We start from the raw sequence: 230,686 nt of genomic DNA, 5'->3' as shown, positions 1-230,686 counted from the left end.
CTGCGCCCCGACGACCTGCCGGCGCTCGACGAGGTCGCCGCACGCCTCGCCGCGGGCCACCCCAGCACCCGGTCCGACACCCGCGCCGAGGTACCGGCGGCGTCGCCCGGCGCCGCGAACCCTGCGCCCGGCGCCCCGCCCGCATGGGTGGGCGCCCTCGTCGACCGGGCGCACGCCGTCGTGCCCCGGTACCGCCGGGCGCGCGACCGCGGGGAGAGCCGTGCCGGGTCACCGCTCACCGCGGTCCGTCCCGTCACGCGCGACGACCTGCGGCACGACGTGGCGTCGTTCGTGCCGGTGGACGTGCCGCTGGGCCGCGTGCTCGAGGGCACGAGCTCCGGCAGCACGGGCGCGGCGGTCCGCGTGCCGCTGCACCCCGTGGCCGTCGCGGCGGACCTCGTGCTCCTGCAGCACCTCGTCACCGCGGCGGCAGCAGGCGCCGGCGCGACCTGGGATCCCGTTCCCGGCCGCCTGGGCCTGATGAACCTCGTGGACCAGCGCGAGGCGTTCACGTACGCGTCGGCGATGACGGGGTTCCGGCGCGACCCCGGCGTCGCCGCGCCGAGCATGGCGCGCGTCAACCTCGACCCCGGCGCGTGGACGCACCCGGGCGACCGCGCGGCGTTCCTCGCGGCGCAGGACCCGCAGGTGGTGTCGAGCTCGCCGCTGCCGCTCCTCGCCCTCGCTCGGCTGGCAGAGGAGGGCCTCGCCCTGCACCCGCTCGCGCTCGTCAGCGGGGCCGCGCACCTGTCCGACGTCGCCCGCGCGCGCCTGCGCGCCACGTGGGACGTCCCCGTCGTCGACCTCTACGGGCTGCGCGAGACGGGCGCGGTCGCGGCCCGCACCGACACGGGCCCGTTCGTCGTGGTCGCCGGCCGGCGCGTCTGGGTCGAGGTCCTCGACGACGGCGGCACCCCCGTCCCCGACGGCGACCTCGGCGAGGTCGTCGTCACCGTCGACGAGAACCCCTACCTGCCGCTGCTGCGCTACCGCACGGGCGACCGCGCGCGGATCGTGCGGCGCGGCGCGCGGGTCGAGCTGCACGACCTCGAGGGCCGGTCCCCCGTGCGCTACCTACGACCGGACGGCGCGTGGGTGCCGTCCGTCGACGCCGCCCAGCATCTCCAGGCCCACGGCATGGCCGCGTGGCAGCTCCACCAGTCCGCGGACGGCAGCGTCGTGCTCGACGTCGTCCCGGACGCCCCGGGCGGGGCCGGGTCGCAGGCCGCGCGCGCCGCGGGGGACACCGTCGGGCACCTCCTCGGACGGCGCGTCACCGTGCGCGAGGTGAGCCCCGCCCGGCTCGGAGCCGGCCGGGCACGGCGCTGGTCGAGCGACGTGCCCGGCGGGGCCGCGTGACGCCTCAGCCGAGCTGCCCGGCGGGACGGTAGACGACCGAGGACGCCTTGTTGTCGAACGTGCCCAGCGTCGCGCAGTGCGGCGTGCAGTTCTTCTTCGCGCCCGCGTAGCTGTACGAGTCGTACAGGGTGACCCAGCAGCCCGCGTAGGTCGTGGCGGACGTGACGACGTTGTTCATGAGCAGGTTCGCGAGGTTCGGGAACCCGTACGTGGACCCCCCGTAGCAGCCGTTGGTGCCCGACCCGTAGAGCACCTTGGACGCGCCCTTGTAGTTGGCGTCCCGCCACAGCACGCCGAGGACGAGCGAGGAGGCGGCCGCGGCGGTCACGCGCTCCGTCCCGGCGAGGCGCTGCCCGGCCGAGGCCGACGACGCCGACGCGTTGAGCTCGGAGACCAGACCCTCCACCTCCGCCGCCGTCGCGTCGGCGAGCCGGGACGGGGCGACGTCGCCGCCCGAGACGAACTCGAGCGCCTCCTCGAGCGAGCCGAAGCACACCTCGGGCGCGGGCGCGAGCGTGTCGGGGTCCTGGCCGGGCAGGAGCGGCTGCGCCTCGACCGCACAGCTCTCGCCGGTCGAGACCTGCGCGTCGGCGGTGGGGTCGGCGCCGCGGTCCCAGGTCACGACCCGCAGGTCCGGCTCCGCCGCGAGGGCAGGCGCCGCGGCGGCGGCGCTGAGGGCAAGTCCGGCGACGAGCGCGGCGGACAGGACGCGGAGCGAGGATCTGGTCATGGTTTCTCCTTCTGCGTGGGCCACGCCCCCGGGTTCGCACCCCGTGGACCTGCCGCGGGAAGGGGACTCCCACAGGACGGCCACGTCCTGTGACCCCGCCCGCATCGTAGAGCGTGCCGCCCTCGTTGTCTCCGGCTCGGGGCCGGTTCCGGCGCCTGCCGCTGGGCAGGTCGGGCGGTCGTTGGTTACCGTGCTCGGGTGGTCTGTGTCCCACCCGGGCGAGACCGCAGGGAAGGACCCATCCACGAACCCTTCGCCGAACCGGCCCTGCCGGGGAGATGAGTGTCGATGAAGCACCGTTCTCTACCCGTGTCGCTGACCGCTGCCGCCGCGAGCCTCGCCGTCGTCGCCGCGGCCGCAGCCCCTGCTGTCGCGGACCCGCCGCCCGACCCCGGGGACTCCCTCGGCGTGCAGTCAGGCGCGTCCCTCGCCCCGACCGACAAGGTCGCCCCCTCGCTCGCGAAGGCGACCGGCACCGTCACGGCGTTCGTCGAGCTCGACGCGCCGTCGGCCGTCGACCTCGCCGCGCAGGGTGCGAGCCCTCAGGAGGTCGAGGCCAACGCGCAGGAGGTCGCACAGCTCGCGGACGACGTCGTCCCCCAGCAGGCGACCGCCCGCAGCGCCGGCGCGCGCGACCCGCAGCAGGTGTCGGTGACGAGCACGCTCGTCGCGGGCGTCGTCGTCACGGGCGACGCGGCCCGGGTGCGCGACCTCGCGCGCGACGCCTCGGTCGTCACGGTCTACCGGATCATCCCCAAGAAGCCCGCGAACAAGGGCACGGACGTGTTCACGCGGGCGCTCGAGACGTGGCAGAGCACCGGCCTCACCGGCGAGGGCGTGCGCATCGGCATCATCGACACGGGCATCGACTACACGCACAAGGCGTTCGGCGGCCCCGGCACGCAGGAGGCGTTCGACGAGGCGTACGGCGACCGCGGCACCGGCCCGGTCCCCGACGGCACGTTCGACGAGCTGAAGTTCCTCGGCGGGCACGACTTCGCGGGCTACGACTACGACGCGAGCGGCACCGTGCCCGGCACGACGCTCGTGCCGACGCCCGACGAGAACCCCATCGACTCGCTCGACTCGGTCGGCTCCGGGCACGGCTCCCACGTGGCCGGCACGACGGCCGCGTACGGCGTCACCGCGGACGGCGAGACGTTCGACGGCGACTACTCCACCCTCACCGACATCTCCGACTGGCAGGTCGGCCCGGGCTCCGCGCCCGAGGCGGGGCTGTACGCGCTCAAGGTGTTCGGCGACCTCGGCGGCTCGACCGGCGTCGTCGTCGACGCGCTCGAGTGGGCGGCCGACCCGAACGGTGACGGCGACCTCTCCGACCGGCTTGACATCGTCAACCTCTCCCTGGGCTCCGACGGCTCCCCCGCGGACGACCCCGAGAACCTCTTCATCGACCAGCTCTCGCGCCTGGGCACGCTGTCCGTCATCGCCTCGGGCAACGCGGGCGACGTGACCGACGTCGGCGGCTCGCCCGGCAACGCGCGCACCGCCCTCACGGTGGCGAACTCGGTCGGCGACACCCAGACGTTCGACGCGGTGCGGGTCGACGCCCCCGCGGCGCTCGCCGGCGAGTACCCCGCCCAGAACTCCCAGGACTACGCGGGCGGCGCGGACGTGACCGCCCCGGTCGCGTTCGTCGCGGGCGACTTCTCCGGCTGCGCGGCGTTCACGCCCGAGCAGGCGGCGGCCGTCGCGGGCAAGATCGCGTTCCTCTACTGGGACGACAACGACGCGACGCGCGCGTGCGGCAGCGCCGCGCGGTTCAACAACGCGCAGGCCGCGGGTGCGGTCGGTGTGCTGCTGTCCTCCGAGCTCTCGTCGTTCGTCGCCGGCATCGCGGGCAACGCGGGCATCCCCGGCGCCCAGCTCACCGGCCCGAGCCACGACGCGCTGCGCCCGGCGATCGAAGCCGGCGAGGTCACGATGACCGTCGGCCCGTCGTTCGCGCTGTCGTCGTTCGTCTCCATCCCGGAGATCGGCGACACGCTCAACAGCGGGTCGTCGCGCGGCGTGCACGGCTCGCTCGGCATCGCCAAGCCCGACGTAGCGGCCCCCGGCACGGGGATCGCCTCCGTCGCGTCCGGTCACCTGGACGGCGCGAGCATCAAGTCCGGCACCTCGATGGCCACCCCGCACGTCGCCGGAATCGCGGCGCTCGTCAAGGAGGCCCACCCGGGCTGGGCGCCGGCCGAGGTCAAGGCGTCCGTCATGAACACCGCGACGCACGACGTCTTCACCGGGCCGTCGGGCACGGGCACCGCCTACGGCCCCGAGCGCGTGGGCTCCGGGCGTGTCGACGCCGTGGACGCCGTCGAGAACACGACCCTGGCCTACGCCTCGCAGGACTCCGACCAGGTGTCCGTGGCGTTCGGCGTCGTGCCGGTCGGCAAGGACACCGTGACGGTGCGCAAGACCGTGACCGTGCAGAACACGGGCGACGCCCCGAAGACGTACGCGACGAGCTTTGCGCAGTCCAGCACCGCGGGCGGCGCGACCGTGTCCGTCGCCCCGGCGTCGGTCACCGTCCCCGCGGGGCAGCGCACGGTCGTCACCGTGACGCTCACCGCGGACCCGGCGACGCTCGCCAAGGAGCTCGACCCGACGTCGTCGGCCGACTCCGGCCTCGGCGTGCCGCGCGACTTCGTGTCGTCGGTCAGCGGTCGCGTCGTGCTCACCCCGACGGACGGCACCGCCGCGCTGCGGGTCCCCGTCCAGGCGTCGCCGAAGCTCGTGAGCGACCTCTCCGGCTCGGCCGTCGCCTTCCCGGGCTCGGCGACCACCGCCGACCTCGACCTCGACGGTCGCGGCGTGGCCTCGGGTGGCTGGTTCTCGCTCGTCGCGCCGTTCGAGCTCAAGACGACGAGCCCGCGCCTCGAGGCGGACGCGGCGGTCGGCGCCTCGGCGTCGGCCATCGCGGCGGCCGACGTGCGCGCGGTCGGCTTCACGTCGACGGCGCCGCAGGTCGCCGCGGACGGCGGCGACCCCGCCGACGGCGTCATCGGCATCGGCGTCGCGGTCGACGGGCAGTGGGCGAGCCTCGGCTCCGTCTCGATCCCGGCGGTCGAGGTCGACGTCGACTCCGACGGCACGGCCGACTTCGAGGTCGCGGCGATCAAGTACAACAGCGAGACGGACCTGACCCTCGCGGCCACGTTCACGCTCAAGGACTGGACCGCACCGGACGGGAAGAAGTACAAGGCGGGCGCCAACGTCGACCTCCAGCCGATCAACTCCGTGTGGGGGAACGTCGACACCTCGGTGTTCGACAACAACGTCGTCGTGATCCCGGTGGGCATCGGGTCGCTCGGCATCGAGGAGGGCGACGTGCCGACCTTCCAGGTCCTCACGTACTCGCCCTACTCGCAGGCCGCCGACCAGCTCGTCGACGCGACCGAGACGTTCACGGGCGACCCGTACGACCCCGCCTACTGGTTCGACGGCGGAGACCAGCTCCTGTACGTCGGGGCGGACGACACGTCGATCCCGGTGCACCGCTCGGAGGCCGCGGTCGAGGCGGGCAGCGGCAAGCTCCTGCTGCTGCACCTGCACAACGCGACGCCGACCAAGCGCTGGCAGACCGTGGACGTCACGACGTCCGCCGTCGTCGACGCGACGGTCACGGCCGAGGCGCGCTGCCTCGGCGGCAAGGCGCACGTCGCGGTCCGCGTGCTCAACGAGTCGGGCGCCACGGCCGACGTCGTGGTGACGACCCCGTACGGCGAGAAGACGTTCCCGAACGTCAAGGACGGCAAGAACGCCTACCAGTCGTTCTCGTCGCGCTCCGCGTCGTTCGACGCCGGCTCCGTGACCGCGACCCTCACCGCCGAGGTCGACGGCGAGGAGGTCACCACGACCTACGACGCCGACTACGAGGCGCTGAGCTGCTCCTGAGCCGCTCACCGCACCGCGCGAGGGCCGTCACCCGTCCGGGTGGCGGCCCTCGCCGCGTCCGGGGCCGAGCGGGCCCGGACCGACGGCGGCGGCTACGCTCGCGGCGTGAGCGACTTCCCCACCCCTGACACGTTCTTCGCCCTGCGACCCGGCCCCGCCGCGGGGACGGGGCCCGCCGGAGGCCCCGGCCTGCGCCTCGCCGTGCACGACCTGGGCGAGATCGTCCTGCCCAGCGGCCGGCTCGAGGCGTCCGACCCGTTCACGCTGCTCGGCGAGGGTCTCGTCGTGCAGGTCGAGCCGGGCCGGTACCCCGTCCGTGTCACCGTCGCCGACGTCTCCGACGAGCAGGACGGCTCCCACCTGCGCGAGGCGTACCTGAGCGTCGTCCTCGCCGACGGCGAGGTGGTCGCCGTCGAGCCGGTCGTCCCGGAGGGCGCCGACGGGCCGCCCGAGGCCGGCGCCGCGTACGGCGTGCCGGTCGACGCCGGGACGGTCGCGTTCGCGGACGCGGACGCCGTCGCCCGGCTCATGCCCGACGGCGACTGGTACGACGAGGTGTTCGACGACGGCACGGACACGAGCTGGTTCGCGCTCACGGACTCCCCCGACCACCTGCGCGAGGGGTCGGCGAACATCCTGCTCCCCGGCGCGCAGGACGGCGAGAACGTCGTGCTCTCGCACTCGGGCTGGGGCGACGGCTTCTACCCGCTCGTGCGCACCGTCGCGGCCGACGGCACGGTGCTCGGCCTCCACCTCGACCTCCTCGTCGCCCTCCCGGACGAGGACGACGACTGACCGGAGCCTCGTCCCTGCGCCCGCCCGCGCGCGCCTCGGGCGGGACGCTCCTAACCTGGTGACGTTCCCGGACCGTCCCACGAAGGCAGGGCCACCATGCCCAGACACGGCACGCACACGAGCGAGCTCGCCGGACGCTTCTCCCAGGACCCCGACTGGGACTACGAGATCCGCACGACCCTCGGCGGTGCGTTCTCCGGTGCCGCCGACGTGGGCGAGGTCCTCGCGGCCGTCGCCGACGTGGGGAAGGACCACCGCGCGTGGTTCCGTGCCTGGGACGCGCTCGGCGAGCGGGTGGCCGCCGTGGGCGAGTCGTCCGCCGTGGCCGGGCACCGCGTGAGCGCCGCCTCGGCGTTCCTGCGCGCATCGTCCTACTACGCCGTCGCGGTGAACGCGGTCGCGGGGCTCGAGGACGAGTCCCCGCTCGTGCCGACGTTCCGCAAGCACCGGGCCGCCTGGGACCGCTGGGTCGACCTCGTCGACCTGGACGTCGAACGGGTGCAGATCGACTACGAGGGCACCACGCTCCCGGGGTACTTCTTCCGCGCCGGGGACGACGGGGCCCCCGGCTCCGTGCCCCGGCCTGTCGTCATCGCCGTGAACGGCTCCGACGGCTCGCTGACGTCGCTGTGGTCCGCGTGCGTGTCGGGGGCGCTGCGCCGCGGGTACCACGCGCTCGTGTTCGACGGTCCCGGCCAGCAGTCGATGCTCTTCGAGCACGGAGTCCCGTTCCGCCCCGACTTCGAGGCCGTCCTCACGCCCGTCCTGGACACCGTGGTGGCACGGCCCGACGTCGATCCCGAGCGGGTCACCGTCTACGGGATCAGCCAGGCCGGCTACTGGGTCACGCGCGCGCTCGCGTTCGAGCACCGGCCGGCCGCCGCGGTCGTCGACCCAGGGGTGGTGGACGTCGCGACGTCGTGGGAGCGCGAGGTGCCCAAGAGCCTGCTCAAGCTGCTCGACAAGGGTGACGACCACGCGTTCGACCGCGACATGGACCTGGGCATGCGCTTCTCGAAGGGCACCGCGCGGACATGGCGCTTCCGCGCGCGGCCGTACGGCGTCGACGGGTACGCCGCGACGCTGCGCGAGGTGCGCCGGTACGACGCGACCGAGGTCGCGGGTCGGGTCACCACGCCGATGCTCGTCACGAGCCCCGAGGACGAGCAGTTCTGGCCGGGCCAGTCGGAGCGCCTGGCCGGGATGGTGCCGGGCGCCACGGTCGTCACGTTCAGCGACGGCGAGGGCGCGAGCGGGCACTGCCAGCCCCTCGCCCGCGCCCTCACCGAGCAGCGCATGTTCGACTGGCTCGACGAGCGGCTCGCCCGGTAGGACCCGAGCTCCTCCGCCGTCAGACCCGGACGCCGAGGCCCTGCAGCTCCAGCACGAGGCCCTTGATCGCCGCGGCCGGGACCTGGCCCGACCCGCTCTCGACGATCCCCGCGACCGACGCCGGCACCTCGGCGTCGGAGCACAGCACGAGCGGGGTGTCGGCCGAGGAGTCGGGCAGGCGGCCGTGCGAGCCCTTCACGTACGACGCGTCGAGCGGGACGGTGCTCATGGCGTAGCGCAGCCCCACCTTCTTCTTCACGAGGTTGAGGCCGGCCTTCGCCTTCGCCAGCTTGTCCGCGGGGTCGAAGAACAGCTCGGCGGGGTCGTAGCCCGGCTTGCGGTGGATGTCGACGCCCCGCGCGTACTCGGGCGCGCGCGCGTCGTCGAGCCAGAAGTAGTACGTGAACCAGGCCCCCGGCTCGGCGACGACGACGAGGTCGCCGGAGCGCTCGTGGTCGAGCCCGTACCGGGCCTGCGCCTCGCGGTCGAGCACCTCGTCGACCCCCGGGACGCCGCGCAGCAGGTCGGTGACGCGCCGCTGCAGCGCGAGGTCGTGCTGGTCGCCCAGGTAGACGTGCGCGACCTGGTGGTCCGCGACCGCGAACGCGCGCGACGCCCACGGGTCGAGCTGCTCCTTGCCGTCCTGCACGTAGACCTCGAGCAGGCCCTCGCGGCGCAGGATGCGGTTGAGGTGCACGGGGGTGTCGGCGTCCGCGATGCCGTACTCCGAGACCACGAGGACCGTCACGCCCTGGTTCGCGGCGTCGTCGAGCAGCGGCGCGAGGGTCGCGTCGAGCTCCGCCGCGGCGGCGTCGGCCTGCGGGGACGTCGGGCCGAACCGCTGCAGGTCGTAGTCGAGGTGCGGGACGTACGCCATCGTGAGGTCCGGGGCGTGCGTGCGCAGCACGTGCCGCGTCGCGTCGACGATCCACCGGGACGAGGAGATGTCCGCCGTCGGGCCCCAGTACGTGAACAGCGGGAACTCGCCGAACCGGCCGACGAGGTCGTCGTGCAGCGCCGCCGGGCGCACGTACGCGTCCGGGGACTTGCGCCCGTCGGCGTGGTAGATCGGCCGCGGCGTGACGGTGACGTCCGTCGTCATGCCCATCGCGTACCACCAGCACACGTTCGCCGACGAGTACTCGCGGCGGGCGCGGCGCGCGGCCTCCCACAGCTTCTCGCCCTCGACGAGGCGCGCGTGCTGACGCCACAGGTACACGTCGCCGAGCTCGCGGAAGTACCAGCCGTTCCCGACGATCCCGTGCTGCGACGGGCTGAGCCCCGTCGTCATCGTGGCCTGCACGCTGCAGGTCACCGCGGGCAGGACCGTCGCGAGCTCGGACTGCCAGCCGCTCTCGGCGAGCTGGCGCAGGCGCGGCATGTGCGCGAGCGCGGTCGAGGTGAGCCCGACGACGTCGAGCAGCAGCACGGGCTTCATGCGGTCCTCCTGATGATGTGGTTGGTCGCGGTCGAGCCCGGGGTTGCTGTCGTCATCGGCGACTTTCCGGGAGCAACCTCGTGCTCGGCGGTGAGGTGGGTCGTGGCCCAGCGGAGCTCGGCCGCGATGCCGGCGACGAGCGAGGCCGTGGCCGCTCCCTCCGGGAGCACCGACCACGTGTACGTCTCGACGTCGAGGTGGGCCTCGTCGCCGTGCGGGGCCGCCCGCACCGCGTCGACGGCGTCGCGCAGGACGTCGGTCGTCGCGGCGAGCGGGGCGGCGGGCTCGTGGTGCAGCGGCACGTGGAAGTGCACGCGCCACGGCCCCTCCCCCGGCAGCGCGTGCCCGACGGCGTCCCCCGTGTCGGGCGCGGGTGTCTCGCCCAGGGCGTCGGGCAGGTCGTCGGCGGCGAGGACGTCGCCCGCCGCCGTGAGCTCGCGCACCTGGTGGATGTAGCGCTTCTCGGCGAACGCGCCGACGGCGGCGCGCGCGGCCGGGTCGGACGGGTCGTCGACGTGGAGCGCGGCCGACGCCTGCACCTTGACGACGCGCAGCCCGGCGTCCGTGATGCGGCGCACCGTGGCCGCCGTCCCCGCGCGGCGGTCCGCGAAGGACACCGCGAGGTGGCACGTGTCGAGGCACACCCCCACGTGCTCGGGGTCGACGCGGCCCTCCTCGGGGACCCCGGTCCCGGTGCGCGCGGCGAGCCACCCCACGACGTCGTCCACGGTGTCGAGCACGCAGCCCGGCTCCGGCTCGACCGCGACGCGCACGACCTTCCCCGTCCGCTCGCGCAGGTCGCGCAGCCCCGCGCCCAGGGCGACGAACGCGCGGGTGGCGGCCTCGTCGTCGGCGTCCGACCACGGCTCGCGCCACGCGAGCGGGAGGGTCGAGATCGAGCCCGCAGCACCGTCGGGCAGGAGGTCGGCCAGCACCTCGGCGCACTCGAGCGTGTACGCGAGCCGCTCGGGCTGCGCCCACGTGGGCGTGTAGACGTCGAGCTTGACGACGTCCGCGTGGAAGCCGCCGTACGGGAACGCGTTGAGCGTGTGGACCTGCAGGCCCTGCTCGTCGAGGACGGCGCGCAGCCACGCGCGGTCCGCCGGCGACGCGGCGAGCCGGTGCGCGAGCGTCGCGGGCATCCAGAGCCCGACCCCGAGGACGTCGAGCCCCGCGGCCGCGCGGACGGGGCCCGCATAGGTCACGAGCTGCTCGACGACCCCGTCGAGGTCCTCGGCGGGGTGGACGTTGGTGCAGTACGACAACAGCATGGTGGTGCCCTTCCGAGACGGCCCGCTACGCCCGCACGCCGCGCAGCACGGACGAGCCCTCGAACTCGACGCCGGGCGTCGGGAGGTCGCCCTCGACGAAGCCCGGCACCGGGTCGAGCACGAGGTTGCCGGACTGCCCGTAGAACTCGACCGGGTTGCGCCACAGCACCTTGTCCACGTCGTCCTCGGTGAATCCCGCGGCGAGCATCGCGCGGCCGGTCTTGAGCGTCTTGAGCGGGTCGGACCGGCCCCAGTCCGCCGCGGAGTTCACGATCATCCGCTCGGTGCCGTGCTCCTGGAGGATCGCGACCATGCGGTCCTCGTCCATCTTGGTGTCCGGGTAGATCGAGAACCCGGCCCACGCCCCGGCGTCGAGCACGAGCGCCACGTTGGTCTCGTTGAGGTGGTCGACGAGCACGTGCTCGGACGGCACCCCGGACTCGCGCACGACGTCGAGCGTGCGGCGCGTGCCCGCGAGCTTGTCGCGGTGCGGCGTGTGCACGAGGACCGGAAGCTCGACGTCGCGCGCCATCTGGAGCTGGCGGGAGAACACCTCGTCCTCCTCGGGCGTCATCGAGTCGTACCCGACCTCACCGACCGCCACGACGCCGTCCTTGAGCAGGTAGCGCGGGATCTCGTCGAGCACCTCGCGGCAGCGCGCGTCGTTCGCCTCCTTCGGGTTGAGGGCGATCGTCGCGTGGTGGCGGATGCCGAACTGCGCGGCCCGGAACCGCTCCCAGCCCAGGAGCGCGTCGAAGTAGTCGAGGAACGACCCCACGTTCGTGCGCGGCTGCCCGAGCCAGAACGCCGGCTCCACGAGCGCGCGCACGCCCGCGGCGTACAGCGCCTCGTAGTCGTCCGTCGTGCGGCTGGTCATGTGGATGTGGGGGTCGAAGATGCGCATCAGGCGGTCCTCCCGGTGGTGACGTCAGGGGCGAGGCGGGCGACGTCGTCGGGCACGACGCGGCCCGCGGCGCGGCGCTCGGCGGCGAAGTCGCGCGCCATCCGGGCGAGCTCGTCGTCCGCGCGGTCGTCGAGACCGGCGACGGCGTCGAGGCTCACGCCCATGAACACGAGCTTGAGGACGGCGTGGCGCCACGCGTGCTGGTCGAGGTGCGCGGCCGCGAACGGCCCGACCGCCGCGGCGACGAGGCTCTGGTCGTTGGTGCGCAGCGCGTCGGCGGCGAGGTCGCGACCGACGGCGACGACCGACGGCGCCGCGTCGTCCGCGAGCGCCCCACGCGTGGTGAGCGCGTCGAGCCCGCGCAGCACCCCGCGCCGCTCGGCGGTGTCGCCGTGCTGGTAGAGGTCGGCGAGGCGGGCCGCGAGGGAGGCGTCGCCGTCGGCCCCGCGCCCGAGCGCCTCGGCGAGCGCGACGACGATCGCGGCGCGCGCCTCGTCGTCGACGGTCCCGTGGACGATGCCGGCGGGGTCGGCGTCCGGGCGCACCGGCGCGCGGCCGACCTTGCGGCCCGCGAGCGCGAACGCGCGCGACACGGCCGCGGGGTCCTGCGCGACGCCGGCGCGCGCCTCGGCGAGCCAGCGCTCGCCCTCGGTGGTCGCGCCGTCCGGGGCCGCGGGGGCGGCGGGGGCTGGCTCGGTCATGGCACCTCCTGGGGGTGGTCGGAGACGGGTCGTTCCTGGTCGGGCGCGGGCGCCGGGGAGCGTCGGCCCCAGGCTTCCTTCAGCGCTGTCATGCTGCGGTGCGCGAGGCCGGGGGCGTCGTACGAGTGGCGGGGCAGCTCGACCGCGGCGACCCCGGTGTAGCCGACGTCGGCGAGGGTCGCGAGCACGAGCGGCAGGTCGATCTCGCCCTCGCCGAACGGGCGGTGCTCGTGGTGCGTGCGCGGCATGTCGTCGAGCTGCACGTTCGCGAGGTACGGCGCGGCGGCGCGCAGCGCGCCCACGACGCCGTCGGGCTCCACGACGAGGCAGTGGCCCACGTCGACGGTCACGCCGAGGTCGGCCAGGTCACCCGCGTCGCCGCCGAGCTCGTCGCGCAGCCGCAGCGCGTCGCCGACGGTCTCGACGAGCATCCCCGGCTCGGGCTCGAGCGAGAGCCGCACGCCGTGGCCGCGGGCGTGCTCGACGAGCGCGGGCAGGCGGTCGCGCAGGAGCGCCCACCCGTCGGCCGGGGTCGCGCCGTCGGGCAGGACGCCGGAGAAGAAGGACACGCACTCGGCGTCGAGGACGGCCGCGATCTCGACCGCCCGGCGCAGGAAGCGCAGCCGGGCCTCGGCCTCGGCGTCCACGAGCGTGGGCCGGTGCTTGCGGTACGGGTCGAGCAGGAACCGCGTGCCCGTCTCGACGACGACCCGCATCCCCGCCCCGCCGCGCAGCGCGGCGAGGCGCTCGCGCAGCGCGTCGACCTCCGCGCGCCACCCGGCCGCGAACGGGTCCAGGTGCGGGAACCCGAGCGTGAGCGCGACGGCGCCGTACCCCTCGTGGTCGAGGACGTCGAGCGCGACGTCGAGCGGGTGGTCCGTGAAGCCGTTGGTGCCGTACCCGAGCGTGAACGGCATGCCCTGCCCCGGGTCGTCGTACCCGCTCACGTCTCGCTCATCTCCGCGCGCCCGGGACCGCGCCCGGCCCGGCGCAGGAGCCGGCCGGCGAGCTCGACGCCCGCGAGCACGCCCACCGACGCGAGGCTGCCGCCCCGCGCCGCCCATGCCGCCTGGAGCGGGAGCATCGCCCGGATCCCCGCCTTCGTCGCCGCGAACGCGTTGCCCGCGGACGGCGTGATCGCGGCGTCGACCTGGCGCGGGAGCGCGGTCGCGAGGTACGCGCCCGCCGCCACGGCCCCAGCGACCGCCGTCGCCACGCGTGTCGTACGGCCCGGGCCGGACCCGCGACCGCGGCGCAGCGCCCCCACGCCGACGACCGCACCGCCCACCGCGGTGGCCGCCGCCACGCCGGCGGCGAGGGACGACGTCGTGCCGTGCACCTCGCCGCGGGACACGAACGTCACGCCCGCGGTGTGCACCGCCATCCCCGCCGCGGCGGGCAGCGCGGCGCGCAGGTGCCCGACGCCCGCACCCAGCAGGACGTCGAGACCGCGGCACGCGGCCATGACGACGGGCCCGACGGCGTGCTCCTTGGCGACGGTGTCGTACGTCCAGACGCTCGCGGCGAGCGGGACGGCGACCGCGAGCGCCCGCGGTCCCCCGCCCGCGGCGGCGAGGCCCACGCCCGCGGCCGTGAGACCCACCGCCACCCGGAGCGCGCGCCCCTCGGAGATGCGTCCGGACGGGATCGGGCGCTCGGGGCGCTCGACCGCGTCGAGGTGGCGGTCCGCGTAGTCGTTGAGCGCCATGCCGCCGGCGTACAGGCACGCGGACGCGAGCGGGAGCAGCGCGCGGCGCGGCGTGAGCGCGTGCCCGGCGGCGGCCGCGCCCGCGAGGGTGTCACCGACCACCGAGAGGACCGCGGGGGCGCGGACGAGGTCCAGGTGGTCGTGGAGGGAGCCGGTCACGGCCGGTCGGCCGGTGCGGCACCGACGCGGGCCGCCGCCTCGCGGACCCAGTCTGCGAGGGCGACGGTCTGCGCCGCGAAGTCGTGCACGTCGCTCCCCCACGGGTCCTTGAAGAAGAACCCGAGCTCGGCGACCGGCCCCCCGTACCCCGCGGCGTCGGCGAGCGCGAGCAGGCGCGCGAGGTCGAGCACGAGCGGCGCGGCGAGCATCGAGTCGTAGGCCGACCACGTCGTCTGCAGCGTGAGGCGCGAGCCGAGGAAGCCCTCGACGTGCACGTGGTCCCACGCGACCTTGATGTCGCCGAGGTCCGGCACGTTGTCGATGTGCAGCGGGGTGACCTGGCTGCCCGTGAGGTCCTGCAGGCCGCGAGACTTGGACGCGAGCTTGCTCTGCACGGCCTCCGGGTCGGCCAGGGTCGCGCCGTCGCCGCCACCGAGCAGGTTGGCCCCGGCCCAGGACAGGACGCGCAGGCCGCGCGCCGCGAAGGCGGGCGCGAGGATCGTGCGCAGCCACGTCTGGCCGGTCTTGCCGTCCTGGCCCGCGACCGGGACGCCGCGCTCGGCGGCGAGCTCGAGGAGCACCGGCAGGTGCATGCTCGCCGACGGCGTGAACTCCGCGAAGGGCGCGCCCGCGAGCAGGGCGGCGTACGCGGTCACGGAGCTCGGCGGGAGCACGGCGCGCTCCGGGTCCGCGAGCGCGGCGAGCAGGAGCTCCCGGTCGGAGAGCTCCGGGCCGGGCTCGGGCAGCGGCTCCGTCGACACGAGGTCGACGACGACGACGCGCGCGAGGCCGTGGCGCTCGCGGAAGTCGACGATGTCCGCGGCCAGGCGCTCCGCGGCGGCCTGCTGGGACTCGCGCGGCGCGCCCTCGGTGGGGTGGGCGGAGTACCCGGGTCGAACCTCGGCGTCGGCCCGCTCCAGCGCGGCGTGCGCGGCGGTGAGCAGGCGCGGCGCGATCATGCCCGCCTCGACGAGCAGCTCGGCGCGCTTGACCATCGAGACGTCGGAGATGTCGTGGCCGCCGACGACGAGGTCGCCGAACGACGGGAGCGGTGCCGAGGCGAAGGGCTCGGAGACCGTGACGCACCCCGTGGGCGCGGCACGCCCGTCCGCGATGGCCGCGAGGCCGAGGGTCGCGGTGGTCGCGACGGAGCCGCGGGCGCCGACGAGCCAGAGCCCCGTGCGCGCGTCCGGAGCCGGGCGGTCTGACGAGCCGTCAGAAGCGAAGTGGTGCATCGTTGCTCCCGTTCCCGTCGGCGGGCGCCGGAGCGCCGCCGAGCACGACGACGATGGCCTCCCTGCCATCGTCGGACCGCACGCCCGGACGAGGGCGTGTGATCGCTCTCCGACCCGGTGGGCGCCCGGTCTGCTGCGACCCTAGTCACACTTTTGTCGATGGTCAATCAAAAGCGTGGCCACTTTCGCGAGGCAGGACGCTTGCACGATGCAAAAGCGCACGCCGAGCACGACCTGGCGGTCGTCGTGCGGAGGACGAGGACCGCCAGGTCGTGCTCGGTGAGAAGGGTCAGCCGGCCGGTGCGAAGTCGAGCTGGTCGTCCACGACGGCCACGACCGACCACACGTTGCCGTCGGCGTCGGAGAGCTCGTACGCGGGCAGGAGCACCGCCGCGCCGTCGGGCTGGTACTGCACCGCGAGGCCGAGGCGTGCGTCCGTGATCGTCACGTCCGTGACCGGCCACGCGAACCGGGCGCCCGCACCGACCGTGGGCGGCACGGTGGGCACCTCGGGCTCGACGGGCGCGACCTCCGGCACGGCCTGCACGCCGTCGCGCGCCCAGGCGATCATGCCTCCCCCGCCGAACCGCGGGTCGCCCAGGCGGTCCACCGCCTCCGCGGGACTCACCACGTCGTAGGCGCCGATCGTGACGCGCGGCGCGAGGCTCCCGTACAGCGACGCGAGCCCGCCCCCGGAGTACGTCGCGCTCCACTGCGTCCCGGTGCGCTGCCCCTCGACGACCTCGTACGCGGTCACGGTGGTCGCCCGCGGCGCGCCCTGGTCGGCGGGCTGCTCCTCCGCGACGACCTCGTACCCCGCGGGGTCGAGGCCGAGCGTCCCGAGCAGGTCGCGCAGCCGCTCGACCGCGTCCGCGCCGCTCGGCGGCGCGCCGTGGTCCGGCTCCTCGCACGTGCCCGGCTCGGCGGACGGGCTCGCCGCGTCGTCCCCGCCGTCGGCCGGCATCGGCGTCACGACCACGCAGCCCCACGGGTCGTTCGTCGGGTCGTTGTAGCTCACGCTCGCGAGGCCGTCGGGCTGCAGCGAGACGGTCGGTCCCGTCCAGTCCGTCGACCCCACGACGTAGGAGCCGTAGTCCTCGCGCACCTCGCCGTCGACGCCGAGCGCGTCCGCGACGCGCTGCGCGGTCTCCTGCGAGAAGACGCCCGCGGCGTCGTACGCCCACGCGTCCGCGCTGGTCCCCTGCGTCGAGAGACCGTCCTGGTGGAACACCGTGCGCCCGCCCCAGGCGCCGGGGTAGGCCATGTCCGCCGAGGCCCGCGCGTCGGACGAGAACGCCTGCCCGGACGCAGCGCCGTCGGCAGCGGCCCCCGACTCCTCCTGGGCGGTCGCGCCCCCGAGCTGGATCGGCGCGAGCGCGGTGGACTCCGCCGCCGAGTCCCCCGCGGACGACGCCCCCACCGCTCCGGCACCCAGCGCGTAGCCGCCCGCCCCGACGACGAGCACGCCCGCCACCGCCGCGGCGACCTGGAGGGGGACCCGCCTGCGCAGGCGTCGCGCACGACGTTCGGCGAGCTCGTCGACGAGGATCGCCGTCGGACCGTCGGGCCCGGAGAGCGGGCCTCCGTCGGGCGCGTCGTCAGGCGTGCCGGCGGGCGTCCCTGCGACGAACGCCTCGGGGACGCGGTCGCGGACCGCGGCCTCCAGGGCGTCGGTGTCCGGTGCGGCGCCCGCCGCCGGGTCGGCGGCGCGGAGGCGCTCGAGGCCGGTGTCGTCGGGCTGGTCGGGGGTGTGGGTGGTCATGTCGCCCTCCAGGTACTGCGGGGCCGCGCCGCGGGGGCGCGGCCGGTCGGGTCTACCCGTGATGTGTGCTCAGGCGCCCGACTCTTGCGCGAGGGCCGCCTGCTCCGCCCACGCGGTGCGCAGCCGCGCCCGCGCCCGCGAGAGCGCGGCGTCGGCGCCCCCGCGCGACGTGCCGAGGACTGCAGCCAGGTCGTCACCGCCCAGGCCCTCCCAGGCGTGCAGGAGGAGGATGCGCCGGTCGCGGTCCGACAGCGCGCCCAGCGCGCGCCGGACCTCGTCGTCCTGCACGACGACGTGCTCGACGTCCGCGCCCTCGTCACCGCGGTCCGGAACCTCCGCGACCGGCACCGGCCGCGCCTTGCGCCGGTGGTTGGCGAGGACGAAGCCCGCGGTGCGGTAGAGCCACGGGAGCTCGGCGCCGTCGGGCACGTCCGCGCGGCGCCGCCACGCCGTCGCGAGGACCTCGGCCGTGAGGTCGTCCGCGTCGGGACCCACGGAGCCGGCGGCGCTCGGCAGCCGGCGGCGGAAGTAGCGGTAGAGCGGCGTCGCGTGCGCGGCGAAGAGCGCGGCGAACCAGGCCTCGTCGTGGACGGCGGCGTCGGTCTCGACGTCGTGGCCCTCGTCGGTCGTCACAGCGGCTCCTCGTCGGCGGGTCGGGGCTGTCAACCGCTCTGTGTCCCGGGGAGCCCGTTCCTTGCACGGCGCGTCCTTCACCCGAACCTCACCCGCGACGGCACCGATCCTGCCACCGCCCAGCACCTACGCTGTGGGACATGACGACGACGGAGCCGGCCGACCTGCCGCCGCGCCACACGGGCGGTCGGCGACGTCGGCACTGGGCGTCCTGGCTGGGCTGGGGCCTGATCCTGCTGGCCGTGCTCCTCGTGGCGTGCGTGGCGCTGCTGGCCCGCGACGCCCTCGCCGCGCGCGACGCGCTGACGCGCGCGCTCGACGAGGTCCCCGCGGCCGAGGAGGCCCTGCGCGCCGGCGACGTCGAGACCGCGGAGGCCGCCCTGGACCGGGTCCAGCCCTACACCGCGACGGCGCGCGCGAGCACGGACGGCCCGCTGTGGTCCCTGGCCGCGCACCTCCCCGTGTACGGGCAGGACGTCCGGGCGTTCTCCGCCGCCGCCGCGACCGTCGACGACCTCGCGGCCGTGGTGCTGCCGTCGCTCACGCAGGCGCTCGGCGCCGTCGAGGGCGACAGCCTGACGCTCACGGGGGACGGCGTCGACCTCGCCCCGCTCACCGAGGCGGCACCGGCCATGGCGCGGGCCGCCGACGCTTTCGACGACATCGACGCCCGGCTCGCCCGCGTCGACCCCGACGCGCTGCACCAGGAGATCGCGGAGCCGTACGCGACGCTCGTCGCGCGGACCGACGACCTGCGCCCGGTCGTGCGCACCGCCGACCGCCTCACCACGCTCGGCCCCGCCATGCTCGGCGCCGACGGGCCGCGCCGGTACCTCGTGGTCGCGCTGAACAGCGCCGAGCTGCGCGCGGGCGGCGGCATCCCGGGAGCGCTCGCGGTCCTGACGGTCGACGGCGGCGCCGTCTCGCTCGAGCGCCAGGCCTCGACGGCCGACGTCCCGCCGTTCGCCGAGCCCGTCCTCCCGCTGGACCCCGGGGTCGAGCAGCTCTTCACCGACCGCGTGGGCCGGTACGTGCAGGACACCCCGCTCACGCCCGACTTCCCCACGACCGCGGAGCTCACGGCGGCCATGTGGGAGCAGGCGCAGGGCGAGACCCTCGACGGGGTGGTCGCGACGGACCCCGTCGCGCTGTCGTACCTGCTCGAGGCCACCGGGCCGCTCGACGTCCCCGCGGGCGACGACACCGTGACGCTCGACGCGGGCAACGTCGTCCAGGCCCTCCTGTCGGACTCCTACGCCCGGCTCGAGCCGGGGCCCGAGACGGACGCCTTCTTCGCCTCCGTCGCGACCTCCGTCCTTGGGACGTTCCTGGCCGGTGGCGCCGACCCGGGGCTCGCGCGGGACGCCCTCGCGCGCGCCGCGGACGAGCACCGCGTGCTCCTGTGGTCCGCGCACCCCGACGAGCAGGACCGCCTGGCGGGCACGGTCGTCGCGGGCGACATCGACACCGCCGACCGCGCGGCGAGCTCTGTCGGCGTGTTCCTCAACGACGCCACCGGCGGCAAGATGGGCTACTACCTCGACACGGACGTCCGGCTCACCGGGAGCGCGTGCACCGACGGCGGGCGGGTCGACACCTTCAGCGCCGCGCTGACGTCCACCGCGCCGGCCGACGCCGGGTCGAGCCTGCCGTGGTACGTCACGGGCGGCGGCATCTCGGGTGTCACCCCGGGGAACGTGCGCACGGTGGTCGTCCTCTACCCGCCCCGCGGCGGCGAGGTCGGTACCGTCCGCGTGGGCGGGGCGCCGACGGGAGCCCTCGTCGCGGAGGTGGGTGGCCGGCGCGCGGCGTCGCTCCCCGTCGAGCTCGCCCCCGGCCAGAGCACCGCGGTCTCCTTCACCGTGACCTCGCCGGCCGACCCGCAGGACGGTCCCGGCACCGACGGCACGATCGACGTGTGGACGACCCCGACGGTGTCGACGCCCGGCCTCGCGGTGGTCCCGGTCGCCGCGTGCGGGTGAGCCCTCGCGGCGGCCTGCCGGACCCCGGCGGCACCACCTCGGGGCGGGCGGGAACCACGGAGAGCATCACGGCGCGATAACGATGGTCCTGGCGACCACAATTCACCCGGACGACCGTCCAGTTGGGCGCCGGATCCTCGCTATTCTGGGCGCCTGTCGCTCGACCCGTGCCACCGGTCCGTGACGCACGATGCATCACGGACCGCACTCCGGGGCTCTCTGTGTACCGGAACACCACAATCCCTGAACCGAGACGGGTGAAGAAGCCATGCGTACCTCGAAGGGTCTGCGCAGCACGGGGCGGGCGGTGCTCGTCGGAGCGCTCTCCGCGGTCGCCGCGCTCCTGACCGTCCCCGTCGTCGCGACGTCCGCGAGCGCGGCCACCACCGACCCCGAGACCTACGTCCCGGAGATCACCGTGGCCTCGCCGGTCTGCGACGGCGACGTCCCCTATCTCGACTACGTCTTCGAGCTCCCCGAGAACTACGAGAACGACGAGGCGAACCCGCTCACGATCACGTGGGTCAACCCCGACGGCGAGGACGTCGTCCAGTCCGGCCTGCCGCTCTCGGGCCGTGTCCTGTGGCCCGGTGCCGAGGTCGACGGTGCGGGCAACCCCGTCGACTGGCCCGGCTGGAGCCTCGTGGACGGCGAGTGGGTCGTCGGCGACGAGTTCGACTGGGTCCGCGCGGGCGTGACGGTGGTCTTCGAGGTCAACCCGACGGCCGAGACCGTCGTCGCCTACCCGCCGTCGACCCCGGAGTGCGCGACGAACCCGCCCGGCACACCGGAGCCGACGATCAAGGTCGACGTGCTCACGCCGGTCTGCGTCGAGGGTGTCTCCTACCTCGACTACGGGGTCTCGGTCACCGGCACGCCGAACACGACGGCGACGCTGACGTGGCACAACCCGGACGGCGAGGACGAGGTCATGGCCGACCTCCCCCTCAGCGGACGGGTCCTGTGGCCCGGTGCGTATCCCGAGCGCTTCGTCGACCTGCCGGCCGACGAGGGCTGGGAGCTCGTGAACAACATGTGGATCAACACCGCGACCCACGGCTGGGCCACGGGCACCGTGGACCTGACGTTCGCCGTGAACCCCGAGGTGACCGTCCCGGTGACGTACCCCCAGGACACGAGCAACTGCTTCCCCGGCGTGACGACGGTCGACAACCCCGTCGCCGGGAGCCAGAACCCGACGCTCGCGGAGACCGGCGCGACGGTCGGCCTGTACGCCGCGATCGCGGCCGGGCTCGCCGTGGTCGGCGCGGCGATCGTCCTCCTGACGCGCCGGACCCGCAAGGGCTGACCGGCGCACCACGCACGACGAAGGCCTCGCACCCGGCAGGGTGCGAGGCCTTCGTGGCGTCCGCCGGTCGTGGGGCGCGCCCGGTCCGGGCGGACCGTCAGGCCGTCAGGCAGCCGCCCAGCCGCCGGCCGCCAGGCGCGACTCCAGGCCCTCGAAGGCCCAGCGGTCGACGACGAGCACCGCGCCACCGGGAGCCTCCGGGACGTACCACTGGAGCTGCTCGACGGTGCGCACCTCGGCGCCGGACCCGTCGACGCACGAGAGCGTCCAGCGCGCGAGCGTCGCGGGCGAGCCGGCGACCTCGACCTCCGACTCGGAGGCCTCCCCGACCGCGCGGGCGGCGAGCCCGTCGCTGCCCGGGCAGGTGGCGCCGTCGGGCACGTGGGCGGCGGCGGGGTCGACGCCGTCGAGACCCGCACCGGTGAGGATCTCGAAGCTGGGGCAGACCGCGTCCTCGGGGCACCCGCCCGAGCGGACCTGCGTGACGCCGTCGGCGGGCTGGAGCACGGACCAGTACTCGGCGGCCGGGAGCTGCAGGGGGCCGACCGGGACCTTGCCCTCGTCGGCGTGCGCGCCGTGCGCGCCGTGGTCCTCGGCCGTGGCCGGGCCCGAGCCTCCTTCGGCGGTCGCGCCGGGCTCGGAGGCCCCCGTGCACCCGGCCAGGAGCACGCCGCCGAGCGCGACGACCGCCAGGGAGAGGGAGAAACGAGTCGTTCGATGGTGCACGTGCACGATGGTCGCCTTTCACGGTCGGAGGTCCCCGCAGCCCACTGGGGGGAGCTGCGGAGACCTCGTCGGTCTTGTCACGCTAGCGAGCGCGAACGCCGGTCGAGATGCGGGAGACCCACACGGTGGCGGCTCGCGGGTACGGGATTCCCCGTACCCGCGAGCCACCGAGGCGGGGCCTCGTCAGGGACGTCGGTGGTGCGTCAGCACGCGCCGCCGTCGGCCCACGGACCCCACGCCGAGGCGCCGGGGGTGTCGTTCTGGGTCCAGTACCGCGCCGTCCACACGTGACCGCCGTGGCTCACGACCGCACCACCCGTGTAGACCGTGCCCGTGACCCAGGCCGGTGCGGTGCACGCACCGGTGCCGGTGCCCGGCCCGCCCGGACCCTCGCCGCCCCCGGAGCCCGGGAGGTCGACGACGGTCACGCCGCGCGGGTGGTCGTACGTCGTGGCGTAGTCCACGCCGTCGACCGTGACGATCACGTTGGAGAACTGGGCGGCCGGCATCGACCACTTGAGCTGGTTGGTGATCGAGCCGCCCGCCGGGATGCCCCCGGTCGGGACCGTGAACTGCACGGTGTGGAAGTCGCCGTCGAGGCCGCCGACGTTGTCGCCCGTGTGGCCCTTCGCGGTGACCGTGGTCTTGAAGCCGCTCCAGTCGCTCATCTCGCCCGGGTCGGTCGTGCCGTGCTGGAACGAGATCGTCGCGCCGGCCGGGATGTCCTTCGCACCCTTGTTGGTGAAGACGACCTTGGGCGAGATCGGGTAGTTGTTGTCGCCGAGCGCGAACTCCGTGTACCGGATGTCGACGTCGAGCGCCTGCGTCGGCATCTTCCGGTCGGCGTTCGCCTTCGACGCGCCGTACGGCGTCGTGGCCGAGAGCCTGCTGTGCATGAGGTCGACGAGCGTGCTGCCGATCTCGTACTGGCCCTTCGCCTGGTCGTAGCCGAAGTCGCCCGCGAGCTCCCAGATCATCAGTCCACCGAGGCCGGTGTCCGCGACGTAGTCCGCCTTGGCGGCGATCGCCTCGGTCGAGTCGCCGGAGAGGAACGTCTTCGTCTGCGCGTTCCACCACCACTCGTTCTTCGTGACCGGGTCGAAGTGGCGCTCGTACGTGCCCTGGATCGTGTCCGTGACGCCGTACGCGGAGACGTAGTCGCCCGTCACGCCCTTCTCGAGGTTGAGCACGTGCCACATCGGGTTGACGCCGGCCGGGACCGCGTTGCCCTGCGGGTCGCTGTCGTACCAGAGGTTGTCGATGCCCTCCGCGCCGTAGCCGCACTTGTTGTTGGTGCCCGCCGGGCAGAGGAACCCGGCCGGCGCCTTCGCGGTGCCGCCCATGCCGTAGGTGCCGCCCTGGACGCCCTGGAAGCCGCGCGTGTAGAACGGCACGCCCAGGTTGATGCGACCGGCCTGCATCGCACCCCGGAAGTAGTGCGAGGCCCAGTCGCCGTTGAGGTAGCCGATCCCCTTGTAGGCGCTGTACACGCCGCCGGCCGCGAGCTCGGGGTCCTTGCCGTCGTCGAACAGGGCGCCGTTGCCGCCCACGTACTCGTTCCAGGCGCCGTGCAGGTCGTACGTCATCATGTTGACGTAGTCCGTGTACTGCGTGACCTGGTAGACCTCCATGCCGCGCAGCAGCCACCCGGACGACGGCGTCGCGGTCGTGAGCATGTAGTACTCGCCGTCCTGCGCGCCCGCCGCGTCGAGCTTCTCGCGCAGCGTCTTCATGAGGTTCACGTAGCCCTGGAAGAGCTGCCCGCGGCGCTTGTCGGAGATCTGGAAGTCGTCCGGGTTGCCGGCCTGGTTGTTGGACGTCGGGTACTCGTAGTCGATGTCGATGCCGTCGAACCCGTACTGGCGGACGAAGTCGACGACCGAGTCCGCGAAGGTGTCGATGCGCGCCTGCGACTCCGTCATCGTGTAGAAGCCGCCGGACGCGACGCGGTTGCCGCTCGCGTCGAAGTAGCCGCCCGTCTCGGCCCAGCCGCCCACGGCGGGGATGACCTTGACGCCCGGGTGGGCCTTCTTGTACTTCGCCAGGAGGTTGAAGTGGCCCGTGTAGTCGAGCGTCGGGTCCATCTCCGCGCCCGCGACGCCCGGCCACGTCATGTCCGTCGCCGCGTTGCCCGCCGCGCCGGCGTTCACCGAGACCTTGTCGTTCCCGTCGATGTGCGCGAACGCGTAGTTGATGTGGGAGAGCTTGTCCCACGGGATGTCGCTCGCGAGGTAGCGCGGCTGGCCGTTCGTGCCGGTCCGCCAGCTCGAGAAGTAGCCGATGACGCGACGGTCCAGGCCGTTCGGCAGCTTCTCGCGGCCGCTCTCGTCGTACACGTCGCAGTAGGGCGTCCGGACGCCCGGCGTCTGCGCCATGCCGTCAGGACGGCACTTCTCGTCCGGGTTCGCGGCAGGGTCCGTCGTCGGGTCCGTCGTCGGGTCCGTCGTCGGGTCGGTCGTCGGGTCCGTCGTCGGGTCCGTCGTCGGGTCCGTCGTCGGGTCGGTCGTGGGCTCCTCGGTCGGGGTGTCGCCGCACGCTCCGAGCGACTCCCACGGCCCGTACTGCTCCGCGCCCGGGACGTTGTTCTGCGTCCACCACTTCGCCCGGTAGTTCTGGCCGCCGTACGAGACGGTCGCGCCGCCCCCGTAGGCGGGGGTCGCGGACCACGGGTCCGCGCACGCCGTGGGCGCGGCAGCGGCGACGGGAGTCGCGGCCTGCGCGGCCGCGGCACCGACGAGGCCGGTGGCCAGCACGGCGAGCGTCGTGACGGCCGCGACGACCTGTGGCCGGCGTCCGGGAGCGCGGGGGGCGCGCGCCCGGGGGGTCAGGGACAACCGCATGGGGGTACCTCGATCTGCTGGGTTGCTGCGCACGACGCCGGACGGCGTCGCGTCGGGCACGGTCGCCGGGGGAGGGCGACCGACGGGTGCTGAGGGGTACTGAGGGGGTACTGAGGGGTGCCGAGGATGCCGAACGGGACCCGTCACGACGACGGTCGACGACGGAAAGTCGGTGCCGCTGCGAGGGGCGGGTGCACGGGGCGGGTGCACGGGACTCGTCACCGCGGGCCGCCGTCAACCACGTCGTGGACGGGTCCCGCTCGGCGGCGCCGGTCGCTCGTGGCGACCGGCGCCGTCAGGGGGCCGACGAGGGCCGAGCGTCAGCAGGCGCCCAGCGACTCCCAGGGCCCGTACTGCTCCGCGCCCGGGACGTTGTTCTGCGTCCACCACTTCGCGCGGAAGCTCTGGCCCTGGTAGGAGACCGTCGCGCCACCGGTGTAGACCGCGCTCGACGACCAGGCGGGCGCCGTGCACGTGCCCGGGTCCGTGGGGTCGGTCGGGTCCGTCGGGTCCGTCGGGTCGGTCGGGTCCGTCGGGTCCGTCGCACCGCACGTGCCGGTCGCCTCCCACGGGCCGCCCGCGCTCGGGCGGTCACCCTGGGTCCACCACTTCGCGCGGTAGTTCTTCCCCTCGAACGACACCGTCGCGCCGCCCGTGTACACCGCGCTCGCCGACCACGCGGCCAGGCAGTCCGTCGGGTCCGTCGGGTCCGTCGGGTCCGTCGGGTCCGTCGGGTCGGTCGGGTCGGTCGGGTCGGTCGGGTCGGTCGGGTCGGTCGGGTCCGCCACGCCGTCGACCGGACCGGCCGGGAGCGTACGGATCTTGTCCGAGAACCCCCCGAGCAGCGTGCCGTCGTGGTTGCCGGAGAGGTCCCACCACATGCCGCCACCGAGGTTCAGGCGGTCGATGTACTCCGCCTTGGCGGCGACGGACCGCGCGTTGTCGTAGCCCCACCACTGGTCACCGTCGTAGCGCCAGGCCGAGACCGTCGCCGGGTCGTAGTAGTCCTGGCCCCGTGTGCGGAGCTTGTCGTAGTCCTCGTTGCCCGCCTCCCAGGTGCCGGGGGCCGCTCCTGTCGCCGCCGACCACGGGGCCGAGGACGTGACGCCCTTCCAGCCGCGGCCGTACATGGCCATGCCGAGGCCGAGCTGGCTCGGGTCGACGCCGCCGCGCAGGTACTCCTGCACCGCCTTGTCGGCGCTGAACTGGCGGTTGGCCGCCCGCGGGTCGGCAGGGTCGTCGTACAGGTTGGCCTGGGGGCCGGCGAGCGCGGGGTCCCACGCGCCGTGCAGGTCGTAGCCCTGGACGTTGCCGTAGTCGAGGGACTCGAAGATCTCCGGGTCGTTCCAGCCACCGGCCGCGATGTCGTCGGGGTTGGCCGGGAGGAACGCCGAGAGCAGGTAGTGCTTGCCCGTCTGCGCGCCGTACGCGTCGAGCTGCTTGCGGAACTCGGCGAGCAGCAGCTTGAAGTTCGCGCGGTCGTTCACGGTGTCGACGTAGTTGCCCACCTCGCCGTTGTTCGAGCCGGGCCACTCCCAGTCGATGTCGATGCCGTCGAACACGCCCGCGGCCGCGCCGGCACCGCCGCGGCCGTCGATCACGGGGAGGTTGCCCTTGATGTAGATGTCGATGCACGACGACACGAGCTTCTCGCGCGACGCCTGCGTCGCGGCAGCCCGCGAGAAGTTCTTGGACCAGGTCCAGCCACCGATGGAGATGAGGGCGCGGAGCTGCGGGTTCTTCACCTTGAGCTGCTTGAGCTGGTTGAACGAACCGGCGAGAGGCTGGTCCCACGTGTCCGCCACGCCGGCCACGGAGTTCGCCGCGGTGTAGCCCATGCCGAAGTCCGCCCATGCGTCTCCGGCGCCGTCCGAGCCGTTCGGCCCCGTGCCCTGCGCCTTGTTCGCGATGAAGCACGTGAGGTTCTGGTAGTGGATGTTGCCGAACGAGTAGTTGATGTGCGTGAGGTCCTGGGCGGCGCCGGAGTCCTGGACCTTCTTGAGCTGGAAGTTGCGGCCGTACACGCCCCACTGCGTGAAGTAGCCGACGTTGCGGTAGCCGTTCACGTCGCTGTCGCCCGGGTGGGAGACGGCGGCGGGTGCGACCTCGGCAGCCTGGGCCGGCGCGACTCCCGCGAGGAGCCCGCCGACGAGCGCCGCCGCGGTCGCGAGCGCCGCGAGGCGCGCGCCGCGACGACGCCCCGGTCGGGGTGGTCTGGTGAAGAGGGACACGTCCATGGGTCCTGCCTCGTTGCTGGTGCGGTGGGCCACGTCGCCGTCCTCCGGAGTCGCCGTCGCCCTCGGGTCCCCTCGAACGTAATGACGCGGGCACCGTGTCGTTATCCGCGCTTCCCACATTGTTCATGGTGCGAACTTACCCGTGGCATAAGGGTTACCCCGTAGGACAGATGCCCCCAGAAACGGACGAAACCGATCGCATCGCCCTCGGTCGAGGACCCGCGATACGTACCGCTGCTGCGGGAGTCGTGGATTCCCCTCAGCGCCCCACGCGGTGCGCGAGCACGGTGAGCTCGACGCGCGAGCGCACCCCGAGCTTGCGGAACACGCGGCCGAGGTGCACCTCCACCGTGCGGACCGACAGGTAGAGCTGGTCCGCCGCCTCCCGGTTGGACGCGCCCTGGACGACGAGCAGCGCGACGTCGAGCTCGCGCTCCGTGAGCTCGTCGGACCACCGCCCCCGGAGCTCGGCGAGCGCCTCGTCCGACACGTCGCTCTCGCGCACCGCGAGCCGGCACGCGTCCGGCGGCACGGGGCGGGGCACCGACGTCGGGTCGACGCCCGGCCGCTGCCCGCCGAGCACCCCGGGCAGCGGCGCGTGCAGTCCCGCGGCGCGCGCGGCGGCGGCCCACGACCCGGCGGGCGCCCCGCCCACCACCGTCCCCCCCACCGCAGCGACCGCCCCCGCCGGTACCGGGGACCCGAGCCCGTCGTCGGTCACCGGCCCGCCGAGGAGCCGGACGACGTCGGCATGCTCGTCCCGCGCGATCGTCGTCCAGGCGTCCGCCCCCGCGTCGTCGAACAGCTCGATCGCGGACAGGAAGAGGCCGTGCGCGCGCTGCAGCTCGCCCGCGCGCACGAGGGCGCGGGCGGCGCAGAGGTCGGTCCGCGCGTGCTCGTACGGCGAGGCCGTGGTCCGGTTCACCCGTGTCGCCCGCTCGAGCGGCACGGTGAGGTCCTCGGGCGCGGCCAGGGACACGTCGGCCCGGACGAGCGTCGCCGACCGCAGCGACGGCGGCAGCTCCTTCGCGTCCACCTTCCGTCGCGCCAGCGCGCGCTGCGCCGCGTCGTGACGTCCCGCGACGACCCACGCCTCGACGTCGTCCAGCCCCGGCAGCGGGAGCATGCGTGCGCTGTCGGGACGCTCACGCTCCGCCGCGAGCTCCAGCAGCGTGGCCGCCTGGGTGACGTGGTGGGCGAACGCGGCACCCATCGCCCGGTCCACGAGGAGCCCGAGCCGCACCGGGCGGGACGTCGGGCTCGCGCACGTCTCCTCGAGCGCCGTCGCCACCGGGCCCACGACGCCCCGGGTCATCATGTCGAGACGACGGGCCGCCGCCACGCCGAGCCCGGCGAACGGCAGCCCGAGCGGGAGCCGGAACGCTGCCTCCGCGAGCTCGTCCGCGGCCCGGGTCAGGGTGCCGCGCCACAGGTGCACGAGCGACTGCGCCAGCCGGACGTGCGCCTCCGCGAGCGGTGTGAGGGCGGCGTCCGGGCCGTCGAACCACCGGCCGCCGTCGCGGACCGGGGCGAGGGAGGCGACGACGCTCGCGAGCGTCTGCGCCGCGTCGTCGAGCCGGTCGTCGGCGGCGAGGGCGAGCGCACGGCTCACCTGCAGCGACGCCTCGTGGTCGGGCCCGAGGTCGACGTCGGGGACCACGCCGCGCTCGCCCACGCCGAACACCGCCGCCCAGGACCGTGCGAGCGCGAGCCCCGCCGCCGTCTCGTCGTCGTCGCACCAGGACGCGAGGAACGTCGCCGTGTCGAGGAGCTGTGACGTGCTCACGCCGTCGCCCCGCTCCGCGTGCAGCCGCGCCGCGTTGAGCACGCCCGACACGACCCCCGCGACGGCGTCCGGCGCGAGGTCGTCGGGCTGCCCGCCGCGCAGGTAGGGCGAGAGCACGTCGTCCGGGACCTGACCCTCCGCGAGCGTCAGCGCGGCGACGAGCGGCCCGAGCGTCCGCGCGCGCAGCGCGTCGTCGCCGCTGCGCGACGCCTTGCGCAACCAGTCCGCCGCGTCCTGCACGTGACCCGACCGCAGCGCGGCGACGCCCGCGATCGCGAACGCCTCCGCACGATGCTCGGTCGCGGCCTGGCTCGCGGCCTCGCGCGCCACCTCGTGCGCCCAGACGACGTCCCCGCGGTCCAGGTGCCGGCGCGCGATCCGCAGCAGCCCCGGGACGAGCGCCGGGTCGCCGACGAGCGTCGCGAGCGCCGAGTGCCACACCGTGACGTCGTCCTCACCGGCACGGCGGTGCGCCTCGGCGAGCGCGACGTGCGCCGCCGTGCGCTCGGCGAGCCGCGCGTCCGCGTGGACCAGGGACCGCAGGCGCGGGTCGACGAACGCGAAGCGGCCGCCCACGAGCGCGAGGTGCTCGGCGAGCGGACCGTCGAGCACCTCGTCCATCGCGAGGCCGGTCGCCGACAGCAGCAGCTCGGTCCGGTCGACGACGGCCACGGCCGCGACGAGGAGCGCGTGCCGCTCGCCCTCGCTGAGGGCGGCGAGACGGTCGGCGAAGAGGGAGCGCACGGCGGGGACGGCCGGCAGCGGGTCCGGGAGGATCGACCCCCCGGAGAGCTGCTCGGGCGTGAGCAGCGCCGCCGTCTGCGTGAGCGCCGCGGCGTTGCCGCCGAGGAGCCCCGCGAGGCGCGCCGCGACGTGCGGCGCGACGGCGAGCCGACGCTCGACGAGCAGCAGGTGCAGGGCGTCGGCCGGCGCGAGGGGCGGGACGGCGCGGAGCTCGAACGGCCCGGAGGACGGGTCGAGCTCGCCCGCGGTCGCCGTCCCGAGGAGCACGACCGGCGCGTGACGCTGCGCGACGAGGCTCGCGAGGACCGCCCTGCTGAGCCCGTCCTGGAGGTGCAGGTCGTCGGCCACGAGCACGACCGTCGCGCCGTCGAACGACTCCAGGAGGAGCTCGGCGAGCGCGACCGCCGCGACCTCGGGGAGGTACCCGAAGCCGGGGTCGACGGGCTCGAGGACGCGCGTGAGGCGCTCGGGGACGACGCCGCCCGCGAGCTGCGACACCTGCGACACCAGCGACACGACCGCGGAGCCCGGCGCGGGAGCACCCGCGGGCGGGCGACACCGCAGGGTGAGCGTCGGGCGCGCGAAGGTGGACGTCGCGACGGCCTCGCACACGAGCTCGAGCGTCGCGCTCGCCCCCATGCCGCGCTCCGCCGTCCAGACGAGGCCGCCCTTGCCCTCGCTCACCGCGGCGAGCGCGCGGTCGATCTCCTGCGCGCGGGAGGAGAGCCGCTCGAGCCGCCGCGCGGACCGCGTGTCCGCGCGACGGTGCGGCTCGGGAACCAGGTAGTCGTGCTGTTCTGACATGTCGGGACCCTCCGTCCGGGGGCTTCTTCGCCCGTCGACCGGATGAAATGTTAACAACCCTCCGTAAACAAGGGATCACCACATCGTTTCCCGGTCGTCACACGACCGCCACCTGGGCCGACGGCGCTTGCCCCTCCTGGGTGGGAGGGCTAGCCTGGCCTCGATCCCCGTCGCGGCCACGGTTCTCGTGCGCCCCGACCCGGGTGCGGCGCCCACGGTGCCGCCGCCACGAGAGCGAGGTGAGCCCCATGCCGGACGGCAGCAGTCATAGAACCGCGCACTGCGCGCTCACCCTCCGTGGCCCGCAGCCCGTCGCCTGATTCCGCGAGCACCCTCGAGGACTCCCGCGACCGGCCGTCGCCCCCGCGCGGGGAGGTCGCCAGTGCGCACCGCGCGCGCCGTCGTGCGCGCCGCAGGACCACCCGCTGACGCACCCGCCGACCCACCCGCACGCGCCACCCACCCGGTGGCGCTCGCCCGTGGTCGTCGGCCCGCCGAGAAGGACGACCACCATGACCCAGCGCTCGCCTGCCACCGAGACCCGGACCCGCCCCGCGCGCCTCCCCCTGCGCGACGCGCGCGACGACCGACGCCGCGCCCGCCGACCGAACCTGGAACGCCAGTCGATCTCCTTCACCGTCGGCCTGTACGTGTTCATCTGCGTCGCGCTGCTGCTCGCCCACGTCACCGCCGGGGGTGTCTGATGACGACGACGCTGCCCGAGCCCACGAGCCTCGCCCCCGCGGCACGCGTCGACCGCGCCCTCCCCGCGCCCGCGCGCGGCGGGCTGGACCTGCACGCCCGCGCGCACGGCACCGGCGCCCCCCGGTTCGACCCCCGCGTCCTGCGCTCCCGCTGGGTCCAGGTCGGCGTCGGCGACCCCGACGCGACGGCCCGCGCTGCCGAGCACGGCGTCGACTTCGCCGCCGCCGGGGGTCGGGTCTGGGAGACGGACGCCCACGTCTACCTCCCCGTGACCGCCACGCGGCGCGACGGCGACCGGGTCGTCTACGAGCGGATCGTGCTCGCTCTCTCCCCCGACGTCGTCGTGACCGCCCAGCCGCAGCGCCACTACGGCGTCTTCGACAAGGCGATCGCGCGCATGCGGCGCACCCCGTGGCTCATCGGCTCCTCCTACGGCGTCGCGTACTCGCTGCTCTATGCGCTCAACGAGGCGGCCGACCGGGTCGTGTCGTACGCGAGCGACCTCCTCGAGGACATGTCCGACGAGATCGACGAGGCGACGCGCGGCGTCGACTCCCGCGGCCGGGAGATCGGGGTGAGCGACATGCAGGACACCATCACCCGCATGAACCGCGCGGAGGAGATCGTCTCGCGCGCCCAGGAGTCCCAGCTCTCGCTCGCCCGCGCCGCGCGGCACCTGCGGAGCGAGATCGCCGACTCGGACCCCGTGCTCGCGGGACTGGTCGAGACCCTGGTCGCGGACGTCGACGGGGTGAAGCAGCACGCGAGCTTCGAGCACGACAAGGTGCGGTACCTGCAGCAGGCGATCATGACCTCGCTCGACGTCAAGCAGGCCCAGATCGTCAAGGTCTTCACGATCATCACGGCCGTCTTCCTGCCGCCGACGCTCATCGCGTCGTTCTACGGCATGAACTTCACGCACATGCCCGAGCTCGACCGCCCGTACGGCTTCACGCTCACGGTCCTGCTCACCCTCGTGGCAGCCGTCATCCCGCTCGCCTACATCAAGCGCCGCGGCTGGCTCCGCTGACCTCGACAGCGCGCGCTCGCGTCTGGCCGGCGAGCCCGGCCCGCGGCGCGCTCGGGCCTCAGGCCTGGTGACGCGACCCACGGCCACGGCACAGCGGAACCGGGAACCGGCAGCCGGGAGCCGCGAGCCGGGAGCCGGGAGCCGGGAGCCGGGAGCCGGGAGCCGGGAGCGACCGTGCCACGCGGCGACCGAACGCGACAGCGGAAACATGCTCGGTGAACCGGCACCGCGAGCAGTCGCCCAAGGTGTCCAGAGACCAGGGCGAGACACCGTAGGGCGGGGTGGGTGGTGGTGCCGCGTCGTGGCGGGCCTGGCGGGAGCCGCGAGGAACGAGCGGCGGATGGTAGACGCGGCACCACCACCCACCCCGCCACCCAAGGTGACCAGACCGCCGTCGGACAAGCCGACCACACCTCTACCTGGACGAACCACGCCTCTACCTCGGCCAAGTACGGTTCCACCTCGGCCGACCAAGGGTTACGTCCGTGCGGTCGCAGACCGGTGGCCCCGTCGAGGGGCCGGTCGCCGGGGCTCGCCCGGGGGCCGTCAGGCCTCGAGGATCAGGGTGACCGGGCCGTCGTTGACGAGCTCTACGGCCATGTGCGCGCCGAACCGCCCGGTCGCGACGTCGATCCCGCGCTCGCGCAGCCGCGACACGACCGCGTCGACCAGGGGCTCGGCGACCGGCCCGGGCGCAGCGCCGTTCCACGACGGTCGGCGGCCCTTCTTCGTGTCGGCGTAGAGCGTGAACTGGCTGACCACCAGCACGGGTGCGCCCTCGTCCTGCACCGACCGCTCGCCCGCGAGGATCCGGAGCTCCGCGATCTTGCGCGCGATGGTCTCGACCTGCGCGTCGCCGTCGTCGTGCGTCACGCCGACGAGCACGAGCAGCCCGGGACGGTCGATCGCCCCGACGACCTCCGTCGTGCCGTCGTCGGCCACGACGCTCACGCTCGCGCGCGAGACGCGCTGCACGACGGCCCTCACGAGCGACGCTCCGAGTCATCCGTCGGTGCGGCGGACGCGCCGTCGAGGACCGGCCGCACGACGCCCACCGGCCGGCCCGCGCCGAGCACGGGCACGTCGCCGAGCGCGGTCAGCGCCGCGTCGTCGGCTCCTGCTACCCCGGACGCGCCGAGGCGGCGGAGCGCGGCGGCGAGCACCGCGGGCCGCGGGCGGGAGCCGCCGTCGAGCACCTTGAAGGCGAGGGCGCTGCCGTCGGGCAGGCCAGCGCCGTAGACGCCGTCCGCACCGTCCTTGGCGACCAGGCCGGGCACCGCGCGCATCGCGAGCGTCGCGTCCCGGCCCGTCCCGCCGACCATCTCCGGGAACGCCGCCATCGCGCGGGCGACGTGCGCCTCCGGCGAGCGCGGCTCGCGCTCCGGGGCGGCCGCGAGCCGCCCGAACGCGCGCGCGAGGCCGCGCACGGTCGTCGAGAAGAGCGGCGCGCCGCACCCGTCGACGGTCACGTGCTCGACCGGCACGCCGGTCGCCTGGGCGACGGTCTCGCGGACGGCGAGCTGCAGCGGGTGGTCGACGTCCAGGTAGGTGGCGGTGTCCCAGCCGGCGGCGACGCACGTCGCGAGCATCGCCGCGTGCTTGCCGGAGCAGTTCTGCGTGATCGACGACGGCCCGTGGCCCTCGATCTGCCACGCGAACGCGGCGGGCGGGTGGAGCGGCATGTCGGGCGTGTTCTGCAGCGTCGACTCGTCGAGCCCGACGCCGTCGAGGATCTCCCGGACCCCGGCGAGGTGCTCCGGCTCCCCGTTGTGGCTCGCGGCGGCGAGCGCCAGGAGGCGCGGCGGGAGGACGAGCCCGTGCCACAGCATCGCCACGGCCTGGAAGGGCTTGACGCTCGACCGCGGCCAGATCACGGCGTCGGCGTCGCCACGTTCCAGGACCGGCTCGCCGTCGGCGCCCAGCAGGACGAGGTGCCCGGCGTGGACCGACTCCACGAGGTCCCCCCGGACGACCTCGGCGAGCGGGACGGCGGCGCGCTCGATCCCGCCCCGGGCCTGCGTGGTCACCGGCGCGTCACCAGCCGCCGGGGCGGCCGGACGACCCGTTGCCGCGGCCGTTGCCGTACGGCAGGAGCCGGGGACGCACGTCCACGAGGTAGACGATCGCCGCGACCACGCCGATGACCCCGAAGAAGCCCCCGACGCTCATCGGCGGCAGCGAGATGAATCCGAGGGCCGCCGCGACCCCGAGGATCGCGAGCCAGATCGGCTTGGTCAGCTTGCCCTCGGCCGTGAACGCGCTCGCGGGACGTCGGATCGCGTCGACGAGCGCGACGAGCTCGGTCACGAACACGACGAGCATGAGCACGAAGAAGACGATCCACTGCAGCGACCCGATGATTCCCACGGGCACGAGCCTAAGCCAGTCGGACAACGGAGGGGACCGGGCCCCTGACGAGGAGGTTGGCGAACGCGGCCGGTCATGGATGTTGGCCACCGTGGGTGGACGGTCAGGAGTCGTGCACGATGACGACGAGCTCCAGGTTGGCCGTGTCGGCGCGTCGTGTCTCGCAGGACCGTGACCCGCCCCCACACGTTTTTCATCGTCGACCTCGTGGAGGTGTTTGTACGTCGTTGGTCGCCAGATGAGGGTGAAGTCGCGCAGGAGCGGCCGCCACGGGATGCCGTTCGCCAGGACGTAGGGCCAGTGGGTTGACGCGCTCGCGCTACCTGTGCGCGCATCAGAGCCGCTCGCCGCGGGCGTGGAGACGGACGACGAGCGCGCGGAAAGGCGACCAGACGGTGCTGGTCAGGTCGCGCGCGTACGCGTGTGGAACGTTCACACGGAACTGCTCTCCCCGATCACCTGGCGTGTCGGTGGTAACCGGTAGCGTCCGGGTCGTGGCCCGGCATACGACGTTCCAGTGGGTGATGGATCCCAGTGTGGAGCAGGCACGCGTGCTGGCCCCGCACGAGGGCGCCGCCCGGTTCGCGTACAACCAGGGCCTGCGCCTACACCTGAACGCCCGTAGCGCCTCCAGGAACGCCGACGATGCCGTTGTTGCGGCGAGGGTGCCGTGGAGCGGATTCGACCTACCTGATCAACGCGTTCAACGCGTGGAAGAAGTCCGAGGACGCCGGGCGGCGGTTCATCGCCGGCGGCTCAGGTGTCACAGAGATTGAGGTCACAGGCCTGGCCTGGCGGACCGAGGTGAGTGCGCAGGTCTTCGAGGAAGCTGTCGTCGACCTCGGCAAGGCGCTCAAGGCATGGACCGACTCCCGGCGTGGCAAGCGGACCGGTCGGGCGGTCGGGCATCCGCGTTTCAAGAAGAAGAACCACGTGCGTAGCTCGTTCCGCATGCGCAACAAGACCTCGAGGACGAAGACCGGTGAACGGTCCACGATCCGCGTCGGTGAGGCTGGGCCGCGCTCGGTCACCCTGCCCGGGATCGGCGCGATCAAGGTCCATGACGACACCCGGAAGCTGCGCCGCATGCTCGCCGCGGGGAGGGCTCGGGTCTTGTTCGTGACCGTGTCGCGGCGTGGCGGGCGGTGGTGCGTCAGCGTGAACGTCGAGGCCAGCGACCTGCACCCTGCTGCCCGGCACCTGCCGAATGAGGACACCGATCACGGTGGATGGGTCGGCGTGGACCGCGGCCTGCACGCGCCCGTCGTCGCTGCCACCAGCGGCGGAGCCGAAGTGCTGCGCGCAAGCACGGCACCCAAGGCGTTACGAGCCGCGCAGTCGGTCACTCGCCGGTTGCAGAAGTCCGTATCCCGGAAGGTCAAGGGCTCGGCGAAACGGCGTTCCGCAGTGCATCGGCTGGCTCGGCACCACGAGCGGGTTCGCGCCCGCCGCCATCACTTCCTGCACCAGGTCTCCAACGCGCTGGTCAAGACCCACGACCGGCTCGTCATCGAGGATCTGAACATCACCGGCATGCTCGCCAACCACCGGCTCGCCGCAGCGATCTCGGACGCGGCCTGGGGAGAGCTCGCCCGCCAGATCATCTACAAGCAGTCCTGGCGCGGGGGGCAGGTCCTGGTCGCGGATCGATGGTTTCCCTCCTCGAAGACCTGCTCGGTCTGCGGCGACGTCACCACGACGCTCACCCTCGCCGACCGCGTCTTCGTCTGCGACACGTGCGGGCACACCATCGACCGCGACCTGAACGCCGCAGTCAACCTCGCCACCTGGGGCGAGAAGCGCCACTCCCAGGTCCTGGACCCCGAAGCACGAGGCCAGGTCACCAACGCCCACCGACCGGACGGCTCTGGCCGACGCCCTGGCGTCGACGAAACCAGCCGGGATGACGTGGGAACCCTCACCGCTCCGGCGGCATAGGGACGTCCGAGAAGGACGCTGCCGAACGAGCCCACCGGGGTCGTTCGACTGGCTTTACGGTCTGGCGAGCGGCCACGGCACCACCCGCAGCCCGACCGACCGCGCGGCGGTCACCACGTGCGGGTCCCAGGCCGCCACGATCGTGTCGTCGTGCGCGACGGCGAGGGCGCTCGCCACGTGCACCGCGTCGTTGCTGCGCAGCGCACCGGCCGCGACGAGCGCCGACGCGCGGTCGGCGACGTCGCCGGAGACCTCGACCACGTGCAGCGCGGGGTACAGCTCGTCCCACGCGCCGAGGGCGCGCGCGTGGCCCGGGCCGTCGAGCACGCCGCCGCGGGCGCCCGCGGCGAGGGCCGCCCGCACCTCGACGTCGGCGAGGCGGCTCGTCACGACGACGTCCGCCCGGTTCCACAGGCGGCTCGCCAGCGCGGAGCCCGCCTCGGGGACGCAGAGCTTCACCAGGGCGCTCGCGTCGAAGTAGACCAGGGCCATCGGGGCCTCAGCGCCGGATCCGGCGCACGAGCGCCGCCACGCCGCCCCCGCGACCGCCGCGGCCGCCGTCGGACGACCGCGTCCCGTCCGTGCCCGCCGTCCGCGCGTCGGCGTCCCCGCCCGCGGGGACCGCGTGGACCGGGCGCTCGGCCGCCGGCGGGACCAGCACACCGTCGCGCACGAGCTCGGTCACCAGGTCCGCCGTCGCGACGCCCGTCAGCCGGGCGACGGGGACGCCGCGCTCGGTGATGACGACCTCCTCGCCCTCCCTGGCCCGCTCGATCCACGACTTGAGCTCGGCGCGCAGGGCGCTGACGGGGACCTCCATGCCCCGACGGTACCGGCCCGGGGCGCCGCTGTGCAGGGTGAAGAACGTCCCGTTCGCCCCGAGGGGCCAGGTTCGCCCGCTCAGAGCTCGGGGAGAGCGTCGCGCGCCTGCTGCGGCGTCGCCCCGGCCGCCTCCAGGAGGTCGACGATGGGCGACCGCACGAGCATGACGAGGGACTGCACCTGCCAGTCGCCGTCGCCGAGCGCGTGCGGGTCGGCGCTGTGCGCGACCTCGAGGAGGACCTCGCGCGCCACGGCCGGGTCGCGACCGGCGCCGACCGCCTCGGCGAGCACGTGCACGCCGGCGCCGAACCGGGCGACGAGGTCCGCGACGTCGTCGAGAGCACGCTCGTCCGGCCCGCCCGCGACCGGCATCGCGCGCCGCGCCAGGACGCGCACGCTGCGCATCGCCCGGTCCACGAGGACCGCCTGCCGCTCGAGACCGCCGAGCTCGTCCCGGTGCCGCAGGCCGGCCGCGCTCACGCGCGCGAGCTCGCGCGCCGACGACGCCGACGACTGCCAGTCCTCGAGCGCGCCCTCGGAGGCGCGGCCCTGGACGAGCGCCGCCTCGAGGTCGGCGCGGTCGCGCCCGCGCAGCCCGCGCGCGAGGACGTCGAGGACGGCGGCGAGCTCCGTCGTCGCCTCGGCACCCAGCAGCCGGGGACGCCGTCGCGGGTCGCCCGGGGTGAGCGCCGCGACCGCGAGCGCGACGGCGCCGCCCACGAGCGCGTCCGTCCACCGTCCGAGCGGGCCGCCGGCCTGCGCGGCCGGGAGCCCGACGATGACGATCGCCTGCACCCCGGCCTGCGTCGTGAGCATCGCGCCGCGGTCGATGAAGCGTGCCGCGAGTGCGGAGACGGCGAGCACGACGGCGACCTGCCACCACCCGGACCCGATGGCGTGGACCACGAGGTCGCCGAGCCCGACCCCGATCGCGACCCCGACCGCGAGCTCGAGGACGCGGCGGAGCTGGCGGTCCTGGCTGAACCCGAGGCAGATCCACGCGGAGACCGGCGCGAAGAAGGGAGCCGTGTGGCCCAGCCCGTACCGCGCGATGCCGAACGCGAGACCGGCGGCGGCCGACGCCTGGAGGATGGGCCACAGCGCCACGCGGACGCGCGAGGCGCCCTGGCGGATCCGGGCCCGGAGGAGGAGCCGGCGCCACGCGGTGCGGGCGACGTCGACCGCACCGGGGCCCGACGCCGGCCCCGCGGTCACAGCATGCTCGTCGGCGCGCCCTCGCCGCGGGGCGTGATCCCCCGGCCGACGGGGCCGCGCGGGGCGGGGCGGTCGACCGAGACGCCCTCGCCCGGCACCACGACCTCCTGCGCCGCGGAGATCGCGCCGCCGTCGCAGTCGACGAGGAGCTCGGCGTCCTCGGGGACGCTGCGCTTGAGGACGGCGAGCGCGATCGGGCCGAGCTCGTGGTGGCGCGCGACCGACGTCACGGCGCCGACGGACCGCCCGTCGAGCGTGACGTCGGCGCCCGGCACGGGCAGCAGGTGCCCCGAGCCGTCGAGGTGCAGCATCACGACCCGGCGCGGGGGGCGCCCCAGGTTGTGCACGCGCGCGATGGTCTCCTGGCCGCGGTAGCAGCCCTTGTGCATGTGGACGGAGGTGCGCAGCCAGTCGGTCTCGTGCGGGATGGAGCGGTGGTCGACCTCGGTCGCGAGCCGCGGCCGCCAGGCCTCGACGCGTGCCGCCTCGCTCGCCCACGTGCCGACGAGCCGCCACCCGGCCGCCTCACGCGCCGCGACGGCGTCGGCCAGCTCCGCCCGCGGCACCAGCACGAGCCGCCACGGCCGCTCCCGACCCGGGTGCTCGTCCGCGGGCGGGCCGTAGCGCGTGCCGCCGCCGACGACGCGCGGCCACGGGTCGCGCCACGTGACCGGCTCGCCCTCCGCGCCCTCGGCGTCGACGGGCTCGCCGAGCGCCGCCCAGTCGTCGGTCGCGTCGGCGATCTCGACGCGGAGCATGAACTTCATGCGGTCGAGCCACGCGGCGAGGTCCGCGGCGTGCGAGCGCTCGGTGACGAGCCACGTCGTCTCGCCGTCGTCGACGACGGACGCGGCGTGCTCGACGTGGCCCTGCGGCGAGAGCACGAGCAGCTCGGTGGAGGTCCGCGGGGCGAGCGCCGTGAGGTCCTGCGACGTGATGGAGTGCAGCCAGCTCAGGCGGTCCGGGCCCGTGACGGTGACGACGCCCAGGTGCGACTGGTCGACGACGGCGCCGCCCGTGCGCAGGGCGCGCTGCTCCCCCGTCGGGTCGCCGTAGTGCCACGCGACGCCCTCGTCGGGGCCGGTCGCGGGCACCGCGCCGTGGCGGGACAGGAGCGGGCTGGTGTAGCCGGTGGTCACGGGTGGTCCTCCTTGGTCGGCGCGTCCGGGCCTGCTGGCGTGCTCGCCCGAGGGCCGGGCGGTCAGGCCGACGGGCGCCGGGTCAGCTTCGCGGACGCGTACGACTGCAACGGCTCACCGAAGGCCGCCAATTCCCACACCCATAGGAGCTGGCCCTCGACGAACCCGTACAGCCGCTTCGAGGCCGTGACCTCCGACGCCGTGGACGTGCGCGCGATTAGGTCGCTCGCCAGGTCCACCCGGCCGTTGCCGACCGCGCCGAGGTACACGGACACGCGACCCGCGGGGTCGGCGACGAGCACCTCGAGCGGGTGCCGGTCGTCCTCGAGCCCGTCGGGACGGTCGGTGGACACGCGCCAGTAGCCCGTCTCGGTGGACCACACGGGTGCGTCGGCCGCCGCGACGTCCAGCGTCGCGGCGTCCCGCTCGGGCCACGCCCCCTCGTCGGGGACGGTCTCCGGGACCTCGGCCTCGAGGACGCGCAGCGTCGACTCGTAGCGCAGGTACGGGCCGCCGTCGTGGTCGAACACGACGTCGTGGACGAACGGGGTCTCCTCGATGCCCGGGTACTTGACCACCCCCTCACCGCGCCAGCTCCCGACGAGCCAGGCGAGCGGGTAGACCTCGGGCGCGAGCCCCTCGGGGAACTCGAACGGCATCAGCGACCACCTCTCGGAGTCGGGCGGGGCGACGTGCCCGCGCCGGGGCTCGCCCCGCGCGGCAGCGTCAGCGCTGGCCCCGGTAGAGCTTGTAGACGACGTACCCCGCGAACCACGTGATGGTGACCGTCGCCGCGATGAGCAGGCCGAGGAAGATCAGCTCGAGAGTGTGCGGACTCATGCGCCCGATCCTACCGGCCGGGCGAGGGCGCCGTGGTGCGACCCGGGAGAGGCCGACGGGAGGGGGCTACGCTCGGCCGCGTGACCGACACCGTGCCGCCCCGCGCGGCCCACCGCCAGCGCTCGCTCGTCGTCAAGGCCACGTCCGGGCTCGACCGGCCCGAGGCCGCCAACCAGGCGTTCACCGTCGCCGCCGCCGCGGTCGCCGCGGGCGTCGAGGTGAGCGTGTGGCTCACGGGCGAGGCCGCGTGGTTCGGTCTGCCCGGGCGGGCGGCCGAGCTCGAGCTGGAGCACGCGGCCCCGCTGCCCGACCTGCTCGACGCCGTGCTCGCGGCCGGCACCCTCACCGTGTGCACGCAGTGCGCCGCGCGCCGCGGCATCACGGCCGGCGACGTGCTCCCCGGCGTGCGGATCGCGGGCGCGGCGGTGTTCGTCGAGGAGGCGCTGCGCGAGGGCGCGCAGGCCCTCGTCTACTGACGCGGGTCGCCCGCCGTCCGGGTCAGGAGCGCGCCGGTGCGACCCGCCGCAGCAGCAGGTACAGCTCGCAGCCCAGGCACAGGCCGAACGCCGCGTTGAGGACGGCGGCCACGAGCGCGAGCGCTGCCGCGGCCGGGACGGCCGCCTCGACGCCCAGCAGGCCCAGCACGACCCCGGCGCCGGTGATGACGAGGCCGACCGCCTGCGCGAACCGTGGCGGTCTCGGGTCCTCGCGCTCCGCCGTCGGACCGATGCGCGGAAGGATGGCCACCCGGTAGACCCAGGCCTGCCACGTGCCCTGCGCACCCCGCAGGGCCCCGAGCAGGAAGCTCGCCGCGACGACCGCGAGCAGCACGAGCGCCGCGGGCGACGTCCACAGGAGGATCACGACGGCGAGCAGCAGCGCCGTGATGCCGGCCCCCGCACGTGGGCCGCGCGGGTCGATCCCGGCGGGCGCGGGCCCGCGCTCCGTCGTGGCGTCGCCTCGGCCAGCCTGGTCGCTCATGCGGTCTCCTCCGGTCCGGCCGTCGGGGACGGCGTGGGTCAGGCGTCGTGCGCGGTCGCGGAGGCCGCTCCCACGTCCGCGACGGCGAGCGCCGCGAGCGCCTGGGCGCGGTTCATCCCCCCGCTCGCGCGGGCGACCTCCCGACCCTCCGCGTCGAGCACGAGGACGGTCGGCGTGCGCAGTATGCCGAATGCTCGCACCAGGTCGAGGTGGTCGTCGACGTCCATCTCACGATGCGTCACGTCGTCGTGCGCCGCGCTCACCTCGCCCAGGACGCGCGCGGTCGCCCGGCACGGCGCGCACAGCTCCGCCGAGAACTGGACGAACGTGCCGCGGGCGCCCAGCACGACACCGTGGGCGGGCCAGTCGAACGGCGCGGCGCCGTGGTCCGCAGAGGCTCGGGCCGACGTCGTGCGCGCCGCCCGCACGACCCCCTGACGCCGCTGCCACCACACGCCGAGCGCGAGCGTCGCGAGCAGCGTCGCCCCGAGGAGGACGCCGGGGAGCACCGACGGCGTCATCCCACGATCACCCGGCCGACGACGAAGATCAGCGTCCCGCCGACCGCGACCGGCAGCGCCGTCGCGGAGAACGCGCCGAGGCGGCCCCGCAGCTCCGGGAGCTGGTCGAAGAGCGCGTGGAGCGACGCGACGAGCAGGCCCGCGACGACGCCGGACCAGACGCCGCTGAGCAGGTCGAGGTCGGGCATGACGTACCCGACGGCACCGCCCGCGGCGATCGCGAGACCGAGCGTGAGCGCCGCGTTGGTCCACCCGCCCAGCGGCAGCGCGGAGACCGCCGACGCGACGGCCAGCGCCACCGCGCACGTCACGACCAGGGACTCGCCCGCGTCCGTGCGGCCCGTCGCGATCCAGCCCGCGCACGACGTCGCGACGACGATCCCGCTCACGGTCCCGATGAGCGACTCGACCAGGCGCGGTCGCCCGTCGCGCCGCAGGAGCTCGGCGACGAACGCGAGCACCACGGCGAGCGCGAGCACCACGGGCAGGTGCCGCAGCGCCGGCTCGCCGTGCGTCGCGGAGGTCGCGCCCACGGCGCCGAGCCCGGCGATCGCGATGACGACGCGCGTCCCGCCGTGGACGGGGATGTCGAGCAGGCGCGGCCACCCGATCGCGACGATCAGGGCCAGCGCCCCCGACGCCGCGGCGAGCGGGAGCGGGCCGAAGAACGCGCCTACGGCGATGCCTGCGGCGAGGCACGCCGTGACGACGGCCCGGGTCGAGAGGTCCACGCGGTCAGCGCCCCGTTCGGGGGTCGCGGGAGGGCGTCGGGTCGTGCAGCACGCCTCAGAGTGTCGCAGAGTCTTCCGCCGGACCGCCTACCGGCCCCGGCACGCGCGCCCGTGAGACGTTCGCCGTCTCCGCGCCCGGCACGCGATACGGTAACCATCCACGGACCGAGAACGTGGCCGATGACGTGGCGAGCCCCGCAGAGGTACGTCCCGGCCCGGTCGCCACGCGTCGACGCCCGGGGGCGCCGCCCGCGCCCCGCGACCCGGAAGGAGGTGTCGGATGGCGGACCTGCTCATCCTCACCCCCGCGACAGGCGGTTCCGTCGAGGTCCTGCCCGCGCTCGGCCTGCTCTCGCACCGCATCCGGGTCCTGCCCATGGAGCCGTCTGCGCTGGTCGACGCCCCGGACTCCGACGTCGTGCTGCTCGACGCGCGCCGCGACCTCGTCGCGGCCCGCACCACGTGCCGCCTCCTGCACGCCACCGGGCTCACCGTCCCGCTCGTGCTCGTCCTCACCGAGGGCGGGCTGACCGTCGTCACGGCGGAGTGGGGCGCGGACGACCTCCTCCTCGAGGCGGCAGGGCCGGCGGAGGTGGAGGCACGCCTGCGCCTCGTCATCGAACGGTCCGCACGCGGCCCGGCCGAGGACGGCCCGCAGGAGATCGCGGCCGGCGAGCTCGCGATCGACGCGAGCGGCTACACCGCACGGCTGCGCGGCCGCCCCATCGACCTCACGTACAAGGAGTTCGAGCTCCTCAAGTACCTCGTGCAGCACCCGGGCCGCGTGTTCACGCGCGCCCAGCTGCTCCAAGAGGTCTGGGGCTACGACTACTACGGCGGCACGCGGACCGTCGACGTCCACGTCCGACGCCTGCGCGCCAAGCTCGGCCCCGAGCACGAGCAGCTCATCGGGACGGTGCGCAACGTCGGGTACCGGTTCGACCCGCCGAAGGACCGCCGTCCCGCTGAGGGCGCCGACGACGCCGGGGCGGCCGCGGCCGGGTCGTCGGCCGACAGTGGACCCGGGACCCCGGTAGGTTCGTCCGGGTGACGCCCGACCCCTCCGACTTCACGTCCGCCCTGCCCGACGGACCGTGGCGGCACGAGTTCGTCCCGGCCAACGGCGCGCGGTTCCACGTCGCGCTCGCGGGCCCCGAGGACCGCGGCGTGCGCGACCCCGGCCCGCCGCTGGTCGTCCTGCTGCACTCCTTCCCGCAGTTCTGGTGGGCCTGGCGCCACCAGATCGAGCCGCTCGCCGCCGCGGGCTACCGCGTCGCCGCGATGGACATCCGGGGCGTCGGCGCCTCCGACAAGCCGCCGATCGGCTACGACGCGCCGACCCGCACGCGCGACATCGCCGGTGTCGTGCGCTCGCTCGGCTCCGGGCGCGCCGTCGTCGTGGGCCACGGCACGGGCGGCAGCCTCGCCTGGGCGATGGCCGCGCTCCAGCCTGCCGTCACGGCAGGGGTCGCCGCGTTCTCCGCGCCGCACCCCGCGCGGCTGCACACGTCCGCCCGCCGCCTGCTCACGCCCGCCGCGCTGCGGCAGCTCGCGTTCTACCAGGTGCCCACGCTGCCCGAGCGGGCGCTCGTCCGCGGCGACCTCGTGGCCGAGGTGCTCGCGGCCGGGGCCGCGACGCCGTTCGAGCAGGACGTCGTCGACACGTACCGCACCGTCATGCGCATCCCCTTCGCGGCGCACACCGCCATGGAGTCCCTCCGCTGGGCCGTGCGCTCCACCCCTCGCCCCGACGGCCGTCGGTTCCTCGCCGCGCTCCGCCGTCCGGTCGACGTCCCGGCGCTGCAGGTCCACGCCGAGAAGGACGGCCTCGTGCGCCGCGAGCTCGCGGACGCCGACGGCGCCGCGCTCGCCCGCGACTTCCGCTTCGAGGTCGTGGACGGGGCCGGCCACTTCCTCCCCGAGGAGGCACCCGACGCCGTGACGGACCTCCTGCTGGACTGGCTCCCGCGCGCGGCGTAGCCCCGGAGCTCAGCTCGTCTTGACGAGCTTCGCCGCCTTGACCGGGTCGACCTCGCCGACGCCGAAGGACGGGCACCACCGCGCGATCGTGCACGCGCCGCACGCGGGCTTCCGTGCGAAGCACACCCGGCGGCCGTGGAAGATCAGCCGGTGCGAGAGCATCGTCCACTCCGACTTCTCGACGAGCCCGCCGACGACCTGCTCGACCTTGACCGGGTCCTCCTCGGTCGTCCAGCCGAGGCGGCGCACGAGCCGTCCGAAGTGGGTGTCGACCGTCAGCCCCGGCACGCCGAACGCGTTGCCCAGGACGACGTTCGCCGTCTTGCGGCCCACGCCCGGCAGGGTCACGAGGTCCGCGAGGCGACCGGGCACCTCGCCGTCGTACCGCTCGACGAGCGCCTGGCCGATGCCGATGACGGACTGCGCCTTCGCGCGGAAGAACCCGGTGGGGCGCAGCAGCTCCTCGAGCTCCTCCCGGTCCGCGCCCGCGTACGCGGCGGCGTCCGGGTACCGCGCGAACAGCGCCGGGGTCGTGAGGTTCACGCGCTTGTCCGTCGTCTGCGCCGACAGGACCGTGGCGACGAGCAGCTCGAGCGGCGTCGTGAAGTCCAGCTCGCAGTGCGCGTCCGGATAGGTGACCGCGAGCTCGCGGTTGGTCCGGCGCGCCCGCCGGACGAGGGCGAGGTGCGACTCGGGCTTCGGCGCCCGCGCGCGGGCCGGCTCGGTGGTGGTCACGGACCCACGGTAGCGGCCGCCCCCGACACCCGAGTTGCGGCCGTAGGGCAGACTTGTCCTGGAACATTTCCGAGGACGAGACGATAGGACACCCCGCGTGGACGACGACGTTGTGCTCTCCGCCCCCCTGTTCGCGACGATGGACGCGGACGAGACGCGCACCCTCTTCGAGTCGATGCAGCAGATCGAGCTCTCCCGCGGCGACGTGCTGTTCCGCGAGGGCGAGCCGGGCGACCGCCTCTACGTGATCGCGAGCGGCAAGATCAAGCTGGGGCGCCGCTCCAACGACGGCCGCGAGAACCTCCTGTCGATCCTCGGCCCCGGCGAGATGTTCGGGGAGCTCTCCCTGTTCGACCCGGGCCCTCGCACCGCCACCGCGAGCTCCGTCGCCGACTCCGTCATCTACGAGCTCGGGCACGACCAGCTCGTCGAGTGGATCGAGAAGCACCCGAGCGTCGCCAAGCACCTGCTCAACGCCCTGGCTCGTCGCCTGCGCCGCACCAACGAGACGCTGGCCGACCTCGTCTTCTCGGACGTCCCCGGCCGCGTCGCCAAGGCGCTGCTCGACCTGTCGACCCGCTTCGGCGAGGAGACGGACGAGGGCGTCCGCGTCGCGCACGACCTCACGCAGGAGGAGCTCGCGCAGCTCGTCGGCGCGTCGCGCGAGACCGTGAACAAGGCGCTCGCCGACTTCGCCACGCGTGGCTGGGTGCGCCGCGAGGGCCGGGCCGTCGTCCTGCTCGACCTGGACCGCCTGGAGCGCCGCGCGCGCTGACCGACCGCCACCGACAGGAACGGGGTCGGCGACCGGGTCCGCGAGGACCCGGCCGCCGACCCCGTTCCCGTGCGGGCGGAGCGCTACTCCGCGAGCTCCACGACGATCTCGACCTCGACCGGGGCGTCGAGCGGGAGGACCGCGACGCCGACGGCGCTGCGGGCGTGGACGCCTGCCTCGCCGAAGACCTCCCCGAGGAGGGTGCTCGCACCGTTGACCACGCCGGGCTGGCCCGTGAACGACGGGTCGCTCGCGACGAACCCGACGACCTTGACGACGCGGGCGACCTGGTCGAGGTTCCCGACGACGTCGTGCACGGCGGCGAGCGCGTTGAGCGCGCACTGCCGGGCGAGCGCCGCGGCGTCGGCGGGCGGGACGAGCCCCTCGCCGTCGCCGACCTTGCCCGTCGCGGGCAGCGCACCGTCCACGAACGGGAGCTGGCCCGACGTGTGGACGTACCGGCCCGAGCGCACGGCGGGCACGTAGGCGGCGACGGGCGCCGCCACCGGGGGCAGGGAGAGGCCGAGCTCCGCCAGGCGCGCGGCGATCGTCCCGGCGGGGAAGCCCGCCACTACTTCTCCCCGGTCGGGCGCTTCAGGTAGGCGACGAGGCCGTTGCCGTCGGGGCCGGTGACGACCTGGACGAGCTCCCAGCCGTCGGAGCCCCACTGGTCGAGGACGGCCTTGGTGTTGTGGATGATGAGGGGGATGGTCGCGTACTCCCACGTGGTTGCCATGGGGCGAGCGTAGTCGGCCCCCGCGGGCACCGCCGAGGACGTCGCCGCGGGATGCTTACACAACCCGCACACCCGCGAGCCCCGGGATCCCGGGGCCCTCCCAGGGACGCTCCCGTAGGGTTGTCACCATGGCTTCCCCTGTGCGTCCTCGCGGCCGGCAGATCAACGCGTACCAGCTCGTCGCCCTCTTCCTGGCGTTCGTGCTGGTCTCCGGCGTCGGCGGCGTCCTCGCCGCCGGGCTGCTCGTCCCGCTCGCCGCCGGGGCGAACACGGCGACCGACACCGCGGTCGAGGTCTTCGACGAGCTGCCGGCGGACCTCGAGCCCGGCCCGCTGTCGGAGCAGTCGCGCATCTACGCGAACGACGGCACGACGCGCCTCGCGACGTTCTACACCGAGAACCGCATCGTCGTCCCGCTGGACCAGGTCTCGGACGCGATGAAGAACGCGGTCATCGCGATCGAGGACAAGCGCTTCTGGGACCACGGCGGCGTCGACGTCGAGGGCCTCCCCCGCGCGGTCGTCAACAACGTCACGGGCGGTGACACCCAGGGCGCCTCGACGCTCACCCAGCAGTACGTGAAGAACGTGCTCATCGAGCAGGCGGTCCGCGAGAACGACACCATGGCGCTCTACGAGGCCAACGAGAAGTCGCTCGGGCGCAAGGCGCGCGAGGCCAAGCTGGCCATCGCGCTCGAGAAGAAGATGACCAAGGAGGAGATCCTCCAGGGCTACCTCAACATCGCGCAGTTCGGTCGCTCGGTCTACGGCGTGGAGACGGCGGCGCGGCACTACTTCAACAAGAGCGCGATCGATCTCGACTACGTCGAGGCCGCGACGATCGCGGGCATCACGAAGGCCCCGTCGACCTACGACCCGACCACCGAGCCGGAGAACGCCCAGAGCCGCCGCGACATCGTGCTCAACCAGATGTACCAGCAGGGGTACATCACCCGGGAGGAGTACGACACGGGCCGGGCCCGGCCGATCGCCGAGACGCTCTCCGTCCAGCCGCTCGAGGCGGGCTGCCAGGCGGCGCAGGACGGCGCCACGTTCTTCTGCGACTACGTCACGAAGATCATCATGTCCGACCCGGTGTTCGGCGAGACCAAGGAGGAGCGCCAGGCGCGTCTGTACCGCGGCGGTCTGGACATCTACACGACGCTCGACCCCGGCATGCAGGCAGCGGCTCAGCAGCACGCGTCGGCCGCGGTGCCCGCCGACGACCCCAGCCAGATCGAGGACGCGATCGTCACCGTCGAGCCGGGGACCGGCAACATCCTCGCGATGGCTCAGAACCGCGCGTTCGACAACACCCAGGAGCCCGCGCCGAACACGACGGCGGTCAACTACAGCGTCGACCAGGCCCACGGGTCGTCCAACGGGTTCTCCCCCGGCTCGACGTGGAAGCCGTTCGTGCTCGCCGAGTGGCTCAACCAGGGGCACTCGCTCTACGAGACGGTGAGCGCCAACAAGCGCACGTGGACGATCAACCGCGACTTCCGCGCGAGCTGCACGCGGCTCGGGAACGAGAAGTGGACCCCCGCGAACTCCGACGGGCCCGGCAGCGGGTCGATGTCGGTCCTCAAGGCGACGTTCAACTCGGTCAACACCGCGTACACGACGATGGCCAGCCAGCTCGACCTGTGCGGCATCGCGACCACCGCGAAGGCCGCCGGGTTCCAGCCGTCGATGCTCCAGGACGAGGGCAACATCAACATCAACGCGTCGATGATCCTGGGCACCCAGAACTCCTCCCCGCTGCAGATGGCCGCGGCGTACGCGACCTTTGCGAGCGGCGGCACGTACTGCTCGCCCGTCGCGATCACCAAGGTCCTCGACTCCGACGGCCAGGAGCTCCCGGTGCCGTCCGCGAACTGCCAGCCCAACGCCATCGACCCCACGGTCGCGAACACGGTGACCTACGCCCTCCAGCAGGTGCTCACCCAGGGCTCCGGGCGCGGCAACGGTCTCGCCGACGGGCGTCCGGCCGCCGGCAAGACCGGTACGGCGAACAACAACACGCACACCTGGTTCATCGGGTACACCCCGCAGGTCGTCACCGCCGTGTGGATCGGCAACGCCGAGAGCGACGTCCCGATGAACGGGCGCTTCACGATCAACGGGAAGACCCGCCCGTACTGGTACGGCTCGAGCCTGGCCGCCCCGACCTGGCGCGACTACATGAACCAGATCCTCGCCGGCCAGCCCGCCCCGGGCTTCGCCGACCCGGACTGGCAGCGGATCAACGCCCCCGCCCCGCCCCCCACGGCGCCGACGACCCCCGAGGGTGGCGACGGAGGCGGCGACCAGGGTGGTGGCGGCCCCGGCGGTGGCGACCAGGGCGGCGACCAGCCGGACGCCGACGCCGGTGGCGGACGTGGCGACCGCGGTGACCGCGGGAACGGGGCCGGCCGGGACGACGTCGACCTCGGTGAGTGGTTCGGCAACCTCGGCGGCGGGGGGAACGGCTGAGCGCCGTCGGCCGACGCCGGGCCCTGCGCGGGCTCGGCGCGCTCGCCGCGGTCGGTCTCGCCGGCGTCGCGTACGCGCACGTCGAGACCAAGCTCTTCACGCTCCGCCGGGTGACCGTGCCCGTGCTGCCCGCCGGCACGCCCGACCTGCGGGTGCTCCACGTCTCGGACCTCCACCTGGTCCCCAGCCAGCGGCGCAAGATCGAGTGGGTGCGCTCGCTCGCCGAGCTCGAGCCCGACCTCGTCGTCGACACGGGTGACAACCTCGCGCACGTCGACTCGCTCGACCCGCTGCTGCACGCGCTCGAGCCGCTGCTCTCGACGCCCGGCGCCTTCGTCATGGGGTCGAACGACTACTACGCGCCCGTCCCGAAGAACCCCGCGCGCTACCTCCTGCCGGACGCGCGCCTGCCGTTCGCGTCCGAGGCACGCCTGCTGCCCGCGGGCGAGCTCGCCGCGGCGATGCGCGACGCAGGATGGGCGGACCTCACGAACCGTCGTGACGTCCTGGAGGTCGGCGGCGTCCGCCTCGACCTCGTCGGCGTGGACGACCCTCACCTCGACCGGGACGTCTTCCCGGCTCCGTCCGCGTCGGCCGCCCCTCGCGCGGGCTCCGCGGAGTCGTCGAGCGACGGCCCGGTGCTCCGCGTCGGGGTCACGCACGCGCCGTACCGGCGTGTGCTGGACGCCATGCACGACGACGCCGCGGAGCTGGTCCTCGCGGGCCACACCCACGGCGGGCAGCTCTGCGTGCCCGGGTTCGGCGCGCTCGTGACGAACTGCGACATCGACCGCCGGCGGGCCAAGGGCCTGCACGGCTGGCCCGGCGCGCGGCCCGACGCACCCGGCGGCGAGGCCTCGACGTGGCTCCACGTCTCCGCCGGAGCAGGCACCTCGCCGTACGCGCAGGTGCGCTTCGCGTGCCGCCCCGAGGCGACGCTGCTCACGCTGACGGCACGCTGATCCCGTCGCGCACCCGTGCCCGGAGCGAGCCGCCGCCGGGTGTCGCGGGCGTCACGGGAATCGAGTTTCGTGGCACGGCACTTCGTCGGCTATTCTGGGCAGGCTTCCCGCGCGGAAGACGAGGTCTCCTCGTCGACCACCGTGCGGACGAGCAACCGGGGTGTGGCGCAGCTTGGTAGCGCGCTTCGTTCGGGACGAAGAGGTCGCAGGTTCAAATCCTGTCACCCCGACCAGGCTGAAGGCCCGGGATCTTCATGATTCCGGGCCTTCGTCATGTCCCCCGGCGGTGTCGCACGGCGGGTCGACCGCCACCCCCGCGGCCTCCGCCTCCTCCACCAGGAGGACGAGGGTGCGCTCCATCGCCGTCGGCTGGAGCTTGCCGACCTGGTGCCCGTGCGGGTGGTCGAAGAACGCGAGCAGGCACAGCAGGAGCGTGACGACGAGCGTGACGCTGCCCATGAGCAGGCCCTGCGTCGCGGCCCGCTCCGCGGAGTCGGCGAAGAAGAGCAGGAAGACGAAGACGGTCGCGGAGACGACGAAGAGGACGAGCCACAGCGGCAGCGGGATCAGGCCCTCCGCGCCGTGCACGCGGGACTGGCGAGCGTCCTCGCGCGCCGCGGTCTGGTCCATCCACCGGTCGTAGGCGGACTGCTGGGTGTCCGACGCGGGGACGACGTCGCGCACCGTCTGGTAGAGGGCGACCCCCCACGGGTTCACCGCCTCGCCGAGCTCGCCGTCCGCCATCTGCTCCCACTCGTCCGCGACGACGTACCGGGCGTAGCAGACGAGCTCTCCGGACAGCCGCGCCGCGTCGTCGGTAGCGAAGAACTGTGCGGTCTCCAGCTGCTGCACGACGATCCGCGCCTCGGCCTCGGCACCGCTCCTCGCCTCGTCGTACGACTCGAACGCGAGGAAGACGATGAATCCCAGGAGCACGGAGAAGCCCGTGGCGACCACCCCGAAGACGCCGGACGCCCGGTCGCCGTCGCTGAACCGGCTCCCGGCAGGCGCACGCCGTCGGACGAGCAGCATCGTCGCCACGGCCACGGCGACGACGGCGACGGTCACGATCGCGCCGACGACGATGCTCACGGCACCTCCTCCGCGCGGGTACCGCCGCACGGTGCGCGACGGGCTGTCCCGGACAGCCTGCCCGCGGACACCACCAGGGGTCGTCACGCGAAACGCATGAACGCCGCCGCGGCGTGGCGTCGCGACCCGGCGCGCCGTTCCTGGGACGTGCCGGCACCTGCCGCCGCGCCTCGCACCGCGCACCAGTTCGCGCGAGACTGGGGCCGTCCGCCCACGTCCCGGGCGCCCGAACCGCGGAGGTCCTCATGAGCGCTGGTCGTCACGTCGTCGTCGGAGGAGGGCTCGCCGCGGCGAAGGCCGTCGAGACGCTGCGCGACGAGGGCTACGACGGCGGGCTGACCGTCGTCGCGCGCGAGCGGCACCGCCCGTACGAGCGGCCGCCGCTCTCCAAGGACTACCTGCGCGGCGAGGCCGAACGCGAGTCGGTGTTCCCCCTCTCCGCGGACTGGTACGCCGAGCACGACGTCGAGCTGCTCACCGAGACCGACGCGACCGCCGTCGACCTCGCGGGCCGGAGCGTGTCCCTCGACGACGGCCGGACACTGCCGTACGAGAAGCTGCTGCTCGCGACGGGCTCGGCGCCGCGGCGGATCCCGCTGCCCGGCCTCGACCTGGACGGCGTCCACGAGCTGCGCACGCTCGACGACAGCGACGCGCTCGCCGCCGCGCTGCGCACCGCCCACGACGGCGGCGCGGGGCGGCTCGCGATCGTCGGCGACGGGTGGATCGGGCTCGAGGTCGCGGCGTCCGCCCGCACGCTCGGCCTGGACGTCACGGTGATCGGGCTCGGCACCCACCCGCTCGAGCGCGTCCTCGGCCCGGAGATGGGCGAGCTGTATGGGCAGGTCCACACCGACCACGGCGTCCACCTGCACCGCCGTGCCCAGGTCACGGGCATCTCGGGCGCGGGCGGCCGCGCGACGGGCGTCGACATCGCCGACGGGACGCACGTCGACGCCGACCTCGTGCTCGTCGCCGTCGGCGCGGTCCCGTACGTCGCGCTCGCCCGCGACGCGGGCCTGGCGCTCGACTCCGCGACCGGCGGCGTCGTCGCCTCCGCGACGCTCCAGACCACCGACCCCGACGTCTTCGTCGCGGGCGACATCGCGAGCGTCCCGTCCGCGCGCTACGGGCGGACGGTGCGCGTCGAGCACTGGGCGACGGCCCTCAACCAGGGCCCGCACGCCGCGCGCGCGATGCTCGGGGCGACCGACCCCTACCCCGAGCTGCCCTACTTCTTCTCCGACCAGTACGACGTCGGCATGGAGTACCTCGGCTTCGTCGCCGGCCCGGACGCGTACGACGAGGTCGTGGTCTCCGGCTCCGTCCCGGACCGCGAGCTCGTGGCGTTCTGGGTCAAGGACGGCCGCGTCGAGGCCGGCATGGCCGTCAACGTCTGGGACCGCATGGACGACGTCAAGGCCCTCATCCACCGCGACGCCGTCGACCGCCCCGAGCTGGAGTCCTTCGTCGGCTGACCCCCTCGTGCGGGGAACACGCGATTGCCGCCCGTCAGGTGCCCGGACCGGGCGGCAACCGCATGTTCGGCGGAGGGGTTTCCGGCGTGTCAGGGGAGGTCGCGCTGCGGCGGGCCGACGTACTCGCTGAGCGGGCGGATGAGGGCGTTGGCGGCGCGCTGCTCCATGACGTGGGCGGTCCAGCCCACCACGCGCGACGCGACGAACAGCGGGGTGAACATCGGGGTGTCGAAGCCCATGAGGTGGTAGGCGGGGCCCGCCGGGTAGTCGAGGTTGGGGAGGATGTTCTTGCGCTCGGTCATCGCGGCCTCGAGCGCGACGTAGAGGTCGAGGAGGTCCTGGCGACCGTAGTGCGCGACGAGGTCGTCGAGGGTCGCGCGCATGGTCGGGACTCGGGAGTCGCCGTGCTTGTACACACGGTGCCCGAAGCCCATGATCTTGCGCTTGTGCGCGAGGGCGTCGTCGAGCCACGCCGCGGCGCGGTCGGCGGTCCCGATCTCGGCGAAGGTCGCCATGACGGCCTCGTTCGCGCCGCCGTGGAGCGGACCCTTGAGCGCGCCGACGGCGCCGGTCACCGCCGAGTGCAGGTCCGACAACGTCGACGTGATGACGCGAGCGGTGAACGTGGAGGCGTTGAACGAGTGCTCGGCGTAGAGGACCATCGACACCTCGAAGGCCCGCACGACGGCGGGCTCGGGCTCCTCGCCGAACGTCATCCACAGGAAGTTCTCGGCGTAGGACAGGTCGTCGCGCGGCTCGACGATCTGCTGGCCCCGACGACGGCGCTGGTCGAGCGCGACGGCGGCGGGCAGCACGGCCCACAGGCGGACCGCCTTGGCCTGCTCGGCCTCGGGCGAGGAGTCCTCGGCGTCGGGGTCGTGCGCGCCGAGCTGCGAGATCGCGGTGCGGACGACGTCCATGGGGTGGCACGTCGTCGGGAGCTCGAGGATCGCGTTGCGCACGTTGCCGGGCAGCGCGCGGTGCGCGCGCTCGACGGCGGTCTGCTCGGCGAGCTGCTCCGAGGTCGGGAGCTCGCCGTGCCACAGGAGGTACGCGACCTCCTCGAAGCTGCGCCGGGCGGCGAGGTCCTGCACCGGGAAGCCGCGGTAGAGGAGCGAGTTCGTGTCGGGGTTGACCTTGGAGATCGCCGTGACGTCGACGACGACGCCCGCGAGCCCCTTGCGGATCTCGGGCCCCTCGGTGGTGGTCGGGGAGGTGGTCATGCGGTCACTCCTTCGTGCAGCACGGGTCGCGGGGAGATGCCGGTGCCGCGGCCGACGGGCTCGCGGCACCGGCGGGCCGTCAGGGCCGGTAGGTGAAGATGCCCTCGTCGAACGTGTTGTAGGCGGCGTAGTCGAGCAGCTCGTACAGGCGGGCGCGCGTCTGCATGCCCTCCACCTGTCCGGCCTGGGTGCCGTTCGCGGCGATCTCGTCGAGCGCGCGCTCGGTGGCACCCATCGCGACCCGCAGGAGCGTGACGGGGTAGATGATGAGGCGCACGCCGGCGTCGCCGAGCTGGCGGCGCGTGAAGAGCTCGGACTTGCCGAACTCGGTCATGTTGGCGAGCACCGGCACGTCGACGGCCGACGCCACGGCCTCGAACTCCGACAGGTCCTTCATCGCCTCGGGGAAGATCGCGTCGGCCCCCGCGTCGACGAGCGCCTTGGCGCGGTCGATCGCGGCGCGCAGCCCGGCGTCGCCGGGGATCGTGCCGCGGACGTCGGTGCGCGCCATGATCAGGAAGCCGGGGTCACGGCGCGCGTCGGCCGCCGCGCGGACGCGCTTGGCGGCTTCGTCGAGCCCGACGACCTCCTTGCCGTCGAGATGGCCGCACCGCTTGGGGTTGACCTGGTCCTCGACGTGCGCTCCCGCGACGCCCGCGTCCTCGAGCGCCTGGACCGTGCGCGCGACGTTCATCGGCTCGCCGAAGCCGGTGTCGGCGTCGACGAGCGCGGGCAGGTCGGTGACGCGCGCGATCTGCTGCGAGCGCCCCGCGACCTCGGTCAGCGTGGTGAGGCCGATGTCGGGCAGGCCGAGGTCGGCCGACAGCACGGCCCCCGACACGTACACGCCCTCGAAGCCCTTGTCCTGGATCAGCCGTGCGGACAGCGGGTTGAACGCGCCCGGGAGCCGCAGCGGCTCCCCCGTGGTCGCCGCGGCGTCGAGCGCCGCGCGGAACGCGCGCCGCTTGTCCGACGGCGTCACCTGGCTGTACAGCATCAGCGGGCCTCTCCCTCGGTCGCAGGCTCGTCCGCCTCGTGCATGGTGAACCCCTCGCCCTCGAACTCGGCCGGCGTCTCGCCGGCGTCGTCGCGCCCCAGCTCGAACAGCCCGGTCGGCACGGGGACGGAGTCGAGCAACCCAGGGCGCCCGACGATCGTCAGCTCGCGCACCTCGGCCGGCGTGAGCGACGGAAGCCGCTGCGCGAGGTCGAGGAAGCGCTCGATCTCCGCGTCCTCGAGGACTCCCGCGGCGAGGGTCCGGAACTTCTTCACGTACTGCTCGCGGCCGAACGGTCGCGCCCCGAGCGGGTGCGCGTCGGCGACGGCGATCTCGCGGACGAGGCGGCCGCCGTCGGCCAGCTCGATCTCGACGCGCCCGCCGAACGCCTTCTCGGCCGGGTCCGTCGAGTGGTAGCGGCGCGTCCACTCCGGGTCCTCGGCCGTGGTGACCTTGGCCCACAGCGCGACGGTGTCCTGCCGACTGGCCCGCTCGGGAGCGTACGAGTCGACGTGGTGCCAGCCGCCGTCCTGCAGCGCGACCGCGAAGATGTACGGGATCGAGTGGTCGAGCGTCTCGCGCGACGCGGTCGGGTCGTACTTCTGCGGGTCGTTCGCGCCGGACCCGATGACGTAGTGCGTGTGGTGGCTCGTGTGGATGACGATGCTCGCGACGTTGTCGGGGTCCGCGAGCCACGGGTGCTCGTCGTGCAGGGCGCGGGCGAGGTCGATGAGCGCCTGCGACTGGTACTCCGCGGAGTGCTCCTTGGTGTAGGTGTCGAGGATCGCGGTCTTGGGCTCGCCCGGGGCCGGGAGCACGACGTCGTACGCCGCGTCCGGGCCGTCGAGCAGCCACGCGACGACGCCGTCCTCGCCCTCGTAGATCGGCTCGGGCGACGTCTGGCCGCGCATCGCCCGGTCGACGGCCTCGACCGCGACCTTGCCCGCGAACGCCGGGGCGTGCGCCTTCCACGTGGAGATCTGGCCCTTGCGGGACTGGCGCGTGGCCGTCGTCGTGTGCAGGGCCTGGCCGATCGCCTGGAACACCGTCTCGGTGTCGAGGCCGAGCAGCGTGCCGATGCCCGCGGCGGCCGACGGCCCGAGGTGCGCGACGTGGTCGATCTTGTGCCGGTGCAGGCTGATCGCGCGCACGAGGTCGACCTGGATCTCGTACCCGGTCGCGATCGCCCGGACGACCGCGGCGCCGTCGGACCCGGCGTGCTGCGCGACGGCGAGGATCGGCGGGATGTTGTCGCCCGGGTGGGAGTACTCGGCGGCGAGGAACGTGTCGTGGAAGTCGAGCTCGCGCACCGCGACGCCGTTCGCCCACGCCGCCCACTCGGGGCTCGTGCGGGTCTCGAGGTGGCAGCCGAACACCGTCGACCCCGGGGTGTACGGGTGCGCGAGCGCCTGGCCGCGCGCCGCGACCGCGGGGCCGCGCACGAGGCTGGCCGCGGCGACGGCCGCGTTGTCGATGACCCGGTTGACGACCATGTCGACGACATCGGGCGTGACCTCGACGGGGTCGGTCGCGAGCTCGGCGAGCTTCCACGCGAGCTGGTCGGTGCGGTCGAGCGGCTCCGCGCTGGGGTAGACGCGCAGGTGGTGGGTGTACGGCATCGGTGTCTCCGTCGTGCGGTGGGCGGTGGTCAGGGGGCGTCGGCCGTGGTCCCGACGGCACGCAGCGACTGCTCGGCGAGGGCCGCGCTGCGCTCGATGTGGGCGCGCATCGCGGCCTCGGCCGCGGCGGGGTCGCGGCTCGCGATGGCGTCGGCGACGGCGCGGTGCTCGTCGACGTGGTCGGTGGTGCCGACGCGGCGGCGCGCGGCGAGCGCGCGGTACCGGTCGACGTGGCCGCGGATCTGGCGCAGGAGCGCCGACCCCCAGCGGTTGTCGGCGAGCGCCTCGATCTCGCCGTGGAACTGGGCACCGACGCGCAGCACCTCGTCCTCGTGGTCGCGCACGGCGTCCATGAGGGTCACGAGCCGGACGAGGCGCGCGACGTCGTCGGGCGTGGCGCGCTCGCACGCGTCCCGGGCGAGCAGGCCCTCGAGGCGGGCGCGCACGTCGTAGACGCGCCGGGCGTCCGCGACGTCCAGCGGCGCGACGCGCACTCCCCCGGTCGGCAGCTCGACGACGAGCGCCTCCGCCTGGAGCAGGCGCAGCGCCTCGCGCACCGGGGTCCGGGAGACGCCGAGCTCGGCGGAGAGCACCGGCTCGGTGAGGCGTGCGTCGGGCGCGAGGGTGCCGTCGATGATGCGGCCGCGCAAGAGGTCGTAGACCGCGCGGGCCCCGGACTGGCGGCGTGCGAGGCCCGCGTCGCCGGGGGCCGTCGCGGCCTGCCCGACGGCGGCGCGCAGGTCGGGCGTCGTCGTCACCCGGCCATCGTGCCACACGCGTTGCGCACTTGTATACAACTAGCGGTCCCCCGGCCTCCTACGCCGAGATGTCACAACCCGGGGCGCTGCGGCGTCGTACGGGCATGAGGATCGCAGTGACAGGTGGGACAGGGACGATCGGCCGGCACGTCGTCGCGGCGCTGACCGCGCGCGGGCACGAGGTGCGGGCGCTGAGCAGGCACGCGGAGCGGTACGCCGTCGACCTCCGGACGGGAGCCGGGCTCTCGGCCGCGCTCGCCGGGGTGGACGTCGTCGTGGACGCGAGCAACGCGTCGTCGTCCACGGCGGACGCGCGCGCCACGCTCGTCGACGGGACGCGGCGGCTCCTCGCGGCCGAGCACGACGCCGGGGTGCGCCACCACGTGCTCGTCTCGATCGTGGGATGCCACGATGTGCCGATGGCCTACTACGGCGTGAAGGTCGAGCAGGAGCGGGCGGTCGCCGCCGGCGACGTCCCGTGGACCGTCGTCGCCGTGACGCAGTTCCACGAGTTCGTCGCCGGGACGCTCGCCGGTGCCGCGCGGCGCGGCGTCGTGCCGCTCCTGCGCGCGCCGGTCCAGCCCGTCGCGGCGCGGGACGCGGCCTCGGCCGTCGCCGACGCCGCGGAGCGCGAGCCGCTGCGCGGCACCACGGCCGTCGCCGGGCCCGAGGTGCTCGACCTGCGGGACGCGGCGCGCGCCTGGCGTGCGGCGACCGGTTCGCGGGCGCTCCTCGTCCGCGTCCCGCTGCCCGGGAGGCTCGGGCAGGCACTGCGCGCGGGCGGCCTCACCGACCCGCGACCCGACGTGCGTGGCACGACGACGTTCGCCGACTGGCTCGCCGCGCAGCCCGCCGCGTCGACGGCCGCGCGATGAGCACCGACGACCTCGCACACGCCTTCGAGGCCGAGCGCCCGCGCCTCCTGCGCCTCGCCTACGCGACCACGGGCTCGTGGTCGGACGCCGAGGACTGCGTCCAGGACGCGTGGCTGCGCCTGCGCACCCAGGACCCGGCGTCGATCCGCAACCTCGCGGCGTGGCTCACGACGACGGTCGGCCGCCTCGCGCTCGACGTGCTCGGCAGCGCGCGCGTGCGGCGCGAGCGCTACGTCGGCACGTGGCTGCCCGAGCCCGTCGTCACCGCGCCCGGTGCCCGGTCCCCGGTCGCGTCGTCCGCCGCGACCGCGCGGGACGCCGCCGATCCCGCCGACCGCGCCACGCTCGACGAGGAGGTGAGCATGGCGCTGCTCGTCGTGCTCGAGCGGCTGTCCCCCGCGCAGCGCGTCGCGTTCGTCCTGCACGACGTCTTCGGGCTGCCGTTCGAGGAGGTGGGCGACGTCGTCGGGCGGTCGCCCGCGGCGGTGCGGCAGCTCGCGTCGCGCGCCCGCAAGGACGTCGAGGCCGGGCGGCCGCGCGGTCGGACGTCGCGCGCCGAGCAGGAGCGGGTCGTCGAGGCGTTCGTCGCGGCGTGCGCGGGCGACGACCTGCCGACGCTGCTCGGCCTGCTCGACCCCGACGTGACGCTCCGGGGCGACGGCGGCGGCAAGGTCCGCGCGCTGCGGCACCCGGTCCAGGGGGCGCAGAGCGTCGGGGAGGTCCTGCTCTCCTACCTGCGCAACCGGCCGCGCGGCGCGGGAGCCGTCGACGTCAACGGCAGCCCCGGGCTCGCGCTCGTCGACGGCTCGGGCGTGCTCACCGTCCTGGCGTTCACGGTGTCCGACGGGCGCATCGTGGCGCTCGACATCGTGCGGAACCCGGACAAGCTGAGCACGGTGCCGGCAGGCCTGCTCGACGACCCCGGCCCGTGGTGGCCGACGGGCTACGGCCGGTAGTCCTCGGCGGGCCATGCGCCGTAGCCGTCGAGGTGCTCGTCGGCGTCGCGGACGTAGTCGTCGACGGGCGTCATGCGCTCGGCCATCTCGAAGTGCCAGTCGACGAGCTCGCCGAGCGGGACGGGGGTGCGCGACGACCGCGCGACGTCGCGCCCCTCCTCCGACCACAGCGGCGGGTAGACGCTCAGCCCCTCGTCGAGGCGGACGGCCCCGATCTCGTCGTACCAGCCGGGCCAGCGGACCGGCGCGTAGAACTCGGTCGTCCCGCCGCTCACCGCCCACTCGAGGAACGCCGCCTGGCCGAACCCGAGGTCCACCCAGGTCAGCGAGTCGGGCGCGAAGTAGTTGACGTTGCCGAGCTGACCCGGGAGGCCGCCGCCGTTGATCGCGAACGTGCCACCGAGCACGTCGTAGGCGACGACCAGGACCGACGGCGCCACGCTGTCGTCGCCGGGCTCGCCGAGCCCGTTGACGGTCGCGAGGTCGGGCAGCCCCGCGCCGCCCCCGCCGATGATGCGCAGCCACCCACCGTCGACGAGCACCCCGCCCGTGTGGAGCGCGAGCGCGCCCAGCGTCGAGCGGACCGTGACCTGGAGACGGAAGAGGACCTCGAGCGACCACGCGGGAGGCGGCACGACCTCCACGCCACCTCGCCCGAGCATGCGGGAGAGCGTCGGCCAGGCGGGGTCGTCGACCGCCGCCAGCTCCGCTGCCGTCCTCACTGTCATGGCCGGATCATGCCAGATGTTGCCGGTATCCAGGAGTCCTGCTATGGAGCGGCGCCCGGCAGGTCCCCCGATGGGCTGAAAGACCGATTCGGAAGGGACCCTGCGCCCGTCCCGCCGCCGCTCGCACCTCGGCGCCGGGGCGGGTGTGAAGACTCGGCGGCGAGCCCGCGCAGACCGCGTCGCTGCGGCCACGTCCGGGCGCCCCCGTGGGTAGCGTCTCGGCCGTGGACGACCAGCGCACCGCACCGACGACGGACGGCACCGACGAGGCTTCGCCCGAGAACGCGACCCGGGTCCCACGGAGCACGGTCGCCGTCGTCGCGTCGGTCGCCGGCGTGGGCCTCGCGGTCGTCGCCGCGCTCCTCGCCCCCGCGATCCTCGACGCCGCCGTGGCGGACGGCCCGCCCGCGCTCCCGTCGTCACCCCCGGACGGGTCGACGGCGACGTCGTCCGGACCGGGCGATCCTGAGCAGGGGACGGAGGACATGGCCGCGCTCCTGCTCGCCCTGCCGGGCGTCGAGGACGTGCGGACGAACGGGCGGGTGGGCACGTCGGCCGAGATCACGCTCGTGACGCCGCTCCCGTCCCCCGAGGTCGCGCAGCGCACCGCGCGGGACGCGAGCGCGATCGTCGCCGCAGTGCCCGGCGGTGGCGCGTGGTCGCTCCGGGTCGAGGGCACGGGCGCGGGCGGCGGGACGCTCACCGTCGAGCAGGGCCCGGGAGCGGCCACCGTCCCCGGCCTCGACCCGGCCACCGGGGAGCCGCGCCCCGACCTCCTCGGGGCCGACGCCGTCGCCGACGCGGTGCGCCTCGTCGCCCACGACCCCGTCCGGCGCGTCTTCCTGTCCCCGGGGTCCGCCTCGGTCGACGTCCGCTCGGCCGCCGACCTCGTCCCCGTCGCCGCGCTCGTGCGGGCCGAGGGCCGCGGGCTGACGAGCCTCGGGGTCGACGGCTCGGGCGTCGGCACCTACGACGGCGGCGGGCTGACCGTCCCCGACGACGCCCTGCTCACGCTCCTCGCCGACGTCGCGGCGGAGCCCGGCGTGACGCAGGTCGTGCACGACGCGGTCCGCGACACGTTCCCGCAGGACCCCCTGCTCACCGTCATCACCTCGGGCGACGCGGCCGTGGTCGCGCGCGTCCTCGACGGCGCGGCCTATCCCGGCCCCGTGCTCGCGTACCAGGTCCACGGCTCGACGGACGGCGGCGCGTCCGCGACGCGCTCCGGGTTCGTCGCAGGCGTCGCGCCGGCGGCCGGGGCTCGCCCCGGGGGCGCGTGCGCGCCCACCGACCTCACCCTCGGCGCCCTGGGGTTCGACGCCGCGGCGGGGCGCCGGTTCCTCACCGTCACGGCCCGCAACGACGGCGCCGCGGAGTGCGTCCTCGCCGGCGCGCCCGCGGTCCGCTTCGTCGCCGACGAAGGCTCGGAGACGGACGTCCTCCTCGAGCCGGACGACGACGGCCTCGCCCCGCTCACGCTCGCACCCGGCGCCACCGCCTGGGCCGCGCTCTCGTGGCGCGGCGGGTCGACGGCCGACGACCCGCCGCTCGTCACGACGCTGCTCGTGGCCCCGCACCCGGGCGACCCCGAGTCCGTCGTCGGGCTCGCGGGGATCCCCGGCGTCGGGGACGGCCTCGACCTGCTCGGCGGCGGGACCGCGACGATCGGGTCGTGGGCACCCGCGCGGGAGCTCGCGAGCTGACGCGGGTCACCCGAACGTCGCGGTGAACACCTGCACACCCGCGGGAACGTCGAGCTCGACGAGCCCTTCCGTCGGCCCGTCGCCCTCCAGGACGGGGTAGAGCGTCGGGCTTCCCGACACGTCGATGTCGCGGGTCGTGGTCCGGCCGTCCGTCGTGACGCGGGCCGTGACGGTGCCCTCGCCGCCGAGCACCGCGAACACGTCGGTCGCGCGGTAGGCGAGGCGCACGCGCGCGTCGTCGGACACCGCCGTGGCGCCCTGGAAGTCGACGTCCCACGTGCCGCCGAGCGAGAACGTGTCCCGCGCCTGGTCCTCGGCGAGCGTGAACTCCTGCTCCCCCGCCGCGTAGCGCGGCTCGCCGCCGTAGTTGACCACCCGCTTGATGGAGAAGTACGTCTCCGGCGTCGTCTCGTCCCGCGGCGTGGCGTCGCCGACCGCCGTCGGCTCCGGCAGCGCGACGCCCGGGTTCGCGTCCTCCAAGAGCTCGCGCAGGAGGCGCTCGGTGTCCTCGTACCCGCCCTCCCCGAAGCGGATGTGGCGCACGGTCCCGTCGGCGTCGACGAGGTACTGCGCGGGCCAGTAGCGGTTCCGGTAGGCGGTCCAGGTCGCGTAGGAGTTGTCCTGGGCGACGGGGTAGGTGACGCCGAGGTCCCGCGCTCCCGCGACGACGTTGCGCGTCTCGCGCTCGAACGCGAACTCGGGCGTGTGCACCCCGATGACCTCGAAGCCGTCGCCGACGTCGCGGTAGCGGTCGTACCAGGCGTTGACGTGCGGGATCGCGCGCTGGCAGTTGATGCAGGAGTAGGTCCAGAAGTCGACGAGCACGACCTTGCCCCGCAGCCCCTCGAGCGTCAGCGCCTCGCCGTCGGGGGTGTTGAGCCACGTGTCGATGCCGCGCAGCTCCGGGGCGGCCCCGCAGTCCTCCAGCACGGGCGCGCCGTTCGAGCAGTTCGACAGCTCGCGGTTCTCGTCGGTGACGAGCCCGCCGAGGTCGAGCGCCTCGCGCACGACGTCGTTCTCGTCGACCCGCTGCTGGAGCGCACCCGTGTAGTCGGGCAGGGCGCGCTGGAGCGCGGCGGGGAGGTTGAGCGCGAGCGCGCCCGCGAGCGCGATCATCACGACGCCGCCCGTGACTCTGATGCCCCGCGTGTGCCGCTGGAACCCGCGCACCCGCTCCGCGACGCGCCGGCCCGCGAGCGCGAAGACGAGCAGCGGGATCGCCGCCCCGACGGCGAACGAGACGGTGAGGGCGACCGTGCCCGGCCCGACGTTCCCCGTCGCGCCCGCCACGGTGATGGCCGCGAGGACGGGCCCGGCGCACGGCACGTAGAGGACGCCGAGCCCGAGGCCCAGCGCGAACGCGCCGCGGTCCTGCCGGGCGGCGCCCCGGCGCGCGCCGAGTGCCGCGACACGGCGGAACGGCCGCTCCAGGACCTCCTCGACCTGCGGGACGATCATCCCCACGCCGATCGCGACGAGCAGCACGATCCCGGCCCAGCGCAGCAGGTCCTGCGGGAGCCCGAGCGCCGTGAGCACGACCGAGCCGAGCAGCGTGAAGACGCTGAAGCTCAGCACCAGGCCCGCGATGACGAGGTAGGGGCGCCACGAGCGGCCCGCCGGGCGCACGGCGCTCCGGGACGCGCGGCGACCGGTCCCGCTGTCGGCCGCGGCGGCGGGTTCGCCCGCGTCCCCCGTCGACAGGTCGAGGGCGAGCGTCCCGCCGCGCGTCGGCCGCGCCATGACCTCCCGCGGCCCGGCGGCCTCCTGCGCGCCGCCCGGGCCACCCCGGTCGCGCGGCCCCGCGGCCCGGCGGCCGCCGACGCGGACCGCGTCCGGGGCGCCCGCGAACAGCCCCGGGGAGACGCCGCCCGCCCCGGGCTCCGCGGTGGCCGACGGCGTCTCCCCCGTCCGCGCGCCCTGCACGCCGCCCGCGAAGAAGATGACGGGCAGCATGGGCAGGATGCACGGCGAGATGCCGGTGATGAGTCCACCGAGCAGGCCGATGACGATCAGCGTCTCCATGCCCGGGGTTCGGACCGGCCGCCGTCGCGGATGGGTCTCCCCCCGCGAGGCGCACGGTCGCCGGCGCACGACGACGGCCCCGACCGTGGGGCGGGGCCGTCGCGCTCCGCACGGGGCTGCGGAGTCCGGTGCGCCTCCTCTCGGCGCGAAGCGGGTCACATGGTCGGCATGAGCACCGAGTCGACGAGGTACACGGTCGCGTTCTGCGTCATCACGCCGCCGCACACGACGGCCGCGTCGTTGACCATGAGCTCGTCGCCCGAGCCGGTGACCTCGACCGTGCCGCCCTCGACGGTCTCGTGCTCGCCGACGACCTGGTCGGGCGTGAGCTGGCCGGGCACCACGTGGTAGGTGAGGATCTTCGTCAAGGTGTCGGAGTCCGTCTTCAGCGAGTCGAGCGTCGCGGCGTCGATCTTCGCGAACGCGTCGTCGACGGGGGCGAACACGGTGAACTCGCCGCCGTTGAGCGTGTCGACGAGGTTGACGTCCGGGTTGAGCTCACCCGAGACGGCCGCGGTGAGCGTCGTGAGCAGCGGGTTGTTCGACGCGGCAACGGCGACGGGGTCCGTCGACATGCCGGTGATCGACCCGGCGCCGTCGGGGACCTGCTCGGCGTACGCCGCGCAGCCCGGGCCCACGAGGTTCGCGGCGGGGTCGGCCGCCATGTCGTCCGAGCCCTCGGTCGAGTCCTCGGTCATGGCGTCGTCGGACGTCGGGTCGTCCGTCATGGTGTCCTCGGCCTGGGAGTCGGCCGTCGTCGAGTCGGACCCCGCGTCCGAGTCGGAGCTGCACGCGGACAGGCCGAGCACGGCGAGCGTGGCGATGCCGGCGACGGCGTACGACGTGCGGGTGCGAACGTTCATCGGTCTCTCCCTCGGGTCGTCGCCCCGCCGGTGCGGGGCGTCATGCCGAGGGTTCGGAGCGCTGCCCCGGGTGGATGGGTCGGGATCCGCACGAGTTCTCTCGCGTGCGTCCCGACCCTCCGGGCCGCACCGCTCAGCCGACGAGCGCGACCACCGGGTCCGCCGTGGGCTGCTCCGAGCCGCCCGCCGGCTCGACCGTCACGGCCATCCCGACGCCCGGCTCGTCCTGGACGAGGCGGGACGTGCTGCCGTCGTGGACGTCGAGCACGCCCGCCGACACGACCGCGCCGTCGGCCTCGACCACCCAGAGCTGGTAGTCGCGGTCGTCGCCGGCGTCGGGAAGGTCCGACGCGCGGAAGTACATGTCGTCGCCCGCGGCGAGCACCGACGCCTGGCCGCCGCCCGCGACGTCGCCGTGCAGGATCGTCGCGTCGGGGTCGGCGAGCATCCGCGCGATCGCGTCGGCCTGCTCCTGCAGGCGCGACTGCTCCTGCGTGGCACGGACCGCGACCGTCGTCGGGACGGCCACCGCGACCACTGCGGCCACCGCCGCCGCGAGCCCGGTCCAGCGCCGTCGGCGCGCGCGGCGCGCGGCCGCGAGATCGACGACCACGCCGTCCCCCGTGCCCTCTCCGGCCGACGTGTCCGTCCCGGTACGCGGCGCCTCGTCCGAACCAGAATCGGACGGCGCACCCGTCACCGTCCCCGGTGCGGCGCCCGTTCCGGCGGACGCGGCGACGCGGGCCAGCACGGCGTCGCGCAGCCCGGGCGGCGGGGCGCTCTCGACCGCGAACGCCGCGACGACGTCGCGGTACTCGTCGAGCTCCCGGCGCGCGTCGGGGTCGGTCGCGAGCAGGCGCTCGACGGCGCGCCGCTCGACGTCGTCCACGGCGTCGAGCGCGTAGGCGGGCAGCAGGTCGCGGGCGTCCCGCGGGTCGTCCGCACCAGCCTCGTGCGGCGAGCTCTCGTCAGCCACGGCGCACCCCCAGGCAGTCGCGCAGCCGCAGGAGCCCGTCCCGGATCCGGGACTTCACGGTCGGGAGGGCGGCGTCGAGCCGCTCCGCGACCTCGCGGTAGGTGAGGCCGCCGTAGTACGCCTGCACGACCGCCTCCCGCTGCGTCGCCGTGAGCGAGTCCAGGCACCGCCGCACGGCGGCACCCTCGAGACGTCGTTCGACGTCCTCGACCACGACGTCCCGCGGCGCCGCGGCCGTCGAGGCGTCCACGTCGCGCTGGTCGCGGTCGCGGCGCGCCTGCTCGGCGCGCACGCGGTCCACGGCCCGCCGTCGCGCCAGGGTCGCGACCCAGGTGCGCGCCGAGCCGCGCGCCGCGTCGTACCGCTCCGCCGTCTGCCACACCTCGACCATCACCTCCTGCACGACCTCCGCCGCGTGGTCCGGGTCCCGGAGGACACCGAGGCACGTGCCGTACGCGACCGGCGCGAGCGCGTCGTAGACGGGCGCGAACGTCTCGGGGTCGCCGCCCGCGCACGCCGACAGCGCGGCGTCGACCGCCGGGTTCGTCGACACGGGAGGTGGCACCCGGTCAGTCTGCAGCACCTGCGCCATGCTCACGCGCTGCGGCCCACCGACCGTCGCTCTCCGCACCCGACCTCCCGCCGCCACCGTCCCGGACCGTCCGGGACGACCCTGGTTCGGTGCCGACGCCCTCGCGGATGGGTGCGCGGCTCCGTCGTGTCAGAGCGCGCGGCGCGTGCGCACCGCGCCGGCCAGCTCGCGCAGCAGGTCGGCCGTCATGTCCCAGTCGATGCACGCGTCGGTGACCGACTGCCCGTACACGAGGCCGCTCGGCGCGGGCTTCTGCGCGCCCGCCACGAGGAAGCTCTCCATCATGAGGCCCGTGATGCCCTGCTCGCCCTCGGCCAGGCGCGCGGAGACCTCGCGCACGACCTCCGCCTGGCGCACGTGGCTCTTGCCCGAGTTGCCGTGCGAGGCGTCCACGACCAGCCCGTGCTCCGTGACCCCGCCCTGGCCGGAGGTGCGCGCGACCGCGAGCGCCGCCGCGACGTCGTCGGCCCCGTAGTTGGGGCCGGAGCGGCCGCCGCGCAGGATGACGTGGCAGTCCGGGTTGCCCGCCGTCTCGACCGCGGCGGCGCGTCCCAGCGAGTCCATGCCGAAGAACGTGTGCTCGCTCGCCGCGGTGATACAGCCGTCGACCGCGATCTGCACGTCGCCGTCGGTCGCGTTCTTGAACCCGACGGGCATCGACAGGCCGGACGCGAGCTGGCGGTGCACCTGCGACTCCGCGTTGCGCGCGCCGATCGCGCCCCACGACACGGCGTCCGCGATGTACTGCGGGCTCGTCGGCTCGAGGAACTCGCACGCGGCCGGGACGCCCGCGTCGAGCACGCCCAGCAGCACCTCGCGCGCGAGGCGCAGGCCGTGGTGCACGTCGTGCGACCCGTCGAGGTGCGGGTCGTTGATGAGGCCCTTCCAGCCCACCGTGGTGCGCGGCTTCTCGAAGTACACGCGCATGACGACCATGAGGTCGTCGGCGAGCTCGTGCGCGACGGCGGCCAGACGGCCCGCGTACTCGAGCGCGGCCTCGGGGTCGTGCACCGAGCACGGGCCGACGATGACGAGGAGCCGGTCGTCGTCGCCCGCGAGGACGTCGCGGACCTCGCGGCGCGACGTCGTCACGAGGTCGCTGCGCGTGGCGCCGAGCGGCAGGTCGGCGAGCATCGTGCGCGGGGCGGGGAGCGCGTCGAGCGCGCGGACCCGCAGGTCGCTCGTGCGGGCCTGGAGCTCGGGGCTGTCCACGGGGTCGACGGTACTCGTCGCGCGGTCGGACGACGCGGTGGACGACGCGGTCTCGGGCTGGGTGGTCGTGCTGGTCACGGGAGGCTCCTGGTCTGTGCGGCGGGGGTCTGGGACCGCCGTGAGTCGGAGTGCCCAGCGGTGCCCAGCGGCGCTTCACCGGCCTGCTGCCGCCCGTGGTCCCGGAGCGGCCCGTCTCACGACGAAGGGCCCGGACGCGGTCCGCGTCCAAGGCCCTGTGCTGGCTCCGGGTGGTGATCTGTGGTCAGGCGAACGCCCGCACGGCCCCACCGGGAGCCTGCGTAAAGCGCCAATACCACTGAGAAGTCACGGGGTGACCGTAGCACAGCGCCTCCGCGGGTCGGACGGCGCGTCTCACGTGCCGGTCGGTCGGGACCGGCGGGCGAGCCTAGGCTCGGGGCATGCCGATCCCCGAGTTCGTCGCCGCCCTGCGGTCCCGCGTCGGGACCGACCTCCTGTGGATGCCGGGGGTGTCGGCCGTCGTGGTGGACGACGACGGCCGCCTGCTGCTCGGGCAGCGCGCCGACACCGGCCAGTGGGCCGTGATCAGCGGGATCCTCGAGCCCGGCGAGGACCCCGCGGTCGGCCTCGCGCGCGAGGTGCGCGAGGAGACGGGCGTCGAGGTCGTCGTGGACGCGCTCGTCGCGGTGACCGTCACCGCGCCGGTCGAGTACCCGAACGGCGACCGCTCGCAGTACCTCGACCTCGCGTTCCTGTGCCGACCCGTGTCAGCCGCTGCCGCGGCAGCGGCGCACGTCGCGGACGACGAGTCGCTGGCGGTCGCGTGGTTCGCCCCGGACGACCTGCCCGAGGATCTCGCGCGCTCCACGGTCGAGCGCCTCGGCCACGCGCTGGGCCGGCTCGCGGACCCGTCAGCCGGACCCTTCTTCGTCCGCTGACCCGACGCGCGACGTCTCCGTCGCGGATTCACCCGACCCCTCCGGGCCGAGCCAGCGCACCGCGAGGAGGCACGCGTCGTCGTCCTCCGGGGCGCGCGCGACGACCGCCTCCAGCAGCTCCGCACCGGCCAGCCCGGCCCCGAGCGCGTTCGTGACGATCTCCGCGAGCTCGTCGAGCGCGAGCGCGAGCGGCCGGTCGCGGCGCTCGACGACGCCGTCGGTGAAGAGGAGCAGCAGGTCTCCCGGGGCGAGCGTGACCGTGTCGGCGACGCGCGGCGTCGTGCCCCGGACGCCGAGCGGCGTGGACCGGGCCTCCCACAGGTAGCCCGCCGACCCGTCCGCGCGCACCAGGAGCGGCGGCAGGTGGCCGGCGCACGTGTAGCGCAGGACCCCCTCGAGCAGCTCGAGCTCCCCGTACACGAGGCTCGCCATGAATCCCGTCCCGGTCCGGTCGACGAAGCGGTCGAGCCGCTCCACGACCTCCTCCGGCGGCAGGCCGGTGTCCGACGCCGCACGGACCGCCGTCCGGAGCTGCCCCATCGCGGTCGCGGCCTTGAGCCCGCGCCCCACCACGTCCCCGACCGAGAGCGCGACGACGTCCGGCGCGACGCGGAACGTGTCGTACCAGTCGCCCCCGACCTGCAGCTCGTGGACGCCGGGGCGGTAGCACGCCGCGATCTCCACGTGCGGGTCGGCGACGATCCCGTCCGAGAGCATCGCGCCCTGGAGCTCGCTCGCGACGGACACGCTCTGCTCGTGGGTCGTCGCCCGGGCCAGCGCGAGCGCCGCGAGCTGCCCGGCCGCGGCGGCCGTGCCGAGGTCGACCGGGTCCGAGCCCGCCGCCCGGCGCGGCTCCAGGGCGAGGACGCCCAGCAGCGCCCCGGCGGTACGCAGCGGGACGACGACGGTCCCGTCCGCACGCACGACCGCCTCGGCCAGCTCGTCGATCGTCGGGGCGGTCACCCCGGCGGCACCGCCCCAGCGCCGGAGCGGCCCTCCCTCCTGGGCCGTCCAGAGGGCGGCGTCGCCCGCACCGAGCATCGTCACCGCGGCCCGGAGCAGGACCCACGCGACACCGTCGAGACCGGCGACGCTCGCCAGGTCGGCGGCGATCCCGTGCAGCAGACGCACGCGCCGCTCCGCCTCCTCCGCCGCGCGCCGGGCCTCGACCAGCTCGTGCTCGAACCGGGACCGCTCGCGCGCACCCAGCATCGCGACCTCGACGAGCCGCTCGCCCCGGGCCTCCCGCCCGATCGCCGTCAGCAGCACGGGCTCGCGCCCCCGCGGCGTCCGCAGCTCCACCGCGACCTCGTCGACCCGGCCCTCGATGTGCAGGCGCGGGCCCAGGTGCGTCTCCCAGTAGATGCGGCCGCCCACCGTGAGCAGGTCGGCGAGCCGACGCCCGGCGACCGCCTCCACATCGGGCACGTCCAGCAGCCGCAGGAACTCGTCGTTCGCGTCCAGCACCCGCCCCTCCGTGTCGAGGAGCAGGAGCGCCACGGGAGCGAGCACCCACCGCTCCCCGCGCGACATCACCATCAGGGACCACCGAGCCAGTCGCGCATCGCCTCGACGAGGAGCGCCGGGTGCGACAGGTTCGGGCAGTGGCCCACCGAGTCGATGACGACCAGCTCGCTCCCCGGCAGGTGCTCGTGCACGTACCGCCCCACCTCGGGCGGAGCGATCACGTCCTCCCGGCTCTGCACGACGAGCGCCGGGGTGCGCACGCGCGCCAGGTCCGCCCGGTTGTCGCCGAGGAACGTCACGCGCGCGAACTGCCGCGCGATCGCCGGGTCGTTGCGCCGGAAGACCTCCGCCAGCTCGTCCCCCAGCGCGGGGCGGTCCGGGTTCCCGACGATCACCGGCGCCATCGCCTGCGTCCAGCCCAGATAGTTCGCGTCCATCGTCTCGAGCAGCTCGTCGATCTCCTCGGCCGAGAAGCCGCCGCGGTACCCCTCCTCGTCGATGTACCGGGGGCTCGGCCCGACCAGCACCAGGCGGTCGACGAGGTCCGGACGGTCCGCCGCCGCGAGGAGCGCGATCACCGCGCTCACCGAGTGGCCCACGAGGATCACCGGCTCGTCCGCGACGTCCTCCACGACGTCGACCATGTCCGCGACGTAGCCCCGCAGCTCGGAGTGCCGCGCGGCGTCGAACGCCGACGGGTGGGACGCCCCGCAGCCCGAGTGGTCGAACAGCACGACACGGTGGTCCGTCGCGAACGCGGGCGCGACGAAGCGCCACATCGACTGGTCGCAACCGAAGCCGTGCGCGAAGACCATGGTTGGGCCGCCCTGCGGTCCCATGACCCGCACGTTGTTGCGTTCGCGCACGTCCACGGGTCACAGCGTAGGGGGAACCCGAACCGGTGAGCAGGGCCCACGCGGGTGAGATCGCACGCTGACCGGGCCCGGCACGGCGGTCCGCGACCCCGTGCACGGCACAATGTCCTCATGCGTGTCTCGGCGAAGGCTGACTATGCGGTGCGGGCGTGCGCCGAGCTCGCGGCGTCCCCGCACGGCGACCCCGTGCGGGCGGAGGACCTCGCGGCGGGCCAGGGCCTGCCCGTGAGCTTCCTCGAACGGATCCTCGGCGACCTGCGCCGCGCCGGCATCGTCGCGAGCGTCCGCGGCCGCTCCGGCGGCCACCGCCTCGCGCGCCCCGCGTCCGAGGTGACCCTCGCCGACGTCTTCCGCGCCGTCGACGGGCCGCTCGTCACAGTGCGCGACGAGCGCCCGCCGAGCCTCGAGTACGAGGGCTCCGCGGCCGCGCTCCTCGAGGTGTGGGTCGCTCTGCGCGCGAGCGTCCGCGACGTCCTCGACCGCGTGACGATCGACGACGTCGTCCGCCGCGACCTCCCCGACGACGTCCACGCCCTCGCCGCCCGCGCCGACGCCTGGGAGAACCCCTGACCTGCTGAGCCCGCGGCGCGGCCGTTAACACTGGCCCACGATGTGGTCGACGCTTCACATACTGGACTCGTCGGGTCAACCTTGTCAGGACACGTCGGGGCCGCCCCGGCCACCCGAGCAAGGAGACGCGGTGCGGACCCTCATCCTGCTGGCCCTCGTGGGCCTCGGCGCGCAGCTCGTCGACGGCAGCCTCGGGATGGCGTACGGCGTGACGTCGACGACGCTCCTGCTCGCGATCGGGACGAACCCCGCGGCGGCGTCGGCGACGATCCACCTCGCCGAGATCGGGACGACGCTCGCGTCGGGCGCGGCGCACTGGCGGTTCGGGAACGTGGACTGGAAGGTCGTCGTGCGGATCGGCGTCCCGGGCGCGATCGGCGCGTTCGCGGGTGCCACGTTCCTGTCGAACCTGTCGACCGAGCTCGCCGCGCCGGTCATGTCGCTGCTCCTCCTGGCGCTCGGCGTGTACGTGCTGTCCCGGTTCACGTTCGTCGGGCTGCCGAAGGGCCGGCAGGGCCTCCCGCTGCGCAAGCGGTTCCTCGCCCCGCTCGGTCTGGTCGCGGGATTCGTCGACGCGACGGGCGGCGGGGGCTGGGGGCCCGTGGGGACGCCGGCACTGCTCGCGTCGGGGCGGATCGAGCCGCGCAAGGTCATCGGGTCGATCGACACGAGCGAGTTCCTCGTCGCGGTCGCCGCGTCGCTCGGCTTCCTGTTCTCGCTCGGCTCGCAGGGGATCGACCTGCTGTGGGTCGGCGCGCTGCTGCTCGGCGGCCTGGTCGCGGCACCGATCGCGGCCTGGCTCGTCCGTCTGCTGCCTCCCCGCATCCTCGGCTCGGCGGTCGGTGGCGTCATCGTCCTCACCAACGTCCGGACGCTGCTGCGCTCCGACTGGGTCGACGCGAACGGTGCGGTCCAGGGCGTCGTGCTCGCGCTCGTCGCCGTCGTGTGGGCCGCCGCCGTCGCCTGGTCGGTCCGGGCGCACCGCCGCACCGTGGCGCTCGAGGCCGCGGAGGCCGACGCGACGCCCGCTCCCGAGGCCCAGCCGGCGCCCGCCGCCCGCTGACCCGTCCCACGCCGGGCACGACCGCCTGCTCGTCAGTCGCGCGCGTAGCGGCGCACGAACGCCGCGAGGATCCGGTGCGGAGCCCAGACGTCGCCGCGGCGCACGGCCGCCTCGACCTCACCCGCGGTCTCGGGCGCGAAGTACCCGTAGTCGCCGTACACCCCGATGCGCGTGAGGATCCCGTCCAGGTCCAGCTCGGGGTGGAACTGCGTGGCGTAGAGGTTCTCCTTGACCCGGAACATCTGGACCGGGCACGCCTCCGACGTCGCGAGCAGCACCGCGTGCGACGGCAGCCGGGTCACGGCCTCCTTGTGCCCGACGTACGCCTCGAACGCGTCGGGCAGGTCGGCGAGCAGCGGGTCGGCGCGGCCCTCGGCGGTGAGCCGGATCGTCACGGGCGAGATGGGCTCGGCGTAGGTGTCGTCGAGGACGGCGCCCTCGTGCAGCCCGAGCGTCCCGACGCCGTAGCACGCGCCGAGGAACGGGAGGTCGCGCTCGACGATCTCGTCCAGGAGCGGTGCAGCGCGCCCGCGTCCAGCCCGGAGTACCGGAGCACGGCCGCGTGCTCGCCGTCCGCGGCGGGGTCCTCCGCGCGCGACGCGAGCAGCAGGAACGGCCTCATGCCGGCCAGGCTAGGTGCGCCCTCGCGGCCTCGCCCGGGGTGGGCGCGCGGGGCCGCGGTCGGGACCGGGACTGGGACCGAGACCGGGATCGTCGAGCGCACCGTCGAGGACCGCGCCGGCGTCCCCGGCCCCGGCCCGACGGCGCGCACGACGGCGGCAGTGCGGCCGCAGGAGCCGGACGGTCACGACCGCTCGCGCCGTGAGGATCGACGCGCGGCGCCGGAGCACGCGCGCAGGGACGCGCTCAGGCACGGTCGTAGGTGAGGACGGCGTTGCCGCCCTCGAACGTGGCGACGTCGGTGAGGTCGTAGGTCGTGGGCCGGAACGCGACCGCGCCGAACGCGTTCCGCCCGGCGCCCGCGACGACCGGGTAGAGCTTGACGACGAGCCGGTCGATCTCGTCGAGGAGCGCGCCCGCGAGGACACCGCCGCCCGCGAGATAGATGTCGAGCGGCGAGTCCTCGGCCTTGAGCGCGCGCACGAGCGCGACCGGGTCGTCGCGCACGATCGTCACCGCGGGGTCAAGCTCGGGCTGCGACGTCGAGACGACGTACTGGCGCAGGTGCGCGTACGGGCTCGTGATCCCGAGGTGGAGCGCGGGCTCGTAGGTCCGCCGACCCATGACGATGGTGTCGAACGTCCGGTTGGGCTGGTCGTCGACGCCGAGCTGGCGGCGTCCGTGCGTGGGCAGCACGTCCGGGAACGTGTCGATCATGCGCACGCTGTACGCGTCGGAGGACGGGTAGAAGTCGACCTCGTCGTCGGGGCCGGACAGGAAGCCGTCGATGGACAGGGCCACGAAGTAGGTGAGTCGTCTCATGGCTCCAGCCTCGGATTCCACCGATTCGTCATCAATGACGCATGCTGGGTGGATCGTTCACCCGGCGTGAACGGTGCACGGAGACGGAGGCAGAGGTAGAGGTGGCCGCGTGGAGCTGAGGGACATCGAGATCTTCCTGACGCTCGCCGACGAGCTGCACTTCGGGAGGACCGCGGAACGGCTCCACGTCTCGCCCGCGCGCGTGAGCCAGGCGATCAGCCGGCAGGAGCGGCGGATGGGGACCACCCTGTTCGAGCGCACGAGCCGGCGCGTCGAGCTGACGCCCGTCGGAGCGAGGCTGCGCGACGACCTGCGCCAGGGGTACGAGCTCATCCAGTCGGGCATCGCCGCGGCCAGCCGCACGGGAGAGCGGCCGGTCGGGGTGCTGCGCGTGGCCGCGATGGGCATCGTCGGCCACGAGCTGCAGCCGGTCGTGGACGCGTTCGGGGCCCGGCACCCGGGGTGCTCGGTGGAGCGGCGCGAGTTCCACTTCTCGGACCCCTTCGGGGCGCTGCGCGAGGGCGAGGCCGACCTGCAGGTGACGTGGGCCCCCGTCCGGGAGCCCGACGTCGTCGTAGGCCCTCGAGTGCTCACGGAGGGCCGCGTCCTCGCCGTCGCGGCGGGGCACCCGCTCGCGGGCGAGGACGCGGTGTCGGTCGAGGTCCTCGGAGACCACGTCGTGCTCGAGCTCGGCGCGGGCGTCCCCACGTACTGGGAGGAGGCGATGGTGCCCCGCCGCACGCCGTCAGGCAGGCCGGTGCTGCGCGGCCCGGTCGCGCGCACGTTCCACGAGGTGCTGACCGTGGTCGCCGCGGGCGAGGCCGTCACCCCGCTCAACGCGCACGTGCGGCGGTACTACACGCACCCCGGCGTCGTGTACGTGCCGATCGTCGACGTCCCCGACACCGAGTGGGTGCTCGTCTGGCTGCGGGACCGCGAGACCCCCGAGGTCCGCGGGTTCGCCGAGATCGCCCGCGAGCTGGGCTCGCGGGCGATCTGAGCCTCAGCTCCAGCGGAAGAGCCGGATGCCGAGCGGCAGCAGGACGGCGGTCCACACGGCCATGACGACCACCTGCACGGTCGGGAACCCGGACTCGAACCAGCCTGCGGTCATCGCCTGCGACGCGGCCCCGAGCGGCGTGAACTTCCCGATCTGGGCCACGGCCTCCGGCATGATCGGGCCGGGCGTCCACAGCCCCGAGAGGAACAGCAGCGGGAAGTAGACGAGCGTCCCGATCGCCGACGCCGTGCTCGCCTTGGGCACGCGCGCCGCGATGAGCGTGCCGAGCGAGTACATCGACGCGACGCCGAGGACGAACGCGAGCACGACAGTCCCCGCGTTCTGCGGCGCGACGAGCCCGAACACGAGCTGTCCGACGACGAGCGCGACCGCCGACGCCACGACGACCGCGACGAGGTTGATGACGAGGTGCGCGACGACGATCCCCTGCGGCCGCATGGGCGTCGTGGACAGCCGGCGCAGCAGACCCTTCTCGCGGAACGTCGCGAAGTAGACCGGCATCGTGGTCAGGGCGGGCGTCGCGATCGCGGCGGCGAGGACCACCGGGACGTACAGCGCGACGGGCGTGAGCCCGAGCCACGGCGGGGGCGCGTCCTCGATGGGGGTGCGCATCCCCGGGATCGCGAAGCCGACGCCGATCAGCAGGACGGTCGGGAACACGAGCGCGAAGAACACGGTGCCCGTGTCGCGCAGCCAGAGCCGCGACTCCGTCGCGAGCAGCACACCGAACCCGCGCCAGCCGCTGCTGCGGCGGGCGGGGGCGACGTCGGCGGTCAGGGTCGTGGCGGTCATCGGGACTCCCCTCGGGTCGGCCGGGCGACGGGCGCGTCCGGGTCGTAGGTGCGGCCGGTCACGGCGACGAACACGTCCTCGAGGGACCGGGAGACGGTCCGGACGTCGTCGGGCACGACCTCCTGCTCGGCGAGCGCGAGCACGACGGCGAGCAGCACCCGCCGCGTGCCGGCCACCTCGATCTCGCGTCCTGACGTCGGCACGACCTCGACGCGCTCGACGTCCGCGAGGCCCGCGAGCGTGTGGAGGGTGAGGTCGTGGTCGGCCGGGGGGACGCGCAGGCGCACCGTGCGCGAGGTGTCGACCGCGTCGATCAGCTCCGCGGGCGTGCCCTGCGCGACGATCCGGCCGTGGTCGATGATGACGAGCCGGTCGCACAGGCGCTCGGCCTCGTCCATGAAGTGCGTGACGAGCAGGATCGTCACGCCGCGGTCGCGCACGCGCTCCACGAGCTCCCAGGTGGCGCGGCGCGCGGCGGGGTCGAGGCCCGTCGTCAGCTCGTCGAGGATCGCGACGCGCGGGTTGCCCACCAAGGCGAGCGCGATCGACAGGCGCTGCTTCTGCCCGCCGGAGAGCTTGGCGAACGCGACGCGCCGGTGCTCGGCGAGGTCGAGGAGGTCGAGCAGCTCCTCCACGTCCGACGGCGACGCGTAGAACGACGCGAAGAGACGCATCGCCTCCTCGACGGTGATCTTCTCGTTGAGCGCCGCCTCCTGGAGCTGGACCCCGACGGCGTCGCGCACGGCCGCCGGGTCCGTCTGCGGGTCGACGCCCAGCACGCGGACCGTGCCGCCGTCGGCCTCGCGCAGCCCGGCGAGGCACTCGACGGTGGTCGTCTTCCCGGCCCCGTTGGGTCCGAGGATGCCGAAGATCTCACCCGCCTCGACGCTGAAGCTCACGTCCTCGACGGCGACCTTGCGGGCGGCTGCGTCCCCCCGGCCCGTCGGGCCCGGGTAGGTCTTGCGCAGGTTGCGGACCTCGACGACGGGCGACGCGCCCGCCGACGGGCGGGTGGTCGGGGCGGGCGACGCGACGGTCGCGCCGCCGGTGGGCGGTGGTGCGGGTCTCATGCTGACCTCCACGAGGGTGTGCGAGACCCACGCGCGGCGCGGGGCGCCGCCCGGAGGGCTCTCGGTGAACGGTGGGTGCGGTGCGCCGGTCAGCCGCTCGCGCTCGCGGCGAACTCGACCGGTTGGATCGCGACGCCCCGCAGGACGACGCGCAGGAGCAGAGCGGCGAGCACGACCCCGGCCGCCCCGCCGAGGACGGCGAGCCAGACGGGCGTGCCGTCGAGACCGACCGCGCGCGCGAGCGCGTGGCCGAAGAAGCCGGAGCGGAGGAAGACCTCGGTCAGCACCACCGGGACGAGCGACGCGAGGACGAGGAGCACCCCGCGCAGGAACCCGAACCCGTAGAAGCCGGCGGCGACGACCATCCCGGCCAGGTAGTACACGACGCAGAAGATGCCCTCGACGAGGAGCACGAGGCCCACCTGCGAGCCGTCGCCGTAGAGCTGCCCGAGCTCGGGCTCGGTCACCCACCCCGCGCGCCGGAACAGCGTCCACTCCCCCCACTTCACGAGCGCGCTCGCGACGCCGAACGTCATGCCCGACACGACGGCGCCGATCCACAGCCCGTGCGTGTACGAGCGGCGCGTGCCGCCCGACGCGACGTGCACGGCGATCGTCATGAGCGGCAGGATGATGCCCATCACGAAGAGGAAGAACTTCGCCGAGCCGGCGACTCCTCCGACGGCCTCGATGCTGACGTCGTCGTTGCGCTGCATGATCCAGAGGATGAGCGCCCCGACCGCGAGGGCGATGGCCCAGAACCACACCCCGACGTACCAGGTGCCGACGACGAAGTACCAGGCGACGGCGTTGACGCCACGCCGATGGGCGGCGGACTCGAGGGCCCGGCGCTCGGCGGTGCGGTGGGTCGTGGCGGTCATCGCGCCTCCGTCTCGGCGTCGGCACCGGTGCCGTTCCCGGCGCGCACGGTGCGGGTGAGGTGGACGAACAGGTCCTGGACGGGGACGGCGCCGACCTCGAGCCCGGCCTCCGCGGCCGCGGCCCGCTCGCCGTCGGCGAACGTGCCGAAGAGCGTCACCTGGGCCGTGCCGCCCAGCCGCTGCCGCGCGAGCACCTCGCGACCGGCCGCGTGCCGCTCGACCACCTCGGCGGGGCCGGTGAGGCTGACGCCCCGGGCGCGCACGTCGTCGGCGTTCTCGGCGAGCAGGACGTGACCGCGGTCGATGATCACCACGTCCTCGAAGAGCCGCTCCACCTCGGTGATGAGGTGGCTCGACAGCAGGACCGTACGCGGGTGCTCGGCGTAGTCGGCGACGAGCGCGTCGTAGAACGCGTACCGGCTCGGCGCGTCCATGCCGAGGTAGACCTCGTCGAAGATCGTGAGCGGCGCGCGCGACGCCAGGCCGATCACCGCGCCCAGCGCCGAGCGCTTGCCACGCGACATCTCGGTGGGCTTCTTGCGGACGTCGACCTCGAGCTCGTCGAGCAGGCGCGCGGCGAGGTCCGCGTCCCAGTGCGGGCGCAGGTCGGCGTAGTACTCGAGCGTGTCGCTCGCCTTGTCCGTCTCCCAGACGTCGCCGCTCTCGCGGACGAGCTGGGTGTGCATGGTCGCCCACACGTTCTCGAACGGGTCCTCGAGCTCGCCCGCCGGTCCGACGCGCACCGTTCCGGCCGTGGGGCGGCGGAACGCCGCGAGCAGGGCGGCGAGCGTCGTCTTGCCCGCGCCGTTGCGGCCCAGCAGGCCGGTGATGACGCCGGGCCGGATCGTGAGCGTCGCGCCGTCGAGCGCGGGGTCGTCGTCGCTGCGCGAGTAGCGCACGACGACGTCGCGCACCTCGGCGGCGAAGGGTTCTGGGGCCGTCGTGGTCGGGGTCTGGTCGGGGGTGCGGCGGGCGGGCCGGGCGGTCACGGGTCTCACCTCGGGGTGGGGTCGGTGGTCGGGCCGGTGCTCTGGTCGCCGGACGTGCCGGCGGGTCGCGGCCGGCCGAGGACGTAGTCCACGATCTCGGCCGTCGGGATGTCGAGGAGGTCGGCCTGCGCGAGCGCGGGGGCGAGGACCTCGTCGAAGAACCGGGCGCGGTGGTCGGCGAGCAGCTTCTCCCGCGCCCCCGGGGCGACGAACATGCCGAGGCCGCGGCGCTTGTAGAGGACGCCCTCGTCGACGAGACCGGCGAACGCCTTGGCCGCGGTCGCCGGGTTGATGCGGAACGTCGTCGCGAACTGCGTGGTCGACATGACCTGCTCCTCCTCCGCGAGCTCCCCTGCGAGCACCTGCGCCCGGATCATCTGCGCGATCTGGAGGTAGATGGGTTCCGGTCCGTCGAACATGGGCCCCATCCTCTCCCGCCTCGCGTGCTCTGTGGTTCATTACTCCACTAATGAACCACAGATCCAGGCGGTCTCGCAACCCCGCTCGCGCCAGGTAGAGCCCTGGTCCCGCGAGGTAGAGGCCTGGCCATGAGCACCTGCACGGTGGTCGAGGCCGCGACGCCGGCTGGCACGTGCTCGATCACCCGCTCTGGGCGGTACCCACGACGGGCGCACGGTGGGACCCTGGGAGGATCCGGCGTCCGCGGCGGGTCACGCCCTCCGGCCGCCGGCGGTCACGAAGGAGTGAGACGACGATGGTCACCATTCGGCGCGGGTTCTCCAGCTTCTCGGCGGACGACCTCGACGCGGCGCGCGATTTCTACGGAGGAACCCTCGGGCTCCCCGTCACGGCACTCGACGACGGGGGTGGTCTGGTGCTGCACCTCGGGGGCGGTTCGGACGTGTTCGTGTACCCGAAGGAGGACCATCGGCCGGCCGCCTTCACGGTCATGCACCTCACCGTCGACGACGTGGACCAGGTCGTCGACGAGCTCACCGCGAAAGGCGTGACGTTCGAGCGCTACGAAGGGTTCGACCAGGACGACAAGGGCATCGTGCGCGGCTTCATGGAGGGCGGCGACGGGGCCTGGTTCACCGACCCGGCCGGCAACATCGTCGGCCTCGCCGACGGAGAGAACATGGCACGCCTGGTCGAGGGCTGATTTCCGGCCGATCGGTACGGCGCCGCCGCGGGAAGACCCCGGCGGCGTCCGCACGTCGTGGCGCAGTTCCGTGCGGACACCCGGGTCCAGGCAGCGCCAGGCGATCAGCCTCGACGTCCGGTGCGGTCGCGGGTGAGACCGGCGACCAGGTCGGTGGCGTCGCAGTCGAGCGCCTTGGCGATGTCGAGCAACGTCGGCAGACGCGGGTTGGCCGGGGACCTCTTGGCCCGGTCCGCGCTCCCCTGTTGTCCACAAGGAACATACAGGTGCTCGCAATGTCACTCATCGGGCCCTAGAGTGACATTGTGGATCTCAGCGTGTTCGTGAACAGCTCGCCGGGGGAACTTGTCACGATCCGGGGCAGCGATCCGGTGCTGGGTTCGTGGGAGCACAAGGCGTTCATCCCTGAACCGCTGTCGACGACGATGCCGGATCTCACACCCTCGACGTACCTGGCCGTCGCGGAGGCTCGTGCAGCTCTGGCTGCGCTCGACAGCACGGGGCGCCAGCTCCCCCACCCGACGTTGCTCCGGCTGCCGACCCTCCGCCGTGAGGCGCAGAGCACGTCCGCTCTGGAAGGGACGTACGCCCCCCTCGCCGAGGTGTTCACCGCGGATGACGACGATCCCGCTTCCGCCGAGCTCGTCGAGATCCTCAACTACGTCCGCATGGCGAACGCCGGGTTCGCTCGCATCGCTGACGGTTGGCCCGTCTCCGTCACCATGCTCAGCGAGCTCCAGGGAATCCTGATGGCCGATACGCCGCTCGAGTCGCAGTCCGGCCGACTCCGCGACGGGCAGGTCGTCATCGGTCGACGAGAGGACGCCGTCGCGGTCCGATTCCCCGTGGAAGCCGCGCGATTCGTCCCCGCGCCCGGTGGACACCAGCTCGAGGCCGGCGTGCGCGATCTCGTGGACTGGATGCGCTCGGACCACCGCGGCGCGATCGACCCTGTGGTGGCAGCCGGTATGTCCCACTACCAGTTCGAGACGCTCCACCCCTTCCGTGACGGCAACGGTCGTGTCGGACGGTTTCTGATCGTCCTGCATCTCCAGAGCACGAACGTCCTCGCAGAACCGACGCTCACCGTCTCCCCGTGGTTCGAGGCGCGTCGTGGCCGGTACTACGACCACCTGCTCGGGGTGAGCACCCGCAACGACTGGGACTCCTACCTCCGGTTCTTCGCCGAAGGGCTACGGCAGGCTGCAGACACCACCCGACACGAAATGGTCGCGCTCGTAGCCGTCCAGGCGGAGCTGAAGGACACGATCCGTGCGTCGCCGCTGCGCGCCGACTCAGCGCACGCGCTCGTCGACCTCGCCGTGGCCAACCCGACCTTCACCGTGCGTAAGGTCGAGGCCGAGCTCGGCGTCTCGTACGGGAGAGCGAACAAGCTCGTCGGGCAGCTGGTCGAGCTGGGCATCCTCGACGTCGTCGACCCGGACGCGTACAAGCGCCGCTTCTTCGCACCCCGCGTGCTCCAGGTGCTGAGCCGCACCACGTAGGTCCCTGAACGAGGTAGAGCCCAGGTCGGGCGACCTGGGCCTACCTCGGTTGACCAGTGCCCTGGCTCGGGTGATCAAGGTTCCGGCTCAGCGTCAGGCGGAGGCCGTCTCCGGGGCGGGGACCGGGTTCTGTGCCAACTCTCCGGCGAACGCCGCGCGGACGGCGTCGAGGTCCTGCGCGACGAGCTCGGCGAGCTGCACCGCGTTGAGCGCGGCGCCCTTGCGGAGGTTGTCGTTCGAGACGAAGAGGACGAGGCCACGGCCGTCGGGGACGGACTGGTCGGTGCGGACGCGGCCGACGAACGAGGGGTCCTTGCCGGCCGCCTCGAGCGGGTTCGGGACGTCCGCGAGCACCACGCCCGGCGCGGACGCCAGGATCTCGCGCGCGCGGTCGGGCGTGATCGCGGCGCCGAACTCCGCGTGGATCGCGAGCGAGTGGCCGGTGAACACCGGGACGCGCACGCAGGTCCCGGCGACCGCCAGCGACGGCAGGCCGAGGATCTTGCGCGACTCGTTGCGGAGCTTCTTCTCCTCGTCCGTCTCCTCCTGCCCGTCGTCGACGATCGACCCGGCGAGCGGGACGACGTTGAACGCGACGTTGCGCGGGAAGACGGCGGGCTCGGGGAAGGCGACCGCGCCGCCGTCGTGCACGAGCCCGACGAGCCCGGCGCCCGTGCCCTCGGCCGCCGCCCCCGCGACGGCCTGTGCGCGCAGCTCCTCCGCGCCGGCGAGACCGGCGCCGGACACGGCCTGGTACGTCGCGACGATCAGGCGCTCCAGCCCGGCCTCGTCCGCGAGCGGCTTGAGCACGGGCATCGCGGCCATGGTCGTGCAGTTCGGGTTGGCGATGATGCCCTTGCGCGCCTCGCGCAGCGCGGCGGGGTTGACCTCGGAGACGACGAGCGGGACGTCCGGGTCCATGCGCCACGCGGACGAGTTGTCGATGACGACGGCGCCCGCCTCGGCGAAGCGCTCGGCCTGCGCCTTCGACGTCGCGCCGCCCGCGGAGAAGAGCGCGACGTCGATCCCCCGCAGGTCGTCGGTCGAGGTCGCGGCGACGTCCTCCACGACGACGTCGGTCCCGCGCCACGGGAGCGTCGACCCGGCGGAGCGCGCCGACGCGAAGTAGCGGATGCTCGCGACGGGGAGGTCGCGCTCCTCGAGGAGGCGGCGCATGACGGCGCCCACCTGGCCGGTCGCGCCGACGACGGCGACGTGCAGGCCCTGACGGTTCTCGGTGGTCATGTCCAGTCCTCTCAGCGGCCGGTGCCGGCGTAGACGACGGCCTCGCCGTCGGCGGCGTCGAGCTCGAACGCGGTGTGCACGGCGCGCACCGCGTCGTCGAGCGAGTCCTCACGGGTCACGACGGAGATGCGGATCTCCGAGGTGGAGATCATCTCGATGTTGATGCCCGCGTCGCGCAGCGCGCCGAAGAGCTTCGCGGAGACGCCCGGGTGGGACTTCATGCCCGCGCCGACGAGCGACAGCTTGCCGATCTGGTCGTCGAACTGGAGCGAGTCGAACCCGATCTCGCCCTGGAGCGCGGACAGCGCCGACATCGCGGCCGGGCCGTCGCCCTCGGGAAGCGAGAACGAGATGTCGGTCAGCCCCGTCCGGGCGGCCGACACGTTCTGCACGATCATGTCGATGTTCACGCCCGAGCCCGCGACGACCTCGAAGATGCGCGCGGCTGTCCCGGGGACGTCAGGCACCCCGACGACGGTGATCTTGGCCTCGCTGCGGTCGTGCGCGACGCCGGAGATGATCGGGTCTTCCATGACGGTCTCCTCGGGAAGGTCTGCGGAGCTGGGGGCGTCGTCGGCGGGGCGGGTCACGGAGTAGGCGTCCGCGCTGACGAACGTGCCCTCCTTGCCGCTGAACGACGAGCGGACGTGGATCGGCACGCCGTACCGGCGGCCGTACTCGACGCAGCGCAGCGCGAGGACCTTGGCCCCGCTCGCCGCCATCTCGAGCATCTCCTCGTACGTGATGCGGTCGATCTTGCGCGCGCTCGGCACGATGCGCGGGTCGGCCGTGAAGATGCCGTCCACGTCGGTGTAGATCTCGCACACGTCGGCGTCGAGGCCCGCCGCGAGCGCGACGGCCGTCGTGTCCGACCCGCCGCGACCGAGCGTCGTCACGTCGTTCGTCGACTGCGTGACGCCCTGGAAGCCCGCGACGATCGCGACCTGGCCGCGCTCGATCGTCTCCCGGATGCGGTGCGGGACGACGTCGACGATGCGCGCCTTGCCGTGCACGGCGTCGGTGATGACGCCGGCCTGCTGGCCCGTGAACGACTTGGCCTTGACGCCCAGGCTGTTGATCGCCATCGCGAGCAGCGACATCGAGATGCGCTCGCCCGCGGTGAGGAGGATGTCCATCTCGCGCTGCGGCGGGAGGGGGGTGACCTGCTGCGCGAGGTCGATGAGCTCGTCCGTCGTGTCGCCCATCGCCGAGACCACGACGACGACGTCGTGCCCCGCCCGCTTGGTCTGCGCGATGCGCTTGGCCACGCGCTTGATGCTCTCGGCGTCCGATACCGACGAACCGCCGTACTTCTGCACGACAAGTGCCACGTGCTGCTCCATCTGTCGCCGGCCTCCGTCTCTCTCAACGGCCCGCCGGGTGCTTGTGGGTCGATCGATGATACGCACGCGTCCCGCGGTCCGGCCAAGCCCGTCCCGCCATGCGGGCCCGGGCGGCGCGGCGTCAGCCCGCGCGGTGGCTCCGGTCGAGGGGCGCGGTCACCCGCCGGAGCGCGGGCATGGGGAGCGCGACCGGGTCCGGGTGCGGGTCCGTGGAGCGCGCATCACGCCCGGGACTCGCCGAGGGGCCGGCGACGACGACGTAGGCGAGGCCGACGACGAGGGCGCCGCCGACGAGGTTGCCGAGGCCGACCCAGGTGAGGTTGCGGGCGAAGTCGGCCCACGTCGTCGGGCCCAGGTCGCCGAGGAGGCCGAGCGAGAAGGTCGTCATGTTGGCGACGACGTGCTCGAACCCGGAGGCGATGAACGCGAGGATCGCCCAGAACAGGACGATCGCCTTGCCCGCCTCGGAGCGCAGGCGGCCGCAGGCCCAGATCGCGGCGCACACGAGGAGGTTGCACAGGACGCCACGGAAGAAGAGCTCGCCGCCGGTCTCGTGGGCCTTCGCGCGCAGCATCGACGCGACCATCTCCCCCGCGGCCGCGTTGGAGTGCAGGACGCCGGCCTTCGTGACCGCGAACGCGAAGAGCATCGAGCCGGCGAGGTTGCCGACGAGGCACAGAGCGAGCGTGACGACGGCGTCGCGCAGCCGGACGGCGCGCGTCGCGACGCCCTGGGCGAGGATCATCATCGCGGAGGTCGCGAGCTCGGCACCGGCGAACACGACGAGGGTCAGGGCCGCGGCGAACACGCCGCCCGCGACGAGCCGCTCCCCCGGCGAGCCGGCCGCGAGGAACGGCCCGGCCGTCGCGACCATGAGCACGACGCCGACGCCGATGTACGCGCCGGCGAGCATCGCGGCGACGAGGTAGCGCGCCGGGCGTCTCGCCGAGCCGACCTTCTTCCGGGCCGCCTCCGACTGGGTGGTCAACGCCTGGGCGAGGGTCTGCACGACCTCGATCCTCGCCGTCGTCCGCCGCGCCCGCCCAGGGCCCGTGGTCGCGACCCGCCGGGACCGAAGGTCCGAGGCCGCGGGACCAGCCCCGAGGACTCCTGCCTGCGGCCGTCAGGCCGTCGCGGCCTCCACGGGCCGGGCGGCCGCGGCCCTGGCGCCCTCGTCGGCATCGGAATCGGCGTGGGTGTCGGCGTCACCGACGGCGCCGCCCTCCTCCGCGGCCACCGGGAGCGCCCCGAGCGGGGACGGGCGGGGGTCGAGCACCGCGGTCACGATCGCCTCGATCGCGAACTGGCTCGCCTCGCCGAGGTCGACCTGCGTGGGATCGAGGAGCCACTGGACCTGGAGGCCGTCCATGACGGCGAGGATCGACGCCGACGCGTGCCGGACGGTCGCGGGGACGCTCACCCCGCGCTCGACGCACAACGCCTCGAACGCCTCGACGGCCTCGCTGCGCAGCGTGCGGTACCGGCCCTGGAAGAAGGCGCGCGCGGGGTGGTCGTCGGTCACGGACTCGGCGGAGAGGACGGCGTACGTCTGCACGATCCCGGCGCGCTGCGCGTTGAGGAACGCGGTGCGGACCAGGTGGCGGAACATGTCGATGCCGCCCGGGATGTGCTGCCCGTCGAGGCCGGCGACGTCGCTCTCGTCGCGGTAGCGCAGCACCTCGAGGAGGAGATGGTCCTTGGACCCGAAGTGGTGCAGGATCCCGGCGTGGGTCATGTCGACCTGCTCCGCGATCTCCGCCAGGGGACCGTTGTGGTAGCCCTTGCTCCCGAAGGTCGCCATGGCGGCCTTGAGGATCTCCTCGCGGCGCCGGAGGGTCTCCTCCCGCACGCGGGGGCGCCGCCTGCTCGTGGTCATCGCCTCGTCACTTCCTCGTCGTGGTGCCCGGTGCGCCACCGTCGGCGCCGACGTCGGCGTCCCGGCACCGAGCGCGTCCTCGGTCCGTCGCCGTCCGGGGGTGATCCTACGCACGCGGCGGCGCCTCCGAGCCACACTCCCGGCAAAGGTCACGGTCAGATATCGATCTGACCTGCGGAAACGCAGATTCTTGCCAACTTACTGACTGCACGGTAAGTTCTCCGCTCGACAGACGACTCGACGACGAGGAGCACGTACGTGACATCGCAGTCCCTCGCGGGAGAGCGCGACCCCGCGGAGCTCGACACCCTGCGCACCCGTGCGCAGGAGCTGACCCTCCGCGCGAAGGTCCGCCTCCTCACCGGCCAGTCCATGTGGCGCCTGCACGCCCTGGACGAGCTCGGGCTGCGCCCCGTCGTCATGTCCGACGGGCCCGTCGGGGTCCGCGGCACGAGCGAGGTCGAGGGCGAGACCTCGATCCTCTTCCCGTCCCCCAGCGCGATCGGCGCGACCTGGGACCGGGCCGCCGCGCACGAGACCGGTCAGGCGTTCGCCCGCGAGGCGCGCACGCACGGCGTCGACGTCGTCCTCGCGCCCCAGGTCAACATCCAGCGCACGCCCGTCGGCGGCCGGCACTTCGAGTGCTACTCCGAGGACCCGTACCTCACGGCCCAGATCGGCACCGGCGTCGTGCGCGGCCTCCAGGACCAGGGCGTCGCGGCGTGCGTCAAGCACTACGTCGCCAACGACTCCGAGACGCAGCGCACGTCGTACGTGTCGCACGTCGACCCCCGCGTCCTGCGCGAGATCTACCTCGCCCCGTTCGAGGACGCGGTCGCGGCGGGCGCGTGGTCCGTCATGGCGGCCTACAACCAGGTGGACGACGGCGTGGAGTCCGGCCCCATGACCGGGCACCGGCACCTGCTCACCGACGTCCTCAAGGACGAGCTCGGGTTCGACGGCGCCGTGGTCTCCGACTGGGTCGCGACGCACACGACCGAGCTCTCCGCGAACGGCGGGCTCGACGTCGTCATGCCCGGCCCGGGCGGCCCGTGGGAGGACGCCCTCGTCCGCGCGGTCGAGGACGGCCGCGTGCCCGAGAGCGAGATCGACGACAAGGTCGCGCGCATCCTCCTGCTCGCACGCCGCGTCGGCGCGCTCGACGAGCCCGCCCGCCCGGTCACGCACGACGGCGACCTGCGCGCCCTGGTGCGCCGCACCGCCGCCGCCGGCACCGTCGTCCTGCGCTCGGACGCCCAGAACCCCGTCTGGGACCGCCCCGCCCCGCGCTCGATCGCGCTCGTCGGCCCCAACGCCGTGCGCCCGCACGTGCTCGGCGGCGGCAGCTCGACCGTCAACCCCGCGCACGTCGTCACCCCCGCCGAGGGCCTGGCCGCCCGCTGGCCCGACGCCACGCTCACCGTGGCCCGCGGCGGCGACGCGCGCCGGTTCGCCCCCCGCCTCGACGTGGAGGGACGCAGCGCGGACGGCGCCGCCGTCGCGGTGACCTGGCTCGACGCCGAGGGCGCGACGCTCCGCAAGTCCGTCCTGCCCCGCTGGGACGGGTTCCTGCGCGACCTGCCCGCCGAGGTGGACACCGTCGTGCTCGACGTCGACGTCCTCCTCGACGAGCCCGGCGACCACGTGCTCGAGGTCGGCACGGTCCCGGGCCACACGATCGAGATCGACGGCGTCGTCGTCGCGAAGGACGACCGCCGCTCCGGCGTCGAGGTCATCCTCGACTCGTCGATCAACAACCCGGCGGGAACCCCCGCGACCGTGCACGTCGACGCGCCGCGTCGCGTGCGGATCACCGCGTCGCTCCTCGTCACCCGCGCCCAGGGCTACGGGAACCTCGTCCGCGCGGAGCTGCGCCACCGCGTCCCCGCGCCGAGCGTCGAGCAGGAGATCGCCGACGCCGTCGAGGCCGCCCGCGCGGCCGACCTGACCGTCGTCGTCGTCGGGACGAACGAGGAGGTCGAGTCCGAGGGCTGGGACCGCACCTCGCTCGCGCTGCCCGGCCGCCAGGACGAGCTCGTCGAGCGGGTCCTCGACGTCGACCCGGACGCGGTCGTCGTCGTGAACGCGGGTGCGCCCGTGCTGCTCCCCTGGCTCGACCGCGCACGCACGGTGCTGTGGGTCTGGTTCCCCGGCCAGGAGGCCGGGCACTCGATCGCGGACGTGCTCGCGGGCGCCGTCGAGGCGGCCGGCCGCCTGCCCTGGACCCTCCCGGCCGCCGAGGCCGACGTCCCCGTCCCCCACGCGGTCCCCGACCAGGGGGTCGTCGAGTACACCGACGGCGTCCACGTCGGCTACCGCGCGTGGGAGCGCTCGGGCGCGATCCCTGCCGCGCCCTTCGGGCACGGGCTGGGCTGGACGACGTGGTCGTACGACGCGTCCTCCGGGCCGGACCACCTGCCCGCCCGCACGCCCGACGGCGACGTGACCCTCACGGTCCGCGTCACCAACACCGGGTCCCGCGACGGCCGCGAGGTCGTCCAGGTCTACGTCGAACCCCCGGTCGCGCCCGCGTCGGCCCCGGTCGCCGAGCGCGACCGCCCGGTCCGCTGGCTCGGCGGGTTCGCCGTCGTCGACGTCGCCGTGGGGGCCACCGCCGACGTCACCGTGACCGTCCCCCGCCGTCAGCTCGAGGTGTGGGACACCGACAGCGGACGCTGGCACCTCCCGGCCGGTACCTACCGGCTCCGGGCGGGGCGTTCCGTCCACGACCTCCGCCTGGACACCGCGGTCCGGGTGCAGGACAGCACCACCGAACAGGAGTAGCCCGGACCGCGGTCCAGCGGGGCGACCCAGCGCCCCACGCACCATTCGTTTCACGCACCACGTTCCACCGCCCCGGCACCGCGCCGGGGACGATGTTCCCTCGAAGGAGAGAGATTCATGAGGTTGAAGGCCTCCGCGATCGCCCTCGGCATCGCGACAGCACTCGTGCTGACCGGCTGCTCGTCGACGGGCGGCAACAACGACGACGAGACGACCGGCTCCGGCGCGGGCGCCGCCCTCACCATCGCGAAGCCGGACGGCGCGATCGCGACCGAGTCGAACAACCCGTGGATCGGCGACTCGTCCGCGCTCAAGCTCGGCTACGTCAACGCGATCTACGAGCCCGTCGGCATCGTCAACGTCGTCAACCCGTCGGACGAGGTCCGCCCCTGGCTCGCGTCCGAGATCACGTGGTCGGAGGACTACACCTCGGTCCAGCTCACGGCCCGCGAGGGCGTGAAGTGGAACGACGGCGAGGACCTCACCGCCGACGACATCGCGTACTCGTACCAGATCCTCGTCGACAACCCCGCGCTCGACACCGCCGCGCTCGGCATCAAGAGCGTCGCGACCGAGGGCGACGTCGTCACCGTCACCTTCAACACCCCCATGTACGTGAAGCAGGACAAGGTCCTGCACCGCTTCGTCGTCCCGAAGCACGTCTGGGAGAAGGTCGCCGACCCGACCACGGAGACGAACCCCGAGCCCGTCGGCACCGGCCCGTACACGCTGACCAGCTTCAGCACGGAGAGCGTGCAGCTCGACGCGCGCGACGACTACTGGGGCGGCGAGCTCGCGGTCCCGACGCTGTACTACGTGTCGTACAACGACAACAGCGCCCTGACGACGGCGCTCGCCAACGGCGACGCGGACTGGGCGCAGGCGGCCCTCCCGAACGTGCAGTCGGCGTTCGTGGACAAGGACCCGGAGCACAACGTGTACTGGGCCCCCGCCGGCCTGGGCATCGACGCGATGTTCGTCAACACGACCAAGAAGCCGTTCGACGACGTCGCGTTCCGCCAGGCCGTCAACATGGTCATCGACCGCGAGCAGCACCAGCAGATCGCCCGCGAGGGCGGCGTCCCGCTGCTCACCTCGGTCACGGGCCTGCCCACCCCCGCCGGTGACCCGTTCATCTCGGACGAGTTCGCGGGCGAGGAGTACGAGGTCGACGTCGAGGGCGCCAAGAAGGTGCTCACCGACGCGGGCTACACCTACCAGGGCGACGCCCTGATCGACCCCGACGGCGAGCCCGTCACCTTCCAGCTCTCCGTCCCCCAGGGCTGGAACGACTACGTCACCGGCATCAGCCTGATCTCCGAGTCCGTGAAGGCCATCGGCGTCGAGGCGTCGGTCGACACGCCCGACTCCGACTCGTGGTGGGCCGCCAAGGGCACCGGCGACTTCGACGCGATCCTGCACTGGACCGAGACCGGCGCGACGCCGTACGACATCTACAGCGACACGATGGACGCCCGTTGGCTCAAGCCGATCGGCGAGGCCGCGGACTACAACTTCGGCCGCTTCGACAGCCCGGAGGCCACCGCGGCGCTCAACGCGTACCTCGCCGCCACGTCGGACGAGGAGCGTGCGACGGCGATCGCCGCGGCGCAGAAGATCTTCGTGGACGAGGTCCCCGTCATGCCGATCGGCACGCGTCCGTTCATCTCGCAGTTCAACACCCGCAACTACGTGGGCTGGCCGAGCGACGACGACCCGTACATCAACGCGGACCCGACGCAGCCGACCTCGGTGCTCATCCTCACCCAGCTCAAGCCGGCCGAGTGAGGCCCTAGGCTCGCGCGTCGCCACGGCGCGCGAGCCGGGTGCGGCAGGGTGCGCCGGGAAGGTCCCCACACCTTCCCGGCGCACCCACCGCGGTGCGACGGTATGACCCGCACCCGAGAGCACGACGCACCGCGAACCCCCAGCACAGAAACAGGTAGGACGAGTGAACACCGAACCTCTGCTGACCGTCTCGAGCTTCAGCGTGGTCTACGACGTCGACCCGCCCGTCGAGGCCGTCAGCGACGTCTCCCTCACGCTGCACCGCGGGGAGATCCTCGGCCTCGCCGGCGAGTCCGGCTGCGGCAAGACGTCGCTCGCGTACGGCATCCAGCGGCTGCTCAAGCCGCCGGCCGTCATCCCCTCGGGGTCGGCGATCTTCCACGACGAGTCGGGCGAGGACGTCGACCTCAACGCGCTCGACGACGACGCGATGCGCCGGTTCCGGTGGGACAAGGCGTCGATGGTGTTCCAGGGGGCGATGAACGCGCTCAACCCGGTCGCCAACATCGGCAAGCAGCTCGGCGACGTGTTCGAGACGCACCGGCCCCGCATGAGCAAGGCCGAGCGGACCGAGGAGAGCGCCCAGCTCCTCGACCTCGTCGGCGTCGGACGCGACCGGCTGCGCTCCTACCCGCACGAGCTCTCCGGCGGCATGCGCCAGCGCGTCATGATCGCGATGGCCCTCGCGCTCAAGCCGCAGCTCATGATCATGGACGAGCCGACGACGGCGCTCGACGTCCTCGTGCAGCGCGAGATCCTGCAGCAGATCTCGGACCTGCGGAAGCAGTTCGGCTTCTCGGTCATCTTCATCACGCACGACCTCCCGCTGCTCCTCGAGATCTCGGACCGGATCGCGGTCATGCGCCAGGGCCGGATCGTCGAGCTCGACACCGCGTCGAACATCTACCACCACGCCCAGCACGAGTACACCCGCAAGCTCCTCGGCTCGTTCCCGAGCCTCACCGGCGAGCGGGGCGGGTTCGTGCGGGGCCGGTCGGAGGCGGCGGCCACGGCGTCGAGCACAGTCACGACCAGCGCAGGAGGCCAGGCCTGATGACCACCCTCGAGTTCTCCCACGTCAGCAAGAAGTACCGGGTCCGTGGCTCCGGCGACCTGCTCGCGCTCGACGACGTCAGCTTCACGCTCACCTCGGGGCGCACCATCGCGCTCGTCGGGCAGAGCGGCAGCGGCAAGTCGACGATCGCGAAGATCCTCACGCAGCTCGAGCGCGCCACGTCCGGCGAGATCCTGCTCGACGGCGCCCCCATCCCCCGCCGGGGACGGGCCCTGCGCCGCTACCGGCAGCAGGTCCGCATGGTCTTCCAGGACCCGTTCGCGTCGCTCAACCCGTACCACACGATCCGCCACCACCTCGAGCGCCCGTTGCGCCTCGACCACGTGGTCCCGAAGGACGAGGTCGACGCCGAGGTGCACCGCCTCCTCGACCGCGTCCACCTGGACGGCGGGGTCGTGGAACGCCGCCCGCACGAGCTGTCCGGCGGACAGCGCCAGCGGGTCGCGATCGCGCGCGCCCTCGCGTCGCGCCCGTCGCTGCTCATCGCGGACGAGCCGGTCTCGATGCTCGACGTGTCGATCCGCCTCGGCGTCCTCAACCTCCTCGCCGAGCTGCAGCGCGAGGCGAACCTCGGGGTCCTCTACATCACGCACGACCTGGCGACCGCGCGCCACTTCAGCGACGAGATCATGGTCCTGCACCACGGGAAGGTCGTGGAGCACGGCCCGGCCGACGACGTGATCCTCGAGCCCCAGCACCCCTACACCCGCGCGCTACGCGATGCCTCGCCCAACCCGGAGGTCCACTTCTCCGGCACCGGCCCCGCATCGTCGAGGAGCTGATCCCGTTGCGATTCTTCGCCCGACGCACCGCCTTCTACCTGTTCACCGCCTGGGCGGCGATCACGATCAACTTCTTCCTGCCCCGCATGATGAAGGGCGACCCGGTCTCCGCGTACCTCGCGAAGAACCAGGGGAAGATCAGCCCCGAGGCAGCCGAGTCGCTGCGCACCCTCTTCGGGCTCGACGACGGCCGGTCGCTCTTCCAGCAGTACATCGACTACTGGGGCCTCATGCTCAGCGGCGACCTCGGCCGGTCGTTCTCCAAAGGCCTCGCCCCCGTGGGCGACGTGATCGCCGCCGCCCTGCCGTGGACGCTCGGGCTCGTCGGCATCGCCACGATCCTCAGCTTCTTCCTCGGCAGCGGCCTCGGCGCGGTCATCGGCTGGCGCCGCGGGAGCAAGGCCGACGCGATCGTGCCTATCTCGACGTTCTTCTCGACCGTCCCGTACTTCTGGATGGGCCTCATCGCCATCGCGGTCTTCTCGAGCACGCTCGGCTGGTTCCCCGCGTCGCACGCGTACAGCAAGGGCGCGTCGCCCGAGTGGTCGTGGGAGTTCGTCTGGGACGTGATCCAGCACGGGACGCTGCCCGCGCTGACCATCGTCGTCGCGTCGCTCGGCGGCTGGGTCCTCGGGATGCGGAACATGATGATCACCGTCCTCGACGAGGACTACGTGACGGTCGCGCAGGCCAAGGGCCTCCCGCCCCGCAAGGTGCTCACGCGCTACGCGTCGCGCAACGCGGTGCTGCCGCAGCTCTCGAGCTTCGCCCTGTCCCTCGGCTTCATCGTGGGCGGCACGCTCGTCATGGAGCTCGTCTTCTCCTACCCCGGGGTGGGCAAGCTGCTGCTCGACGCCACCAACGCGAAGGACTACCCGCTGATGCAGGGACTCTTCCTCGTCATCACGCTCTCGGTCCTCGTCGCGAACATCCTGGCGGACGTCGCCTACGCCGCCCTCGACCCGCGCACGCGTCAGACGGAGGCCTGAGCCATGACGTCCACCACCACGACCGCGACGAGCGAGGCCACCGCGCCCGCGACCCCGCCGGCCGCCCCGGGCGGCTCCACCGGACGCGGCCTCGCGAGCCGGGCCGGGGCGTCGTTCGCGATGTTCCGCAACGGCAAGTCGCTCACCGGCCTGATCATCCTCGGCGTGTTCACGCTGGTCGCGATCTTCGGCGACCTCCTCGCGCCCTACGGCCCGCTCGAGAAGGACTTCACCGCGCTCAAGCAGCCGCCGTCCGCGCAGCACCTGCTCGGCACCACGCACATGGGCGAGGACGTCCTCAGCCAGATCATCTACGGCACGCGGGGCGTGCTGGTCGTCGGCTTCGTCTCCGGCATCATCGCGACGCTCGTCGCGGTGATCATCGGGGTGACCGCCGGGTACATCGCGGGCTGGCGCAGCGAGTCGCTCTCGGCGCTCACGAACGTGTTCCTCGTGCTCCCGGGCCTGCCGCTCATGATCATCGTGGCGTCGCAGCAGGAGAACCCGAGCCTCCTGCTCGTCTCCACGGTGCTCGCGATCACGGGCTGGGCCTGGGGCGCGCGCGTCCTGCGGGCGCAGACCCTCTCGCTCCGGAACCGGGACTTCATCCAGGCGGCGCGGGCGAACGGCGAGCCGATCCACCGCATCATCGCCGTCGAGATGCTGCCGAACCTCACCGCGATCATCGCGTCGAGCTTCGTCGGCACCGTGACCGCCGCGGTCCTCGGCCTGACGACCCTCGCCTTCATCGGGGTCATCCCCATCACGAACCTCAACTGGGGCACGATCCTCTTCTGGGCCCAGCAGAACGGCGCCTTCCCCGACTACTGGTGGTGGTACGTCCCCGCCGGCCTGTGCATCGCGCTGCTCGGCATGGCCCTGTCGCTCATCAACTTCGGCATCGACGAGTACGTGAACCCGCGTCTGCGGTCGGCCGGCGAGCGGGCACGCGCCATGCGCAAGAAGGGCTACAAGGTCTCGAGCGGGATCACCACCGTCGCCGACCGCCCCGACCTGCTCGCGGGCAGCGTCACCCCGCCCCCGCCCGACTCCCCGCACGTCGACCTGCCGGGCGCACCGGTGCACGGTGACGACATCGGTGCGGTGACGGAGGCCGACCAGGCGACCGGCGGCCCGGACGTGATCCCGGCCGGCCGGCCGGAGCGCTCCGCGTAGCGGTCGCCGCACAGACGGGTGAGGGGCCGCACCACGGCCCCTCACCGGCAGACGGTCCCGGCACGGGACGCCGTCCGCGCCACGCCCCTGGCGCGGACGGCACGCCTCCACCGTGCCGGGACCGTTCGCGTCCCCCGGGTCAGCTCAGCTTGCGCCGGTAGATCGCGACGGCCCACGCGTAGGCGACGGCGAGGATCCCGACGAGCCACGCGAGCGCGACCCAGATGTCCGAGCCGACGGGCTGCCCGCCGAACAGCGCGCGCAGCGTGTCGACGATCGCGGTCACGGGCTGGTTCTCGGCGAACCAGGCGACCGGGGCCGGCATGGTGTCCGTGGGGACGAACGCGGAGCTGATGAACGGCAGGAAGATCAGCGGGTAGCTGAACGCCGACGCGCCGTCGACCGTCTTGGCCGAGAGGCCGGCGACCACCGCGAGCCACGTCAGGGCGAGCGTGAACAGGACGAGGATGCCCAGCACGGCGAGCCACGCGCCCACCGACGCCTCGGTGCGGAACCCCATGAGAAGCGCGACGCCGACGACGATCGTCACCGAGACGAGGTTCGCGACGAGCGACGTCAGCACGTGCGCCCACAGGACGCTGGACCGCGCGACGGGCATCGACTGGAATCGCTCGAAGATGCCGCCCTGGAGGTCGAGGAACAGCCGGTACGACGTGTACGCGACGCCCGAGGCGACGGTGATGAGCAGGATGCCGGGCAGCATGTAGTCGATGTACGACGCGGCGGCGCCGGTGTCGATCGCGCCGCCGAGGACGTAGACGAACAGCAGCATGAGCGCGATCGGGGTGACGGCGGTCGTGATGATCGTGTCCGGGCTGCGCAGGATGTGGCGCAGCGAGCGGCCGGTCAGGACACGGGTGTCGGCCAGGACGTGCGTGGTCATCGGAGCTCCTCTCCGGCGGGCTGGGTGCCCTCGGCGGTCGTCGGGGTCGTGGGGTCCTCGCCGGTCTCGCCGACGAGGGTGAGGAACACGTCCTCCAGGGACGGCTGCTTCTCGACGTACTCGACCTGCGCGGGCGGCAGGAGCGCCTTGAGCTCGGCCAGGGTGCCGTTCTGGATGATGGTGCCGCGGTGCAGGATCGCGATCCGGTCCGCGAGCTGCTCGGCCTCGTCGAGGTACTGCGTGGTGAGCAGGACGGTCGTGCCGCCCTGGGCGAGCTCGCGCACCGTGGCCCAGACCTCGATGCGCGCCTGCGGGTCCAGCCCGGTCGTGGGTTCGTCGAGGAAGATGATCGGCGGGTCGCCGATCAGGCTCATCGCGATGTCGAGACGACGGCGCATGCCGCCCGAGTACGTGCCCGCCCGGCGCGAGCCCGCGTCGGTCAGGGAGAAGCGGGCGAGCAGGTCGTCCGCGACCTGGGCGGGGTTCTTCAGATGACGCAGCCGCGCGACGAGCACGAGGTTCTCGCGCCCGGTGAGGACCTCGTCGACCGCGGCGAACTGCCCGGTCAGGGAGATCGACTCCCGGACCTGCCCCGGCTCGGCGACGACGTCGTGCCCGTGGACGCTCGCGCTCCCCGCGTCGGGCTTGAGGAGCGTCGACAGGATGCGCACGAGCGTGGTCTTGCCCGCGCCGTTGGACCCCAGCAGCGCGAAGATGCTCCCCGCCGCCACGTCCAGGTCGACCCCTCGCAGCACGTGCAGGTCGCCGAACGACTTCTCGATGCCTCGTACCCGCACCGCGGGTGCGAGGGACTGGTCGACAGACATGTCCAGGTCTCCGTCTCTCTCAGGTGTGGTTCAGGGCCGGCGGACGACGACGTCGCCGAAGCCGGTGCTGGCGTGGATCTCCGCGGTGGCCTCGTCCTCGACGGGCCCCTCGGTCGGGGTCAGGTGGTTGCGCACGCTGCCGTGCTCGGAGCTCGCGTCGAGGAACGCGGCCGTGCCCTCCGGCACGCCCACGTCGATCGAGCCGAACGACGTGCTGAGGGTGACGCTGCCGGACTCCAGGCGGTCGACCCGGATACCGCCGTGCGCGGACTTCGCGGTGAGGGTGCCGAGCACCCGGGTCACGGCGATCTCGCCGTGCGCGCCCTGCACGGCGAGCGTGCCCGTGACGGCGCCGACCGTCGTCGTGCCGTTGCTGGCCTTGATCGTGCCGTCGCCGGCGATCTCGCCGATCCGCACGGAGCCCGCGCTGACCTTGACGTCCGCGGTGCCCGCGACGCGGCCGACGACGACCGACCCGGCCGAGGCCTTGAGGTCCAGCCGCTCGACGTCCTCGAGCCGGACGTCGGCGACGGAGAGCGTCATGTCGACGGCCCCCAGCGAGCCCTCGGTGTAGAGGGTGCCCGCCTTGCCGCGCAGGTCGGAGCCGGCGGGGAGCTCGACGGTGATGTCGGCGGTCCCGGCCGCGAACGGCAGGACGAACTGCTTCCACGACCCGGGGTACAGGATCGTGACGGCGTCACCGTCGCGGTCGACCCGGACGTCCTGGGCCGCGCGGACGCTGCCCGACTTCGAGGGGTCGGTCGGCAGGACCGTCACGACGACGTCGTCACGGTCGCCGGCGACGACGTGCAGGTTGGCGAAGGGCACGTCCACGACGACCGGGACGGGCTGGGAGGCGGGGAAAGTGGGCATGACGGAGCTCCAACGGTGGTGTCGGTGTGGTGTCAGCGGGTGGTGGGAGGGGCGGGCGGGCGGACCGGAGAGGGTCAGCGCACCCAGCCGGTGACGCGGGCGGAGCCGCGCGGCTGCGGACGGGCCTGCGCGGCCGGGCGTCCGGTGGACTGCTCGAGCGCCGCGGCGACCGCGCGCACGAGCCAGGTGTTGACGGAGACGCCGTCGCGGGCGGCGGCGGTCTCGGCCTGCGTCTTGAGGTGCTCGGGCAGTCGCAGGGTGGTGCGGGTCGTGGCGCCGGACTCGACGTCGGCCACCGCGGCGGCGGGTGTCGCCGCGGACGCCGGAGCGACGCCGTACGCCGGCTCACCAGGAGCGGTGGGCGGGGCCGCGGGTGCGGGTGCGGCGACGACGAACTCCGGGGCACCGCCCCGCAGCCGCACGTCGACCGACCCCGGGGCGAGCTCCGCGGAGATCTCCCCGGCCGCGGCCGAGAGCGCGTCCAGGAGGACGAGCCGCACGGCCGCGTCGAGGGGCGCGGTCAGTCGCTCGGCGAGCAGACGGCCGTCGTCCCCCGCGGCGTCCGCGGCAGCGGCGAGGCGGGTCTGGAGGTCGTCGACGTACGGGGTGAGGTCCATGACGCCATCATGGCACCACTCGTGGTGTCACGGCAACCCCTGGTGACAACATCTTCGACACCACGTGACACCAGGGTGCATCCGCGCTGGTCAGGCGCCCCGTCAGGAGGCCAGGTCGGCGACGACGTCGTACCCGAGCTTGAGGATCAGCGCCCCGACCACGACGACGAACACGACGCGGACGAACGCGCTGCCCTTGGCCACCGCCATGCGCGCCCCGACGTACGCGCCGAGCAGGTTCGCCGCACCCATGAGCAGGCCCAGCCCCCACAGGACCGCGCCGTAGGGGACGAAGAAGATCAGCGCGCCCGCGTTCGTCGCGAAGTTCGCGATCTTCGCCAGTGCAGACGCCGGGAGGAACGCGTACCCGAGGATGCTCACGAGCGCGATGACGAAGAACGTCCCCGTGCCCGGACCGAGCAGGCCGTCGTACGTGCCGATGACGAGGCCGATCCCGGCCGCGGCCCAGCGGTGGCCGTTGCCCTCCCAGCGCAGGTTCGTCGTGTGCCCCAGCTTCGGCTTCGCGATCGTGTAGGCCGCGACCCCGACGAGCACCACGAGGATGATCGGCTTGAACAGCTCAGCGGGGATCCGCGACGCGAGAGCGGCACCACCGATCGCGCCCACCAGCGCCGCGAGCGCCATCGGCCCCGCCGTCCGCAGGTCGGGGCCGACCCGCCGGTAGTACGTCGCGGCGCTCACCGACGTACCCATGATGCTCGCGAGCTTGTTCGTCGCGAGCGCCTGGACCGGGCTGATGCCGGGCACGAGGAGCAGCGCGGGCAGCTGGACCAGACCGCCTCCGCCGACGACGGCGTCGATCCACCCCGCCGTGAGGGCGGCGAGCACGAGCAGGAGGACGGTCAGGCCGTCGATCTCGAGCCCGCCGGAGACCGGGAGGGAGAAGGCGGGCAGCACTCCCTAGTGGTACCACAGCGCCTCGGTCGCGGCGGTCCTGCGTCCCGGCCGTGCGCATCCGGTGGAGCGTTCGGGAGGTTCCGCGCAGGTCGTCCCGCGTGGCACCGCCCGGGTCTACGTTTCCGGCCATGACGAGCGACGACGCACGTACCGGCACCACCCCGGCCACCGGAGAGGGCTCGCCCCCGGCGTTCACCGTCTGGGTCGACCACTACGTCTCGAACCGGGCCACCCAGCTCGCGACGGAGGCCACGATCGACTGGGACGCCCCGTGCACCCTCCCCCCGGACGTCCGCGCGGCGTTCGTCCGGTCGTTCCAGCGTTTCGAGCTCGGCGAGGACGGCGACGGCGCGCGGCTGCTCACCAAGGCCCGGCGCGCCGGGGACCCGGTGTACGTCGACGCGCTCGCGCGCCTCGTCGTCGAGGAGCAGCGGCACTCGGCGCTGTTCCGCCGCGGGCTCGCGCACCTCGGGGCGCCCACGCTCGACGCGCACTGGTCGGACGCGGCGTTCACCGCCCTGCGGCGCCTGCTCGGCCTGCGGACCGAGATCGCGCTCTTCCTCGTGGCCGAGTCCGTCGCGATGGGCTACTTCACCGCCCTGGCGAGCGCAGCACCCGACCCGGTGCTCCGTGGTGTCGGCCGTCGGATCGCCTCCGACGAGGTCCACCACCTCCGCTTCCAGATCGACCGGCTCCGGGAGGGCTTCGCGGGCACCCCGCGACCGGTGCGCGCCCTCGTCGGCGCCGCGTGGGGCGTGGTGGCCCTGGGCGCGGCGACCGTCCTGGTCGTGGACCATGCGGGGGCGCTGCGCGCGTGCGGCCTGCGGCCCGCGCGGGCGTGGGTCGACGCCGTCCGACGGTTCCGGGCGAGCGCCCGGCTCGCTCTCGGCGACGACGGGGTCGGGATGCTCGGACCGGCGTCGGCGGACGACGTCGCGCGGAGCGCACCGGCCTTCCCCGTGGCCGGGGACCTGCCTACGCTGCTGTGATGACCGAGACGACCGAGAACCCCGAGGTCCAGCCGACCGGTTCCGTCGTGCGCGACGACGACGGCCGGTGGATCGTGCTGCGCCGGACCTTCGCCGCACCCGTCGCGGACGTCTGGGCGAGCCTCACCGAGCCGGCAGCACTCGAGCCCTGGATCGGCACGTGGGACGGAGACCCGACCACGGGCAGCGTCCGCTTCGTCATGACCGCCGAGGGTGCGACGGAGGGCGACGAGTGCCGGGTCCTGCGCTGCGACCCGCCGCGCCGGCTCGTGGTCGAGACCGCCGTCGGCGAGACGTCGTGGCACCTGGAGATCGACCTGGCCGACGACGGCGGCGGCACCACCGCCCTCGTGTTCCGGCAGGCGCTGGGCCCTGACGAGGACGCGGGGTCGATCGGGCCCGGGTGGGAGTACTACCTCGACCGCCTGGCCGCCGCGCGCGCCGGGCGCGACCCCGCCGCGGTGGAGTGGGACAGCTACTACCCCGCCCTCGCGGCGCACTACGGCGCGACGGGCGCAACGGGCGCAACGGACTGACGGACGGGCCGGCCGCCCCGCGGCGCCCGGCCCGTGCCTCAGGACTGGAGGGCGTCGTACTCCGCCTCGGCCGCGACGTCGTCCTCGACGTCGAGGCGCAGGTGCGCGAGCGCGAGCTGCAGCACGCGCAGCGCGCTCGCGGCGCGCTCCCCCCAGAGCGACACGTAGGAGAACTGCCACCACCACAGGCCCTCGAGCTCGCGGCCGCCGTCGTAGTGCTGGAGGCCCTTCGCGAGGCACTCGGCGACGCAGGCGAGATCGCCCGAGAGGGACGCGGCCCCGACCTCGGCGCCCACGAGCGGGTCGGTGATCTCGGCGTAGTCGTCGAACCCGTCGAAGAGCTGGGAGAGCGCGGTCCGCAGCGGGTCCACGTCGGTGTCGCGGCCGGCGTCGGGCTCGAAGCGCTCGACCGGGACGACGTCGCCCATCGCCCCGAGCCGTGCGCCCGCGGCGAGCGCGTCGGACAGCGCGAGCAGCAGGAGGGGCAGCACGGCTCCGGGCGCGGCCCCCGACGCGACCTGGGTCGCGGTCGTGAGGAACGCGCGCGCCTGCGCGGCCATGCCCTCGGCGATCTCCCGCAGGTCGGGGTCGCTCTCGATCTCCCCCATGCTCGTCACCTCTCGTCAGCCGCCGACGAGACGTCGGCCCTCGAACGCCCGGCCGAGCGTCACCTCGTCCGCGTACTCCAAGTCTCCCCCGACCGGCAGCCCGGACGCGAGGCGGGTCACGCGCAGGCCCATCGGGCCCAGCATGCGCGCGAGGTACGTGGCGGTGGCCTCGCCCTCGACGTTCGGGTCGGTCGCGAGGATCACCTCGGTCACCTGACCGTCGGCGAGGCGCGTCATGAGCTCGGCGATCCGCAGGTCGCCCGGCCCGACGTTCTCGATCGGGTTGATGGCGCCACCGAGCACGTGGTACCTCCCACGGAACTCGCGCGTGCGCTCGATCGCGACGACGTCCTTGGGCTCCTCGACGACGCAGATCACCTCCGGCGACCGGCGCGGGTCCGCGCAGATGCGGCACTGCTCGGACTCCGCGACGTTGCCGCACGTCTCGCAGAAGCGCACGCGCGCCTTCACCTCGGTGAGCGCGTCAGCGAGCCGGCGCACGTCCGAGGCGTCCGCGGCGAGCAGGTGGAACGCGATGCGCTGCGCGCTCTTGGGCCCGACGCCGGGAAGTCGGCCGAGCTCGTCGATCAGGTCCTGGACAGCGCCTTCGTACACGCCCCCAGCCTACGGGGCGCGGCCCACACGACCGGTCCGGCCCGCCGCCACGGCCGGGCTCCCACCATGGCGATCAGCCCTGGTCCTGGATCTCCTCGATGATCTTGCCGTCGAGCAGGCTCACGACGAGCGCCGTCCCGACCAGACCGGTCGAGACGATGTCGGGGTCGTCCGCGGAGGGCAGGTCGTCCATCGGGTCGACCGTCGACGGCGCGTCCCGCCGGGCGGGCGCCTCGGTGGGTCGGGCGACGCGGGCCGTCGTGGCCGCCGCGATGGCCGCGCGTGCGGCGGAGACCCCGCGCAGCGGGGCTCCCGACGCGTCCGCCGGAGCGACCGGCGCCGTGCGGCCCGGTGCCTCCTGACGCGGTGGCGCAGTCGCGGCCGGTGCAGGGCTCGCGGGCGAGACCCGTGCCGAGGTGACCGGAGTCTGCGGGCCGGGCACCGCACGCGTGCCCGGGGCGCGGTCGAGAACAGGCTCCGGCTCGGGGCCGTCGTCGAGGTCGGCCGGTGGCTCGGCGGGCACCCCCGCGAGCCACGCCTCGTCCGCCGTGTCGATCCGGGGCTCGGGCGACGGCGACGGCGACGGCGACGAGGCTCCGGCGAGCCAGGCCTCGTCCGCGGCGTCGACCACCGGTCCATGGTCCGCGTCGCCGTCGGCGACGTCCGTCTCGACCGGTCGCTCCTGCAACGCGACGGCCCCGCGCGGTGCGGACGCGCCCGTCGCGAGCGCGGTCGGGGAGGCAGCCGTGCCGGACGCCACGGTCCCGCCCGGCGCGCCGACCGTCGCGAGGGGCACGGACGCGCCGCCCCCTCCGGAGCCGGGCTCAGGACCGGTCCCGGCGAGGCCGGGCGCTGCCGGGCCCTGACCGGGGCCCGCGGGGGCAGGTGCCGCAGGGCCCTGTGCCGAGGGGCGCCCGGCACCGGCCGCCCCGCCCTCGTCGAGTCGTGCCTCGACCCGCACCTGGAGCCCGAGGGTCTGGTAGACGACGTCCTGCACCGCATGGATGTGCCGCGAGGAGGAGAAGGTGCGTGCGAGGCCCGGCGACGGGAAGGCGAGGAAGAGGACGCCCTGCGCGAGCTCCGCGACCTGCGCGTTCGGGCCGACCAGCGACCACGTGACGGGGTTCGCCCGCAGGTTCTCCAGCACCTCGGGCCAGCGCCGCCGGAGCTCCTCGGTCGTGAGCGCCGGGCTCGTGCCTCCGGGCGGAGCGCTCGCCGCCGGCTGCACCGGACGGCCCGCTGCCAGCCCCGCGGGGGCCGCCTCGGCACGCACGGTCGGCGCCGCCTCCTCGCGCGTCGGCGACACGGCGTCTTCGTGCGTCGCTGCATCGGCTTCCGCGTGGTCCTGCTTCGCCGGACCTGTCGGCTCGACCGGGCTGGTCCGACGCGCGGTATCGGTCTGCTCGACCGGCGGCACCGCCTGCGCCGGGGCGCCGCTGGACTCCGCGGTCGACGGCGACGTCGGCGCGGCGTCCGTGCGCGCGGGCTCGGTCGTTCCCGAGGGAACCACGCCCTCGCTCGGTACGGACGGGGTGTCCGGTGCCGACGGGGCGCCGGGTGCCGAGGCCCGCTCGTCCTCGACGGCCCCTGCCGGGACTGCCGCGGCGGCGCGGGGCTCGGCCGGCTCGGCGGGGGGCCGCGCGTCGGTCGGCGCGGCGGCACCGGCCGACGGCTGCACAGCGGGGGTGGACGGGGTGGATCGGGTGGGGCGCAGGGCGGCGCGCACGGCGGCGGCACCGGTGAGACCGGACGCCGGTGCGGTCGTGGCGGGGACCTGGCCGCCGCCGTCGGGCACCGTGGCTCCGGCGCCGGCAGGCGTCCCCGCCGCCGGCGTGACGGCCGCCGGCACGGCGGCGACCGCGCCCAGGCCGCCACGCTCGAGCCGGTCGAGGCGCGCCGCGAACCCGGCCGCGCCGTCGTCGGCGCCGGGCAGGAGCAGCCGCGCCATGAGGAGCTCGAGGTGCAGTCGCGGCGAGGTGGCGCCCGTCATCTCGGTGAGCGCCGCGTTGACGAGGTCGGCCGCACGCGAGAGCTCCGCGACGCCGAGGTTCTGCGCCTGGGCGCGCATGCGCGCGAGCTGGTCGGCGGGCTGGTCGCGCAGCACGGCCTGCGCCTCGTCACCGGAGACGGCGATGACGATGAGGTCGCGCAGGCGCTCGAGGACGTCCTCGACGAAGCGCCGGGGCTCGTGGCCCGTCGCGATGACGTGGTCCACGACGCGGAAGATGCTCGCGCCGTCGCGCGCGGCGAGGGCGTCCACGACGTCGTCGAGCAGCGTCGCGTGGGTGAAGCCCAGGAGCGCGACGGCGCGCTCGTACTCCACGGCGCCGTCCTGGGCGCCCGCGATGAGCTGGTCCATGACGGACAGCGAGTCACGGACCGAGCCGCCCCCGGCGCGCGTGACGAGCGGGACGACGCCGCCGCCGATCGTCACGCCCTCCGCGGCGCACAGCTCCTCGAGGTAGGGCCCGAGCACGTCCGGCGGGACGAGGCGGAACGGGTAGTGGTGCGTGCGGGAGCGGATGGTGCCGATGACCTTGTCCGGCTCCGTCGTCGCGAAGACGAACTTCACGTGCTCCGGGGGCTCCTCGACGAGCTTGAGCAGCGCGTTGAAGCCCTGCGGCGTCACCATGTGCGCCTCGTCGAGGATGAAGATCTTGTACCGGTCGCGCGCCGGGGCGAACGCGGCGCGCTCGCGCAGCTCGCGCGCGTCGTCGACGCCGTTGTGCGACGCCGCGTCGATCTCGACGACGTCGAGGCTGCCCGGGCCGCCGCGCGCGAGCTCGACGCACGAGGGGCAGACGCCGCAGGGGGTGTCGAGCGGCGTCTCTGGGGTGTTCTGCGCGCAGTTGAGCGTGCGCGCGAGGATGCGCGCGCTCGTCGTCTTGCCGCAGCCGCGCGGGCCGGAGAAGAGGTAGGCGTGGTTCACCCGACCGCTGCGCAGCGCCTGCATGAGCGGCGCGGTCACGTGGTCCTGACCGATCACCTCGGAGAAGGTCTCGGGCCGGTAGCGGCGGTACAGGGCGGTGCTCACCCCGGCAACTGTAGACGTCACGACCCACACGCACGAGGCCGCCTGGTCAGCGGTGCAGCGCCTTGCGGGCGAGCCAGTTGCCGAGGAGCTGCGCGACCTGCACGATCCCGATGATGACGAGGACCGTCACGACCACGACGCCCCAGTTGTAGCGCTGGTAGCCGTAGACGATCGCGAAGTTCCCGAGCCCTCCGCCGCCGATGATCCCCGCGATCGCCGACATGTCGAGGACCGCGATGAAGAGGAACGTGTACCCGAGGATGAGCGGCGCGAGCGCCTCCGGGACGAGGACGGTCGTGATGATGCGCCACGACGACGCGCCCATGGCGCGCGCCGCCTCGATGACGCCCGGGTCGATCCCCACGAGGTTCTGCTCGACGATGCGGCTCGTGCCGAACGCCGTCATGACGGACAGCGGGAAGATGAACGCCTCGGTGCCGAGCGTCGTCCCGACCACCTGGAGCGTCACCGGTCCGAGCAGCGTGACGAAGATGATGAACGGGATGGGCCGGACGATGTTGACGAGCACGTTGAGCACGCCGAACACCCAGCGGTTGTCGAGCAGGTTGCCGCGCCGCGTCACGTAGAGCGCGATGCCGAGCGCGAGGCCCGCCAGCCCGCCCGTGAGCAGCGCGACCGACACCATCTGGAGGGTCTGACCGAAGGACTCGACGAGGATCGGCCACAGCCGCGACCAGTCGCTGTTCATCACTGGCCTCCGAGGTTGCCGTGGCGGAAGAGGGTCTCGCGCGCCGTCGCGTACGGGTCGCCCGGGTCGCCGCCGGCGTCGTCCGGCGCGTCCGCGCCGCCCGGGTCGGCGTCGAGGCGCGCGACGCGCGGGTCGTCGAGCGGCTGGGCCGCGGTCCCCAGGTCCACGACGTCGGCGCGCTCGGCGAGCGCGACGAGGAACGGCGCGATGCGGTCCTCGGGCGCGTCGAGCTCGACGGTGAGCGACCCGAACGGCCGTTCCCCCACCTCGGAGATGCCGCCGTAGACGACGGACCCGTCGACGTCGTGCTCGCGCAGCAGGCGGAACAGGTCGGACCCGGTGTGCGCGCCCTCCCGCACGCCGACCGTGACGAGCCGACCGGGGTGCCGCTCGCGCAGGCGGGCCAGCGTCTCGCGCGACGGGCGGTCGTGCAGCGCCGTGCCGACGAACCGCTGGGCGGCGTCCGCGCCGGGCGCGGAGAAGACGTCGTACACGTCGCCAGTCTCCACGACCTTGCCGTGCTCCATCACCGCGACGCGGTGGCACGTCGAGCGCACGACCTCCATCTCGTGGGTGATGACGACGATGGTGATGCCGAGCTCGGCGTTGACGCGCCGCAGGAGCGCGAGCACCTCGCGCGTCGTCTCGGGGTCGAGCGCGGACGTCGCCTCGTCGGCGAGGAGGATCGTGGGCTGCGCGGCGAGCGCGCGGGCGATGCCGACGCGCTGCTTCTGCCCGCCCGAGAGCTGGCGCGGGTACGCCCTCGCCTTGTCCGCGAGGCCGACGAACGCGAGGAGCTCCGCGACGCGCGCGGCCCGCTTCTCGCGCGGCCAGCCCGCCACCTTGAGCGGGTAGGCCACGTTCCCGGCGACCGTCCGGGACGACAGCAGGTTGAACTGCTGGAAGACCATGCCGATGCGCGAGCGCACCTCGCGCACGCGGCGCTCGGGCAGCCCGGTGATCACCTGGCCGTCGACGACGACCTCGCCGCTCGTCACCGTCTCCAGCGCGTTGACCAGCCGCACGAGCGTCGACTTCCCGGCGCCGGAGTAGCCGATGACGCCGAAGATCTCGCCCCGGCGGATGCTCAGCGAGACGTCGTCGACCGCGTGCACGGCACCGTCGCCCTCGCCGAACGTCTTGCTCACGTGGCGCAGCTCGATCGCGGGCTGCTCGTCACCGCCCTCGTCGCGGGGGACGTCGGTCACGTCGGGTTCCTCTCGTCGGAGGCCGTGCCTCCGGGCCGGGGCCGGCGGGGACCGCCTGGGGTCGCCAGGTGCGTCGCCGCGGCCGCGTGTCGGGGTGTGCCGCTCGCCTGCCATCGTCCTCCCCCGGGCACGACGGCGCGCGAGGGCGGACGCGACGTGCGCGCCCGCCCTCGCGGCGACGGCCTCAGGAGTTGCGGATGTCGTCCTCGATGCCGGCGAGGATCTCCTGGAGCTCGGCGGGCGAGTTCTCCTTGATGACGGCGGTGCCGCCCGAGGCCTTCTTCTCGGCTTCGACGACCTCCGGCGAGTGGGAGATCTCGGCGAGCTTGAGCAGCGTCTCGTCGTCCTTGTCCTCGGCCCGTGCGACCCACACGTTGATGTAGGGCTTGGCGGCGTCGGAGTCGGGGTCGTCCTGGAAGAGGGCGTCCTCGGGCTTGAGGCCCGCGTCCTCGACGAAGTCGTTGTTGATGATCGACGCGTCGACGGACTGCAGCTGGATCGGGGTCTGCGCGGCGTCGACCGGCGTGACCGTCACCTTGGAGCTGGGCAGCACGTCGGCCTCGGTGGAGATGGAGCTCCCGCCGTCCTTCAGCTCGACCAGGCCGGCCTCCTGGAGCACGAGGAGCGCACGGGCGAGGTTGGTCGGGTCGTTCGGCACGGCGACCTGGCCGCCGTCGGGGATCTCCTCGAGCGACGTGTGCTTGGACGAGTACAGACCGAGCGGGTAGACGGCGGTCGCGCCGATGGGCTGCAGGTCGTCGCCCGCGTCCACGTTGTAGCCCGCGAGGAACTGCAGGTGCTGGAACTGGTTCACGTCCAGCTCGCCCTGGGACAGCGCCGGGTTCGCCTGCGTGTAGTCCTGGAGGTCGACGAGCTCGATCTCGATGCCCTCGGCCTCGGCCTGCTCCTGGAACACGGCCCACTTGTCGTCGGACGCGCCGACGACGCCGACGCGGATCGGGTCCGCGGCGTCGCCGCTCGCGGCGCCCCCCGAGGTGTCGTCGCCACCGCCGCAGGCGGTGAGGGTGAGGGCGGCCGTCGCGGCGATCGCGGTCCAGGTCAGACGCTTGCGGGTGGTCGAGAACGACATGGGGGTTCCTTCCGGTGGCGGCGCCGACGGTCACGGGTGGCGACCGGCGGGGCCGGGGTGCAGGGACGGTCCTGCGAGGGGTGGGGTTCGGGGTGCTTCCGGCGGGCCATCAGCCACGCGGCGAGCGGGGGCGGCGTCGTCAGGACGACGCGGCAGGTGCGGCGCAGGTCTCCCTGCGGGTCACGACGGCGTCAGCAGCCGCACATTCGCCCGGTGCGCACGCCACGACAGCACGACGTGCCGGCGCAGGACGCTGCGCGCGGGGTCGTGGTGGCGACGTGGTTCCGGGTCATGCCAACATCATGAGCACGACGGCGCCCCGCGCGCCAATCCCGGAGGCGGATCGTCCATCATGTGGACGGCGAAATGATCGCATGCCGGGACCTTGAGGCGAGAAATCGGTAGGAAACGGGCGTCGGGTGCCGTCGCGGCGCCTGCCTCGCTCTCGATCAGGGAGATCTGCGCCACACCCGCGCGGGCCTGACGACGGCGAACCCGTCCCGGCCGGAGACATGAAGGACCCCTCGCACACCCACCAGAGCTCACCTACCCTTGCTGCCTTCCGGCCCTGGGGGAGTTCGGCGAGATGATGCCGCACGAGGGGTCTGCGCCCACCCTAGCCCAGGTCGGCGCCCCACCCGAAACCCGGTCGGGCGCGGGGCGATTCGGCCCGGGCGCCGCGGTCCGGTATCCTCGTTGCGCTGCCGTCGGTGCGTCCCGTACGCGTCGGCCGTTGCACCAGGAGGATTCGCCTAGTGGCCTATGGCGCACGCTTGGAAAGCGTGTTGGGTTAACAGCCCTCGGGGGTTCGAATCCCCCATCCTCCGCAGACCGAAGGGCCCGCCGCACTCGCGGCGGGCCCTTCGCCGTCCCGCGCGCACGGCCCCTGGACGCGTGCACCGAAAAGGCCCGTCGCACGAGTGCGACGGGCCTCTCGACGTCCCGACGGTCCGACGCGCCGGGACGTGGCGCCGGCGGTGCCGCCGACGGCTACCCCCAGCCTACGGGTGTCTGGCCCGGAACGGCAGGGGTCTCTCGTCCCGAGTGCCCGTGATCTGTACGACCTGAGCCGCTCAGGACCCCTGGCGAGGGGTCAGACGACGTGGCACGGGCGCCCTCCGAGGGTCACGAGCTGCGGGTCGACGCCCGGAGCGCCTGACGCGACGAAGCCGAACGTCGCGGTCGCCCCCGGTCGCACGGTCGCGTTCCACGACAGGCTGTGCGCGGTGACGGCAGCGCCGTCGCGCCCCGCCTGCGCGCCCCACACGTCGGTGAGCCGCTGGTCGCCGTCGGGGGTCCAGCGCAGCTCCCACCCGTCGAGCGGCGCCGTGCCGGTGTTGCGGAGCTCGACCTGGGCGATGAAGCCGCTGCCCTTCTTGCCCCGCCACGTCCCGTGGACGGTGTACTCGACCTCGCAGGTCGGGCGCTCGACGGCGGGTGCGGCGAGCGCGAGGAGCTCCGCGGCCTGCTCGGCGAACCACTGTCCCGCGGCCGGGTCCTCGATGCCGCGGGCCGGGTCGAGCGGACCGCCCGTGCCGCGGTAGCACTTGCCGTCGGACTCTCCGGGGACCTTGATCCACAGGTAGGCGTCGACGAACGGGTCGCCCGTGTCCGTCGTCGGCCGCTCGCCGAGGCCGCGGTCGGGCGGGTTGCACCACACCTCCGGGTCGGGGAACGCGCCGGGCGGAGCGGTCCACGGCCCCTGGCCGTTGCGGCTCGTGTCGACGACGACGTGCTTCTGCGCCACCGGGTCGCGCACGACGCCCGTGTCCGCGTAGGCCTGTTCGTACGCGGCGTCGGTGAGCGCCCAGGTCGAGAAGTCGTCCGGGTTCGCCGGGTAGTACTGGCTCGCGCACCACGCCGGCTCCCACCAGCTGTTCACCGACAGGTGCACGCAGTCGCTGATCCACGACCCGTACTTCACGAGTCGCTCGGTCTCGACGTAGTTCGACGCGTTGACGAACACGCCGTCGGCCCGCTCGACGCCCGCCTTGATCAGGCGGTCGGTGATGTCGCCGACCCCGAGCCACCCGCTGTGCGTCCCGTCGAGGTACACGGAGGTCCCGGGCAGCGCGGTGAGCACGTCGACGGCGTGGTTGAGCTGGACGAACCGGTCCGCCGCGGCGGTCTCCGGGTCGAGCTCAGCGGGGCGGCACCACTCCGGGTTCCCGTTGATGTCGGTGTACCAGGGGATGATCCCGAGCCCGTCCGGCTCGAGGATCACGATCGCCGGGTCGTCGCCGATCCCCTCGGCGACGGCGTCCACCCACGCCGCGTAGGCGGCTGTGTCCGCGGCGCCGCCCGCGGAGTACTGCGCGCAGTCGCGGAACGGCAGGTTGTAGACGACGACGGTCGGCACCGCGCCGTCGGCCGCGGCCGCCTGCACGACGGACGCGACCTCGTCGCGCACCTCGTCGGGCGCGCCGCCGGTGAACCACGAGGCCGACGGGAACGACCCGAGGAGCTGGGCGTCGGCACGGGCCTGCCCGGTGAGCGCGGCGGCGGCCTGCAGGGTCGTGGAGAACGGGTCCACGTAGAGGCGGGTCTCCGGCCCGACGGCGTCGTCCGCCGCGGGGGCGGCCGTCGCCCGGGGCGCGGCGGGGACCGGGGCGGCGCCGGCGCTCCCGCCGGCGACGAGCAGCGGGGTCGCGAGCGCGAGGGCGGCGACGGTGGACAGGACGGCACGACGTCTCATGCGGATCTCCTTCGATCGACACGGGGTGCGGGACGACCGATGGAAGCGCTCCCATCGCGTCGTGACCTCCACTCAACCGGCCCCGGCCACCGGCGTCAAGGGGTGAGCCGCGGCAGAGCGCTCCCCCGTGGGTGGACAGCCGTTGAACAAGTGTTTAGTCTGTTGAACGTGCGTTCAGACCAACCCTCACCGACCGGCCGCGCCCGCCCCGCGCCGTCGGGCACCGACGACCTCACGACCCGTGCCCGCATCCGGGACGCCGCCATCTCCCGCTTCGCGCGCGACGGGTTCGGCGCGCCGCTGCGGACCATCGCGGCGGACGCGGGCGTGAGCGCCGCGCTCGTCGTGCACCACTTCGGCTCCAAGGACGGGCTGCGCCGCGCGTGCGACGACTACGTGTTCGACGCCGTGCGCGCCGCCAAGACCGACGCCATCTCGCCGCAGGACCCCGCGGCCGGCCCGATGGCCCTGTTCGCGCAGCTCGCCGGGATCGAGGACTACGCGCCCGTGTTCGAGTACACGCTGCGCAGCCTCCAGGCGGGTGGGGACCTCGCGCGGTCGTTCGTCGAGCACCTCACGCAAGTGACGCTCGAGTACATGGAGACCGGCGTCGCCTCCGGGGTGATCCGCCCGAGCCGGGACGAGGCCGCCCGCGCGCGCTACCTCGTCTCCCTCTCCCTCGGTTCCCTGCTCGTCGACGGCGCGCTGCGCGAACGGAGCGAGCCGCGCGACCCCGAGTCCGACCTGCGCGCGTACGTCGAGCGCGTGATGCTCCCCGCCCTCGAGGTCTTCACCGAGGGGCTCTTCGTCGAGCCGACCCTGCTCGACGCCTACCTGCAGCACACCACCCACCAGGAGGAGACGCGATGACGAGCACGACCCCCGCCGTCGAGGTGCACGACCTGCGCAAGGCCTTCGGCCACGTGCAGGCGCTCGACGGGCTCGACCTCACCGTCCGCGCGGGCGAGGTCGCCGGGTTCCTCGGACCGAACGGCGCGGGCAAGTCGACCACCATCCGCGTGCTGCTCGGGCTGCTGCGGCCCGACTCCGGCAGCGCCCGGCTGCTCGGCGGCGACCCCTGGCACGACGCCGTCGACCTCCACCGGCGCCTCGCCTACGTGCCGGGCGACGTCAACCTGTGGCCCAACCTCACCGGCGGCGAGGCGATCGACCTGCTCACGCGCCTGCGCGGGAGCGTCGACCCGCAGCGCAAGAAGCTGCTGCTCGACCGCTTCGAGCTCGACCCGTCCAAGAAGGCGCGCACCTACTCCAAGGGGAACCGGCAGAAGGTGGCGCTCGTCGCGGCGTTCGCGTCCGACGTCGAGCTGCTCGTCCTCGACGAGCCGACGTCCGGCCTCGACCCCCTCATGGAGTCCGTGTTCACGCAGTGCGTGCGCGAGGTGACGGCCGAGGGCCGCTCCGTCCTGCTCTCGAGCCACATCCTGGCCGAGGTCGAGAAGCTCTGCGACACCGTGACGATCATCCGCTCCGGGCGCACGGTGCAGTCCGGGACGCTCGCCGAGCTCCGCCACCTCACGCGCTCGTCGGTCACCGCCGTGACGGAGCGCGACCCGTCCGCGCTCGACACCCACGGCGGCGTGCACGACCTCGTCGTCGAGCCCGGCGCTGACGGGACGCGGGCACGGTTCGACGTCGACAACGACCATGTCGAGGCCGTCCTACGTGCGCTCACCGACCTCGGCCTGCGCTCCGTGACGGTCAACCCGCCGTCGCTCGAGGAGCTGTTCCTGCGCCACTACGGCGACGAGCTCGCCGTGCTCGACGGGGCGGGCGCGCTGTGAGCGCCCCCGGGACCGCTCGCACGGCGGCACCACCGCGCGGGCGGCGCGCCGCCGTCGCGCCCGAGCCGCACCGACGGGGTCGCGCGGCCACCGGCTGGACCACGCTGCTGCGCTTCGTGCTGCGCCGCGACCGCGTCCGCATCCCCGTGTGGACGGCGTCGATCGCGCTCCTCTTCGGGTACGCGGCCGTCGCGCTCGACACCCTCTACCCCACGGCGGCCGACCGCCAGGCGCGCGCCGCGCTCGTCTCCAGCCCCGCGGGGATCATGCTGTCCGGGCCCCAGTACGGGATCGAGGACTACACGCTCGGCGCGATGATCGCGAACGAGATGGCGCTCACCGTCATGGTCGCCGTCGCGATCATGAGCATCTCGCTCGTCGTGCGGCACACGCGCGCCGAGGAGGAGACCGGGCGGGCGGAGCTGGTCCGGGCGGGGGTCGTCGGGCGCCACGCGCCCGCGACGGCTGCGTTCGTCGCCGCGCTCGTCGCGAACGCGGCCATCGCGCTCGCGACGGGTGCCGTCCTCGTCGCGACCGGGCTCGACGCCGTCGACTCGTTCGCGCTCGGTGCGGCCGTGGGCGTCACGGGGCTCGTGTTCGCCGCCGTCGCGGTCGTGACGAGCCAGGTGACCGAGCACGCGCGCGCCGCGAGCGGTCTCGCGCTCGCCGTGCTCGGCGTCGCGTTCCTGCTGCGCGCGGTCGGCGACGCCCAGGAGGAGCACGGGAGCTGGGTGTCGTGGCTCTCTCCCATCGGCTGGGCGCAGCAGATCCGCGCGTTCGTCGACCTGCGCTGGTGGCCGCTCGGCCTGTCGGCCGTCCTCGTGGTGCTGCTCCTCGCCCTGGGCGCGGCGCTCGCCGCGCGGCGCGACCTCGGCGCGGGTCTCGTGCCACCGCGCGCGGGCCGGCCCGACGCCGCCGGATGGCTCGCGAGCCCGCTCGCCCTCGCGTGGCGCCAGCAGCGCGCCTCGGTGCTCGCGTGGGGCGTCGGGGTGGGCGTCACCGCGCTCGCGTGCGGGACGTTCGTCGACTCCGTGGGCGACATGGTCGCCGACAACCCCGAGATCGCGCAGATGCTGGGCGACGCCACTGACCTCGTGGGCGGGTTCGTCGCCGTCATGGCCCTGTTCCTCGGGCTCGGTGCGGGCGGGTTCGCCGTCGCGTCGGCCCAGCGGGCCCGCGGCGAGGAGACGGCGGGACGCCTCGAGCCCGTGCTCGCGACCGGGGTCGGGCGCGTGCGCTGGCTCGGCGACCAGCTCGTCGTGACGCTGCTCGGGACGTCGGTGCTGCTCGCCGTCAGCGCGGTCGGGCTGTGGCTCGGCGCGCTGAGCGTCGGCGAGGACGCCTTCGGGTTCGGGGACTACCTCGCCGCGTCGTTCGCGTACCTCCCGGCGATCGCGGTCGTCGCGGGCGTCGCGGTCGCCGCGTTCGGGTGGCGGCCCGGCCTCGCGTCGCTCGCCTGGGCGCTCCTCGCGTACTCGTTCGTCGTGACGATGTTCGGCGCCCTGCTCGACCTGCCGTCCTGGGCCAGCGGCGTCTCGCCGTTCTGGCACGTCCCGCAGCTCCCGGGCGCCGACGTCGAGCCGTGGCCGTTCGTCTGGCTCACGCTCCTCGCCGTCGCGCTCGTCGCGCTGGGTCTGGTGGGCTTCCGACGCCGCGACGTCCCCCGCCCCTGACGCCGAGGCAGAACCCTGGTACCGCGAGGTCGGCGGACCAGGGCTCTACCTCGGGTCGGCGTCGGGGCGTCCGGCTAGGCTCGGTCCACTGTGCCCGACCACGGAGGTGACGGACATGTCCACGCCCGACCAGAGCGCGACGCGCTCGGCCAGGGCCACCCTGCACGAGTGGGTCGCCGCGATCCCCACCCAGGAGACGGGCCGAGGGCCGGACGGCGCCTCGGGCGTCCCCGACCCGCGCACGTGGGTCGCGGCGCTCGCGCTCGAGGGGACGTGGCTCGGTCTCTACCAGGACGCGTACGCGCTCACCGAGGCCGAGTGGGAGGACCTGCTCGGCGACCTCTCCCGGTACGCGGACGTGCGTCCGCCCGCGAGCGCCGTCGTCTTCCGCGACGTGGACCTCGACGAGGACCCGTTCCGCGACGACGAGCGACCCCTCGTGGACGCGGTGCTGCGGGTCGCGCTCGAGGAGGGCGTCGAGAACGTCACGCTCGCCGCGGTCGCGCGCCGCTGCGACCGCAGCGAGTCGACGCTGCTGGCGATGTTCGGCGACGCGGAGACGCTGGTCGACGACGTCGCGCTCGAGGTCCTGCAGTCCGGGTTCGACGACCTGTCGCCGCTGCGCCTCGACCCGTCGCGCGCGGCGGTCGCGGCGTCGGTCGCGGCGCTGGACGACTCGCGCAAGGCCGCCGCGCTCCTGCGTCTGTACGCGCTGGGCGGGGTCGCGCGCGACGACGTCCCGGAGGGGCAGCACGAGGTGCACGCGCTCGTGCTGCGCGCGTGGCGCGAGGAGGGCGCGCCGTCGTCGCTCGTGCTCGCCGCGCTCGCGTGCGACGGCTGGCGCGCGGGCGAGCTGCAGCGGGCGCTGCTGTTCCCGCCCGCGCTGCCGGGCGACGTCGTGCGCGAGCTGGCCCGCCTGGTGGACGACGCGGCGGGTCACTCCTCGAACCGGTAGCCGATGCCCGGGCTCGTGATGAGGTGGCGCGGCGCCGCGGGGTCGTCCTCGAGCTTGCGCCGCAGCTGCGCGAGGTAGACCCGCAGGTAGTGGGTGTCGCGCGTGGCGGTCGGGCCCCACACCTCGCGCAGCAGGTGCTCGCGCTCGACGACGCGGCCCCGCTGCGCGACGAGGATCTCGAGGAGCGCCCACTCGGTGGGGCTCAGCCGCACCTCGGCGCCACGCCGCAGGAGGCGGCGGCGCGCGAGGTCGATGTGCAGGTCGCCCGCCTCGACGACGGCGGACCCGTCCCGGGCGGTGCCCGCCGACCGCCGCACGGCGGCGCGCAGCCGCGCCATGAGCTCGGGCATCGCGAACGGCTTGGTGACGTAGTCGTCGGCGCCGGCGTCGAGCGCGTCGACCTTGTCGTCGCCGAGGTGGCGGGCGGAGAGCACGACGATCGGCACCGTGCTCCAGGCGCGCACGGCCCGGATGACGTCGAAGCCGCTGAGGTCCGGCAGGCCGAGGTCGAGCAGGATGACGTCGGGCACGTCGGTCGCGACGAGGTCGATGCCTGCCCCGCCCGACGTGGCGGTGCTGACCTTCCAGCCGTGCGTGCGCAGCGTGATGGCGATCGCGCGCAGCAGGCCGGGGTCGTCGTCGACGACGAGCACGTGGTGGGTCGCCGGGTTCTCGCTCACGCGCGCTCCTCCCGCTCGGTGCGTGCCACGGGCTCGCGCCGCGACGCGACGGGGACGGTCAGGACCATGGTGAGCCCTCCGCCCGGGGTGTCCTCGGGGACGAGGGTCGCACCGACGGCGCGCGAGAACCCGCGCGCGACGGCGAGCCCGAGCCCGACGCCGTGCCCGCCGGCGTCCCCGAGCCGCTGGAAGGACTCGAACATCCGCTCCTTGGCGTCGTCGGGCACGCCCGGACCGAGGTCGACGACCCGCACCTCGACGATACCGCCCGACGCGGACGCCCGGACGCGGACGGGCTCGTCCGGGGGCGCGAACCGCACGGCGTTGGCGACGACGTTCGCGACGACGCGCTCGAGGAGCCCGGGGTCCGTGCGCACGAGGGGCAGGTCCTCGGGCACGTCGAGCGCGACACGGGAGCCGTGGGGCTCGACGGCGACGGGCACGATCTCCTCGAGCGACACGTCCCGCAGGACCGGGGCGACGGACCCCGTCTGGAGGCGCGAGAGGTCGAGCAGGTTGTCGATGAGCTGCTCCAGCCGCTCGGTCTCCGACGCCGCGGTCTCGACGAGCGCGGTCCGGTCCTGCGGCTCCAGGACGGCCTCCGGCGAGCGCAGCCCGTCGACGGCGGCGCGGATCGCCGCGAGCGGCGTGCGCAGGTCGTGCGAGACGGCGGCGAGCAGGGCCGTGCGGGTCGCGTCCGCCTCGGCCAGGACCGCGGCGCGGGCCGCCTCCTCGCGCAGCCGGCGGTACTCCAGGACGATGCCCGCCTGCGCGCCGAACGCCTCGAGCACCTGCCGGTCGCCGGCGGGCAGCGGGCGGCCGTCGAGCACGAGCCGGAGGTCGTCGTCGACGCTCACGACGGTGCGGGTCTCGTCTCCCTCCCCGGGGCCGCGCCGGGACACACCGTCCGGGCGCCCGGTGCCTGTGCCCGCGGTGCCCTGGCCCGCGGCGTCGGCAGCACGGTCCGCGACCGCGATGGTCGACCACTCCCCCGCCCGCCCGCCCGGGCGCGCCCGCCCCTCGAGCGCGACGCGGCGGAGCTGGAAGGTCTGGGCCAGGCGACCGACGACGGCCTCGGCCGTGTCCTCGCCGGACAGCACGGAACGGGAGAGCGCCGCGAGCGTCGACGCCTCGGCGCGCGCCCGGTAGGCCTGCACGGTGCGCCGCGCGGAGAGGTCGACGACCGACGCGACGGCGGCCGCGACGAGCACGAACACGAGGAGCGCGAGCAGGTTCTCCGGATCGGCGACGGTGAGCAGGCCGGTGGGCGGCGTGAAGAACCAGTTGAGGCACACGAAGGACACGACGGCGCAGGCCAGCGCAGGCCACATGCCGCCGACGAGCGCCACACCGACCGACAGCGCGAGGAAGAGCATGACCTGCGTCGACAGCCCGACCGCGTCCCGGGCGACGTCGAGCAGTGCCGTGAGACCGACGGGGCCGGCGACCGCGAGCGCGAACCCCACGACGCGCCGCCGCGTCGACAGCGGGCTCCACCCGCGCCGCGCGACCCGTCCCGACCGCGCGCGCTCGTGGGTGACGAGGTGCACGTCGAGCGAGCCCGAGAGCCGGGCGATCTCCGCGCTCGTCGAGCCGAGGAAGGCCTCGCGCCACCGCGAGCGCCGCGAGACGCCGACGACCACCATCGTCGCGTTGGCGCCGTGCGCGAAGTCGACGACGGCCGAGGCGACGTCCTCCCCGACGACGGTGTGGAACGTGCCGCCGAGGGACTCGACGAGCGCGCGGTCGGCCGCGATCGCCGCGGGCGAGGCGGTGGGCAGCCCGTCGGTCGCGAGCACGTGCACGGCGAGCAGCTCCGACCCCGCCGCCCGCTCGGCGATGCGGGCGCCGCGGCGCAGCAGCGTCGCGCTCTCCGGCCCGCCGGTCACGGCCACGACGACGCGCTCGCGCGCCGGCCACGTGCCGGAGATCGCGTGGTCCGCGCGGTACCGGGTGAGGGCGTCGTCCACGCGGTCCGCGAGCCACAGGAGCGCGAGCTCGCGCAGCGCCGTGAGGTTGCCCTCGCGGAAGTAGGAGGACAGCGACGCGTCGATCTGCTCGGCCCGGTACACGTTCCCGTGCGCGAGCCGCCGCCGCAGCGCCTGGGGCGAGAGGTCGACGAGCTGGATCTGGTCGGCCTCGCGCACCACGTGGTCGGGGACGGTCTCGCGCTGGCGGACGCCCGTGATCGCCTCGACGTCCTCGGTGAGCGACTCCAGGTGCTGCACGTTCACCGTGGTCACCACGTCGATCCCGGCCGCCAGCAGGTCGTGCACGTCCTGCCACCGCTTGGCGTGGCGCGAGCCGGGCGCGTTCGTGTGCGCGAGCTCGTCGACGAGCGCCACGTCAGGGTCGCGCGCGACCACGGCGTCGACGTCGAGCTCGGTGAGCTCGACGCCCCGGTGCCCGACGGCGCGGCGCGGCACCACCTCGAGGTCGCCGATCTTCGCCGCCGTGGCGGGGCGCCCGTGCGTCTCGACGAGACCGACCACGACGTCGGTCCCGCGGGACCGGCGGCGCTGCGCCTCGTCGAGCATCGCGAACGTCTTGCCGACGCCCGGCGCGGCGCCGAGGTAGACCGTCAGCCTCCCTCGGCGCCGCCCGTCAGGCGTGTCGGCGCTCATGTGCGCAGTCCATCACGCCGCACGTCAGGACGCGTCCGAGCCGGTGGGCGCGAGGCTCTCGAGCGCGAGGTTGAGCGCGAGCACGTTCATGCGCGGGTCGCCCAGCACGCCGGCCACACGCCCGGCCGCGGCGTCGTCGACCAGCGCGCGCACCGCCGCGGGGTCGAGCCCGCGCGCCGCGGCGACGCGCTCGACCTGCTGGTCCGCGTAGGCGGGCGACACGTGCGGGTCGAGGCCCGAGGCCGACGCCGTCACGGCGTCCGGCGGGACGCTCGCCGGGTCGACGCCGTCCTCCGCGGCGACGGCCGCCCGGCGCGCCTCGATCGCGGCGACCAGGTCGGGGTTGTTCGGCCCCAGGTTCGACCCCGCGGACGCGAGGGTGTCGTAACCGTCCCCGGCCGCGGACGGGCGGCCGTGGAACCACTCGGGCGCCGTCCCCGGCTCGCCGAACGCCTGGCCGACGAGGGCGGACCCGACGACCGGGGCGCCGTCGGCCCCCGTGTCGTCGACCGACGAGGCCCGCGTCCCGTCCGCGCGGACGAGCGAGCCGTTCGCCTGCCACCCGAAGGCGGCCTGGCCGACCCCCGTCACCGCGAGCGGGTACAGCCCGCCGAGCAGGACGGTCATGAGGAGCAGGACGCGCAGCCCCGCCCACGACTGGCGGACGAAGGAGACGGCGCCGCCGGCGGTCGACGGACGGGCGCCGGACGGGACCTGCGAGGAGGTGGGCACGGGAGTTCCTTTCGGCACCGGGCTCAGAAGCCCGGGAGGAGGGAGACGAGGAGGTCGACGAGCTTGATCCCGACGAACGGCGCCACGAGGCCGCCGAGCCCGTAGACCAGGAGGTTGCGCCGGAGCAGCGCCGACGCGGACGCCGGGCGGTACCGCACCCCGCGCAGTGCCAGCGGGACGAGCACCACGATGATCAGCGCGTTGAAGATCACCGCGGAGAGGATCGCGGACTGGGGGCTCGACAGGCGCATGACGTTGAGCACCTCGAGCGCGGGGAACGCGCCCAGGAACATCGCGGGCAGGATCGCGAAGTACTTGGCGACGTCGTTCGCGACGGAGAACGTGGTCAGCGCGCCGCGCGTGATGAGGAGCTGCTTGCCGATCTCGACGATCTCCAGGAGCTTCGTGGGGTTCGAGTCGAGGTCGACCATGTTGCCCGCCTCCTTCGCGGCCGTCGTCCCCGTGTTCATCGCGACGCCGACGTCGGACTGGGCGAGCGCGGGCGCGTCGTTCGTGCCGTCGCCGGCCATCGCGACGAGGCGCCCGCCCTCCTGCTCGCGCCGGATGCGCGCGAGCTTGTCCTCGGGCGTGGCCTCGGCGAGCACGTCGTCCACGCCCGCCTCGGCCGCGATGGCCCGCGCGGTGATCGCGTTGTCGCCGGTGACCATGACGCTGCGGATACCCATCGCGCGGAGCTGGTCGAACCGCTCGCGCAGCCCGTCCTTGACGACGTCCTTGAGCCGGACGACGCCGAGCACCCGCGCCGGGCCGTCGCCCACCTGCTCGGCGACCACCAGCGGCGTGCCGCCCTGCCCGCTGACCGTCTCGACGTGCGCCGCGAGCTCGTCCGTCTCCGGGCCCGTCACGCTCCCGCCCGTGGAGTGCACCCAGCGCTGGACCGCGGAGCCCGCGCCCTTGCGCACGCGCCGCACGCCGCCGTCGGGCAGCGGCAGGTCCACGCCGGACATCCGGGTCTGCGCCGTGAACGGGATGAACTCCGCGCCGGCGGTCTCGCGCACCAGGTCCGCCGCCGGACGCCCGTCCGTCGACGTCACGAGGTCGACGATGCTGCGCCCCTCCGGCGTCTCGTCGGACAGGGAGGCCAGGCGCGCCGCGTCGGCGAGCTCGCCCGCGCCCACACGGCCGACGGGCAGCACCTCGGTCGCGAACCGGTTGCCGTGCGTGATCGTGCCGGTCTTGTCGAGCAGCAGCACGTCGACGTCGCCCGCCGCCTCGACCGCGCGCCCGGACATCGCGAGCACGTTGCGCCGGACCAGGCGGTCCATGCCCGCGATGCCGATCGCGGACAGCAGCGCGCCGATCGTCGTCGGGATGAGGCACACGAGGAGGGCGACGAGCACCACGAGCGACTGTCGCGCCCCCGAGTACACGGCGAACGGCTGGAGCGTCGCGACGGCGAGGACGAACACGATCGTCAGCGACGTGAGCAGCACGTTGAGCGCGATCTCGTTCGGGGTGCGCTGGCGCTCGCTGCCCTCGACGAGCGCGATCATCCGGTCGACGAACGTCTGGCCGGCCGGCGCCGTGATCCGCACGACGATGCGGTCGGACAGGACGACCGTCCCGCCCGTCACGGCCGAGCGGTCGCCGCCCGACTCACGGATCACCGGGGCGGACTCGCCCGTGATCGCCGACTCGTCGACCGACGCGACGCCCTCGATCACGTCGCCGTCGCCCGGGATCGTCTCCCCCGCGACGACCACGACGACGTCGCCCACCCGCAGGCTCGACGACGGCACGTCGACCGTCGGCAGCAGGTGCAGGCTCGACCCGGCCGCGAGCGTGTCCGCCGGCGCGTCCACGCGGCGCGCCGTCGTGCTGCGCTGCGTCGCGCGCAGGCTCGACGCCTGCGCCTTGCCCCGCGACTCCGCGACGGACTCGGCGAGCGTCGCGAACAGGACCGTGGCCCACAGCCACGCCGCGACCAGGATCGAGAAGAGGTCCGGCTCCAGGGCGGCGAGCACCGTCGTCGCGACGGCGCCGATCTCCACGACGAACAGCACCGGCGAGCGGTACAGCACCCGTGGGTCGAGCTTGCGCACCGCAGCGGGCAGCGCCGCGCCGACCTGCGCGAGAGACAGCGCGCGCGGGGCACGACGCCCGCCGTCCGGACGGTCGTCGTGGTGCGGGCCGCCGGCGGCCGCGCCCACGGGGGACGTCGGCATGCCGGGAAGCTGAGGGACGGAAGCGAGCGGCGTGCTCATGACAGGGACTCCACGACAGGACCGAGGGACAGGACGGGGACGAAGGTGAGGCCGACGACGACCAGCGCGACCGTGCCGAGCAGGCCGACGAACAGCGGCTGGTGGGTCGGCAGCGTGCCGGCGGACGGCGGGACGGACCGCTGGGAGGCGAGGCGCCCCGCGAGGGCGAGGACGAGCGCGATGGGGACGAAGCGGCCGACGAGCATCGCGAGCCCGAGCAGTGTGTTGTAGTACGGCGTCCCCGCCGACAGCCCGGCGAACGCCGAGCCGTTGTTGTTCCCGGCGGACGCGAACGCGTACAGCACCTCGGTCAGCCCGTGCGGGCCGCCCTCCTGCTGGCCCGCGAGGCCGTCCGGCAGGACCACCGACAACGCCGTGCCGACGAGCACGACCGCCGGGGTCGTCAGGACGTACAGCGCGACGAGCGTGATCTCCTGGCGACCGATCTTCTTGCCCAGGTACTCGGGCGTGCGGCCCACCATGAGGCCCGCGACGAACACCGCGACGACGGCGAGCACGAGCATCCCGTACAGCCCCGCACCGACGCCGCCCGGGGCGATCTCGCCGAGGAGCATGTTGAAGAGGACCACGCCACCCCCCGGTGCGGTGAGCGAGTCGTGCATCGCGTTGACCGCGCCGGTCGACGTGCCGGTCGTCGCGGTCGCGAAGAGGGCGCTCGCGGCGAGGCCGAACCGGGTCTCCTTGCCCTCGAGGGCGGCGCCCGCGGCCTGCGGTGCGGCACCCGGCCCGGCGAGCTCCGCCCAGGTGGTCAGTGCGAGCGCGACGGCGAACAGCCCGGCCATCGCCCCGAGGACGGCCCAGCCCTGGCGGCGGTCGCCGACCATGAGCCCGAACGTGCGCGGGAGCGTGAACGGGATGAGCAGGATGAGGAAGATCTCGAAGACGTTCGTGAACGGGTTCGGGTTCTCCAGGGGGTGCGCCGAGTTCGCGTTGAAGAACCCGCCGCCGTTGGTCCCGAGCTCCTTGATGGCCTCCTGGGAGGCGACCGGACCGCCGAGGACGTGCTGCGTGCCCCCCGCGAGCGTCTCGACCGCGGTGTGCGGGCTGAGGTTCTGGATGACGCCGTTCGCGACGAGCACGACCGCCGCGACGAACGCGATCGGCAGCAGGATCCGGACCACGGACCGGGTGAGGTCGGTCCAGAAGTTGCCGATCCGGGCGTCGGTCCCCGAGCGGGCGAACCCGCGCACGAGCGCGATGGCGACCGACATCCCGACGGCGGCCGAGACGAAGTTCTGCACGGCGAGGCCCGCCATCTGGAGGAGGTGGCCCGCGGCCGCCTCGCCCGAGTACCACTGCCAGTTCGTGTTCGTCACGAACGAGACCGCCGTGTTCCACGCGCCCGCCGGGTCCAGGCCGGTGAACCCGAGGTTCATCGGCAGGTGGTCCTGGAGGCGGCCCAGGGCGTAGAGGAGCAGGACCGAGGCGAGCGAGAAGCCCAGCAGGGAGAAGAGGTAGGTGCTCCACCGCTGCTCCGCGTCGGGGTCCACGCGCGCGAGCCGGTAGCCCGCGCGCTCCACGCGCAGGTGACGCGACGAGGTGTAGACGCGCGCCATGTAGGCGCCGAGCGGCGCGTGCACGGCCGCGAGCGCCCCGACGAGGAGCGCGACCTGGCCGACGGCCGTCCACACGACCGCGGCGTCGACCGTCGTCGGCACGGCGCTCACCGGGCCCGGTCGCTGCGGAGCAGCGCGACGAAGAGGTAGCCCAGGACGGCGACGACGGCGCCGAGCGCGATCCAGTCGAGGACCATCACCGGGTACCTCCCGAGGAGCCGTGACGACGGGCGACGAGCGCGACCGTCGCGAAGAACGCGACGGTGAGGAGGAGGAAGGCCAGGTCGGCCATGGTGGGAACGCCTTCTCGACGAGGGTCGGCGAGCGCCCGTGGCGGGGCGTCGTGCCGGCGTCCGGAACCCGGGCGCACTGCCGTTCTACGCCCGGCGGGAGGGCCCCGGACGGGGCTCTGACGGAACCTTGACGCCCTCTGCCGGAACCTTGACGGGGCGTCGTCCCGACGGGTCGCGCCCGGCTGGCACGATGGCGCCATGCTGACTGTGCGGGTCACCGCGGGGCACGACCTCGCCGAGCGTCTGCGTCCCGTCCTCGACGCCGACCCCACCGTGTGCGACCTGGCGGTCGTGCCCGGCGCGGCGCTCGACGGCCGGGGCGACGTCCTCTGGTTCGAGATGGCGCGGGAGAACGCGAACAACGTCATGCGGACGCTCCGGCACGCGGGCGTCCCGGCCGACGGGGCCATCGTCGTCACGGAACCGGTGACGGTCGTGTCGGACGCGGCGGTCGCAGCCGAGAAGGCGGCCCCGGGCCACCCCGCCGACGGCGTCCTGTGGGCGCAGCTCGCGGACACGTCGCGCGAGGACTCCCGCCCCTCCGCCACGTTCTTCGTGTTCCTGCTGCTCGCGACCCTCATCGCGGGGATCGGGCGGCTGCTGGACCAGCCCATCCTCATCATCGGGGCCATGGTCGTCGGCCCGGAGTTCGCCCCCATCGCGGCGATCTGCTACGCGGTCGTCCGGCGACGGCGCGGGATCGCCGGGTCGGCGCTGGCGACGCTCCTCGGCGGGTTCGCAGGCTGCGCCGCGGTCGCGTGGGCCGTGTGGAGCCTTGCCTACGCGGCCGGCCTCATCACCTTCGAGCAGGCGACGACCGGGCCGCAGACCGAGTTCATCGTGTCGCCCGACGCGTGGTCCTTCGTCATCGCCCTCCTCGCGGGCGTCGCGGGTGTGCTCTCGCTCACCACCGCCAAGTCGGCGGCCCTCGTCGGCGTCTTCATCTCCATCACGACCGTGCCCGCCGTCGGGGCGATCGGCCTGACGCTCGCCGTCGGGGCCTGGGACGAGGCTCTCGGCGCGGGCGTCCAGCTCCTCGTGAACGTCGCGGGGCTGCTCGTCGCCGGGGTCGTGACGCTGTTCGTCCAGCTCCACCTGGGACGCCGACTGGGACGCCGGCGGCCGGTCCGGGCCGGGCAGCACCCCCGCTGACGCGAAGGACGCGGGTGCTCCTCGTGGGGAGATCGTGACGACCGCGTGACCGACACCCCGACGACCTGGGCGAGGACCGCCGTCGGGCCTCTAGGATGTGCCGCATGATCTTCAAGGCCGTCGGCGACGGGCGCCCCTACCCGGACCACGGCCGGGTGACGGCCCGGGACTGGGCCGAGGTGCCCCCGCGTCAGGTGCGCCTCGACGAGCTCGTCACCACCAAGCGCACCCTCGACCTCGACGCGCTCCTCGCCGAGGACTCCACGTTCTTCGGCGACCTCTTCGCGCACGTCGTCGAGTACGAGGGCGTCCTCTACCTCGAGGACGGACTGCACCGCGCGGTGCGCGCTGCGCTCCAGCAGCGCGCCATCCTGCACGCCCGCGTCCTGACCGTGCGATGAGCGCGAGGTCCGGTAGGTTTCTGGCGTGACCACCCGCCCCGACACCGCGCGCACCGAGCGTCGCCGACGCATGCACGAGCGCCAGGCCGTCGTGTTCGGGCTCCTCATCGCCGCGCTCGCCGTCGTCGGGCTCGGTGCGCTGGCCGTCTACACGGGGGCGATCGACGCCCCGTTCGACCGGCCGCTGTCGTCACCCGAGGCGGTCGACGACCTCGCGGACGTCAAGGTCCCCTGCCTTCCTGACGGCACCCTCCCGGTCGCGACCGGCGACATCCAGGTCAACGTCTACAACGCGTCCGGCAAGGACGCCCCCCTCGGGCGGCTGAACCAGGACCTCCTCACGTCGCGCGGCTTCGCCGTGATCTCCACGGGCAACGCGCCGGACCTCGACGGCGACGGGAAGTCGGACGTCGTGGCGCAGACGCAGATCCACTTCGGGGCCGCCGGCCTCGCGCAGGCCTACACGCTCGCCGCGCACTACGACAACCCCGGCCTCGTGCTCGACGCGCGCGAGGACGCCACCGTCGACCTCTACGTGGGCGCCGACTTCGAGGACGTCGTGGACCCCGAGCTCGTCGGCCTGTCCGGCGACGTGCCGCTCGAGAGCCGCGCCGGGTGCGTCGCGATCGAGGAGATCACCCCGCAGCCGCTGCCCGTGCCGCCCGCGGAGGGCTGAGCACGTCCCTCGCCCGGCGCCCGCCGAGCCCTCACGACCGCCGAACGGTACCCATGAGCACCCTGCCCCTCCGGCCCGCCCGGACCACCGACCCCGACGAGGTCGACCGCCTCTACGAGATCTGCCTGCGGACCGGCGCGTCCGGCGCGGACGCGACCGCGCTGTACACCGACCCGCGGCTGCTCGGCGAGGTCTACCTCGGCGCGTACCTCGCCCTCGAGCCGTCGCTCGCGTTCGTCGTCGAGGTCGACGGCGTGGCCGCGGGCTACGTGCTCGGCGCACGCGACACCGCCGCGTTCGAGGCCCGGTCCGAGCGGGAGTGGTGGCCGCCGCTGCGCGAGCGGTACCCGCTCGGCAGCTTCCCGGACGGCTCGCGCGACGAGGCGCTCGTCCGCCAGATCCACCGCCCGCACCTCACCGACCCCGCTGTGCTCCCCGACTACCCGGCGCACCTCCACGTCGACCTGCTGCCCGCCGCGCAGGGCGGCGGCAACGGCCGCCGGCTCATGGCGGCCCTGTTCGACGCCCTCCGCGCCGCCGGGGCCCCGGGCGTCCACCTCGGCGTCGCGGAGGACAACGTCTCCGCGATCGGCTTCTACGAGCACCTCGGCTTCACGCGCCTCGACGTCCCGGAGGGCCTGGTCCTGGGCCTCCGCCTCTGACCCGGCCCCCGCCGAACCTGGGATCGCTCCTCACGTGCGGCTCGTCCTCGGGAGAGATCCCGTGTTGGCGCCGAACCCTGGGTCTCTCCCCACCGCCGCGCGCGTCTGAGGAGCGATCCAGGGGTCGACACTCCCCCGCGAGGCGGAACCTGCCTCGCCAGTTTCCACAGTCCCTTCGTTCGAGGGTTCCGTCCACAGGGCCGTCCGGCGAGCTCCTCCGACGACGTCAAGTGCGCTGGGATGCGACCCATGCCGCCTCGTTCTCCGGTACCGCAAGCCCTCCGCGCCGTCGCCGCCCAGCAGGAGTCGCTCGTCTGCACGAGGCAGTGCCTCGACGCCGGGATCGGCCCGAACGTGCTGACCCGCCTCGTCCGCTCGGGGTCCTGGGCACGGATCACCGCCGGCGTGTACGACCTCGACCCGACACCCCCGCCCACCCGGCCGCCTGACTCCCGACGCCGCCGTGCTGCCTGGGCGGCGCTGCTCGCCTTCGGCCCCGAGGCGATCGCCGTCGGACCGTGCGCGCTCGCGTTGCTCGGCGTGGCCGGCCTGCCCTCGCGCGTCGTCCCGCAGGCGACGTTGCCCGGTGCTCGCGGGCTCGAGTCCCGCGACGGCATCCGCCTGCGCATGTTCGACGACGGGATGACGGTCGTCCGGGTGGGCGACCGGTACGTCGCGGCCCCCGAGTGGGCTCTGGCCCAGGCGGTGCCCGAGCTCGACCGGCCCTGGGCCGTGTCGGTCATGGACTCGGCTCTCCACCTCGGGCTGGTGTCGACCGAAGGTCTCGACCGCGCGCACGACCACGCCCGTGGTCGTCGGGGTGTCGCGCGGACGCACTCGTGGTGGGAGCTCGCGGACTGTCGCGCGGAGTCACCGTTGGAGACCTGGGTACGGCTCGACTGCCTCGATGGCGGCGTCCCGCCGGACACGCTCCAGGTCCCGTTGGTCGGGTCGAGCGGGCGGGAGCGACGCGGCGACCTGGGATGGCTGCTCGACGACGGCCGCTGGGTCGTCGCCGAGGCCGACGGCGCGGAGTTCCACGACACGCCGAGCGCGGCCTTCGCCGACCGGGAACGGCACAACGACCTCGTGACCGCCGACGTCGCCGCGGTGCTTCGGTTCACCTCCGCCGACACGCGCGTGCCGGGCCGCGCCGCGACCACGGTCCGCCGCGCGCTCCTGTCGACGGGACGCCGTCGTGCCGCGTGACGCCAGGACGCCGAACCCGGGACCACTCCTCAGCGAAGGCTCCAGCTGGGGAGAGATCCCGGGTTCGGCATCAGCGCGGACCGTTCGTCAGCGGGCGTCCTCGATCGTGTCGTGGACGATCGGCTCGTCGCCGCCGGGGGCCGACGCCGGGCTGGCGGGCTCCTGGGTCGTGCCGCGCCACCGCGCGATGGTCCGCATGAGGTGGTAGATCACGAGAGCCGCGGCGGTGCCGAGCGCGATGCCCTCGAACGTCAGGTCGCCGACGGCCCACGTGAAGTTGGCGATGCCGATGACGAGCGGCACGGCGGCCGTCGTGAGGTTGACCGGGTTGGAGAAGTCGACCTTGTTCTGCACCCAGATGCGTGCGCCGAGGATGCCGATCATGCCGTAGAGCATCGTCGCCGCACCGCCCAGGACGCCGGCGGGGATGGTCGCGATGAGCGCGCCGAACTTCGGCGAGAGCGAGAGCACCAGCGCGGTCGCCGCCGCGACCCAGTACGCCGCGGTCGAGTAGACGCGCGTCGCGGCCATGACGCCGATGTTCTCGGCGTACGTCGTGGTGCCCGACCCGCCGCCGACGCCCGCGAGCGTCGTCGCGACGCCGTCCGCGAGGAGCGCGCGGCCGGTGAGGTCGTCGAGGTTCTTGCCGGTCATCGCCGCGACCGACTTCACGTGCCCGACGTTCTCCGCGATGAGCACGAGCACGACCGGGACGAACAGGCCGAGCACGGCGACGTCGAACGTGGGCGTGACGAACTCGGGGAGCCCGATCCAGTCGGCCTGGCGCACCGCGTCGAACGACACCTCCCCCTGGAGCACGGCCACGACGTACCCGACGATCACGCCGACGAGGATCGAGAGGCGCCCGATGATCCCCTTGAACAGGACGCTGACGAGGATGATCGCGGCCAGCGTGACGACGGCCGTGACCGGCGCCTGCTGGAAGTTCCCCCACGCCGCGGGGGCGAGGTTGAGTCCGATGAGCGCGACGATCGTGCCGGTGACGATCGGAGGCATGACGATGTCGATCCACCGCGCGCCCGCGACGTGCACGAGCAGGCCGACAGCGGCGAGCACGAGGCCGGTGACGAGGATGCCGCCGACGGCCACCGACTGGCCCTGCGACGCGGTCGCGGCGCCGATCGGGGCGATGAACGCGAAGCTCGACCCGAGGTAGCTCGGCAGGCGGTTGCCCGTGATGAGCAGGAACCCGACGGTACCGATCGCGGAGAAGAACAACGTCGTCGCGGGCGAGAACCCGGTGAGCAGCGGCACGAGGAACGTCGCGCCGAACATGGCGACGACGTGCTGCATGCCGATCCCGATGGTCCGCGGCCAGGTCAGCCGCTCGTCGGGGTCGACGACGTCCCCCGGCGCGACCGTCTTCCCGTTCCCGTGCAACCGCCACCCGATGGCGCTCATGTCTCTCCCGTCCGTGAAGTTCGCGTGAAGACCCCCGGAGCAGGGTAGTGCCAGTGCCGAACCCGGGGTTCCTCCTCACGCGAGCGGTCCGGTGAGGAACGACCCCGGGTTCGGCGTCGGTGGACCTACGCCGCGGTGTGCACCAGGAGCCACGCGAGGAGGTAGCTGCGGGTGTTGCCGTCGTCGATGCGTTCCTCCGGGAGGGTGCGCGCGACGTCCAGCGCAGCAGCGGCGTCGTCCGGGCCCGCGAGCGCCGCGTACATGAGGAGCTGGTCGCCGAACAGCACGTCCCACGACGCCGGGTCGTCGCGCGGGCCGGCGAGCGCCTCGTCGAGGTTGGCCCGGATGCGCTCCGGGTCGCCCCCGAGGTACCCCGCCACGGGCTGCATCGGCAGCACGACGATGCCGAGCATCGCGCTCGGCTCGGCGCTGAACCACGTGGCCCAGTCGCGCTTGCCGCCCCACACGAGCGACGTCACGGTGTGCCCGAACCCGTCGATCGCCGGGTCGTCCCGGTCGAAGTCCGTCCAGTACGCGCGCGCCGACGACGCCTCGGCGGACAGCAACCAGCGCGCCTGCGTCTCGAGCGTCGCGTCCCCCGACGCCCGCGCCCACAGCGCCAGCCCGTTCCACGCCGACACCGCCTCCGACGCGGACTCCTGGTTGTTCCCGTCCGCGAAGGGCGCGTACCCCGACGCCCAGGAGTGGCCGGCGTACGCGTCGAACACCCGCAGCGCCGGGAAGTCCTCGTCGCTCGCACCGGACGCGACGTCCGCCGCGAGCAGGTCGAGCACGGGCGCGAGGTCGGCGGCGAGCGCCGGGTCGTCGGCAGCGACCACGCCGGCGGCGTAGAGGAAGTAGCCGTAGTGGAAGTGGTGGTCGTTGAGCTCGTCCGACCCGAACGACGGCGTCCTCCCGACGACGCTGCGCACCTCGGGGTCGTAGACGAAGCAGCGCGCGTCGCGCTCCTCGCACCCCGCGGGCTCCGCCCACTCGCGCAGCGCGGCGGCGAGGTCCTCGCGGAGCGGCGCCGCCACGTCGTCGAGCCCGAGCTGCTCGGCGAGCGAGAGGAGGTTCGCGTCGCGTGCGAGCGACTTCCCCCCGAAGTACGTGTCCGACGGCACCTCGAGAGACCCCGCCTCGAGCGTCGCGACGTCGGCGCGCACCTGGTCGGCGAGCTCGGTCTTCGCGTCCTCGCCCAGCCCGGTCACGTCGAGCGTCCCGGACGGCTCAACGGCGGGGCTCGACCAGGCGAACGTGCTCGCCGTGCAGACGTCGACCGTCCCGCGCACGGTCGCGTAGGTGCCGAGGTCGCACGTCGCGCCGTCGCTCTCGCGCTGGTGCGGCATGCGCACGACGACGGTCCCCGGCCCCGCCGCGTCTCCGCCGGTCTCGTACGTGATCGCCGTGGTGACGGCGTCGCCCGCCACACCGTAGGCGAGCGTCGTGCCCGTCACGGGGTGCGCCGCCGCCTCGGCGAGCGTCGCAACCGCGCCGTCCGGGGCGTCGTCGGGCACGGGGAACCAGGCGACGGAGTCTCCCTCCGCCAGGTCGAGCGACCGACCGCCGCCCGACAGCGCGTCGTCCGCCCCGACGAGCACGTACTCACGCCCGCCGGCCTCGGCGCTGACCGCTCCGCCCGCCTCCGCGAACGCGACCGTGAGCGCCGCCGTCTGGTCCGTCGCCGCGGTGTACCGCAGCACGGGCGACCCCTCGACGAGGGTCACCGTCCCCAGGACGGAGCCTGCGCCGTCGAGCAGGTCGAGCGTGACGGACGCGGTGTCGTAGGCGGTGACCTCGATCGACGACGCACCGACGTCGACCCCGACCTGCGGCACGTACGGGCCGAGGATCGACTGCTCGGTGACCTCGACGTCAGGCAGGCCGAACGCGAACCCGCCGTCGGTCACCCCGAACGCGAGCGGCACGGGGAACACCGGCAGGGGCTCGTCGCCGAACACCAGCCCGGAGAACCACCGGTTGGTCGGCGGGACCAACCCGTCGGCGAGCCGGGCGGCGGGCATCGGCGCGAGGGACTCCTGCGGCAGGATCGACGGGTCCACGTCGGGCACGGTGCCCGTCAGGTCCGCGGCCGGGTGCCCGACGGCGGAGCCCGCACCGGGCGGCCCCGTCGCCCCGGGCGACGCGTCCGGCTCGAACAGCCCGCACCCCGCGGCAAGAGCTACCGACGTGAGCACCGCAGCGACCACCCGGCCGCGAGATCGGCCCGAGCGTCCGAGGCCGACCCTCGGGAGGTCGACCTCGCGACGCACGGGTCGACCTCGGCGGGGCGTCACAGCCCCACCTTGCGGAGGAACGCGCCGAACGACTCGTCGACCCCGGCGAGCGGGCCGTCGTCGTGCAGCTCGATGCTCGCCGTGACCGGCGTGCCCGACGCGACGAGACCGTGCTCGGCCCCGCGCACGAGCGCGTCGCTCGTGACCTCGATCGTGGCCTCCGCCTGGTTGGCGGTGTTCTGCACCGCGACCGACGCGACCTCGCCCGCGACCTCCGCCTGGTTCGGCAGGACGACCGTGACCTCCGCGCCCTGGCGGACGCGCGCGAAGTCGCTCGGGTCGAGCGTCAGCCGGGCGTCCACGAACAGCGACCCCTCCCGCTCGAGCGACGCGACGACCTCGCCCGCCTGGACGAACCCGCCCTCCCGGGCCGCGACGTGGGTGACGACGGCGTCGTAGGGCGCGACGAGCGTGATCGTCCCGTCGGGCGCCACCTGGTACGCGGACGTGTCCGCGCTGACGAGCCCCAGCGCGATGTCGTGCTGGAGCGTCAGGCTGCTCACGGTGAACAGCGGGTCGCCCGCGGCGACCTCGTCCCCCTCGGCGACCTCCGCCGCGGTGACGGTCCCCGCGTAGTCGCTGCCGACGTCGAGCACCTCCGCCCGGATGGTCGCCGTCGTGCTCGTCGCCTGCCCCAGGCGACGGTTCATGACGAGCGTGAGCGCCGCGCACACGAGCAGCACCACGAGCAGTCCCGCCCCGAGGCGGATCCGGTTCGACCAGGTCATGCGACACCTCCGACAGGTCCGGACGACGTGTTCCCGCCACGGCGCGCCCGCCGCCCCGCGGCCCGCGTCCCGACGCCGACCGTCACCTCGACGCCGAGTCGCTCCGACAACGCGTCGTCGACGACGGCCGCGGCCGTCCCTTCTCGCGGCCGCACGGCGCGCGCCGCACGCTGGGCAGACCGCGACTCCCGGAGGGCCGTGACGACGAACGCGCCGAGGATGAGCGTGTTGGTGACGTTCCACGCGAGCGCGAGGCTCGGCATCGGGTCGCCCCACTCCTTCCAGACCCCCACCACCGACGTCACGAGCAGGAACGCGAAGAACAGCACCTGCGGGATCATGTAGTTGAACGGCGACGTGACCTTGCCCTTGCTCCCGGTCACGTGCCACGCCTGCTCCTTGCCGGTCAGCGCGTTCCACAGGGCCTTGGTGTAGATGGGGAACGACACGGACGCGAGCATGAGCACCTCCCACCGGAACGACCCGAGCGTGAAGAACGCGATGGCGATCTGCAGGACGTAGAACCCCGCGTAGTAGAGCAGCCACGTGCCCCACGAGATCGTGAGGTTCATGGGCGTGAGGTCGAGGTAGATCTGCAGCGGCGGCACGAGCAGCAGCACGAGCGGCGCGATGCCGGCGAGGTAGTGCGTCGCGGTGACGGTGTACTGGAGCCGCTGGTCGAGCGTGAGGGTGCGGCGCGGGCTGAGCGGGTTGTGCTGGAGCAGGATCTCGAACCCACCGGTCGCCCAGCGCAGCTGCTGCTTGGTATAGGCCTCGACGGTCTCGGGGGTGTCGCCGACGGCGAGCGTCGTGGGGATGTAGATCGTGCGCCACCCGCGCTCGTGGAGCATGAGCGACGTCCACACGTCCTCGGACTTCGAGTCGGTGTGCATGCCGCCGATGTCGTCGATCGCGGCGCGGCGGAAGATCACGTTGGTCCCCACGCAGAACGCGGCGTTGAAGCGGTTCCGGCCGGGCTGGACGAACCGGTAGAACACGGCCTGCATGTACCCGGCGCCGCGCGAGATGAGGTTGTCGAGGTTCCCGTACGTCTGCGGCGTCTGGACGAACGCGACGTCGTCCTTGACGAAGAAAGGCACGGTCTCCACCAGGAGCTCGGGCCGCGCGACGAAGTCGGCGTCGAGGATGACGAAGTAGTCGCCCTTGGCGATGGCGAGGGCGTGGTTCACGTTGCCGGCCTTGGCGCCGTTGCTCGACAGCCGTCGCACGTACCGCGCGCCGAGCTGGGCGGCGAGGTCGCGGACGTCGTCGGAGCGGCCGTCGTCGAGCACCCACGTACGGTGCGTGCCGCGGACCGCGACGGCGGCGCGCACCGTGCGCGCGATGGTGTCGAGGTCCTCGCCGTAGGTCGTGATGAGGACGTCGACGGTGACGGGGCGGTCGTGCAGGTAGAGGTTCCAGCGCGTCGGGTCGTCCTCGGCGCCGTCGCGGACGATCTCCGGGACGTCGAACAGGCGGTCCTTCGCGTGGTGGAACGAGAACCCGCGCGGGTCGTGGCCGCTCGACAGGACGGTCCACATCGCCAGCAGCGCCTGAGCGACGAGCACGGACTCCGCGGTGATGACCATGACGTACGGCAGCGCGTCGCCGCGGTTCGCCGGGTTGAGGAGGAACACCGCGTACGCGACGACGCCGAGCGTCGCGAGCAGCATGATCATGACGAGCGACGGCGAGCGCGCGGCGGAGTTCTCGTCGCGCGGCGGTCCGGCAGGTCGGTCGGTGTCGGCCCGCGGGCCGGACGGTGCGGGCCGCACGTGCTGCGTGCGGCGGGGCGTGACGACCAGGCGGTCGAACTCGGAGACGGCCATCGCGTGTCCTCCGGCTCTCGACGGGATCCACAGGAGTCCGCAGGGGACCCCGGGTCGCGGGCGGGCCGACGGCGGACGGCGACGGGCGGCGAGCCCGCCGGGTCGTCGAGGGCCCGGGTGCGGCGACGTCGTCGGCGTCGTGACGTGGTGCGGTGCCGTGCGGGACGTGCTTGCCGTGCGTGGACGGGCGGCGCGGACACGTGGTCCGAGACGGGTCGAGGTGGCCCGCAGCAGCGGGCCACCTCGTCGTCTGCGCCGAAGGTAGCGGTGCGCGACGCCCGTGTCACGGGTCGTCCGAGCGGTACCCGCCGCGATCTCGGCGAGGGGGGCTGCTGTGAACGGACCCGCACCGGACGGACGCCGGGTCGTCGCGACGAGCCCGGATCGTTGGCGCGCCGCCACTCCCGTCTCCGCCCGACGCCGTCGCGCGCCGTCCGGTGAGCGCTCACCCGCGCGGCGGTCCGCACGACCCGGAAACGCGCCGTTCACGGGCAGAAACGGAGAATTCACGGCGCCGACGCGCCGAGCGTCCGCCTGATGGACGCCTCGCGAGCCGGCTCGTGGTCGTCCGAGGGTTGCGCCGCTGAAACCCTCGGGGCGGCCACCGCCACCGCAGCTGGAGGGTGTAACGCACCGGAGAGGCCCGGACATGGGACGGTCGTGAACGTCTCCCGGTCGAGAGGACCCCGGATGCCTGCCCCTGACCGTCCGCCCGAGCGGCCCCCGTCGCACCCACCGCCGGACGAGGACCGCGCGGCCCGGTTCACCGCCCTGTTCGAGGCCACGCACCGTCCCTTGCTCGCCTACGCGGTGCGGCGCGTGGCCGACCCCTCCGACGCCGCCGACGTCGTCGCCGAGGCGTTCCTCGTCGCCTGGCGCCGCATCGACGACGTCCCCGTCGGAGACGACGCGCGACCGTGGATGTTCGGCGTCGCACGCCGTGTCCTGGCCAACCTCCACCGGGGCGCGCGGCGCCGGCTGGCCCTCGCCGACAGGCTCCGCGCCGAGGTCGCGGAAGCGGTCCCGCCCCCGACCGGCGAGGTGAGCGACGTCGAGCGCGCGCTGGCGCGGCTCGGCCCCGACGACCAGGAGCTGCTGCGCCTGGTCGCGTGGGAGGAGCTCGCACGCGACGAGATCGCCCTGGTGCTCGGCATCTCACGGGCCGCGGTCCGGGTGCGCCTGCACCGAGCGCGCCGGCGGCTGGCCGAGCAGCTCGACGGACTCGTGGCGCCCGGTGCGGCGTCAGCACCGCAGAGGAAACGGGACGACCCGACCGGACACGTGGTCACCGGGTGGGGACGGACCCGCCCCGGAACCGAGGAGGCACGATGACGGACCTGATGAAGCGGCTGCGAGCCACCGACCCCGTCCGCCGCGCGGATCTCGGCGCCGTGGACGACGCGGCGTTCGCCGCCCTGCGGGAGGAGATCCTCATGACCACCACGCTTCACCCCACGAACGCGGCCCCCGCCGCACACCCGTCGCGCCGTCGACGGCTCGGACGCCGCGGCATGGTGGCGCTCGGTCTGGCCACCGTGCTCGCGGGCAGCGGCGTCGCGTACGCGGCGATCCAGGCGTTCCGCGGGTCGTCGGGCGAGGGCGTCACCTGCGTGAGCGCCTGGACCCCGGACGTCGCTGAGGGCCTCGACGTCGACGCGGCCGGGCCCTGGCTCACCGGCGACCCGTACGCGGACTGCACCACGCTCCTCGCGGAGCAGGGCCTGCCGCCGATCGAGGACCCTGTGGCCTTCGCCTGGGACGGCCAGACCTACGTCGCCCCGGCCGGCCAGGTGCCCGACGGCGTCGAGCGGCTCGAGAGCCGCTCGGCACTGGATCCGGCCGTGGTCGAGCTGCAGCAGAGCGCGACCGACCGGGTCGACGGCGGGGCGAGCGCCTGCCGGACCGTCGCCGAGGGCGTCGCGTGGGCCCAGGAGGAGCTCGCCCGGCTCGGGCTGGAGGGCTGGTCCGTCGGCGAGCAGGACGCGCTGCCCGAGCCCGCGGACGGGGCACAGGTGTGCGCCGAGGTGACGGTCGACGTCGGCGAGCCCGCGATCGTCGTCGGGGGGACGACGGGCTCGGACGGGATCCTGGAGGACTCGCTGGTCGCCGGGATCGTGACGGCGCTGAAGGGCGGGATCACCGACCGGTGCGTCTCGCTCGACGAGGCCCGGGCCGTCGCCGACGAGGCCCTGTCGGTGGTCGACGGCCCGTTCCCGACGACGAGCGTGCCCGACGAGAGCGTCACCTGTGCGCGCGTCGACCTGGTCGTCGGTGGCAGCTTCCGGGCCACCGTCTACGGGCCGACCACCGCCGGCTGAGCGGCCACCGCCGTCTGACGGGCCACCGCCCGAGGCCGGCCGACGGCGGCCGTGCCCGTGCGGCCGCACCCTCCCCCGCGTCGCGACGAGCCGCTCGTCGCGACGCGGGCGCGGGGCGTCAGGGCAGCTGCGGCACGACCTCGCTCGCGATGAGGTCGAGGTGGTCGAGGTCGTGCAGGTCGAGCACCTGGAGGTAGAAGCGCGTCGCGCCCTGCTCGGCGGCGGCGGCGATCTTGTCCGCGACCTCGCCGACGGTCCCGGCGAGGCCGTTGCGGCGCACCTCGTCGGGCTCGCGCCCGATGGCGTCGGCCCGACGGCGGAACTCCGCCTCGTCCTTGCCGACCGCGACGACGAACGCGGCCGAGTACACGAGCGAGTCGGGGTCGCGGTCGGCGTCGAGGCACGCGGCGCGCACGTTCTCGAACCGCTCGGGCAGCACGCCCGGGTCGGGGAACGCGGCGTTGAACTCGCTCGCGTACCGGGCCGCGAGCGCCGGGGTGCGCCGCGGCCCGTGGCCGCCGACGATCACCGGGACGCGCTCCTGCGCGGGCTTCGGCAGGGCCGGGGAGTCCGTGAGCGTGTAGTGCTCGCCGCTGAAGGAGAACGTCTCGCCGACCGGCGTCTCCCACAGCCCGGTGATCACCGCGAGCTGCTCCTCGAGGATCCCGAACCGCTTCTCCGGGAACGGGATGCCGTACGCCTCGTGCTCGCGCGCGAACCAGCCCGCACCGAGCCCGAGCTCGACACGCCCGCCGGACATCTGGTCGACCTGCGCGACCTGGATCGCGAGCACTCCCGGGTGGCGGAACGTCGCCGACGACACGAGCGTGCCGAGCCGGATGCGGCTCGTCTCACGGGCCAGGCCGGCGAGCGTCGTCCACGCGTCGGTCGGGCCGGGCAGCCCGTCGCCGTCGCCCATGACGAGGTAGTGGTCGGAGCGGAAGAAGGCGTCGAACCCGAGGTCCTCGGTCGCCTTCGCGACCGCGAGGAGGTCGTCGTAGGAGGCGCCCTGCTGGGGCTCGGTGAAGATGCGCAGGTCGATCTGGGTCATGCCGTCACCCTGCCACACCGGGCGACTGCCCCCACCCGCAGGAAACCCCGTCCCGCGAGGTAGAACGTCCGGTCGCGAGGGAGAACGCGCAGAGCTCTACCTCGCGACGTGACGTTCTACCTCGGCGACGTCACGGGCGGCGGTGCAGTCAGTCGGCGAGCGGGACGAGGTCGAGCTCCTGGAACGCCGCGACCTCGGGCACCCAGCGGTCGGCGACGAAGCCGCGGTGGTCCGGGTGGGCGTCGTACGCGGCGTACGCGGCGTCGTCGTCGAACACCATGGAGAACTGGAACGTCAACGGGCTCTTGCCGCTCACCTGGCGCGAGACCGTGAAGTCCCGCACCCCGGGGATCGCGGTGAGCGTGCGGCGCGCGGTGCCGAGGAACTCGGCCTCCTCGGCGCTGCCGACAGGGTGGACGAGGCGGAAGGCGACGGTGTGCTGGATCACTCCCCCACCCTAGGCTGGCGACCATGCGCGTGAGCACCGTGATCCTGCCGATCTACCCGTGGAGCGAGGGCCGGGAGGTGTGGCGCGAGGCCGACGACCTCGGGTTCCACGCCGCCTACACGTACGACCACCTGTCGTGGCGGACGTTCCGCGACGGGCCGTGGTTCGGTGCGGTCCCGACGCTCGCCGCCGCGGCGGGCGTGACGGAGCGGGTGCGCCTGGGCACGCTCGTGTCGTCGCCGAACTTCCGGGAGCCGGTGACGTTCGCGAAGGACGTCATGACGCTCGACGACCTGTCCGGCGGGCGGGTCACCGTCGGGCTCGGAGCGGGGACGACGGGTTTCGACGCGACGGTGCTCGGCGGCGAGCCGTGGTCCGCCCGCGAGCGGGCGGACCGCCTGCGCGACTTCACGGTCCTGCTCGACCGCCTGCTCACCGAGCCCGCGGTGACGCACGACGAGGGCCACTACCGCGCGCACGAGGCGCGGACCATCCCCGGCCCGGTCCAGTCCCCGCGCGTGCCGTTCGCGATCGCCGCGACGGGTCCGCGCGGGCTGCGGCTCGCCGCGCGCTACGGGCAGGCGTGGGTGACGACGGGCGACGGACGCCTGGGCGACGACGCGACCCCGGCGCAGTCCCGCGCGGCGGTCCGTGAGCAGGTCGGGCGTCTCGAGGCTGCGTGCGCCGACGCCGGGCGGGACCCTGCGTCCGTCGCGCGGATCCTGCTCACCGGGTTCACGCCGGACCCCGCGCTGGAGTCGGTCGACGCGTTCGTCGAGACCGCGCACGGTTACGCGGAGGTCGGCATCACGGAGATCGTCCTCCACCGGCCCATCCCCGGCACGCAGTTCGCCGCCGACGCGCGCGTCTTCGAGCAGATCGCGACCGACGGCGCCGCACGGGTGGCCGGCCTCTGACCGTTCGCCTCCTCTGGAGGTGAGCCGCCGCCGTCGAGCCACGGCACCTTGGGTGCGGTGGTTCGCGCTCGGAGGGAACCTCTCCGCGTCCCGCTGCGTGAAAGACGTGAGGGGCGCGAGACAGATGCCGTACGGAGGGGCTCACGTGACCGTGACGCGAGGAGGCGACGTGCGCAAGGCAGCGGCGGGGTGGTACGCGGACGTGCCGGGATCGGGCAGCGAGCGCTGGTACGACGGCGCGGCGTGGACAGACCGCACCCGCGCACGCCGCGCGTCGGAGGACACAGGGCTGTGGCGGCGGGTCCTCGTCGTCGGGTCGGTCGTCGTGCTCGTCGTCGCCGCCCCGCTCCTGCTCGCCGTGCTCGGCTGAGGCCTGGCCGACGACGACGCGGCCCGTCAGCCGAGCGGCCCCCGCACCCGGTAGGTGACGTGCGTGACGAGCGACGCCGCGCGCACGGCGACGGTCTCGAGCGCGAGGGGAGGGACGCCGTCGAGCACGCGGTCCCCGTGCCCGAGGACCTGCGGCACGACGTGCAGCCGGAGCTCGTCGAGCAGGCCGGCCGCGAGCGTCTGGTTGATGGTCGCGGCGCCGCCCGCGACGGAGACGTCCCGGTCGCCCGCCGCCTCCCGCGCCTGCGCGACGGCGGACTCGATGCCGTCGGTGACGAAGAAGAACGTCGTCCCGCCCTCCATGACGAGCGGCTCCCGCGGGTGGTGGGTGAGGACGAACACCGGCCCGTGGTACGGCGGCTCCGGCCCCCACCAGCCACGCCAGTCGAGGTCCCACTCACCGCGGCCCGCCGTGAACATGTTCCGCCCCATGACGAACGCCCCCGCCGCGACGATCGCCTCCATCTCGGCGGCGTTCTCGTCGGCCGTCTCGGTCATCCACCGGTGCAGGTCCACGCCCTCGCCGAAGGGGTGCTCAAGCGTCTGGTCGGGCCTGGACGAGAACCCGTCCACCGACACCGCCACGTCGCACGTCACGTTCCCCATGCCGCCCTCACCCTCCGCGGTCCGCGCGAGCCGCGACCGCCGTCGTCCAGCCTGACGCCACCTCCGACCGCCCGCGCACCCGGAACTCATCGGGCTACCGGGCCCGAGTGCTGCGTCCGTGCTCGATCGATGCGTTCCTGGACGCATCGCTCGAGCGGGAGCGCATCGCACGGCGGGCGCCGCGGCTATCTCGGGTTCGCGACCTCCTCGGTCGCGATGCGCAGGGCGGCGACGAGCTCGCGGTAGAGCTCGTCGGTCGCGAGGAGCTCGGCGTGGGTGCCGCGCGCGCGGACGCGACCGTCCTCCATGACGAGGATGAGGTCGGCGTCGATGACCGTGGACAGGCGGTGCGCGATCGTCACGACGGCCCGGTCGCGCGCGAGGTCCTCGATGACGGCGTGCACGGCGGCCTCGGTGAGCCCGTCGACCTGGGCCGTCGCCTCGTCGAGGAGCAGGACGTCGGGCGCGTGCAGGACGGCGCGCGCGAGGGCGACGCGCTGGCGCTCGCCGCCCGAGACGGTCGTCCCGACGAGCGACGTGTCGAGCCCGTCGGCGAGCGAGCGCACCTTGGCCTCGAGCCGGACCTTCGCGAGCGCGGCCCACATCGCCTCGTCGGTCGCGCCGGGGTCGGAGAGGTGGAGGTTCTCGCGGATCGTCCCCGGCACGACGGGCGTCTCCTGCTCGACGTACGCGAAGCGGCGCCGGACGTCGTCGAACGTGAGGTCGTCGTACGGCACGCCGTCGAGGAGGATCTGCCCGGACTCGGGCTGGAGGAACCGCAGCAGCAGCGAGAACGTCGTGGTCTTGCCCGCGCCCGACGGCCCGACGATCGCGACCTGCCCGCGGTGCGGCACGTCGAGGTCGAGGTCACGGACCACGGGCTCGCCGCCCGGCAGGTAGCGCGCCGTGACGCCCCGCAGGGAGAGCCTCGGCGTCCCGGTCCCGTCGGTGCCCGACGCCGCAGCCGCCTCCGTCGGCCGGCCCGCCTCCGCGCGGGTGGCGTCGAGCGACACCGAGCCCGCCCGGACCGGCCGGGCCGCGTCGTCGTCCTCCTCCGGCTCGATCGCCTGGACCTCGCTGATCCGCCCCGCGGCCGCGATGCCCGCCTGGAGCTGGGTGACGTTCATGGTCAGCCCGGTGACGGGCTCGACGATCTGGAACGCGTAGAGGAGGAACGCGACGAGGCTCGACACGGCGAGCAGCCCCTCGTCGACGCGCCACGCGCCGAGCGCGAGGATGACGATGATCGCGAGCTGGATCCCGCCGCCCGCGATGGTCCACGCGACCGCCTCCGTCCGCACGGCCCGGACGCTGTGCCGCGCGGACGCCTGCGCGTCGTCGAGCACGCGGTCGATCTGGCGCCCCTCGGCGCGGCTCGCCTTGATCGTCCTGATCGCGCGCAACCCGCCCTCGAGCGTCCCGCCGAGGCTGCCCAGCGACTCCTGCGCCTTCTCCTGCGCCTTGGCGATGCGCGGCATGAGACCGCCGACGAGGACCGCGATGACGACGATCGCTGCGAGCGTCGTCCCGAGCAGGACGATGTCGAGCACGCCCATGAGGATGATCGTGCCGACGAGCGAGACCGCGAAGTTGACGAGGTTGACGATGCTCGACGACGCGGCCTCGCGCAGCAGCACGGTGTCCGAGGTGACGCGCGTGACGAGCTCGCCCGTCGGCCGCCCGGTGAGCGCGCCGATCCGCGCGCGGAAGTAGCGCCGGACCATGGACGACCGCGCGTCGAGCACGACGCGCTCGGCGAGCGTGCCGAGCAGGATCCACTGCCACAGACCGAGCACCAGACCCACGACGAGCAGCCCGACGAGCGTGAGCACGGCCGGGGTGAGCGACTCCCCCGTCCCGAGGGTGTCCAGGACCCACTTGGTCACCATCGGGGTCGCGAGCGCCGCGGCCGTGGTGCCCAGTCCCAGGACGAGCCCCAGCAGGAGCGTGCGGCGGTGCGGTCGGACGAACGCCCAGAGCACCTTGAGCCGCGGGAGGAACGGGCCCTTGGGGGCGTCAGTCGTGACGGCCGCCGTGGTGGGCGGGCCGGGGGCGTCGGTCGTGGACATGGCGTCAACCATGGTTGACATCCTCTCTCGTGTCAACTGTGGTTGACGCGGGCGTGGGTCCGAGGGCGGAACGAGATTGACCACTAGTGGAACACGCTTGTTCCACTAGTGGCAAGAGGTGTTCCACAGCGTCGAGGGCTATCGTGGGCCGCGTGACGGCACGAACCAGCGCGCGGGACGCCACCACCGCGCCGGCCCCTGCAGCGGCGCACGACGGCGTGCCCGCGGAGAGCGGAACCCGCGCGCGCACGCGGCGCGCGATCCTCGACGCCGCTGTCGCCGTGCTCAGCACGGACAAGTCCGCGTCGCTCGGCGACGTCGCCCAGGCCGCGCAGGTCGGGCGCACGACGCTGCACCGCTACTTCCCCGAGCGGGCCGACCTCGTCGAGGCGATCGGGTCCGAGGCGGTCGAGCGCACGCGCTCCGCGATCACCGCGGCGCGGCTGGACGACGGCGGCCCGGCGTCCGCGCTGCGCCGCCTCGCGTTCGAGTACTTCGACCTCGGCCCCTGGTACATGGTGCTGTTCAACGAGCTGTCCGGCGGCGAGCCCGAGTTCTGGGCGGAGTCCGACGCGGCGGAGGAGCCGGTGCGCGACCTCCTGCGCCGCGGCCAGGCGGAGGGCGTGTTCGACGACCAGCTCAGCGTCTCGTGGCTCGTCCGCACCCTCTGGTGGATGCTCTTCAACGCCTGGGCGATGCACGACGAGGGCGAGGCGACGCGAGCCGACGCGCTGCGCATGGCCGTCCGCAGCATCGAGGGCGTGGCGCTGGCCCGCGAGGCCCGCGCGTGAGCACCGCACCGGGCTCGGCCCCGCGGCCCGGTCTCGGCGAGCGCCTACGGCGCTGGTGGCAGCGCGCCGACGAGGTGCGCACGGGCGTGCGCTGGGCGAGCGTCGGGACGGTCTTCGGCGGGATCGCCGTCGCGCTCGTGTGCCTGGTGCTCGTGCTGCGCGGCCGCGTCTGGGCGTGGTTCCCGCTCCTCGCCGCCGCCGCCGTCGCGCTCCGCGAGGTCCGCTACCTCCAGCGCGTCGCGCGCGGCGGTCGGCCCCGCTACCAGGAGAACGCGCCGCGCTGAGCCCCGGGGGGACGTGCCCCGCGCGGCCCACGGGGAGGCACCCCTCGTCATCCGGAGGTCGCACCCTGGTGGACCGCAGGATCCACCGGACGGGCGACGCGCCGCGGGAGGGTCGCCGGGAAGACTGGCGGCACGGCGTCGGGCAGCGGCGCCGGAGACCTCCGGAGGCGCTCCGTGACGACCCCGACCCCCGCCCGGGACGCTATGTCCCCCGAGCAGCTCCCCGAGCCGTCCCCCGAGCAGCCCTCTGCGCGCGCGGCCGCCCGCGGCCTGCGTTTCACGGCGCGTCGCGGTGCGCGACGACGCGAGGCCGACCTCGCGCGGCGTCCGGCCGTCCCGCCGGTCGAGCGGGCGAACGGCTGGCTCGTCGCGGTCGCGGTGCTCGGTGCCGCGGTCCTCTTCTCCGTCCTCGCGATGAACGCCTTCATGGGCGGCTGACGCCTCCCTCGCCGCGGCTCACAGCCGCGGGTCGACCGGCTCCGACTCCAGCGCCAGCACCGCGAACACCGGCTCGTGGACGCGCCAGGTCGGCTCGCCGCGTGCCACTCGGTCCAGCGCCTCGAGGCCGAGCGCGTACTCGCGCAGCGCGAGCGAGCGCTTGCGCCCGAGCGACCGTTCGCGCAGCCGTTCGAGGTTGCGCTCCTGCGTGTACTCGGGGCCGTAGATGATGCGCAGGTACTCGCGGCCGCGGACCTTGAGCCCCGGCTGCACGAGCCCACCACCCCTCCCGGGCGCGCCCCGGCGCCGCACGAGGTTGGCGAGCGGCTTGACCACCATGCCCTCGCCGCCGGCTGCCGTGAGCTCCTCCCACCAGGCCGTCCCCTCGGCACGCGACGCGTCGTCGGCGAGGTCGACGACGACGCGCCGCGTCGTGCGGAACAGCGCCGGGTCGGCCGCGACGAGCCCGTCCGCGACGTCGAGGTGCCACAGGTGGTCACGCTCGGCGTAGGTCGTCCCGGCCGCCTCCGCGGACCCGGGTCGAGCGGACGTCCCGCTCGCGAGCACCTGGAACGGCGCGACCTGGACGCCGCGCAGCGGGTCGAGGTCTTCGGACCCGGAGGCCCCCGTGTCCCACCGGTACCGCCGGTAGGACTCGACGAACAGCTCGGCGTCGGCCGACCGCCGCGCGGTCCGACGCCGGAGCTCGCCCACGTCGACGCCCCGTGCCTCCGCCGCGGCGAGGGCCGCCAGAGCCGCGGGCATGACCGACCGCGCCGCCGCCCCGACGCTCGCGTACTGGTCGCGCAGGAGCTGGTCGGCCTTGAGCGACCAGGGCAGGACCTCGGCGTCGAGCAGCACCCAGTCGGCACCGAGAGCGTCCCACGTCCCGGCCGCGTCGAGGGCCGCGGCGACGCGCCCGAGCAGCAGCGCCGTCGTCGGCTCGTCGAGGAACGACCGTCCCGTCCGGGTGTGCACCGCGCCGGGCGCGTCGATCCCGAACCGCTCCGCGACGACGCGCGACCCGTCCGCCGACCCCGAGTCCCGCGCGACCAGCAGCACCGCGCGCGACCCCATGTGCTTCTCCTCGCACACGACCCGGTCGACGCCGTCGCGCGCGTACGCGGCGAACGCGCCGTCGGGGTGCTCGAGCAGGCCGGGCAGGGTCGACGTCGCGACGGGGCTCATGGTCGGCGGCAGGTACAGCAGCAGTCGCGGGTCGACGGCGAAACGGCTCATGATCTCCAGTGCGCCCGCCGCCTGCTCCTCGCCGACGGTCACGCGCCCGTGCGTCGCGGTCTCGACGGCGCGGCGCCCGAGCACGTCGGCCACGGAGAGCAGGTCGGGCTCGCGCGTCGGCGCTCCCCCGTCCACCGCGTCGTCGGGCAGGAACGGGCGCGCGGGCGCGTAGTACTCGCGCGCGGCCGGCACCTGCACGACCTCCTTCTCCGGGTACCGCAGCGCGGACAGCTTCCCGCCGAACACGCACCCCGTGTCGAGGCACATCGTGTTGTTGACCCACTCGGCCTCGGGCGTCGGCGTGTGCCCGTAGAGGACCATGGCGCGGCCGCGGTAGTCGTCCGCCCACGGGTAGCGCACGGGCAGCCCGAACTCGTCGGTCTCGCCGGTCGTGTCCCCGTAGAGCGCGAAGCTCCGCACCCGGCCCGACGCGCGCCCCTGGTAGGACTCCTTGAGCCCGGCGTGCGCGACGACGAGCCTGCCGTCGTCGAGCACGAGGTGGGAGACGAGGTCGCGGCAGAACTCCGCGACCTCGCGCCGGAACTCCTCGGGCTCCTCGGCGAGCTGGGCGAGCGTCGTCTCCAGGCCGTGGGAGACCTTGACGTCGCGCCCGCCGAGCGCGCGCACGAGCTTGTGCTCGTGGTTGCCCGGCACCGCGAGCGCGTGCCCCGCGCGGACCATGCCCATCGCGAGCCGCAGCACGCCCGGGGAGTCGGGCCCGCGGTCGACGAGGTCGCCGAGGAAGATCGCGCGCCGGCCCTCGGGGTGCACGGCGTCGACGGGCCGGCCGGCGTCGTCGCGCACGACGGCGTAGCCCAGCACCCCGAGGAGCGTCACCAGCTCGTCGAGGCAGCCGTGCACGTCACCGATCGCGTCGAACGGGCCGTGCTCGTCGCGACGGTCGGTGAGCAGCGGCGTGCGCACGATGCGCGCCGCCGCGACCTCGTCCTCCCCGCGCAGCACGTGCACGGTGCGGAACCCCTCGCGCTGCAGGCTCTTGAGCGACGACCGCAGCGCGGCGCGCTGCCGCTTCACGACGTGCGCGCCGAACCCGCGGTCCGCGCGCGCCGCGTTGCGCTCGACAGCGACCTTCTCCGGCACGTCGAGGACGATCGCGACGGGCAGGACGTCGTGGGCGCGCGCGAGCGCGACGAGGGTCGTGCGGGCCTCGCGCTGCACGTTCGTCGCGTCGACGACGGTGAGCAGGTTCGCCTCGAGGCGCTTGGACACGATGGTCTCCAAGACCTCGAACGCGGCCCTCGTGGCCGCCTGGTCGTTCTCGTCGTTGGACACGAGCCCGCGGCACACGTCCGACGACACCGTCTCGTACGGTCCGAAGTGCGCGCGCGCGAACGTCGACTTCCCCGAGCCGGAGACGCCGACGAGCACCACGAGGCTCGACGCGGGGACGCGCAGGTCGCGCGTCGCCCCCATGCTCTCGGTCGCGGGCTCCGTCGCGTCCTCGGCCGCGGGCTCGTTCGTCCGCGCCGTCGTGCGCTCGCTCATCGGGCCTCCTCCCCGTCGCGCGTGCCAGGTCCTGCCGCGGTCGTCCCGCCCTGGTCGACGGCGCCCTCCGGCACGAGCGTGAGGACCACGAGCTGCGTGGGCGCCCCGACGTCCGGGGAGATCGGCCCGACGTCGCGATGCCCGACCGCGTACCCGTACCGGTCTGCGACCGCGGCAGCCCACGCGCGCAGCTCGGCGCGCGTCCACTCGAACCGGTGGTCGGGGTGCCGCACCGGGCGTCCGCCCGGCCCGTCGAGCAGGTTCGGGTAGTGCACGTTGTACTCGGCGTTGGGCGTCGTGACGACGACGGTGCGTGGCCGCGCGTGCCCCAGGACCGCGTGCGCCAGCGCGTCGAGGCGCGACGGCTCCACGTGCTCGACGACCTCCATGAGGACCGCGGCGTCGAACCCCGTGACCCGGTCGTCGGTGTAGGTGAGGGACGACTGGAGCAGGCGCACGCGCTCGCGCTCGGCGTCGCTCGCGTCGTGCAGGCGCAGCCGCGCGGCGGCGCGCTCGAGCTCGCGCGCGGAGACGTCGGTGCCGAGGACGCGCGTGAACGTCCGGTCGGCGGCGAGGCAGCGCAGGAGCGCGCCCTCCCCGCACCCGAGGTCGACGACGGTCCGCGCGCCGACCTCGTGCAGGACCGCGAGCACGGCGTCCGCACGCTGCCGGGCGAGCGGCGGCTCCGGCGCGTCGGCCCCGGCTGACGCCGCGTCGTCGGGCGAGGCGCCGCCGTCGGGCTCGACCGTGTCCGCGAGCGCGTCGCCGTCGAGCGCGGCGAGACGCGCCGTCGCGTCCTCGACGTAGCGGCGCTGGTGCGCGAGGTAGCGCCGCAGGATCTGCGCGCGCTCGGGGTGGTCGGCGAGCCAGCCGCCGCCCGCGCGCACGAGCTTGTCCACCTCGTCCGTCGAGACCCAGTAGTGCTTGGCGTCGTCGAGCACGGGCAGCAGCACGTAGAGCTGCGCGAGCGCGTCGGCGAGACGACGCGTGCCGCGCAGGCGCAGGTCCACGTACCGCGAGGCGCCCCATGCCGGGACGGTCGGGTCGAGCGGCTCCGCGGTCGCGGTGACGTGCCAGCCCAGCGGTTCGAACAGCCGCCGCGCGAGGTCGGCCCCGCCCCGGCACGGCAGCGAGGGCACGTGCACGTCCAGCGGGAGCTCGACGTCCACGAGCCCCGGCCGCGCGTCGCACCGGCCGGCCATCGCCGTCGCGAACACCTTGCCCAGCGCGACGGCGACCATCGACGACGCGGCGTAGGGCCGGTCGTTGACGTACTGCGCGAGCGCGAAGGCGTCCCCGCCGCCGAAGCGCTTGTTCCGCACGATCCCCACCGGGTCGACCTCGAGCAGCAGCGCGACCTCGCAGCGCTCCGCCGTCGCCTCGGGGTAGAAGACGTGCGCGCGGCCCACGGGCAGGTCGAAGACCTGCGCGCGGTCCGGGTGCTTGTGCAGCAGGAACCCGAGGTCGGTGGCGTCGTCGAGCGTCCCCGGGGACGCCGTCGCGGCGAGGGTCACGAGCATGGCCGCCATGGTGCCATCCGGCGGCGGGCGGGGCACCGGGATTGTGGACGGGCGAGCGGCCTGTGGACCACCGAAGTTTCAGCCGCTCCGCCCATCGACGCGGACGCCCCGGAGGTCTACCGTCGAACCACGGGCGCCGCTGCCCACGGCACGCGCCCGGCCAACGTCCAGCCGGAGGCCGCGCATGGTCGCCACAGCCGAGAACGGGCCTCCGGGCCCGGGGGACGCCGACGCGTTCGCCGAGCGCCTGTTCGCCGCGACGCTCGGCGCGATCGACGTCCTGTCCGTCCACGTCGGCGACCGGCTCGGGTGGTACCGCGCGCTCGTCGACGCCGGCCCTCTCACCTCGACCGGGCTCGCCGAGCGCACCCGCACCCACGAGCGGTACGCGCGCGAGTGGCTGGAGCAGCAGGCGGCCAGCGGGATCCTCGTCGCCGAGGACCCGGGCGCCGGCCCCGCGCTCGCGGCCGACCCGGTCGCGGCCGCCCGCGAGCGCCTGTACGCCCTGCCAGCCGCGCACGCGGAAGTGCTGACCGACACGACCTCGCTCGCGTACGTCGCGCCGCTCGCGCGCTTCGTCGGCGCCATCGGCCCACAGCTCCCGCACCTGCTCGACGCGTACCGCACGGGCGGCGGCGTGTCCTGGGACCAGCTCGGCGACGACGCGCGCGAGGCCCAGGCCGAGGTCAACCGGCCGTGGTTCGAGCGCCGACTCGCGCCGACGCTCGCGCGGGTCCCCGCGGTCCACGACGTGCTGAGCCGGCCCGGGGCGCGGGTGGTCGACGTCGGGTGCGGGTTCGGGTGGTCGACGCTCGCCCTCGCGCGCGCGTACCCGGACGCGGTGCTCCACGGCGTCGACGTCGACCGCCCGTCGGTCGCGGCGGCCCGCGCCGCAGCCGAGGAGGCGGGGCTCGCGGACCGCGTGAGCTTCCACCTCGCCGACGCCGCCGAGCTCGGGCTCGTCGAGCCCGCCGGGCTGCCGTTCGACGCCGCGTTCGCGTTCGAGTGCGTCCACGACATGCCGCGCCCCGCCGCCGTGCTCGACGCCGTCCGTCGCGCGGTCCGGCCCGACGGCGTCGTGGTCGTCATGGACGAGGCCGTCGGCGAGGAGTTCACCGCGCCGGCGGACGACGTCGACCGGGTCATGTACGGGTACAGCCTCTTCGTGTGCCTGCCCGACGGGCTGTCGTCCCCGCCCTCCGTCGGCACCGGGACCGTCATGCGCCCCGCGACGCTGCGCCGCTACGCGCGCGACGCCGGGTTCGCGGACGTCGAGGTGCTGCCCGTGGACGACTTCTCCTTCTTCCGGTTCTACCGGCTGGTGCCCTGACCGCCCGGACGAGGCGCGCGACCGGTACCGGTGTAGCGTCCGGTGCATGACCGACGTCCGCAGCCGCACCCATGCCCAGGCCGTCGACGCAGCGATCGAGCTCTTCACCCGCAAGGGGTACGAGCAGACGACCGTCGAGGAGATCGCCGACGCCGCCCAGGTCAGCCGCGCCACCTTCTTCCGCCGCTACGGCTCCAAGGAGGACGTGGTCTTCGCGGACCACGAGCTCCTGCTCGACGAGGTCGTCGTCATGCTGGCCGCGACCCGGCCCGTGCCCGACGCCGAGGGACGGCTCACGCCCGACCCCGCCGTCGACCCGTACGTCGAGGTGTGCCGCGCGGCGCGGCTCGTGTTCGACCACCACGTCGGGCAGCGGGAGACGTCGCTCGCGCGGTGGCAGCTCCTCCAGCAGGTGCCGGCGCTGCGCGACCGCGAGCTGGTCACGACCCACCGCTACGAGCGCGCGTTCACCGCGTACCTGCGCGACGCGCTCCCGCCCGACGAGCGCCGCTCGACCGCGTCCATCGCGTTCGCCGCGTCGGTCGTCGCCGTGCACAACGCCCTGCTGCGCCGGTGGCTGCGCTCCCCCGACCAGGACCTGCGGCCCCAGCTCGAGGAGGCGTTCGCGGACCTGCGCCGCGCCGCCGTCGGCCGGTACGCCGCACCCGACGACGCCGCGTCGGCCGATCGTCGCGGCACCGGGGACGGTGTGCCCGGGCGCCGTGTCGTCGTCACCGTGGTCGAGGCCGGGACGGACGCCCAGGGCGTCGCGGACGACGTCGCGCGCGCCGTCCGCGACGCCCTCGCCTGAGCCCGTCCGCCTCCTGTCCCAGCCCGTGGGACGGTCCGCGGCGCGCTCCGCGCGCAGGGAATGCGCCGGTAGCATCGTCGGTTGCAGAACGCAGTACGCACGAACGTGCTCCGGGGTCGGTGCAATTCCGAGCCGGCGGTGACAGTCCGCGACCCGCGCCCACGCGCGGTTGACCTGGTGGAACTCCAGGACCGACGGTGACAGTCCGGATGGGAGGAAGCACGTGCGGCGCGGCCGTCCTCGGCCGGGCTCTCGCGAGCCCGCGCGACGGGGCTCGGCCTCGCCGTGGTGAGCGACGCCGTCGGGCCGCCCTGGGCGCCCGGCCCCGCCGCCCGCCCTCACCCCGGAGCCGACGTGCCCGGGAGGACGAGGACATCCGATGGACCTGATCCACGCGCTGTTCGACGCGCAGCTCACGATCGGCGACCAGCACCTGCTGTGGCGCGAGATCGTGGGCAACGGGTTCGGCCTGGCGTCGGCGCTGGGCGGCATGCGGCGCAAGGTGTGGGCGTGGCCGGTGGGCATCGTCGGCAACCTGCTGCTGCTCACGGTGTTCCTCGGCGCGGTGTTCGCGACCCCCAACCCCGTGAACCTGCTCGGCCAGGCCGGGCGGCAGGTCATGTTCGTGGTCGTGTCGGTGTACGGGTGGGTGCAGTGGCGCCGGACCCAGGCTCGGCTCGGCGAGACCGACGCGGACAGCCACGGCGTCGCCGTCGTGCCGCGCTGGGCGTCGTGGCGTCAGCGCGCGTTCCTCGTCGTCGCGCTCGTCGGCGGGACGGCGCTGCTCACGCCCCTGTTCCGCGCGCTGGAGTCGTACGAGCCCGTCTGGGCCGACGCGTGGATCTTCATGGGCTCGCTGCTCGCGACGTACGGCATGGCGAAGGGCTGGGTCGAGTTCTGGCTGATCTGGGTCGCGGTGGACGTCGTGGGCGTGCCGCTCCTGATCTCGGCCGGCTTCTACGCGTCCGCGTTCATGTACGTGTTCTACGGCGCGTTCACGCTCGTCGGGTTCTTCGTGTGGTGGCGCATCAACCGGCGCGCGACGGCAGAGGCCACCGAGGCCGCGGGCGCACCCGCCTGAACCACGGGCCGGCAGCCGTGACCGCAGGTCAGTCGTCGAACAGCATCCGGTCCGACGGCGCGGCCCGGCTCGCGCGCAGCGCCGGTCCGCGCAGATCGCCTCGACGAGCGCGTCGCTCCCGCCCACGTAGGTCGCGGCGGCGTCGATCTCGGTCCCGACGAACCACGACCGGTCCTCGGGCCACCACAGGTTGGGCGGCTGCTCGTGGTCGCGGAACGCGCCGACGTCGGCGAGCGCCCCCGTCCACAGGTGGTACTCACGGTGCGGGAGCAGGAGCATCGGGGCAGCCGGGCGCTCGACGAGCGTCGGCGTGAGCTGCTCCCACGCCTCGGCGACCGCGCGCTCGATCTCCTCGGGGGTCGGCCGCGGCTCGTCCTCGGGCCATCCGACCAGCGGCGCGACGCCCGAGCTCGCGCGCGGGTCCGTGCCGTGGTCGTAGAGGAACGCGTGGCCCGTCCACAGGGCGAGGTGCACGGGCTGGTCCCCGGTGAAGGGCGCGAGCACGGCGACCAGGGCGTCGGTCCGCGTCGCGAGCGTGACGTCGTCGTCCCACTCGGGGTGCGGGACGCACGCGTACGCCGCGAACCCGCGGGGGACCGTGCCGTCGACGCGCGGTCCGAACTCTCCGAGCCGCGCCGCGATCCACGCGCCCGCGGAGGCGTCGTCGTCCCAGTCCACCCGCGCGCCGGTCATGCCCGCACCCTACGACGGGAGCGCACCGCTGATCCCGACCTCGTTGCCGTCGGGGTCGCGGAACACGGTCTTCACGACCCCGCCGTCGTACGTCTCGCGGCGGTCCGGCTCGATCCCCCGGCCGGACGCCGCGGCGAGGAACGCGTCGGCGTCGTCGCGGAACACGGTGACCACGCCGTGGCCGGCGTGCTCGGGCACCTGCTCGACGACGAGCCACCGGCGTTCGGCGAGCTCCCAGACGGACTCGGTCGGCGTCGCGACGAACGTCGGGTCCGCTCCCAGGAGGCGGGCGTACCAGTCGCGCGCGGGGTCGTGGTCGCGCACGTGCATCGTCACGAACAGGTCGAGGGCCATCTCTCGACGGTAGGACGGGGCCCGCGGGGTCGCACGGCGTCACGATCCGATGCGATACGCCGTCTCAGATTGACTGATACCCGGTATCGCTGCACTATGGGAGAGACCGCCGCCGACGCCGGGCCCGCACCCCCGAACCCGCGCCGGAGCCGGTCGCGCACGACCGACCGCAGCCGCCCTCCCAGGGGAGCACCGATGCCCACCACCCCGATCATGCCCGGAGTCACCGAGCCCACCTACGACCTCGCGACCCCGCTCGACCTCGACTACGCCGGCGCGTTCGCCGACGCGACCGAGGAGGACCGCGCCCACCAGCAGCGCGTCCGGCAGTTCGTCCAGGACGAGGTGCTCCCGGTCATCGACGACTACTGGGAGCGCGCCGAGGTCCCGTCCGACCTCATCAAGCGCATGGGCGAGCTCGACCTCCTGCGCGACGGTGTCGACGTCGACGGCCGCCCGCGCGTGAGCCTGCTCGGCGCGGGCCTCGCCGCGATGGAGATGTCGCGCGGCGACGGCTCCGTCGCGACGATCTGCGGCGTCCAGGGCGGCCTCGCGCTGCGCAGCATCCAGATGCTCGGCTCCGACGAGCAGAAGGCGAAGTACGCCGAGCCCATGGCGCGCGGGGAGATCCTCGGCGCGTTCGCGCTCACCGAGCCCACCCACGGCTCGGACTCCGTCTCGCTCGAGACGACGGCGCGCAAGGAGACGCGCGACGGCGTCGAGGGCTACGTGCTGAACGGCGAGAAGAAGTGGATCGGCAACGGGTCGTCGGGCCACATCACGGTCGTGTGGGCGCGCCTCGTCGGCGACGACGGCGACGGCCAGGTCCACGGGTTCGTCGTGCCGCAGGACACCCCGGGCTACACGGGCACGACCATCACCGGCAAGGTGTCGCTCCGCGCGATCTGGCAGGCGCACGTCGTGCTCGACGACGTGTTCGTCCCCGCCGAGAACGCCCTGCCGGGCGCGCGGTCGTTCAAGGACACCTCGCGCGTGCTCTTCGCGACGCGCCTCGGGGTGGCGTGGGCCGCCGTCGGGCACGCGGTCGCGTGCTACGAGGCCGCGGTCGCGTACGCGAAGCAGCGCGTCCAGTTCGGGCGCCCGCTCGCCGCGAACCAGATGGTGCAGGAGCGCCTCACCCGGATGCTCTCGACGATCACGCAGCTCCAGCTCCTCGTCGCGCAGATGACGCGGCTCGACGAGGCGGGGACGCTCACCGGCCCGCAGGCGTCGCTCGCGAAGTACACGTGCACCCGCGGGGCGCGCGAGGTCGCCGCGAGCGCGCGCGACCTCCTCGGCGGCAACGGGATCCTGCTCCAGAACCGCGTCGCGCGGCACTTCGCCGACATCGAGGCCCTGCACACCTACGAGGGCACCGAGTCGGTCCAGGCGCTCATCGTCGGGCGCGACATCACGGGCGTCTCCGCGTTCGTCTGACGGTCCCGAGGCCGCACGCCCTCCCCCGCTCCCCGGCGCCGCTCGCCCCTCCTCGCGGCGCCGGGGCTCCTTCCTGTTCGCCCCGTCTCCTCGCCCTCCCCGGATCGGAGTCCCATGAGCACCGACGCCAGCCCCCTGCCCGACGCCGCCGCCGTCACCCCCGAGGACGAGGTCACCCCGGTCCTCCTGCACGGCGCGCGCACCCCGTTCGCGCGCTTCCGCGGCGCGCTCGCGTCCCTCTCGGCGGCCGAGCTCGGCGCGCACGCGATCCGCGGCGCGCTCGCGGCGTCGGGCGTCGCACCGGAGCAGGTCGACACGGTGATCGTCGGGCAGGTCGTGCAGGCGGGCGCCAAGCAGGGTCCCGCGCGCCAGGCCGCGATCCTCGCGGGCCTCGGCTGGGACGTCCCCACCGTGACGATCAACAAGCTGTGCCTGTCGGGGCTCACCGCGATCATCGACGCGGCCCGCCTGGTCCGCACGGGCGAGGCGAGCGTCGTCGTCGCGGGCGGGCAGGAGTCCATGACGAACGCGCCGCACCTGGTGGTCGGGTCGCGCTCCGGGTTCGCGTTCGGGGACGTGACGATGGCCGACTCGCTCACGCACGACGGCCTGAACGACCCGTTCAGCGGCGAGGTCATGGGCGAGCTCACCGACCGCGGCTGCGCGGCGCGCGGCATCGGCCGCCCCGAGCAGGACGCGTTCGCGCTGCGCTCGCACCAGCGCGCCGCCGCCGCGCGCGACGCCGGTCACCTCGCCGAGGAGATCGCGCCGGTCGAGGTGCCGCAGCGCCGGGGCGAGCCGGTCGTCGTCGCGCACGACGAGGGCGTGCGCGCCGACACGACGCTCGAGGCACTGGAGCGCCTGCGCCCGGCCTTCGTGAAGGACGGCACCATCACCGCAGGGTCCAGCTCGCCGCTGTCCGACGGCGCGGCGGCGGTCGTCGTCGCGAGCCGGGCCTTCGCCAAGCGCAACGGGCTGTCGTGGCTCGCCGAGATCGGGGCCGCGGGCCAGGTCGCGGGGCCGGACAACTCGCTGCACTCCCAGCCGGCGCGGGCGATCGAGGCCGCCGTGAAGCGCGAGGGCGTCGCCGCCGCGGACCTCGACCTCGTCGAGATCAACGAGGCGTTCGCCGCGGTCGCGCTCCAGTCGGTCGCCGACCTCGGCATCGACGCGGACGTCGTGAACACCGACGGCGGCGCCATCGCGCTCGGCCACCCCGTCGGTGCGTCGGGCGCCCGGCTCGCGCTGCACCTCGCGCTCGCGCTGAAGCGCCGCGGCGGCGGCATCGGCGCGGCGGCGCTGTGCGGCGGGGGCGGGCAGGGCGACGCGCTGATCCTGCACGCCTGACGCCGCTCGTCGGGCGCGGTGCGGCTCCGCCGCACGCGCTTGCCCGAGCGAACCACCCGACCCTGGTGCACGATGCTGCACCAGGGTTGGCGCGCTTCGGCCGCCACGGTGTGACGCAGATCGCGCCGAGGTCGGCCGAAACCGCGTCATGGATCGCGTCGGGCGCGGTCTCTCTCCCTGGAACCACCCGACGAGAGGACCGTCATGACCACTGTGACCGAGGCAGCCCGCCGCACCGCGAGCCGAGCGCGCCACTCGCACCTGTCCGCCGCCGCCGTCGTGCTCGTCGGCCTCGCCGCCGGGTTCGCCGCGGCGCCCTACCTGCTCGGCTGACGCCGGCCGCCGTCCGGCCCGTCCCTCGGGCCCTCGCCGCGGAACGAGTCGACGAAGCCCCAGACGGCGCTCCCGACCCCGCTGAGGCAGAGGGTCGAGACCAGGGTCAGCATCAGCGCCTCGGGGACGTCGCCCGCGACCCAGCCTTGGACCGCGCCCGCGACGACGAAGGGGCCGACCAGGGCGGACAGCACCAGCACCGCGATCGCCCACCAGCGGCGTCGTCGCTGGTTGCGCGGCGGCTTCGAGAGTCCGTAGTGATAGAGCGCCACGCCCGGAGCCTACGGCTCGACGGCACGGTCGCGGTCGTCCGCCAGACGCTCTTCGAGGCGGTCGAGCAGCGGGACCTGGCCCGCGACGACGAGGCCGCGAGCCCTCGCGAGCGGGAACCAGCCGGCCCGGTCGAGCTCGGGGAACTCCTGCATCCGCCCCGAGCGCGGGGGCCACTCCAGCGCGAACGTGTTGCTGGAGATCGCCGTGACGTCGAGGACCGCCTCGCGCGCCCACGCCGCGACGAGCTTCCCGGCGCGCTGGCGCACGGTCCCGAGGTCGAGGTCGGGCACCTCCGCCGGCGGGGCCGGGACGCCGAGCTCCTCCGCGAACTCGCGCAGCGCCGCGGCACGACCGTCCTCACCGGGCTCCACCTCGCCCTTGGGGATCGTCCAGCCACCCGCGTCCTTGCGCGCCCACAGCGGGCCGCCCATGTGCCCGAGGAGCACCTCGACGACGTCGTCACGGAACCGGTAGAGCACGAGCCCTGCTGACTGCTTCACCCCTCCTTCCTACACAGCCGACGGCGGGACGGCCCGTCGGAGGCCGTGCCCGGGGCTCCCCGTGAGTGGTTCGCGGGCCTTCGTGGTGCCGGAGGACCGGGCGCCGTCTCCGCCGCGGCCTGTGGGTGGCCGCGCGTAGCGTCGGCCGTCTCAGGACCAGACCGCAGGAGGGGACGACCATGACCACGCCGAGCGTCACGCACCTCAACCCGGCCGGGCTGCACCGCAACCCGGCGTTCTCCCAGGGCACGATCGTCGAGACCGGTCGCACGCTCTACGTCGGCGGCCAGAACGGGACCGACGCCGAGGGCGCGATCGTCGAGGGCGGCATCGCGGCCCAGACCGCGCAGGCGCTGCGCAACGTCCTCGCCGTGCTGGCCGAGGCGGGTGCCGGGCCGCAGGACGTCGCGCGGCTCGCCGTCTACCTCGCTCCCGAGGCCGACCTCATGGCGGGCTTCGCCGCCGTCGGCGAGGTCTGGGGTCCGCACCCCGCGGCGGTGACGGTCCTGCGGGTCGGGATCGGTCGGCCCGGTGCTCTCGTCGAGATCGAGGCGGTCGCCGCCCTGCCCGCGTGACCCGTCAGGGCTGACCCCCTCTCCACGAGCGTGCGGCCGTCGCCCCGGCTACCGTCCGGGGGTGCCCGCCGACCCTGCCCCGCGCCGCTCGCTCGGGCGCGCCAGGAGGCGCGCGCTGGGGAGAGCCGCGGCGTACGGGGTCGCGGCGTCCGTCCCCGTTCTTGTGCTCGCGTGGCTCGTGCGCGCGGAGTCGGGGCTCGTCGTCGAGGCCGACCGCGCCGCCGTCGCCGCGGCGACCGGGTTCACGGGCGAGCGGCCCGCGTTCGAGCGCACTCTGCTCGTGGGCCAGGAGGTGCTCGCCGCGCGATGGATGAACCTCGCCGCGATGGGCGTGTGCCTGTGGGCGTGGCGGCGCCACGGCCTCGGGACGCGGGCCGCCTGGGCGGCCGGGACGATCTGGGGCGCGTGGGCGCTCGGGCTCGGCGCGAAGGAGCTCGTGGACCGCGCGCGCCCCGTCGTCGAGGACGCGGTGACCGTCGTGCCCGGGTCCAGCTTCCCGTCCGGGCACGCGATGAACGCCGCCGCCGTCGGCGTGAGCCTCGCGGTGCTCGTGTGGCCGCTGCTCGGTCGTCGTGGCCGCGTCGCCGTCGTCGCCGGCGCGACGGTGCTCGCCCTCGTCGCCGCGGCCGACCGCGTGCTGCTCGGCGCGCACTACCCGTCCGACGTCGTCGGCGGCATCCTCTTCGGCGGCGCGGTCGCAGGGGCGTCCGCCGTCGGCTACCACGGGTGGGTGTCCGCCCGGACCGCCCGCTCTTCCGGCTCCGCTCCCAGGAACGAGGTCTGATGCATCCCTTCGTGCACCGCTACGAGCTCGACACGACCCGGCCCACCGCGAGGGAGGTGCTGCGCGACGTCGGTCTCCGGGCGTTCCTCCCCGGCGCGGTCCTGTGGGTCCTCATCGTCGCGACCGGGTTCCTCGTGACGGGTCCGCTGGGCGACCTGCCCGGCGAGGTCGGGGTGAACCGGTGGCTGGAGGAGCGGCGCACGCCCTTCTGGGACACCGTGACCGACCTGTTCTCGCTGATCGGGACCACCGAGTTCATCATCGGCGGGACGGTGCTCACCATCGCGCTCGTCTGGTGGCGCACGCGGCAGTGGTGGTTCGCCGTCGTGCCCGCGCTCGCCGTCGCGCTGCAGGCGCTGATCTTCCTCACGTCGTCGATCGTCGTGGGGCGCGAGCGCCCCGACGTCTCGCGGCTCGACGAGGCACCGCCCACGTCGAGCTTCCCCTCCGGCCACACCGGCGCGTCCGCGGCGTTCTACCTGACCCTCGCCCTGCTCGCGCAGCGCATCACGCATCCCGTCCTGCGCGTCGTCGTCACGATCGTGTGCTGCCTCGTGCCGCTCGCGGTGGGCCTGTCCCGCCTCTACCGCGGTGCCCACGGCCCAGCCGACGTGGTGGTGGGCCTGGTCAACGGCATCGTCTGCTGCGCCCTCGCCTGGAACTACCTGCGCCGCGACGTCCGCGCGTAGCGCTGAGGGCGCCGCCCACCGCGCGAGGTCGAGGCCTGGTCCCGCGAGGTAGAGGCCTGGTCTGTGCGTACTGTCCCCGCACGACGACGGCGGGCCCGGTCCTGAGACCGGGCCCGCCGTCGTCGTGCGGTGGTCGTCCGGGCGATGCGCGCGCCCGAACGACCCGTCAGCTCACGCGCAGAGACCCACCGGGTCCCACGAGCCCCACGTCACGGACCCGGGCAGCTCGCCCTTGGTCCACCACTGCGCCGTGTAGTTCACACCGGCGCGGGACACGGTCTGCCCGCCGGTGTAGACGGCCTCGCGCGACCAGGCGGGGGCGCAGTCCGCGACCTCGACCTCGGGCGCCGTGCCGCACGGACCGATCTTCTTCCAGGCGTTGGACGCGCCCGGCTCCTGGTTGCGGGTCCACCACTGGGCCTTGTACTCCGAGCCCTCGTGCGAGACGACCTCGCCACCGGTGTAGACGGCCGTGCCGTACCAGGGCACTGCGCACTGGTCGGCGACGCCCGGGCCGGGGGTCGCCGCGCGGAACGTCGAGCCCAGCGCGTCACCCAGCTCGTTGCGGTAGTCGCCCGAGAGGTCCCACCACATCGCGCCGCCGTAGCCCTGCGTCGCGACGAACTCGGCCTTGGCCGTCACGGACGCCGGGTCGTCGTAGCTCCACCACTGGTCGCCGTCGTAGAGCCAGCTCGCGCCGATCTCCGGGTCGAAGAACTGCTCGCCGCCCAGCGAGCGCAGCTCGGCGTACGTCTTGGTGCCGATGTAGCCCGCGGCGGGCTGCCAGCCCTGCGAGCCGTCCTCGACGCCGTACCAGCCGTGCCCGTACGCGGCGAGACCCGCGTTGACCTGCGACGGGTCGGCGCCCGCGTTGACGTACATGCCGAGCGCGCCGTCGAGGCCGAGGCCCCAGTTCTGCGTGCCGTCCGGGTGCAGGTTGCCCTGGTGACCCGTCTGGTTCGGCACCCAGCCGCCGTGGAAGTCGTAGCCCTGGACGTTGAGGAAGTCCACGACCGCGAACAGGCGCGGGTCGAGCCAGCCCCCCTGGCCCGCGTTCCAGCCGCCCGCCGGCGCGAACGCCGTCAGGAGGTAGTCCTCGCCGTTCGCCGCGCCGCGCGCGTCGAGCTCGGTACGGAACTCCTCCATGAGGAGCAGGAAGTTCTCCTTGTCCTCGGGGCGCGCGTTCGCCGTCTCGCCGCCCGTGACCGGCCACTCCCAGTCGATGTCGATGCCGTCGAAGATGCCGGCCGCGACGCCCGGGCCGCCCTTGCCGTCGACGACCGGCAGGTCGCCGTCGATGTAGATGTCCAGGCACGAGTCGACGAGCGCCGTGCGCCCCTCCGCCGTGGACGCCGCCTCCGAGAAGTTGTCCGACCAGGTCCAGCCGCCGAGCGAGACGAGGATCTTGGTGTCGGGGCTGACGGCCTTGAGCTTCTTGAGCTGGTTGAAGTTCCCCGCGAGCTTCTGGCCGGGCTTGTCGGCCTTGCCGTCGACGGAGTCCTTGGCCGCGACCTGCGCGACGAAGTCGTTGAGGGGGTCGCCCTCGCCGGGGACGTCGGCGATGTCGCACACGAGGTCGGTCGTGACGTTGCCGAAGGCGTAGTTGATGTGCGTGAGGTCCTCGATCGCGCCGGTGCGGACGAGGTCGGCCACGTGGAAGTCGCGGGTCACGCGCGAGTCGGCCATGACGTAGCCGACGCTGCGGAACCCGTTGATGTCCGACGGCCCGGCGACCGAGGCCGCCGGCTTCGCCGTGGGCTGCGGCGCCGCCACCGCGGGCGACGCGAAGGTGGCCGCGGTCAGGGCGAGCGCCCCGACGACGGCGGTGGTCGCGACCACGCGCGAGCGGGCGGTCGGTGCGGGCGAGGTCTTGGCGAGCGAGCGGCCCGAGGAGGCCGCGCTGGGTGTCGATCGATCGTTCATGAAGGCCTCGTTGCTCTTCGGCCCGGGCTGGGGACCCCGGGATTTGTTCGGTCTCCTGCAAGATACCGGGGCCAGCAGCGTTTACGCCAGAGTCCGAACGAAATTCGCCCGCGGCTTCCTCGCACGCGACGGCGTCTACCCGGACCCGCGCCGGAGCGGCGTCGGGCCGGGTGCGGGTCCCAGTGTCGGTCGGGGGAGGCAGAGTAGGGCGGTGAGCATCGACCGCGCGCCGCACGCCCCGGTGCTGCGCGCGCTCCCGACGATCGCGCACCTCGACGCGGACGCTTTCTTCGCGGCGGTCGAGCAGCACCAGCGACCGTCGCTGCGCGGACGGCCGGTGCTCGTCGGCGGCGTCGGCCCGCGCAGCGTCGTCGCGACGGCGTCGTACGAGGCACGGCAGTACGGCGCCCGCTCGGCGATGCCGATGGAGCAGGCACGGCGGCTCTGCCCGCCGTCGACCGTCGTCGTGGTGCCGCGGTTCGCCGCGTACGCGGCCTACTCCGCCCGGATCATGACGGCGCTGCGCGAGGTCACCGACCTCGTCGAGCCCGTGAGCATCGACGAGGCGTTCGCGGACCTCGCCGCAGCCGTCGAACCCGAGACCGACCTCGAGTCGCTCGCGACGAGGATCCGCGAGCGGGCGCGCGAGCTGAGCGGGCTCCCGGTGTCGCTCGGGCTCGGCCGGTCCAAGCTCGTCGCCAAGCTCGCCTCCGAGGCCGCGAAGCCGGGCGGGGTGCACGTGGTCGAGGCGGACGACGAGGACGCGTTCCTGCTCAGCCTGCCCGTGCGGGCGCTGTGGGGCGTCGGGCCGGTCTCGGCCGCCCGGCTCGACGAGCTCGGGGTGCGCACCGTGGCCGACCTGCGCCGCCAGCCCCTCGACACGCTGCTCCTCGTCGCCGGTGAGGCGGGCGGGACCAACCTGTACCGGATCGCGCGCGGCTGGGACGACCGGCCGGTGACGACGGTGCGCGAGCGCAAGTCCGCGGGCGCCGAGCACACGTTCGACGCCGACCTCCACGGCCGCACCGCCGTCGCCGCCGCGCTCGACCCCGTGGTCGACGCCGCGCTGGCCCGCCTCGAGCGGCACGCCGTCGCGGCACGCACGGTCGTCGTCAAGGTGCGCCTCGCGTCGTTCACGACCCTCACCCGCTCGGTGACGCTGTCCCGCCCCACGGCCGACGAGGGGGCGCTGCGCGACGCCGCGCACCGCGCGCTCCGCCTCGCCGACGTCACCGAGCCGGTCCGCCTGCTCGGGGTCGCATTCCACGCGCTGTCCGAGCACGCGCAGCTCATGCTGCCGCTCGGCGCCGAGGATCCGGAGCAGACCGCGGAGCGCGACGGCGGCGCGCCCGCACCCCCGCCGTCGGCGACGGGACCCGTCCGGGCGACGGCCGCCGTCGTCGCGCCCGGTCTGGACGTCGCGACCGCGACCGACGGGCGCGGGTGGGTCGTGCGAGTCGGCGACGACGGGCGTGTCGCGGTGCGCTTCGAGACCGCGCAGACCGGGCCGGGCTACCAGCGATGGGTCGACCCGAACACCGAGGACGTCACGCTCGTGGAGCCGCTCGGACCGGACGGCGAGCCGGTGCGCACCGCGGCCCCGGAGGACGAGGACTAGGCACCAGCCCCGCGTGCGGGGACCCCGACGGCCGCCCGACCGCGCGGCCGCCCGCTCCACCGTGATGCGGTCCCGGGCGCGGGCGCCGATCCTGGTCGGAGGCTCGCACCACGACACCGGGGAGGCCACGTGGAGTCCGTGCAGGGGAACGCGCCGCAGACCGAACCGCCCGAGGGCGACGAGCCCGCCGTCGACCCGCGGGCCCACGCGAACCGGTGGCGCGCGCTCGTCGTCCTCGCGGTCGCGCTGTCGATGGTCGTCATCGACGGGACGATCGTCGCCGTCGCCGTCCCGGACATCGTCGCCGACCTCGACCTCGGGCTGAGCGAGGCGCAGTGGATCAGCGCCTCGTACGCCGTCGTGCTGGCCGCGCTGCTGCTCTCGTCGGGCCGTCTCGGCGACCGGCTCGGGCGACGGCGGCTGCTCGTGGTGGGCGTCGTCGTCTTCCTCGCCGGGTCGCTGCTCGCCGCCGCGGCCGACGACGGCGGCTCGCTCATCGTCGGGCGGCTCGCCCAGGGTCTGGGTGCGGCCGCGATCCTGCCCTCGACGCTGTCGACCGTGAACGCGACGTTCCGCGGCAAGGACCGGGCCGCGGCGTTCGGGGTGTGGGGCGCCGTCATCTCCGGGGCGGCGGCGATCGGCCCGCTCGCCGGCGGGTGGATCACGACGTCGTTCACGTGGCCGTGGATCTTCCTCGTGAACGTCCCCGTCGGCGCGCTCGTCGTGCTCGGCGCCTACCTCTGGGTGCCGGAGACGCGGGCGCACGGGCTCGCCCCCGGGTTGGACCTCGCCGGGCTCGTGCTGTCCGCGCTCGGGTTCGGCGCCCTCGTCTTCGGGCTCATCGAGGGCCAGACGTTCGGCTGGTGGAGCCCGAAGGGTGACGTCGAGCTGCTCGGGGCGACGTGGCCGGCGTCGGCGCCCGTCTCGCCGACCCCCGTCTTCCTCGCGGCCGGGCTGCTCCTGCTCGTGCTCTTCGTCGCGTGGGAGCGGCACCGCGCGCGGGTGCGGCGGTCCGCGCTGCTCGACCTCACGCTGTTCCGCATCCCGACCTTCCGGTGGGGCAACGTCACCGCGACGACCGTCGCCGTGGGCGAGTTCGGCATCATCTTCGTCCTGCCGCTCTTCCTCGTGAACGTGCTCGCGCTGTCCACAATGGGCGCCGGGCTCGTGCTCGCGGCGATGGCGCTCGGCGCGTTCCTCTCCGGCGCGTCGGCGCGCCACCTCGCCGCCGCCGTCGGCGCACCGCTCGTCGTGGTCATCGGCCTCGCGCTCGAGATCGTCGGCGTCGCCGCCGTCGCGCTCACCGTCACCGCGACCGTCTCCCCGTGGCTGCTCGCGGTCCTGCTCGTGGTCTACGGCGTCGGGCTCGGCCTGGCCTCCGCGCAGCTCACGAGCACGACCCTCGTGCAGGTCCCCGCCGAGGAGTCCGGGCAGGGCTCCGCCACGCAGTCGACGGCGCGGCAGGTCGGCTCCGCGCTCGGGACGGCGCTCGTCGGGACCGCGCTCGCCGTCCTGCTCGCGAGCACCGTGCCCGCGGCGCTCGACGGCGAGGGCCTGCCCGACGCGGAGGTCACGCGCCTCGCCGACGCGACGAGCGGCTCCGCCGGTGACGTCATCTCGCAGCTGCGCGCCGAGGGCACGCACGGCGAGCTCGGGCAGCAGGAACCCGAGGTCGTCGACGCGCTCGCGTCCGGGTTCGCCGACGCGACCCGCGGGTCGCTGCTCGTCGCCGGGGCGTTCCTCGTGCTCGGGCTCGCGTCCGCGACGGCCGTCGTGCGAGCGTCACGCCGGTCGGCGTGACGCTCGGGACGAGCAGAGGTCGGGACGAGCCGACGCCTGGTCACGCCAGGCGGTGCCAGACTCCCTCCGACACGACCTCCACCGCGCCGTCGACCACGAACGCCGTCTCGTCGTCGACCGCGTACGCCGGCCCGCCCAGGGCCGCCGCCCACCGCCGCGCCGCAGCCTCCGTGTTGTCCGGGAGATCCGGGTGGCCCAGGTGGGGGAACATCGAGAAGTCGACGAGCCCCAGCGGTACCGCGTCCTCGCCGTCCGGTGGCTCCCACCCCACGAACTCCTCGCCGATGCGCGGCGTCAGCGCCATGCTGCCGCCGCTCATCCCGACGTAGACCGTCTCCGTCAGGGAGGACACGAGGTCCACGAACCCGGACCGTCGCATCCAGTACGCCAGGTACCCCGCGTCGCCGCCCGCGGCCAGCAGCACGTCCGCCTCCCGGACGCGCGGCACCCACCGGTCCGCGGGGATGCTCGGCAACGCCGTCAGCTCCAGCACGCCGACGGACCCCCACCCCAGACCCACCATGTGGTCCGACTCCCCCGTGATGAAGTCCCGGGCATTCTTCCCCGGCCCCACCCACGGGTGGCCGTACAGCGCCGTCGGGATGCACAGCGCCGAGCAGTCGCCGACGGGTCGGTCCAGCAGCCTGACCAGCGCCGCCTCGATGGTCGGGTTCGTGACTCCCCCTGACGTGAGCAACAGCTTCATCGCACCCTCCCCAGCTTCGACGGTCTGCACGGCAGACCGTGGGACGGTCCGGGAGTCATCGCTCTCCCGCCCCACGGGTACGCACTGCCGTTCCGAACCGGCACGACGAAGGGCCCCACCCGCAGGATTCTGCGGGTGGGGCCCTACGGTCGGTGGTAGCGGTGAGCTTGGATGGTCGGCTTCCATGCCCGCGCTCGAGGCTGCCAGAAAACGCCCCTGACCTGCACCGTCGCCCGGACGCGGCTCGTACCGGGTTGCGCGCGACAGCGTCCGTGCAGCGATCAAAACGGAGGCATACCGGTGGACTCGGGCAGCGCACCGCGGTGGGGACACTCGGAGGCGCCGAACCGATAGCGGAGCACAGGAGGTCTGCGGAGGTCCGGGTCAAGGGTGGCCGCAGGCCATCGCGCAGCGACGCCGCAGGCGCCCTTGACGCGGGCCGGAGCCGGCCGGATGCTCGGCTGTCGGTACGGGGCCGGAACTCAACCTCGCGCGCCTACCGAGCCGTGCATCCCGCCGGGGCGCGCGCGTCCATGGGAGCATGCGGGGATGCTGAAGCGTGAGCGGGACCCGGCACTCGACGTCTTCAAGGGCGGATGCCTCACGCTGTGGCGCGACGGCGAACTTGCCGGTCACGTGGCTACTTCCCTCAGCACCTTCTGGTCCCCAGGTCGCCCCCTGACGATCCAACAACAGGTCTGGCTGATCGTCATCTGGGCCGATGGCACGCGAGAGGACTCGTTCGAGGACTACCCGCCGTGGGGCACCGTCATCGAGATCCAGGCGGGCACGTTCACCTGGGACGACGGCCCTCGGGTTGGCACCTACGCCGCGACCTGGGTCCCGCAGGCGGAGAGCGCAGCGACACGGGAGGAGCTCGGCGTCAGCTTGAGCGACTTCTGATCGAGAGTCCGACGCCGCGAAGGGTCGACAAGGAGCGGCCCACGAGGAGACTCGGGGCAGCTCCTTCGCGTTGCGGCCAGCCGGCCGGGTGGGGTGTGCGCAGCGAGCTTGCGAGCGGAGCGCGGGGTCCCACCCGGCAGGGCGGCCGAGCGCGGCGGAGCCGCGCCTTGAGCCAGTATGGAACGTTCTCACGGAGTTCGGTCTGGGCATCTGTCCTGTACCAGGTGCCGTGCGACATCGGCACGCCAAATGATGTGCGACATCGGGCGCGATCGGCACCCTGGAGCCGGACGTCGGCCCCGACGCCGGAGTAACCTGGGGGCGGGGTACCCATACCGGTCCGGGACATCCCGCCACGGGCACCCCGCCCGGGTCCGGTGACGGATCCCGTCAACCTGACGACGCAGATTCCGCGCCGGACGCCCCACCGACGCGACAGGAAGCAACGACTCGATCACCGCCCACGCCGCATCACTCTGATCATGCCGCCCCACAACCTCAGCCACGACCCCGAAGCATGCCGAACCCGCAGGTCAGACACCACTTCCGAAACAGGCCCTAGGCAGTGGCGTTCACCGCCGTGCGCCGGAGCGCCAGAGCGGATAGTCCGCGACTGGGCCCCATCTCCCCCTCAAGCGGTGCGACTCGGTAGCCTGCACTCGTGTCGCAATCCTCATCTGCCCGTGCACAACGGGGCGCCATCGGCGGCGCGAGCGGCGATGGTGGCGTCGAGTTCAGAAGGGCTGTTGCAGCGTATGCAGTCGCACATGCACTGGCGGGCATGCCTCTGCCCAAGTTTGGCGTTCCGCTGCCAGCGGCGCAGGTAGCTGGCGTCGCACTCGAAACGGATGAGCACGTCGACGACGTGCTCATCGAGTTCAAGTCCGGGTGCCGGGCGTTGGTGCAAGCGAAGCGACGGCTTGAGTTCGGACCCACCTTCAAGAAAGTAGTTGCGCAGTGGATAGCTGCGGCGAAGGATGATCTTGACCCCAATCGGGATCGACTCGTCGCAATCGCGGGCTCGGGAAGCGGAGCGATTCGCGATCTTGCGACTGCACTGGAGCGGCACAGGACTGACATACCGGGCAACCCTACGAGCGGCGAATCGAGCGCCTTGGCGAAGCTCGACGGCCTTCTGAACGAGTTGCCCGAGGAAGACCGCGAGTTGGTTCGGCGCTGCGCCTTCATCACGTTGATCGACCTAGAGGAAGAGGAGTCGCTGGGCGCCCAACAAGCTCAGCACATGCTGGCTGGCGTTGTGACGCCGGACGCGGCGCCTGCCCGTGTTTGGCGCGACCTTATCGCCAGATGCGGCCGCGTCGCGCGCCTGCGTGGCGGGTACGCGGTCGAGGGATGGGTTCGTGTACTGCAGGATGAGGGATACACCATTGTCGCAGGTGACTCCGCCGCTGCCTCTGCGGCGGCGGAGATCGAGGCGCTGGACAGCTACCGAGCGATGCTGCGCAAGCGCGGTACTGAGATTGACCTTCGACCACTGGGCGCTTCGATCCCGCCGATCCCCCTTATCGACATGGACTCCAGCGTGAACTGTGTTCCACGCGGCGGTGACTCGAGGGACTCGGAGTCACTACCTTGGAGCCTCCTACGCCGTCGGCGCATCCTGCTCACCGGCCTCCCCGGCGGAGGCAAGAGCGTTGCGGTCGCCGCCGCGGCAGCTGTCTTGGCGGAGGCAATAGCGGCACCGTTGCCTCTAGTCGCTTCGCTCCGAGACGTGGACGGCCGAGACCGGTCGGTGAGCTTCTTGGACCGGCTTCTCGACTCGGCGGTCAGGGACTTGCCCTCTGCACACCGGGACCTCGTCAGATCCAGACTCGAAGACGGGCTCCTTGACGGACGCGTGGCCGTCATGCTCGACTCCCTCGACGAGACGCACGGACGCCGGGGCTACGTGGTGTCGGAGATCGCCGATCTGATCGAGCGTGTGAGCGGAGAAGTACCCGTCCTGCTTGCAACCCGTGACGTCGCATACTCGCAAGCGTCCTCGCTCGGGTGGGACGATATGCGCCTCGTGAAACCAAGCCAGAGCGATCGCACCGTTCGCGCTGTCATCGGGGCCGTTGCCGACGCACGCGGCTTGAATGACGAGACCTCGTGGATCGACGATCGCGCCTCGTGGGTGAAGGCCGCACTTGAGAGGGATCCGGTTCTCGCAGAGACACCGCTCCTGCCGGTACTTCTCGCACTTCAGGCCTCAGACCGGCAAAGCGCGATGCTGCCGACCAGCAGGGCTGGAGTCCTGCACGCGGCGATCGAAGCATCGGTACGTCGGCGCGAGGCCAACCGTGACCCACGTCTTCAAGTCGCGACACTTGCTCCCTCGGAAAGTGCCGCGGTGATGCTCGAAGCATTCGCAGTCGAAGCCGCAGCACTGGCAGAAGAAGGCGGTCATGCACCATTGTCGACGATTACGTCGGCCGTGAGTGATTTGCTCACGAAAGACTGGGGGATGCCACGCGGTGCTGCATCCTCCGGCGCGGAGACGATCGCTCATTTCTGGGATGAACTAGGAACATTCGTAATGTCCGGCGATCCGCCTACTGTCACCGCCAGAACGGAACTCCTTCTCGATATCGGCGATGCCCTGAATGCCGCGGGGCGGGTCCCGCCCGAGGATCAGCCGACGTGGGTCGCGGCTCGCGTCTCAGACGAACGGTTCGAGCCGGTCATTCTTGCCGCCGCTCTCGAGCCAAGCATAGCAAACGAGTTGGTGCAATCGTCCGCAACCAGTGGCTCTACCAACCTTCTGGTCGCAGCGGCAACCGCGGTACGCCAAGGGGCGAGGCCACTGGCAGCAACACTTGCTCAGCTAGGAATGGCGCTGGCCGATGAGGCGTACCGTCCAGATGCAGAAGGCTGGTATGCATTCGAACTGATGCTCCGGTCGCTCCCTCGCGAGGCGCTGCCGGACACACTCGAAGGGACTCTCAGTCGATACCCTGAGAACTATCAGATTATCGGACGAGCCGCAATTTGCCTAAAAGCTGGTGCTAATGGCGACACGTATGACCCCCTCCTCCTTGAGGCGCTGCGCATCGAGCCGCTACCCCCGCTCGGCTCACGCTCGGGAGTTCCTGAAGATCCGTGGTCCACGCTCAGAATCAATCGGCTTTACTCCGATGTGATTGCGGATGCCGCAATGGCGCTGGTCGGGCCGAGCGACGAGGCGGCTCGGCTCGCGCTCGCCCTGCTGACAAAGGTTGGCAGGGGTCTCCAGGAGCAACTTAGGGTTCTGCTCGAGGCCGCGGGCTTTGCGCAAGAGGTACGCGAAGTACTGGCCGAGCAAGACGAAGCGCTAGTTGCAGGATTTGGCCGGCTCGCAGACATTGACACATCTGGTCCCGAGAAGTTGCTCGAACACCTCAGGACCGGTCCTCGAGCAGAACTGTCACCATTCGAGGCAGGTTCGCTTGATGAACTGGCCGACTTCTTCCAGACGCTGAACCTCAACTCTACTGCGGCGTGGCCACCTCGGGAAAGGTTCGACCAATGGCTTGAATTCGTAGATTGCATCCGCGAACTGGCTGGCTTTAATCCCGGGACGCTAGTAGCAGAGGCGGAAATTACATACCATCGAGTTCAGACATTCGGGCACGCTCCATTCTATGCGCTAGACATCGCCTCGAGCCGCCGGAAGATTGAGGCCTGGGGTGAGGACAACACTGAGGCGGCCAGAATATCCGCGGTTCTCTCCAGTGCACTATATCAGCCAGCGGGGATTACGGCCGTCGCAGCTACGGCCATGTCCCAAGGTCCAGCGGGGATAATCGTTCCCGCCCTTGAAGAAGCGCTGCCCAGCATGGGGCAGAACCGACGGCATGAATGGATCGTTGGACACACACTTGCACACTTTAGGCGCGATCCGATCGTGCGTGAATGGGTGGACTCGCCGTCCCCCGCCCTCCGCCAGGTCGCTGCGGAGCGCTTGCGCTCGAGAGTCATCCCAGGGGCTGTGGATCCAGACCTCGCTCGCCTCTTGGGCGATACGGATCTGGCGGTCGTGGTGGCAGCACTGCGGTCAATCGGAGCCGAAGACAGTCCGGAGGTGCGCTCCATTCTCGAACTGACGACATCGGCGCCGCGCAATGACTGGGTATGCACCCATTGCGGCCAGGAAAACCCTGCAACTTGGACGTCATGTTCAGAGTGTCACATTGTGGCGCCCGATCCATCAAAGGTCGCAGCGGACATTCTGAAGAGCCTTGTTGACGGATCAACTGACTGATCAGTCGATGGCCCATGGCTGGAAAGGCCTCGGCGGCGGGCATCGGAAATGAACGTCACGGTCTGGCCAGATTGGAGACTCAGAGGAGCGACGAGGAGGGCTGACTCTTTGACTCGGAACCACCATCCACTGACAGCGCCTGCTCGCCGTGGATGAACATTTGGACTACACCCACGTCATTCGTAATTCGGGGCGCGAGCGTTGTGTCTGACTCGAACGTTGGGTCAGAGTCGAGGAGGAATCGACGATCACGCCAGCGGAGCCGGCGTGGAGGATGTAGGATCTGCGCATCGCCGCGGGGAGACCCAGGTTCGATCACGGCCTGAAACACGGTGCCAGCGGCGTTCTGGTACTGGAGTAGGAACGCTTCCTTGTTGACGACGCCGCACAACATCGGGGCTGCGACGGATCGCGTCTCCCCAGTCATCAGGTTCGGCAGCGAGGTAACGAACGAAACTCTGACTTTACCCTCATCAGCACGCCCAACGATCGATGGAACCAGGATGTGATAGAGGCGCGTGTTGACGGCCGTCTCCACGCCGATGTTTCGTACGGTCTGAGCGTCTTGGTCAAGTTCAACGAGTGGGACCCGATTCGGGTCCACGAGTAGACGCTGCCTTACACGATCCCAGAAGAGAAGGACCGCCAGGGCGCCGAGAGCTCCCGCGGCAACCGTTCCGACAATCCCAGCTAGAACTTCAGCCCAAAATTCCATGAGTACGCCCGGCCTCCATCGTTGCCAAGTGGTGCCACGAGGTTACAGCAACCTGGATGAATCGCAGGGTCGTACGGCGGTCGTCGCACGTATCGAACGCGATCAGGCTCTAGAGCGACTGAGTACCGCGGCATGGGATGCCGACGCAAAGGCGACGAATGCGGCGGCGATCATTCGTTTTCGAGACCCTCATTGGAGTTGAGTCCCGCAGAGTGGTGTAGCGCGGTCGCTGGCATCGTCGCCGGCTTGTTCGCCGTGACTAGGAGCGGCCACCGCGTGATCATTCGAGTGAACCCTTCACAGGACCCTCGAACGGGGCATCACGATGACCGCGCCTCACATCATCGACCCTGAATCGTCACGGGTTCTCTGCCGCTTCCTTGTGATGAAGGATGGCGAGATGCCGAAGAAGTGTGACCCCGAGGTCAAGGCTCGGGCGGTGCGGATGGTGCGTGAGCACATGGGCGACTCCGGGTCGGTGACGGCGGCGTCGGTCGCGGTCGGCGCCCAGCTCGGGATCGCGCGGGAGTCGTTGCGCCGCTGCGTGGCGCAGGCTGACATCGACGACGGTGCCCGACCGGGTGTGACATCGGCGGAGTCGGAGGAGATCCGCAGGCTCAAAGCGGAGAACAAGCGACTGGCCGAGGCGAACGCGATTCTGCGTGCGGCCTCGATTTTCTTCGCGGGAGAGCTCGACTCCCGCGGCCGCGGATCATGGGGTTCATCGATCGGATGAGACGCCAGGGCTTCGCGGTCGAGTCGGTCTGCACCGTCCTGCGTGAGCAGGGAGTGCAGGTCGCCGCGAGAACTTACCGGTCCTGGGCGGTGGCGCCACCGGCAGCCCGGACGGTGTCCGACGCGGCCGTCGTCGACGCGATCCGATCGCTGCGCGTGGACGCCCAGGGGCGGGCGACGCCGGAGTCGCTGTACGGGCGGCGCAAGACGACCGCGATGCTGCGCCGCCAGGGTCTGGTCGTGGCGCACTGCACGGTAGACCGGTTGATGCGTGAGCACGGCTGGAACGGGCTGCGACGCCGCCGGGCGCACCGCACCACGATCCGGGCCAAGGACGGGGTGCGTGCCGGGGACCTGCTCAACCGCGACTTCCGCGCGCCGGTGCCGAATCGGGTCTGGGTGGCCGACTTCACCTACGTCCGGACCTGGGCCGGGTTCGCCTACGTCGCGTTCGTCGTCGACGTGTTCGCCCAGCGCATCATCGGGTGGCGCGCGATGAGCACCCGACCGACCTCGTCCTGGTCCCGCTGCGCATGGCCTGCTGGGCCCGTGACCAGCAGCAGCACCCGATCATCGCGGGGCAGCTGACGGCGCACGGACGCCGGGTCTCAATACGTGTCCGTGCGCTACCCCGAGCACCTGGCACTGCAGGGCATCGCCGCGTCGATCGGCACCGTCGGGGACGCCTACGACAACTGCCTGATGGAGTCGATCATCGGGCTGTTCAAGAACGAGTGCATCAGACCCGGCCCCCTTGCGACCGGACCGCTGAAGAACCTGACCGACGTCGAGATGGCGACCATGGCCTGGGTCGTCTGGTGGAACCACCGCCGACTACACCCCACCCTCGCGATGTTCACCCCGGCCGAGGCCGAAGCAGCCCACTACGCTGCAACCACTGCCCTCCACCCGGAGCCGCAGCCAGCATGAAGACGGCACGAAACCCGTGACGGTTCACGGTGGCGACGCAGGTAGCGAACAACACTTCGCTAACCAACGCGACGATGCTGCTCGGTCACTCTGACGAGACGACGACGAAGCGCCACTACGTGAGGCGGCTCCACGTCGCGCCCGACCTGCGCGAGGTGATCGACCAGCTGATCTCACGCGCCGACGAGCTCGGCGCCGAACCCCAAAATCGTGGGTAGATCGTGGATCGGGAACGACGAAGGGCCCCAGAGCCGCAGGTTTCTGCGGGTGGGGCCCTTCGGGTGGCGGTAGCGGTGAGATTCGAACTCACGGTGGACTTTCACCCACACACGCTTTCGAGGCGTGCTCCTTAGGCCACTCGGACACGCTACCTTCGCCGGGAATCCCGGCCCAGGAAGGATACCTGGTCAGACCCCCGGACACCGAATCGGCCGGTCAGGCCGCCCGACGACCCCGGCCCGCACCCCGAACCGAGACCCGCCCGGCGACCGTGCGAGGCGGACCACCCGGCCCGCCCCGCGCCGTCGGGCACGACCCGTCAGGACCCGCCGAGCGCGTCCGCGAACAGCGGCACGACGTTGTCGATCGCGTAGATCACGGCCGTGGGCGTGCCGAGCGAGAAGGCGCTGGACAGGTCCTCGTCGTCGAACACGACGTAGCGCCCGGCGGCGACGGACGGCACGGCTTGGAACTGCGGCAGAGCCTCGACGTCGGCAGCGGTGAAGCCGATGGGCTGGATCACCGTGAGGTCGGCGTCGAGCAGGTCGACGTTCTCGGTGCCAAGGTTGGCGGAGAACTCCTCGCCGGCGGCTTCGTCGATCTCGGGCTTCGTGCTGAACCCGAGGCCCTGGATGAACTCGCCTCGGGCGGACGTCGACACGTAGGCGCCGAAGCCCTCGGCCCAGTACGACCCGATGACGGCGGTCTTGCCCGCGAACTCGGGGTGCTCGTCGCGCGCGGCGGCGAACGCGTCGTCGACCTCGGCGAGCAGCTCGTCGCCGGCGTCGCTGCGCCCGAGCGCGGCGGCGATCATGCCCACCTGGTCCTCCATGGGCGTGAGGTAGGCCTCGCCACCCTCGGGGATCGCGACGGTCGGCGCGATCTCGGACAGCCGCTCGTACCGCTCCGGGTCGCCCGACGACTTCGTGTCGAGGATGACGTCGGGGTCGAGCACGGCGATCTGCTCGTACGAGGGTTCGAGCGTGCCGATGATCTCGGGCGACTCGTCGTACGCGCCGTCGAGCCAGGGCCCGACGCCGTCGCCGCCGAACGCGAGCCAGTCGCTCGCCCCGACGGGCTGGACGCCGAGCGCGAGCGCCGTCTCGGCGTCGCCCCAGCCGAGGGCGACGACGCGGGTCGGCTCCTCCGGGATCTCGACGTCGCCGAACGCCGTGGGGATGGTGACGGGGAACGCGTCGCCGTTCTCGGTGCCCGACGCCGACGGGTCGCCCTGGTCCGCGTCGTCGCCCGGGTCGCCGCTCGAGCAGGCGGCGGTGAGCGCGAGCGTCGCGACCGCGACCGCGCCCACGAGAGCTCGGCGGGCACGGACGGTGCGTACGGTGCTGTGCATGGTGGGTCTTCCTCAGTCCTCGAAGATCTGGCCGACGGGCTCGCGCTTCTCCGCCTGGAAGCGGTCCTCCGCGCGGCCGTAGGCCCAGTAGCCGGAGAGCGACAGGTCGGCGCGCGGGACGCCCCGCTCCGCGAACACGCGGCGCAGGGCCTTCATGGCCTCGCGCTCGCCGTGCGCGAAGACGTGCACGCGGCCCTCGCGCCACGCGAGGTCGGCGACGGCGTCGGGCAGGAGCGTCGTCGTCCCGGCGGGCGCGTCGCCGCGCAGCACCCAGGTGACCTCGACGCCGACGGGCGCCTCGAGCGGGAGCCGGTCCGCCTCGGTGCCGACCTCCAGGACGGCGTGCCCGACGGCGTCGCGCGGCATGGCCTCGAGCGCGGCGGCGATCGCGGGGAGCGCGGAGTCGTCGCCGGCGAGCAGGTGCCAGTCGGCGGCCGGGTCGGGCGCGTACCCGCCGCCGGGGCCGGAGAAGACGATCCGGTCGCCGGGCTTCGCACGCGCGGCCCACGGCCCGGCGAGGCCCTCGTCGCCGTGCACGACGAAGTCGATCGCGAGCCGCTGGGCCGCCTCGTCGACCCACCGCACGGTGTACGTGCGGGTGACCGGCAGGTCCTCCGGTGCGAGCGCGTCGCGCAGCGCCGCGAGGTCGTAGGGCGGCTCCAGCCCGAGCTCGGGCTTGGCGAAGATGATCTTGACGTACTTGTCGCTGTGCTCGTTCGTGGTGAACGCGGCGAACCCGTCGCCCCCGGCCACGACCCGCACGAGGTGCGGGGAGAGCCACGCGGTCTCGAGGACCTCGAGGACCGTCTGGGGGCGGGCGCGCCGCGGCGCGGGCGCGGTGGTGGTCGACATGACAACCTCTCGTCGGTGACTTAGGTGAGGCTAACATCGCCGCCTGTGCGTGCGGCCGTGACCCCGGTCACGGGGCCGCGAGCGCCGCGGCGCCCGGCGTGAGCTCCGGGCGACGCCCGGCTGGACGGGACTCATACACGCACCCTGTGCCCTCCACAGCGACCGCACAGACTCCCCCGGCGGAATGGGAACGTCCTCGACCACGGCGCCCAGCGCCCCGGCACCCGGAGGCCTCGTGTCCCAGCCCGTCCTGTACCTCGTCGACCTTGTCGCGGTCACCGTCCTCGCGTTCGGCCTCTACTTCCCCCGGCACCGCCGGCGCGACCTCGTGGTCGCGTACCTCGGCGTCAACGTGGGGGTGCTCGCGGTCGCGGCGACGCTCGCGACGAGCAGCGTCGGCGCCGGGCTGGGGCTCGGTCTCTTCGGCGTCCTGTCGATCATCCGGCTCCGCTCGACCGAGCTGTCGCAGACCGAGGTCGCGTACTACTTCGCAGCCCTCGCGCTCGGCCTCCTCGGCGGCCTCGGCGCGACGACCGGCTGGCTGTCCCTCGCGGGCACGGCGCTCGTCGTCGGCGTGATGGCCGTCGTCGACCACCCGCGGGTCCTGCGCCGCGCGCAGAGCCAGAGCGTCGTCGTCGACCGCGCCCTCGCCGACCGCGCCGAGCTCACCCACTACCTGGAGGAGCTCCTCGGCGCCGAGGTCCGCGGCGTGAGCGTCCAGCGCCTCGACCTCGTCAACGACACCACCTGGGTGGACGTCCGCTACACCGAGCCGCGCACCGGCCGTCGTGCGACGCCGGCTCCTGCCCCGGCGGCCGCCGCGCCCCTCCTCGTGCCCGACGCCGTGCTCCCGGTCCCGCGCGAGGCCGCGCCCTTCGCGCCGGTCGCCCAAGCGATCCCGTCGACCCCTCCCACCCGGGCAGCGGCCACCACGCCCGCACCGGCGGCCGGGCCCGAGCGGACGGAGGTGCGCGCATGAGCCCCCGGACCGTGACGGCCGACGACCGTGTCCGCGCCGTCCTCTACCCGCTCGACGGCGTCGGCCTCGACGAGCTCGTGGACGCGGCCGCGCTGCTCACCCGGGTCGACCGCAAGTACGTCCTGCCGGTCGACGACGCACTCACCGTCCTCGGCGCCCTCACCCCCACGACCGGCGCGCGGGTCCTCGAGATCGACGGCGCGCGCAGCGCGGCGTACGAGTCGGTGTACTTCGACACCCCCGACCTCGCGTCGTTCCGCCTCACGGCGACGCGCCGCCGTCGGCGGTTCAAGGTCCGCACCCGGACGTACCTGGACTCGGGCACGACCTTCCTCGAGGTCAAGACCCGCGCCGCGCGCGGCACGACGCTCAAGCAGCGCGTCGCGCACGACGAGTGCCCGACGGCGCTCGGCGCGGGCCGCACGTTCGTCGGGCGGACCCTTGCGGCCGAGGGCATCGACGACGTGCCGGAGCGCGCGCTCGCCCCCGGCCTCGTGTCGCGGTACCACCGCACGACCCTGCTCCTCCCCCGGGCCGACGGCGCCGCGCGCGCCACGGTCGACACGGGCCTCACGTGGCAGCTCGACCAGCCGGGCGCGCACGCGCCGCTCACGTGGCGGGTCCCGCACCTGGTGGTCGTCGAGACCAAGGGCGGCTCCACGCCGTCGGACCTCGACCGCCTCCTGTGGCGGCACGGCCACCGGCCCGAGCGGATCTCCAAGTACGGCACCGGGCTGGCGCTCCTGCGCCCCGACCTGCCCGACGGCCCGTGGCGCCGCGTAATCCGGCGCCACCTCTCCCCCTCCCCCGGCGCGACCGCGCCCGCGGGGACCACGACCCCTCCCGCCCGCACCCCCGGGCACGACGACAGGAGCCTCTGATGCGCATCCGCCGACCCCTGACCACCCTCACCGCCGCCGCGGCGGCCGCCGTCCTCGCGAGCTGCTCCGTGCTGGGCAGCACGGCGACCACGGACACCGCGACGACCGACACGAACGCGACGACCACCGCGAGCGTCGTCTCCGACGCCGTCGCCGGGCTCACGCCCGACGAGGCCCGCGCTGACAACGCCGAGGTGACGGTGGACGACGCCGACCTCGCGTACGACGAGTCCTCCGCGGTGACCGTCGCGCTGGACGGCGACACCGCCTCGGCGGACGGTGACGGCGTGACCGTCGACGGCTCGACCGTCACGATCACCGCCCCCGGCACGTACGTGCTGAGCGGCACGCTGGAGGGGCAGGTCGTCGTCGACACCGCCGAGGACGGGCTGGTCCAGCTCGTGCTCGACGGCGCGGACATCACCTCGACGACGAACGCCGCCGTGAACGTGCAGGACGCGGAGAAGGTCGCCGTGGTCCTCGCGGACGGGTCGAGCAACAGCCTCACCGACGCCGAGACGTACTCCGCCCAGGACGCCGACGGCGAGCCCGACGGCGCGCTCTTCTCGACGGCCGACCTCCTGATCGGCGGCGACGGGGCGCTCACCGTGACGTCGCACGCGAACGACGGCATCGTCTCCAAGGACGGCCTCGTCGTCGCGGGCGGCGAGCTGACGGTCGACGCGGGCGACGACGGGATCCGCGGCAAGGACTACCTCGTCGTCACGGGCGGGACGCTCGACGTCACCGCCGCAAAGGACGGGCTGAAGTCCACGGAAGACGGCGACGAGACCCTCGGGTTCGTCGACGTGCGCGGCGGGTCGATCACCATCGCGTCGGGCGACGACGGCGTGCAGGCCGTCACCGACGTCATCGTCTCCGGCGGGACGCTGTCCGTGACCGCCGCGGGCGGAGCCGGCGCCGAACTCGCCGAGGACGCCTCGGCGAAGGGCCTCCAGGGCGACGTCGGCGTCGTGGTCGGTGACGACGCGAAGATCACTGTCGACGCCGCCGACGACGCGCTGCACTCGAACGGCGCCGTCTCCGTCTCGGGCGGGACCGTCGAGCTGTCGTCCGGCGACGACGGCGTCCACGCCGACGGGGACGTCACCGTCTCGGGCGGCGACCTCACCGTCTCGACGTCCGTCGAGGGCATCGAGGGCGCAGCCATCACGATCTCCGGCGGCGACCTCGACGTCACGGCGAGCGACGACGGCCTCAACGCGACCGTGGGGTCGACGACCGACGAGACAGCGACCGGCGGCGACTCGACCAGCGACGACGGCTCGACCGGCAGTGACGGTTCGGCCGGAGGCGACGGCTCGACCGGCTCGGCGCCCGACGGGACCGCGCCGGGCACGACCGCGGACGGCACGATGCCAGAGCCCCCGGACGGCACTGCGGCCAACGGCACCCCGCCGGAGATGCCCGCCGACGGCCAGATGCCCGAACCCCCTCAGGGCGGCGATCTCCCCGACGGCACCGAGATGCCCCAGGGCGGCCCCGGCGGTGCGGGCGGCGGCATGGGTGGTGGCATGGACACCGACGACGGCTCGACGCTGACGATCTCCGGCGGCACCCTCGCCGTCGACGCCGGCGGCGACGGCATCGACTCGAACGGCTCGCTCACCGTCACGGGCGGCGAGATCGTCGTCCAGGGTCCGACGAACGACGGCAACGGCGCGCTCGACGTCAACGGCACGTTCACCGTCAGCGGCGGGTCGCTCCTCGCGGCGGGCAGCGCGGGCATGGTCGTCGTGCCGTCCACGGACTCCGCGCAGGGCTGGCTCGCGGCGAACGTGTCCGCGAGCGTCGGCGACACCGTCACCGTCACGACCGCCGACGGCACCGTCCTCGCCGAGTACACGGTCACCAAGGAGACGGCGAACGTCGTCGTCTCCTCGCCCGACGTGACGACCGGCGACACCTACACGGTGACGACCCCCGCCGGCTCCGTGACCGCCGTCGCGGGCGAGTGGACCGGCGGCGGCATGGGCGGCCGGCCCAACCGCCCGGGCACCCAGAACAGCACCACCACCCAGGACGGCACCACCGAGTCCTGACCGACGCCGTCCGCCCCGGACAGCCCTGATCCGAGCGTCCTGCCCGGCGGCCACCACGGCCGCCGGGCAGTGCCCTCCCCGCCGACGAACGAACGCGGCCTGTCGAGGTAGAACCCAGGTCCGTCGAGGTAGGGCCCTGGTCACACGAGGCAGAGCTGTGGTCACACCGCGCTGCGCATATCGGATCCGACCCGGCGGGCAGTCGCCCGAGGCGAGCGGAGACCAGGGCGAGACGACGCCGGTCGGGGTGGGTGGTGGTGCCGCGTCGTGGCGGGCCTGGCGGGAGCCGCGAGGAACGAGCGGCGGATGGTAGACGCGGCACCACCACCCACCCCGACCACCCAAGGTGACCAGACCGCCGTCGAACACAAGAACCACGGCTCTACCTCGCGGGCCGTCGTACCGTGGGAGGCGTGCCCACCGACCCGACTCCCCCGCGCTCGACCGAACCCCCGACCGCTTCTCCTGCTCATGTGGCGACGTCCTCCGCGGACCTGCCGCGGTCGACCGTCCCGACCCTGACGTCGCGGCTCGCGTGGCGCCCGAGCCAGCCGCCGCCGTCGGGCACGGAGCCGGAGCCGCCGCTGGGGACGGCGGAGGACGCCGTGCGGCTGCTGCGCGGGCTGCGGGTCACGGCGCTGACGGGCGCGGGGCTGTCGACGGACTCGGGCATCCCGGACTACCGCGGCCCCGACTCGCCGCCGCGCAACCCGATGACGTACCAGCAGTTCGTGCAGGACGAGGCGTTCCGCCGCCACTACTGGGCGCGCAACCACGTCGGTTGGCAGCACGTGCACCGTACGCAGCCCAACGCGGGCCACCGCGCGCTGGCGCGGCTGGAGGACGCGGGGGTGCTCGTCGGGCTGATCACGCAGAACGTGGACCTCCTGCACGAGGACGCGGGCAGCCGGAACGTCATCGACCTGCACGGCCGCTACGACCGTGTGATCTGCCTGCAGTGCGGGCGCGTCATCTCGCGCGAGCACCTCGCGGACCGGCTGACGGCGCTCAACCCGGGGTTCATCGAGAGCATCGGTGACGTCGCGGACGTGGAGATCGCGCCGGACGCGGACGCGGTGATCGAGCAGACGTCGCACTTCCGCCCGGCGCCGTGCGAGTTCTGCGGCGGGGTGCTCAAGCCGGAGATCGTGTACTTCGGGGAGAACGTGCCGCGCGAGCGGGTCGACCGGGCGTACGCGATGGTCGACGAGGGCGACGCTCTGCTCGTGGCGGGCTCGTCGCTGACGGTGATGAGCGGGCTGCGGTTCGTGCGGCACGCGGCGAAGGCGGGCAAGCCGGTCGTCATCGTCAACCGCGGCTGGACGCGCGGCGACCCGCTCGCGACGCTCAAGGTCGACGCCGGCACGACGGAGACCCTCACCACCCTCGCCGAGGCCCTCCCCCGCTGACGCCGAGCACGACGTTGCTGTCGGCATCCGGCCGAGAACGACAGCAACGTCGTGCTCGACGAGGTGCGGGGTCGTGGTCTCCGGTGGCGGCGAGGCTCAGCGCTGGGCGGCGAAGAAGTCGCGCAGGAGCCGGCCGCACTCGTCCTCGCGGACGCCGCCGACCACCTCCACGGCGTGGTTGGCGCGCTGGTCGCGCACGAGGTCCCAGACCGAGCCGGTCGCACCGGCCTTGGGGTCCCAGGCGCCCAGCACGAGCCGTTCGACGCGCGCGAGGACGAGCGCCCCGGCGCACATGACGCACGGCTCGAGCGTGACGACGAGCGTGCAGCCCTCGAGCCGCCACTCCCCGAGCGTCGCGGCGGCCTGCCGCAGGGCGAGCACCTCGGCGTGCGCGGTCGGGTCGCCGGTCTCCTCGCGCCGGTTGCGTCCCACGCCCAGCAGCCGCCCGTCCGGCCCGACGACGAGCGCCCCCACGGGCACGTCGTCGCTCGCGAGCGCGTGGGTCGCCTCGTGCAGCGCGAGCCCCATGAGCGCGTCCCAGACCTGACGGCGCCGCGCGACCGTGCCCGGCGGGAACGTCCCGTCCGCCCACGGCAGGTCGAGCCCGCGCGGCTCCGGGGAGCCGCCGACCGCCGTCGTGCCCGACGCGGGCCCCGCGGTACCCGACGCGGGCCCCTGGGTGCCCGACGCCGGCCCCTCGCCCGGGTGGGCGGGGTCGCCGGGGTGAGCGACGTCGTCGGGCACGGGACCTCCGAGGTGTCAGCGGCACGTCGCGCCATGTCGCGACGAGGTGCTGACACCTCGGTGGCACGGAGAGCTGTCAGCGCCTCACCAGGCTATAGACCGGTGTGGCGCTGACAACTCGCGCACGGCGGGCGGTTACCGGGCGGTACGGGAGGGCCCGCGGTCGGATACCGTTGTCGCCATGCGCCTGCACGTCGCCGACCACCCGCTCGTGGCCCACAAGCTGACCGTCCTGCGGAACAAGGAGACGGCGTCCCCGACGTTCCGGCTCCTCGTCGACGAGCTGGTCACGCTGCTCGCCTACGAGGCCACGCGCGACGTGCGGGTCGAGCCGCACGAGATCGAGACGCCCGTGACGACGACGGTGGGCGTGCGCCTCGCCGAGCCCCGTCCGCTCGTCGTGCCGATCCTGCGCGCGGGCCTGGGGATGCTCGAGGGGATGACGCGCCTCCTGCCGACGGCGGAGGTCGGGTTCCTCGGCATGCAGCGCGACGAGGAGACGCTCGAGGCCGTCACGTACGCGAACCGCCTCCCCGACGATCTGACGGGTCGGCACGTCTTCCTCCTGGACCCGATGCTCGCGACGGGCGGCACGCTCGTGGCCGCGATCGACTACGTCTTCGCGCGCGGGGCACGCGACGTCACGGCGGTCTGCCTCCTCGCCGCGCCCGAGGGGATCCAGGTGCTGGAGAACGCCGTCGGCGACCGCGTGGACGTCCACCTCGTGGTCGCGGCGGTCGACGAGCGCCTCAACGAGAAGGCGTACATCGTCCCGGGCCTCGGCGACGCCGGGGACCGCCTCTACGGCGTCGTCTGACCCGTCCCACCTGGGCGGACGCGCGCGACCCACCTCGGCCGCGCCACCCGACGTCGGCGCCTGAGCCCGGAACGCGAGACTCCCGCGGTCCGCATGCTGAGAAGTTCCCGGGCTCCCCTTGGCGTACCGCGCGGTCCGCTGCCATGCTCGCTCCCGTGAGCACCTGGACCCGTCCCGCCAGCGCGCCGTCCGGCGCGCTCCCGGGCGCGGTCATGTGCGTCTGTTGTCAGGCCTGAACCCTCTCCCGCACCTCGGTTCAGCCCTCGACCCCTGCCGACCCGCCGGTTCCCCGGCGACGCCGTCGGCCCGACGCACCCGGAGCCACCATGACGCTCACCGCTACCCGTCCCGCCCGCCGCACCTCGGCCCGCGCCGCCGCGCCCCGAGCCCTCGCCCCGCAGCGCCCCGCCGCTCAGCACCCGGCGGTGCCGTCGACCCGCCCGGCCACGCCGGAGGCCGCCCCCCGCCGCAACCCCGGCTTCGTGCTCTACGTCGGCGTCGACGCCGCGCCGGGCGAGCAGCCCCAGGCCCAGCTCGTCGAGCTCGCCGAGGCCCTGGGCGAGCTCGCCCGCGACTGGCTGCCGAGCGCCGAGACGTACACGGCCCTCGCGCTCGCCGAGCCCACGACGGCGACGTCGTCGCCCGTGCAGGACATCGCGGCCTTCCGCGAGCGGCTCGCGACCCTGTCGCCCGTGCCGCGCGTCGTCATCGACCCCGCGGGCCGCACGGTCACGGTCGAGGGCCGGTCCGCGCGCCTGACCTTCCGGGAGCTCGAGCTCCTGTCCTACCTCGCCCGGACGGCGCACCGCGTCGTGACACGGGCCGAGCTGCTCGAGACCGTGTGGGCCGACCACGAGGTCGCCGCGGGCAGCCGCACCATCGACGTCCACGTGCGCCGCCTGCGCGAGAAGCTCGGGCTGGAGCACGTCATCACCACGGTCCGCGGGCTCGGCTACCGGTTCGACCCGCAGACCCCCGTCGTCCTCGGCGGCACGGGGGACGCCGCCTGAGGACCCGCGCTGCCGGGCCGCGGTCGACGTGGGGGTACGTGGGGGACCACGCGCCCGGCAGCGCAACCCCGCCCCGGGACGCCCGGCGTCCCGGCGGCAGGGTCGACCAGGGCTCCGCCGCTCGCCGGGCGCACTCGCCCGCACGGCGATACGTTCGGCCCATGCGCACAGTCATCGCGGGAGGTCACGGCCAGGTCGGCCGTCGCCTGGCCCGGACCCTGGTGGAGCGGGGTGACGACGTCGTCGCCTTCGTGCGGTCCGCCGCGCAGATCACGGACCTCACCGAGCTGGGCGCGCACGTCGCGCTCATCGACCTCGAGAAGGACGACGCCGTCGCGGTGTCGTTCGAGCTGGAGGGCGTGGACGCCGTCGTGTTCGCGGCCGGCGCCGGTCCCGGCAGCGGGGCACCGCGCAAGGACACGGTCGACCGGGCGGGCGCGGCGCTGCTCGCCGACGCCGCCGAGCGCGCGGGCGTCGGGCGCTACGTCCTCGTCTCGTCCCGCGGCGTCGAGGCGGCACGCGCCGACGAGCGGCCCGACGACGTCGACGACGTGTTCTGGGCCTACCTGCGCGCCAAGGCCGCAGCCGAGGACGACCTGCGCGCCCGCGACGACCTCGCCTGGACCATCGTGCGCCCCGGACACCTCACCGACGACCCGGGCGTCGGCCTCGTCGCGCTCGCGCCCGTCGGGGACACGGACAAGCCGCGCGGCAAGCGCCGCAAGCCCGGGGCCGCCGTCGGAGAGCGCTCGGACGTGACGCGCGACGACGTCGCGCTCGTCCTCGCCGCGGTGCTCCACGAGCCGCGGTCCGCCGGGCTCGTCCTCGACCTCGTCGGCGGCGACCGGCCCGTGGACGACGCGCTCGCGGACGTCCTGCCGTAGCCCGCTCGCCGACCACGCGCCCTCACCGGCGAGCGAGAGGTCGCGGCCCTCAGCCCTCGCCGCAGCGCGCGCCGCGCTGCCAGAACAGCCCGAGCGGGTCGTGGTCCGGCCGTACGAAGACGCTGCCGTTGCGCGCCGTGTAGTTCCAGCCGCGGTAGGAGACCTCGGTGTCGTGGTCGTACCAGACGCCCGCCTCCCACTCCGGGGCGCACGCGGCCACGGCCGTGAAGTCGTCGACCTTGAGCTGCTCCGTCCACGAGCCCGCGTGGACGACGTACGTCGCCCCGGACCAGGGGGCCTCGCCCAGGCTCTCGGTGCGCCGCTCCCCGGCCCCGACGGTCCACTCGCCCTTGGCCTGCCCCGTGACCCGGAACGTCACCGGGACGTTCGAGCCCGAGTTGTCGAGCAGCACCGACACGGCGCGGTACGAGTGGCCGCGCTGCGCGTCGTAGTACGGGTCGCCGAGGACGAGGCTCGCCGTCGGCTCCTCGACCGTGCAGTCGAACGCCTCGAAGCGCTCCGTGAGCGTCTCGGTGAAGGGCACCCCGAGCACCGTGCGCGACAGCGCGAGCTCGACCTTGCCGGCCTTGACCGCGAGCGCGCCCGTCGCGACGTCGGCGCCCGCGCTCGCCCCCGGGGCGACGTCGCCCAGGTCGCGGTCGCCGAACGGCGTGCGGGCGACGACGTGCATCGCCTCGGCCGAGTCGTTGCGCAGCCCGACGGTGAGCACGACCCCACCCGTCCCGGCGGTGCACCGCGTGGACACGGTCGGGGTGGCCGACCAGTCGGGCTCGTAGCGGTCGCCCTGGTACTTCGCCGTGAGGCGCGCGTCCGTGAACGGCGTGCCGAGCACGGAGCGCGACTGGCGGAACGTGACGGAGCCGGGCTTCACGTCGAGCGCGCGCGTGTCCACGGTGAGCGTCGCGGTCGCGCCGGGCGCGACGTGCTGCGCGGGAGCCGAGTCCCCGTAGCCTGCGGCCGACATGACCACGTCGATCGTCTCGGGCGAGTCGTTGGTCAGCGTGCCGACGAGCTTGACCGACCCGTCCTGCCAGCGGGCGTCGACCGTCGCGGAGGTCGCCCAGCGCGGGGTGTACGTCACGGCGGCGTACCGGGCCTCGACCGTCTTCGTGCCCGGGCCGGCGGGCGCCGCGCGCTCGACCGTGAACGTCGCCGTCCCGGCCGGGACGGACAGCGCCTTCGCGTCCACGGTGAACGTCGCGTCCGCGCCCGGGGCCACGTCGACCGGCGCGGCGTCGCCGTGCGGCGTCGACATCCCCACGCGCAGCGTGGTCGCGGCGTACGGGTTGTGGAACGTGCCGGTCACGACGGACGTGCCGATGCCGGCCCCGGGCGCCACCACCCACGACGCCTCGGCGTCGGCCGCGTGGGCGACCTTCTTCCAGTCGAAGCAGTCGACGCCCTCCACGTCGTGGCTGGCGAGCGGCGCGCCGTCCGCGAGGACCGCGAGGCGCAGCGTCTCCTGGCCCACGCCGCCGGGCACGTCGACGGTCACGGCACGACCGCCGTCGACCGTGCGCGTCAGGTCTCGCCGGCCCTCGACCGAGAAGACGACGGGCACCGACGACCGCGTGTTGTCGTAGCGCAGCGAGACCGCTGCCGAGGAGAGCTCGGTCTTCGGGTCGAGCACGCACTTCCCGACGCTCGGCACGTCCACCGCCGGTGCGTGCCGGACGGTCTCGTACGAGGCCGTCACGGTGTGCGAGCCCGCGGGGCCGCCGAGCCGCGTCGCGCGGAAGACGACCGTGCCCGCCGTGACATCGCGCGAGCCCGTGTCGAGCGCGAGCGTCACGTCCTCCCCCGGGGCGACGTCCACGGCCTCGGTCGTCCCGAGGTCGCCCGCGTCCATGACGACGCGCACCGTCGTCGCCGCGTGGCCGTTGTGGAACGTGCCCTCGACGACGACGGACCGGGACTCCGCGGACCAGCCCGCGGACGCGCTGCCCGTCACCGACCACCGGAAGCAGTCGACGGTGCCCACCGTGTGCCTGCCGAGCTCGTGGCCGTCGGCGCGCACCGTGTAGGTCGCCGCCTGCGCCCCGGCGCGCGGCAGGTCGACGACCCGCGTGGCCCCGCCCGCGACCGTCGCCGTCAGGTCGGGGCGGCCGTCGACGGAGAACACGACCGGCAGGGTCGAGGCCCGGTTGTCGTAGGTCAGGCTCACGGGCGCGGACGACGTGTCCGTCGCGGGGTCGAACACGCACTGCCCGACCGACGGCGCCGGAGCCGTGGGCGCGATAGCCTGCGGCGCCAGCGTGAGCGCGAGGTCGCTCGCGGGCCGGGCGGGAACGGGGTCGCCGGCCAGGAGCCGCTCCTGCGTGAGGAGGATCATGCTCTCGGGGACCGAGGGCGCGTTCACGTCGACCGTCAGCCCGGCCTTCTCGTCCACGCTCGTGCGCCCCGGCACCTCGGCGTCCGACCAGGCGGGCGTGTCGGGGACGACCACGTCGACCGTGACCGGGGCCCCGGTCGTGTTCACGACCTCCGCGACGTACCGCACCTCCCCGGCGACGTTCTCCGCGCGGACGCGCACGTCCTCGGCACCGAGCCACGCGAGGGGCACCTCAGCGGTCATCGTCCGTTCCGCGGTCACAGCCCCGCCCGCGCCGCCGGCGCTGACCTGCACCGGGAACGCGGCGGGCTCCACGCGGATCGACCCGTCCGGCTCCTGCCGGGCGGACGGCACGTAGCTGCCGTCGGCCCGGAGCTCGACGTCGAGGCTCACCTCGGTGCCCGCTCCCGCACCACGCGTCGGTTCCGGCAGGAGGACGTCGCGCTCGCACGTGAGCGAGCGGGCCCAGTCCTGCGTGGTGCACGTCCACGCGTCGCTCGTCGGGCGGACGGACAGACCCTCCGGCAACCGCGGGACCGTGAAGCTCACGCCGCGGGCGGCGCGGTCGCCCGTGTTGGTCGCCGTCAGCGTGAGCGGCGAGACCCCCGGGTTCGCGGGCACCGTGACGCGTTCCTCGTCCAGCCGGACCTCCGCACCGACGTAGTCGAGCGGCGGCGGCTTCAGGCTGGTCCTGACCGTCGGGAGCCCGTCCGCGGTCACGCGCGCGGGGAACTCGTAGGTGCCGCCGCCCCGGGCCGTGACCGTGACGACGAGGTCCCGGACCTCGCCGGGCGCGAGCACGCCGATGGCGCACGTGAGCGTGCCGCCACCCGCCGTCGGCCCGCAGGGCAGGGCCGCCGTCCGGAGCGCGGGAGCGACCGACGCACCGCGCGAGACCACCGTCGAGGTCACGGTCTCCACGCCCGGCGGCAGGTCGACCTCGACGGCGACGTTCTGCGCCGCGCGCCCGCCGGAGTTGGAGACCGTCATCCGGACGTCGGCGGGCTGCCGCGCGACGAGGACGACGTCGGCTCCGAGCGTGAGGCCCAGGTCCGCGGGGGCGGGCTCCGGCGTGCCCGGTTCGGTCGGTCCGGGCGTGCCCGTCCCGGGGTCGGTCGGCGCGGGCGTACCGGTGCCGGGGTCGGTGGACCCACCGGGTGTGGTCGTGCCCGGCGTCGACCCGACCGGGGTGGTGCCGTCCGTGGGCGACCCGCCGCCGGTCCCGGTCGTGTCGCCCGTCCCGGCGGCGGTCTGGTCGGTCGGGGCGGGCGGGACGTTCGTGGGCGACGTCGGGTCGGTGGTGGGGTCCGGCGTCGTCGTGGTCCCCGTGGTCGGTGCGGGCGACGCGGACGGGGACGGGGAGGACTGCGAGGTCGGGGTGGGCGCCGGGTCCGACGAGAACACGCCGAGGGCACCAGCGACCCCGAGCCCGGCGACCGCGAGCACCCCGACCGTGACGGCGGCGGCCGCGAGCGGTGCCGACGTGACGAGGGCGACGAGACCGCCGGCGCCAGCGGCCGCGAGCGCGCCGCTGCCCGCGGCGGCACCGCCGGCAGCGGCTGCTGCCCCACCCACGGACGCCGCACCGGCCCCGACCGCAGCACCGGAACCACCGGCCGCGCTCGCGGCGGCACCCGCGCCGCCGGCGGCACCGGTCCCGGCCGTGCTCGTCCCGGCCGCGCCAGCGCCTCCGGCACCCGCCCCGGCTCCGCCCGACCCGCCGGCAGCCCCGGACCCGCCCGCGGATCCCGCGCCCCCGCTGGACGACCCCTGCAGCGCGGCACCCACACCGCCGGCGACGGCCGCGCCGCCGAACGTCGGGAGGGCCGTCCCGACGAGGCCGAGCGCGCCGACGCCGAGGACCAGCGGGGCGATGACGGCGCGCATGCCGTGCGACACGTCGCCCAGCTCGAGCACGAGCGCACGGCACTCGCCGCAGCTCTCGAGGTGCGACTCCACGCGCGCCGTCTCGCGCTTGGCGAGCCCGCCGCGCACGTACGACCCGAGGAGCGCGTTGACCGTGCGGCACTCCTCGGCGGGCACGGACGTCAGGTGCTGCTGGAGGTACGCCTGCCGCAGGCCCTCCCGCGCCCGGTAGGCGAGCGCGGAGACGCCGTTCGCGGTGAGGCCGAGGATCGGCGCGATCTCGGCCGGGGAGAGGTTCTCGACCTCCGTGTACCAGAGCACGGCGCGCCACCGCTCGGGGAGGTCCTGGTAGGCGCGCGTGACCGTCGAGCGCTCGAACCCCTCGAGGGTCGGGTCCTCGGTGGACGCCATGGGGCCGAACGCCGTCTCGAAGGTGCGCTCGTCGTCCGTCGGCTGGGTGCGGCGTGCACCGTTGACGAGGTCGTAGGAGAGGCGCCGGACGACGGTGAAGAGGTAGGCGCGGAAGGTGACGTCGGGCCCGCCCCCGCCCTGCAGCACGGACAGCGTGCGGGCGAACGCGTCGGAGACGACGTCGTCGGCGTCGGCGGTGGAGCGGACGTACTGGCGCGCGACGGTCCGGGCCGCGGCGGCGTGGCGCTCGTACAGCGCGCCGTAGGCGCTGGTGTCCCCCTCGCGCACGGCCGTGATGAGCTCGGCGTCGCTGAACGCCTCGCTCCACACCCGTTCCTGCGCCTGCGTCATCTCACCCGCCCCGGAGACCGCCCCGGTCCGGGGCGTACGGTGGCCATAGTAGACGCCCGTCCAACTTCGGGGCAGAGGGCTTCCGACGACGGAACGGTAACGGCCGGAGTCCTCCCCGTTCGCCCCATTTCACCCCGGACGCGAGGTCCCGGAAACTTCCTCGCCGACCCGCGTCATGGATCGGCTGCTCGCCCGTCTCATCTACATGGACCACCTCCACGGGTACACCGTGCCCGCTCCCGACGCCGTGCGCGAGCGCTGGCGCCGGGCGAGCGCCGAGCGCATCTGGCTGCGACCGGGCGACTGGTACCACCCTGCCGTCGACGCCCTCGTCGAGGCGCTGTGCGAGGAGCGGGACGGGACACCGGCCGCCGAGCGGCTCGGCCGGGTGCGGGCCGAGGCGGGGGTCGGGATCGGCGAGGCCATCGACGACGTGGTGTGCCTGTACCGGACGCACGACCGCGAACCCGGGACCGACCTGCTCCGCGCGGTCGCCGTCGGGTGGTCCGACGGCTACGAGGCGACCCCCGTGACGCCCGAGGTGATGGACCCCGAGTCCGGCCTCGCGACGTCCCAGTACCTGGTCCAACGGCTGCGGGAGACGTACGGCGTCGCGCAGCGCGCGGGGGTCGACGCCGCCGCGACGCACGGCCTGCTCGTCGTCGACGTCGCGCTCGACCACCTGACCGGGTGGCAGCGTTTCGCTCGGTCGGCGGCGATGGGTCGCGCGCTCACGCACACCTTCGGCGACGGCCACCCCATGGCCTCCCTCGGCAACGGGCTCTTCGTCGTCCTCGGGGAGCGCGGCGCCGACGACGAGACGCTGCGCACCGTGCTCCGCCACAACATCGAGCGCACGGGACTCGCGCTGGGCGTCACGGCGATCCTGCGCCGGCCCCCGCGCGTCTGGCTCGAACCGCTCCCCCGCACCCACACCGCCGCCGTCCAGCTCCTCGACGCGCTCCAGCGCTGACGACCACCGACGACCACCGACGACGCGGCGACGCCCCGGTCCACGCGGGCGAGCGCGCGGTCCGGGGCGTACCGGGGGCGTCAGCGGCCGGCGGGTGACCGGCCGCCTCCGAAGAGGTCGGGGTCGCGCGTCAGCGCGGGGTGAAGGTGAGGCAGTCGGCCTTGTCCTCGCCGGACGCGCCGGCGCCCACGCGGATCGACGGGGCCGAGCACTCGAGCGAGGCGTTGTGGACGCAGTCGGTGCGCTGGCAGGCCCCGACGTGCGCGAGCACCTTCTCGAGACCGCCCTTGGTCCCGAGCGGGATGAAGGTCGCGCACTCGGCGTCGCCCGCGTGACCGGCGATGGTCACCGCGCCGGCGTGGCACCCGTGGTCGTGGTTGTACCCGCACCCGTCGATGGAACACTCGACGACCTGGGGCATCTCCGTGAGGCTGCTCATCGCGATCTCCTGTTCTCCGAGGACCCGTGGTGGGCCGGGCTTCCACCTCCACGGTATTCCCGGAATTCCGCGATGTATAGCAAGGAAGGCCTTGCTAAGAAATGCAGGAATAGCACGGAATTAGCGCACGGCATTCTTGCGGAAATGCGTGGGCGGGCCGGTACCCGGCCCTCGTCAGGAGGGCAGGAGAGGCGTAGCGTCGGCTCATGGCCCCCTCGCTCGGAGCGCCGCTGTTCTCGGGCGCCGACGCCGACCTGTACGCGGTCGGCGCCGACCGCGTCCTGCGACGCTCACGCTCCGGGGCCGACACGGTCGGCACGGCCGAGGTCATGCGGCACGTGCGCGCTGCGGGCTTCCCCGCCCCGCGCGTCGACGCCGCGACGGACGGCGACCTCACCATGGAGCTGCTGCGCGGCCCGACGCTCCTGCAGTCGATCCTCGGCGGCCGGACGTCGCTCGCCGCGTCGGCCCGGATCCTCGTCGCCCTGCACGACGCGCTGCACGCGGTCCCGCCGCCGGCACCGCACGAGCCGGCGTACGCGGCGCTCACCGCGCCGTCCTTCGCCGCCCTCGACGGCCCCGCCGCCGGGCCCCGGTGCGTCGTGCACCTGGACCTGCACCCGGCGAACGTCGTGCTCACCGCCGACGGCCCGGCCGTCCTCGACTGGACGAACGCCCGGCTCGGGCCGGCCGGACTCGACCTCGCCGTGACCGCCGTCGTCCTCGCGGAGGTCGCCGCCGACGAGGACGACGAGCTCGCGCCCGGCGCGCGGGTCCTGCTCGACGCGTTCCTCCACCTCGCCGACCCTGCGCTCCAGGGGCACCTCGACGCCGCCGCGCGGACCCGCGCCGCGGACCCGGGCCTCGATCCCTCGGAGGTCGCGCTGGTCCCGGCCGCCGCGGCGCTGGTCGCGCGCGAGGCCCGCCGGAGCTGAGCCCACGGCGGACCGCCCGGGGGGTCAGGAACCCGCGTCGTCGGGCCGGGGCCGCCAGATGACGAGCGCGCGCGCCTCGCCGTGCTCGACGAGCGTCTCGCGCAGCGCCTCCTCGACCCCGCGGCGCACGCTGCGCCCGCGCGGCACCACGACGACGTCGCCGCTCGCTGCGGCCGCGAACACCCGGCCACCGGGCTCGACGCGCGCGGAGAGCGCCTCGATGCGGCGCTCCAGGCGCTCGACCTGCGACTCGAGCGCGAGGATGCGCTGGATGCCCGCGAGGTTGATGCCCTCGTCGTGACTGAGCCGCTGCACCTCGAGCAGCTTCGCGACGTCGCGCAGCGAGTACCGCCGCCCCCGGCCCGCGGTGCGGCGCGGCACCACGAGGCCGAGACGGTCGTACTGGCGCAGCGTCTGCGGGTGCATCCCCGCGAGCGTCGCGGCCTGGGAGATGACGAGGACGGGAGCGTCCTGGTCGACGTCCGGCGCCGCGCCCGGACCGGGCGAGCCGTCCGCGCGGTACGCGGTCATGCGGACCGCCTCCCCACTCCCCCGGTCACTCCGCGGCCTGCCGGACCAGGTCGGCCCGGACGTCCTGGCCGTCCGTCTCGGCGGCGAACGTCTCGACCGCCTCGCGCGCGGCCTTCGAGAGCTTCTGCGGCACCGCGACCTGGACGGTGACGAGCAGGTCGCCGGTGGCCTTCGCGGTCTTCACTCCGCGGCCCTTGACGCGCAGCGTGCGCCCCGACGGCGTCCCGGCCGGGACCTTGACCTTGACCGACGCACCGTCGAGCGTGGGCACGGCGATCGTCGCCCCGAGCGCCGCCTCGGCGAACGTCACGGGGACGGTCGCGCGCAGGTTGTTCCCGTCGAGCGAGAACACCGGGTGCGGGGTGACGTGCACGGTGACGACGAGGTCGCCGTCCGGACCGCCCGCCATGCCCGGGCGGCCCTTGCCGCGCAGGCGGATCTTCTGGCCGTCGCGCACGCCCGGCGGGATGCGGGTGGTGACGTTGCGGCCGTCGACGGTGAACGTCACGGTCGACCCCTCGACCGCCTGGCGGAACGGGAGGGTCGTGGCCGCGGCGACGTCCGACCCGGCCCGCGGGCGGGGACCGCCGCCGAACTGCTGCGCGCCCGCGCCGCCGAACATCGAGCCGAGGATGTCCTCGAAGCCGCCCGCGCCCTGACCGCCGGTCGAGTAGCGGACCCGGGTGCCGCCCGGGCCGCCGCCGCCGAACATGCCGCCGAACACGTCCTCGAAGCCCGCGCCCCCGGCGCCGCCGGGCCCCGCGGAGAAGCGGGCACCGCCGCCGGCCATGGCCCGGATCGCGTCGTACTGCTCGCGCTCCTTGGCGTCCGAGAGCACGGCGTACGCCTCGCCGATCTCCTTGAACTTCGCCTCCGCGCCCTCGTCGCCCTGGTTCTGGTCCGGGTGGTACTTGCGCGCGAGCTTGCGATAGGCCTTCTTGATCGTGGCGTCGTCGGCGTCCTTGGGGACGCCGAGCGCGGCGTAGAAGTCCTTCTCCATCCAGTCCTGTCCGGTCACGGCGCCTCCCTCCAGTCGGTGGTCGTGGTCCTGGTCCTTCGTGTCATGGGTGTCGGTGTGCTGCTGGCGGTGCTGTGCCCGTCGACGTGCCCGTCGACGTGCTCGTCGTGGTGATCCTCGCGTGCCCGACGGCGGGGCGCACCTCCGCGCGGGAGGGGCGCCGCGCCGTCGGGCACGTGCTCAGGACCCGGCCTACTCGGGGCCGACGACCGAGACGCGCGCGGCGCGCACGACGCGGTCCCCGATCCGGTAGCCCGGCTCGATGACGAGGTTCACCGTGGCCGCGGTCGCCTCGGGGTCGACCTGGTGCATGAGCGCCTCGTGGACGTTCGGGTCGAACTCCTCGCCGACCTTCCCGTAGCGCTCGATGCCGAACTTCTCGAGGCTCGCGTCGAGCTTGTCCGCGATCGCGGCGAACGGGCCGGTGAGCTCGCCGTGCTGGCGGGCGCGGTCCACGTCGTCGAGCACGGGCAGGAGCGCGGTGAGCACGTCCTCCACGCCCTTGGTGCGCGCGGCCTCCTGGTCGCGCAGCGCCCGGTTGCGGTAGTTCGTGAAGCTCGCGCGCTCGCGCTGGAGCGACTCGAGGTGCTCGGCGGCCTCGGCCTTCGCGGCCAGGACGGCCACGTCGACCTCGGCCTCGTCGGACGGCTCGAAGTCGAGGCCCGCGAGCGGGTCCGTCTCCGCGTCGTCACCGGCCGAGCCGCCGGCCGCCCCGGCCTCCGGGTCGACCTTGCGCTTGTCGGTGAAGTGGAACGGCTTGTCCTCGGGGCCCTGGCCGGGCTCGCGCCCGGCCTGCTCCTCGGGGCCCCGGTCCTCGGGGGACGTCACTTCTTGTCGTCCTCGTCGTCCACGATCTCGGCGTCGACGACGTCCTCGTCCGGAGCGGACGTCGCGCCCGCCGCGGCGGTGGCGTCGTCCTGCGCGGCGCCGGGGTTGCCGGCGGCCTGCTCCTGCTCGGCCGAGGCGTAGAGCGCCTGGCCGATCTTCTGCGAGGACGCGACGAGCTTCTCGTGCGCGGTCTTCACGGCGTCGGCGTCCTCGCCCTCGAGCGCGGACTTCACCGACGCGATGTCGGCCTCGACCTCGGTGACGACGTCGGCCGGGAGCTTCTCCTTGTTCTCGGAGACGAGCTTCTCGGTCGAGTACACGAACGCCTCGGCCTGGTTGCGGGTCTCCGCCTCCTCGCGACGCTTCTTGTCCTCGGCCGCGTGCTCCTCGGCCTCCTTGACCATGCGGTCGATGTCGTCCTTGGGCAGCGCCGAGCCGCCCGTGATCGTCATCTTCTGCTCCTTGCCGGTGCCGCGGTCCTTGGCGCCGACGTGGACGATGCCGTTCGCGTCGATGTCGAAGGTGACCTCGATCTGCGGCACGCCGCGCGGGGCCGGCGCGATGCCGGTGAGCTCGAACGTGCCGAGCGGCTTGTTGTCGCGCGCGAACTCGCGCTCGCCCTGGAACACCTGGATCAGCACCGACGGCTGGTTGTCCTCGGCCGTCGAGAAGATCTCGCTGCGCTTGGTCGGGATGGCCGTGTTGCGCTCGATGAGCTTGGTCATCACGCCGCCCTTGGTCTCGATGCCGAGGGACAGCGGGGTCACGTCGATGAGCAGGACGTCCTTGCGGTCGCCCGAGATGACGCCGGCCTGCAGGGCCGCGCCCACGGCGACGACCTCGTCCGGGTTGACGCCCTTGTTGGGCTCCTTGCCGCCCGTGAGCTCCTTGACGACGTCGGTCACGGCCGGCATGCGGGTGGAGCCACCCACGAGCACGACGTGGTCGATGTCGGAGACGGAGACGCCCGCGTCGGAGATGACCTTGTGGAACGGGGCCTTCGTCCGGTCGAGGAGGTCCTGCGTCATCTGCTGGAACTGAGCGCGCGTGAGCTTCTCGTCCAGGTGGATGGGGCCGTTCTCGCTCATCGAGAGGTACTGCATCGAGATGGTGGTGCTCGTCGCGGACGAGAGCTCCTTCTTCGCCTGCTCGGCGGCCTCGCGCAGACGCTGGAGCGCGATCTTGTCCTTCGACAGGTCGACGCCCGAGCTGTTCTTCACCTGCTTGATGAGGTGCTCGACGATGCGCTGGTCCCAGTCGTCGCCGCCCAGGCGGTTGTCGCCCGAGGTCGCGCGGACCTGGATCGTGGAGAAGTCGTCCTCGTCCTTGCCGACCTCGAGGAGCGAGACGTCGAACGTGCCGCCGCCCAGGTCGAAGACGAGGATGAGCTCGTCCTCCTTGCCCTTCTCCAGGCCGTACGCGAGCGCGGCCGCGGTGGGCTCGTTGACGATGCGGGTCACGTTGAGGCCCGCGATCTGCCCGGCGTCCTTGGTCGCCTGGCGCTCGGCGTCGTTGAAGTACGCCGGGACGGTGACGACCGCGTCGGTGACGGGCTCGCCCAGGTACTCCTCGGCGTCGCGCTTGAGCTTGCCCAGGATGCGCGCGGAGATCTCCTGCGCGGTGTACTTCTTGTCGTCGATCTCCACCGACCAGTCGGTGCCCATGTGGCGCTTCACCGAGCTGATGGTGCGGTCGACGTTCGTGACCGCCTGACGCTTGGCGACCTCGCCGACGAGGACCTCGCCGGTCTTGGAGAAGGCGACCACCGACGGCGTCGTGCGCGACCCCTCGGCGTTCGCGATGACGGTGGGCTCTCCGCCCTCGAGGACGGCGACCACCGAGTTGGTGGTGCCGAGGTCGATCCCGACTGCTCGTGCCATGTGTGCTGCCTCCGTTGTGGATGGGGTGCCCGACGGCGCACGCGCGCCCGGACACACCGGGTTGAGTCTGCTTCACTCAAGGTAGGCACGGGGTGCGCTCGCGCGCAAGCCCGCTCGCCAGAACTTGAGTCTGTCAGGCTCAACCTTCACTCAGGGCGAACTATTCCCCGCTCGTCACGGCCGCCCGCGAGCGTGCCCGCTGGCGTTCCCGCTGCAGCGTGTAGCCCTCCCGCCAGTCCGGGGCGAGCGCCATGTCGCGGCGGCGGACCTCGTCGACCGACAGCTCGACGGGGAAGCCCCAGGTGTCCGCGAGCACGAACAGGTCGTCCCCGGTGACCGTCGTGCCCGCGAGCTTCTCGAGCTCCCGGAGCCCGCGGTGCACCGTGCGACGGAAGCGCGACTCCTCGTCGCGCAGGACCGTGCTCAGCTCCTCGCGCTGCGCGGCCAGGCCCGGGTAGCCGTCGCCGTAGGTCTCGGCCACGACGGCGACGAGGTCGTCGGCGAACCGCTCGTCCAGGCCGAGGTGGAGGGCGTGCACGACGGCCCGGCGGACGAGCCGCCGCAGGACGTACCCGTGCGCCTTGTTGCTCGGGCGCACGCCGTCGGCGGCGAGGAACGTCGCGGCCCGGACGTGGTCGGCGATCACGCGGAACGGGCGCGGGCCGTCCACGTACGCGCGGCCGCTGAGCGCCTCGAGCCGGTCGACCAGCGGACGCAGGAGGCTCACGTCGAACACGTCGGGGGTCCCCAGCGCGGCCGCGGCGATGCGCTCGAGCCCGCCCCCGAAGTCGATGCTCGGCTCGTCGAGGGAGACGAAGCCCTCGACGGTCCGCCGGTAGCGCATGAACACCTGGTTGCCGATCTCGACGAACCGGCCCCCGTCGCTCGCGGGATGGGGCTCACCGAACGACGGGTCGTGGTGCTCGGGGCCGAGGTCGTAGAAGACCTCCGAGTCCGGCCCGCAGGGGTCACCGACGGGCGTGCCGTCCAGGCCGCCTCCCCGGCTCCACCAGTTCTCCTCGGCGTCGTAGAGGAAGACCCGGCCGCCGCGCGTCCCGTCACGGTCGCCGTCGGCACGGGACCCCACGTCCACGAGCGGTGCCGCGATCCCGTGCTCCGCGAACACCGTGACCCAGGCTCGTGCGGCCTCGTCGTCACGAGGGATCCCGTGCTCGGGCGACCCGCGGAAGCACGTGACGTACAGGCGCTGGAGGTCGACGCCGACGTGGGCGAGGAACTCGGCGAACCAGCGGACCTGCTGCTCCACGTCGGCGGACCCCAGGCTCCAGTTGCCCAGCATCTCGAAGAAGGTCGTGTGCCGCCGGTCCCCGACCTCGTCGACGTCCTGAGCCCGCACGCACGGCTGCGAGTCGACCAGCAGGGGTCCGGCGTCGTGCTCCCGGTCGCCCAGCAGGTAGGGCATCAGCGGCTGCATCCCGGCACCCGTGAACAGCGTCGTCGGATCCTCGCGCAGCACCAGGGGCGCTCGCTCGATCACGGCGTGCCCTCGTGCGGTGAAGAACTCGAGGTAGGCCGAGCGGATCTCCTGGGCGTTCATCTCATCGACCCTAGGGACCGCGCCCGCCACCTTCCAGGGCAAATGCACCGCCCCGGAGGGCCCCCGCGCTACAGCAGCTCGACGTCGTCGGCCTGCGGCCCGCGGTCGCTCTGGCGGATACCGAACCGGACCCGGTCGCCCTCCTCCAGGACCTCGTCGTCGCGCACGACCGACACGTGCACGAACAGGTCCTCGCCCCCGGCGTCGGGCGTGATGAACCCGAAGCCACGGTCGGCGTCGTAGCGAGCGACGGTGCCCTCGCCCCCGCGCACCGGCCTGCCGGACCCGCCCGGACGGCCGGAGCGGTCCGAGCGCTCGGGGCGGCCACGGTCCGCGGACGGGCGCGCGCCGCGGGAGCCGCGCACGAGCTGCACGTTGCGGGCGTTCGGTCCCTTGTCGCCCGCGACGACGTCGTACGTCACGCGCGCGCCCTCGGCGAGCTCGGTCAGCCCCCGGCCCAGCGCGCTGACGTGCACGAAGACGTCGTCGCCGCCCCCGTCGGGGACGACGAAGCCGAAGCCCTTGACGTCGTCGTACCAGGAGACGGTGCCGTCCGCGCCGTCGGTCGCGGGCTGCGCGGCCTGCGCCCCGAGCGGGAGGAGGTGGTCCGCCTGCGGCCCCTTCTCCCCCTCCACGACGAGGAACGCGACCCGCTGGCCCTCGGAGACCACGCCGCCCCCGACGATGGCCGAGCTGTGCAGGAAGATCTGGGCGCTGTCGCCGTCGGGCGTGACGAAGCCGTAGCCCTTGGTCGGCTCGTACCAGGCGACGGTGCCGAGCACGCCCAGGGGCGCGTCCGCGGCCCGGTCACCCGTGACGCGGACGCGGCGCGCTTGCGGGCCGCGGTCACCCTCGCCCACCTCGAACTCGACGGCCTGCCCCTCGCGGAGCTGCTTGGGCCCGTCGTCGCCGACGATCTCGGACGCGTGGACGAACAGGTCCTCCGCCTCGTTCCCGAGGTCGATGAAGCCGAACCCTCGGTCGGCGTCGAACCATCGGACAGTTCCCTGGGGCACGGAGTACTCCTCGTCTTGGCAGGCAGTGCTGGCACCCATTGTCCCTCAGGTCTCGGCGCCCGCCGCGAGCAGCACTTGACGAACACCGCCGGGTGCGGGTTCATAAGGAGTGCATCGTTAAGTTCCCTGAGAGTTTGATTCGACCTGCAACGGAGCAGACATGAACAGACTTCGCACCGCCGCCGCGGCACTGGCCGTGGCCCTCGTCTCCAGCCTCGCCCTGACCGCCACCCCCGCCTCCGCCGAGGAGGTGCTCGCCAACGGGGGCTTCGAGTCGGGCACGCTCAGCCCCTGGACCTGCTCGGGATCGTCCGGAGCCGTCGTCTCCACCCCCGTGCGGACGGGGACCAAGGCGCTGCAAGGGACCCCCGCGGGCCTCGACAACGCGCGCTGCTCGCAGTCCGTGCCGACCGTCGCCGGCACCCAGTACACCCTCTCCGCCTGGGTGCGCGGCAGCTACGTCTACCTGGGCGTCGACGGCGGCACCTCGACCTGGACCCCGAGTGCGACCGACTGGACCCGCCTCACGGTCACGTTCACCGCCGCGAGCAGCACCACGCAGGTCTACCTGCACGGCTGGTACGGCACCGGTGCCTACCAGGCGGACGACGTCTCGCTCCAGGGCGCGGGCGGCCCGCCGCCCGTCGTCCCGGGCACGCCGGGCACGCCCGTCGCCGGGACGGTCACCTCGACGTCGGCCGCCCTCTCGTGGGGCGCGTCCTCGGGCACGGTGACGGGCTACCGCGTCTACGAGGGCAGCACGGTCGTCGCGACGTCCACGGGCACCTCGGCCACCGTCTCCGGGCTCGCGGCGTGCACCCCGCACACGTACTCGGTCGCGGCCTACAACACCGCGGGCGAGTCGCCCCGCTCCGGGAGCGTCTCGCTCACGACGGCGGGGTGCGGGACGGGCGTCCCCGGCGCACCCACCGCCCTGCGGGTCGCGACGACCGCCGACACCTCGCTCGGCCTCGCCTGGACGGCCTCGACCGGGACCGTCACGGGATACCGCGTCTACGAGGGCACGACCCTGCGGACGACCGTCACCGGGACCAGCGCGACGCTGACCGGGCTCGCGGCCTGCTCGAGCCACACGTACACGGTGCGCGCCTACAACGCGGCGGGCGAGTCGCCGGCCGCCACCGTGACGGGCTCGACGAGCGGCTGCCAGACCGGCGCGCTGCCGAAGCACCTGCTCACGGGGTACTGGCAGAACTTCGTCAACGGCGCCACGCCGCTGCGGCTGTCGGCCGTCCCGACGTCCTACGACCTCGTCGCGGTCGCGTTCGCGGACGCCGTCCCGAGCATGCCCGGCGCCGTCACGTTCGGCGTCGACCCCGGTCTGTCCGCCGCGCTGGGTGGCTACACGAACGACCAGCTCAAGGCCGACGTCGCGACGCTGCACTCCCGCGGCCAGCACGTGATCCTGTCCGTGGGCGGCGAGAAGGGCACGGTGTCGGTCGGCAGCTCCGCCGCGGCGTCGGCCTTCGCGACCAGCGTGATCGGGCTCATCGACGCCTACGGGTTCGACGGCGTCGACATCGACCTCGAGAACGGGGTCAACCCGACGTACATGGGGCAGGCGCTGCGCCAGGTCCGGGCGGCCGTCGGGCCGGACCTCATCATCACGATGGCGCCGCAGACCATCGACATGCAGTCGACGGGCAGCTCGTACTTCCGGCTCGCGCTCGACATCAAGGACATCCTCACGATCGTCCACACGCAGTACTACAACTCGGGCACCATGCTCGGCTGCGACCAGATGCAGGCGTACGGGCAGGGCACGGTGAACTTCCTCACCGCGCTGTCGTGCATCCAGCTCCAGAGCGCGCTGCGCCCGGACCAGGTCGCGCTCGGCCTGCCGGCGACCACCCAGGCGGCGGGCGGCGGGTACGTGAACCCGTCGGTCGTGAACGACGCGCTGAGCTGCCTCGCCGCGGGCACCCGCTGCGGGAGCTTCGTGCCCCCGGCCCGGTGGCCCGACATCCGCGGGGCGATGACGTGGTCGATCAACTGGGACGCGAGCAACGGGTACGCGTTCGCGACCTCGGTGGACGCCCACCTGGCCGGCATGCCGTGACCGCACCGTCCTCGGACGAGACGTGAGAAGTGGCCCCTCGGAGCGTGTCCCGGGGGGCCACTTCTCACCTCTCGCCGCTCCGGGGCCCTGCGGCTACGCTCGCGATGGCCCGCCCGCACCGCCCCGAGGAGTCCCATGACCAGCACGAGCACGCTCGTCGTCCGCGGGGTCGCGGTGTTCGACAGCGAGGCGGGCGTCGTCACGCCGCCGCAGGACGTCACCGTGCGCGACGGCCTCGTCGCCCGCGTGGTGCCCGCCGGCACCGACGACGGCGTCCCGCGCGGCACGCCGACGATCGACGGCACCGGCCGCACGCTGCTCCCCGGGCTGATCGACGCGCACTGGCACACGTCCTTCGCGACCGTGCCGCTGCTCGTCGCCCTCACGGCCGACGTCGGCTACGTGTACGCGGCCGCGGTCGTCAGCGCGCGCGACACGCTCCTGCGCGGCTTCACGACGGTGCGCGACCTGGGCGGCCCGACCTTCGGCCTCAAGCGCGCGATCGACGAGGGCGTCGTGCCCGGGCCGCGGATCTACCCGTCGGGCGCCTTCATCTCCCAGACCGGTGGGCACGGCGACTTCCGCCTCCCGTACGAGACCCCGCGCGGCGTCGTCGGGCACCTGAGCCGCGGCGAGATCATCGGCGCGGCCGCGATCGCGGACGGCCCGGCGGAGGTGCTCCGCGCCGCGCGCGAGCAGCTCATGCACGGCGCGTCGCAGCTCAAGCTCATGGCCGGCGGCGGCGTCGCGTCGAGCTACGACCCGCTCGACGTCTCGCAGTACACGTTCGCCGAGCTCCGGGCGGCGGTCGAGGCCGCCGAGAACCACGGCACGTACGTGACCGTGCACGCGTACACGCCGCACGCCGTCCGCACCGCGGTCGAGGCGGGCGTGCGCTGCATCGAGCACGGACAGCTCCTCGACGAGCCGACGATCGCGCTCCTCGCCGAGCGCGGCGTCCGCCTGTGCCTGCAGCCGTTCCTCGACGACGACGACGCGCCGCCCCTCTCCGGCCCCAGCCGCAAGAAGCTCGAGCAGATGGTCGCGGGCACGGACACGGCGTACGCGCTCGCGATCGAGCACGGCGTCGACGTCGCGTTCGGCACCGACGTGCTCTTCGAGCCCGCGCTCGCGCGCCGCCAGGGCGCGATGCTCGCCAAGCTCACGCGCTGGTACACCCCCGCCGAGGTGCTGCAGCTCGCGACGATCCGCAACGCCGAGCTGCTCGCGATGTCCGGCGAGCGCAACCCGTACCCCGGCCGCCTCGGCGTCGTCGCGGAGGGCGCGATCGCCGACCTCGTCCTGGTCGACGGCGACCCCGTCGCCGACCTGTCGCTGGTGGAGCGCCCCGACGAGGCGTTCGTCGCGATCGTCAAGGACGGGCGGCTCGTCAAGGGCGAGGAGCTCGTCACCCCGTCCGCCGCCTGACGCGGCCCCGCCGCAGGACTAGGCCTTCACCGCCTCCGGCTCCTCGTCGACGGACGGCTGCTCGCCCGACGTCGGCTCGTCGTCCGCGAGCGGCTCGTCGCCCGCGTGCGGCTCGCCCTCGGCGGGCGTCGCGTCGTCGGCGGACGTCCCGCCGTCCGGCCGGTCGCCGTCGACGGCGGGCTCGCCCTCGGGCTGCGCGCGACGTCGCGCGCGGCGCCGGGCGAGCAGGAGGACCGCGCCGGCGAGCGCCACGACGACGAGGAGGACGCCACCGGTCCCGAGCCAGGGCGCGGCGGCTGCGCGGGACGACGCGTCGTCGGCCGCGGTCGCGGCGTCGTCCAGCCGACCGTCGTCGAGGGCGGCGCGGGCGTCCACGACGGACCCGTCGACGTCGAGGAGCAGCCGCCCGAGGTCGGCGAGCGGGCCGCCGCCCGACGCGGCGGAGACGGCGTCGCCGACGGACCCGACGACCTCGACCGCGCGGGGCAGCGTGGTCGCGAGCGCCGCGTACTCCTCGGCGGACCCGGCGTCCTCGTACTGCTCGCGCACGGCGGCCGGGTCGGGCAGGCCCGCGGCGCGGGCGGCCTCCTGCACGTGCCCGGCGGCCGCGGCGGCGTCGGCACCGATCGCGGCGCGGGCCGCCTCCGCGTCCTCGAACGCCCAGTCCGTCATCGCGGCGCGCAGGCCGGCGGGCGGCGACCACGCGCCGTCCGCCGCGTCGAGCTCGACGTACGCCTCGCGGGCCGGGGCGCGCGCGTCGAGCAGGGCGGTCTCGTCGGCGTCGGCGACCCACGTCCGGTACGTCGCCTCGGCTCCGGCCACGCCGCCACGCACCTCGACGAGGTCGAGGAGACGACGGCCGTCGGTCACGCCCGGGTGGTCGAGGGTGCCGGGCGCGTCGTAGGCGCTCTCGCCCGCGTACGCCGCCGCGACGAGCCCGCCGAGGGCGTCCTCGTCCAGACCGCCGACGAGCTCGGACATCGCGGTCCACGCCGCGGCGTAGGCGTACTCCTCGGCGGCGCCCGCGCCGTCGTCGAGGTCGACCTCCTGCCAGGCCACGAGCGGGACGGCGTCCGCCGCGTCGCGCGCGGGCGCGGGCCGCGGCTCCGCCGGTCCGCCGGTCTCGGCGGCGACGCGCTGCCCCACCACCTCGGCCAGCCCCTCGTACACCCACCGGTCCGCGAACCGGTCGCCCGCGAGCCACGCGTGCGAGAGCTCGTGGAACAGGAGCCCGGCGTCGAGGTCCTCGGGGATGACGATCTCCCAGGAGGCCGAGTCGAACCACGCGTACCCGAGCACCCCGGGCGACACGTCCTCGCGGATCCGCTCCAGGCTGCCCGGCCAGGGCATCCCGACCGCGCGCTCCAGCACGGGCATCCCGGTCACCACCTGCTCCTCGACGAAGCCGCTCCACTCGGTGTCGCCCGGGAAGCTCTCCAGCACGAGCTCGTTGCCGCCGACGTCGACACTCGTCTCGTCGGCCTGGGCCGGGTCGCGCAGCGAGACGAAGGCCCAGGTGCCGTAGTCGTCCGTGCTCTCGGTCGCACGGTGGGTGCGGGTCTCCCCGTCGAGGACCGGCGTGAAGCCGTCCCACGTGCTGTCGAAGTCCATCGACGTCGGGGTGGCGATCTCGACGGTGACCTGGCCCGGGTCGCCCGCCGCGTTCACGGCGAACGTCGCGTAGCCGGGCCCGACGCGCGTGTACCCCTCCGAACGGATCGGCTCGCCCGGGATCGTGTAGGACCACTCGACGGTCCGCTCGCGCCCGTAGTTCAGCGGGGAGAACGACACCCCGGCGATGCGGGTCGACGGGTCCTCGGTCTGCTCGAAGGTGACGGGGAGCGTGGCCCCGCCGCTCGTGGCGGTGACGTCGGTCGCGCTCGCCGGCACGGGGATCCCGTACGCGTCCCAGTAGTAGACGTACATCCCGCTGGCAGGCTGCTCGTTGCGGATCGTCGTCGTGACCGTCACGCGGACGGGGCCCGAGCCGTCGACCTCGTACCGCGTGCGCGAGGTCTCCGACAGCCCGTCGCCCGTGTCCGCGGACGCCGCCGTCGGCGCGCCGAGGAGGACGGCGCACACGAGCACGACCCCCGACCCGGTACGCAGCGTCCGTCCAGCCCGACGCACCCGTCCTGCCACCACCCCTGCACCGCCGTCCTCGCCGTAGCGGACAGCCCGTCTCCCCGTGCGACGGGTCCGGTCGACGACGACCGGGAACGGGACACCGGCGGGAACTGTACCCGCTCGCGGACGGCGCGCGGACCACTCCCCGGGGCGGGCGTCGACACCTTCCGGACACCTTGCCCTGGCACGCTGTCCGGGTGACGACCGCACCGGGCCAGCCCTCGCTCGCGCGCCGCCTCGGCACGACGGACGCCGTCGTCGTCGGGCTCGCCTCCATGGTCGGCGCGGGCGTGTTCTCCGCGTTCGCCCCCGCGGCCGCCGCGGCGGGGACGGGACTGCTCGTCGGGCTGGCGCTGGCGGCGGTCGTCGCGTACGCGAACGCGACGTCGTCCGCCCAGCTCGCGGCGCAGCACCCCACCTCGGGCGGCACGTACGTGTACGGGCGCGAGCATCTCGGCCCCTGGTGGGGCTACCTCGCCGGGTGGGGGTTCGTCGTCGGCAAGACGGCGAGCTGCGCGGCGATGGCGCTCGTGCTCGCCGCCTACGCGGCGCCGCCCGGGTGGGAGCGCCCCGTCGCCGCCGCGGCCGTCGTGCTGCTCACGGCCGTGGGCTACCGGGGCGTGACCCGGACGGCGCGCCTCGCCCGGGCCATCGTCGCGGTGGCGCTCCTCGCGATCGCGACGGCCGTCGTCGCGAGCCTCGCGGGCACCGCGCCGCGCTGGTCGGCAGTGCTCGACCCCGACGGCGCGCACGGCGGCTGGTACGGCATTCTCCAGTCCGCGGGCCTGCTGTTCTTCGCGTTCGCGGGGTACGCGCGGGTCGCGACCCTCGGCGAGGAGGTGCGCGACCCGCGCCGCACGATCCCGCGCGCGGTCCTCGTGTCGCTCGGGGCCGTCGTCGTGCTCTACGCCGTCGTCGCGGTGGTCCTGCTCGCGGTGCTCGGACCGGACGGGCTCGCGGCGTCCGCGGCTCCGCTCGCCGACGCGGTCGCCGCCGGGTCGTGGACGTGGGCCGGCCCGGTGGTGAGCGTCGGTGCCGTCGCCGCGAGCGCCGGCGCCCTGCTCGCCCTGCTCGCGGGCGTGAGCCGGACGGGCCTCGCGATGGCGCGCACGGGCGACCTGCCCGCGTGGTTCGCGGCCGTGCACCCCGTGCACCGGGTGCCGCACCGGGCCGAGCTCGCGGTCGGGGCGGTCGTCGTGGCGCTCGTGCTCACGACCGACCTGCGGGGGGCGATCGGGTTCTCGTCGTTCGGGGTGCTCGTCTACTACCTCGTGGCGAACCTGTCGGCGCTGCGCCAGACCGCCCCGCACCGCCTGTACCCGCGGGCGCTCCAGGTGCTGGGCGCCTTCGGGTGCGTCGCGCTCGTCGCCACGCTCCCGCTCGCGAGCGTCGCTGCGGGGACGGCGGTGCTGGCGGCAGGCGTCGCCCTCCGGGCGGTACGCGCGCGGTCGTGACAGGACGTCACGCCGCGCGGTCGAACCAGTCGCGCGAGAGGGCGGCGACCGCGGCGGGCGCGTCGTCGGTGATGAAGTGCGCGGCGTCGTCGACGTAGGCGAGCTCGGCCCGGTCCGCGTGCCGCTCCGGCGCGCGGCAGACCTGCCCCATGAGCTCCTCGGTCCACGGCAGGTCGCGGCGGCCGAAGACGAAGAGGGTCGGCACCGTGAGGCGACGGCGGCGGTAGACGCCCCGCATCATGCGCGTGGCCTCCGGCAGCACCATGTGCCGCACGAGCGGACGCACGGCGGCGTCGACCTCCGTCCGGCGCATCGGGGCGAGATGGGCGTCGACGTCGTCCTCCGACATCGGGTGGGCGACGTACGCGCTGGAGAAGATGCCCCGCAGCGACGCGCCCCGACGGTGCCAGATCAGGGCGGGCAGGTGCCGGAAGCCGGGGAGGAGCCGGGGGCTGGGCCGCATGAAGCCCGGTGGGACCGAGAGCTCCACGGCCGTACGGACCCGGTCGGGGTGGTCGTAGCAGAGCTGCATCGCGGTGATCGCGCCCATGTCGTGCGAGACGAGGTGGGCTCGGTCGACGTCGAGGGCGTCGAGGAGGGCGAGCAGGTCGCCGAGCCGGGTCTCGCGCTCGACGTGCGCGTCGTCGGCCGTGGTCCATCCCGCCCCGCGCAGGTCGGGGCACAGGACGCGGTAGCCGGCGGCGGCGAGGACGGGCGCGACGCCGTGCCACTGCCACCAGTGCTCGGGGAAGCCGTGCAGCAGCAGGACCGGGTCACCGGTGCCGATGGTCGCGACGTGGGTGCGCAGGCCGGGCGTCTCGACCACGAGGTGGTCGAAGCCCGGTGCGTCCGGGAGCGGGGGCGACCACGCCCGGGCGCCGGCGGGGCGGGTGGTGCGGGGCTGGGGCGTAGTCATGGCGACTCCTTCGGACGAGTGACTACTATGTTCATAGTAGATCGGTCGAGAGAGGGAGTCCATGGCCGCAGCCACCCGAGAACGAGCGCTCGACGCGGCCGTGGAGGTGCTCGGTGCGGACGGCGTGCGCGCGCTCAGCCACGCGCGGGTCGACCGACGGGCAGGCCTCCCGCCCGGGTCGACGTCGAACTGGTTCCGCACGCGACGCGCCCTCCTCGCGGGCGTCGTCGACCGGATCGCCGAGCAGGAGCGCGCCGACCTCGACGTCACCGCGATGCCGACGATCACGAGCGTCGACGCGCTGGTCGACGGCCTGTGCGCGATGACCGAGGCGCAGTCCGGGCCGTTCGCGGCACGCACCCGGGCGCGCTACGCCCTCTTCCTCGAGCTCTCCGGCGACCCCGAGCTCGGAGAGCCCCTGCGGCAGCAGCGCCGCGCGTTCGAGCGGTGGACCGAGCAGATCGTGGGCGCCGTCGGCATCGCCGACCCCGTGCCTGCCGCCCGGGCCCTCATGGCGCTCGGCGACGGGCTGCTCCTGCACCGGCTCACCGTCGACCCCGGCCTCGACCTGCGCCCCGCGATCGAGCGCGCGGTGCGTGCCCTCGCGGGGTCGTGACCCGGCGTCGGCGTCAGGCCTCGGGTTCCGGGGGTGCGCCCGTGGCGTCGTCGGACTCCACGACGCGTGACGACTCGCCCTCGTCCCCACCCGCGGGGAGGCCGCGCTCGTCGGGGGCGTAGTAGCGCCCGGTGTAGCGCGGGCGGAGGAAGTTCTCGGTCGTGAGCACCGCGTCCACCTCCTCCGGCGTGAGCAGGCCGCGCGCCACGACGACGTCGCGCACCGACGCCCCGGTCCGTGCCGCCTCGGCGCCCACGAGGTCGCCGTTGCGGTGCCCGATGATCTCGTTGAGGTAGGTGACGATCCCGATCGAGTCGAGCACGTGGCGGCGGCACACCTCGACGTTCGCGGTGATGCCCGTGACGCACTTGGTGCGCAGCGCGACGCACGCGTTGGTGAGCAGGCGCAGCGACTCGAACATGGCCTGCGCGAGCACGGGCTCCATGACGTTGAGCTGGAGCTGGCCCGCCTCCGCGGCGTGCGTGATCGTCACGTCGTTGCCCATGACCTTGAAGCAGACCTGGTTGACGACCTCGGGGATCACCGGGTTCACCTTGGCGGGCATGATCGACGACCCGGCCTGGAGCTCGGGCAGGTTGATCTCGCCGAGGCCGGCGCGCGGCCCCGAGGACAGCAGGCGCAGGTCGTTGCAGATCTTCGACAGCTTGGCCGCGAGGCGCTTCAGCGCGGAGTGGACGGCGAGATAGGCGCCGTTGTCGTACGTCGCCTCGACGAGGTTCTCCGCCGGCACGGCGGGCAGCCCGCTCACCTCGGCGAGGCGGCGGGTCGCGACCTTGGGGTACCCGGGCGGCGTGTTGAGCCCGGTGCCGATCGCGGTCGCGCCGAGGTTCACCTCGAGCAGCAGCTCCCCCGCGACCTCGAGGCGCCGGACCTCCTCGCCGACGTTCACGGCGAACCCCGCGAACTCCTGGCCGAGGCTCATGGGCACCGCGTCCTGGAGCTGGGTGCGGCCCATCTTGAGGACGTCGGCGAACTCGGACGCCTTCTCGTCGAACGCGCGCTCGAGCAGCAGCACCTCGTCCTGCAGCCGCCGGACGAGCTGGTGCACCGCGAGGCGGAACCCCGTGGGGTACGCGTCGTTGGTCGACTGCGAGCGGTTCACGTGGTCGTTCGGGTTGATGACGTCGTAGCGGCCCTTCTCGAACCCCGCGAGCTCGAGCGCGAGGTTGGCCACGACCTCGTTGGTGTTCATGTTGACGCTCGTGCCCGCACCGCCCTGGAACACGTCCACCGGGAACTGGTCGAGGCACCGGCCGTGGTCGAGGATCGCGTCGCACGCGGCGACGATCGCGTCGGCGACGTCGCGCTGGAGCGTGCGCAGCTCGCGGTTCGCGAGCGCCGACGCCTTCTTGACCATCACCATGCCGCGGACCATCTCGGGGACGTCGCTGACCGTCGTCCCCGAGATGCGGAAGTTCTCCACGGCCCGGACGGTGTGGACCCCGTAGTACGCGTCCGCCGGGACCTCGAGGGGTCCCAGCAGGTCCTCCTCGACCCGTGTCCGTGCGCTCGACATGCCCCGACGGTATCGCCCGCCGGGGCACGCCACGCGCGGAGCGGTCCGGTCAGCCGACCGGCCCGTAGACGAACCTCTCGACCCGCACCACGGAGGTCGAGGGCTGCCCCTCGCTCGTCGCGTGCACGCCGAGCCACAGCCCGAGGAACCCGCCCGTCGCGGCACTGTCGAGCGCGCGGCCGTCCACCGTCGCGACGAGCTCGGGCGAGCCACCGGGCTCGTCCCCCGCCGGACCGGCGACGAGCCCGTAGTCCTGCCCGCGCACGCGCAGCCCGACGACGACCGGCTCCCCGGCCACGGCGCTCACCGTGGTCTCGCCGACCACCTCGTCCGTGCCGCCGCGTCGGTGCACGGCCACGACGCGCCGCGCGTCCCCGGGCCCGCCGTCGACCAGGAGCCGCACGTGGTCCTGCTCGGACTGCCGCACGACGACGCCCGCCCGCTCCCCCGCGACCTCCGGCACGCGCAGCGTGACCGCCACGTCGACGTCGCGGTGCTGCTGGCGCACCCCGAGGAACGCCGGCACGGTGCGTTCCGCGAGCGTCGCCGGACGCACCGCGAGGTCCCAGCCCTCGCCCGCCGGGGTCGCGAGGTCCCGGGGCAGGGCACGCACCGCCGTCCAGCGCGGGTCCTCCGGGCCGACGACGCCGCTCGCCCCGCCCTGGATCGCCGGGCGCGGCGCGGCGGACGCGAACGGGACCTCCACGACGTCGGGCACGCGCCCCTCGCCGGGCGCGAGGACGGGCCAGCCGTCCTCCCACACGACGGGGACGAGGAACGTCTCGCGCCCGAGCGGGTAGTGGTAGCCGCCGTCGACGCGCATGGCGAGCAGCACGGCCCACCACGACCCGTCGGGCGCCTCGACGAGGTCGGCGTGCCCCACGCCGACGACGTCCACGCCGCGCCCGAGGTGCCGGTGCGTGAGCACGGGGTTGGCCTTGTTCCCCTCGTAGGGGCCTGCCACGGACGACGACCGCGCGACGGACACCGCGTGGTGGAAGTCCGTGCCGCCCTCGGCCGCGAGCAGGTAGTACGTGCCGTCGACCTTGTACAGGTGCGGGCCCTCGGCCCAGACCGCCCCGCGCACGGCCCCCGTCCACACGACGTGCTCGGGGCCGACCAGGGTGAGCGTCGCGAGGTCGAGCTCGCGCACCCACACCTCGGTCTGGTGGAACCACTCCGGGTCGGCCGCGAGCCGGGTCCCGTGCAGCCACGCGCGACCGTCGTCGTCGAAGAAGATCGACGGGTCGATCCCGGCGACCCGCACGCCGACCTCGTCGCGCAGCCACACCGGGTCGGACCACGGTCCCGCCGGGTCGGTCGCCGTCATGACGAAGTTGCCGCCGCGGGAGTCGTCGTCCGGGTCCACGAGCGTGCACACGAGCCAGAACGTGCCGTCGTGGTGGCGCAGCGTCGGTGCGTACAGACCGCCCGACGAGCGGACGCCGTCGTAGTCGAGCTGACCCGACCGGTCGACGACGTCCCCCACGTGCTCCCACGTCGCGAGGTCGCGGCTGCGCAGCACGGGCAGGCCGGGCAGATACTCGAACGTCGAGGTGACGAGGTAGAAGTCGTCGCCGACGCGGCACACCGACGGGTCGGGGAAGCACCCGGGCAGGATCGGGTTCGGGACGCGCGTCATGCGCGCTCTCCCGCCCCGACGTGCGCGGAGACCTCGACCGCGACGAGCCGCTCGTCCGCGGCCGTCACCTCGTGCACCGGCCCCGTGACGACGAGCGTCACGCGCGCGGTCGCCGCACCCGGCACGACCCGGCGCTCGGCCGGGGCGGACTCGTTGACGATCGCGCCGCCGGTCGTCGAGCCGAGGTCGTCGGGCCCGGGCGCGGCGTCGACCGCGCCCGCGTGCGCGCCGACCCACACCTCGACGTCGCCCGGCTCGACCACGCGCACGAGGCGGCGGTCGGAGAACGCGAGGCGCGTCGTCGGGACGCGGAAGGCCACGCGGCGCGACTCGCCCGCGCCGAGGTCGACGCGCGCGTACCCGAGGAGCTGCGCGACGGGGCGCGGCACCGACCCGACGACGTCGCGCGCGTAGAGCTGCACGACGTCCGTCCCCGCGACGTCGCCCGTGTTCGTCACCGTCACCGACGCGGCGAACGTCCCGCCCGCGGCGACGCTCGCGTCGACCTCGAGGTCCGCGTACGCGAACTGCGTGTACGACAGCCCGAACCCGAACGGCCGCACGGGCGTCGGGTCGGCGGACGTCACGTCCGACGGCCCGCCGAGCACGGGGTGCAGGTAGGAGTACGGCTGCGCGCCGCCCGCTCGCGGCAGCGACACGGGCAGGCGGCCCGACGGGTTCACCGCGCCGACGAGCACGTCCGCGACGGCGCGCCCGCCCTCCTCGCCGGGGAAGAAGCCCTGCACGACGGCGGCCGGGCGGCCGGCCGTCGCACCGCCCGCCCCCGCGTCGTCCCCCAGCGCCCAGCCGATCGCGTACGGACGACCGGTGAGCAGCACGAGCACGACGGGCGTCCCGGTGGCGACGACCTCCTCGACGAGCCGCCGCTGCACGCCCGGGAGCTCGAGCGACTCGACGTCGTTGCCCTCGCCGACCGTGCCGCGACCGAAGAGCCCCGCCTCGTCGCCCACGACGACGACCGCGACGTCCGCGGCGCGCGCGGCGTCCACCGCCTCGGGGATCCCCGAGGCGTCGTCGCCCTCGACCGCGCAGCCCCTCGCGTGCGTCACGACGGTGCCCGCGAGCACGTCGCGCAGCGACTCCAGGACCGTCGGCAGGGCGATGCCGGCCGGGACGCCGGGGTGGTGCGCGAGCACGTGGTTGACGAACGAGTAGCAGCCCATCAGCGCCTCGGACGAGTCCGCGTTGGGCCCGACGACGGCGACGCGCCGCGGGGCGGCCGGCGCGCCGTCAGCGCTGTCGGGCGCTCGACGCCCGAGCGGCAGCACGCCGTCGTTCGCCAGGAGCACGAGCGACTCCTGCGCGAGGCGGCGCGCGGTCGCGCGCTGTCGCGGGGTGTCGAGGTCGACCTCCGTCGGCGGCTCGTCGGCGTACGCGCCCGGGTCGAGCAGGCCGAGCTCCTCCTTCTGGTTGAGCAGGCGCAGGACGGCGCGGTCGACCCACGCCTCGTCGAGCGCGCCGGAGCGCACGCGCTCGGCGAGCGGCGCGAGGTACGCGTCGCCCGTGGGGAGCTCGACGTCGAGGCCCGCCTGGAGCGCCTGCGCGGCGGCCTCCCCGCGGTCGGCCGCGACACGGTGCATGACCTCCAGGAACGCGACGCCGAAGTAGTCCGCGACGACGACGCCGTCGAACCCCCAGCGCTCGCGCAGGATCTCGGTGAGGTGCTCCGGGCTGCCGTGCAGCGGCACGCCGTCGACGTCGACGTACGACGCCATGACCGACCGGGCGCCGCCGTCGCGCACGGCCATCTCGAACGGCGGGAGGTAGACGTCGGCGAGCTCGCGCGGCCCCGCGCTCACCGGCGCGTGGTTGCGCCCGGCGCGCGAGCCCGAGTACCCGACGAAGTGCTTGAGGGTCGCGTGCACGCCCGCGTCCTGCAGGCCGCGCACGTACGCCGTGCCGACCGTGCCGACGAGGTACGGGTCCTCGCCCACGCACTCGTCGACGCGGCCCCAGCGCGGGTCGCGCACGACGTCGAGCACGGGCGCGAGGCCCTGGTGCACGCCGAGCGCGCGCATCGACCCGCCGACCTCGCGCGCCATCTCCTCGACCAGCGCCGGGTCGAACGACGCTCCCCACGCGAGCGGCGTCGGGTACGTCGCGGCCTTCCAGGCAGCGAGGCCCGTGAGGCACTCCTCGTGCACGATCGCCGGGACGCCGAGCCGGGTCTCCGCCTTGAGGCGGCGCTGCTCCGCCCAGAGCCACGCGGCGCGCTCCGCCGGCTCGACGGGCCGCGTGCCGTAGACGCGCGTGTAGTGCCCCATGCCGTGCCGCGTGATCTCGGCGAGGCGGCCGCCGTCCTGCTGCCCCGCCGTCATCTCCGACTGCATCGGGGCGACGGTGCCGTTCTGGTCGAGCCAGTAGCCCACGAGCTGGGCGAGCTTCTCGTCGAGGGTCATGCGGGCGTGGAGCGCGCGCACGCGCTCGGAGACCGTGGGCGGCTGCGGCGGCGCCGGGCGCGGGCTGCGCGGCGCCTGGGCCGCGGGCTGCGAGGTGGCCTGCTCCGGGGAGCCGAGGGGTGCCGTCGGGACGGCAGGGACGACGTCGGTCACGGGACCGTTCTCCTTCGATGGTGGCCCTGCCCCGCGCACGGCGCGGGGCAGGGACGGGGTGCGGACGGGCGCGCGGTCAGCCCTTCACGGCTCCGGAGAGCCCGCCGACGATGCGCCGCTCGAACAGCGAGAAGAAGACGAGCGCGGGGATCATCGACAGAGAGGTGAAGGCGAGCACGCGAGCGGTGTCCACGGAGTACTGCGACGCGAACGCCTGCACGCCCAGCGGGAGCGTGTACGACGTCTCGTCGTTGAGGATGAAGAGCGGGAGCATGTAGCTGTTCCAGCTCGCGACGAACGCGAGGATCCCCACGGTGATGACGCCCGGCAGGGACAGCGGCACGACCATGCGGAAGAAGAAGCCGAGCCTGCTCGCCCCGTCGATCGACGCCGCCTCCTCGATCTCGCGCGGGATGGCGCGCAGGAACGGGACCAGGATGATGACGGTCGTCGGGAGGGCGAACGCGATCTGCGGGAGCACCAGGCCGCCCACGGAGTTCATCAGCCCGAGCGAGCGGATCATGATGTACAGCGGGGTGATCGCGACGGTCATGGGGAACATGAGTCCCGCCGCGAACAGCGCGTACAGCGCCCCGCGTCCCGCGAACGAGTAGCGCGCGATGACGTAGCTCGCCATGAGACCGAGCACGACGACGCCGAGGGTCGTGAGGAGCCCCGCCACGAGCGAGTTCCCGAGCTGCTGCCAGAACAGCGAGCTCGTCAGGACGCTGACGTAGTTCTCGAGCTGCCACGGGTCGGGCAGGCCCGACGGGTCCGCCGTGATCTGCGCGTTCGTGCGGAACCCGCCGATCACGATGTACGCGATCGGGGCGAGGCACACGCCCACGAGCAGCCACGCGACGACGTACGTCAGCGGGCCGCCCCGGCCGATGCCGGAGCCGCGCGGCTCCTTCGGGATCTTGGCGCCGGGAGCGCGCTCGGGCGCCGGTGCGGCGGTGACGGTGGCCATCACTTCTTCCCTTCCGTGATCGCGCCCTCGGTGTCACGGCGCAGGACGTACCGCTGGTAGACGAGCGCCACCGCGAGCGAGATGAGGAACAGCACCACGGCGACCGCGCTGCCGAACCCGTAGTTCCCCGCGTTGCGCCCGTTCGCCACCATGTAGGTCGCCATGGTCGACGTCCCCGCCGTCGAGGCCACGTACTGGCCCCAGATGATGTAGACGAGGTCGAAGAGCTGGAGCGAGCCGATGATCGACAGGAACGCCCAGATGCGGACGGTCGGGCCGAGGAGCGGGAGCGTGACGTAGCGCTGCGTCTTCCAGTACGACGCGCCGTCGATCGCGGCCGCCTCCCCCAGCTCGTCGGGGATGCCCTGCAGGCCCGCGAGGAAGAGGATCACGGCGAAGCCGATGTACTTCCACGTGATGATGAGCAGCAGGGTCCAGATCGCGACGTCCGGGTCGGCGAGCCAGTCGACCGTGAGGAACCCGAGGCCGATGCGCTCCAGCAGGTCGTTCACGGCGCCCGTGGTCGCGAGCATGAGGCTGAAGCCCGTCCCGACGATCACCTCGGACACCACGTACGGCACGAACACGAGCACCCGGATCACCGAGCGGCCGCGGATGCGCCGGTTGAGCATGAGCGCCACGATCACGGCGACCGGGCCCTGCAGCACGAGCGACATCAGGACGATGAACGCGTTGTGCCCCAGCGCCGCGAGGAACTCCGGGTCGCGGAAGATGATGAGGTAGTTGTCGAACCCGACGAACTCCGTCGGCGGGCCGAAGCCCTTCCACTTGAAGAACCCGTAGTACGCCGCCATCACCACGGGGACGATGACGAAGGTCAGGAAGACGACGAGCGCGGGCCCGGCGAGCACCGCGATCTCGGCTCGCTGGGCCCAGCGGCCGCCGCGCGGGGGGCGCCGCGCGGCGGCCGGGGCGGCCGGGGGCGGCGTCGCGCCGCCCCCGGCCCGGTCCTCGGGCGTCGTCGTGCTCGGCGAGATCTCGCCCTGGGACACGTTCATGGAAGGGGTTACTCCTTGGCGGCCGCGTCGTTGACGGCGGTGACGATGTCCTCGGGCGTGCCCTGGCCGGCGAGCAGGTTGACGACGGCCGTGTTCAGCGCGTTGCCGATGTTCTGGCCGTAGAGCGTGTCGAGCCAGACGGAGACGTACGGCGCCTCGTTGTACGCCTCGAGGATCGAGACGAGTGCCGGGTCGACGACCGCGCCCTGCGCCTCCTTGCTCGCGGGCAGCGTCTGGAACGCGGTGGCGTAGGCCTCCTGCGACTCCTTCGACATGGCGAAGTTGAGGAAGTCGGCGCACGCGTCCGGGGCGTCCACGTAGCACGAGTAGCCGTCGACGCCGCCCATCATCGCGCCGGGCTCGCCGTCACCGCCCTCGACCTCGGGGAACGGGAACCACTGGAGGTCGGGCAGGGGCTGCTCGTCCGGCGTGAGCGACGCGATGACGCCCGGGTCCCACGCGCCCATGAGCTCCATCGACGCCTGGTGGTTCGCCAGCAGGCCGGCCGAGGAGCCGGCGCCCTGCTGCGCGGACGTGGTGAGGAAGCCCTCGTTGAACGGCTCCGTCGCGGCGAAGTCCGCGAGCGCGTTGCCGGCGTCGAGCCAGCACGGGTCGTCGAAGGTCCGCGTGGCGGCGGCCTCGTTCATCGCGTCCTGGGAGCAGAAGCGGAGCGCGAAGAAGTAGTACCAGTGCGCGGCAGGCCACGCGTCCTTGGCGCCGAGCGCGATGGGCGCGATGCCCGCGGCCTTGAGCTGCTCGGTCGCCGCCTCGAGGTCCGAGATCGTCCCCGGGGTCTCGGTGATGCCGGCCTGCCCGAACAGGTCGGTGCTGTAGAACATGCCACCGGGCAGGATCGACACCGGCATGCCGTAGACCTTGCCGTCGACCGAGAGCGCGCTCAGCGAGCCGCCGACCGCCTCCTCGACCGCCGGGTCGATGAGGTCGGTCAGGTCCTTGACCTGGCCCGCCTCGACGACGTCCGCGAGCTTGCCGCCGCCGCGCGCCATGAAGATGTCGGGTGCGTCACCCGAGTTCAGGGCGGTCTGGAGCTTGCCGTCCATGTCCTCGTTCTGGATGGACTGGATCTTGATCGTGACGCCGGGGTTCTCGTCCTCGAACGCCGCGGCCGTGGCCTTCCAGTACTCCATGCCGGGTCCGGTCGTGGAGTTGTGCCAGAAGGTCATCGAGACCGAGCCGTCGTCCGAGCCGGAGTCGCCTCCGCCTCCGCAGGCCGAGAGCACGAGCGTGCCCGCCATCGCGACGGCGGTCGCCGCCAGGAGCTTTCGAGACTTCATCGTTCCGTCCTCTTCGTCGAGTCGCACAGGGCGCACGCTGCCTCGAGCGCGCCGGGCCGCCTCCGCGTCGGGGCCGCCACGGCGACTCTCGCAAACGGAGGGGTCGCGTGTCAATCGTTATCGATAACGTTTTACACACGATGCGTCGCGAGCCGGCGCCGGGCGCGGGCGTAGGGCGCCCGCACGGCCCACGACGCGGCCTCGGACCAGGCCGGGCGCCCGGCGGGGCGCCGCCGAGGGGCCTCGCCACGGGCTACTGTCTCCCCATGCGCTCCACGGGAAGAGTCACGATCGGCGACGTCGCGCGCACCGCCGGCGTCTCCGTCGCGACGGTCTCCAAGGTGATCAACGGCCGCTACGGCGTCGCTCTGGAGACCTCCCGGCACGTCCAGGAGGTCATCGACCAGCTCGGGTACGAGTCGTCGATCGTCGCGCGCAGCCTGCGCAGCCGTCGCACCAACGTCATCGGCATCCTCGTCGCCGAGTTCGAGCCGTTCTCGACCGAGCTCCTCAAGGGCATCTCCGAGGCCGTCGACGGCACCGGCTACGAGCTGCTCGCCTACTCCGGCGGGCTGCGCCGCGACGACCGCGTCGGCTGGGAGCAGCGCTACCTCTCGCGCCTCGGCGGCACCCTGATCGACGGCGCCATCCTCGTCACGCCGACCGTCGTCGCGCCGGGCAACTCCATCCCCGTCGTCGCCGTCGACCCGCACCGCGGCCCCTCCGGCCCGCCCACCGTCGACTCCGACAACCTCGCCGGCGCGCGCGCCGCGACCGAGCACCTGCTCTCCCTCGGCCACCGCCGCATCGGCTTCCTCGCCGGCCGCCCCGACCTCGAGTCCGCGCGCCTGCGCGAGCAGGGGTACCGCGAGGCCCTCGCCGAGGCCGGCGTCCCGTTCGACCCCGACCTCGTCCGCGTCGGCGGCTACCGCCCGGACCTCGCCGACTCCCCCGCGCACGAGCTCCTCTCGCTCCCCGAGCGGCCGACCGCGATCTTCGCCGCGAACGACCTCTCCGCCATCCGCACCATGGAGGTCGCCACCGAGCTCGGCCTGCGCGTGCCCGACGACGTCTCCGTCGTCGGGTTCGACAACGTCCCCGAGTCCGCGCTCACCACTCCGCCGCTGACGACCGTCGACCAGCCGATCCACCGCATGGGCGCCGAGGCGTTGCGCCTCATCGTCGACCTCGTCGAGGGCAACCCCCGCGAACCCCACGTCCGCCTCCCCACGACCCTCGTCGTCCGCGGCACCACCCGCCCTCTCTGACCGACCAGGACGGATCGACGCCGGGCGGGGCGTCGGCAGGGCTGGAATCCTGGGCACCTCCCCGACGTTATGTCAGCAGTACCACTGCCGACAGACCCTGAGGAGGTCGCATGGCCCGCCTCGCACGCCGTGTCCAGGTCGAGAACGACTACGGCGAGATCATGCACTACGAGCGCCACACCGGCGGCGGCCTCGTGTCGCCGCACGCGCGCGTCCCCGAGTCCGTCCCCGTCGGGTCGGGCACGTACGTCGAGAAGGGGGCCGTCGTCGGGTCCGGTTCCCAGCTCGGCGAGGGAACCTGGATCGACCGCGACGTCACCCTCGGCCGGGACGTCCGCGTCGGCGACAACGTGCGCATCTCCCCCGAGACCCGGGTCGGCGACCGTGCCCGCGTGGGCAGCGGCGCGCGCGTCGGACGTCGCGTGCTCGTGGAGCCCGGCGCCGTCGTCCCGCCGGACGAGATCGTGCCCGACGACGCCACCGTGCGCCGTCGGGGCGGCGTCCGGTCGGGGTACGACGTCGCCGCGTAGCGACACGTCCAGGCGTCGAACACCTTTCCCCGGCAGCATCCGGGTGCGTAGCCTTACCGCCCGTGACCTTCCCGCCGCACGGCCCCGCCGTCCCCCCGCCGCACCCGCAGCCGACGCCGGTGCACCCGCACCCGCAGGGGCCCGCAGGCGCCGCGGGGCCGCTCGACCCACGCGCCGTGCTCGAGGGCCGGCCGCCGGGCCGGGCGCGCGTGGGCGTCATCGTGACGATCGCGGTCGCGAGCCTGTGCCTGCTGATCGGCCTCGTGCTCGCGGCGCTGTCCGGGGTCGGGACGTTCACCGTGGGCCTGCTGCTGGCGCTCGTGCCGCTCGGCATCTGGGTGCCGGTCGTGCTCGCGCTCGACCGCCTCGAGCCGGAGCCGCCGAGCGCGCTCGTCGTCGCGTTCCTGTGGGGCGCGGGCATCGCGACGCTCGTCGCGGGGATCCTCAACACGCTCGGGCTCGAGCTGCTCACGGCGCCGCTGTTCGGCGAGGAGGTGGGCTGGTACGTCGTCGCCTCGTTCGGGGCGCCGTTCGTCGAGGAGATCCTCAAGGGCGCCGTGCTGTTCGGGATGCTGTGGTTCCGCCGGCACGAGATCGACGGCTGGACCGACGGCGTCATCTACGCCGCGATGGTCGCGCTCGGGTTCGCGGCGGTCGAGAACGTCACGTACTTCATCATGGCCGCGCAGGACGGGACGCTCGGCCCGACGTTCGTGCTCCGCGCTCTCGTCACCCCCCTGCTGCACCCGCTGTGCACGGCGCTCACGGGCCTCGGCGTCGCGAGCGCGGCCACGAGCCCGCCGGGGCCGCGCCGCGTCCTCGCGCCGATCGGCGGCCTCGCGGCGGCGATCGCGCTCCACATGCTGTGGAACGCCTCGACCGGGTTCGGCACGCTCGCGCTCGGGGTCGCCTACCTCGCGGGGCTCGGGGTGCTGGTCACCCTGATCGTCCTGCTCGTGCGCGACCGTCGCCGCACGGTCGCGACGATCCAGCGCCAGCTCGTGCCGTACGTCCCGACGGGCCTCGTCACGCCGGCGGACCTCACGATGCTCTCCACGCTCGCCGCGCGCCGCCAGGCGCGCGACTGGGCCCGCCGCACGGGCGGCAGCGGCGCCGCGCACGCGATGCGCGACTACCAGCAGGCGGCGACGGAGCTCGCGCTGCTCCACGACCGCGTCGCGCGCGGCGCGGTCGAGGCGTGGCGCGTCGAGGGGCAGCGCCGCGCGCTGCTGCAGCTCATGCTCACGGCGCGCCAGGCGTTCCTGGTCCGGACGCCGCAGCCGCCGCCCGCGCCGTGGTCGCCGGGCGCGCCGTCCGGCTTCACGACCGACGCGTGGGTGCCCGGCCAGAACGCGTACTAGCCCGACGTCTACCCGGCGCCGCCCCGGGGCGGTGTCCGGATGACGAGCACCGCGTCGACCTGGGCGCCGTCGAGCGCCCGGTAGGAGTGGTCCGCGTCGGACACCCAGCGCAGCTCGTCGCCCTCCTCGACCACGGCCTCCGCCCCGTGACGCCCGGCCCGCAGGCGGCCGCGCGTGATGAGCAGGTGCTCGACGACGCCCGGCCCGTGGGGCGGTGAGGTCCGGTCCGCGTGGGGCTCGAGGTGCAGATGGTAGACCTCGACGGCCGTGCCGCCGGGCAGGTGGTGGGCGTCGAGCAGCCGTGCGGTGACGCCCTCGGACGACACCTCGGTGCCCGCGCGCTCGGCGAGCAGCGTCGCGAGCGGGACGCCGAGCGCCCCGGCCAGGGCGTAGAGGGTCGCGAGCGTGGGGTTGCGCGCGCCGTGCTCGATCTCGGAGAGCGAGCCCTTGCCGATGCCCGCCGCCGCGGCGAGCGCCGACAACGAGAGCCCGCGCTCGGCACGCAGCGCCCGGAGCTGCGCGGCGACCGCCGCGAGCGTCCCGTCCTCCGCGCGTCCCGACGGGCGTCCGGGCGCTCCTCCGGTCTCGCCGTCCGGCCGTCTCCCTGCGCGCCCCGCCCCGTCGCTCACGGGCCGCAGCCTACCGGCGCGGGTGTCGCGAGGCCTCTGATACCGTTCCATGAACAGAACGCCCCCGTCTGCCAGGAGCAGCATGGACCCCGCCTCGGACCGCCTGCGCCCCGTCCTCGCCGGGCTCGTGACCGCCCTCGTCGGCTTCACGAGCTCGTTCGCCGTCGTGCTCGCCGGGCTGCGCGCCGTCGGAGCGACCCCCGACCAGGCGGCCTCGGGGCTCCTCGCCCTGTGCGTCACGCAGGCCGTCGGCATCCTCTGGCTCACCACCCGGCACCGCACCCCCCTCACGCTCGCGTGGTCCACGCCCGGCGCCGCGCTGCTCGTGAGCACCGGCGCCGTCGCGGGCGGGTGGCCCGCCGCGGTCGGGGCGTTCTGCGTCGTCGGCGGGCTCGTCCTGCTCACCGCGCTCTGGCCGCGCCTCGGGGACCTCGTCGCCGCCATCCCCACCCCGATCGCCCAGGCGATGCTCGCCGGCGTGCTCCTGACCCTGTGCCTCGCACCGGTGCGCGCGGTCGTCGCCACACCGCTTCTCGTCGCACCGGTGATCGTCACGTGGCTCGTCCTGCTGCGGGTCGCGCCGCGCTGGGCGGCACCCGCCGCGCTCACGGTGACGCTCGCGATCGTCGGGTACGAGGCCGTGCACGGCGGCACGCTCGCCTGGTCCGACGCCGTCCCGCGCCTCGACCTCACGGCGCCCACGCTCTCGTGGCAGGCGGTGGTCGGGCTCGCCGTCCCGCTCTACGTCGTGACGATGGCGTCGCAGAACGTGCCCGGCGTCGCCGTCATGGCGTCGTTCGGCTACCGCGTGCCGTGGCGCGAGGCGATGACCGTCACCAGCCTCGCGACCCTCGCCGGAGCGACCGCCGGCGGCCACACGATCAACCTCGCCGCGATCTCCGCCGCGCTCGCCGCAGGGCCCGAGGCGCACCCCGACCCCCGACGCCGCTGGCTCGCCGCCCACACCGCCGGCTGGGCGTACCTCGTGCTCGCCGTCGGGTCCGCCGGTCTCGCCGCGCTCGTCGCCGCCGCGCCCGCGGGCCTCGTCGAGGCGGCGGCGGGTCTCGCGCTCGTCGGGACGCTCGGTGCCGCCGTCGCGGGGGCCGTCGCCGAGCCGCGCGGGCGCGAGGCAGCCGTCGTGACGTTCCTCGTCGCCGCGAGCGGCGTCGTCGTGGCGGGCATCGCCGCCGCGTTCTGGGCGATCCTCGCCGGGCTGGCCGTCCACGCGGTCCTCACCGTGCGCGGCCCGCGCGAGGTAGAACGACCGGTCGCGAGGTAGAGCCCCCCGACTTCTACCTCGCGACGGGGGGCTCTACCTCGCGGGGGCCGGTGCCGGCTCGAGCGGGTCCGGTCCGAGGACGGGGAGGTTGTCACGGAAGACGTTCGTCGGGTCGACGCGGCGCTTGACCTCCCGCAGCCGCTCCAGGGTCGCGGGCGGGAACGCGTCCGTCACCCGCTCGGTGCGCAGGTCGGTGTCGAAGCTCAGGTACATGCCCTCGAACACGTCGGCCAGCGCGTCCCAGCGCGCGTCGAGCCGCGAGCGGCTCGCCCCCATCGCCACGACGGAGAAGTTCGCCGAGCGGTGCGCGTACGCCGTCGCGTCCGCGGGGACGTCCGACGCCGCGCCGCCCGTCGAGCGGATCTGGAAGAAGTACGTGTCGCCGCTTGCGACCAGCCCCGCCAGCCGGGCGGACGCCTCGGGCGTGAGGTGCTCCAGCAGGCCGGAACGCGAGACGGGCTCGCCCTGGCCGCCGTGCGGGCCGGGCGCGGGTGCGGAGACGACGGCGTCGTACGGCACGATCTGCGCCGTCGCCTGCGCGAGCAGCGGGGAGATCGCCGCGAACGGCTGGAGCCGGGCGAGGACGGTGTCGGGGTCGTCGGAGTCGACCATGGTCATGGACTGCGCGACGACCGGCTGGCCGGGGCGCGGGCGCCCGACGATGAGAAAGCTCGTCGTGTCCCGCGGCGACGACTCGACCGTCGCGCCCCAGCGCTCGAGGAACCCGGCGAGGTCGGACGCGTCGTGCACCATCTGCGCGAACCCCACCGCCGAGACCTCGTCCGCGACGAGCTCGAACGACGTGACGATCCCGACCTGCGACCCCGCGCCGCGCACGGCCCAGAACAGGTCCGGGTTCTCGTCCGCGCTCGCCCGCACCACCGACCCGTCGGCGAGGACGACCTCGACCGCGCGCACGTGGTCGATCGTCAGGCCGTGGGCGCGCCCGAGGAACCCGATGCCGCCCGCGGTCGCGAGCCCGCCCACGCCCACGCCGCCGTAGTCGCCCGACGTGATCGCCCACCCGCGCGGCGCGAGCGCCGCCGCGACCTCGCCCCAGCGCGCGCCCGGCCCGACGCGCACGAGGCGCGCGGCGCCGTCGAGCACCTCGATCTGGTCCAGCGCGCCGAGGTCGAGCACGATCCCGCCGTCGTTCGTGGAGCGCCCGCTGATGCCGTGCCCGCCCGAGCGGACGGACAGCGGCACGGTGCGCGTCACCGGCTGGGCGTGCGCGAAGGCGAGCGCCTCGACGACCTCCGCGGTGTCGCGGGGCCGCAGCACGAGCCCGGGCGAGCCGCCGCGCAGGTAGTTCGAGCGCACGCCCGCGTACGCGGAGTCGCCCGGCTCGACCGCGCGCTCCGCGAGCGAGGCGGGGACGTCGTCGTACGCGATGCCCTCGCGACGCGCGGAGCGGACCGCTAGCGGCACGACGCGGGACGTGTCCGTCCCGCTCGTCGCGCGCCCCGCGGCGACGGCGTCCCGCAGCGCGGGCGCGACCTCCTCGGCGAACCGGCGGGTCGTGCGCTCGTCGTCGGTCGCGAGGATCAGGGTCGAGACACCCTCCTCGAGGACGAGCGGCAGGAGCCGCTCGACCCAGGCCTCGGGCGGCCCGGCGAGGTCGGGCGCCCCTCCGAGACCGGACGCCGCGGAGGCCTCGTCGAACGTGCCCGACACGTTGAGCAGGCGCGTCACCTCCCGCGGGTCGCGCCCGACGGCGGTCGCGGCCTCGTCGATGCGCGCGTTGCCCGCGCGCAGCCCGTCCCGGCCGACGCGGCCCAGCGACGGGAGCCAGCCGTCGGCCTTCGCCCCGACGAGGCGCAGCATGCGGGGGCCGAGCGCGCCCAGCCAGAGCGGGATGCGCCGCGTGGTCCCCGGCCCGGCGGTGGCGCCGTCGAGCCGGTGGTGGCGCCCGGAGACGAACAGCTCGTCGTCGCCGTCCTCGCCCCAGATCGCCCGGACCACGTCGATCGCCTCGGCGAGCGCGTCGACGGACTCGCCCGGCGTCAGACGGTCGACGCCCATCGAGACCATGGCGTCCCAGAAGGCGCCCGCGCCCAGCGCGAGGTCGACGCGCCCGTCGGACAGCAGGTCGAGGCTCGCCGCCGCGCGCGCGAGCACGGCGGGCTGACGCATCGGGACGTTGACGACGTCGGGCGCGACGTGGATGCGCTCGGTCGCGGACGCGACGTACGACAGCAGCGTCCACGTGTCGAGGAAGCGCGGCTGGTACGGGTGGTCCTGGAACGTCACGAGGTCGTAGCCGAGGTCCTCGGCGAGGCGGGCGAGCCCGACCGTCGCCTCCGGGTCCTGCGCCGACGGCGTGACGAACGTGCCGAACCGGAGCGGGTGGCCGTAGTCGGTCATGCGCGGGCCTCGCCGTCGGTCGTCGCGGCCGGCGCGGTGCCGCGTGCGGCCGCGACGAGATCGCGCGCCGCGGGGGCGACCTCCTGCCCGACGACGGCGAGCGTCGTCGGGTCGTCGCCCGCGACGATCCACGTGGACACGCCGTGCTCGAGCGTCACCTCGGCGACCTGCTCGGCCCACTGGCGCGGCGAGCCCTGGAGGAACCCCGCACCGCCGTCGGCGGTGAAGCGGCCGCCGACGTTGAGCAGACGACGAACGGCGCGCGGGTCGCGACCCGCGGCCTCGGCGGCGGCGTCGATCGTCGCGTTGCCCTTCGCCAGCGCCTCGAAGCTCTGGAGGTACGCGAGCGACGGGAGCCAGCCGTCGGCCTGTGCGCCCACGAGGCGCAGCATGCGGGGCTTGAGCGCGCCGACCCAGATCTCGACGTCGTGCGCCGGAGCCGGCCCGCGCTTGGGGCCGTCGACGCGGTGATGGGCCCCGCCTGCGACGAGGCGGTCGCGCGTGGACGTGTCCCACAGCCCGCGGATGACGTCGATGCCCTCGGAGAGTGCGTCGACCGACTCCCCCGGTGTCAGGCGCTCGCCGCCCATCGCGACGATCGGGTCCCAGAACCCGCCCGCGCCGAGCCCGAGCTCGACCCGCCCGCCCGAGAGCCGGTCGAGGCTCGCGACGGCCCGCGCGAGGACGGCCGGCGGGCGGAGCGGCAGGTTGAGCACGTTGCCCGCGATCCGGATGCGCTCGGTGCGCGCGGCGACCCAGGACATCAGGGTCCACGTGTCGAGGAACGCGGCCTGGTAGGGGTGGTCCTGGAACGTCACGAGGTCGAGGCCCACCTCCTCGGAGACCTGCGCCAGCGCGACGGCCTGGTGCGGCGCCGCGGCGGTGGGTGTGACGAAGGACCCGAAGCGCAGGTCGTGGCCGTAGTCGGGCATGGCTCCTCGCGATCTCAAAGATACGTTGCTATACAGAACATATCTTCAACAGAAAGGTGGTGCAACCACCTTCCCGGCGGTAGGGTGGGCGGATGAGCACGAGCACGACGACCGCTCCCACGACCGGCCCCGCCGAGCTCCCCGGCCGCCTCGAGGACCTCGGCTGGCACCTCGGCGTGCTCCTGCGCGCCTACCGCGCGACCGTCGAGCAGGCGCTCGACGACGTCCCGCACGGCACCCGTGGCTATCAGGTCCTCGTCACCGTCGCGCAGGGCGACCACCCCACCCAGCTCGCCCTCGCCGAGCACCACGGCATCGACCGGACCGTCATGACCTACCTCGTCGACGACCTCGTCGCCGCGGGCCTCGTGGAGCGGCAGCAGAACCCCGCCGACCGCCGCGCACGCCGCGTCGTCGCGACGCCCGAGGGCCGCCGTCGGCTCGCCGGGTGGGCCACCGCCGTGCACGACGCCGAGGAGCAGCTCCTCGGCATGCTCTCGCCCGACGAGCGACGCGCCTTCCGCACGCTCATGCGCCGCGTCGCGTGCGACCTCCGCGACGTCGACGCGGGCACCGACCCCTGCACCGTCGCCGAGCACACCCTCGGAGTCACCACCCCGCCGCGGTAGGAACACGGGTCGACGACGCGGCTATCGCCGGTCGAGCATGCGGTTGCGGCTCGTCCGGGGGCCGGAGCGAGCGACAACGGCATGCGCGACGGGGCGAGCGTTTGTCTATCTCGGGAGGGGGTCAGCCGCCGTCGGGGATGCGCCGGCGTCGGCGAGGGCGACGTCGGTGTCCTCGGGGTCGCGACCGCGGAGGGGGTAGAACCAGAAGCAGACGAACGCGAGCGCGGCGAGGGCCACGGGGACGGCGCCGAGGAGCAGGCGGACGCCGGTCGCGACGCTGTCCGGCTGCACGACGTCGCCCGCACCCTCGACGTACCCGCTCGCCGACAGCACGCCCGCGACGAGCACGGCCTGGACGATCACGGAACCGCGCACGACGAACCCGTTGGCGCCGAAGTACATGCCCTCGCGGCGCAGGCCGGTGCGGCGCTCGTCGTCGTCGATGACCTGCGCGAGCGCGACCTCGAGCACCTGCATGAGCCCCGCCACGCCCACACCCACGGCGAGGCCCGCGAGCGCGGCGCCGAGGACGGTGGACGGGATCAGGTAGAGGCAGGTCGCGAGGCCGTACACCCCGACGACCCACAGCATCGCGGAGCGCGGCCCGATGCGCCGCACGACCCACGACCACCCGACGATCGACGGGATCGCGGCGACGAAGATGGGCGCGAGCAGCAGCGTCGCGTCGGCCTCGGCGCCGCCCAGCGTGTACCGCACGTAGAACGGGATCGCGGCGAGCACGATGGCGGTCGTGCTCTGGAGCAGGAGCGACCCGAGCACGTAGGTGACGAACGCGCGGTTGGCGAACGTGTACCGGAGCTGGTCCCCCAGCCGGACGGCGGCCTCACGCTCGCGCACGACGGCGTCGTCGACCGGACGCTCGACCATCCCGGCGAGGGACCACACGAAGAACGCGAGGCTCACGGCCGCGAGCAGCAGCGCCATCCAGGTCCACCCGAGCGTGCCGTACAGCAGCGGCGCCCCGGCGGTGCCGAGGATCATCCCGACGAGGCCGAAGATCTGGCGCGGCGTGTTGCCGCGGGCGCGCTCCGCCGTCGTGCGGAAGATCTCGGGGAACAGCGCGGAGATGTTGAGCGCGACCACGACGTACGCGACGTCGAACAGCGCGACGACGACGAGGAACCACACGACGAGGCCGGTCGGGCCCACGGCGGGCGGCATCCAGACGAGCGCGAACGCGACGACGAGCGGCACGATCCCCAGCACGATCCAGGGGACGCGCCGGCCCCACCGCGTGCGGCGCCGGTCGGACGCCGCGCCGACGAGGGGGTTGAGCAGGGCGTTGAGGATCCCGTGCGCGACCATCGCCCCCGCGACCCAGCCGGCGCGCACGCCGAGGTGGTCGACGTAGAAGTAGACGACGAACGCGGAGAACGTCTGCATCAGCAGGTTCGAGGGGAACGCGGACGCGCCGTAGGCGATCGTCCGCGCGCGGGAGGGCGCGCCGACGAGCCGGCGGTCCCGCATCCGCGCGAGCAGCCCCCCACCCGCCGTGGGCACGCTGCCCGACGGCGTCCCGTGCGGGGCGCTCACCGCTCGCCCCGCTGCACCGCGCGCAGGTCCCGCCAACCGACCCGGACGATGCCCTCCTCGGCGATCACGGCCGCGACGGCCGGGTCGGCGAGGAGACGGTGCTCGAAGCCGCGCTTCGCGACGCCGTAGTCGGCGACGTCGCCGAGCTCGTCGTCGTCGAGCATCGGGTGGAGGAAGATCTCCGTCACCCCGGACGGGACGCGGCGCAGCAGGTCGAGGAAGTCCGCCCGGACGTTCTCGTAGTCCTCCTCCTCGACCGTCCCGGCACCGTCGAGCTCGAAGGGGTGGGTCCACAGCCGGTCGACCAGCACGACGCCGAGCGCGTCCGCCGCGGCCGTCGCCTCGTCGAGCAGGGGCTGGAAGTCGCCCGGGGGCAGCACCATCCCGTCGGTCGTGCGAGGCAGGCGGAACGGCAGGCGGTGCCGGGCGGCGAGCTCGAAGACCTGCGGGAGGAACGAGCGCCCCGTCTCGAGCCCGTAGACGGAGCCCATGTGGTTGTCGAGGTGCGAGACGTCGACCCCGGCCGCGAGCGCCGTGTCGAGCTGGGCCGTGAGCTCGGCGACGACGTCCTCGACGCGCGCCTGCCGCTCGACGGTGAGGACGTCGCGCGGGAAGTAGCCCGCGTCGTCGACCAGGGAGGTGCCCGTGCCGGTGAGCGGGCGCCACCGGTACCGCGTCCACTCGCTGGTCAGCACGAGGTGCACGCCGACGTCGACGGGGTGCGCGGCGGCGAAGGCGAGCGCGTCCGGCGCCCACCCGCACGGGACCATCACCGTCGCGGAGTCGACGTGCCCCGCGAGGAGGAGCTCGGAGACCGCGCGGTTGGCGGCGCGGCACATGCCGTAGTCGTCGGCGTTGAGGATGATCGCGCGCGCGTCGGCGGCGAGGCCCAGCCGCGAGACCAGGTCCGACGGCGGCGCTCCCCCGCCCGGTGCGGCGGCGGTCACGACGCCGCTTCCTCGCGCTCGTCGGGGGCGTCGCCCTCGCCCGGCGCGGGGTGGGCCGCAGCGGTGCGGAACACCTCGTCGCGCAGGGCGTCGCTGGCCGAGCGCGCGGCGCCCACCACGACGGCGTCGCACGTGAGCTCCGACGGGACGACCTGGATGGGGAGCACGGCGATCTTCTCCGCGAGGAAGCGCTTCACCCGGTCCGCGATGGGCGCGCGCGCCGCCTGGTTGGTGAGGACGAACAGCTCGGGCTCGACGACCAGCGCGACGGACGCCGCCACGACCCCGATACGTTCGGCGACCTCGTCGAGCGCGTCGTTCGAGGCGCCGTCGCCGTGCTCGGCGCGGTCGACGAAGTCCTTGACCGTCACGTCGTCCGGCAGGCCGTGCTCCTTGGCGAGCACGGCGAGGGACGACGCGCCCAACGCCTCGGAGCCCAGCGCCCGAGCGGGGTGCGGCAGGAACGAGACCTCGCCCGCACCGCCCGCGAACCCGCGGTGGAGCTTTCCGTCGAGCACGAGACCCGCACCGAACCCGTCGCCGAGGCCGAGCACGGCGAACGAGCGCACGCCCGCCGCGACCCCGTCGCGCTGCTCGGCGAGCGCCGCGAGGTTGAGGTCGTTCTCGAGCGTCACCGGGCAGCCCAGGGAGTCCTCGAGAGCCTCGACCAGATCGGTCCCGCCCTTCTCGTAGCCGGGGACGCGCCGGATGGTCCGCCGGTCCGACCCGACGATGAGCGGGACCGCCGCGACGGCGCGCGTCACCTCGACCGTGGTGCCCTGGGGGAGCCGGGCGGCGGCGTCGTTCACGCACGCACGGGCGAGCTCCGCGGCCGCACGCGCGCGCGCCGTCGTCGTCGGCTTGACGTCCCGGCGCTCCGCGCGGGCCCGGATCGCCCCCGTGACGTCGACGAGCGCGACCCGCACCCGGTCGCGCGCGACGTCGATCCCCAGGCCGAACGCGTAGTCCGGGTCCACGCGGTACAGCGTCGCGGCCGGTCCCCGCCGGTCCCGGTCGAGCCCGGCCTCCGTCACCACCCCTGTCGCCTCGAGCGCACGCAGCGTCTGCGCGACGGTCGTCTTGGACAGGCCGGTCGCCGCGACGACGTCGGGCCGGGCGACCTGGGCGCCCGTGCCGAGCACGCCGAGGACGGCGCGGGCGTTGAGGGTGCGCAGGAGGGCGGGTGTACCGGCGGGAGTGGTGTCCATCTGGTCTCCGTCGAGCAGTGGGTGGTCGATCAGACATGTCCGGGCCGTGCTGGTAGAGCGGGAAGTTCCCTACCCGCCCGGAGACTAACCAAGGTCCCGGAGGTTGTCGACGGCAACCGGTCTCCCTGTGGACGGCCTGTACCGTGGCGTGGTGATCCGCCGAGCCCTCGCCCGCGCCTACTGGGCGACCAGCCGGTGGTCCCTGCGCTCCGAGCCGTACGACACCGGCCGCCCGACGCTCCTCGTCGGCGCCCCGCACACGTCGAACTGGGACTTCGTCCTCATGCTCGCCATCGCCTGGAGCACGGGGATCCACGTGCGCTGGCTGGGCAAGCACACCCTGTTCGCCGGCCCTGCGGGCCCGCTCATGCGCGCGCTCGGCGGCATCCCCGTCGACCGGCGCGACCCGAGCCGGGTCGTGGCCGACGTCGTCGCGCGCCTCCGGGCCGGCGAGGTGTTCTCGCTCGTCGTGACGCCCGAGGGCACGCGGGGCGCGGGGTCGTACTGGAAGTCGGGCTTCTACCGCATCGCGCGCGAGGCGCACCTGCCGGTGACCCTCGGGTACGTCGACCGCACCACCATGACGACCGGTCTCGGCCCCACGATCGAGCTCACGGGCGACGTGCGCGCCGACATGGACGTCGTGCGCGCGTTCTACGCCGACAAGTCCGGGCTCCGCCCGGCGCTGCGCACCGAGCCCCGGCTCCGCGAGGAGGACGTGGTCGCCTGAGGCCGGGCGCTCCCGTCGGGGTCCCGCGAGGAGCTCCTGGGCCCTCTCGTGGTTGCCCTCGGGGGTCGTCGGGGCCTGATCCGCGATACGGGGTCCCCGCACATCTCGGACGTGGCGACCGCTCCCCCGGCTACGCTCCCCGACCCGTCCCGCGCCCCTGACCTGCGCCGTCGTACGTCCTGGCAGGCACGCTTAGGGGCGAACCCCTACCTCCCGTATTCCTCGCCGAACCGTTGCCCGGGGAAGCGGGCGTGCCTAGCGTCCGTCGGGTCAAGGCCGACGAACCGGGCTTCGCGCCGCCGTCGGCACCCCGACCAGGAAGCGAGACCCTCATGAGACGACTCCGCGCGACCCTCGTCGCCGCCGTCGTGGGCGCGGCCGCGATCGTCGCACCGATCGTGGTCGCCCCGAGCGCCTCGGCGCACGGCTGGATCACCTCGCCCGCGAGCCGCCAGGAACAGTGCGCCAGCAGCGGCACCCTCTCGTTCGACTGCGGCGAGATCAAGTACGAGCCGCAGAGCGTCGAGGCCGTCAAGGGCTCGATGCAGTGCTCCGGCGGCAGCCGGTTCGACATCCTCGACGACGCCGGAAGGCCCTGGAAGCGGACGACCGTGGGCAGCACCGTGACGTTCCAGTGGGAGCTCGAGGTCGCGCACGCCACGAGCACGTGGGAGTACTTCGTCGACGGCACGCTCTTCAAGACGTTCAACGACGGCGGCAAGCGCCCGGCCTACGACGTCTCGCACACGCTCACCGGCCTGCCGTCGGGCAACCACACGATCCTCGCGCGCTGGAACATCGCCGACACGAACAACGCGTTCTACAACTGCGTCGACGTCAACGTCAACGGCACCGGCGGCACCGACCCGGACCCCGAGCCGACCGACCCCGAGCCCGGCAGCTGCACCGCGCCGGCGTGGACCGCGGGCGGCGTGTACCTCGGCGGCGCGAACGTCTCCCACGACGGCCGCAACTACCAGGCCAAGTGGTGGACGACGGGCGAGAACCCCGCCCAGAGCGGCCAGTGGGGCGTCTGGAAGGACCTCGGCGCCTGCTGACCTGACCCACCGAACGCTGCGTCAGCGGCCGACAGATGCGTCCCCGAACGCATCCGTCGGCCGCTGACGCATCACTCGCCCCGGGCTCGCCGCCGTTCGCGAGCCCCCGGCCGTCCGGGCACCTCGGGCCGGACCGCACGGAGACGACCTGGGCTACGTGGTCCCCACATGTTTCTCACCCGCCGAGGCGCTCGGCGCGGGTGCGACGGCGGCGCAGGCACGACCGCGCAGGCGCACGATTCCGGCGAACCGACCCACCGGGTACGGGACTTCCCGTACCCGGCGCCGGGCGTGCGTAGTCGTTGAGCGGACGTCGCCCGGCTGCCTACGGTCCACCCCGTCACGGCCGACGGTGCGGGCTCCGCACGGTGTCGGCCCTCCCCGACACAGGAAGCGAGTCCCCCATGAAGCGACTTCGCGCGGCGCTCCTCGCCGCCGTCGTGGGCGCGACCGCGATCATCGCCCCGATCGCGATCGCCCCCAGCGCCTCGGCGCACGGCTGGATCACGTCCCCCCCGAGCCGGCAGGACCAGTGCGCCACCGGCGCCACGTCCTTCGACTGCGGCGGGCTCAAGTACGAGCCGCAGTCCGTCGAGGCCGTCAAGGGCTCGATGAAGTGCTCCGGCGGCAGCGGCTACACGATCCTCGACGACGCGTCGAAGCCGTGGCCCCGCACGACCACCGGCCAGGAGGTGACCTTCCAGTGGAAGCTCACCGCGAACCACGCGACGAGCGTGTGGGAGTACTTCGTCGACGGCCAGCTCTTCGCCTCGTTCGACGGCGGCGGCGTGCAGCCCCCCAAGGACATCTCGCACACCCTGAAGGGCCTGCCCCTCGGCAACCACACGATCCTCGCGCGCTGGAGCGTCGCGGACACGGTGAACGCGTTCTACAACTGCGTCGACCTCACGGTCACGGCGAACGGCACGAACCCGGGCGGCGAGAACCCCGGCGGCGAGAACCCGGGCGGCGAGAACCCGGGCGGCGAGAACCCGGGCGGCGGCGAGCCGGGCGAGTGCACCGACCCGGCGTGGTCCTCGACCGCGACGTACACGGGCGGGGCGAAGGTCTCGCACAACGGGAACATCTTCGAGGCGAAGTGGTGGACGCTGAACAACGTCCCGGGCGCCGAGCAGTGGGGCCCGTGGAAGCTGGTCGGCGCCTGCTGACCCGCTGAACCCCGCGACGGCGGGTGCACTCGTCCGTCCGGGCGAGGGCACCCGCCGTCGCGCGTGCCGGGCGTGGACGACGCGCCGGGTACGCGGAAGCACGTACGGGCTTTGCCCAATTGTCCGCACTCCGCACATTTCGTAGCGTCGAAGGTGCCCGATCCGAGAGCGGCCCGCGACGAAGCGCGCCGCAGGACCCATGCACCACCGGATGGAGAGCGAGACAACTCATGCGAAGACTGAGAGCGGTACTCCTGGCGGCCGTCGTCGGCGCGGTCGCGATCATCGCCCCCGTGGCCATCGCACCCAGCGCGAGCGCGCACGGCTGGATCACGTCCCCGCCGAGCCGGCAGGACCACTGCGCGAAGGGCACCACGTCCTTCGACTGCGGCGGCATCAAGTACGAGCCGCAGTCCGTCGAGGCCCCCAAGGGCTCGATGAAGTGCTCCGGCGGGAGCGGGTTCAGCATCCTCGACGACACGAGCAAGCCGTGGCCGCGCACGCAGACCGGCACGTCGGTGACGTTCCAGTGGAACCTCACCGCGGCGCACAACACGAGCACGTGGGAGTACTTCGTCGACGGCGTGCTGTTCAAGACGTTCAACCAGGGCGGCGCACAGCCCCCGAGCAACATCTCCCACACGCTGACCGGCCTGCCCGAGGGCAACCACACGATCCTCGCGCGCTGGAACGTGTCGAACACGGTGAACGCGTTCTACAACTGCGTCGACCTCAAGATCGGCGCCGGCGGCACGGGCCCGGGCGACCCGGACCCTGAGCCCACCGACCCGGAGCCCGGCAACTGCACCGCGCCGGCGTGGACCGCGGGCGGCGTGTACCTCGGCGGCGCGAACGTCTCCCACGACGGCCGCAACTACCAGGCCAAGTGGTGGACGACGGGCGAGAACCCCGCCCAGAGCGGCCAGTGGGGCGTCTGGAAGGACCTCGGCGCCTGCTGACCTGACACCCCTCACCGAGCGCTGCACCCGCGGCCGGGAGACGCACCTCCACGTGCGGCTCCCGGCCGCACGTGCGTCAGCCGCGGCCCCGGAGGCGGTCGAGGTCGCGGCGCTCGCGCTTCGTCGGGCGGCCGGCGCCGCGTTCGCGGACGGCGACCCGGACAGTGAGCTCCTTGGGCGGCGGGGACGGGCTCTGGTCGATCACGGCCTGCGCGGCGAGCGGTGCGGAGACGCGCTTCACGAGCACCTTCTCGACGACGAGGATCCGTTCGGCCGGGCCGCCACGGACGACGACGCGGTCGCCCACCTTGACGCTCGTCGCGGGCTTCGCGCGCTCGCCGTTGACCCGCACGTGCCCGGCCTTGACCGCGGCGGTCGCCTGCGAGCGGCTCTTGAACGCCCGGACGGCCCAGAGCCAGCTGTCGACGCGCGCGCTCGTCGCCTCGGTCGTCGCCATCCCCTGAGCCTAAAGCCTGTCGAACAACGACTCGCGGCGATCGAGGCGACGTAGGAGAAGCCGGATCTGGGACAGGATGACGAACGCTTCATGGGCTGTGAGGGTGGCTTCGTACTGCCGCACGAGGCGCCTGTGTCGGTTGATCCACCCGTTCGTCCGCTCGACGACCCAGCGCCGGGGTTGAACGACGAACCCGCCGACGGGTTGGGGCCAGAGACGATCTCCAGCTCGATCCCGGCCGCGGTCGCGGCGTCGGCGGGTGCTTGCCCGGTGTAGCCCTTGTCAGCCCAGACGTGCGCCACGGACGGGCACGGGTATTTCGTGAGTAGGTCGGCGAACACGGCCTGGTCCTGGACGTTCGCCGCGGTCACGTGGGCGGTCAGGAGTCGTCCGGCGGTGTCGACGAGGGGACTGCTGCAGGAACGGTTGACACGGGGTTAGTGGTGATCATGCCGCAAGGGCGGCGTTCTGGGCGGTGAAGGCG

196 protein-coding genes, 3 tRNA genes, 1 other RNA gene, 6 pseudogenes and 1 riboswitch (1 of these 207 cut by a window edge) are annotated in these 230,686 nt (G+C 74.0%); of the genes and pseudogenes, 90 read left to right on the top strand and 116 right to left on the bottom strand.

Going from position 1 to position 230,686, the window contains the following annotated elements:
• A protein-coding gene (locus NF338_RS14125; RefSeq protein WP_264031364.1) for an AMP-dependent synthetase crosses the window boundary here: on the top strand, positions 1-1,359 show its 3' portion. 177 nt of this gene lie to the left of the window's left edge; the window shows 1,359 of its 1,536 coding nt (coding positions 178-1,536); its start codon lies beyond the left edge, outside the window; the stop codon is at positions 1,357-1,359.
• A 4-nt stretch (positions 1,360-1,363) separates the two neighbouring features.
• Here the strand turns inward: NF338_RS14125 and NF338_RS14120 are convergent, their stop codons facing one another.
• Positions 1,364-2,089, bottom strand: a complete 726-nt coding sequence (locus tag NF338_RS14120) for a hypothetical protein (RefSeq protein ID WP_264031362.1) — start codon at positions 2,087-2,089, stop codon at positions 1,364-1,366.
• Positions 2,090-2,377: 288 nt separating this feature from the next.
• On the opposite strand from NF338_RS14120, the gene NF338_RS14115 reads away from it, so the two are divergent.
• The 3 genes from NF338_RS14115 (at position 2,378) to NF338_RS14105 (ending at position 8,128) form a co-directional block, all read left to right on the top strand.
• Positions 2,378-6,001 (top strand): S8 family peptidase, encoded by a 3,624-nt coding sequence (locus NF338_RS14115; protein ID WP_264031361.1) that lies wholly within the window; start codon positions 2,378-2,380, stop codon positions 5,999-6,001.
• A 105-nt stretch (positions 6,002-6,106) separates the two neighbouring features.
• Complete coding sequence (locus tag NF338_RS14110) at positions 6,107-6,796, top strand: DUF4241 domain-containing protein (RefSeq protein ID WP_264031360.1); 690 nt, start codon at positions 6,107-6,109, stop codon at positions 6,794-6,796.
• A 96-nt stretch (positions 6,797-6,892) separates the two neighbouring features.
• Complete coding sequence (locus tag NF338_RS14105) at positions 6,893-8,128, top strand: alpha/beta hydrolase family protein (RefSeq protein ID WP_264031359.1); 1,236 nt, start codon at positions 6,893-6,895, stop codon at positions 8,126-8,128.
• A gap of 19 nt (positions 8,129-8,147) precedes the next feature.
• Here NF338_RS14105 and NF338_RS14100 read toward each other — a convergent pair whose 3' ends face one another.
• The 9 genes from NF338_RS14100 to NF338_RS14060 form a co-directional block, all read right to left on the bottom strand.
• Positions 8,148-9,566 carry an alkaline phosphatase family protein gene (locus NF338_RS14100; protein ID WP_264031358.1) on the bottom strand — a complete coding sequence of 473 codons (1,419 nt, stop codon included), beginning with the start codon at positions 9,564-9,566 and terminating at the stop codon, positions 8,148-8,150.
• Positions 9,563-10,837, bottom strand: coding sequence for a metabolite traffic protein EboE (gene eboE / locus NF338_RS14095; RefSeq protein WP_264031357.1), 1,275 nt, complete (start codon positions 10,835-10,837; stop codon positions 9,563-9,565). The genes NF338_RS14100 and eboE overlap by 4 nt, the downstream gene beginning before the upstream one ends.
• Positions 10,838-10,862: 25 nt before the next feature.
• Entirely contained in the window at positions 10,863-11,741 is an 879-nt protein-coding gene (locus NF338_RS14090; RefSeq protein ID WP_264031356.1) for a TatD family hydrolase, read from the bottom strand.
• The gene (locus NF338_RS14085) at positions 11,741-12,442 is read right to left on the bottom strand and encodes an EboA domain-containing protein (protein WP_264031354.1); all 702 of its coding nucleotides are present in this window, start codon (positions 12,440-12,442) and stop codon (positions 11,741-11,743) included. The genes NF338_RS14090 and NF338_RS14085 overlap by 1 nt, the downstream gene beginning before the upstream one ends.
• Positions 12,439-13,389 (bottom strand): sugar phosphate isomerase/epimerase family protein, encoded by a 951-nt coding sequence (locus tag NF338_RS14080; protein WP_264031353.1) that lies wholly within the window; start codon positions 13,387-13,389, stop codon positions 12,439-12,441. The genes NF338_RS14085 and NF338_RS14080 overlap by 4 nt, the downstream gene beginning before the upstream one ends.
• Positions 13,386-14,309, bottom strand: coding sequence for an SCO3242 family prenyltransferase (locus tag NF338_RS14075; protein WP_264031352.1), 924 nt, complete (start codon positions 14,307-14,309; stop codon positions 13,386-13,388). Before NF338_RS14075 ends, NF338_RS14080 begins: the two co-directional genes overlap by 4 nt.
• The gene (locus NF338_RS14070) at positions 14,306-15,544 is read right to left on the bottom strand and encodes an inositol-3-phosphate synthase (RefSeq protein WP_264031351.1); all 1,239 of its coding nucleotides are present in this window, start codon (positions 15,542-15,544) and stop codon (positions 14,306-14,308) included. Before NF338_RS14070 ends, NF338_RS14075 begins: the two co-directional genes overlap by 4 nt.
• Positions 15,545-15,833: 289 nt before the next feature.
• Positions 15,834-17,306 (bottom strand): hypothetical protein, encoded by a 1,473-nt coding sequence (locus NF338_RS14065; RefSeq protein WP_264031350.1) that lies wholly within the window; start codon positions 17,304-17,306, stop codon positions 15,834-15,836.
• 69 nt (positions 17,307-17,375) lie between these two features.
• Positions 17,376-17,939 carry an RNA polymerase sigma factor gene (locus tag NF338_RS14060; protein ID WP_264031349.1) on the bottom strand — a complete coding sequence of 188 codons (564 nt, stop codon included), beginning with the start codon at positions 17,937-17,939 and terminating at the stop codon, positions 17,376-17,378.
• Between the two features lie 140 nt (positions 17,940-18,079).
• Here NF338_RS14060 and NF338_RS14055 point away from each other — a divergent pair, with 140 nt between their 5' ends.
• Both NF338_RS14055 and NF338_RS14050 read left to right on the top strand, forming a co-directional pair.
• Positions 18,080-19,921 (top strand): DUF4012 domain-containing protein, encoded by a 1,842-nt coding sequence (locus NF338_RS14055; protein WP_264031348.1) that lies wholly within the window; start codon positions 18,080-18,082, stop codon positions 19,919-19,921.
• A 268-nt stretch (positions 19,922-20,189) separates the two neighbouring features.
• On the top strand, positions 20,190-21,230 hold the full coding sequence (locus NF338_RS14050; RefSeq protein WP_264031347.1) for a hypothetical protein: 1,041 nt from the start codon (positions 20,190-20,192) through the stop codon (positions 21,228-21,230).
• 105 nt (positions 21,231-21,335) lie between these two features.
• Here the strand turns inward: NF338_RS14050 and NF338_RS14045 are convergent, their stop codons facing one another.
• Both NF338_RS14045 and NF338_RS14040 read right to left on the bottom strand, forming a co-directional pair.
• Positions 21,336-21,956 (bottom strand): hypothetical protein, encoded by a 621-nt coding sequence (locus tag NF338_RS14045; RefSeq protein ID WP_264031346.1) that lies wholly within the window; start codon positions 21,954-21,956, stop codon positions 21,336-21,338.
• Between the two features lie 203 nt (positions 21,957-22,159).
• Complete coding sequence (locus NF338_RS14040; RefSeq protein ID WP_264031402.1) at positions 22,160-24,331, bottom strand: glycosyl hydrolase family 18 protein; 2,172 nt, start codon at positions 24,329-24,331, stop codon at positions 22,160-22,162.
• Here NF338_RS14040 and NF338_RS21055 point away from each other — a divergent pair.
• Positions 24,330-24,566 (top strand): glycine zipper domain-containing protein, encoded by a 237-nt coding sequence (locus tag NF338_RS21055; protein ID WP_412846892.1) that lies wholly within the window; start codon positions 24,330-24,332, stop codon positions 24,564-24,566. The genes NF338_RS14040 and NF338_RS21055 overlap by 2 nt on opposite strands.
• On the opposite strand, the pseudogene NF338_RS21050 reads toward NF338_RS21055, so the two are convergent.
• From NF338_RS21050 to NF338_RS14030, 3 genes and pseudogenes are all read right to left on the bottom strand, one after another.
• Positions 24,518-24,796: pseudogene (locus tag NF338_RS21050) on the bottom strand (carbohydrate-binding protein); the annotation flags it as partial. The gene NF338_RS21055 and the pseudogene NF338_RS21050 sit on opposite strands and share 49 nt — an antisense overlap.
• A 320-nt stretch (positions 24,797-25,116) precedes the next feature.
• Entirely contained in the window at positions 25,117-27,066 is a 1,950-nt protein-coding gene (locus NF338_RS14035; protein ID WP_264031345.1) for a glycosyl hydrolase family 18 protein, read from the bottom strand.
• 226 nt (positions 27,067-27,292) lie between these two features.
• On the bottom strand, positions 27,293-30,367 hold the full coding sequence (locus tag NF338_RS14030; protein ID WP_264031344.1) for a helix-turn-helix domain-containing protein: 3,075 nt from the start codon (positions 30,365-30,367) through the stop codon (positions 27,293-27,295).
• Between the two features lie 512 nt (positions 30,368-30,879).
• Between NF338_RS14030 and NF338_RS14025 the strand changes: the two genes are divergently transcribed.
• Positions 30,880-31,071 carry a hypothetical protein gene (locus NF338_RS14025; RefSeq protein WP_087469910.1) on the top strand — a complete coding sequence of 64 codons (192 nt, stop codon included), beginning with the start codon at positions 30,880-30,882 and terminating at the stop codon, positions 31,069-31,071.
• Positions 31,071-32,102: a CorA family divalent cation transporter gene (locus tag NF338_RS14020; RefSeq protein WP_264031343.1), complete on the top strand. Its 1,032-nt coding sequence runs from the start codon at positions 31,071-31,073 to the stop codon at positions 32,100-32,102. Before NF338_RS14025 ends, NF338_RS14020 begins: the two co-directional genes overlap by 1 nt.
• Before the next feature lie 546 nt (positions 32,103-32,648).
• On the opposite strand, the gene dtd is transcribed toward NF338_RS14020, so the two are convergent.
• The 3 genes from dtd to NF338_RS14005 are packed head-to-tail and all read right to left on the bottom strand — an operon-like array spanning position 32,649 to position 34,469.
• Positions 32,649-33,089 carry a D-aminoacyl-tRNA deacylase gene (gene dtd, locus NF338_RS14015; protein WP_264031342.1) on the bottom strand — a complete coding sequence of 147 codons (441 nt, stop codon included), beginning with the start codon at positions 33,087-33,089 and terminating at the stop codon, positions 32,649-32,651.
• On the bottom strand, positions 33,086-34,129 hold the full coding sequence (locus tag NF338_RS14010) for an asparaginase (RefSeq protein WP_264031341.1): 1,044 nt from the start codon (positions 34,127-34,129) through the stop codon (positions 33,086-33,088). The genes dtd and NF338_RS14010 overlap by 4 nt, the downstream gene beginning before the upstream one ends.
• A gap of 7 nt (positions 34,130-34,136) precedes the next feature.
• Complete coding sequence (locus NF338_RS14005) at positions 34,137-34,469, bottom strand: DUF2516 family protein (RefSeq protein WP_318783088.1); 333 nt, start codon at positions 34,467-34,469, stop codon at positions 34,137-34,139.
• A gap of 524 nt (positions 34,470-34,993) precedes the next feature.
• Here NF338_RS14005 and NF338_RS21045 point away from each other — a divergent pair.
• Both NF338_RS21045 and NF338_RS14000 read left to right on the top strand, forming a co-directional pair.
• Positions 34,994-35,068 (top strand): annotated as a pseudogene (locus NF338_RS21045) (helix-turn-helix domain-containing protein); the annotation flags it as partial.
• Positions 35,069-35,114: 46 nt separating this feature from the next.
• Entirely contained in the window at positions 35,115-36,407 is a 1,293-nt protein-coding gene (locus NF338_RS14000) for an RNA-guided endonuclease InsQ/TnpB family protein (protein WP_264031340.1), read from the top strand.
• A 54-nt stretch (positions 36,408-36,461) separates the two neighbouring features.
• Here the strand turns inward: NF338_RS14000 and NF338_RS13995 are convergent, their stop codons facing one another.
• The 5 genes from NF338_RS13995 to NF338_RS13975 form a co-directional block, all read right to left on the bottom strand.
• Positions 36,462-36,899: a type II toxin-antitoxin system VapC family toxin gene (locus tag NF338_RS13995; protein WP_264031339.1), complete on the bottom strand. Its 438-nt coding sequence runs from the start codon at positions 36,897-36,899 to the stop codon at positions 36,462-36,464.
• Between the two features lie 7 nt (positions 36,900-36,906).
• Positions 36,907-37,227: a type II toxin-antitoxin system Phd/YefM family antitoxin gene (locus tag NF338_RS13990; protein ID WP_264031338.1), complete on the bottom strand. Its 321-nt coding sequence runs from the start codon at positions 37,225-37,227 to the stop codon at positions 36,907-36,909.
• 80 nt (positions 37,228-37,307) lie between these two features.
• On the bottom strand, positions 37,308-38,444 hold the full coding sequence (locus NF338_RS13985; protein WP_264031337.1) for an FUSC family protein: 1,137 nt from the start codon (positions 38,442-38,444) through the stop codon (positions 37,308-37,310).
• Positions 38,441-39,583 (bottom strand): YgfZ/GcvT domain-containing protein, encoded by a 1,143-nt coding sequence (locus NF338_RS13980; RefSeq protein ID WP_264031336.1) that lies wholly within the window; start codon positions 39,581-39,583, stop codon positions 38,441-38,443. The genes NF338_RS13985 and NF338_RS13980 overlap by 4 nt, the downstream gene beginning before the upstream one ends.
• Before the next feature lie 62 nt (positions 39,584-39,645).
• On the bottom strand, positions 39,646-40,242 hold the full coding sequence (locus NF338_RS13975) for an FABP family protein (RefSeq protein WP_087469915.1): 597 nt from the start codon (positions 40,240-40,242) through the stop codon (positions 39,646-39,648).
• 261 nt (positions 40,243-40,503) lie between these two features.
• On the opposite strand from NF338_RS13975, the gene NF338_RS13970 reads away from it, so the two are divergent.
• Positions 40,504-40,899, top strand: coding sequence for a DsrE family protein (locus NF338_RS13970; RefSeq protein ID WP_264031335.1), 396 nt, complete (start codon positions 40,504-40,506; stop codon positions 40,897-40,899).
• A 22-nt stretch (positions 40,900-40,921) separates the two neighbouring features.
• On the opposite strand, the gene NF338_RS13965 is transcribed toward NF338_RS13970, so the two are convergent.
• From NF338_RS13965 to NF338_RS13955, 3 genes are read right to left on the bottom strand one after another with little or no spacing between them, the layout of a single operon-like run.
• Positions 40,922-41,404 (bottom strand): DUF4395 domain-containing protein, encoded by a 483-nt coding sequence (locus NF338_RS13965; RefSeq protein WP_264031334.1) that lies wholly within the window; start codon positions 41,402-41,404, stop codon positions 40,922-40,924.
• A gap of 38 nt (positions 41,405-41,442) precedes the next feature.
• On the bottom strand, positions 41,443-41,925 hold the full coding sequence (locus NF338_RS13960; protein WP_264031333.1) for a thioredoxin family protein: 483 nt from the start codon (positions 41,923-41,925) through the stop codon (positions 41,443-41,445).
• The gene (locus NF338_RS13955) at positions 41,922-42,656 is read right to left on the bottom strand and encodes a hypothetical protein (RefSeq protein ID WP_264031332.1); all 735 of its coding nucleotides are present in this window, start codon (positions 42,654-42,656) and stop codon (positions 41,922-41,924) included. The genes NF338_RS13960 and NF338_RS13955 overlap by 4 nt, the downstream gene beginning before the upstream one ends.
• A 280-nt stretch (positions 42,657-42,936) precedes the next feature.
• Here NF338_RS13955 and NF338_RS13950 point away from each other — a divergent pair, with 280 nt between their 5' ends.
• Both NF338_RS13950 and NF338_RS13945 read left to right on the top strand, forming a co-directional pair.
• Complete coding sequence (locus NF338_RS13950) at positions 42,937-43,707, top strand: winged-helix domain-containing protein (RefSeq protein ID WP_087469919.1); 771 nt, start codon at positions 42,937-42,939, stop codon at positions 43,705-43,707.
• Positions 43,704-44,636, top strand: a complete 933-nt coding sequence (locus NF338_RS13945; RefSeq protein WP_264031331.1) for an alpha/beta fold hydrolase — start codon at positions 43,704-43,706, stop codon at positions 44,634-44,636. The genes NF338_RS13950 and NF338_RS13945 overlap by 4 nt, the downstream gene beginning before the upstream one ends.
• A gap of 9 nt (positions 44,637-44,645) precedes the next feature.
• Here NF338_RS13945 and nth read toward each other — a convergent pair whose 3' ends face one another.
• A complete protein-coding gene (gene nth / locus NF338_RS13940; RefSeq protein WP_204543043.1) occupies positions 44,646-45,371 on the bottom strand; it encodes an endonuclease III in 726 nt (241 codons plus the stop codon).
• A gap of 97 nt (positions 45,372-45,468) precedes the next feature.
• Here nth and NF338_RS13935 point away from each other — a divergent pair, with 97 nt between their 5' ends.
• Positions 45,469-46,146 carry a Crp/Fnr family transcriptional regulator gene (locus tag NF338_RS13935; RefSeq protein ID WP_087469921.1) on the top strand — a complete coding sequence of 226 codons (678 nt, stop codon included), beginning with the start codon at positions 45,469-45,471 and terminating at the stop codon, positions 46,144-46,146.
• An 83-nt stretch (positions 46,147-46,229) separates the two neighbouring features.
• On the opposite strand, the gene NF338_RS13930 is transcribed toward NF338_RS13935, so the two are convergent.
• The gene (locus NF338_RS13930) at positions 46,230-46,718 is read right to left on the bottom strand and encodes a RidA family protein (RefSeq protein ID WP_264031330.1); all 489 of its coding nucleotides are present in this window, start codon (positions 46,716-46,718) and stop codon (positions 46,230-46,232) included.
• Complete coding sequence (locus NF338_RS13925) at positions 46,718-46,882, bottom strand: hypothetical protein (protein WP_021481786.1); 165 nt, start codon at positions 46,880-46,882, stop codon at positions 46,718-46,720. The genes NF338_RS13930 and NF338_RS13925 overlap by 1 nt, the downstream gene beginning before the upstream one ends.
• 128 nt (positions 46,883-47,010) lie before the next feature.
• Here NF338_RS13925 and NF338_RS13920 point away from each other — a divergent pair, with 128 nt between their 5' ends.
• The 3 genes from NF338_RS13920 (at position 47,011) to NF338_RS13910 (ending at position 50,551) form a co-directional block, all read left to right on the top strand.
• A complete protein-coding gene (locus tag NF338_RS13920) occupies positions 47,011-49,356 on the top strand; it encodes a transglycosylase domain-containing protein (protein ID WP_264031329.1) in 2,346 nt (781 codons plus the stop codon).
• A complete protein-coding gene (locus NF338_RS13915) occupies positions 49,320-50,318 on the top strand; it encodes a metallophosphoesterase (protein ID WP_412846859.1) in 999 nt (332 codons plus the stop codon). The genes NF338_RS13920 and NF338_RS13915 overlap by 37 nt, the downstream gene beginning before the upstream one ends.
• A 156-nt stretch (positions 50,319-50,474) precedes the next feature.
• A tRNA-Pro gene (locus NF338_RS13910) sits at positions 50,475-50,551 on the top strand.
• Between the two features lie 19 nt (positions 50,552-50,570).
• On the opposite strand, the gene NF338_RS13905 is transcribed toward NF338_RS13910, so the two are convergent.
• Positions 50,571-51,410 carry a DUF4239 domain-containing protein gene (locus NF338_RS13905; protein ID WP_264031328.1) on the bottom strand — a complete coding sequence of 280 codons (840 nt, stop codon included), beginning with the start codon at positions 51,408-51,410 and terminating at the stop codon, positions 50,571-50,573.
• 245 nt (positions 51,411-51,655) lie between these two features.
• On the opposite strand from NF338_RS13905, the gene NF338_RS13900 reads away from it, so the two are divergent.
• Positions 51,656-52,888 carry an NAD(P)/FAD-dependent oxidoreductase gene (locus NF338_RS13900; RefSeq protein ID WP_264031327.1) on the top strand — a complete coding sequence of 411 codons (1,233 nt, stop codon included), beginning with the start codon at positions 51,656-51,658 and terminating at the stop codon, positions 52,886-52,888.
• 89 nt (positions 52,889-52,977) lie between these two features.
• On the opposite strand, the gene NF338_RS13895 is transcribed toward NF338_RS13900, so the two are convergent.
• The 4 genes and pseudogenes from NF338_RS13895 to NF338_RS13880 all read right to left on the bottom strand — a co-directional run bounded on the left by NF338_RS13895 (position 52,978) and on the right by NF338_RS13880 (position 57,485).
• Positions 52,978-54,111, bottom strand: a complete 1,134-nt coding sequence (locus tag NF338_RS13895) for a bifunctional 2-methylcitrate synthase/citrate synthase (protein ID WP_264031326.1) — start codon at positions 54,109-54,111, stop codon at positions 52,978-52,980.
• Between the two features lie 79 nt (positions 54,112-54,190).
• A complete protein-coding gene (gene prpB / locus NF338_RS13890; RefSeq protein WP_264031325.1) occupies positions 54,191-55,108 on the bottom strand; it encodes a methylisocitrate lyase in 918 nt (305 codons plus the stop codon).
• Between the two features lie 104 nt (positions 55,109-55,212).
• A pseudogene (locus NF338_RS13885) lies at positions 55,213-56,727 on the bottom strand (MmgE/PrpD family protein); the annotation flags it as partial.
• A gap of 29 nt (positions 56,728-56,756) precedes the next feature.
• Positions 56,757-57,485 carry a GntR family transcriptional regulator gene (locus tag NF338_RS13880; protein WP_264031323.1) on the bottom strand — a complete coding sequence of 243 codons (729 nt, stop codon included), beginning with the start codon at positions 57,483-57,485 and terminating at the stop codon, positions 56,757-56,759.
• A 116-nt stretch (positions 57,486-57,601) separates the two neighbouring features.
• Between NF338_RS13880 and NF338_RS13875 the strand changes: the two genes are divergently transcribed.
• Positions 57,602-58,360, top strand: a complete 759-nt coding sequence (locus NF338_RS13875) for an SDR family oxidoreductase (RefSeq protein ID WP_264031322.1) — start codon at positions 57,602-57,604, stop codon at positions 58,358-58,360.
• Positions 58,357-59,316, top strand: a complete 960-nt coding sequence (gene sigJ / locus NF338_RS13870) for an RNA polymerase sigma factor SigJ (protein ID WP_264031321.1) — start codon at positions 58,357-58,359, stop codon at positions 59,314-59,316. Before NF338_RS13875 ends, sigJ begins: the two co-directional genes overlap by 4 nt.
• Here the strand turns inward: sigJ and NF338_RS13865 are convergent.
• Positions 59,304-60,044, bottom strand: a complete 741-nt coding sequence (locus NF338_RS13865; RefSeq protein ID WP_264031320.1) for a DUF2625 domain-containing protein — start codon at positions 60,042-60,044, stop codon at positions 59,304-59,306. The genes sigJ and NF338_RS13865 overlap by 13 nt on opposite strands.
• A gap of 224 nt (positions 60,045-60,268) precedes the next feature.
• Here NF338_RS13865 and NF338_RS13860 point away from each other — a divergent pair, with 224 nt between their 5' ends.
• Positions 60,269-61,747: a DUF4232 domain-containing protein gene (locus NF338_RS13860; RefSeq protein WP_264031319.1), complete on the top strand. Its 1,479-nt coding sequence runs from the start codon at positions 60,269-60,271 to the stop codon at positions 61,745-61,747.
• A gap of 6 nt (positions 61,748-61,753) precedes the next feature.
• On the opposite strand, the gene NF338_RS13855 is transcribed toward NF338_RS13860, so the two are convergent.
• From NF338_RS13855 to NF338_RS13835, 5 genes are all read right to left on the bottom strand, one after another.
• Positions 61,754-63,769 carry a cytochrome c biogenesis protein DipZ gene (locus NF338_RS13855; RefSeq protein WP_264031318.1) on the bottom strand — a complete coding sequence of 672 codons (2,016 nt, stop codon included), beginning with the start codon at positions 63,767-63,769 and terminating at the stop codon, positions 61,754-61,756.
• A 155-nt stretch (positions 63,770-63,924) separates the two neighbouring features.
• The gene (locus NF338_RS13850) at positions 63,925-64,632 is read right to left on the bottom strand and encodes a fasciclin domain-containing protein (protein ID WP_264031317.1); all 708 of its coding nucleotides are present in this window, start codon (positions 64,630-64,632) and stop codon (positions 63,925-63,927) included.
• A gap of 133 nt (positions 64,633-64,765) precedes the next feature.
• Positions 64,766-65,608, bottom strand: a complete 843-nt coding sequence (locus NF338_RS13845) for an anti-sigma factor (RefSeq protein WP_264031313.1) — start codon at positions 65,606-65,608, stop codon at positions 64,766-64,768.
• A complete protein-coding gene (gene sigK, locus NF338_RS13840) occupies positions 65,601-66,191 on the bottom strand; it encodes an ECF RNA polymerase sigma factor SigK (RefSeq protein WP_264031312.1) in 591 nt (196 codons plus the stop codon). The genes NF338_RS13845 and sigK overlap by 8 nt, the downstream gene beginning before the upstream one ends.
• A 138-nt stretch (positions 66,192-66,329) precedes the next feature.
• Positions 66,330-67,412 carry a 3-deoxy-7-phosphoheptulonate synthase gene (locus tag NF338_RS13835; protein ID WP_264031399.1) on the bottom strand — a complete coding sequence of 361 codons (1,083 nt, stop codon included), beginning with the start codon at positions 67,410-67,412 and terminating at the stop codon, positions 66,330-66,332.
• A gap of 419 nt (positions 67,413-67,831) precedes the next feature.
• Between NF338_RS13835 and NF338_RS13830 the strand changes: the two genes are divergently transcribed.
• Entirely contained in the window at positions 67,832-68,329 is a 498-nt protein-coding gene (locus tag NF338_RS13830; RefSeq protein ID WP_264031311.1) for an NUDIX hydrolase, read from the top strand.
• Here the strand turns inward: NF338_RS13830 and NF338_RS13825 are convergent.
• Both NF338_RS13825 and NF338_RS13820 read right to left on the bottom strand, forming a co-directional pair.
• The gene (locus NF338_RS13825) at positions 68,303-69,841 is read right to left on the bottom strand and encodes a SpoIIE family protein phosphatase (RefSeq protein ID WP_264031309.1); all 1,539 of its coding nucleotides are present in this window, start codon (positions 69,839-69,841) and stop codon (positions 68,303-68,305) included. The genes NF338_RS13830 and NF338_RS13825 overlap by 27 nt on opposite strands.
• 26 nt (positions 69,842-69,867) lie before the next feature.
• Positions 69,868-70,668, bottom strand: a complete 801-nt coding sequence (locus tag NF338_RS13820; RefSeq protein ID WP_318783085.1) for an alpha/beta hydrolase — start codon at positions 70,666-70,668, stop codon at positions 69,868-69,870.
• Positions 70,669-70,782: 114 nt separating this feature from the next.
• Between NF338_RS13820 and NF338_RS13815 the strand changes: the two genes are divergently transcribed.
• Both NF338_RS13815 and NF338_RS13810 read left to right on the top strand, forming a co-directional pair.
• Positions 70,783-71,241: an RrF2 family transcriptional regulator gene (locus tag NF338_RS13815; RefSeq protein WP_047232267.1), complete on the top strand. Its 459-nt coding sequence runs from the start codon at positions 70,783-70,785 to the stop codon at positions 71,239-71,241.
• Positions 71,242-71,371: 130 nt separating this feature from the next.
• Entirely contained in the window at positions 71,372-72,304 is a 933-nt protein-coding gene (locus NF338_RS13810) for a sulfite exporter TauE/SafE family protein (RefSeq protein WP_264031308.1), read from the top strand.
• Between the two features lie 32 nt (positions 72,305-72,336).
• Here NF338_RS13810 and NF338_RS13805 read toward each other — a convergent pair.
• Together NF338_RS13805 and NF338_RS13800 are read right to left on the bottom strand one after the other, a co-directional pair.
• Positions 72,337-72,926, bottom strand: a pseudogene (locus tag NF338_RS13805) (glutamine amidotransferase-related protein).
• 245 nt (positions 72,927-73,171) lie between these two features.
• Positions 73,172-73,747: a dihydrofolate reductase family protein gene (locus NF338_RS13800; RefSeq protein ID WP_264031307.1), complete on the bottom strand. Its 576-nt coding sequence runs from the start codon at positions 73,745-73,747 to the stop codon at positions 73,172-73,174.
• Between the two features lie 109 nt (positions 73,748-73,856).
• Here NF338_RS13800 and NF338_RS13795 point away from each other — a divergent pair, with 109 nt between their 5' ends.
• Positions 73,857-74,747 carry a LysR family transcriptional regulator gene (locus NF338_RS13795; protein ID WP_264031306.1) on the top strand — a complete coding sequence of 297 codons (891 nt, stop codon included), beginning with the start codon at positions 73,857-73,859 and terminating at the stop codon, positions 74,745-74,747.
• A 3-nt stretch (positions 74,748-74,750) separates the two neighbouring features.
• On the opposite strand, the gene NF338_RS13790 is transcribed toward NF338_RS13795, so the two are convergent.
• The 5 genes from NF338_RS13790 to NF338_RS13770 all read right to left on the bottom strand — a co-directional run bounded on the left by NF338_RS13790 (position 74,751) and on the right by NF338_RS13770 (position 78,919).
• On the bottom strand, positions 74,751-75,560 hold the full coding sequence (locus NF338_RS13790; RefSeq protein WP_264031305.1) for an ABC transporter permease: 810 nt from the start codon (positions 75,558-75,560) through the stop codon (positions 74,751-74,753).
• Positions 75,557-76,630, bottom strand: coding sequence for an ABC transporter ATP-binding protein (locus tag NF338_RS13785; RefSeq protein ID WP_264031304.1), 1,074 nt, complete (start codon positions 76,628-76,630; stop codon positions 75,557-75,559). The genes NF338_RS13790 and NF338_RS13785 overlap by 4 nt, the downstream gene beginning before the upstream one ends.
• A gap of 89 nt (positions 76,631-76,719) precedes the next feature.
• Positions 76,720-77,511, bottom strand: coding sequence for a hypothetical protein (locus NF338_RS13780; protein ID WP_264031303.1), 792 nt, complete (start codon positions 77,509-77,511; stop codon positions 76,720-76,722).
• The gene (locus NF338_RS13775) at positions 77,508-78,500 is read right to left on the bottom strand and encodes an ATP-binding cassette domain-containing protein (RefSeq protein ID WP_264031302.1); all 993 of its coding nucleotides are present in this window, start codon (positions 78,498-78,500) and stop codon (positions 77,508-77,510) included. Before NF338_RS13775 ends, NF338_RS13780 begins: the two co-directional genes overlap by 4 nt.
• Before the next feature lie 5 nt (positions 78,501-78,505).
• The gene (locus tag NF338_RS13770; protein ID WP_264031301.1) at positions 78,506-78,919 is read right to left on the bottom strand and encodes a GntR family transcriptional regulator; all 414 of its coding nucleotides are present in this window, start codon (positions 78,917-78,919) and stop codon (positions 78,506-78,508) included.
• 296 nt (positions 78,920-79,215) lie between these two features.
• Between NF338_RS13770 and NF338_RS13765 the strand changes: the two genes are divergently transcribed.
• Positions 79,216-79,623: a VOC family protein gene (locus NF338_RS13765; RefSeq protein WP_087469951.1), complete on the top strand. Its 408-nt coding sequence runs from the start codon at positions 79,216-79,218 to the stop codon at positions 79,621-79,623.
• A gap of 305 nt (positions 79,624-79,928) precedes the next feature.
• On the top strand, positions 79,929-81,128 hold the full coding sequence (locus NF338_RS13760) for a Fic family protein (protein WP_264031300.1): 1,200 nt from the start codon (positions 79,929-79,931) through the stop codon (positions 81,126-81,128).
• Between the two features lie 93 nt (positions 81,129-81,221).
• Here NF338_RS13760 and NF338_RS13755 read toward each other — a convergent pair whose 3' ends face one another.
• The 4 genes and pseudogenes from NF338_RS13755 to NF338_RS13740 all read right to left on the bottom strand — a co-directional run.
• A complete protein-coding gene (locus tag NF338_RS13755) occupies positions 81,222-82,373 on the bottom strand; it encodes an aspartate-semialdehyde dehydrogenase (protein ID WP_264031299.1) in 1,152 nt (383 codons plus the stop codon).
• Positions 82,374-82,384: 11 nt separating this feature from the next.
• Complete coding sequence (locus NF338_RS13750; RefSeq protein ID WP_264031397.1) at positions 82,385-83,704, bottom strand: aspartate kinase; 1,320 nt, start codon at positions 83,702-83,704, stop codon at positions 82,385-82,387.
• 133 nt (positions 83,705-83,837) lie between these two features.
• A complete protein-coding gene (locus NF338_RS13745; protein ID WP_264031298.1) occupies positions 83,838-84,725 on the bottom strand; it encodes a formate/nitrite transporter family protein in 888 nt (295 codons plus the stop codon).
• A gap of 240 nt (positions 84,726-84,965) precedes the next feature.
• Positions 84,966-85,592: pseudogene (locus tag NF338_RS13740) on the bottom strand (TetR/AcrR family transcriptional regulator); the annotation flags it as partial.
• 258 nt (positions 85,593-85,850) lie between these two features.
• On the opposite strand from NF338_RS13740, the gene NF338_RS13735 reads away from it, so the two are divergent.
• The 6 genes from NF338_RS13735 to NF338_RS13710 all read left to right on the top strand — a co-directional run bounded on the left by NF338_RS13735 (position 85,851) and on the right by NF338_RS13710 (position 94,186).
• Positions 85,851-88,376, top strand: a complete 2,526-nt coding sequence (locus NF338_RS13735; protein WP_264031296.1) for a beta-glucosidase family protein — start codon at positions 85,851-85,853, stop codon at positions 88,374-88,376.
• Positions 88,377-88,493: 117 nt separating this feature from the next.
• Entirely contained in the window at positions 88,494-90,164 is a 1,671-nt protein-coding gene (locus NF338_RS13730; protein ID WP_087469956.1) for an ABC transporter substrate-binding protein, read from the top strand.
• Positions 90,165-90,327: 163 nt separating this feature from the next.
• Positions 90,328-91,218, top strand: coding sequence for an ABC transporter ATP-binding protein (locus tag NF338_RS13725; RefSeq protein ID WP_264031295.1), 891 nt, complete (start codon positions 90,328-90,330; stop codon positions 91,216-91,218).
• Positions 91,218-92,021, top strand: coding sequence for an ABC transporter ATP-binding protein (locus NF338_RS13720; protein ID WP_087469958.1), 804 nt, complete (start codon positions 91,218-91,220; stop codon positions 92,019-92,021). The genes NF338_RS13725 and NF338_RS13720 overlap by 1 nt, the downstream gene beginning before the upstream one ends.
• A 5-nt stretch (positions 92,022-92,026) precedes the next feature.
• A complete protein-coding gene (locus tag NF338_RS13715) occupies positions 92,027-93,010 on the top strand; it encodes an ABC transporter permease (RefSeq protein WP_264031294.1) in 984 nt (327 codons plus the stop codon).
• A 3-nt stretch (positions 93,011-93,013) separates the two neighbouring features.
• Positions 93,014-94,186, top strand: coding sequence for an ABC transporter permease (locus NF338_RS13710; RefSeq protein WP_264031293.1), 1,173 nt, complete (start codon positions 93,014-93,016; stop codon positions 94,184-94,186).
• Positions 94,187-94,325: 139 nt separating this feature from the next.
• Here NF338_RS13710 and NF338_RS13705 read toward each other — a convergent pair whose 3' ends face one another.
• From NF338_RS13705 to NF338_RS13685, 5 genes are all read right to left on the bottom strand, one after another.
• Positions 94,326-95,090, bottom strand: a complete 765-nt coding sequence (locus NF338_RS13705; RefSeq protein WP_264031292.1) for an ABC transporter permease — start codon at positions 95,088-95,090, stop codon at positions 94,326-94,328.
• Positions 95,087-95,917: an ABC transporter ATP-binding protein gene (locus tag NF338_RS13700; RefSeq protein ID WP_264031291.1), complete on the bottom strand. Its 831-nt coding sequence runs from the start codon at positions 95,915-95,917 to the stop codon at positions 95,087-95,089. The genes NF338_RS13705 and NF338_RS13700 overlap by 4 nt, the downstream gene beginning before the upstream one ends.
• A gap of 30 nt (positions 95,918-95,947) precedes the next feature.
• Positions 95,948-96,790 carry a DUF4097 family beta strand repeat-containing protein gene (locus tag NF338_RS13695; RefSeq protein ID WP_264031290.1) on the bottom strand — a complete coding sequence of 281 codons (843 nt, stop codon included), beginning with the start codon at positions 96,788-96,790 and terminating at the stop codon, positions 95,948-95,950.
• Positions 96,791-96,864: 74 nt separating this feature from the next.
• Complete coding sequence (locus NF338_RS13690; protein ID WP_264031289.1) at positions 96,865-97,407, bottom strand: histidine kinase; 543 nt, start codon at positions 97,405-97,407, stop codon at positions 96,865-96,867.
• Between the two features lie 102 nt (positions 97,408-97,509).
• On the bottom strand, positions 97,510-98,325 hold the full coding sequence (locus NF338_RS13685; protein WP_264031288.1) for a TSUP family transporter: 816 nt from the start codon (positions 98,323-98,325) through the stop codon (positions 97,510-97,512).
• A 128-nt stretch (positions 98,326-98,453) separates the two neighbouring features.
• Here NF338_RS13685 and NF338_RS13680 point away from each other — a divergent pair, with 128 nt between their 5' ends.
• Together NF338_RS13680 and NF338_RS13675 are read left to right on the top strand one after the other, a co-directional pair.
• Positions 98,454-99,314 (top strand): ferritin-like domain-containing protein, encoded by an 861-nt coding sequence (locus NF338_RS13680; protein ID WP_264031287.1) that lies wholly within the window; start codon positions 98,454-98,456, stop codon positions 99,312-99,314.
• Positions 99,314-99,850, top strand: coding sequence for an SRPBCC family protein (locus NF338_RS13675; protein ID WP_264031286.1), 537 nt, complete (start codon positions 99,314-99,316; stop codon positions 99,848-99,850). The genes NF338_RS13680 and NF338_RS13675 overlap by 1 nt, the downstream gene beginning before the upstream one ends.
• Positions 99,851-99,888: 38 nt before the next feature.
• Here the strand turns inward: NF338_RS13675 and NF338_RS13670 are convergent, their stop codons facing one another.
• From NF338_RS13670 to ffs, 7 genes are all read right to left on the bottom strand, one after another.
• On the bottom strand, positions 99,889-100,458 hold the full coding sequence (locus NF338_RS13670) for a DUF5063 domain-containing protein (RefSeq protein ID WP_264031285.1): 570 nt from the start codon (positions 100,456-100,458) through the stop codon (positions 99,889-99,891).
• 15 nt (positions 100,459-100,473) lie between these two features.
• The gene (recR, locus tag NF338_RS13665) at positions 100,474-101,073 is read right to left on the bottom strand and encodes a recombination mediator RecR (RefSeq protein WP_264031283.1); all 600 of its coding nucleotides are present in this window, start codon (positions 101,071-101,073) and stop codon (positions 100,474-100,476) included.
• A 73-nt stretch (positions 101,074-101,146) separates the two neighbouring features.
• Positions 101,147-104,107 (bottom strand): DNA polymerase III subunit gamma and tau, encoded by a 2,961-nt coding sequence (locus tag NF338_RS13660; protein ID WP_264031281.1) that lies wholly within the window; start codon positions 104,105-104,107, stop codon positions 101,147-101,149.
• Between the two features lie 46 nt (positions 104,108-104,153).
• Positions 104,154-104,816, bottom strand: a complete 663-nt coding sequence (locus NF338_RS13655) for a methionine ABC transporter permease (protein WP_154797826.1) — start codon at positions 104,814-104,816, stop codon at positions 104,154-104,156.
• On the bottom strand, positions 104,816-106,024 hold the full coding sequence (locus NF338_RS13650; protein WP_412846841.1) for a methionine ABC transporter ATP-binding protein: 1,209 nt from the start codon (positions 106,022-106,024) through the stop codon (positions 104,816-104,818). Before NF338_RS13650 ends, NF338_RS13655 begins: the two co-directional genes overlap by 1 nt.
• A 184-nt stretch (positions 106,025-106,208) precedes the next feature.
• Positions 106,209-107,114 (bottom strand): MetQ/NlpA family ABC transporter substrate-binding protein, encoded by a 906-nt coding sequence (locus tag NF338_RS13645; RefSeq protein WP_087469970.1) that lies wholly within the window; start codon positions 107,112-107,114, stop codon positions 106,209-106,211.
• Positions 107,115-107,626: 512 nt separating this feature from the next.
• An RNA gene (ffs, locus tag NF338_RS13640) (signal recognition particle sRNA small type) lies at positions 107,627-107,723 on the bottom strand.
• 132 nt (positions 107,724-107,855) lie between these two features.
• On the opposite strand from ffs, the gene NF338_RS13635 reads away from it, so the two are divergent.
• A tRNA-Ser gene (locus NF338_RS13635) sits at positions 107,856-107,941 on the top strand.
• Between the two features lie 266 nt (positions 107,942-108,207).
• Here the strand turns inward: NF338_RS13635 and NF338_RS13630 are convergent.
• On the bottom strand, positions 108,208-109,809 hold the full coding sequence (locus NF338_RS13630; RefSeq protein ID WP_264031280.1) for a glycoside hydrolase family 6 protein: 1,602 nt from the start codon (positions 109,807-109,809) through the stop codon (positions 108,208-108,210).
• 168 nt (positions 109,810-109,977) lie between these two features.
• On the opposite strand from NF338_RS13630, the gene NF338_RS13625 reads away from it, so the two are divergent.
• The 4 genes from NF338_RS13625 (at position 109,978) to NF338_RS13610 (ending at position 114,239) form a co-directional block, all read left to right on the top strand.
• Positions 109,978-110,679, top strand: a complete 702-nt coding sequence (locus NF338_RS13625; protein WP_264031279.1) for a TetR/AcrR family transcriptional regulator — start codon at positions 109,978-109,980, stop codon at positions 110,677-110,679.
• Positions 110,676-111,611, top strand: coding sequence for an ABC transporter ATP-binding protein (locus NF338_RS13620; protein ID WP_264031278.1), 936 nt, complete (start codon positions 110,676-110,678; stop codon positions 111,609-111,611). The genes NF338_RS13625 and NF338_RS13620 overlap by 4 nt, the downstream gene beginning before the upstream one ends.
• Positions 111,608-113,284, top strand: coding sequence for an ABC transporter permease (locus tag NF338_RS13615; RefSeq protein ID WP_264031277.1), 1,677 nt, complete (start codon positions 111,608-111,610; stop codon positions 113,282-113,284). The genes NF338_RS13620 and NF338_RS13615 overlap by 4 nt, the downstream gene beginning before the upstream one ends.
• A gap of 115 nt (positions 113,285-113,399) precedes the next feature.
• Positions 113,400-114,239 carry a hypothetical protein gene (locus NF338_RS13610; RefSeq protein ID WP_264031276.1) on the top strand — a complete coding sequence of 280 codons (840 nt, stop codon included), beginning with the start codon at positions 113,400-113,402 and terminating at the stop codon, positions 114,237-114,239.
• Here the strand turns inward: NF338_RS13610 and NF338_RS13605 are convergent.
• Genes NF338_RS13605 through NF338_RS13580 form a run of 6 tightly spaced genes read right to left on the bottom strand, consistent with a single transcriptional unit; the run spans position 114,221 to position 122,274 of the window.
• Entirely contained in the window at positions 114,221-114,919 is a 699-nt protein-coding gene (locus NF338_RS13605; RefSeq protein WP_264031275.1) for a response regulator, read from the bottom strand. The genes NF338_RS13610 and NF338_RS13605 overlap by 19 nt on opposite strands.
• A complete protein-coding gene (locus NF338_RS13600) occupies positions 114,916-117,543 on the bottom strand; it encodes a DUF4118 domain-containing protein (protein WP_264031274.1) in 2,628 nt (875 codons plus the stop codon). The genes NF338_RS13605 and NF338_RS13600 overlap by 4 nt, the downstream gene beginning before the upstream one ends.
• A gap of 24 nt (positions 117,544-117,567) precedes the next feature.
• Complete coding sequence (kdpC, locus tag NF338_RS13595; RefSeq protein ID WP_412846836.1) at positions 117,568-118,275, bottom strand: potassium-transporting ATPase subunit KdpC; 708 nt, start codon at positions 118,273-118,275, stop codon at positions 117,568-117,570.
• A gap of 23 nt (positions 118,276-118,298) precedes the next feature.
• Positions 118,299-120,461, bottom strand: a complete 2,163-nt coding sequence (kdpB, locus tag NF338_RS13590; protein ID WP_412846834.1) for a potassium-transporting ATPase subunit KdpB — start codon at positions 120,459-120,461, stop codon at positions 118,299-118,301.
• A 35-nt stretch (positions 120,462-120,496) separates the two neighbouring features.
• Positions 120,497-122,179, bottom strand: coding sequence for a potassium-transporting ATPase subunit KdpA (gene kdpA, locus NF338_RS13585; protein ID WP_412846889.1), 1,683 nt, complete (start codon positions 122,177-122,179; stop codon positions 120,497-120,499).
• A 5-nt stretch (positions 122,180-122,184) separates the two neighbouring features.
• Complete coding sequence (locus NF338_RS13580; RefSeq protein ID WP_141389068.1) at positions 122,185-122,274, bottom strand: potassium-transporting ATPase subunit F; 90 nt, start codon at positions 122,272-122,274, stop codon at positions 122,185-122,187.
• 294 nt (positions 122,275-122,568) lie between these two features.
• Between NF338_RS13580 and NF338_RS13575 the strand changes: the two genes are divergently transcribed.
• The 5 genes from NF338_RS13575 (at position 122,569) to NF338_RS13555 (ending at position 126,470) form a co-directional block, all read left to right on the top strand.
• Positions 122,569-123,522, top strand: coding sequence for a DUF389 domain-containing protein (locus tag NF338_RS13575; RefSeq protein WP_264031271.1), 954 nt, complete (start codon positions 122,569-122,571; stop codon positions 123,520-123,522).
• A gap of 104 nt (positions 123,523-123,626) precedes the next feature.
• A complete protein-coding gene (locus tag NF338_RS13570) occupies positions 123,627-123,923 on the top strand; it encodes a type II toxin-antitoxin system VapB family antitoxin (RefSeq protein ID WP_024841670.1) in 297 nt (98 codons plus the stop codon).
• 25 nt (positions 123,924-123,948) lie between these two features.
• Entirely contained in the window at positions 123,949-124,599 is a 651-nt protein-coding gene (locus tag NF338_RS13565; protein ID WP_244286273.1) for a LytR C-terminal domain-containing protein, read from the top strand.
• A 53-nt stretch (positions 124,600-124,652) separates the two neighbouring features.
• A complete protein-coding gene (locus NF338_RS13560; RefSeq protein WP_264031270.1) occupies positions 124,653-125,261 on the top strand; it encodes a GNAT family N-acetyltransferase in 609 nt (202 codons plus the stop codon).
• Positions 125,262-125,510: 249 nt separating this feature from the next.
• Entirely contained in the window at positions 125,511-126,470 is a 960-nt protein-coding gene (locus NF338_RS13555; protein ID WP_264031269.1) for a type IV toxin-antitoxin system AbiEi family antitoxin domain-containing protein, read from the top strand.
• An 87-nt stretch (positions 126,471-126,557) separates the two neighbouring features.
• Here the strand turns inward: NF338_RS13555 and NF338_RS13550 are convergent, their stop codons facing one another.
• The 4 genes from NF338_RS13550 to NF338_RS13535 form a co-directional block, all read right to left on the bottom strand.
• Positions 126,558-127,892 (bottom strand): uracil-xanthine permease family protein, encoded by a 1,335-nt coding sequence (locus NF338_RS13550; protein ID WP_264031268.1) that lies wholly within the window; start codon positions 127,890-127,892, stop codon positions 126,558-126,560.
• 125 nt (positions 127,893-128,017) lie between these two features.
• Positions 128,018-130,090, bottom strand: a complete 2,073-nt coding sequence (locus NF338_RS13545) for a glycosyl hydrolase (RefSeq protein ID WP_264031267.1) — start codon at positions 130,088-130,090, stop codon at positions 128,018-128,020.
• A 95-nt stretch (positions 130,091-130,185) separates the two neighbouring features.
• Positions 130,186-130,917 (bottom strand): HlyD family secretion protein, encoded by a 732-nt coding sequence (locus NF338_RS13540; protein WP_264031266.1) that lies wholly within the window; start codon positions 130,915-130,917, stop codon positions 130,186-130,188.
• On the bottom strand, positions 130,914-132,746 hold the full coding sequence (locus NF338_RS13535; protein WP_264031265.1) for a glycosyltransferase: 1,833 nt from the start codon (positions 132,744-132,746) through the stop codon (positions 130,914-130,916). The genes NF338_RS13540 and NF338_RS13535 overlap by 4 nt, the downstream gene beginning before the upstream one ends.
• Positions 132,747-133,436: 690 nt before the next feature.
• Here NF338_RS13535 and NF338_RS13530 point away from each other — a divergent pair.
• A complete protein-coding gene (locus NF338_RS13530; RefSeq protein WP_264031264.1) occupies positions 133,437-134,078 on the top strand; it encodes an RNA polymerase sigma factor in 642 nt (213 codons plus the stop codon).
• Positions 134,075-135,064 (top strand): hypothetical protein, encoded by a 990-nt coding sequence (locus tag NF338_RS13525; protein ID WP_264031263.1) that lies wholly within the window; start codon positions 134,075-134,077, stop codon positions 135,062-135,064. The genes NF338_RS13530 and NF338_RS13525 overlap by 4 nt, the downstream gene beginning before the upstream one ends.
• A gap of 118 nt (positions 135,065-135,182) precedes the next feature.
• Here the strand turns inward: NF338_RS13525 and NF338_RS13520 are convergent, their stop codons facing one another.
• Together NF338_RS13520 and NF338_RS13515 are read right to left on the bottom strand one after the other, a co-directional pair.
• The gene (locus NF338_RS13520; protein ID WP_264031394.1) at positions 135,183-136,106 is read right to left on the bottom strand and encodes an LLM class F420-dependent oxidoreductase; all 924 of its coding nucleotides are present in this window, start codon (positions 136,104-136,106) and stop codon (positions 135,183-135,185) included.
• Between the two features lie 157 nt (positions 136,107-136,263).
• Positions 136,264-136,563: a Dabb family protein gene (locus NF338_RS13515; protein WP_264031262.1), complete on the bottom strand. Its 300-nt coding sequence runs from the start codon at positions 136,561-136,563 to the stop codon at positions 136,264-136,266.
• Positions 136,564-136,586: 23 nt separating this feature from the next.
• Here NF338_RS13515 and NF338_RS13510 point away from each other — a divergent pair, with 23 nt between their 5' ends.
• On the top strand, positions 136,587-137,480 hold the full coding sequence (locus tag NF338_RS13510) for an LLM class flavin-dependent oxidoreductase (RefSeq protein WP_264031261.1): 894 nt from the start codon (positions 136,587-136,589) through the stop codon (positions 137,478-137,480).
• A 169-nt stretch (positions 137,481-137,649) separates the two neighbouring features.
• On the top strand, positions 137,650-137,850 hold the full coding sequence (locus tag NF338_RS13505; RefSeq protein WP_264031260.1) for a DUF2510 domain-containing protein: 201 nt from the start codon (positions 137,650-137,652) through the stop codon (positions 137,848-137,850).
• A gap of 26 nt (positions 137,851-137,876) precedes the next feature.
• On the opposite strand, the gene NF338_RS13500 is transcribed toward NF338_RS13505, so the two are convergent.
• A complete protein-coding gene (locus NF338_RS13500; protein ID WP_264031259.1) occupies positions 137,877-138,476 on the bottom strand; it encodes a dihydrofolate reductase family protein in 600 nt (199 codons plus the stop codon).
• 185 nt (positions 138,477-138,661) lie between these two features.
• Positions 138,662-140,545, bottom strand: a complete 1,884-nt coding sequence (locus NF338_RS13495; RefSeq protein ID WP_264031258.1) for an ABC transporter ATP-binding protein — start codon at positions 140,543-140,545, stop codon at positions 138,662-138,664.
• 152 nt (positions 140,546-140,697) lie between these two features.
• Here NF338_RS13495 and NF338_RS13490 point away from each other — a divergent pair, with 152 nt between their 5' ends.
• From NF338_RS13490 to NF338_RS13480, 3 genes are all read left to right on the top strand, one after another.
• On the top strand, positions 140,698-141,336 hold the full coding sequence (locus NF338_RS13490) for a TetR/AcrR family transcriptional regulator (RefSeq protein WP_264031257.1): 639 nt from the start codon (positions 140,698-140,700) through the stop codon (positions 141,334-141,336).
• A complete protein-coding gene (locus tag NF338_RS13485; RefSeq protein WP_264031256.1) occupies positions 141,333-141,620 on the top strand; it encodes a hypothetical protein in 288 nt (95 codons plus the stop codon). The genes NF338_RS13490 and NF338_RS13485 overlap by 4 nt, the downstream gene beginning before the upstream one ends.
• A 174-nt stretch (positions 141,621-141,794) precedes the next feature.
• Positions 141,795-142,058, top strand: coding sequence for a hypothetical protein (locus tag NF338_RS13480; protein WP_264031255.1), 264 nt, complete (start codon positions 141,795-141,797; stop codon positions 142,056-142,058).
• Positions 142,059-142,076: 18 nt separating this feature from the next.
• Here the strand turns inward: NF338_RS13480 and NF338_RS13475 are convergent, their stop codons facing one another.
• Positions 142,077-144,731, bottom strand: a complete 2,655-nt coding sequence (locus tag NF338_RS13475; protein ID WP_264031393.1) for a polynucleotide kinase-phosphatase — start codon at positions 144,729-144,731, stop codon at positions 142,077-142,079.
• A gap of 68 nt (positions 144,732-144,799) precedes the next feature.
• The gene (locus tag NF338_RS13470; protein WP_264031254.1) at positions 144,800-146,323 is read right to left on the bottom strand and encodes a 3' terminal RNA ribose 2'-O-methyltransferase Hen1; all 1,524 of its coding nucleotides are present in this window, start codon (positions 146,321-146,323) and stop codon (positions 144,800-144,802) included.
• Positions 146,324-146,507: 184 nt separating this feature from the next.
• Here NF338_RS13470 and NF338_RS13465 point away from each other — a divergent pair, with 184 nt between their 5' ends.
• From NF338_RS13465 to pnuC, 3 genes are all read left to right on the top strand, one after another.
• A complete protein-coding gene (locus NF338_RS13465) occupies positions 146,508-147,653 on the top strand; it encodes a class I SAM-dependent methyltransferase (protein ID WP_264031253.1) in 1,146 nt (381 codons plus the stop codon).
• A 46-nt stretch (positions 147,654-147,699) separates the two neighbouring features.
• Positions 147,700-148,464, top strand: a complete 765-nt coding sequence (locus NF338_RS13460; RefSeq protein WP_087469995.1) for a TetR/AcrR family transcriptional regulator — start codon at positions 147,700-147,702, stop codon at positions 148,462-148,464.
• 101 nt (positions 148,465-148,565) lie between these two features.
• A riboswitch (FMN riboswitch) is annotated at positions 148,566-148,691 on the top strand.
• 152 nt (positions 148,692-148,843) lie between these two features.
• Positions 148,844-149,545, top strand: a complete 702-nt coding sequence (pnuC, locus tag NF338_RS13455) for a nicotinamide riboside transporter PnuC (protein WP_204543107.1) — start codon at positions 148,844-148,846, stop codon at positions 149,543-149,545.
• A gap of 702 nt (positions 149,546-150,247) precedes the next feature.
• Here pnuC and NF338_RS13450 read toward each other — a convergent pair.
• Positions 150,248-150,592 (bottom strand): VOC family protein, encoded by a 345-nt coding sequence (locus NF338_RS13450; RefSeq protein ID WP_264031252.1) that lies wholly within the window; start codon positions 150,590-150,592, stop codon positions 150,248-150,250.
• Between the two features lie 195 nt (positions 150,593-150,787).
• Here NF338_RS13450 and NF338_RS13445 point away from each other — a divergent pair, with 195 nt between their 5' ends.
• The 3 genes from NF338_RS13445 to NF338_RS13435 all read left to right on the top strand — a co-directional run bounded on the left by NF338_RS13445 (position 150,788) and on the right by NF338_RS13435 (position 153,709).
• Positions 150,788-152,029, top strand: coding sequence for an acyl-CoA dehydrogenase family protein (locus NF338_RS13445; RefSeq protein WP_264031251.1), 1,242 nt, complete (start codon positions 150,788-150,790; stop codon positions 152,027-152,029).
• 114 nt (positions 152,030-152,143) lie between these two features.
• Complete coding sequence (locus NF338_RS13440) at positions 152,144-153,376, top strand: acetyl-CoA C-acyltransferase (RefSeq protein ID WP_264031250.1); 1,233 nt, start codon at positions 152,144-152,146, stop codon at positions 153,374-153,376.
• Between the two features lie 204 nt (positions 153,377-153,580).
• Entirely contained in the window at positions 153,581-153,709 is a 129-nt protein-coding gene (locus tag NF338_RS13435) for a hypothetical protein (RefSeq protein ID WP_264031249.1), read from the top strand.
• Here NF338_RS13435 and NF338_RS13430 read toward each other — a convergent pair.
• Both NF338_RS13430 and NF338_RS13425 read right to left on the bottom strand, forming a co-directional pair.
• The gene (locus NF338_RS13430; RefSeq protein ID WP_264031248.1) at positions 153,694-153,981 is read right to left on the bottom strand and encodes a hypothetical protein; all 288 of its coding nucleotides are present in this window, start codon (positions 153,979-153,981) and stop codon (positions 153,694-153,696) included. The two genes, NF338_RS13435 and NF338_RS13430, sit on opposite strands and share 16 nt — an antisense overlap.
• Before the next feature lie 9 nt (positions 153,982-153,990).
• Positions 153,991-154,482: an NUDIX domain-containing protein gene (locus NF338_RS13425; protein WP_264031247.1), complete on the bottom strand. Its 492-nt coding sequence runs from the start codon at positions 154,480-154,482 to the stop codon at positions 153,991-153,993.
• A 179-nt stretch (positions 154,483-154,661) separates the two neighbouring features.
• Here NF338_RS13425 and NF338_RS13420 point away from each other — a divergent pair, with 179 nt between their 5' ends.
• The 3 genes from NF338_RS13420 (at position 154,662) to NF338_RS13410 (ending at position 156,530) form a co-directional block, all read left to right on the top strand.
• Complete coding sequence (locus NF338_RS13420) at positions 154,662-155,057, top strand: RidA family protein (protein WP_264031246.1); 396 nt, start codon at positions 154,662-154,664, stop codon at positions 155,055-155,057.
• A gap of 61 nt (positions 155,058-155,118) precedes the next feature.
• On the top strand, positions 155,119-155,841 hold the full coding sequence (locus NF338_RS13415; protein WP_264031245.1) for a phosphatase PAP2 family protein: 723 nt from the start codon (positions 155,119-155,121) through the stop codon (positions 155,839-155,841).
• On the top strand, positions 155,841-156,530 hold the full coding sequence (locus tag NF338_RS13410) for a phosphatase PAP2 family protein (protein ID WP_264031244.1): 690 nt from the start codon (positions 155,841-155,843) through the stop codon (positions 156,528-156,530). The genes NF338_RS13415 and NF338_RS13410 overlap by 1 nt, the downstream gene beginning before the upstream one ends.
• Positions 156,531-156,701: 171 nt before the next feature.
• On the opposite strand, the gene NF338_RS13405 is transcribed toward NF338_RS13410, so the two are convergent.
• Positions 156,702-158,453, bottom strand: coding sequence for a glycosyl hydrolase family 18 protein (locus NF338_RS13405; protein ID WP_264031243.1), 1,752 nt, complete (start codon positions 158,451-158,453; stop codon positions 156,702-156,704).
• A gap of 211 nt (positions 158,454-158,664) precedes the next feature.
• Here NF338_RS13405 and NF338_RS13400 point away from each other — a divergent pair, with 211 nt between their 5' ends.
• Both NF338_RS13400 and NF338_RS13395 read left to right on the top strand, forming a co-directional pair.
• Positions 158,665-160,071: a DNA polymerase IV gene (locus tag NF338_RS13400; protein WP_264031242.1), complete on the top strand. Its 1,407-nt coding sequence runs from the start codon at positions 158,665-158,667 to the stop codon at positions 160,069-160,071.
• Between the two features lie 129 nt (positions 160,072-160,200).
• Positions 160,201-161,871 carry a DHA2 family efflux MFS transporter permease subunit gene (locus NF338_RS13395; protein ID WP_264031241.1) on the top strand — a complete coding sequence of 557 codons (1,671 nt, stop codon included), beginning with the start codon at positions 160,201-160,203 and terminating at the stop codon, positions 161,869-161,871.
• A 40-nt stretch (positions 161,872-161,911) separates the two neighbouring features.
• Here the strand turns inward: NF338_RS13395 and NF338_RS13390 are convergent, their stop codons facing one another.
• Positions 161,912-162,577, bottom strand: a complete 666-nt coding sequence (locus tag NF338_RS13390) for a Type 1 glutamine amidotransferase-like domain-containing protein (RefSeq protein ID WP_264031240.1) — start codon at positions 162,575-162,577, stop codon at positions 161,912-161,914.
• Between the two features lie 549 nt (positions 162,578-163,126).
• On the opposite strand from NF338_RS13390, the gene NF338_RS13385 reads away from it, so the two are divergent.
• The gene (locus NF338_RS13385; RefSeq protein ID WP_264031239.1) at positions 163,127-163,480 is read left to right on the top strand and encodes a hypothetical protein; all 354 of its coding nucleotides are present in this window, start codon (positions 163,127-163,129) and stop codon (positions 163,478-163,480) included.
• Between the two features lie 188 nt (positions 163,481-163,668).
• On the opposite strand, the gene NF338_RS21040 is transcribed toward NF338_RS13385, so the two are convergent.
• A complete protein-coding gene (locus tag NF338_RS21040) occupies positions 163,669-163,974 on the bottom strand; it encodes a transposase (RefSeq protein ID WP_412846886.1) in 306 nt (101 codons plus the stop codon).
• A 287-nt stretch (positions 163,975-164,261) separates the two neighbouring features.
• Between NF338_RS21040 and NF338_RS13380 the strand changes: the two genes are divergently transcribed.
• Positions 164,262-167,723 carry a HEAT repeat domain-containing protein gene (locus NF338_RS13380; protein ID WP_264031238.1) on the top strand — a complete coding sequence of 1,154 codons (3,462 nt, stop codon included), beginning with the start codon at positions 164,262-164,264 and terminating at the stop codon, positions 167,721-167,723.
• A 79-nt stretch (positions 167,724-167,802) separates the two neighbouring features.
• On the opposite strand, the gene NF338_RS13375 is transcribed toward NF338_RS13380, so the two are convergent.
• On the bottom strand, positions 167,803-168,261 hold the full coding sequence (locus tag NF338_RS13375; protein ID WP_264031237.1) for a hypothetical protein: 459 nt from the start codon (positions 168,259-168,261) through the stop codon (positions 167,803-167,805).
• Between the two features lie 577 nt (positions 168,262-168,838).
• On the opposite strand from NF338_RS13375, the pseudogene NF338_RS13370 reads away from it, so the two are divergent.
• Positions 168,839-170,103 (top strand): annotated as a pseudogene (locus NF338_RS13370) (IS3 family transposase).
• A 29-nt stretch (positions 170,104-170,132) separates the two neighbouring features.
• Positions 170,133-170,321, top strand: a complete 189-nt coding sequence (locus NF338_RS13365; RefSeq protein ID WP_264031236.1) for a hypothetical protein — start codon at positions 170,133-170,135, stop codon at positions 170,319-170,321.
• Between the two features lie 64 nt (positions 170,322-170,385).
• On the opposite strand, the gene NF338_RS13360 is transcribed toward NF338_RS13365, so the two are convergent.
• The 3 genes from NF338_RS13360 to NF338_RS13350 all read right to left on the bottom strand — a co-directional run bounded on the left by NF338_RS13360 (position 170,386) and on the right by NF338_RS13350 (position 172,525).
• A tRNA-Ser gene (locus tag NF338_RS13360) sits at positions 170,386-170,475 on the bottom strand.
• A 166-nt stretch (positions 170,476-170,641) separates the two neighbouring features.
• Positions 170,642-171,673: an iron-siderophore ABC transporter substrate-binding protein gene (locus tag NF338_RS13355; protein WP_264031235.1), complete on the bottom strand. Its 1,032-nt coding sequence runs from the start codon at positions 171,671-171,673 to the stop codon at positions 170,642-170,644.
• 12 nt (positions 171,674-171,685) lie between these two features.
• On the bottom strand, positions 171,686-172,525 hold the full coding sequence (locus NF338_RS13350) for a siderophore-interacting protein (RefSeq protein ID WP_264031234.1): 840 nt from the start codon (positions 172,523-172,525) through the stop codon (positions 171,686-171,688).
• A gap of 235 nt (positions 172,526-172,760) precedes the next feature.
• Here NF338_RS13350 and NF338_RS13345 point away from each other — a divergent pair, with 235 nt between their 5' ends.
• From NF338_RS13345 to NF338_RS13330, 4 genes are all read left to right on the top strand, one after another.
• Entirely contained in the window at positions 172,761-173,504 is a 744-nt protein-coding gene (locus tag NF338_RS13345) for a DUF4956 domain-containing protein (protein WP_318783077.1), read from the top strand.
• Entirely contained in the window at positions 173,501-174,385 is an 885-nt protein-coding gene (locus NF338_RS13340) for a polyphosphate polymerase domain-containing protein (RefSeq protein ID WP_264031233.1), read from the top strand. The genes NF338_RS13345 and NF338_RS13340 overlap by 4 nt, the downstream gene beginning before the upstream one ends.
• The gene (locus tag NF338_RS13335) at positions 174,385-176,448 is read left to right on the top strand and encodes a carbohydrate-binding domain-containing protein (protein ID WP_264031232.1); all 2,064 of its coding nucleotides are present in this window, start codon (positions 174,385-174,387) and stop codon (positions 176,446-176,448) included. The genes NF338_RS13340 and NF338_RS13335 overlap by 1 nt, the downstream gene beginning before the upstream one ends.
• A 584-nt stretch (positions 176,449-177,032) precedes the next feature.
• Complete coding sequence (locus NF338_RS13330) at positions 177,033-177,857, top strand: NAD-dependent protein deacetylase (protein WP_264031392.1); 825 nt, start codon at positions 177,033-177,035, stop codon at positions 177,855-177,857.
• A gap of 96 nt (positions 177,858-177,953) precedes the next feature.
• On the opposite strand, the gene NF338_RS13325 is transcribed toward NF338_RS13330, so the two are convergent.
• Positions 177,954-178,385, bottom strand: a complete 432-nt coding sequence (locus NF338_RS13325; protein ID WP_205206896.1) for a nucleoside deaminase — start codon at positions 178,383-178,385, stop codon at positions 177,954-177,956.
• Between the two features lie 397 nt (positions 178,386-178,782).
• Between NF338_RS13325 and upp the strand changes: the two genes are divergently transcribed.
• From upp to NF338_RS13310, 3 genes are all read left to right on the top strand, one after another.
• On the top strand, positions 178,783-179,418 hold the full coding sequence (gene upp / locus NF338_RS13320) for a uracil phosphoribosyltransferase (protein ID WP_087470014.1): 636 nt from the start codon (positions 178,783-178,785) through the stop codon (positions 179,416-179,418).
• 326 nt (positions 179,419-179,744) lie between these two features.
• Positions 179,745-180,428 (top strand): winged helix-turn-helix domain-containing protein, encoded by a 684-nt coding sequence (locus NF338_RS13315; RefSeq protein ID WP_264031231.1) that lies wholly within the window; start codon positions 179,745-179,747, stop codon positions 180,426-180,428.
• A 161-nt stretch (positions 180,429-180,589) separates the two neighbouring features.
• Positions 180,590-181,312, top strand: a complete 723-nt coding sequence (locus NF338_RS13310) for an NAD(P)-binding oxidoreductase (RefSeq protein WP_264031230.1) — start codon at positions 180,590-180,592, stop codon at positions 181,310-181,312.
• 49 nt (positions 181,313-181,361) lie between these two features.
• On the opposite strand, the gene NF338_RS13305 is transcribed toward NF338_RS13310, so the two are convergent.
• Positions 181,362-186,293, bottom strand: coding sequence for a sigma-70 family RNA polymerase sigma factor (locus NF338_RS13305; protein ID WP_264031229.1), 4,932 nt, complete (start codon positions 186,291-186,293; stop codon positions 181,362-181,364).
• 175 nt (positions 186,294-186,468) lie between these two features.
• Between NF338_RS13305 and NF338_RS13300 the strand changes: the two genes are divergently transcribed.
• Positions 186,469-187,266 carry a hypothetical protein gene (locus NF338_RS13300; RefSeq protein WP_264031227.1) on the top strand — a complete coding sequence of 266 codons (798 nt, stop codon included), beginning with the start codon at positions 186,469-186,471 and terminating at the stop codon, positions 187,264-187,266.
• A 130-nt stretch (positions 187,267-187,396) separates the two neighbouring features.
• Here NF338_RS13300 and NF338_RS13295 read toward each other — a convergent pair whose 3' ends face one another.
• On the bottom strand, positions 187,397-187,705 hold the full coding sequence (locus NF338_RS13295) for a DUF1540 domain-containing protein (RefSeq protein WP_087470018.1): 309 nt from the start codon (positions 187,703-187,705) through the stop codon (positions 187,397-187,399).
• Positions 187,706-187,911: 206 nt separating this feature from the next.
• Here NF338_RS13295 and NF338_RS13290 point away from each other — a divergent pair, with 206 nt between their 5' ends.
• Positions 187,912-188,640 (top strand): aminoglycoside phosphotransferase family protein, encoded by a 729-nt coding sequence (locus NF338_RS13290; protein ID WP_264031226.1) that lies wholly within the window; start codon positions 187,912-187,914, stop codon positions 188,638-188,640.
• 24 nt (positions 188,641-188,664) lie between these two features.
• Here NF338_RS13290 and NF338_RS13285 read toward each other — a convergent pair whose 3' ends face one another.
• The 6 genes from NF338_RS13285 to NF338_RS13260 form a co-directional block, all read right to left on the bottom strand.
• Positions 188,665-189,171, bottom strand: a complete 507-nt coding sequence (locus NF338_RS13285; RefSeq protein ID WP_264031225.1) for a heat shock protein transcriptional repressor HspR — start codon at positions 189,169-189,171, stop codon at positions 188,665-188,667.
• Between the two features lie 25 nt (positions 189,172-189,196).
• Positions 189,197-190,189 (bottom strand): DnaJ C-terminal domain-containing protein, encoded by a 993-nt coding sequence (locus tag NF338_RS13280; protein ID WP_087470021.1) that lies wholly within the window; start codon positions 190,187-190,189, stop codon positions 189,197-189,199.
• 192 nt (positions 190,190-190,381) lie between these two features.
• Positions 190,382-191,017, bottom strand: coding sequence for a nucleotide exchange factor GrpE (gene grpE / locus NF338_RS13275; protein WP_264031224.1), 636 nt, complete (start codon positions 191,015-191,017; stop codon positions 190,382-190,384).
• Positions 191,014-192,897, bottom strand: a complete 1,884-nt coding sequence (gene dnaK, locus NF338_RS13270; protein ID WP_087470023.1) for a molecular chaperone DnaK — start codon at positions 192,895-192,897, stop codon at positions 191,014-191,016. Before dnaK ends, grpE begins: the two co-directional genes overlap by 4 nt.
• Positions 192,898-193,057: 160 nt before the next feature.
• Positions 193,058-194,455, bottom strand: a complete 1,398-nt coding sequence (locus NF338_RS13265; protein ID WP_264031223.1) for an alanine--tRNA ligase-related protein — start codon at positions 194,453-194,455, stop codon at positions 193,058-193,060.
• Positions 194,456-194,523: 68 nt separating this feature from the next.
• Positions 194,524-195,471 carry a cold-shock protein gene (locus tag NF338_RS13260; protein ID WP_318783075.1) on the bottom strand — a complete coding sequence of 316 codons (948 nt, stop codon included), beginning with the start codon at positions 195,469-195,471 and terminating at the stop codon, positions 194,524-194,526.
• A 160-nt stretch (positions 195,472-195,631) separates the two neighbouring features.
• On the opposite strand from NF338_RS13260, the gene NF338_RS13250 reads away from it, so the two are divergent.
• On the top strand, positions 195,632-197,551 hold the full coding sequence (locus NF338_RS13250) for a glycoside hydrolase family 18 protein (protein ID WP_264031222.1): 1,920 nt from the start codon (positions 195,632-195,634) through the stop codon (positions 197,549-197,551).
• Positions 197,552-197,686: 135 nt separating this feature from the next.
• Positions 197,687-198,979 (top strand): metal-dependent hydrolase family protein, encoded by a 1,293-nt coding sequence (locus NF338_RS13245; protein WP_264031221.1) that lies wholly within the window; start codon positions 197,687-197,689, stop codon positions 198,977-198,979.
• Positions 198,980-198,997: 18 nt separating this feature from the next.
• Here the strand turns inward: NF338_RS13245 and NF338_RS13240 are convergent, their stop codons facing one another.
• Complete coding sequence (locus NF338_RS13240) at positions 198,998-201,061, bottom strand: hypothetical protein (protein ID WP_264031220.1); 2,064 nt, start codon at positions 201,059-201,061, stop codon at positions 198,998-199,000.
• Positions 201,062-201,381: 320 nt separating this feature from the next.
• On the opposite strand from NF338_RS13240, the gene NF338_RS13235 reads away from it, so the two are divergent.
• Positions 201,382-202,560: an APC family permease gene (locus NF338_RS13235; RefSeq protein ID WP_412846883.1), complete on the top strand. Its 1,179-nt coding sequence runs from the start codon at positions 201,382-201,384 to the stop codon at positions 202,558-202,560.
• 7 nt (positions 202,561-202,567) lie between these two features.
• Here the strand turns inward: NF338_RS13235 and NF338_RS13230 are convergent, their stop codons facing one another.
• Positions 202,568-203,476, bottom strand: coding sequence for an alpha/beta fold hydrolase (locus tag NF338_RS13230; RefSeq protein ID WP_264031218.1), 909 nt, complete (start codon positions 203,474-203,476; stop codon positions 202,568-202,570).
• A 61-nt stretch (positions 203,477-203,537) separates the two neighbouring features.
• On the opposite strand from NF338_RS13230, the gene NF338_RS13225 reads away from it, so the two are divergent.
• Positions 203,538-204,092: a TetR/AcrR family transcriptional regulator gene (locus NF338_RS13225; protein WP_264031217.1), complete on the top strand. Its 555-nt coding sequence runs from the start codon at positions 203,538-203,540 to the stop codon at positions 204,090-204,092.
• 13 nt (positions 204,093-204,105) lie between these two features.
• On the opposite strand, the gene aspA is transcribed toward NF338_RS13225, so the two are convergent.
• The 6 genes from aspA to NF338_RS13195 all read right to left on the bottom strand — a co-directional run bounded on the left by aspA (position 204,106) and on the right by NF338_RS13195 (position 213,128).
• On the bottom strand, positions 204,106-205,629 hold the full coding sequence (gene aspA, locus NF338_RS13220; RefSeq protein ID WP_264031216.1) for an aspartate ammonia-lyase: 1,524 nt from the start codon (positions 205,627-205,629) through the stop codon (positions 204,106-204,108).
• Between the two features lie 49 nt (positions 205,630-205,678).
• A complete protein-coding gene (locus NF338_RS13215; RefSeq protein WP_264031215.1) occupies positions 205,679-207,271 on the bottom strand; it encodes a glycoside hydrolase family 43 protein in 1,593 nt (530 codons plus the stop codon).
• Positions 207,268-209,712, bottom strand: a complete 2,445-nt coding sequence (locus NF338_RS13210; RefSeq protein WP_264031390.1) for a glycoside hydrolase family 3 N-terminal domain-containing protein — start codon at positions 209,710-209,712, stop codon at positions 207,268-207,270. The genes NF338_RS13215 and NF338_RS13210 overlap by 4 nt, the downstream gene beginning before the upstream one ends.
• Before the next feature lie 208 nt (positions 209,713-209,920).
• Positions 209,921-210,814 (bottom strand): carbohydrate ABC transporter permease, encoded by an 894-nt coding sequence (locus tag NF338_RS13205; protein WP_264031214.1) that lies wholly within the window; start codon positions 210,812-210,814, stop codon positions 209,921-209,923.
• Entirely contained in the window at positions 210,814-211,833 is a 1,020-nt protein-coding gene (locus NF338_RS13200) for a carbohydrate ABC transporter permease (RefSeq protein ID WP_264031213.1), read from the bottom strand. The genes NF338_RS13205 and NF338_RS13200 overlap by 1 nt, the downstream gene beginning before the upstream one ends.
• An 8-nt stretch (positions 211,834-211,841) precedes the next feature.
• Positions 211,842-213,128, bottom strand: a complete 1,287-nt coding sequence (locus tag NF338_RS13195) for an ABC transporter substrate-binding protein (RefSeq protein WP_087470035.1) — start codon at positions 213,126-213,128, stop codon at positions 211,842-211,844.
• Between the two features lie 266 nt (positions 213,129-213,394).
• Here NF338_RS13195 and NF338_RS13190 point away from each other — a divergent pair, with 266 nt between their 5' ends.
• From NF338_RS13190 to NF338_RS13180, 3 genes are all read left to right on the top strand, one after another.
• Positions 213,395-214,396: a LacI family DNA-binding transcriptional regulator gene (locus NF338_RS13190; protein WP_264031211.1), complete on the top strand. Its 1,002-nt coding sequence runs from the start codon at positions 213,395-213,397 to the stop codon at positions 214,394-214,396.
• Between the two features lie 110 nt (positions 214,397-214,506).
• A complete protein-coding gene (locus NF338_RS13185; RefSeq protein WP_264031210.1) occupies positions 214,507-214,926 on the top strand; it encodes a transferase in 420 nt (139 codons plus the stop codon).
• A 62-nt stretch (positions 214,927-214,988) separates the two neighbouring features.
• Positions 214,989-216,287 (top strand): PrsW family intramembrane metalloprotease, encoded by a 1,299-nt coding sequence (locus tag NF338_RS13180; protein WP_264031209.1) that lies wholly within the window; start codon positions 214,989-214,991, stop codon positions 216,285-216,287.
• A gap of 8 nt (positions 216,288-216,295) precedes the next feature.
• Here NF338_RS13180 and NF338_RS13175 read toward each other — a convergent pair whose 3' ends face one another.
• Positions 216,296-216,916, bottom strand: coding sequence for a helix-turn-helix domain-containing protein (locus tag NF338_RS13175; RefSeq protein ID WP_264031208.1), 621 nt, complete (start codon positions 216,914-216,916; stop codon positions 216,296-216,298).
• 82 nt (positions 216,917-216,998) lie between these two features.
• Between NF338_RS13175 and NF338_RS13170 the strand changes: the two genes are divergently transcribed.
• Positions 216,999-218,195, top strand: a complete 1,197-nt coding sequence (locus NF338_RS13170; RefSeq protein ID WP_264031207.1) for a benzoate/H(+) symporter BenE family transporter — start codon at positions 216,999-217,001, stop codon at positions 218,193-218,195.
• Positions 218,196-218,228: 33 nt separating this feature from the next.
• On the opposite strand, the gene NF338_RS13165 is transcribed toward NF338_RS13170, so the two are convergent.
• Together NF338_RS13165 and NF338_RS13160 are read right to left on the bottom strand one after the other, a co-directional pair.
• Complete coding sequence (locus NF338_RS13165) at positions 218,229-220,559, bottom strand: LLM class flavin-dependent oxidoreductase (protein ID WP_264031206.1); 2,331 nt, start codon at positions 220,557-220,559, stop codon at positions 218,229-218,231.
• Positions 220,556-221,491, bottom strand: a complete 936-nt coding sequence (locus tag NF338_RS13160) for an LLM class flavin-dependent oxidoreductase (RefSeq protein ID WP_264031205.1) — start codon at positions 221,489-221,491, stop codon at positions 220,556-220,558. Before NF338_RS13160 ends, NF338_RS13165 begins: the two co-directional genes overlap by 4 nt.
• A 92-nt stretch (positions 221,492-221,583) precedes the next feature.
• Between NF338_RS13160 and NF338_RS13155 the strand changes: the two genes are divergently transcribed.
• Positions 221,584-222,120 (top strand): MarR family winged helix-turn-helix transcriptional regulator, encoded by a 537-nt coding sequence (locus NF338_RS13155; protein ID WP_264031204.1) that lies wholly within the window; start codon positions 221,584-221,586, stop codon positions 222,118-222,120.
• 105 nt (positions 222,121-222,225) lie between these two features.
• Here NF338_RS13155 and NF338_RS13150 read toward each other — a convergent pair whose 3' ends face one another.
• From NF338_RS13150 to NF338_RS13140, 3 genes are read right to left on the bottom strand one after another with little or no spacing between them, the layout of a single operon-like run.
• A complete protein-coding gene (locus NF338_RS13150; RefSeq protein WP_264031203.1) occupies positions 222,226-223,674 on the bottom strand; it encodes an MFS transporter in 1,449 nt (482 codons plus the stop codon).
• Positions 223,671-224,621 carry a polysaccharide deacetylase family protein gene (locus NF338_RS13145; RefSeq protein WP_264031202.1) on the bottom strand — a complete coding sequence of 317 codons (951 nt, stop codon included), beginning with the start codon at positions 224,619-224,621 and terminating at the stop codon, positions 223,671-223,673. Before NF338_RS13145 ends, NF338_RS13150 begins: the two co-directional genes overlap by 4 nt.
• Positions 224,618-225,829, bottom strand: a complete 1,212-nt coding sequence (locus NF338_RS13140; RefSeq protein WP_264031201.1) for an ROK family transcriptional regulator — start codon at positions 225,827-225,829, stop codon at positions 224,618-224,620. Before NF338_RS13140 ends, NF338_RS13145 begins: the two co-directional genes overlap by 4 nt.
• 148 nt (positions 225,830-225,977) lie before the next feature.
• On the opposite strand from NF338_RS13140, the gene NF338_RS13135 reads away from it, so the two are divergent.
• The 4 genes from NF338_RS13135 to NF338_RS13120 all read left to right on the top strand — a co-directional run bounded on the left by NF338_RS13135 (position 225,978) and on the right by NF338_RS13120 (position 229,745).
• On the top strand, positions 225,978-226,559 hold the full coding sequence (locus tag NF338_RS13135; RefSeq protein WP_264031200.1) for a 1-acyl-sn-glycerol-3-phosphate acyltransferase: 582 nt from the start codon (positions 225,978-225,980) through the stop codon (positions 226,557-226,559).
• A 332-nt stretch (positions 226,560-226,891) separates the two neighbouring features.
• Entirely contained in the window at positions 226,892-227,617 is a 726-nt protein-coding gene (locus NF338_RS13130) for a lytic polysaccharide monooxygenase (RefSeq protein ID WP_264031199.1), read from the top strand.
• 404 nt (positions 227,618-228,021) lie between these two features.
• Positions 228,022-228,786: a lytic polysaccharide monooxygenase gene (locus NF338_RS13125; RefSeq protein WP_264031198.1), complete on the top strand. Its 765-nt coding sequence runs from the start codon at positions 228,022-228,024 to the stop codon at positions 228,784-228,786.
• 293 nt (positions 228,787-229,079) lie between these two features.
• Positions 229,080-229,745 carry a lytic polysaccharide monooxygenase gene (locus NF338_RS13120; protein ID WP_264031197.1) on the top strand — a complete coding sequence of 222 codons (666 nt, stop codon included), beginning with the start codon at positions 229,080-229,082 and terminating at the stop codon, positions 229,743-229,745.
• 76 nt (positions 229,746-229,821) lie between these two features.
• Here the strand turns inward: NF338_RS13120 and NF338_RS13115 are convergent, their stop codons facing one another.
• Positions 229,822-230,202, bottom strand: coding sequence for an RNA-binding S4 domain-containing protein (locus NF338_RS13115; protein ID WP_264031196.1), 381 nt, complete (start codon positions 230,200-230,202; stop codon positions 229,822-229,824).
• Positions 230,203-230,686: the final 484 nt, after the last annotated feature.

It is taken from the genome of Cellulosimicrobium sp. SH8 (genome assembly GCF_025818875.1).
GTDB classification, from domain to species: domain Bacteria; phylum Actinomycetota; class Actinomycetes; order Actinomycetales; family Cellulomonadaceae; genus Cellulosimicrobium; species Cellulosimicrobium cellulans_D.
The sequence above is the reverse complement of the archived record's forward strand: the minus strand, read 5'-3'. Positions and strand labels throughout refer to the sequence as shown.

Coding starts and splice junctions, on each gene's coding strand:
- NF338_RS13460 (WP_087469995.1), top strand. CDS start 147,700: ATGACCGACGTCCGCAGCCGCACCCATGCCCAGGCCGTCGACGCAGCG.
- NF338_RS13500 (WP_264031259.1), bottom strand. CDS start 138,476: ATGGGGAACGTGACGTGCGACGTGGCGGTGTCGGTGGACGGGTTCTCG.
- NF338_RS13245 (WP_264031221.1), top strand. CDS start 197,687: ATGACCAGCACGAGCACGCTCGTCGTCCGCGGGGTCGCGGTGTTCGAC.
- NF338_RS13115 (WP_264031196.1), bottom strand. CDS start 230,202: ATGGCGACGACCGAGGCGACGAGCGCGCGCGTCGACAGCTGGCTCTGG.
- NF338_RS13675 (WP_264031286.1), top strand. CDS start 99,314: ATGACCGAGACGACCGAGAACCCCGAGGTCCAGCCGACCGGTTCCGTC.
- NF338_RS13450 (WP_264031252.1), bottom strand. CDS start 150,592: ATGGCCCTCGACCTGTTCGTGACGATGCACGTGCGCGACCACGACCCC.
- NF338_RS13710 (WP_264031293.1), top strand. CDS start 93,014: ATGACGTCCACCACCACGACCGCGACGAGCGAGGCCACCGCGCCCGCG.
- NF338_RS13325 (WP_205206896.1), bottom strand. CDS start 178,385: ATGGGGCTCGCGCTGCACGAGGCGACCCACGCGCTCGCGAGCGACGAC.
- NF338_RS13575 (WP_264031271.1), top strand. CDS start 122,569: ATGCTGACTGTGCGGGTCACCGCGGGGCACGACCTCGCCGAGCGTCTG.
- NF338_RS13620 (WP_264031278.1), top strand. CDS start 110,676: ATGACGAGCACGACCCCCGCCGTCGAGGTGCACGACCTGCGCAAGGCC.
- NF338_RS14000 (WP_264031340.1), top strand. CDS start 35,115: ATGCCGTTGTTGCGGCGAGGGTGCCGTGGAGCGGATTCGACCTACCTG.
- NF338_RS13385 (WP_264031239.1), top strand. CDS start 163,127: ATGCTGAAGCGTGAGCGGGACCCGGCACTCGACGTCTTCAAGGGCGGA.
- NF338_RS13525 (WP_264031263.1), top strand. CDS start 134,075: ATGACGGACCTGATGAAGCGGCTGCGAGCCACCGACCCCGTCCGCCGC.
- NF338_RS13630 (WP_264031280.1), bottom strand. CDS start 109,809: ATGAGACGTCGTGCCGTCCTGTCCACCGTCGCCGCCCTCGCGCTCGCG.
- NF338_RS13285 (WP_264031225.1), bottom strand. CDS start 189,171: ATGACCGCGTACCGCGCGGACGGCTCGCCCGGTCCGGGCGCGGCGCCG.
- NF338_RS21055 (WP_412846892.1), top strand. CDS start 24,330: ATGCCGTCAGGACGGCACTTCTCGTCCGGGTTCGCGGCAGGGTCCGTC.
- NF338_RS13550 (WP_264031268.1), bottom strand. CDS start 127,892: ATGAGCGCCATCGGGTGGCGGTTGCACGGGAACGGGAAGACGGTCGCG.
- NF338_RS13755 (WP_264031299.1), bottom strand. CDS start 82,373: ATGACCACCGAGAACCGTCAGGGCCTGCACGTCGCCGTCGTCGGCGCG.
- NF338_RS13995 (WP_264031339.1), bottom strand. CDS start 36,899: ATGGCCCTGGTCTACTTCGACGCGAGCGCCCTGGTGAAGCTCTGCGTC.
- prpB (WP_264031325.1), bottom strand. CDS start 55,108: ATGCTGTACAGCCAGGTGACGCCGTCGGACAAGCGGCGCGCGTTCCGC.
- NF338_RS13720 (WP_087469958.1), top strand. CDS start 91,218: ATGACCACCCTCGAGTTCTCCCACGTCAGCAAGAAGTACCGGGTCCGT.
- NF338_RS14055 (WP_264031348.1), top strand. CDS start 18,080: ATGACGACGACGGAGCCGGCCGACCTGCCGCCGCGCCACACGGGCGGT.
- kdpB (WP_412846834.1), bottom strand. CDS start 120,461: ATGCCGACGTCCCCCGTGGGCGCGGCCGCCGGCGGCCCGCACCACGAC.
- NF338_RS13900 (WP_264031327.1), top strand. CDS start 51,656: ATGAGCGCTGGTCGTCACGTCGTCGTCGGAGGAGGGCTCGCCGCGGCG.
- NF338_RS13310 (WP_264031230.1), top strand. CDS start 180,590: ATGCGCACAGTCATCGCGGGAGGTCACGGCCAGGTCGGCCGTCGCCTG.
- NF338_RS13950 (WP_087469919.1), top strand. CDS start 42,937: ATGGCGGACCTGCTCATCCTCACCCCCGCGACAGGCGGTTCCGTCGAG.
- NF338_RS13230 (WP_264031218.1), bottom strand. CDS start 203,476: ATGACTACGCCCCAGCCCCGCACCACCCGCCCCGCCGGCGCCCGGGCG.
- NF338_RS13420 (WP_264031246.1), top strand. CDS start 154,662: ATGACCACGCCGAGCGTCACGCACCTCAACCCGGCCGGGCTGCACCGC.
- NF338_RS13155 (WP_264031204.1), top strand. CDS start 221,584: ATGAGCACGAGCACGACGACCGCTCCCACGACCGGCCCCGCCGAGCTC.
- NF338_RS13895 (WP_264031326.1), bottom strand. CDS start 54,111: ATGACCACCTCCCCGACCACCACCGAGGGGCCCGAGATCCGCAAGGGG.
- NF338_RS13465 (WP_264031253.1), top strand. CDS start 146,508: ATGGTCGCCACAGCCGAGAACGGGCCTCCGGGCCCGGGGGACGCCGAC.
- NF338_RS13355 (WP_264031235.1), bottom strand. CDS start 171,673: ATGCACAGCACCGTACGCACCGTCCGTGCCCGCCGAGCTCTCGTGGGC.
- NF338_RS13705 (WP_264031292.1), bottom strand. CDS start 95,090: ATGACCACGCACGTCCTGGCCGACACCCGTGTCCTGACCGGCCGCTCG.
- NF338_RS13800 (WP_264031307.1), bottom strand. CDS start 73,747: ATGAGACGACTCACCTACTTCGTGGCCCTGTCCATCGACGGCTTCCTG.
- NF338_RS13855 (WP_264031318.1), bottom strand. CDS start 63,769: ATGGAGACGCTGATCGTCATCGGCCTGCTCGGTGGACTCATCACCGGC.
- NF338_RS13215 (WP_264031215.1), bottom strand. CDS start 207,271: ATGACGCGCGTCCCGAACCCGATCCTGCCCGGGTGCTTCCCCGACCCG.
- NF338_RS13990 (WP_264031338.1), bottom strand. CDS start 37,227: ATGGAGGTCCCCGTCAGCGCCCTGCGCGCCGAGCTCAAGTCGTGGATC.
- NF338_RS13170 (WP_264031207.1), top strand. CDS start 216,999: ATGGACCCCGCCTCGGACCGCCTGCGCCCCGTCCTCGCCGGGCTCGTG.
- NF338_RS13200 (WP_264031213.1), bottom strand. CDS start 211,833: ATGAACGTGTCCCAGGGCGAGATCTCGCCGAGCACGACGACGCCCGAG.
- NF338_RS13510 (WP_264031261.1), top strand. CDS start 136,587: ATGCGCGTGAGCACCGTGATCCTGCCGATCTACCCGTGGAGCGAGGGC.
- NF338_RS13530 (WP_264031264.1), top strand. CDS start 133,437: ATGCCTGCCCCTGACCGTCCGCCCGAGCGGCCCCCGTCGCACCCACCG.
- NF338_RS13865 (WP_264031320.1), bottom strand. CDS start 60,044: ATGACAGTGAGGACGGCAGCGGAGCTGGCGGCGGTCGACGACCCCGCC.
- NF338_RS13560 (WP_264031270.1), top strand. CDS start 124,653: ATGAGCACCCTGCCCCTCCGGCCCGCCCGGACCACCGACCCCGACGAG.
- NF338_RS14070 (WP_264031351.1), bottom strand. CDS start 15,544: ATGCACCACTTCGCTTCTGACGGCTCGTCAGACCGCCCGGCTCCGGAC.
- NF338_RS13435 (WP_264031249.1), top strand. CDS start 153,581: ATGACCACTGTGACCGAGGCAGCCCGCCGCACCGCGAGCCGAGCGCGC.
- NF338_RS13315 (WP_264031231.1), top strand. CDS start 179,745: ATGACGCTCACCGCTACCCGTCCCGCCCGCCGCACCTCGGCCCGCGCC.
- sigJ (WP_264031321.1), top strand. CDS start 58,357: ATGAGCACCGACGACCTCGCACACGCCTTCGAGGCCGAGCGCCCGCGC.
- NF338_RS13765 (WP_087469951.1), top strand. CDS start 79,216: ATGGTCACCATTCGGCGCGGGTTCTCCAGCTTCTCGGCGGACGACCTC.
- NF338_RS13670 (WP_264031285.1), bottom strand. CDS start 100,458: ATGGGGGAGATCGAGAGCGACCCCGACCTGCGGGAGATCGCCGAGGGC.
- NF338_RS13975 (WP_087469915.1), bottom strand. CDS start 40,242: ATGCCGTTCGAGTTCCCCGAGGGGCTCGCGCCCGAGGTCTACCCGCTC.
- NF338_RS13495 (WP_264031258.1), bottom strand. CDS start 140,545: ATGTCCACGACCGACGCCCCCGGCCCGCCCACCACGGCGGCCGTCACG.
- NF338_RS13225 (WP_264031217.1), top strand. CDS start 203,538: ATGGCCGCAGCCACCCGAGAACGAGCGCTCGACGCGGCCGTGGAGGTG.
- NF338_RS14025 (WP_087469910.1), top strand. CDS start 30,880: ATGACCCAGCGCTCGCCTGCCACCGAGACCCGGACCCGCCCCGCGCGC.
- NF338_RS13340 (WP_264031233.1), top strand. CDS start 173,501: ATGAGCCCCCGGACCGTGACGGCCGACGACCGTGTCCGCGCCGTCCTC.
- NF338_RS13655 (WP_154797826.1), bottom strand. CDS start 104,816: ATGAACAGCGACTGGTCGCGGCTGTGGCCGATCCTCGTCGAGTCCTTC.
- NF338_RS14020 (WP_264031343.1), top strand. CDS start 31,071: ATGACGACGACGCTGCCCGAGCCCACGAGCCTCGCCCCCGCGGCACGC.
- NF338_RS13680 (WP_264031287.1), top strand. CDS start 98,454: ATGACGAGCGACGACGCACGTACCGGCACCACCCCGGCCACCGGAGAG.
- NF338_RS13690 (WP_264031289.1), bottom strand. CDS start 97,407: ATGGACCTCACCCCGTACGTCGACGACCTCCAGACCCGCCTCGCCGCT.
- NF338_RS13540 (WP_264031266.1), bottom strand. CDS start 130,917: ATGACCTGGTCGAACCGGATCCGCCTCGGGGCGGGACTGCTCGTGGTG.
- NF338_RS13730 (WP_087469956.1), top strand. CDS start 88,494: ATGAGGTTGAAGGCCTCCGCGATCGCCCTCGGCATCGCGACAGCACTC.
- NF338_RS13570 (WP_024841670.1), top strand. CDS start 123,627: ATGATCTTCAAGGCCGTCGGCGACGGGCGCCCCTACCCGGACCACGGC.
- NF338_RS13925 (WP_021481786.1), bottom strand. CDS start 46,882: ATGGCAACCACGTGGGAGTACGCGACCATCCCCCTCATCATCCACAAC.
- NF338_RS13790 (WP_264031305.1), bottom strand. CDS start 75,560: ATGACCGCCACGACCCTGACCGCCGACGTCGCCCCCGCCCGCCGCAGC.
- aspA (WP_264031216.1), bottom strand. CDS start 205,629: ATGTCGAGCGCACGGACACGGGTCGAGGAGGACCTGCTGGGACCCCTC.
- NF338_RS14050 (WP_264031347.1), top strand. CDS start 20,190: ATGCGTACCTCGAAGGGTCTGCGCAGCACGGGGCGGGCGGTGCTCGTC.
- NF338_RS14120 (WP_264031362.1), bottom strand. CDS start 2,089: ATGACCAGATCCTCGCTCCGCGTCCTGTCCGCCGCGCTCGTCGCCGGA.
- NF338_RS13335 (WP_264031232.1), top strand. CDS start 174,385: ATGCGCATCCGCCGACCCCTGACCACCCTCACCGCCGCCGCGGCGGCC.
- NF338_RS13250 (WP_264031222.1), top strand. CDS start 195,632: ATGAACAGACTTCGCACCGCCGCCGCGGCACTGGCCGTGGCCCTCGTC.
- NF338_RS13475 (WP_264031393.1), bottom strand. CDS start 144,731: ATGGGGGCGACGCGCGACCTGCGCGTCCCCGCGTCGAGCCTCGTGGTG.
- NF338_RS14085 (WP_264031354.1), bottom strand. CDS start 12,442: ATGACCGAGCCAGCCCCCGCCGCCCCCGCGGCCCCGGACGGCGCGACC.
- NF338_RS13780 (WP_264031303.1), bottom strand. CDS start 77,511: ATGACCGCCACGACCCACCGCACCGCCGAGCGCCGGGCCCTCGAGTCC.
- NF338_RS13770 (WP_264031301.1), bottom strand. CDS start 78,919: ATGTTCGACGGACCGGAACCCATCTACCTCCAGATCGCGCAGATGATC.
- NF338_RS13470 (WP_264031254.1), bottom strand. CDS start 146,323: ATGCTCGTGACCCTCGCCGCGACGGCGTCCCCGGGGACGCTCGACGAC.
- NF338_RS13920 (WP_264031329.1), top strand. CDS start 47,011: ATGGCTTCCCCTGTGCGTCCTCGCGGCCGGCAGATCAACGCGTACCAG.
- NF338_RS13305 (WP_264031229.1), bottom strand. CDS start 186,293: ATGACGCAGGCGCAGGAACGGGTGTGGAGCGAGGCGTTCAGCGACGCC.
- NF338_RS13165 (WP_264031206.1), bottom strand. CDS start 220,559: ATGACCGACTACGGCCACCCGCTCCGGTTCGGCACGTTCGTCACGCCG.
- NF338_RS13295 (WP_087470018.1), bottom strand. CDS start 187,705: ATGAGCAGCCTCACGGAGATGCCCCAGGTCGTCGAGTGTTCCATCGAC.
- NF338_RS13645 (WP_087469970.1), bottom strand. CDS start 107,114: ATGTCGTTCTCGACCACCCGCAAGCGTCTGACCTGGACCGCGATCGCC.
- NF338_RS14040 (WP_264031402.1), bottom strand. CDS start 24,331: ATGGCGCAGACGCCGGGCGTCCGGACGCCCTACTGCGACGTGTACGAC.
- NF338_RS13160 (WP_264031205.1), bottom strand. CDS start 221,491: ATGCCCGACTACGGCCACGACCTGCGCTTCGGGTCCTTCGTCACACCC.
- NF338_RS13610 (WP_264031276.1), top strand. CDS start 113,400: ATGTCCACGCCCGACCAGAGCGCGACGCGCTCGGCCAGGGCCACCCTG.
- NF338_RS13405 (WP_264031243.1), bottom strand. CDS start 158,453: ATGAACGATCGATCGACACCCAGCGCGGCCTCCTCGGGCCGCTCGCTC.
- NF338_RS13600 (WP_264031274.1), bottom strand. CDS start 117,543: ATGAGCGCCGACACGCCTGACGGGCGGCGCCGAGGGAGGCTGACGGTC.
- NF338_RS13785 (WP_264031304.1), bottom strand. CDS start 76,630: ATGAGACCCGCACCACCGCCCACCGGCGGCGCGACCGTCGCGTCGCCC.
- NF338_RS13290 (WP_264031226.1), top strand. CDS start 187,912: ATGGCCCCCTCGCTCGGAGCGCCGCTGTTCTCGGGCGCCGACGCCGAC.
- pnuC (WP_204543107.1), top strand. CDS start 148,844: ATGGACCTGATCCACGCGCTGTTCGACGCGCAGCTCACGATCGGCGAC.
- NF338_RS14065 (WP_264031350.1), bottom strand. CDS start 17,306: ATGACCACCCACACCCCCGACCAGCCCGACGACACCGGCCTCGAGCGC.
- NF338_RS14090 (WP_264031356.1), bottom strand. CDS start 11,741: ATGCGCATCTTCGACCCCCACATCCACATGACCAGCCGCACGACGGAC.
- NF338_RS13700 (WP_264031291.1), bottom strand. CDS start 95,917: ATGTCTGTCGACCAGTCCCTCGCACCCGCGGTGCGGGTACGAGGCATC.
- NF338_RS13125 (WP_264031198.1), top strand. CDS start 228,022: ATGAAGCGACTTCGCGCGGCGCTCCTCGCCGCCGTCGTGGGCGCGACC.
- NF338_RS13695 (WP_264031290.1), bottom strand. CDS start 96,790: ATGCCCACTTTCCCCGCCTCCCAGCCCGTCCCGGTCGTCGTGGACGTG.
- NF338_RS13205 (WP_264031214.1), bottom strand. CDS start 210,814: ATGGCCACCGTCACCGCCGCACCGGCGCCCGAGCGCGCTCCCGGCGCC.
- NF338_RS13235 (WP_412846883.1), top strand. CDS start 201,382: ATGGTCGGCGCGGGCGTGTTCTCCGCGTTCGCCCCCGCGGCCGCCGCG.
- NF338_RS13390 (WP_264031240.1), bottom strand. CDS start 162,577: ATGAAGCTGTTGCTCACGTCAGGGGGAGTCACGAACCCGACCATCGAG.
- NF338_RS13535 (WP_264031265.1), bottom strand. CDS start 132,746: ATGGCCGTCTCCGAGTTCGACCGCCTGGTCGTCACGCCCCGCCGCACG.
- NF338_RS13190 (WP_264031211.1), top strand. CDS start 213,395: ATGCGCTCCACGGGAAGAGTCACGATCGGCGACGTCGCGCGCACCGCC.
- NF338_RS14030 (WP_264031344.1), bottom strand. CDS start 30,367: ATGTCAGAACAGCACGACTACCTGGTTCCCGAGCCGCACCGTCGCGCG.
- NF338_RS13300 (WP_264031227.1), top strand. CDS start 186,469: ATGGATCGGCTGCTCGCCCGTCTCATCTACATGGACCACCTCCACGGG.
- NF338_RS13350 (WP_264031234.1), bottom strand. CDS start 172,525: ATGTCGACCACCACCGCGCCCGCGCCGCGGCGCGCCCGCCCCCAGACG.
- NF338_RS13195 (WP_087470035.1), bottom strand. CDS start 213,128: ATGAAGTCTCGAAAGCTCCTGGCGGCGACCGCCGTCGCGATGGCGGGC.
- NF338_RS13185 (WP_264031210.1), top strand. CDS start 214,507: ATGGCCCGCCTCGCACGCCGTGTCCAGGTCGAGAACGACTACGGCGAG.
- NF338_RS13445 (WP_264031251.1), top strand. CDS start 150,788: ATGCCCACCACCCCGATCATGCCCGGAGTCACCGAGCCCACCTACGAC.
- dnaK (WP_087470023.1), bottom strand. CDS start 192,897: ATGGCACGAGCAGTCGGGATCGACCTCGGCACCACCAACTCGGTGGTC.
- NF338_RS13815 (WP_047232267.1), top strand. CDS start 70,783: ATGCGTGTCTCGGCGAAGGCTGACTATGCGGTGCGGGCGTGCGCCGAG.
- upp (WP_087470014.1), top strand. CDS start 178,783: ATGCGCCTGCACGTCGCCGACCACCCGCTCGTGGCCCACAAGCTGACC.
- NF338_RS13140 (WP_264031201.1), bottom strand. CDS start 225,829: ATGGACACCACTCCCGCCGGTACACCCGCCCTCCTGCGCACCCTCAAC.
- NF338_RS13960 (WP_264031333.1), bottom strand. CDS start 41,925: ATGACGCCGTCGGTGCTCCCCGGCGTCCTCCTCGGGGCGACGCTGCTC.
- eboE (WP_264031357.1), bottom strand. CDS start 10,837: ATGCTGTTGTCGTACTGCACCAACGTCCACCCCGCCGAGGACCTCGAC.
- NF338_RS13265 (WP_264031223.1), bottom strand. CDS start 194,455: ATGAACGCCCAGGAGATCCGCTCGGCCTACCTCGAGTTCTTCACCGCA.
- NF338_RS13380 (WP_264031238.1), top strand. CDS start 164,262: ATGCCTCTGCCCAAGTTTGGCGTTCCGCTGCCAGCGGCGCAGGTAGCT.
- NF338_RS13830 (WP_264031311.1), top strand. CDS start 67,832: ATGCCGATCCCCGAGTTCGTCGCCGCCCTGCGGTCCCGCGTCGGGACC.
- NF338_RS13965 (WP_264031334.1), bottom strand. CDS start 41,404: ATGAGCGACCAGGCTGGCCGAGGCGACGCCACGACGGAGCGCGGGCCC.
- NF338_RS13850 (WP_264031317.1), bottom strand. CDS start 64,632: ATGAACGTTCGCACCCGCACGTCGTACGCCGTCGCCGGCATCGCCACG.
- NF338_RS14115 (WP_264031361.1), top strand. CDS start 2,378: ATGAAGCACCGTTCTCTACCCGTGTCGCTGACCGCTGCCGCCGCGAGC.
- NF338_RS14105 (WP_264031359.1), top strand. CDS start 6,893: ATGCCCAGACACGGCACGCACACGAGCGAGCTCGCCGGACGCTTCTCC.
- NF338_RS14100 (WP_264031358.1), bottom strand. CDS start 9,566: ATGAAGCCCGTGCTGCTGCTCGACGTCGTCGGGCTCACCTCGACCGCG.
- NF338_RS13580 (WP_141389068.1), bottom strand. CDS start 122,274: ATGGTCCTCGACTGGATCGCGCTCGGCGCCGTCGTCGCCGTCCTGGGC.
- NF338_RS13410 (WP_264031244.1), top strand. CDS start 155,841: ATGCATCCCTTCGTGCACCGCTACGAGCTCGACACGACCCGGCCCACC.
- NF338_RS13130 (WP_264031199.1), top strand. CDS start 226,892: ATGAGACGACTCCGCGCGACCCTCGTCGCCGCCGTCGTGGGCGCGGCC.
- NF338_RS13555 (WP_264031269.1), top strand. CDS start 125,511: ATGCCGCCTCGTTCTCCGGTACCGCAAGCCCTCCGCGCCGTCGCCGCC.
- NF338_RS13440 (WP_264031250.1), top strand. CDS start 152,144: ATGAGCACCGACGCCAGCCCCCTGCCCGACGCCGCCGCCGTCACCCCC.